The organism is Arthrobacter sp. G119Y2 (assembly GCF_038069765.1).
Taxonomy (GTDB): Bacteria; Actinomycetota; Actinomycetes; order Actinomycetales; family Micrococcaceae; genus Arthrobacter_B.
On sequence record NZ_JBBPFS010000001.1, the window covers coordinates 229,857 to 453,392 of the forward strand.

The following is a 223,536-nucleotide window of genomic DNA, read 5'->3' on the forward strand; positions in this document are numbered from 1 at the left end:
TGAGCGTGTTGTCATTGGCGAAGGCACGGTTGACCTGCAGCCGACCGGGAACTAGCACAGCCGGACGCGCGGCGGGGGCCCGGCGCTGAGAACAGAGCCGGGTCCCCCTTGGGCGCGCAGTGCTCCGCAGGGGGACCCGGACTGACAGGTCAGCTGATCGGCAGTGCTTCCGGATCCTGCGGGCCCGCGGGAGTACCGGGATCCGCGGCAATTTCACGGGCGATCGCTTCGGCAAAGGCATCGACGTCGGCCTCTGACGTGTCGAACGTGCACATCCAGCGCACCTCGCCGGTGGCCTGGTCCCAGTCGTAGAACCGGAACGAGGAGCGCAGCCGGTCAGCCACACCGGCCGGCAGCTTCGCGAAGACGGCATTGGATTCGGTGGCCTGGGTGAGCTCGACGCCGTCGATCTTCTCCACAGCGGCACGCAGCCGCTGTGCCATGGCATTGGCATGTGAGGCCGAGCGCAGCCACAGGTCGCCCTCGTACAGGGTGATGAACTGGGCGGAGACAAACCGCATTTTCGAGGCCAGCTGCATGTTCATCTTGCGCAGGTAATCCAGGCCGGGGGAGGCCTCCGGGTTCAGGGAGACGATGCATTCGCCGTACATCATGCCGTTCTTGGTGCCGCCCAGGGAGAGGATGTCGACGCCGGCCCCGGACGTCATCGCCCCCAGCGTCACGCCCAGCGCTGCGGCGGCATTGCCCAGCCGGGCGCCGTCCATATGCAGCGTCATGCCGTGCTTGTGGCAGTGCTCGGCGATCGCGGTGATTTCCTCCACCGTGTAGAGGGTGCCCAGCTCGGTGGACTGCGTGATGGACACGGCCAGCGGCTGCGCGCGGTGCTCGTCGCCCCAGCCCCAGGCCTCCTGGTCGATCAGCGCGGGGGTGAGCTTGCCGTCCGGGGCGGGGATCTGCAGCAGCTTCATGCCGCCGATCCGCTCCGGCGCGCCGTTTTCGTCCACGTTGATGTGGGCGGTGGAGGCGCAGATGACGGCGCCCCAGCGCGGCAGCAGCGACTGCAGCGCCGTCACGTTGGCGCCGGTGCCGTTGAACACCGGGAATGCGCGCATCTGCGGACCGAAGTGTGAGGTCAGGACCTCGCGCAGCTTCGCGGTGTAGACGTCCTCGCCGTAGGCCACCTGGTGGCCCTGGTTCGCGGCGGTCAGCGCGTCCAGAATCTCCGGATGCACACCGGAATAGTTGTCCGAGGCAAAGGCACGGATGGAAATGTCATGCAGGGGGGAAATGTTGGTCACAGTGTCCAGTATCTCTTACGGATTGATCGGATTTCACCGGCGGCGCCGGGCAGGCAGCGGCAACGCAGCCGCCTGCAGGTGCAGGAGTCAGGCGCCCGGCACGAGCGAAATGCGCTTGCCGTTCAGCTGTGCGGCGTCCTCGCTGAAGAGCCCGACGACGGCGCCTGCCAGGTCCTGCACATCCGTGTAGGTGCCGAAATTGCGCTCCGGTTCGGCCTGCCGCATGGAGTCGTCCACCAGTGCTTTGACCACCAGGACGACGGCGGCAGAGCGCTGCGCTTCCGGGTTGTCTTTCGCGCCGGACTGCGCCCGGCGGAAGCCCTGGGCGATCGCCTGCACCCAGGCCTCGGCTGCGGCTTTGGCTGCGGCGTATCCGGCGCCGCCGGCGGTGGGGGAGTCCACGGCGGTGGAGGAGACTATGGCGAGCCGGCCGTCGTCGGACGCTGCGAGCTGGTCGTAGAAGCTGCGGCTGACGTTGCGGAGCGTGCGCAGGATGTTGGTTTCCAGGAAGTCCCAGTCGTCGTCGGTCTGGCCGGTGAGTCCGCCGCCGCCGCGCCAGCCGCCCACCAGATGGATGAGCCCGTCGATTCCGCCGTAGGTCTCCTGCAAATCCCGGGACAGCGCATCCACGTCACCGGGGTTGGACAGGTCGCAGGTGCGCAGGTCGGCGTCGTGCAGGTCTGCGAGGGTGTTGTCCAGTCGGGCCGCATCGCGGCCCACCGCCACCACCTTCGCTCCGGCGGCTTCCAGCGCCCGGCACACTGCGGTGCCGGAGGGAGAGGCGGCGCCGGCCACGAGGACGGTCCGCCCGCGGACGGACAGCGGCGTTGCGGATGATCGTGCGGCCGGCTCAGTGTTCATTTACTTCGAACTCCCTGTGATTCCCGAAGTGGACTCGATGACCGGGCCCATTTTTTTGGACAGCGCTTCGTAGAACATGGACAGCGGAAATTCGTCATCCAGCACCTGGTCCGTCAGCCCGCGCGGCGGACCGTCCAGCGGCAGGGCCTCCGGACCCTTGGCCCAGACCGACGCCGGGTTGGGCGTCAGTGTCGCCGAGACCAGATCATAGGCCGCGAACCAGTGGGCGGTCTTCGGCCGGTCAATGGAGCGCCAGTACAGGTCCTCGATGTTCGCGCCCAGGCGGATGACGACGTCGGCCGCGTCGTCCCAGTCGATGCTCAGCTTGCCGTCGGTCCAGTGCAGGACATGGTTCTGGTGCATCCAGGCGAACAGCAGCTGGCCGCCGAGGCCGTCATAGTTGCGCACCCGGCTGCCCGTAATGGCGAACCGGAAGATCCGGTCAAAGATCACTGCGTACTGGACCAGCGTGGCATGTTTGCGGGCTTCGGGGGAAGCGTCCTCGTCCTTTTCAATCTTCACGGCTTCGCGGAAGGCGGTGAGGTCGCAGCGCAGTTCCTCGAGGGAGTACAGGAAGTACGGCATGCGCTGCTTGATCATGAACGGATCGAAGGGCAGGTCTCCGCGCATGTGTGTGCGATCGTGGATGAGGTCCCACATGACAAAGGTTTCCTCGGTGAGGTGCTGGTCGTCGAGCAGAGCTGCCGCGTCCTCGGGCAGTTGCAGCGAGGTGATCTCGGCGGCGGCCCGCAGCACCCGGCGGAAGCGTGCGGCTTCGCGGTCGGCAAAGATGGCGCCCCAGGTGAAGGTGGGGGTTTCGCGGACGGCCACGGACTCGGGGAACAGCACCGCGGAGTTGGTGTCGTAGCCCGGGGTGAAGTCCAGGAAGCGGATGGGGACGAAGAGCTTGTTGGAGTACTCGCCGGCTTCGAGTTCACCAATGAAGTCCGGCCAGACAACCTCGATCAAGACTGCTTCCACGTAGCGGTTGGTGGAGCCGTTCTGCGTGTACATGGGGAAGAGCACCAGATGCTGCAGTCCGTCGGTGCGGTCCAGCTGCGGGGAGAATGCGACCAGGGAATCCAGGAAATCCGGTTCGCCCAGGCCGTCGGCGACCCAGCGCTGCAGGTCCTGAACCACCAGGCGGAGGTATTCGGCGTCGTGCTCAAAGGCCGGTGCCAGGGCGGTGACGGCGGCAGCGATGGTGTCGATCAGCTCTTCGGCGGCGCTCTTGTTTTCCGCGTCGACAGAACCGTTCTTGTTCTGCAGCGGCTGCAGATCGGTGGCGGCCTGCTTCAGGGCCCGCCAGGCTTCGGAATCCACCGGATTGCCGTCCGCAGTCACATCGTCGAAGCGGGTGCGGGGGAGCGAGGGGAACGCGTGAAGAGACATGGCGGCGACCTTCCGGAAGATGCCGCTCCGAAAGCAGGGAAGCGGCAGGTGGTGTGTTGGGTCGAGCATACTCACGAAAAACTAATACTTACTATGAATCCCGTTTGTCATTAGGGTTTCTTATGCTCGGTCCGCTGCCGTGCCTGAGGAGCGTTACTGGTTGTGGTCGTGTGCTGGTTCAGCGTGCCAGTGCTGCTTCCTCTGCTGCTGCAGCCGGTCGGAGGCTGCGGGTGGTCCGCCGGTGACAGGTCCGCGGGACTCGCCGGAGTCGTCAGGACTGCTGGTCAGCGTTCTGCACAACAACGAGTTCAGCGGCACGTGTTGCCTTTTTGGCAGCAAACAGAACCATTGCGAAAACGGCCAGGGAGCCGCCAATAGTTATTCTGGAAGCGGTTTCATCCGACACATTGAGTGCCAAAATCAGAATTCCGCAGGCGGCAATGATCCCCGCAGCGGCATGGGTCGGCCATCGTGCTGAACGGTGTCCGGCAAGCCATGCTTCGGGTGAATGGGTCACATATCCGACCCGGATGCCGACGAAGGGATTCATGCCGAGCCTGCCCCGGGCTGTTGCTTCAGCTGCCCACGAGATCGCTATTCCTGCTGCCATTAAAAAGACTCCTATAAACCCCATGGCGCCAGCCTAGCGGGTGGCCCGCACGGTTTACTGCCAGAGAGTGCGCAGGTGCGTGATCCCGAAGCCGCGGCTTCGAAGATTGGCGCTGCTTGCCGAGCCGGCGGCGGCAGTGACCACAGTGAGATCGCTGACGGCCGCGGCGTCCCCCAGACGGCGGTGGATGAGGGCGGACTGGCAGCCCCGGCGTCGAAAAGCAGGCAGAGTTGCGGCACCGACAAAGAGGCTCAGGCCGCCGTGGACAAACATGGCTGCGGCGGCTGCGGGCCGGCCGTCGACCATGGCGAGGTAGCGGCGCAGCCCCGGCGTGCCGTGTTCCCGGGCGAAGACATCACGGGCGGTGCCGGAGCTGGAAACCATTCCATACCCCTGGAACAGGATGTCCAGGTAGTGGCTGTTGTCCCGGCCAACCTCATCTACCTGCACCCCCGGCGGCAGGGCCGGCACTCCTGTGCGGGGCCGGGCGTGGAGGGTGGCAGTGCCGGCCGCGGGTGACAGCCCCCTTGCCCCCAGTCGTGACCGCAGCTCTGCAGTGTCATCTCCAGCCCAAATCTCCAGGCGCGGACGCTGCCCGGTCTCGGAATAGAAAGCGGTGATGTCATCAAGCCGGTGGATATCGTCCAGACTCAGTCCGCGCGCCTTGTTGTACGGTGCGGCATCAGGCAATGCGGGCAGTCGCGTTGCGGCAACCCGCCCAAACCGACGGAACGAGGTTCCGGGATAGACCGCTGCGGCGGCCTGGTAGTCGAGCTCAGCCTTGGCAGTGAGAATCGACTCGGCGGCTGCTGCCAGGGAGCCCGTCATCTCTTTCCCCGCACCGGGTCGGGTCAGTCGGGACGGACGGCGGTCAGGCAGAACGGATGTCCGGCGGGATCGAGCAGGACACGCCACTGTTCCGGTGACGGCTGGTGCTCAGCGGGCACCGCACCCAGAGCTGCGGCAGCCTCGGCTGCGGCTGCCAGGTCCTCCACGGCTACGTCCAGATGCATCTGCTGGTGCTGGTCGCCCTCGGGCCAGGACGGCGCAACATAGGTGTCAACGCGCATCAGGGTTAGCATCGGACCGCCTCCGGTCAGAGCGACGACTCCGCGGTCGGGTGTCGCAAACGCTTCTTTAAGTCCCAGAAGACGGGAATAGAAATCCGCCAGCAGGTCCGGATCCGGGCAGTCAAGGGAAATGGACGCAAGCTGTCCAACGCGTTCGGTCATAGCCCTAAACCTACAGCCTCACGCACTTACCCTCATTTCCGCTGTGGTCCAGAAGCACGCCTTTTCCGCCGAACCGCACAGTCATGAGGAGTACAGTGGGCGAAACTTATCGATGAATTGTCAAGAAAGCGCACCACCATTTACAGGAGCTGAAACAATGTTGTTGACCTATACCGGCGTCAGTATTTCCGCCGAATCCATCAATGTGGTCACGCAGGGGGTGAGGGGCTGGACGGTTACGATCTTCCTTGCACTGTATTTGGCACTGGTGATCGGTGCCCTGATCAGCATCTCGAAAAGCAGACACGCTACGCCGACGGTAAAAGCTATCTGGTTTCTGATCGTCGTTGTGGCTCCGTTTCTTGGCTCGCTCCTGTGGTTCACCCTCGGAAAGCCCAAAGCACCCCGCCGCTCAAAGAGCAGCGCAGACCACTGACCCCGGCTTGAACGATAGAGGCAGTGAAGCTCCCGCATCGGTGACCAGCTAAGCAGTGGCTCCGGCGGTCCCTGACGGTCCGCTGGCAATCCGCCAGACCCGTGAGCCCAGCAGAAAGCTGATCGCCGCAATCCCGCCGGGAACCATCAGCCAGCCCCAGCTGCTGGTCCATCCGATGCCCACCGCGTCCGGGGAGGAGAAGGCTTCAACGTCCACGAACAGGAACGTCGCGTGTGCCTGCGCCGGTGCGTTGTAGTCGACGGCTGCCAGCATTCCGAAGGTGAACAGCACAAACGAGGTCCAGTAAACGAACAGTGCCAGTCCTGCAATAACAGCGCCGATAGACCACAGGGGACGGTGAGGACTCTCTTCCGCATACTGGCGGGCCAGGATCCTCGGGGCTCCCAAATCGAAGAGCGCCGCTGTGGTGTCCCTGGGGTCGCTGGCGAGCTCCCGGCGTAGATCCCGGAGAGCGGCTTTGCGTTCCCGGCCGGGCAGCAGGCCCTCAAGATGCCAGTCCAGGCGCGTGAGGTACCAGTCCGTGCGCAACCGGTCGCGAAGGGAACGGGTAGGCGATCCTGCATAACTGCTGTCAGTCATTGCGCTCCTTGTCGGTGGCGGCGCGGACGGCGGCCGACACGACGCGCCACTGCTCCTTCGCCGATGCTTGCGCGGCTTCACCTGCCGGTGTGAGTGCGAAGTACTTCCGGGGCGGCCCATTGGTTGACGCAACCATTCTGGTCCTGACCAGGTTGTCCCGCTCCAACCGGCTGAGCAGCGGGTAGACCAGCCCCGTGGTCACCTCCAGCCCCAGTGCCGCTAGCCGTTCGGTGAGCTGGTAACCGTAGGATTCCTCCTCGCCGATCAGTGTGAGGGCCAGCAGCGGCAGGACTGCGCGGACCATCTGCGCATCCTGCTGAGCCTGTATTCGGGACATGCTAGTAATAGATCACTAATAGTGCCCCGCCACAAGGGCGGTCGGCAGCACTATCTGCCGTCCGGCCTCCGGGGAAGCGGGCCGAGTCCTGGCCGAGTCCTGGCCGGGGAAGCGGCCGGGGGAGCGGCCGGGGCGGTTGCGGCCGGAACACCGTCCCCAGCACCAGCATGATTCCGGCACCCATCATCATGAGGGCTCCCACCGTGAGGTTGGCGTCGAGAAGGGTCACGGGACAGCCTGCCGCGGAATCGTCGTCGGGGCAGGACCTCCAGGGCTGGAGGATCATCAGAACAGAAAACGCTAATCCGAAGCCCGCAAGCAGCCAGCCGGCAACACTCCAGGTCTTGTGTTTCCGCAGGCGATTCATATCGGTGATCACAGCATGAACGGCGGCACCAGGACGCTGAACACGCCCAGGAGTCGTCAGGTTTCCCTGTTCCTCTCCGGAGCCGCGAGGCGAACCCCGCTAAGGCTTAGTATCCGCGGCTGTTCGGAGACTCCGTGCCGATAACCGTCAGCGATACCTCGGGATGGTTTTTCTCCACCCGCTTGAGTGCCCAGACATCGTTGAACAGGGCAAGGTAGGCCCCGTCGGTGCGCTGAAGTACTTCGGCGCCGTGCACGTTGGCCAGGACCTCGGCGGCATCCGGAGTGGTGAGCCGGGCCAGTGAGTAGGACAGCTGCTCGTAGCGCATCGGCGCGTTGAAGTCCTGCGTCATGCGGTCCTCGACCACTTCGAACTGCATGGGCCCGACGGCGGCCAGCACCGGAGCCTGGTCACCGCGCCGGTCCGAGCGCAGCACCTGGATGATGCCTTCGTGCTCAAGCTGGTCGATGCCGCGGCGGAACTGCTTGTAGCGGCTGGGGTCCTTGGAGCGGGCCACGCGGAAGTGTTCCGGGCTGAAGAACGGAATCGGGGGGAACTCCACCGGCGCCTCCACGTACAGGCTGTCGCCCACGCGGAGCGCGGAAGCGTTCACCAGCCCGACGACGTCGCCGGGCCAAGCCTGGTCGATGACCTCGCGTTCGCGGCCGAAGAGGTGCTGGGCGTACTTGGTGGCAAAGGTCTTGCCGGTGTTGGAGTGCGTAACGACCATGCCGCGTTCGAAGACGCCGGAGCAGACCCGGATGAAGGCAACGTGGTCTCGGTGTGCCTTGTTCATGCCGGCCTGCACCTTGAAGACGAAACCGGAGAACGGTGCATCCACGGGACGCAGCTCGCCTTCCTTGTCTTCGCGCGGTCCGGCCGACGGCGCCAGGTCCACCAAGGCGTCCAGGATCTGCTTCACGCCGAAGTTCAGTGCGGCGGAGGAGAACAGGATGGGGGTGGCCTTGGCGTTGAGGAAGGCATCGCGGTCAAACTCGCGGCCGTCGATGACCAGCTCGGCTTCGCCCAGGGAGTCCTCCCAGACGTCACCTTCGGCAGCGAGGGCTTCCTCGGGGGTGAAGTGGTCCTCCTTGGCCAGGGAAGCGCCGGAGTTCTGCCGTTCGAACTTTACGTATTCGTCCTTCTTCAGGTCCCAGACGCCGCGGAAGTCTCCGGCGATGCCCACGGCCCAGGTCAGCGGCATGGGGGTGAGACCTGTGCGCTCAGTGATTTCGTCCATCAGCGCCAGGGGATCCAGCCCGGGGCGGTCCCACTTGTTGATCACGGTGATGATGGGGAGGTTGCGGGCGCGGCACACCTCGAACAGCTTCATGGTCTGTGTTTCCAGGCCCTTGGCCGCGTCCACGAGCATGACCGCGCAGTCGACGGCGGCAAGGACGCGGTAGGTGTCCTCCGAGAAGTCGGCGTGGCCCGGAGTGTCGAGCAGGTTGATGACCGTGTCCCGGTACGCAAACTGCAGTGCCGTGGAGCTGATGGAGATGCCGCGGTCCTTTTCCATCTGCATCCAGTCGGAAACCGTCTCGCGGCGGTTTTCCTTGCCGTTGGTGGCGCCTGCCGTACCGATGACGCGGGCGTGCAGGGCCAGGGCCTCGGTCAGTGTGGACTTACCGGCGTCGGGGTGCGAGATCACCGCAAAGGTACGGCGGCGGGAGGACTCGCGGGCAATTGCCGCAGTCGCTTTGCCGGCCGGACTGGTGGTGGCGCTGACGGTGGGCTGAACCTGTAAGGACACTCCGCTGCTTTCACGTGTGGTGGGATGCGGCCGCAGGGCTGGGCACTCGCGGCTGTGCTGCCAGCAATGACAGCCTTTCCATTCTAGCCGTTCGGCGCAGGCTCTTTGGACGGTGCAGCCATGTTCCGGGGCGTTCCGGCGGTACCCCGCCTGCTCCTCACCGCCAGGGGCAGCACCGCCAGCACGCAGAGTGCGCCCATGGCGAAAATCATGGCGCGGTAGTCGACAAGGCCGATCAGGGCAGCCGCAATCATCGACGCACCAACCTGCGGCACATTCATGATCACCTGGGTGGCGGCTGACGTGCGTCCCTGCATCCCGGGCGGTGTTTCCGTCTGCCGGAGAGTGATGAAGGCGATCGCCACCCATGAGACGCTGACACCGGTCAGCGCTGCGCCTCCCACAATCAGGGCCAGGGAGGAGAGGGCGGTGGTCAGCAATCCGGCGGCCAGCAGGAGAACGCCTGCAGCGATGGTGACGGGGATGCCGAACCGTCGGATGACCATGCTTGCGGTGATCCCGCCGGCCACGGCCATGACTCCCTGGAATCCCAGCAGCACACTCAGGAACTCCGGCGGGCGTCCGAGCCCCTGCTCCACCGTGGCGAAGATGGTGACGTTCAGGATGCCGGTGGCTCCGATGGCGATTCCCAGGGTCAGCAACGCCCGGCGCAGCAGGGGGTGCGTGGCCAGAAAGCGGAATCCCGCCGTCGTGCTCTGCCAGAAGGACTCTTCCGGGTCCATCTCGTGCATGCTTTCCTTCAGCTTTAGTGTGGCGAGTACGGCTGCAGCAGTGAGGAAGCAGGCAACCGTCAGCAGCACGACCGAGTCCATGCCCCACAGTGCGAGCATCCCGGCTCCCAGCAGCGGCGACGCGATGCGCAGGCCCTGGTCGATGCTGCTGAGGATGCCGTTGGCGGGTGCCAGGAGCCGGTCGGGCAGCAGATCACGCAGGAGTCCCGACTGCGCTGCTGCCGTGATGTAGGCGGTATTCGCGTAAACGACGATCACCGTGTAAACGATCCACAGACCCTGGACATCGCGCACCAGCAGCAGCGCCAGCACCACCACTGCGGCGCAGATGTTGTTGATGATGACCAGGGGCCGGCGCCGGTACCGGTCCGCCAGGCGGCCTATGAAAGGTGCCAGCAGGGCAGGCAGTCCGAGTGCGGCAAACACCATGCCGGCGGCGGCATCGCTGCCGGTCAGCTGCTTGACCCAGATGGCGGCCGTAAGGAACAGGACGGAGTCACCAAAGTTGGAGAGGACCCAGCCCAAGGCCAACCGGCGGAAGGCCGGCACCTTTAGTACCTCGCGGTTGGTGCCGACGTCGTTGGTCCCGTCCCTGCCGGCGCTCACGGCCGCTGCTCCGGTTCGACATTGACGACGGCGAAAAGCCGGGCCGCGACAGCTCCCTGGGGGCGCAGCTCGGGGTTTTCCCGGCGTCCGTCAAAGCGTTCCGTGAGTTTCCAGAGCTCCTCCCGGAACTCCATGATCTCCTCGTGCGTGGCGTAGAAACCGACGCCGAGGACGGTGGAGACATTGACATCCTCCGGCGGAAGTTCCGGTGCCCGCCGGAGCCAGGACTGGATCCGCTGCAGCTGCCGATCCGCCTCGAGGGAAGCAGTAGCGGCGACGGCGTGCACAGAGCCTGCCAGATCGGGATCAATGCCCTGCGAGCGGCTGCGGGACACGACCTTCCACGGTTTCTCCCGTCCCGGCTGCCTGACCTGCTCGATATAGCCGTGCTTGGCGAGCGTGCGCAAGTGGTAGGAGCAGCTGGCCACTGATGCACCGATGGCTGCGGCGCATTCAGTGGCGGTGGCACTCCCGGCGTCGTCGAGATAGTCCAGCAGCTCCAGCCGGACGGGATGGGCGAGTGCCCGGATCCGGACCGGATCGGTGACCACTTGTTCGCCGGGATAACCGGGGGAGGCACGGTATTCCCTGCGGGCGGCGGCTGCTGCGTCCTGTTCGGAGTCCATGCCGGGAAGCGTAGGTAGTAAAGGGATGTTTAGCAAGAGTCCTTTATAAAGAAAGCTTGTTAGACCGCTGCACCCTCGCGTGCAGCGTCATCGTGATGCTGCGGCACCTGATCCAGGAGACGCGACACGATGCGTTGCGCGTGGTGTGGCGTCGTCGTCGGTAAGGCTGCACAGGTGTGTGTCGCACCGGTTCATAAACTGCCGGCATTCAGGGGCGTGTTCCCTGCTCACGACGGGCGTCAGGGGCGGGCCGCCACGCGGTGCGGCGCCTCATACCGGTGGTCTGGTGCCGTCGTCGTCCTCATCGCCTAGTGTGGTTTCCGACACCATCGGCCCGGGTGCCCGCACGGGTTCCGGCTCCCGCCTTCCATTGACGAAAGGCCTTTTCCCATGGCTGAAGCATTCATTATTGACGCGGTACGCACGCCGGTTGGCCGGCGCAAGGGCGGACTCAGCAGCATCCATCCGGCCGACATGGCAGCACACGTTATTGCTGAAACGGTGCGCCGCACCGGCATCGACTCCGCTGAGTTCGACGAGGTCATTCTCGGTGCCATTGACCAGGTGGGACCGCAGGCCATGGATATTGCCCGCACTGCGTGGCTGGCTGCCGGTCTGTCCGAGCGCGTGCCGGGAACCACTGTGGAACGCCAGTGCGGGTCCGGGCAGCAGGCCGTGTCCTATGCGGCGCAGGCCGTCATGAGCGGAACCAGCGACCTGGTGCTGGCCGGCGGAGTGCAGAGCATGTCCTCCATCCCGATCGGATACGCGAATACTGCGGCAGCGGAGCTGGGCTTCCCTGACCCCTTCACCGGATCAACGGGATGGGCCGAGCGGTATGGGGACCAGTTGGTCTCGCAGTTCATCGGCGCCGAAATGATGGTCGACAAGTGGGGCCTGACCCGCAGCGAGATGGAGGACTTCGCCGTCGAATCCCACGTGCGTGCCCTCGCCGCCCAGGCTGAGGGAAGGTTTGACCGGGAGATTCTGCCGTTCAACGGCATCAGCGCCGATGAGGGGCCGCGGGAGCCCAACCGCGCCAAGATCGAGTCCCTGGCACCCCTGTCCGAGGGCGGCCGCCTGACAGCTGCGACGTCGTCGCAGATTTCCGATGCCGCCGCAGTGCTGCTGCTCGCCTCTGAGGATGCCGTGCGGCGCTACGGACTGAAGCCGCGGGCGCGCATCCATTCGATTTCGGCCCGCGGGGACGATCCCATCATGATGCTCAGCGCTCCCATCGAGGCCACACGCCATGCGCTGGGGCGTACGGGCATGAGCCTGGATGACATTGACCTGCTCGAAATCAATGAGGCCTTCGCCTCGGTGGTGCTGGCCTGGCAGCGGGAACTCGACGTCGACATGGACAGGGTGAACGTCAACGGCGGCGGCATTTCGCTGGGCCACCCCATTGGTGCCACCGGCGCTCGCATCATGACCACTCTGCTGCACGAACTGGAGCGCACCGGCGGCCGCTACGGCTTGCAGACCATGTGCGAGGGCGGCGGGCAGGCGAACGTCACGATCATCGAGCGGCTCGACGAGGGATTCCGACTCTAGTCGCTGCGCGGGTAGGTTCCGTTCCTGAAATGAACGCCGCCGTGACGTTGGAGGCACGGACCGCGGCTCCGGCCGAGGAATGGAACCTACCCGGCTATGGTTGGCTTATGAACCTTAACTCCATGAACTGGTGGTGGCTGCACTAGCAGCCGGTTCTTTCATGTCCGCGGGCTGCACAGCAGCCCGCGAAGCATCTGTTCCGCTTTCCGCAGCTCTGTGTGGCCCTCAATCCAGATAGAGGAACACCGATGAACTCATTTGCCACTGTGGAACAGCGGTCCAACCAACTCGCGCAGGCAATTACTCAGGCGCCGGAAAACTATCGCGTGCTCACCGGGGAGCGGCCCACCGGGCTTCTGCACCTGGGCCACTATTTCGGGAGCATCGCGGAACGTGTCCGGCTCCAGCAGGCCGGGGTGGAATCATTCCTGGTTTTGGCGGACTATCAGGTGATTGCCGACCGCGATTCCATGCCCCGGGTCCGCGAGTACGTGTACGAAGCTGTCGTGGATTACCTGGCGGCGGGTATGGACCCCGAACTGACGACAATCTTCACACATTCATCCGTCCCGGCCCTGAACCAGTTGATGCTCCCGTTCCTCAGCCTGGTGACCGAGGCGGAGCTGCACCGCAACCCCACAGTGAAGGCTGAGCTGGCGGCTTCGGGGCGGGCACTCAGCGGGCTTCTGCTCACCTATCCTGTGCACCAGGCTGCCGACATTCTCTTCTGCAAGGGCACCGTAGTGCCCGTCGGCAAAGACAATCTCCCGCACATTGAGATGACGCGTCTCCTTGCCCGCCGTTTCAACGAGCGGTACGGCAGGGTCTTCCCGGAACCTGACGCGCTCCTGACCTCGACCCCCGAGGTGCCGGGCCTGGACGGCCGCAAGATGTCCAAGAGCTACGGAAACGCCATCTCCCTGGGAATGTCCGCAGATGAAACCGCGAGGGCCATTCGCCGTACCCCCACGGACTCTGACCGCCGCATCACCTTCGATCCTGCATCACGTCCCGGTGTATCCGCATTGCTCTCCACCGCTTCCCTGTGCTTAGGGGAGACTCCGGAGGCGATAGCCGACAAGATAGGGGACGCCGGCAGCGGAACACTAAAAAGCCTCACAACGGACGCCGTCAACAGCTACCTCTCGGGTCACCGGCAGCGCCGGTCCGAATTTGCAGGGGACCAGGAGTTTTTGGCCGGCATCCTTCGGCGCGGCAACGAACGAGCGAACCTCGAGGCCGAGGAAACCCTTGGGGAAGTCCGGACCGCTATGGGGACGAACTACCAGTTCTGACGAGACAGGATATTTCCGTTGGCCCGGCAGCTGTGTTCACGTTCTGTTGCTGCTGACCGGAGAGCGACGCAGCAGTCGGTCCGCCAGACCTGCCGCTGCGGCGCCTCCGGCGTAAGCGGGAAAGTCCCACGGATTGAACGTAGTGCCGAACACCAGGCGAAGAGGTGGCCATTGTCCGGCCCACTGGGCTGGCCACGGGGTGAGCTGAAACAGTTCGATCGCTGAACAAAGTGCGACGGCGGCAGCGGCCACCGCGGTGCAGCGGGTCCGGGGCGCCGCAAAAGCCAGCAGCAGATACAGGAGCACCGCGTACAGGACGCCTCCTGCCGCGTCTCCGGCCATGCCCGCCAGTCCGGTCCGGGCCCACAACCCCCCAGCTATTGCGGCTACCGCAGCGGAGGCGAGCCCGGTACGGCGCAGCAGGACGGGGTGCCCCCGGACGGGGTGCTGCACCGAAGGTTTTAGCCCGTGTCGCGGTGCTCGCGGTGCTCGCGGTGCTCGCGGTGCGCGGGGAGCGCGGGACTGGGACAGCTGGGGCGGCGGCATGCCCGCAGGTTATCCCACCGGCGCCATTCTGTGCGCTTCCGTCTCACCTGTGGCTGTAGGGTGTCCCGGTAAAGGCATGGCAACCAGTTGTTCAGCCGGTACCTCCCGGCACGGAAAGGCAGAGATCATGACTACCTGGCTCATCACCGGATGCTCGACAGGACTCGGACGCGCCCTGGCGGAAGCCGTCCTGGCACGCGGGGACAACGCGGTTGTGACCGCCCGCGATCCGTCCACGGTCCGGGACCTCGCGGAGCAGTATCCGGAGACGGCACTGCCCCTCGCCCTTGATGTCACCGATGCCGGCCAGATCCAGTCGGCGGTCGCCGGAGGGACGGAGAGATTCGGCGGGATTGACGTTGTGGTGAACAACGCCGGCTACGGATACCGGGCGGCCGTCGAGGAGGGCGACGACGCCGATGTGCGCACTCTGTTTGACACTCACTTTTTCGGGTCCGTAGACCTGGTCAAGGCAGTCCTTCCGCAGATGAGGGCGCGCCGGTCGGGCACCATCGTGAATCTGTCCTCCATCGGGGCAACAATGACCCCGGCCGGTTCCGGTTATTACGCAGCAGTGAAGTCTGCGGTTGAAGGTCTCACCGGGTCGCTGCGCAAGGAACTCGAGCCCCTCGGCATCACCGCGATGGTTGTGGAGCCGGGCGGGTTCAGGACCGACTTCTCCGGGCGCTCCCTCCGCCAGTCGGCGGCAGCCATCCCGGATTATGCCGACACGGCCGGAAAACGCCGCAAGGAAAACGACACGACCCACGGCACCCAGCCCGGCGACCCGGCCAAAGCCGCCGCAGCCATCATTGCTGCGGTGGAAGCAGCCGATACTCCGGAAATGCTCGTCCTCGGTGCCGACGCCACCGCCACTTATGCCAACGTCCTGCAGGAACGGCTCGCTTCTTTGGAGAAATGGCGTGCCGTGAGCGAGAACACCGGCATCGACGCGTAGCCCCGGTTTCGCTGAGCGCCGGGTTCAGATGTACCACCGGCTTAGATGAGACCGGCCGACCAGCGCAGCCGCAGGCTTTCCTCCAGTTCCTGCTCGGCGACCTTCCGCTCAATCCCGTCCAGCTGCTCCTGAAGCAGCGGAATCCACCTGTTCTCCACTGCGCGCTGCCGGGTGCGGGTTGCCTCGAGCTCCTTTGAGACCAGCAACAGTGCCCGCGCGGCGCTCGCCGCTGCGACTGCGGCTTCGAGTGCCCTCCGGTGCGTGGCTGCCGTATAGGCGAGCGCCGAGCTTCCTCCTGCCGGAGAAGCCGCAGGCAGTACGCACTGCGACCCTTCCGGGTAGGAGATGCCCATTGCTCCGCCCCACTGCACCTGCACGACGGCGGCTTCCACGGGTGCCGCTGCGCTGATCCGGTCTTCCCCGTCCAAGCCGGCACTGCGCTGCAGCCACACTGCAGCCGCCTCTGCCTGCTCCTCCCATGCTCGGCGTGCGGTGTCGGCCCTCTCCTGCAGCCCCTCGATGGCACGCTGCAGAATGCGCTGCTTGCGGTCCAGCAGTTCGGCACCGCGCGTAGCGGTTTCCAGCCGGCGCTCGACATCGGCCCGATCAGCACGGTTCCCGCCACTCCTGAATCCGCTCACAGCCGCGCCCCGCCGATCGGACCGGGAAGATACTTGTCCAGGAACTTCGCGGAGAGCATGGTCAGCTCCCTCCGCGGCAGCAGCGACAGGGCCTGCCAGGCGAGGTCCATGGTTTTGTCAAAGGTCCGCAGCTCATCACGTCCCTGGTTCAGCAGGTCCCGTTCCACCACGGACCGGAATTCGATGTAGGCGTTGTCTGTCTCGCTCAGCGCTGCCGCCCCCACCAGTTCGGCCAGTTCCGCTGCTGAGCGTGCCCGGGCCATCGCGGAGAGAATCTGTGCCGCTACATCCAAATGGTCTTCCCTGGTGCGGCCCTTCCCGGCTCCGCTGCGCATCAGGCGGGACAGCGAGGAGAGGACGTCCACCGGGGGATAGATGCCCCGCGCGTCGACGTCCGCATCCAGCACCACCTGTCCCTCGGTAATGTAACCGGTCAGGTCCGGCACAGGATGGGTGATGTCCCCGGCAGGCATGGTCAGCACGGGCACGATCGTCACCGAGCCCTCCCGGTCCCGGACCCGTCCGCACCGTTCATAGAGTCCGGCCAGATCACTGTAGAGATAGCCGGGGTAGCCGCGGCGGGCCGGAATCTCCCGCCGGGCGGCGGAGACTTCCCGCACTGCCTCCGCGTAGCTGGTCATATCCGACATCACCACCAGGACATCCGATCCCTCGTCGTAGGCGAGGGATTCTGCGACGGTGAGGGCAATCCGCGGCGTGAGGATGCGCTCGATCACCGGATCATCAGCGGCGTTGAGCAGCAGCACCAGCTCACCCGCGGCGGAGCGCTCCTCCAGCCGGTCGCGGATATAGGCAATGTCAGCGTGGGTCATCCCCATGGCCGCAAAAACAACCCGGAACGCCCGGCCCGACGACGTCGTGGCCTGGGCGGCGATCTGCGTGGCCAGGGTCAGATGCGGCAGGCCCGGAACGGAGAAGATCGGAAGTTTCTGTCCGCGCACCAGCGTGGTCAGGGCGTCGACGGCGGAGATCCCGGTGATCACCGGATCCTGCGGGGGTTCGCGGTAGACCGGATTCAGCGGCCAGCCGCCCACCGGCGCTGTCTTCCCCGCCGTGACGGGAGGACCGCCGTCGAGCGGTTCACCGCGTCCGTTGCAAACCCTTCCAAGCCAGCCAAGTCCGGTAGGCACCGCCAGCGGACGTCCCTGGAACCGGACCTCGATCCCGCCCAGCGACATTCCTCCGGTGCCCTCGAGGACCTGCAGCGTGACTTCGTCTCCGTCCACCTCCAGGACCAGCCCGTGCCGGTCCCGCTGTCCGGCCACGCCCACGGTGGCGAACTCGTCCCAGCCCACTCCCTCCGCGTCGCCGAGAACCAGCAGGGGACCGCGCAGTTCGCGTACTCCGCTGTAGCCGACCCGGGGTACGGAGCCGGCCCGCTGGCCCGTGTCCGCCGCGGGATCCGTGCCGGCGCTGTGGTTGTCGCCGCTGTTCACGCGGACCGCCTTTCCGTTTGCAGTCCGTCGTCGTCGGGCGCCGCGCCGAGCTGCTGCAGCCGGCGCAGGAAGTCCCGTCCGCGGACCAGAACGCCCTCAGCGTCGGTGGGACCCGTGTCCTCCCGCAGCCGCAGCACCGGGGTGAAGTCGAAGCGTTCGACGTCGGCCGGCGGCACACCGCGTTCCACCAGCGCCTGGCACGCATCCACGACCTCCAGGACCGTCTGCAGCAGGGCTGCGCCCTTCTCCCCGGAGCTGTAGCCGTCGTTGGGGCTGAGCGCGTTCTGCAGCAGGACGCCGTCGCGCACCAGGCGTCCGCCCAGCAGCACCATCTGCTCATGCCCCGGAAGGGAAGCGGTCCCGATAATTTCTGCCAGGGCGGTCAGGCGGTCCGCTTCGGACAGCAGCAGGGAGGCCGAAGCGCGGCGCTGGGCCCACAACGGATCTCCGTGGGCAGAATGCCACCGGCCGAGGGCCTCGGCGTCCCGGGAAAAGGAACCGCGCCAGCTGACGGCCGGATAGTGGCGGGAGTAGGCCAGATCGCGGTCAAGGACCCAGAGGGATCGCACAAAGCGCTGGGTGTCGGTAGTGACCGGTTCGCTCATATCGCCCCCGGGGGGAGAGACCGCGCCAATCACGGTGACCGACGCCGTCGCACCGCCGAGGGTGCGCACCCGCGCCGCACGTTCGTAGAAGGCTGCGAGCTCGCTGGCCAGGGAGGCCGGGTAGCCCTCCTCGGCCGGAAGATCTCCGTTCCGGTTGGCGAACTCGCGCAGCGCTTCGGCCCACCGGGAGGTCGAGTCGGCAATGACGACGGCGTCATAGCCCATGTCCCGGAAGAACTCCGCAACGGTGACACCGGTGGCGATGGACGCTTCCCGGGCCATCATCGGCATGTTGGAAGTATTCGCAATGATCACCGTCCGGTCGATCAGCTTGCCGCCGGTCCGGGGATCATCCAGCCCGGATAAGCCGTCCAGCACGTCCGCCATCTCGTTGCCGCGCTCGCCGCAGCCTACATAGACAATGACGTCGGCGTCGGACCACTTGGCAATCTGCTGGAGCGTCAGGGTCTTGCCGGTGCCGAACCCGCCCGGAACAGCCGCTGCAGAACCGCGTGGGAGCGGGAAGAGCAGATCCAGGACCCGCTGTCCGGTATTGAGCGGAATCGTGTCGGTCAGGCGCTCGCCGAAGGGCCGGGGCCGGTGGACCGGCCACTGCTGCGCCAGCGGAACGTCCTTCCCGCCCACCCGTGCCACCGGATCCAGCGGATGCACGGGACCGTTTGCCAGCCACTGGACCTCGCCGTCAATGTCCGGCGGCACCATCACCCGGAACTCGACAGTTCCTGCTTCCGGAACAGTGCCGAGGACCTGGCCCGCCTGCACGGTGTCGCCCACGGAGACCGACGGCGTAAACCCCCACGCCGTGTTCAGGACGGACGGGTCCTCGGTGGAGGACATCCGGTCCTGTGCCAGCCACAGGGGAGCGGAGGAGAGCGGGCGGAGCAGTCCGTCAAACACGGCCCCCAGCAGTCCCGGACCCAGCAGTCCCGACAGCTGGTGCCCGGTGCGTTCCACTGCATCGCCGGCCTTCAGCCCGCCGGTGTACTCATAGGCCTGCAGAGTGGCGTCCGCACCGTTGACGGCAACCGCCTGCGCGGAAATCCGGTCCGGCCCCACAGCCACGACCTCCAGCATGGACAGCCCGGGCAATCCGGTGATTTCGACCAGGGGGCCGCTGACGCGGGTGATGGTGCCGGTTTCCCCGCCGGAGATGCCGTTGCCGTCCGTGCTCACGGTGCTGCCGGAGCTGGCGGTGCTGCCTGCCGATCCGCGTTGTGACGTTAGGCGTCCTCCCATAACCGCTGCACCTCCCCGGCATGCTGTTCCAGCGCCTGTTCAGCCAGGGCAGGCAGGGACAGGTCCAGATGCCGCGATCCGGCCACTGCTGTTACGCCGCCCTTATAGCTTTCCGTCACGGAGGCCATCGGTCCCAGGAGCGCGTCGGCACGTTCGGTGAGCCGCCGGAGGATCTGCGGATAGCGCGGGTCGCTGCGCAGGTCCCGGGCGCGCATCTGAACTTGCCGGACCAGCTCGGACCGCAGCGCCTCCTGCTGCGCCAGCACCGTGCGGCGTGCTTCCCGGCGGACCCGTGCCGACCGCCCGGCCGCTTCCGTACGTGCTGCCTCGGCACCCTGCCGGGCCGCCGTTGCCCGGATGTCCTCGGCCTCTGCCCGGGCCGCGGACACGAGCGCTTCGGCCTGCCGGCGGGCGTCCTCCGCCCGGCGGCCGGCCTCGGTTTCCGCTTGCCGGCGCAGTGCATACCGCACCGGTTCGAGGGCGGCATCGGATCCGGCGGGCAGTCTGCTCATCACGGCAGCACCACCGTCAGGGGCGATGCCGGGTCCGCGGTTTCAGCGGTGAGCACGGCTGCGGCGGCAGGCGTCAGGACCACCGCGGCCACCGTGTCCGGCAGACCTGCCCAGGCCGCCCGCACCTGCGCCGGGCCTGTTGCGGGGTAAAGGACGGCACCGGCGAGCCGGAACCCGAGGAGCAGAGCCGGTTCGCCCAGTGCGGCCACTGATCCGGTCCTGCGGTCTGCTGCCCGGAAGCCGGGCGCTGGAACCGTGTCCGGGCTGCTCATGCTTGTCCGATGAGGATGATCGAGATGATCAGCCCGTAAATGGCGATGCCTTCGGCCAGCCCCACCACCACCATCGCACGGCCAAAAATCTCCGGCCTTTCGCTCATGGCAGCCAACGCCGCGGACCCCGTGTAGGCCACGGCAATGGCGGCGCCGATGGAGGAACCCGCGACGGCGATGGCCGCTCCGATCAGTGCAGCACCGCTGCTGTCGCTGCCTTCGGTGGCCGCTGCGACGGCGGTTGCCGCAGCTCCGCCGTCGCCCGCTCCCGCGCTTGCCGGTGCGGCGTTCAGGGCCGCGGCAAAGAGGGCCAGTGCACCGGCCATCAGGAGGGCGTTCAACCCGAGCAGCGCCTTGATGCCGGTGCGGCGGCTGCGGCGCATCAGCATCACGGCACCGCCGGCCAGCAGGACGGCGAGGAGAAGAACCAGCGGAAGGCCGGCGAGCCAGGGATTCATGGGAGATGCCTCTCAGCTGGGGCGGCGGTGGACAATTCCGGGGCAGCGGCCGGTGACAATCCCGTATCGCCGCTGCCGGCGCCGGATTCGGGATTCCAGGACCGGAACCGTCTGCCTTCTTCCTGGAAAACGCGGGAAAACAGCTCGTAATACTCGAGCCGGAGCGCCTGAATTCCGGCAACCAGGCCTTCCAGCGCAAATGTCAGGGCATTGCCAACGAGGAAGACGACGACGGCGGCCAGCGCCCGCCAGCCCGGCTCCCACAGTGCGGTGGTGGCCTGCCAGACCACCATCATGAGGGCGGCATGGGTGAGGCCAAAAGCCGCCAGCCGAGTGAAGGACACCAAGTTGGAGCCCAGCTGCACCACGCTGTCCACCAGTTCCACGCTCGCCTGCAGCCCGCCGGTGGCACCGCCGCCGGATTCGGCGAACAGTCCGATGAACATCAGCACGAGCGCCAGCAGCGCCACCACGCCGGCAACAACCAGGATCACCGGCTGCCCTGCCAGCAGCCCCCAGGCCAGCAGCCCCACGGCGGTGAACAGCAGGGCACCGGCCAGCCCGGATCTGGCATACAGGGCGTAGGCCCAGCCTCCCTCACGGACCCGGTTAATCGTGCCCAGGACGTAGGAGCCGGCCAGCAGGACGGCACCCAGCACCAGTGCGGCAACCAGCAGCGGAATGGGTTCCTCCAGCGGTTCCAGCCACAGCACCGGCAGCACGCCGGTGGGACCAAAAAACTCGCCGTAAAGGACGCCGAAAAATACGGCGGCCAGCCCGGCGCCGGTGATGAACAGCCACGTCCGGCGGAACCGCTGCAGCCGGGGCAGGAACCGCAGCAGCAGACCGGCAACCACGAGCAGAGCTCCCTGTCCGGCGTCGCCGAACATCATTCCAAACATCACCACATACGCCACGCCGGCAATCCGGGCAGGATCCAGATCCGCGTACGGAACCGTGGTGTAGGTGTCCACAAGCAGCCGGGACAGCACCGGAACCTGCTTCCTCCGCGGTTCATCTCCGGTAAGCAAAGTGGGCGGCTGCACGCCGCGGGGACGCCGGAGCGCGACGGCGGAGGCACCGAGCGGTTCCAGCTTTGCCTGCAGACCGGGCAGCTGCTGGGAGGGCGACCAGCCCATCAGAGCCGCCACCGATCCGTGGACGACGGCGGCATCGGCAGCCCGTTCGATCTCTTCCGGTCCGGTGCCCGGCTCGTACGGCAGATCGAGTTCGACGGCGGAACTCCTCGCCACCTCGGCGAGCATGTCGTGCCGGGCGGTCAACGGTGCCACCAGGGCAATCCGCTCCATCCGCACCGGGCTTAGGCTCTCACGCCACGGCATCAAGCACCTCGCTCGTTCCGGTCTGGACCGCGGCAGACGCGAGAGCCGCGCGGACGCGCCAGGCGTCGGCAGCCAGTACCGCCATGGCGCCCAGGACGACGTCGGGACCGGGGAGCCCGGCACGCAGCAGGCTGAATCCGTCGCTTTCGATGCGCGCTGCCAGTGCCGCTTCGGCCCGCCACAGGCCGGCGGGGCGTTCCACTCCGTCCAGCGCCTGTGCGGCTGCCGGGGGAAGGGTGCTTCGCAGGGTTTCCAGGGCTGCAGTGTCCGAACTTGCTGCAGAGTCTGAACCTGCTTCCGGGCCTGCCGGGCCTGCAGGTTCGGGAGTGTTTGCCGGCGCCGTGCCTGCGGGTCCCCTAGGTGTCGGGTTTCCAGTTGCCGGATATCCGGTCCCGGTCCAGGCGGTGCCCAGCAGGGGACGAAGCAGGGTGACCAGCCTCGGTGCCGGAACAGCCCGGTCTACTACAACCGTCCGGGCAGCGATCAAAGCTGCTGCTCCTGCAGCCCAGGGCCTCACGGCTGCGGCCTCGGCGGTGAGGCGGCGGAGCCACACAGCGGTGAGAATGTCCGGAAGTGCTGTTTCCGTTCCCGGATCGCCCCAGGGCGAGGAGGCGAGCGCTGACCGCAGCTCTTCCTCCGTTGCCGCCGCCTGAAGCCGCGGCCAGGCCGTTGCCAACCCGCCGAGGTCGAACGCTCTGAAGGTTTCCGCCCCGGTACTGGTGCCGGCGCCTGTGCCTGTGCCGGCGGAGGCGCCGGCTGTCAGCCCCGTTGCTGCCCCGGCGGCGTTCTCCCTGCCTGCGTGTTCCCGGCGGAGATGGAGATCCAGCGCAAGGATGTTGTCGACCTCGAAGGCGGCTGCAGCGGCCCGGACGAGGCGGGTTCCTCCGGCAGGCAGCCAGCCGGCCAGCACCCGCAGCTGCCAGAGGACCCTCCTGCGGGTGGCACGGTGTGCCTCCGACAGGGTCTGCACCGGCTGGAATTCCCGGCCGTGGGGTTCCCGGCCGTGGGGTTCCCTGCCATGCAGCTCCCTGCCGTCAACCAGCTCCTTGCCGTAGACCGTGTCGGCGAGCTGCCCGAGAGCTGCCTGCAGCCCTGGCGCGCCTGCGATGTCGCGGCAGGTACCCGCACCGACCCGGCGCTGCGCCATGGAGCGGGCCCGCACTGATGCCGCCACCCAGTCCGATCTCATGGGTTCTTGTTCCCGAGAAGATCCTCCACCAAGTCCGCGACTATGGCTGCTGCAAGTTCCGGCACCCGGGATTCGCCCCGCTGTTTCAGTTCTGCTGCCTCGTCGGCCGCGTTTTGAAGCATCCGGGCGTCCGCTGCTTGAGTTGTGCTGGATACTTCTGCCGCGGCCCGTGCGCGCACGGCACCGCTCTCCATCCGCGCCTGCTCAACCAGTGCTGCCGCCCGTGTCCGGGCGGAAGCCACCGTTTCCGCTGCCCGCTCCGAGGCATCCTCCATCAGCTCATTGGACTCACGAATGGTGGGGTCCAGGGCCTCGAACACCGGTACAAGTTCGGCGTCGGGTCCCTGATCATCACCGGCCGGAACGCCGGCAGGACCTGCCGGGCCCGGCGAGCCTACGGGCCGGAACCTGTCGAGCAGACTGTTGCGTGCCATCGAAGCACCTCCAGGGTAAGCAGTAGTGCCGGGTGCAGGGTCTCCGGCACCTAGCCGGGGTGCGGTGTTCCTAGCCGCCGGTGGCTTCGGCCTCGGACGCCTCACCGTGCTGCACAATGTCGCCGTCGGTAAACAGGATGCCGCGGGCTATCTCCCGCCACAGCGGCGTCCGGCGGAGCAGGAACTCCAGTTCCATACTGAAGTGCTTGAACTCTTCGCCCAGCGAGTCGTGCATGATTGCGCGTGATTCGGCATCGGGTTCCACCGCCATGCGCTGGACATACCACCCGATCGCTTCAGCTTCTTCGCTTAAGCTGGCGCACATTCTGGCAAAGGTTCGCGTTTCTGCGGGAAGTTCGGATGGTGGCTCGTGATACTGCTCTGTGCCCATAGTGATCTCCTGGTGCGGCCGGCATTTCCGGGCCGATGCGGTCCGGATATCAAGCCGATACTTGGGCTGTGAAAGAACCCAGGATCTTGCAGCTCTTCCGCGTCGTCCCCCGTTATTCGAGGTTACGTTTGGCTCAGCGGGGACACAATGGGAGGTGCCGTACCCCCGCGGCCGGGCAGCAAAAAGGTCCGGATGCTCTCGCATCCGGACCTCAGTGGCCTGCTTTCCGGGAACTGCTTCCTGAGAACTGTCACCCCAGTGCTGTCGACCCGGGCGCTACCTCAGCCCGGCGTATGCGGACGCGAAGTGCACCAGCGGATCCGCTTCGTCCTCCGCGGATGCCCGCCGTCCCATGGCCACCACTTCACCGACCACCAGCTGGTGAGTCGCCGCCGTCGTCACCGAAGTGGTGCGGACTTCGAACCAGGCGATGCACCCCTCGATCACTGCCGCCTCGGTGACGGGTCCCCGGCCGTAGTCCACTTGGCTGAGGAGCCCTTCCAGCGGCGAGCCGGGGCTGGCCAGCCAGTTTGCCGTGCCGCGCTGGCGTGCGGAGAGCAGGCTCAACGCCCAAGTGCCGCTTTCCACCACTGCCTCAGCGATCCGTGATTCGGCGTAGAGGCTGACCAAAAGTGTTGGCGGGTCGTAGGACACGGAGAGGAATCCGCTGACCGTGGCGGCGTAGTCCCGTCCCCGCAACCGGGTGGAGACCACCGCCACGCCGGACGCAATGTCGGCGCTGAGCAGGCGGTAGCTGTTAATTGCCTCTTCAGTGACCTCCGGGGCGGGGATGATTTCGCCGGGAAACACGCCGTGTTCCATGTACTCCTACTTGGTGCTGCCGGGCTGTGTGCCGCCGTCGTCAGAACTGCCATCGGCGGGAACCAGCTTCACGGAGATGGAGTTGATGCAGAACCGCTGGTCGGTGGGGGTATCAAAACCCTCGCCTTCGAACAGGTGCCCCATGTGCGAATCGCAGTTGGCGCACCGGACCTCAATGCGGTCCATGCCCATGCTGCGGTCGTGGAGGTAACGCACCTTTCCTTCGGCCAGCGGGGCGAAGAAGGACGGCCAGCCGCAGTGCGAATCGAACTTCTCGCTGGAGGTGAACAGGTCGCTGCCGCAGGCCCGGCACTGGTACACGCCGGCGGTTTTGGTATCCCAGTATTCACCCGTGTAGGGGCGTTCGGTTCCGGCCTTGCGGAGAACCTGGTATTCCTGCGGGGTCAGCTCCTCGCGCCACTGCTCATCTGTCTTCTGTACCGGGACGGTTCCGGTGGTGTCTTCAGTCATACCGGCGTCAACGCTTAAGAGTCGCCAATAAATCCCGAGCCGGAGTACAGATGCAGCACGGGCACTCCCAGGCGGTCCTGCGCTTCATTGGCCCAGTCGGTGCGGAACGTATCCTCGACTGCGTGCGGGGTGGTGATCACCACAACCTGCTGCGCGTCCGACGCCTTCGCTGCGGCAACCACCGCCTGGACCGGGTCCTCGCCCGTTACCGAACCGGTGGCTTCGAGTCCTGAAGCCGTCAGCAGCTGCAGCGATTCGGCGAGTTCCACTTCGGCCGCCTTTGTTTCCTCGTCCTTGGTCGGCTTGCCGCCCGTCAGGTCACGGAACGCTGCAGCAAATTCCAGCAGGCTCAGGTTGTCCAGCACGTCCACCAGCAGGTTGCGGCCGGTGTCGGACGGGACCAGCACATTGAAGCGGGCCGGGTTGTCCTGGACCAGATACCGCAGGTTGGAGATGTCTACGTCATTGAGCGACTCTTCGGTCAGCACCACGATAGTTGCAGTCATGCGGCCAGCTTAGTCCGAAGCCGGTCCGGGCTTCCGGTGCCGGCCCTGCCCCGGTGTGGCGGCTGTGACACTTGGCCTCCGGCGGCATGGCCCCGCCGTCCGGTTTGCTTCCGTCAGTAAGAATGGAGATATGGCTATCTCCATTCCTGCGCGTTCCTCCGTAGCTGTTCCCATCGCTTCCGCACCGGCAACCGGTCTTTCCGCTCCGTGGATCAAATGGACTGCGTTTGGGGCGGGTATGGGTGCGGCTGCAACTGCCGCCCTGTTTGCGGCAACGTCCGGGCTGGGTGTCTACTTTGCCCGCCAGGTGGTCATGCCCCGCCGGAACCGGGATGAGAACCTGGAAATCCTGGCCGTCATCGACTCCGAAAACGGGAAGCAGATCATTCTCCCCGCCAATGAGGACACCACGGTTGACGGAACCTACAGTCTGTATTTCGACGGCGGTGCCGGGCACGCCCGAATCGGGACCATCCGCTCCTACGAACCGCGTGAGGGAACCGTCCAGCGCGACGTCGAAGAGATCTACAGCGGCGACCTCACCAAGGCCGTGCGCGGCTGGTGGAGCGGTGCGATTTATCCCTCGCCCTCCGCCGTCGGCCTCGCGGAGGAGGAAGTGAACATCCCCGTGGACGGCGGTCTGGCTCCGGCCTGGCTGGTGCGTGCCGATGCCGGTGCCGGTGCCGCCACGTGGGCCATCATGGTTCACGGCCGGGGAGCCCAGCGCACGGAGTGTCTGCGTGCCGTCCGCACTGCGCGGGAAGCGGGCCTGACGAGTTTGCTGATTTCCTACCGGAACGACGGCGAAGCCCCCTACGCATCGGATGGCCGATACGGGCTGGGGCTGACCGAGTGGCACGACGTCGAAGCGGCCATCCGCTATGCCCTCGCGCACGGCGCCAAGGACGTTGTGCTGTTTGGCTGGTCCATGGGCGGTGCCGTCAGCCTGCAGGCGGCCGACCGTTCGCCGCTGCGCCGGCATATCCGGGCACTTGTGCTTGACGGTCCCGTCATCAACTGGGTCGACGTCCTGAGCCACCACGCCCGCCTGAACCGGATTCCCGTCCAGTCCGGCAGGCTGGGGCAGTGGCTTATCTCCAAGCCTGCCGGCCGTGCCCTGACCGGGCTTGCCGCACCTCTGGACCTGAAGAGCATGGACTGGGTCACCCGCGCTGAGGAAATCCGGATTCCCACTTTGATCCTGCACAGCGAGGACGACGAATTTGTTCCGTTTGGTCCTTCCGCCGAGTTGGCGGAGAAGAATCCGGGCGTGGTGACCTTCGAGAGGTTCTCCAAGGCCGGGCACACCAAGGAATACAACGTGGATCCCGAGCGGTGGGAGCGCGTGGTGCTGGGCTGGCTGAACAATATTTTGGGCCGCACCCGGCATCCCGCCGAGCGCCGCGCCGAGGCATCGAAGGGCTGACCCCAAGGCAGTTGTTGTCCCTGCGGACAGCTAGAGCGCGCTAAGGAGGATCAGGACGGCAAGCGTCGTTGAGCGCGTGGAGCAGCATCGGTGCCCAGCTGGTCCGGCGGAAGTGCCGCAGCAGGTGCATTGGCCGCAGCCCGGGGCTGCGAAGTCCCAGGTCGGCCGGAGTCAGCGAGGTGCGGCGCACGAGGAGGGACATAGACCGCGGGGATCGCTCTGGGGAAAGTCCTCCGGTTTGTGACAATCCCTCCGCCGCGCAGCGGAGGAATCTGTACAAACCGGAGGAATCTGTACAAACCGGAGGGAACCGACAAACCGGGCCGGACCGACAAACCGGAGGGAACCGACAAACCGGGCTGGGCCGAGTGGGTTGAGCAGCAGGGCGCTTGAATGACGCCCGCTAAAACCCCCCGTCAAGGTCTCTCGCTACCCCGGGGAAGCCGCAATCGGAGCGGTCAGCGCCGACGTGAGCCGAATCAGGTCAAACGGAGAGATCCCGATCTGCAGGCCGCGGCGGCCGCCGGAGACGTAGACGGTGTCCAGCAGTTCCACGCGGTTGTCGATTCCGGCGGGGGAGGGGTGTTTCTGGCCCAGGGGCGAAATGCCGCCCACCACGTAGCCCGTGCGCCGCTCCGCCTCCCTCCGGTCTGCCATCACGGCTTTGCGGGCACCCATCAGTGCGGCGAACTTCTTCAGGTCCAGGTTCAGCGCGACCGGGACCATAGCGACGGCCAGTCGTCCGCCGAGGTCCACCATGAGTGTCTTGTAGACGGTTTCCGGCGGCAGTTCGAGCTTTTCCGCCGCTTCCAGACCATATGAGGGCGCACCCGCGTCGTGCTCGTAGTGACGCACTGTGTACGGAACTTTGGCTTCGTCGAGCAGCCGGGTGGCCGGCGTCGCGCCCTTGCCCGCGTGCTTGTCCCGGTTCCCTGCCATGGTGCGCCCTTTCCTCGCTGTGGAACTACGGCTGTGCGAGCTTTTCGTGTTCGGCCAGCCGGCGCTTGATACGTCCCAGCATGGCGGACATTCCCCGCATCCGCAGCGGTGTGATGGCTCGGGTGAGGCCCAGCCGGTCCGGAACGTCTGCCGGTACGGCCAGGATCTGCGCCGCAGGCAGCCCGTTCAGGCCCTCATAGAGCACGCTCGCGAAGCCGCGCGTGGTCGGTGCTTCACGGGGCGCCTTGAAGAACAGGGAAACCAGGTGCTCGGGGGAGTCATCCACGTCCAGACTGAGGAACACGGGCGACTGGCATTCCACCACCTGCTCCATCAGTTCCGGGCGGTCGGCTATTTCAGCGGGCAGGTCCGGCAGGCTTAGGGAGAACTCCAGCAGTAGTTCAAGCCGCTCGGCTTCCTCCATGGCCTGGAAGTCGTCGACAATCTCGGCCAACTGCTCCGGGATGGAGGTTTCGGGGGTGGTGGCACTCATGGGTAGATCTCTCTGCCGTTCTGGGATGTTTGGGCGGTTAGCGGGCTCAGCTGGGGGCGCTGCCGGGCTCTTCGCCGCGGGTTATCGGAACACGGACTGCGTTGCCCCACTCGGTCCAGGATCCGTCGTAGTTGCGCACGGATTCGAAGCCGAGAAGGTGCTTCAGCACAAACCAGGTGTGGCTGGAACGTTCGCCGATGCGGCAGTAGGCCACGACGTCGTCGCCTTCCTGAAGTCCGGCACCCTGCTTGTACAGCGTCTCCAGCTCCTCGCGGCTCCGGAAGGTGCCGTCTTCGGCAGCTGCCTTGCTCCACGGGACGGACTGCGCAGTGGGGATGTGGCCGCCCTTCATGGCGCCCTCATCCATGTAGTCGGGCATGTGCGTGCGTTCGCCCGTGTATTCAGCGGGGGAGCGGACATCGATCAGCGGGCCCTTGCCCAAGTGGCCGACGACGTCGGGCAGGAAGGCGCGGATTTTCTCGTCGTTGCGCTCCACTACCGGGTATTCGGTGGGTTCAACGGAGACCTTGTCGGTGGTCATGGGGCGGCCTTCGGCGATCCACTTGTCGCGGCCGCCGTCGAGCAGCCGTACGTCCTCGTGGCCGAACAGCGTGAAGACCCACAGGGCGTAGGCGGCCCACCAGTTGCTCTTGTCGCCGTAGAGGACCACGGTGGAGTCCCGGGAGATACCCTTCCGGGCCATCAGCTCGGCAAAGGCTGCACCGTCCACGAAGTCGCGGGTGTTTTCGTCGTTGAGGTCCGTGTGCCAGTCGATCTTGCGTGCGCCGGGGATGTGGCCTGTTTCGTACAGGAGGATGTCCTCGTTCGATTCGAGGACCACCAAGTTGTTCGCATCCAGGTTCTCGGCCAGCCACTGCGTGGACACGAGTCGTTCCGGGTGGGCATAGTCGGCAAACTTGGGGTTGCTGTCAGCAGCGATCGACATTCGCGAAACTTCTTTCCTCGGCATCTACATTCGGGCTTCCTCTAAGCCTAACGACGCCGGGCGCTGAAAACTTCCAAGGGGCTAGCGCGGACCGGTTCCGAGCTTGGTCCGGACCGGTTTAGCCAGGAACCGGCTTAACCCGGCGGCGCGTAGTCCGGCGGGTGCTGCTGAGCGCCGGACGCACTGCTGGGGGCCGGTGCGGGCAGACGCAGCGCGAGCACGACGACGGCGATCCCGACTCCTGCGAAAAGAACCTCCAGCGGCTGGTATTCAATAAAGGCGATCTCCCACATTTCCAGGCCCACCAGGGCGGTTCCTGCTGCCACGGAGATTAACCGGGCCGCTCTGCTGCGCCTGAGGTGCAGTAGACCTGCCAGCGCATAACCGCCGCCGCAGCCTCCGGCCAGGAGCAGTCCGGGAAGTCGCCACGTGGAAAACGGGGTACGCCGAAGAACCGCCGGATCGGCATGCAAAAAAGCACCGTCAGGGCGCACTGCCAAGAGGACTCCGCCGCCCAGTGCTGCTGCGGCCGTACTGAATTCAAGACCCATCAGGAGCCGTTCCTGCGGTACATGCCGCCCGCGGTTCTGCGATACATGCCGCTCGCGGCCGTAGCCGCCGGGCCGGTAATTCTTCTTTTCCCGCTTCGTCATAATCCGAGTGTTCACTGCAGGTATTGCTGCCGTCCAGGGGTTGCATTTCCATATACGCGCAGACATTGGCGTATCGTTGCGAGGGCGGCAAAACGCCGCAACAGATCAGCAGCAGGACCGGCAAACCAAGGCCGGATGCAGGCAACAAACGGACGGATTGCGCACAGTGGCACAAGTGGAGCACCTTGCGGAGCGGACTCCCCAGGTTTCGACGGATGAACTGCTGAAGGGGTTCTTTCCTTCGCCCCGGTTCGGTTCAGTTTCCTTCGACAGCTACCGTCCGGATCCTTCGCAGCCTTCGCAGTCGCACGCCGTGAGCTCAATGCGGGACTTCGCTGCCGCCGTCGACGTTCCCGAGCCCACCGGCCTGCGCAAGCTCTTTGGTGCCAAAAAGCCCGACTCCAAGGCCGGTTTTTACCTGGATGGCGGCTTCGGTGTCGGCAAGACCCACCTGCTTGCCAGTCTCTGGCACGCCGTTGAGGGGCCGAAGGCCTTCGGGACGTTTGTTGAGTACACCAACCTCGTGGGCGCCCTGTCCTTCCGGAAAACCGTTGATGCCCTGAGTGCCTACAAGCTGGTGTGCATCGACGAGTTTGAGCTTGATGATCCGGGAGACACTGTCCTGATGTCCCGCCTGATGCGGGAACTGGCCGACGCCGGCGTCAAGCTTGCTGCCACGTCCAACACCCTGCCCGGTTCGCTGGGCGAAGGCCGCTTTGCCGCCGTCGACTTCCAGCGGGAAATCCAGGTTCTGGCCGACCAGTTCGACGTCGTGCGCATTGATGGTGAGGACTACCGGCACCGTGGTCTCCCGCAGTCTCCCGATCCTGTTGCCGAGGACGATCTTGCCAGCCGTGTGGCAGCGGAATTCAGCGGCAAAGTGGTTGCCGAGGATGATTTCTCCGCACTCATCAACCATCTCTCCACCGTTCATCCCAGCCGGTACCGTCAGCTCATTGATGGTGTCGACGCCGTTGCCTGGCACAACGTCGGCACAATCACCGAGCAGTCTGTTGCACTGCGCTTTGTGGTTCTCGCCGACCGTCTGTACGACAAGGACGTTCCGATTCTTGCCAGCGGCGTCCCATTCGATCAGCTGTTTACGGAAGAAATGATGAGCGGCGGCTATATGAAGAAGTACTTCCGTGCTGTTTCCCGTCTTACGGCTCTGGCCCGCGAGGGACAGACCGGCGAAGCAGCGTAGTTTCGGGCAGTTCTACCGTGGACGGCCAGCGGCACCTTCCGAACAACTGAACAACTGGAACAACTGGCGGCAAAGATGGGGGTCTTGTGCGCAGAGCAATTGTCTTGGGCGGCAGCGGACTGATTGGCCGTGCCGTTGCGCGGCGGCTTTTGTCGTCCGGCTGGGAAGTCCACATCACCGGCAGAGCGCTGTCGCGTGTTCCTGCTGATCTCATCGCTTTGGGTGCAGCTTTTCATGCGGTCGAGCGCAGCGACTCCAGGGCACTGCAGCAACTTGTGGGTTCGGGTGCGGATCTGCTTGTGGATTGCCTGTGTTTCACTGCTGCTGATGCCCGGCAGCTTCTTCCGTTTCTGGACGATGTTGGGTCGTCTGTCATGCTCTCCAGCAAGGCTGTTTACGTTGACTCGCTTGGGCGGCATGTGAATTCTCCCGGCCGGCCTGTCTTTTCCGGTCCTATCGCCGAAGACCAGCCCACTGTCGCTCCGGGCAACGGCTACTTTGACTCTCCCGAAGGATATGGAAGCAACAAGGTAGCAGCCGAGCAGGTGCTCCTGGACAGTGGTTGTCCGGTCACTGTTCTTCGGGCGTCAAAGGTGCATGGCGAGGGTGCTTCTCCAGCCCGTGAATGGGTTTTCGTCCGTCGTGTTCTGGATGCCCGAAAAGCCGTATATCTGGCTGCCTCAGGTTGCGGTGTCGACCATACGACGGCAGCTGTGAATGCTGCTGCACTGGTGGAGGTTGTTGCGTTGCATCCCGGTAGGCGGATCCTCAACAGCGCGGATCCTGATGCTCCCAGCGCGCTGGAGATTTCTCGTAGTGTTGCAGCCTATTTCGGACACCAGTGGGAGGAGGTGCTTCTCTCCGGCGAAACTGAGTCTGTGAGCAGTGCAGGCAGGGCTCGTAGTGGTGACAGCGGTGTCGGCGGTGTCGGCGGCGTGGATGCCGGTGCAGGGGGAGTAGTGCCGAGTGAGCGTGTGCAGCTTGGGTCCCATCCATGGGAGAGTGCTGCGCCTATCATTCTGGATACCCGGGCGTCTCAGGAGCTGGGTTACGTTCCCGTCGGCGACTATGCGGATACTGTCCAAAATGAACTGGAGTGGCTTTCCAAGAGTGCAGATGATCCTCGCTATGCAGCCGACCGATTGGAGTTCTTCAACCGGTACGTTGATTATGCTGCGGAAGATCGGTTTATGGCTGAACGGCAGTGACGAGGCTGTCTTGTACCAGCGTCAGTAGCAGGCTTGTAAGCGGCAGGTCTGGACGAGGCCGTTGGTGCCGCCGGCTGCTGCGACGGCAGACCTCGTCCAGAGTCAGGACCTACTCGCTGAACTGAGATTAAATGATGAAGGTCCCGGTGCCGCCTCTCGGCGGGACCGGGACCCTTGTCGTGCTCTGGAGCTTATGCGGCCGGAGGAATCGGTCCGGAGTCGGTTCCGGAGTCCGGGCCCTGCTTGCGGTCGACCTTGTCTACCGCTTCAGAGGCCTTGCTCTGGAAACCATCGATCTTGTCGGAGTACTTGCCGCCGGTCCTCTGATCGACAAACTTTCCCGCGTGACCGATGCCACCCTTAATCTTGTCGGCGTTTTCGCCCACAAGCTCGGTAGCCTTGTCCTTCAGCTCTCCGGCCTTGCCCTTGAGCCCGTCAAATACAGACACGGACCACCTCCTTTCGCAGGGGAAACCATACGTTTCCCGTTCGTTTCAATGGTAAGCCCCCTGGCCAGCTTGGCCAAGGACTGAGAGTTTGGGGACTGGAGTCATTGCGCGGCACGCTCACACGACCTGGCGGTGAGGGCGAAGGGGATGGAAGTAGGTGTTCCGCAACGGCGCTTGAAATGGGTCTACATAGGTCGGAGGAACGAACCAGGGAACGCCGCGAGTGACGCGGATGCGCCATTTTTCCCGATGGATCAGGTGATGGTGGAATCCGCACAGCAGGACGCCGTTGTCGGTGCTGGTTGGTCCTCCGCGGGAGTGATATTCGATGTGGTGAGCCTCGCACCAGGGTGCAGGGGAGGTACAGCCAGGGAAGGCACAGCCGCCGTCCCTGGCAATGATCGCCTTTCGGAGATGCGGCGGAAAATAGCGGGCTGCGGTCCCGACGTCTAGAACACGGCCTTCTCCGTTGAGGACAACCGGAATGATGTCGGCCTCGCACGCGATACGGCGGATCTGGTGAGCGGGAACTGGGCCGGTATAGGCCAGCGTGCCGGTTTCCGTTTTTCTGCTGACCCTGTCCCTGAGCTGTTCATACGGAATGATGGCCAAGACCTGTGGCTTGGCTCCTCCATTTGCCGGCAGCTGGCCTGAGGCCAGCGCCAGCTTGCAGGAAGCAACCAGCCCGTCCAGACACTTTTGCGGATATGTCCGAGGATCACGGGGTACAGCGCGTTCGGTGCCTTCCAGATCTTCACAAGCTCCGTTCGCTGGCAGACCGGCACCGTTGCGGGGGTTGGCCTCGGGAGCCAGCGCAGTCATGAGCGTTTCAAATTGATCGTCCGTGGCGAAAATATCCAAGCGGTGCAGTCCTCGGTACTTCCGACGAATGAATAGGCCCTGCAGTTCGGCTTTCTGCTGCTCCGTTGGTTCCGTTCCGTCCGGGTCCAGGTGATTGACCCATGCGCTAGCGACAACACTGAGTGCATCAAGATCCTGGCTGGCAGCCACGTCGGTCAGAGCCGCCTCCATTGCTGCCCGATCCTCGGAAGTGCCGCAGCCTTGCACGTGTTTGATTGCCAGGCTCACGATTTGAGCCCCTTCACCGGATACTTCACCGCGAGAAGAACGTTCGGACAGCGCTGGCAGCTCAGGGCTGATGGGCTGGCCCGTCAAGGCCAAAGCCGGCGACAGCGCAGATCCTAGCCGGATCCGCTTCCAGGCTTCCCGTCGGCTAATTCGGAGTCGATGCCGCATATACTCCGCTGTGTTCTTGTATTCCTGCTGGACCTTCTCCGCAGCAGTAGCCCAGGAGAGCGATACCTCAGCGCAAATTCGTGCGCGGTCCAATGCTGCTGCGGCAGCTATCTGCATGTGGTCCACGAGCCGGGAGAGCTCCTCTGTAGCTGAGGCAAAGGCAACCAGGTCAGGGGGATCGAGGAGGGGGAGTGAGGTTTGGAGATTGAGAGAGATTCCCCGGGCAACGGCTGTGATTTGCTGCAGTTCGGCCGCGCCGGAGACACTGGTTGCTTCCGGCGACGGTAACAGTGTCGGATGAGCTGCCCATCCGTATTTAGGGCCGGTGGGCTCAGCGGCAACACATGGCCCTTGCAAAGGCGGCGGAACAGCGGTGCCGTTCTGGTCATCTTCCATACGATGAGCATTTCAGGAATGGTAAGCATGTTCGAACGTAGATTCGGATTTGTGGACAAATGGCGGCGTCTGGCAGTTCTCCAAGATGCTGTGGAGGAGAAAAGCGAAGGCGAAGATGGCGGAAAAGGTATGGTGCGTCCCGGGGGACTGGATGTCATGGCCCGCACCACCGCCGTCGGCTGTCGCCCCCACAGTGGCCGTGCCGCCAACCTGCCCGCCAGGCCCCGCTCCGAACCAGCCTCTCCCCGCCGACTTCCTCAACTTCCGACGTCGTCCGCCAGCGTCCGATCCGCCGACGTCTTCAATGACCGCCATCGTCCGCCAGGCCGCCACGCGAGCATCCCCGTGCACCACCCAGGGGCCCGCTCCGCCGCAGGGAGGGTGCATGAACCGTCGTCCGCTATGAACCGTCGTCCGCTATGAACCGCCGTCCGCTTGCTTCCGCTACACGCAACCGGGGCCGCCGGCGTCGGCCGCAGTTAAGCCCAGTTAAACCAGTTAAACGCAGAAGGAGCAGACCTTTTGGTCTGCTCCTTCTGTTCGTCGCCCCGGAACAACCCGGTAAGCAACTATGTGAGCGGACGACGGGATTCGAACCCGCGACATCCACCTTGGCAAGGTGGTGCTCTAGCCAGCTGAGCTACGTCCGCAAAACAAGACAGCCGAAACTGTCCGTGCGCGATACTGGGATCGAACCAGTGACCTCTTCCGTGTCAGGGAAGCGCGCTACCGCTGCGCCAATCGCGCTTGATGCATCAAGTCTCCCAGAGGAGACTCCGATGCAGTCAAGAGAGCGGACGACGGGATTCGAACCCGCGACATCCACCTTGGCAAGGTGGTGCTCTAGCCAGCTGAGCTACGTCCGCAAAAACACAGTTGTACGCCAAAACGTCTAACTGTAGTGCGCGATACTGGGATCGAACCAGTGACCTCTTCCGTGTCAGGGAAGCGCGCTACCGCTGCGCCAATCGCGCCCAAAAGGGCTGTGCAAGTCCACCGTGGAGGTGGGGACGGGATTCGAACCCGCGTATACGGCTTTGCAGGCCGCTGCCTCGCCTCTCGGCCACCCCACCGTGACCACTGCATAAGCATAGGCCGACCAGTCAGAATCAACCGGTTTTACAGTGACTTGCGAGCGGACGACGGGATTCGAACCCGCGACATCCACCTTGGCAAGGTGGTGCTCTAGCCAGCTGAGCTACGTCCGCATGCTGAGAAAGTTAGTGTATTCGTCCCCGAATCGCTTTCGCTTTTCGCGGCGAACTCCCGCTTTCCAACGAAGAAAAACTCTACTGGACGTTTCGTGGTTCGTCCAATCGGGGGAAATTCGGACTTCGGCGAGGGGTGTTGCAAGCAGGTGCGCATCGTCGCAGGTGGGGCCGGAGAGGACCGGAGAAGGAGAGCGGAGAAGGAGAGCAGGTGCGGAGTCGGTCGTGTGGAACGACGACGGCGAAGTTGGCCGTGTGGAACGACGACGACGAAGTTGGCCGTGTGGAACGACGACGGCGAAGTTGGCCGTGTGGAACGACGACGACGGCGCCGGCCCGGTTCGATTGTCCGCGCCACTTCGATCATCTGCCTCACAGGGGAGCGGCAGCGGGGGATCGGTGAGGCAGTCCGGGAGAACGACGACGACGGCAGCAGGAGCAGCGAGGCCACGGGGGAAGCCGGTACATTGAGCGAGACGGAACAGGGTGCCGTCGGATGTCCGCAGCGAACCGAATCGGAACACGTGGAAGCAGTTGGGAGCGACGTCTCAGGCGGAGGAGAAGCCGGGAGGCGGCACCGGTTTGGAGTCCGTCCCAAACTGGGCTAGCATCTTTAGACGTTGCGGTTGTGAAAACAATTGCAGCATGGGGGCGATTGGCGCAGTGGTAGCGCGCTTCGTTCACACCGAAGAGGTCACTGGTTCGAACCCAGTATCGCCCACCAAAAGTTTGAAAGTATGAGTTCTACGAAGAGGCCCTGCGGGGCCTCTTTTTGTTTTACGCTGCCGGTCGTTCTTCCTCGCGCGACTGATAGGTGCCTGATAGAACGGCATTTCCTTTACCGGCTCACTTCACGGCTCAAGAATTTGTGGCACGGCCCCAGAATTAGCAGCCACCAAAAGTCTTCGGACAAAAGGTCAGCGGACCACTGCATGTAGACCGATGCATGCCACGAGGGAACGGGCTCGGACCAAGATGCCGGATTGCGGCTGGGAGGGTTGCGGCTGGGGATGGTTTGCGGCGCGGCGACGGCTCGTGCAGCGGACGTGGCCTTGCCCGAGACTCCCGGGTACTGCAGCGGACGTGGCCTTGCCCGAGACTCCCACATACTGCAGCGGACGTTCCCAAAAGCCAGGACCGCAGGACGAGAGACCGAGGACACCGCCGAGCTCCCCGGCCCGACCTGCGGGAACCGCCCGGATGCCCGTTTTGCCTAAAGGTCGGTGCCGGATGACAAACTGAAGATATGACTGAACCAGCTCTGGCACATTCAACGGAATTTGGGCGGATGTACTCCCGCTCCCTCTCGGAACCGCCGACGGTACCTTCCATCACCACTGTCATAGCCCAGGGCGCCACTTCGCTTGATGGCTGGCACGGCCACATGGCAGCAAACGCCGTCATCAAGGATCCCAAGCTGGCGGCAAGTCTGGGCAATCCGGGAGCATTGCGCAACGTCGCGAAAGAAGCGTCACGTGCCTCAGAACGCTACCGGGACAAAGCCGCAGAACGCGGAACGCGGGTGCACTTCTACTGCGAGCAGGTATCGCTGCGTGCACTGAACCTTCCGCACGAGCTAGAAGCTGCACGCACCGCCCTTCAGGAACACGGCGAGCACCAGTTTGCGGACCGTTTTGACGAGTGGTGGGACCTCTACCAGGTTGAGCCCCTGGCACCGGAAATCACCGTATGGAATGACGAGCTGGGGTACGCCGGAACGCTCGACCTCGTGGCACGAATCAACGGCAGGCTCTGCCTGATCGACTACAAAACCAAGAACACAGACCGCGACGGCCAGGTCAAGCCACTGGATGACAAGGTGGTCATGCAGCTCGTGGCCGGAATGAAAGCCAAAGAATCACTCGTTGATGCGGGAAAGGGCATGTGGGAGCCCTGGGCCTACGGGGAGGATCCGCTGCTGCTCGGCGTTGCCATCGGCCAGACCGAAGTCCGGCCGATGCGCGCCAATCCGGCGGTCCTGCCACAGCACTGGTTCAAGTTCTGCGCCCTCCGCAGACTGTGGCAAACCTCGTACGACGTCGCAGCCGCCGGACGCGCGCTCCTTCCCATCACGCCGCCCCCGGTCGGTGCCCATGCAGTGTCGATGCCCCAGCCGTCCGTGCCCTAGGTTTGAACTCAAGGACAACTGTCCCGCCGAGCGGTAGCTTTAGCCGCTCCAGCCGCTCCAGGACTCGCTGCTATGGAACGCCGGGGCTCACTTCACCGAGCGTCAAGTCCGGCTGAGCCGCAGAACCGGACCCACCCGGGGTGCTTCCTGTGCCCGGGGGCACTGCAGCAGGCACGGTCCAACTAGACTGGTGGGTGGACAGAGTCAGCAGCAACAGTAAGGAATCAACCCTAGATGGCAATCCTGAACATCCGGATTATCGGCGACCCGGTCCTGCGGACCCCTGCCGAGGAAGTCACGGACTTCGGGCCTGAACTGGCCAAGCTCGTCGCCGACATGGAAGAGACGATGGAGGACGTTGAGGGCGCAGGCCTTGCGGCTCCGCAGGTGGGCGTCAGCCTCCGGGTCTTCACCTACCGAATCGACGGCCACGCCGGACACGTGGTCAATCCCGTGCTTGAGCTGAGCGAAGACCGCCAGGAAGACCAGATGGAGGGTTGCCTGTCGATCCCCGGACTGGGCTACCCGGTACCGCGGTACCGCTGGACCAGAGTGACCGGCGTCGATAAGGACGGCAACCCCGTCAGCATTGAGGGTGAAGGCATGCTGGCCCGCGCCTTCCAGCACGAAACAGACCACTTGGACGGCGTGCTGTACATCGACCGGCTGGAGGGGGAGAACCGCAAGAAGGCACTCCGCGCCATCCGACAGGCGGACTACGACGCGATTGCAGGACGCACGACGGCGGAGCGCGCCCAGACGGTCGGCTCGGCCTTTGGTGCCGGAGCCTCCTTCGGCGGCGGCGCCGGCCGCGGCACCTTCGGGGCCTCGGGCACCGGCGGACAGGCCTAGCCGCCCGTGAGCATGCGCGTACTTTTCGCCGGAACCCCCGCCGTCGCCGTCCCCTCCCTGAACGCCCTGCTGGAAACGGGGTTCGACGTCGTTGCCGTACTGACCCGCCCCGACGCACCTCTCGGGCGCAAACGCACCCTCACGCCGTCGCCCGTTGCTGCCCGCGCTGAGGAACTGGGCCTGCCGGTTATCCGTGCGGCAAAGATCGACGACGACGCCGTCGCCGCCATCCGCGCGGCCAACCCGGACGTTGCAGCCATCGTGGCCTACGGCGGACTCATCCCCGAACGGGCGCTGACCATCCCCGAACACGGCTGGATCAACCTCCACTTTTCCCTGCTTCCCGCCTGGCGCGGCGCCGCACCCGTGCAGCACGCCGTCATCAACGGCGACGACGTCACCGGCGCCTCGACGTTCCTCCTGGAAAAGGGTCTCGACACCGGACCCGTGTACGGGCAGCTGACTGAAACCCTGTCGCCCGAAGACACCAGCGGCGCGCTGCTGGAACGGCTCTCCCACAGCGGCGCCGTCCTGCTCGCGCAGACGCTGTCGGCAATCGAGTCCGGTGCCGCGCACGCCGTTCCGCAGTCCGGTGACGTGACGCTCGCACCCAAACTTTCGATTGACGACGCGCGGGTGAACTGGAACCAGCCGGCGCTGGCCATCCGGCGCCGCATCAACGGCGTAACCCCGGAGCCGGGGGCCTGGACCACCTGGGACGGCGCCCGGTTCAAGATCGGCACAGCAGCGCTGCGGCCGGACATCACCGATCTGGCCCCGGGCCAGGTCCGTTTTTCCGGAGGAGCGCAGGCAGCCGCAGTTGTTGGCACCGGATCCGCCGGCCTGGAACTGCTGCAGGTGCAGCCCGCCGGCAAGAAAATGATGCCGGGGGCCGACTGGGCCCGCGGCCTGGCCCACCGTGAGGACGTGGTCTTCGAATGACCCCCCAGAACAGCACTCCCCAGAACAGCACCCCCCGAAACAACAAACAGCGCAACGAAAAGGGCCACGAACGCAGCCGTCCGGCCGTGCGCAGCCGCACCGCGCAGGCACCGGGACAGCGCACGCGCGCCGCGGATCCGGCCCGCCTGGTCGCCTTCGAAGTGCTGCGCGCCGTCTCCGAGGATGACGCGTACGCCAACCTCGTGCTGCCCAAGAGCATCCGCAAGCACCAGCTCGACAAGCGCGATGCAGGCTTCGCCACGGAACTGGCCTACGGCGCATTGCGCGGCCAGGGCACCTACGATGCGATCCTCGCCAAATGCGTGGACCGTCCGCTGGAACGGCTGGACCCCGCCGTCCTTGACGCCCTGCGTATCGGCGCCCACCAGCTGCTGGCCATGCGCGTTCCGGCCCACGCTGCCCTTGACCAGACCGTCGGCCTGGCCCGCGCCGTCATCGGAGCCGGACCCTCGGCTCTGATCAATGCAGTGCTGCGCAAAGTCGCCGCACGGGACCTGGAAACCTGGGTTGCGGAACTGACCCGGGACGAAACGGATGCAACCCGACGGGCAGCAATTGAGCACAGCCACCCGGAGTGGATTGTCCGGGCCCTCCGGCAGTCCCTGGTCGCCCACGGCCGCAGCGTCGAGGAAATCACGGACCTGCTCAAGGCCGATAACGACGCCCCCGTGGTGAACCTGGTGGCTCTGCCCGGGCTGGGGAACCTGGATGAGGCGCGGGAAGCCGGAGCTGTTGACGGCGAACTGGTCGAGGGCTCGGCCCTGTACTCTGCGGGCGACGTCGGACGCCTGGATTCGGTGCGGGCCGGCACCACCCGCGTGCAGGACGCCGGCTCACAGCTGGTTGCACGCGCGCTGGCCGCCGTGGACATCGGCGACCGCACCGCTGACGGCAGCCGCGACGGCGAACAGTGGCTGGACCTGTGCGCCGGACCCGGCGGCAAGGCCGCACTGCTGGCCGCCCTGGCCAATGAGAAGGGCGCCATCCTGCTGGCCAACGAACCCGCAGCGCACCGCGCCAAACTGGTCCAGCAGGCACTGGAAGCTGTTCCCGGAGACGTCTGGGATGTCCGCACCGGAGACGGCCGCAGCATCGCGGAGCAGTACCCGGACACCTTTGACCGCGTTCTCGTGGACGCTCCGTGCACCGGCCTAGGAGCACTGCGGCGCCGGCCGGAATCCCGCTGGCGCCGGAAGCCTTCAGATGTGGGGGAGTTGGGTGCACTGCAGCGTGAACTGCTCACTGCCGCCGTTGACGCCGTGAAGGCAGGCGGCGTGGTGGCGTACGTGACCTGCTCGCCGCACCCGGCGGAGACCACCGCCGTCGTCACCGATGTGCTGCGCCTGCGCAACGACCTGGAACTGCTCGACGCCGGCGCCGCACTCGACGGCGTCAGCCTGACCGGAAACCTGGGCGCCGGACACGAGTCCACCGCGCAGCTCTGGCCCCACATCCACGCGACCGATGCCATGTTCCTGGCCCTGATCCGCCGCAAGCCCTGATTTCGGCAAGCACTGATTTCAGCAAGCTTCGATTCAGTAAGTCCACTAGGAGAACCATGAGTAAGTGCTGCATTAATCCGAGCATCCTTTCGGCCGACTTCGTTAACCTGCAGGCCGAGCTGGAGCGGATCAGTACCGCCGACGCCGTTCACGTGGACGTGATGGACAACCACTTTGTGCCGAACCTGACCCTGGGTCTGCCCGTGGTGCAGCGGATCCAGGAGGTCAGTGCGCTGCCGCTGGACGCGCACCTGATGATTTCCGACGCCGACCGCTGGGCCCCCGCCTATGCCGAGCTGGGCCTGGCGTCAGTGACGTTCCACGTGGAGGCAGCAACCGCACCCATCAAGCTGGCGCGGGATATCCGTGACCGCGGGGCGAAGGCCGGCATGGCGCTGCGCCCGGCCACGCCGGTGGAGCCGTACCTGGATATGCTCTCTGAACTGGACATGCTCCTGATCATGACCGTGGAGCCGGGCTTCGGCGGCCAGAAGTTCCTGGACGTCACTCTGCCGAAGATCCGGCGTGCTGCCGAAGCCGTTCGCGGCTCCGGCCTGCCGCTGGCCATCCAGGTGGACGGCGGCATCTCCGCAGACACGATTGAGCGTGCGGCCGAGGCCGGCGCCAACGTGTTTGTCGCCGGATCGGCCGTCTACGGCAGCGAGGACCCCAACGAGGCCATCAGCAAGCTGCGCGCCGCCGCGGAAGCGGTGTCCGCCGGCTAACAGCGCAGCAGAATCGCGCACCGGAGCAAAGCCCCTACCGTCCCAGAGCCGTCACCGGCGAGGCACCGCAGCCGCACTCTAAACGTGACGAAGATTACTTTAGACTTCAAGGGAATTGGTGCTCGGCCGGCGGGGCTGTGTAAGAATGGATTTAACAATCGTGCTCCGGGGTCGGTGTAATTCCGAACCGGCGGTTATAGTCCGCGACCCGCACTGCAGCTCCCGAACCTCGGGAAAAGCGGTGCGGTTGAACTGGTGAAATTCCGGTACCGACAGTTAAAGTCTGGATGGGAGAAGCACGTGCAGTTTGTTGAACCGACGGTTAAACGTCCCGCAAGCGCGGACGTCTAACCTCGATGCACCGTACTGTCGTACCCCCGGAGCCGCCGCTAAGGGGATAGGAACGACATGGATTTTTTGCGGTGGCTCTTTGACGCTCAGGTACCGGTGGGGTCTTCTTCCCTGCTGATCCGTGAGGTCGTAGGCAACATCTTCGGGCTCCTCAGTGCCTTCGGCGGTATGCGCCGAAAAATCTGGGCCTGGCCGGTGGGCATCATCGGCAATCTTCTCCTCCTCACCGTTTTCCTCGGCTCCCTGTTTGGGTCCGCTGAATCCGCAACCCTCCTGGGACAAGCCGGCCGGCAGATCATGTTCATCGCCGTCGCAATCTACGGCTGGCGGCGCTGGAAGCAGAGCCAGAATAACGACGGCGAGGCAGTGACTCCGCAGTGGGCCTCCGGCAAGGAACGCATCGGCTTGGTGGCCGCACTGCTGATCGGCACGGTGGCCCTAACCCCGGTCTTCGCCCGCCTGGGCTCCTACGAACCGGTCTGGGCCGACGCCTGGACCTTCGTCGGTTCCCTGCTGGCCACCTACGGGATGGCCAAGGGATGGGTCGAATTCTGGCTGATCTGGGTGGCGGTCGACATCGTCGGGGTACCGCTGCTGTTCAGTGCCGGCTACTACGCCACGGCCTTTATGTACCTGTTCTACGGCATCTTCACGCTGATCGGGTTCTTTGTTTGGTGGCGGGCCAAGAACAACGAAAAGCCTAAGGTTGATGTCCTGATGCCGGATCCGAGGGTCCGCTAATGGCGGGACCGCAGGGTCCGCTGGGAACAGGCCCGGACGACGGCGGCGGCACGCTCCCGCGGCCCGGCTTGCTCCGAGGAGGCGCCGACGACGGCGGCGGCACGCTCCCGCCGCCCGGCCCCGGCCCCGGCTCCGGGTCACTGCCGGACACGATCACGGAAACCGAAGCCATGGTCCGCGCCCTGGAGCTGGCGCGCCGCGGGGTGCGGGGAGCCAATCCGCTGGTGGGAGCCGTGATCCTGGGCCATGCCGGAGAGGTCCTGAGCACCGGCTACCACCGCGGCGCCGGCACCCCGCACGCCGAAGCCGATGCACTGGCTGCAGCGGCAGCCGCCGGAGCCGACGTCGCAGGAGCCACCATGGTGGTGACACTGGAGCCATGCAACCACACCGGACGGACCGGACCCTGCACGCAGGCGATACTGAAGGCCGGGATAACCCGCGTGGTGTACGCGGCAGTTGACCCAACCGCTGAAGCCTCCGGCGGCGCCGCAACCTTGGCCGCAGCCGGAGTCCAGACAAGCGGCGGCCTGATGGCTGCAGAGTCCGGAGAACTGAACCACCGATGGATCCGCGCCATGCAGGAACAACGGCCTTTCGTCACGGTCAAGATTGCGCAGTCCCTGGACGGAAGGACCGCAGCCGAAGACGGCACGAGCCAGTGGATTACCGGCAGTGCCGCCCGGACCGACGGGCACACCATCCGCTCCCGGGCGGACGCCGTCGTCGTCGGAACCGGAACCGTGCTGGCCGATGACCCGCAGCTGACCGCGCGTGATGAGCTGGGCGGGGCAGCACCGCGGCAGCCGCTGCGTGTCGCCGTCGGGCACCGTCCGGTTCCCGCCGATGCGGCTATCCGCGGCACCGACAACCGCTTCCTGCAGCTGGCCGAGCATGACCCGGCGGCCATCTGCCGGGAACTGTACAGCCGCGGCGTACGCCACCTGATGGTCGAGGGCGGGGCCACCGTTGCGGGCGCTTTCCTGCGCGACGGCCTCACCGATGAGCTGGTGTCCTATGTGGCGCCGCTTCTGCTGGGCGCGGGCACTTCCGCGGTGGGTGCGCTTGGCGTGCACACCCTGGCCGATGCCTCCCGCTGGCGCTGGGACGAAACCGGCGGCGGTGCTGTGCGCCGCGAGGGACAGGACCTGAGGCTGCGGCTCGAACCGCTGCCGGCGTCCGGCGTCCTACCCGACAACTGATCACCTTAAGGACGAGAACATGTTTACCGGAATTGTGGCTGAACAGGGCAGCGTTGAATCCCTGGAACAGAACACCGCGGACGAGTCCGCAGTCCTGGTCATCAGTGCCCCGAAAACAGGAGCCGGGCTTGAACTTGGCGGCTCCATTGCAGTTAACGGCGTATGCCTCACCGCTACCGGCGTTGAGGGTGACCGGATCTCGCTCGATGTCATGGGCGAAACACTGGACCGCACCACCATCGGCGGGCTTCTTCCCGGCAGCACCGTGAATCTGGAGCGTTGTGTGCCCGCCGGCGGACGGTTGGACGGGCACGTGGTCCAGGGCCATGTGGACGGCGTGGGGCAGCTTCTCGAGCGCGAAAACCTTGGGAACTGGGACCGCCTGCGTTTCGCGGTTCCGCAGCGGCTGGCCCGCTACATTGCCGAAAAGGGATCCATCGCCGTCGACGGCGTCTCGCTCACCGTCACGGGGGTGAGCACCGCCGACGAACCGGAGCAGTGGTTTGAAGTGGGCCTGATCCCGACCACGCTCGCTGAAACCGGACTGGGCGGGCTGAAGCCCGGGGGAGCGGTCAACCTGGAAGTGGATGTGCTGGCCAAATACGCAGAGCGGCTGCTTGCGTTCACCAATCCCCGGAAGCCGCTGCACGCGGCGAACGGCCAGCGGGAAGGGGATGCCGCATGAGTATCCGCCTCGACGGCATAACTGCAGCAGTTGAAGCGATTGCCGCCGGCCGGCCGGTCGTGGTCGTGGATGATGAGGACCGCGAAAACGAAGGTGACATCATCTTTGCCGCTCAGCACGCCACACCGGAGCTGATGGGCTGGACGGTCCGTTACACCTCGGGTGTGATCTGCGTTCCGCTGCCGAACTCGTACGCCGACCGGCTGAAGCTGCCGCCCATGACCGAGGTGAACGAGGATGCCAAAGGCACCGCCTACACGGTCTCCTGCGATGCCGCCGCAGGCATCACCACAGGTATCAGCGCCGCCGACCGCGCGGTGACCTCGCGCGTGCTGGCCGACCCTGCCGCCGCGGCAGGGGAGCTGACCCGTCCGGGCCACATTTTCCCCCTTCGGGCGCACGACGACGGCGTCCGCGGGCGACGCGGCCACACCGAGGCGGCGGTGGAACTGGCCCGGCTGGCGGGCTGTACGCCGGTGGGCGTGATCGCTGAACTCGTCCATGACGAGGGGACCATGATGCGGTTGCCGGCCCTGCGCGAATTTGCCGACACGCACGGCGTACCGCTGGTATCCATCGAGGATCTCGTGGCCTATCTGGATGGGCTTGACGGGAGCGTCGGAGGGACCGCCGTCGTACCCGGCCCGGAAGTCCAGCTGCCCACCGCCTACGGGAATTTCACTGCCCGGGCCTGGACGGACCCGCGAACCGGGGCCGAGCACCTGAGTGTCTCCGCCCCGGGGACGGGGCTGCAGCAGGATATTGCCGCGGCGGGAGGGAACGGCAGCGGCACCCGTGCGCCGCTGGTGCGGCTGCACTCGGAATGCCTGACCGGGGATGTTTTTGGTTCGTACCGCTGCGACTGCGGCGAGCAGCTGGAGCAGGCGCTGGAATTGATTCAGCTGCACGGGGGCACCGTGATTTACCTGCGCGGACATGAGGGGCGCGGGATCGGACTGGCGAACAAACTGCGGGCGTACGCCCTGCAGGAAGCCGGCATGGACACTGTTGAGGCCAACGAGCAGCTGGGACTCCCGGTCGATTCGCGTGATTACCAGGCCGCCGCCGACATTCTGCACACACTGGGACTGAACCGGATCCGCCTGCTGAGCAACAATCCGGCCAAACGGGACAGACTGCAGCACTTCGGAGTCACAGTGGAAGCCATGGTTCCCTCCGAAGTGCCGATCCGGGCAGAAAACGAGCGCTACCTGCAGACCAAGCGGGACCGCATGGACCACCATCTGACCCTGTTGCGGACCCAGCCGGTCCGCCAGAGCTAGCCTGCCCATCAAAGACTGCCGGAACGCCCTGCTCCCGGCAGTGCCCCTTGCCGGCGGCAGCAACCCACACCACCTGACAATTCCCGCACCACCATTAGGAGAAACCCATGAGCGGACACGGCGCACCCGATAACGACGTCAGCAGCATCAAGGCCCAGGCCCTGAACATCAGGGTGGCAATTGTGGCGGCCAGCTGGCACACCGAGATTATGGACGGACTGATCGGCGGCGCGCTGCGCGCCGTGGAAGATGCCGGGCTGACCCCAAAGCTGATTCGGGTACCGGGCAGCTTCGAGCTTCCCGTTGCCGCGGCCCGGCTGGCACCGCACTATGACGCGGTGGTGGCTCTCGGCGTCGTCATCCGCGGCGGCACCCCGCACTTTGACTACGTGTGCTCGGCGGCCACCACCGGCCTGACTGATGTCAGCGTCCAAACCGGGACGCCGATCGGCTTCGGGGTGCTCACCTGCGACACCGAGCAGCAGGGCCTGGACCGGGCCGGCCTGCCCGGCTCGTCCGAGGACAAGGGCTACGAAGCGGTGGCTGCGGCGGTTAACACGGTAGCGGCGCTGCGCGGCGCCGGCGTCTAGGGTGCAGTAGCCGGCGGCTGCGGAGCGGTGTGCGGGAAGCACGCTGCCGGGACAGCCAACCTAGTCGCGTCACGCACGGCCCGGCGCTTTGCGGGCGTCATGCCCAGGACCGCAGGGTGTCGATCAGCGGTTCTGTGGGATGCCCGATCAGCTTGGAGAGCTCCCCGGAGGTGGGCGACAGTGCTCCGTCGCGCGTGTTGGCATTGAGCAGCCCCACGAATCCGGCGGTTGCCTTGTCCAGACCGCCGGCAATCAACTGGGCCTGCTCCTGTTCCGGGGTCAGCGCCTCGTAGCGGACGGCAGTGCCGAGCACCTCCTGCGCGGCGGCGGCGAACTCCGGATAGGTCCAGGCGGTATCGCCGGACAGCTCGTAGGCCTTGCCCTCGTGACCCGGCGTGCTGAGGACGACGGCGGCCGCTTCGGCATAGTTCTGGCGCGGCGCGCTGGCAATCCGGCCTTTCCCCACGCTGTTGGCGATGACGCCGCGGGAGCGGGCGGCATCGAAATCCTGTCGGTAGTTTTCCGTGTACCAGCCGTTGCGCAGGAACGTAGAGGGCAGGCCTGACGCCGTGATCAGCTCCTCGGTGGCCTTATGCTCCGGGGCGAGCGCGAGGACCGTGGTCGGTACGCCAAGGGCCGAGGTGTAGATCAGATGCCGGACCCCGGCGGTCCTTGCCGCCTGAACAGCAGCCGCGTGCTGGCTGACGCGCCGTCCGGGTTCGCTCAGCGAGATGAGGAGCACTTTCTCGACATTCGCCAGTGTGGCTGCCAGATTGTCGGTGTCGCCGTGGTCCAGATCGACGTACGCGGTGCGCAGGCCGCGGTCCGCGAGCCGGGAGAGGCGGTCGGAGCTTCGTCCCAGGGCGAGGATGCTGCCGGGAGGGGTGCCGCGGTCAAGCAGGGAATCGATGGTAAGGCCGCCGAGTTGGCCTGTGGCGCCGAAGACCGCAATGCTCATGGGGGTCCTTTCGAGGGTCGCCCGTGGAAACGGGTGACCCGTGCGGGTCAAAGACTGCACCGGCAGGGCCGCCTGATGCAGGGGCGGGGAGTGTTCAGCCCGGGCCCCGGCACTCGCCGGGGAGTTATCCACGGCGGCGGACCTACTCGTGGACACTTCCGCTTCCCGCCCCTAGGTTATGGGACATGGGGGAAAACTGGAACATACAGGTGTCGGGAGTGGCAGCACTGCTCAGGGACGCCGAAAACCTGCTCGCCGACTGCGAACCGGCCAAAGACGATTCCCAGAAAGCACTGAATGCGCTTGAGACAGCGCTCGTCCACTGCCCCGAACTCGCAGATGCAGTTGACCACCTGCGTTTCGAAGTCATTGCCAATGACATGACCGACATTCTTGTTCGGTGCAACAACGCGGTGCAGGCAACCCGGGAGAGCGTCAACGCCTATGCGGAGGGCGACCGGGAGATGGCGGACCGCGCCTCCAAGGCAGCTTCGCTGGCCGGGTCCGTTCCGGGGGCTCCGGCGGCAACCGGTGCCGGACATCGGATGGTCCGGTAAAGATGGACTACCTGCAGATTGACCTCTCTTCCACCCAGACCCTTCCTGATCCCGTGGTGCTTCAGGAACAGGCTCCGCTGCTGTCCGCGGCGGGTCTGGCATTCGAGGCAGGCGTTTCAGATGCCGCCGGGAAGTGGCGGGCGCTGGAGGGCCTCTACACGGGGCCGCAGGATTACCTCATCTTCCGGGCCTTCGAGATGCCCTCGCGGCAGGCCTTGGACCTGACGGAAAGCACAGCCGGTGCCGCCCGCGCCATCAATGATTTTGCTGAGGCCGTCCGGACCGTACGGAGCACAAGGTCCGAGCTGCAGAAGGACGTCACCACTGCGGAGAATGACCTGGTGTCCCTGCTCGGCAGCGAGGAAGATCCGACAGGAAGCACCTTCGAAAACGCCCTGTTCAACTACCGGTCCGAGTTCACCTCACGCGCCGTCGCCCTGGCCGCTGATTATGAACAGGCGCGGGCCTCCTGCCGGGCATTATTGTCGGGGATCGGCCGTAGCTCCTCCGATGCGCCCTCGTATTTTGCTTCAGGCGTCCTCGACCTGATCAGCCACGACGCGGAGCGCCTGCACCGGCAGGCGCTGTCCCCCGAAACCACCTCGGAGGATGTCCAGCGCTACTATGATGCACTCGCCGGGATGGACCCCGCCGGCTACCGGGCCTTTGCACAGGACTACCCGGAAGCCGCCGTCTATCCGCCGCGGATTGGTCTGGCGGCGGACCGGCAGGCGGCGTTCTGGCAGTCCCTGTCGCCGGAACAGCAGGCGGCCCTTGCCCAGGTCCTTCCCACCGTCGCCGGAAATACGGAAGGGGTGCCGTACGGGATCCGCGCGGCGGCAAACGTCGCCGTCCTGGCCTTGGTCATGAAGCCCTCGTGGCGGGCAATCGATGCCCAGCGCGACGCGTACAAGAACATCCAGAAATCGTTGAATGAGCGTGATTCGAAGGACGCACAGACGCACCTAATCGCCTTCGATCCGGCCGACCCGCCCCTGGCCGCCGTCGCCATCGGCAACATGGACACGGCAACCAATGTGACCGTCAACGTGTCCGGGATGGGGAGTTCCACGGAGGATATGGACGGCGCCGTGAAGGCGGCGAACAACATCTACTTGGAACAGGAAGACTCCACATCCGGCCATGCCGTGGTGGCGTGGGTCGGTTATGAATCGCCTGGCTACTCCGCCGAAGTGCTGTACTCCGACAAGGCCCGTACCGGCGGTGCCAAGCTTGCGACAGTGATCGACGGCTTGTACTACACCCGGGCATCAGACATCCCCTACGTGAGTATCGCCGCCCACTCCTACGGAACTACCACGGCGGCCTACGCACTGAGTCAAACCACCCACACGGTGGACTCGGTGGTGTTTTACGGCTCCGCCGGCATTGATCCGGAGACAGCCCGGACCGCTGCCGACCTGAACGCCCGGGAAGTCTACGCGACTCAGGGTGATGCGGACGTCCTCGCCCCCGGCGGGATTGCCGGAGCGAACCTGGGCGATCCGCGGCTGAGTCCCACCGCCGAGTCATGGGGTGCAAAGGTCTTCAGCTCGGAGGATCAGGAACATGGAGTTGTGAACGGCGGCCACGGCATGGAGGGGACAGAGGAAGAGGCCTTGCTCTGGGAGACGGAGCGCGGCGGCGGCTACCTCGACCCGGCCACCTCAAGCCTGGAGCAGATCGCGCTGGCCAGCACCGGGCACGGTTCCTCCCTGGATTTCATTCCGCAGTCCCCCATGGATGATCGAGTCGACAGCATCACTGGAACGGCCAATGACATCTATTACGGGCCGGGAAGGGCCGTGGACGGCATGCAGGTCTTGGGCCAGCACGCCGTCGACGAGTATCAGGAAGCGCAGAACAGGAGGGCTGAGATGATGCGCGACGGACTGCTGCAGGCAGGCGATGTACTGCAGGATCATTACCTGCCCGACTTTGGGCCCTATGAGCATCCATTGGACCCTCATGTCGACGAGATGCAGCGCGAAGCCATGGACGCATTGGAAGAGTCCCAGCGGCGGTTCAGTGAGACTGTGGACCGTTCGCAGAATACCTTTTCAGTACTTGTTGATGACCAGCAGAAAGCGGCAGATGACTACTTCAAGCGGCGGTTGCGTGTTCTGGAGTTCAAGGCAGGGCAGCTCGTCGAAATTTTCCGTGATTAGCGCAGGACTACTTGCCCTGCTGACCCTGAGTTCTTGTGCCCAAGGAGACCCCGCCGTGCCGAACAACAACCACTCTGCTGGCCACTCCGCGTCCGCTAGCCCCGACGCGGCCGGCGGACGCCCCGCAGACGCAATTTTCGATGATCTTATGGGTACCGCAGCGGCCGCCGTTGAGGCGACGGGTACAACAACCGGCTGGACCTATGCGGACGGTTCACCCTGGAACCCTGATGCCCCCGACATCGTCTTCAATCCGAAGCCCTGCCGGGCGACGGCCGGCGGCGCAGAGCAGCGCACGATGGAATTTCGGCTCCTCGGTCCTGCGCCGGCGGACCCCAGGACAGCAAGGGATGACATGCAGACATATCTGGAGGGTTTGGAGGATCAGGGATATGCATTGTCCCGCTCCAGCGATCCTGCCCCCGGAAGAGAGCCCAAGAACACCTATGTGGCCGGTACCAGGCGAGCCGACGGCGCCTATGTCGATTTCGGAGCGAACGACGCAGAACAGCGCCTGCACTTCGGAAGTGAATGTTCGGCACATCCGTCATTGGAGGACGAGGTCAGCGCACAGACGCGCTAGGGCACCCCGGCCTTCAAGCGGGCCGTCGGGCCACGTGGCAACGCCGAGATGGCTGATGGTTTTGGATCCCCGGGTGCGGGTGCGGGTGCGGGTGCGGGTGTAGCTGCAGGTGCAGTGCGCGGCAAAAGAGGACTTACCCCGCGTGCCTCCAGCGGTCCCGCGGTAGCGTGGAAAGACGCAACAGGCAGCAGGGAGATTTCATGGCCGCACCAGCACCCGTCCGCGCGCGTCTTCAGCCGCCTGCGGCTGTCCGGATCCGCGGAGCCCGGGTCCACAACCTCAAGGATGTCGATGTGGACATCCCCCTTGACCGGCTGGTTGCCGTGGCGGGCGTATCCGGGTCAGGTAAGTCCTCGCTCGCCATGGGCGTGTTGTACGCAGAGGGGTCGCGCCGGTACATCGAGGCGCTGTCCACCTATACCCGGCGACGAATGTCGCACGCCGCCCGTGCATCCGTGGACTCGGTCCGCCACGTCCCCGCTGCTCTTGCCCTGCGTCAGCGCCCCGGCGTGCCGGGGGTCCGGTCGACGTTCGGCACGTCCACCGAGCTGCTGAACGTCCTGCGCGTGGTGTTCTCCCGGCTTGGCTCGCACCTTTGTCCCAACGGCCACAGGCTGGCCCCGACCATCGACGTCGCCGCCGACAAGGAGCTGGTCTGCCCTGAGTGCGGTGCGTCGTTCCGTCCGCCCGGTGCGGAGTCCCTGGCTTTCAATTCCGACGGTGCCTGTCCGAGGTGCGAGGGCACCGGCACGGTCCGGGAGATCGACGACGGCGCCCTGGTTCCGGATCCGGCCAAAACCATCAACGACGGAGCGGTGGCGCCGTGGGGCATGTTCGGACTGACGGTTATGCCGCAGGTGGTGGCCGAATTCGGTGTCCGCACAGACGTTCCCTACGCCGAACTCACGGAGCACGAGAAGCAGATCGTACTGGCGGGCCCGGAGGAGAAGAAGCACATCAGCGTGCCCTCGAAAAGCGGCAAACTGTTCGAGCTGAACTTTACCTACCGCAACGCCCGTCTCGCGGTTCGGGAGGCAATGAACAACGCCACCAGCGAGAAGGGCCTGGCACGGGTTTCCCGTTTTATCGTGTCGCAGACCTGTCCCGCCTGCGGAGGCACACGGCTTTCCCCCAAGGCGCTCGGGACGGAGGTTGCCGGGATCAACCTGGCGGAAGCGTCGTCAAAAACGCTGGATGAGGCACTCGCCTGGGTCTCAACGGTCCCTGGCCGGCTCCCCGCGGAGATGCGCTCCATGGCCGGGATGATCACCGCCCAGTTCCAGGACATGGCCCGGCGCCTGACCCAGCTGGGCCTGGGCTACCTGAGCCTGGACCGGGCGGGGTCAACCCTGTCCACCGGAGAGCGGCAGCGGGTGCAGCTTGCCCGTGCGGTGCGCAACGAAACCACCGGCGTGCTGTACGTGCTGGATGAGCCCTCGATCGGTCTTCATCCCGTGAACGTGGAAGGCCTGATCGGGGTGATGCGGGACCTGCTCGACGGCGGAAACTCCGTGGTGCTGGTGGACCACGACGTGCAGGTGCTGAGCGAAGCGGACTGGATGATCGAACTGGGTCCCGGCTCCGGCACCGAAGGCGGATCCATCATTGCCCAGGGCACCATCGGCCAAATAACTGCCGATCCGGCGTCGTTGATTGGCCCTTTCCTCGGCGGCAGCGGTGACAACGCGGCGCGCGGGGACATACTGGTGCGGAAACGCACCGACGGCAGGACCCTGTGGGACAACGGAGCCGTCCGCCTTGCGACGGATCCGCTGCACACCGTCCACGCCCTTGACGTCCTGATTCCCAAGGGGCGGCTTACCTCGGTCACCGGCATGTCCGGGTCGGGGAAAACCACGCTCGTTCTCGAGAGCCTCGTGCCGGCCGTCAAGGCGGTGGAACATGGTGCGGGGATGCCGGCACACGTGCGCTCGGTCGATGCCGCCGGCCTGTCACGCGTGGATGTGGTGGATGCGACGCCGATCGGGGTGAATATCCGCTCTACGGTAGCCACCTACTCCGGCGTCCTGGACGACCTGCGCCGCACCTACGCCGCCACGGACGCTGCGAAGGAGCACGGGCTGAAGGCGGGAGACTTCTCCTACAACACCGGATCGCTGCGGTGCCCGCGCTGCGAGGGAACCGGGCAGGTGGTCCTGGACGTACAGTTCCTGCCCGACGTCGACATCCCCTGCCCGGACTGCAACGGGACGCGCTACGCCCCGTCGGCCGACGACGTCGTTCTGCCGACCGCGAAGGGGGATTTCCCGCTGCCGGGGCTTCTCGCCCTGACCGTGCGTGGAGCGCGGGAGGCCCTGGCAGGGCTGCCCAAGGTACGCCGGAAGCTGCAGACCCTCATCGACCTCGGACTCGGTTACCTGACCCTGGGGGAGGACACTCCGGCTCTCTCCGGCGGGGAAGCCCAGCGCCTCAAGCTCGCCGGGGAACTGGGCCGGGACCAGTCGGGCACCCTGTTTGTCCTGGATGAACCCACCGTCGGCCTCCATCCCCTGGATACCCGGGTGCTGATTCGTGTGCTGGACCGGCTCCTGGCCAAGGGCGCCACGATCGTCGTTATTGAACATGACCTGGACCTGATAGCCAACGCTGATCACGTCATTGACATGGGTCCGGGCGGCGGTGCCGCGGGCGGGCGCATCGTTGCCACCGGTGCGCCCGACGACGTCGCCGGGAACCCTGCCAGCAGCACCGGCGGCTACCTCCGGGAACATCTGCGCCGCTGACCTGCCCGCACCGCTTATCACCCGCACTGCTTATCATCCGCACTGCGTATCACCCGCACTCCGTCTCAGGGGTCTTGTGCCGCGGACCGAACCTGTCCGCAACGGGACCTACTGTGATGCTTGTCCGGCAGAAGCCGGCAGCCAAATGTACAGCAGTCATCCTGAGCAAAGGTGCCCCATGAGCAACCCGCATGCAGCCGCAGTCCGTGAAGTTTTCCTCACCGGCCACCGCACCGGACGCGCCGTCGCGCCGTCGCACTTCCTGGCGGTCCGGGAATCCCCGCGTCCGGCACTGCAGCCGGGGCAGGTCAGGGTGCGGAACGACTTCCTGCAGCTGACCGCCGTGATGGCTGACCTGATGTCGGAGAAGCCCGGGCTGCCCATGCCGGCCTATCCGGTGGGCGAGCCGCTGTGGGGCGGAGCAGTGGGAACGGTCGTCGAGTCCGCCGGCAGGCTCGCGCCCGGAACGGTAGTGCAGCATATGAACGGCTGGCGGGAGGAATCCAGCGGTGATGCTTCGCTGTTCTATCCGGTGCCGGTGGAAGTGCTGCCCGCTCCGGAGTACGTCCTGAACCAGGGGGTTACCGCGTATCACGGCATGGCAGAGGTAGCCGCTGCGGGGGAGGGTGACGTCGTCTTCGTGAGCGGAGCTGCCGGGGGAGTGGGATCCCTTGCCGGCCAGATCGCGAAGGCCCGCGGCGCGCGGAAGGTGATCGGCAGCGCGGGCAGCCCGGAGAAGGTGAAGTACCTTGTGGAGGAACTGGGCTTTGACGCCGGCATCAACTATCGGGAGGGACTGGTCCGTGAGCGGCTCGCGGAGCTGGCCCCCGGAGGAATCAACGTCTTTTTCGACACGGTGGGCGGAAGCCAGTTCGAGGCGGCCGTACAGGCAGCGGCACAGCATGCCAGGTTTGCCCTGTGCGGGGCGCTCGCAGGCCAGATCGACGGTGGGACCGGAGGTTTTCCGCGCCTGGACATCATGACGGCGATCGTCAAGCAGTTGAGGATTCTGCCGTTCGCCACCCTGCACACTTCCGAACAACTGGCAGCGTGGGGAGCGCACTACGGCCGGTGGCTGGCGGAGGGGAAGCTGGTTTTTCCGCACACCATCATTGATGGCGGACTGGATGCGGCGCCGGCGGCGCTGGACGCGCTTCTCGAGGGCCGCTACCGGGGCAATGTCGTGGTTCGCCTCCACTAGATACTGCCCCTATCCATGGTTGGATAGTAGGACTATCCGTCGAGGCATGGACTGGAACCTGCTTATCGCGACCCACGCCGTCGCTGCCCTTTATGCCCTTGCCATTGGGCCGATCAATATCCTGCGCCGGCGGCGGGACAGAACCCACCACGTCCTCGGGTACACCTGGGCGGGAGCGATGTACTACGTCTGCCTCAGCAGTTTTTGGATCGTGTCCGACGGTCACTTCAGCTGGCTCCACGGGTTGTCTGCGTTCACGATCGTGACGGTCAGTCTCGGCATCCTGGCAGCGGTGCGACGGAACATCCGGTGGCACATGATGAACATGATCGGCAGCTATTTCGGATTGGTTGTCGCGTTCATCTTCGCCACGATCGTTCCGTCGCGCGGCATTCCGCGGCTCCTCGTCAGCGATCCGCTGACAGCCGGGCTGGTCGCAGCCTTTGTTCTCGGCAGCGTCATCAGCCTCTATGGCGTTCTGAAGCCCAGAAAGCGACGCCGGCGGCCGGTTGTCCGGCCCGCCGCCAACAGCTGAGGCGGGATCAGTGTCTGAGCAAGCTTCGGCGCCGGTCAGACACGTTCAAGCGGCAGGTGCTGTCCGGCCGGCAGATCGACCCGGATGGCATCGCGGACCGAGACCAGGCGCCACATCGAAACCCTCGACCCTCAAATTCTTCAAAAGCTCGACGGCGATGAGGTGGACCTGCCGCAGGTTCGGCTGGGTCGGATCTGCCCGCACCCGGGAGCGGTGCTGCACGGTGGTGCCGGAGTGGGCATTTTGAGCGTGGCGGCGATTCCCGCATCGCTGCTGTTGCTGTTGTGGCTGGCAGATGTGGCAGTGCAACTCGTTGAGCCCCGCCGTCCCCACGGCCCGGCGTAGATTGGTTCCATGGCTTCCACCCCTGCACAGCGTGTCCTCTTCCACGGCGTGACCGGAAGCGGAAAAACGACCGCGGCACGGGCCTAGCAGCGTCCGGTGGAGGAACAGCTGCAGATGACGGCAGCCATCGCGGCGGGGGACCGGTGGGTTGTGGACAGCGCCTACGCGTCCGTCCGTGAACTGCTGTTGGCCAGAGCCGAACTCGTCGTCGCATTGGATTATCCGCGGTGGCTGTCCCTGGGCCGCCTGCTGCGCAGGACCGTCCGCCGCTGCCTCACCGGGGAGCTGATCTGCAACGGCAACACCGAGACCTGGCGTCTGGTCCTGTCCCGGGATTCGATCATCGTGTGGCACTTCCGCAGCTTCGCCGCCAAGCGTAAGTCGCTGGCGGCGATGAGGGCGGATCCGGGTATGCCGCCCGTCATCAGTTTCCGGCGTCCCCGGGATCTCGAGGCCTGGATCGCCGAGGCCGGGCAGGCTGCCGGGGCGGCCGAAATTTCCGGACGGTAGACAATCTGTCCCGGCACCTTAGAGACTTCTCCCACCGCCAACCCCGAAAGGATGAGCAGCATGCCCACCAAGATCACGTTTGTCATCGACAACCCGTCAGACCCCGAGGCCTTCGAGGCTGCCTATAAAGGAATCGCGGACAGCGCCAAACAGCTCCCGAAGCTGCAGCGGTACGAGGCCGGAAAGGTCTGGCCGAAGGAGAACGGCACTCCCACTCCCGCCCACCGAACACTGGATCTGTACTTCGACAGTTACGAGGACGCTTCAGCCGCCGTGACAACGCCTCCGTTCGCGGACCTTATGAGCCAGTTGAAGGGAACCGAAACCACCTTCCGCGCCCTGTTCTCGGAGGTGGAAGACAGCTAGAGGGCGCACGGCCGGTATCAACTCATACATCGGCAGCGCCTGAGCCCTACAATCGGGTCAGCCTGTCATCCTCTGCTGGCTTCTCCTCGCGGACCTGGGTGGCAGGCTGCGCGGGAGCATCCGGAAGCACGACAGCCGGGCGGCGTTTTTTGCTCTTTACCGACCGGCCGTACACCAGGTACATGGTGGTGCCCATGATGATCATCAGCAACACGGTGTAGACGAAGGTCAGGGCCATGGCATCGCTGATGTTTTCGCCCTGGGTGCTGTTCTTGATCACGATGCCAAGGGGCTCATACAGGGGATGGTAGAGGAACACGGCAGTGTCGTAGTCGTCCAGCAGGCTGTTGAAGTTGAGGGCCGTGATAGCCGCGGCGGTCGGCAGCACAATCGGCAGAAGCACCCGGCGGAAGGTGTACAGCGATTTGGCCCCGAGGATCGCCGCGGCGTCCTCAAGGGAATCGCTGATCGAATAGAACGCTGCCTTGAGCATCCGCAGCGTAAACGGGATCTTGATAATGATGTACGCGGCCAGCAGCACCAGCACAGTGCCGGTCAACACCTGGCCGCCCAGGAACGGTGAGGGCCGGTCGAACGTCATGATCAGTCCCAGGGCGATCAGAGTGGAAGGCAGGATCCACGGAATGTGCAGCAGGTATTCAAAGGCCGCGGTGACCGGGTTGCGGAACTTCTGCACCATCCGGGCCACAAACAACAAACCGCCGACGACGACGACAGCCGCCACCGCGCTGTACACCAGGCTGACGGCAAACGGCCTGAAAGCGGATTGGTCTGTGAAGACGGTGATGTAGTTGTCGAGGGTGAACCGGTCCCAAGACAACGTCGCCGATGAAATGCTGGCGGTATCAGTAAAGGAGAAGACAACAATCAGCAGGATCGGCAGTGAGTAAACGAGGAAAAGAGCGTATGCGGCCACGTGGACCAGAGCGTTGGCAACCGGGTTTTCGATCTTCTGCTTTTTCATTCCGGCGGAAACCTTGGACACGGAAAAGTAGGTCCCGCCGCGCTCTACCCGGCTCATGATTGCCAGCATCACCACGGTCGCCAGGCCGAGGATGAGGGCAAGGAGGGCAGCGATGTCGCGCGAGGTGGTTGATCCGGAAAAAGTGAGGATCATCGGGCTGATGGTTTGGAAGTTCTCACCACCGAGCACCTGCGGCGCGGTCAGTGCGCTCAGGCCGCCAAGGAACACCAAAATGGTGATGGCGAAGAGCATGGGCCGCATCATGGGCAGCACGATCCGCCAGAGAATGCGCAGCGTCGAAGCACCCATGTTCCGGGCGGCCTCGATCGTTTGGTAATCCACTTTGCCCAGCGCAGAGGAAAGGAACAGCATGTGGTTGGAGGTGGTGGAGAAGGTCATCACGAATACCACCGCGTAGAAGCCGCTGAACCAGGCAGGGTCCAGGCCTGGAAACCAGCCCAGGAGCAGATTGGTGACGAAGCCGTTCTGGCCGTAGATGAACTTGTATCCGGCCACCAGGACGATTCCGCCGTAGATCAGGGTGGTGGCATAGCCGAGCCACAGGATGCGTGCCCCGCGGATGTCGAAGTACTGAGTCACCAGCACGATGAAGATGCCTACGGCATTCACCGTCACGGACAGGACCACGGCCAGGATGAAACTGTTTGCCAGGCTCTTCATGGCCCTGTCGGAGCTCAGCAGCTTCTCGACGGCACGGCCGGAGAACTCGCCTTTGGGAAAGAAGGTTTCGGTGAGCAGGTTGATGTTTGGCAGGATCAGGAAGGTGCCGATAAACCACACCAACACCACTGAGGTGGCGATGACGAGCGGGGAGCGCCACATACCCTTGAATGAAGTTTTCACGGCCGGTGCCCCTAGTACTGGAGAACGTTTGTCGGATCGATGAACAGGTCCACCGAGGTGCCCGGGTCCATCCGGGTCAACCCGTTCTCTGTGACCAGTGCTTTGATCCGGTTGCCTCCTGCTGTGACCGTGTACCGCGAATGCATGCCGTGGTAGCTGCGGGCTGACACCGTGCCGTTGACCTTCACCGCTCCCGGTCCGGCCGTCAGCGGATCCAGCGACACCTTCTCCACCCGAAGGTAGGAGTTCTTGGCCGGATCCAGGGCCGCCGTTGAACGGTCATTGAGCCGGCGGACCAGTTCGGTGTCCAGCACGTTGATGTCGCCGATGAAGTTGCAGACAAATTCGGTCGCTGAACGTTCATAAATTTCCTGCGGCGGACCCACCTGTTCCACCACTCCCTTGTTGAACACGGCAATGCGGTCGGACATGGTGAGGGCCTCGTCCTGGTCATGAGTGACATAGACCGTGGTGATCCCGAACTGGCTCTGCAGATCCTTGAGCTGGCCGCGCAGCTGAACCCGCAGCTTCGCATCGAGATTGGACAACGGCTCGTCCAGCAGCAGGATCTTGGGTTTGAGCACCAGTGCGCGGGCGATGGCCACGCGCTGCTGCTGCCCGCCGGAGAGCTCCGAGACATTTTTGCTCAGCTGCTCGTCGCTCAGTTCCATCTGTGCGGCGATCTCCCGGACGAGCCGGGCCGTATCAGCCTTGGATTCTTTTCGAACCTTCAAGCCAAAGGCGATGTTTTCCCAGACATTCATACTGGGAAACAGGGCATAGTTCTGGAACACCATGCCGATGCTTCGCTTGTCGCTCGAGAGATGGGTGACTCGCTTGCCGTCAACGAACACGTCTCCGCCGCTGGGACTGATGAAGCCCGCCAGAGTGCGCAGCGCCGTCGTCTTGCCGCAACCGGACGGACCCAGGAGGGTGAAGAATTCACCCTCCTGGATTTCGAGATCCAGTTGTGGAATGGCGACGAAGTCGTCGAAGGAAACTTCAATGCTGTCGTACCGGATCATGGGTCTGTTCCTGTCAGGGCATGTATTCGAGTTCGATTTTTTCTACCCACTGCGAGATGTTGTCGCGGACGAATTCCCAGTCCATGTCCTGCGGGGGAATGGCGTCGTAGGCTGCGAGAACCTCCGGATCGGTCATTTCTATAGCCTTCTGATTGGCCGGAAGGCTCTTGAACTCAACTGCGAAAGCACCCTGAACATCGCCGCTGCCGAACCAGTTGATGAAGCGCTCAACTTCGGCCTGCTTGTCGGTGCCCTTGATGATGCCGACCTGCTCCACAGCGTAGGGAACACCAATTTCGGGTTCCATGACGCCGGCCGAAACTCCGTACTGGGTTTCGCGGGCCGGAATGCCGCTGATGGTCATTTGTCCCATGTCCACTGTGCCGGCTGCCATCCGGGCAAACAGGTCTTCGCCTTCGACAGCCTTTGAGCCGTTTTCAAAGTATCCGCGGACCTGTTCCCAGCCCTCATCGGATATGCCGAGGTCTCCGGACTCGTCGGCATACCGTGTCAGGATGCTGGCCATGATGATCTGCTGCGTGGCGCCGGCGAGGGTGCTGACCGACTCGTAGCGTCCCTTGTACTGTTCGTCGCTCCACAGGTCCGTCCAGTCGGAGGGCGACTCTGCCTCGGGGACGGCTGCTGTGTTGTACGCCAGGACAATGCCCTGCTGGACCAGCGGCCAGAAGGTCTCTCCGTCACCCAGGCTCTCGTCCACGTCGCCTGACCATTCTGGAGTGTAGGGCTCCAGGAGCTCCTCCGCCTTGATCTGTTCGAAGTACATGTTGTTCAGACCGAAAACGACGTCGGCAACCGGGTTGCCGCCTTCGGCGATGATGCGGTTCGTGAGGTCGGCACCGCCGAGCCCCACAATCTCCAAGTCGAACCCGGCTTCGGCAGCCTGGGCCTCAAGCCATTCGCCCTTGCCGTCGGAATTGGAATTGGTATAAACCACCAGCGTGGCGCCTTCGGAGCCGCCTTCGTTGCTGGACGCGGTAGAGCTGCCGCAGCCGGTGAGCAGCAAAGCCGCTGCCAGTCCGGCGCCGATGAATTTGGTACGCACGTCGCCGTGTCCTCTCTGTCCCCCCGGCGGAGCGCCGCGATGGCCTGAACCTATCACTGAGCGGGTTCGGCATAGATTCGGCGCGGCGAGTCGTGCAGGTAATTTCCGCTGCGCTCAATGACCGAGGGCGGGCCTTCCCGCCGCTTACCCCGCCGCCCGGGGATTCGTTTCCTCCTGAACTGCGGTTCGGGCTAACCGGGCATCCTGAAGCGATGCCCGCAGCGGCGCATCCGCGGCTGCATCGGCAGCGGTCCAAGCCAGAGCCAGTGCTGCATCCATCACCGCGGCATCGGCCGCCGGGCCGGAGGTTTCCTCGGCGAAGGCTGCCGTGTGGGGCATTCCGCGGGCTCCGCGGACGGCGATGACGGGATGGATGGCAGGCATCACCTGCGACACGTTGCCCATGTCGGTCGATCCGCCTCCGCCTCCCGACGGCGGACGCACCAGCGTGCGGCCGGTTGCCCTCAGGTTTTGGTTCCACAGCCGGAGCAGTTCTTCATGTTGGCGTACGGGAAGGTAGGCGGGGGAGCGCTGGTCCACCGACCAGGTGCATCCGGTGGCCAAGGCGGCACCCTCGCAGGCAAGGAGAACCCGGTGCACGGCGTCGTTTTGCACGTGCACATCGTTGGCCCGGACTTCAAGGGACAGTTCCGCATGGTCCGGAATGACATTAATGGCGGACCCTCCCGCCGCAAGGAGCGCATTGATCCGGACGCCGTCGGGCAGCTGCTGGCGCAGCAGGCCGATGGCGACCTGCGCCACCGTTGCCGCGTTCAGGGCATTGACGCCGTCAGCGGGCGCAGCCGCAGCATGGGATGCCTTACCGGTGAAGGTCACGGTAAACCGGTTGCAGCCCTGGGACGACGTACCGCTGCAGTCGATATCCGTTCCCGGCGTGGGGTGTGCCATCAGGGCAATGTCGGCCTGCGCAAAGGCGCCGGCATCCAGGAGAAGGGCCTTGCCGCCGCCCTCTTCCTCGGCCGGCGTTCCCAGGACAATGACGGTGAGGTCCAGGTCCGTTGCCGCCGCGGCGAGCGAGAGGGCGGCGCCGACGGCGGAGGCAGCGATGATGTTGTGCCCGCAGGCATGCCCAATTTTCGGCAGGGCGTCATATTCGGCGCAGATCAGCACCCGAAATGACCCCGTGCCGTAGACGGCTTCCACAGCGGTGGGCAGGCCGTAGCAGCCAACAGTGGTTGCAAACCCTGCGTCCCACAGGGCAGCAGCCACCCGGGCAGCTGACCGGTGCTCCTCGAACGCCACCTCCGGATCTTCGTGCAGCTGTGCAGACAGCGCCAGAACAGCGGGCCGGTGCTTGGCCAGACGCGCCCGGATGGCAGCCTTCGCGGCGGCGGCCGTCGTCGTGCTCATACGGCGCGTTCCTCCTCTGCCGGCCGGGAGGATGCTGTCGCCGGACCAGCTGCTTGCGCAGGGGGCGCGACCGTTCCCGCATCATTCCGAAACCGCAGCGCCACCAGCGCCAGGGCCAGCGACAGCGCCGCGCAGAGGCCCCAGACCACGAGATAGGAGGCATTGGCGGAAGCGGTGGTGCTTTCGCCGTCGATCTGGAGGGTGACCAGGAAGGCGGACATGACCAGGGCAAACACCGCGCCGCCCACGGATCCGGCAGCCGTCCGTGACGTGTTGTAGAGCGCGGAGGCGACGGCGACGGAGTCCTCGGGTGACTTTCTCACCACGATGGCAGGCAGGACGCCGAGAATCAGGCCGTTGCCGAAGGCGCCAACCAGCATTGCGGCGAGGAAGGGCATGGTGGCGGTGGCGAAGCCGATCATGGCCACATAGGAAACGATGGCGAGCAGCGATCCCAGGACCACCGTGGACTTGGCGGTGATGCGGGCGGCGATCCGGTCGCCGAGCGTTGCGCCGGCAAAGGTGGCCAGCGCGAGGACCAGGAACAGGAGGCCAACGCTGCCCGGGGACAGGCCAAGGCCGAAACCGTGGGTTTCCGGATCGGTGAGGATGAACAACGAGCCGGCGGTCTGCGAGCCGAACATCTGGGCGCCGAACAGGGCGGCCGCCAGGATGGGCAGGCCGATGCCTGACGTCGTGAGCACTTTGAGGTCGACGAGCGGATACGTCACCTTGCGTTCAACCTGCAGCCACAGAGCCAGCAGCGCCAAACCGAGCACAATGGAGCCGATGGTCAGGCCCGAACCCCAGCCCCAGTTGCTGGCGTTCGCGATGCCCAGCAGGGCGGACAGCAGCCCGGTGGTGAGCAGGGCGGCGCCGGGCCAGTCCACGCTTCCGGCGCTGCGGGTGGTGGTTTCGGGCACCAGCCAGGCGACGACGGGAATACAAAGGAACATGAAGACGGCCGGCACCAGCAGGACCACGGTCAGGTTATCGATCATGGCGAGCAGGATGCCGGAGACCATGGCGCCGATGGCACCGCCCACGGTGAGCGCGCCGACCAGCTTGGCGATGCTGCGGCTGGCGGTTTCCGCGTTCCTGCTGCGGACAATGGCGAACTCCAGCGGCAGGAAGGCACCCAGCGGCGCCTGCAGCGCGCGTCCCAGCAGCAGCACGCCGAAGCTGGGCGCAAACGCGACAACCACCGAGCCCACGGCCACCAGGCAGGTTACGGAGTTCCTGTACCGGCGCACCGGATACGCGCAGGATTTGGGTGTGCCTCCGGAGAAGATCATCATCGATCCGGGCCACGACCTGAATAAGAACACGCTCCATTCCCTCGAGCTCACCCGCCGCCTCGCCGAGATCGCAGCCCTGGGTTATCCGGTGCTGGCAGCTGTGTCCAACAAGGATTTCATCGGTGAAACCCTCGATGCCCCCAAACAGGAGCGCGTTGAGGGGTCCCTTGCGGCGGGCGTTGCCAGCATCATGAACGGTGCCCGCATCCTCCGGATGCACAACGTGGCTGCCGCATCCAGAGCCATCAGGATGACCGAAGCCATCCTCGGGTGGCGGGATCCGGCATACCTCCGCCACAACATGGGCGACGCCAACGAGCCGGCCGTGCCGGCATGACCACGCGCATTACCGCCGCCGGCTTCGACAGGGAGCTCAGCGACGAACAGCTCATGGCGGCATATGCCTGGGATGATTCCGCGGTGCCGACGCGCCGGCCGTTCTTCCGGTTCAACTTTGTGGCGTCCGCTGACGGTGCCGCGGCGCTTGACGGCCGCTCCGGCGGGCTCGGCGACGGGGCGGACCACCGGGTGTTTGAGCTGCTCCGGCAGACCGCCGACGTCATCCTGGTTGGGGCGGGAACGGTGCGGGCCGAGGGCTACTCCGGGGAACTCCTGGCACCGGCCGGGCAGCTGTGGCGCGCCGGGCGCGGAATGACTTCCCACCCCGGGCTGGCGATTGTCTCCGGCTCACTGGATCTGGATCCTGACAGTGCGTTGTTCCGGGAAGCGCCCGTCCGCCCTCTGCTTTTGACAGTGGCCGCCGCCCCCGCGGAACGGCGGACGGCACTGGCGGGAGTCGCCGACGTCGTCGTGGCGGGGGAGCGGACGGTGGAGCCGGAGCAGGCGGCGCGCGTGCTCGCCGGCCGCGGTTTTCACCGGGTCCTGTGCGAGGGCGGCCCGCAGCTTTTCGGGTCCTTCCAAGCCGCGGGCCTGGTGGATGAGCTGTGCCTGACCGTGAGTCCGCTGCTGACGGCCGGCACAGCGCCCCGGATTACAGCGGGAACGCCGGAGATTGCGCCGCACCGTCTGAACCTGGTGCACGTCCTTCGCGGCGGCGACACGTTGCTTCTGCGGTACGCCGATGGCGGGGCCGCCGGGCGTAACTAAGCTTCGACGTCGTAAACCATGGCCGGGTCCCGCGAGAGGATGCGGTCGCGCATTTGGACCTTGAGGACCTCCAAGCAGGCCAGCTCCACAGGAGTCTTGTCCGGCTTGGCCGTGAGCGCGATGAACTCGTCCGTAACGATGCCGTCGTTTCGGATTACGCAGGTGACTCGTGCTTCGCCGGCGCTGATCTCGAAGACGTAGCGGGCCAGGGTGTTGCCGCGCTCCGGCCGGGCGAGCTCAGGGATCACGGAGTAGCGGTCGCCGGTGACCGCACGGGTGACGAGTTCAAAGGCGTCACGGGCGCCGGGTCCTCCGAACGGAGTGCGAACGCGGATTTCGCCGCGCTCAACACGGCCTCCCGGGATACGGGCAGCCAGTTCCGGCAGTGCACGCCCCAGTGCTGCAAAGGCGTGCGCAACGCCGCCGGGAAAGCCCTGCCCGTGGTACTTCATGCAGTCGGCAAAGGTGAAGCTCAGCTGTACGCCGTCCTCCCAGACGGTGACCGCGCGGTCAGGGTTCGGAACCGGTGTCGGTTCGGGGCGGTTGGCTGCTGCGTTTGTCATTCGGGCGTCTCGATTTCGGTGCTTTGGTTTTTGTTCGGGGCGGATCTGTCGGCGTCGGATGATGGCTGGCGCCGTCGTCGGTACGAGCTGGAGCGGCAGCCGCAGCAGGTCGATTCGGGCAGAAAAACCGTATCAGGCTCCGGAATACGTGACCTAAACGCCGGTATCCACAGCAGCCCCCTGACTCAGTTGCGGAGTCTCTGGCTCAGCCGCGGAGTCTCTGAGGTCGGATGGGCGGATGTTGAAGGTCCTACGGCAGCAGCAGCCGGCTTGACCCTGATGGCATTGACCCTGCGCTCGATGATTACTAGGTTCTGCCCATGCCGCTGAATTCAGTTTCGACCGACAATGACGTCCTCGCCATCTCCTGGTCATTCCCCGTTCCGGTGGAGTCCGTCTGGGCCGGGTTTAAGGACCCGGAGGTCCTGTCCCGGTGGTTGGGCCGGCCCCTCGAATGGGACATCACAGTGGGCGGAACCCTGGTCGTCGACCACGGCGAGGGGTGCACCTCCCGCAGCATCGTTACCGAGGCGGATTCGCAGCGCGGGCTGAGCATGACCTGGGAATTTCCGGATGAGCCGGATTCCCGAATCACCGTCATGTTCGGCTCCGAAGGTGCGGGAACCGGCATGGACTTGGCCCACTACGATCTGGGCGACCTGATGAATTCCTATGCACCCGGCTGGATGACGCATCTGACGTATCTGGAGGCTGCTGTGAGCGGGGCGCCGCTGCCGTCGTCGCAGTTTTGGCCGCTGCACTCCACCTTTGAGACGCTTTACGGCGGTGCCGCCGAAGAGCCGGCTGTTCCGGCCGTCTCGCCGGCAGCGCACGCCCTGTAGCTGCATGTGCCCTGGCCGGTGCGGAGCTCTCCGGCCACGTCCGCCTGTCAGTCAGTGGGCCCGCTGTGCCAGCTGCAGGTTGCGAATCAGTTCCTCGCGGCTCTGCCCGATCAGACCCTTCAATGTCTCCGGCCCGCGGGAATTGGCGATGACGACGCCGTAACCAGACGCGATTGCGGCACGCGCCAGGGTGCTTCCCGCTTGCCCGGCGCCGAGAATACCGATGGTGGTCATGAGCGCACCTCCTTGATCGTCCCGTGCAGGACGCCAGCCTACGTGTTTGGAAGCGGGTACGGGGCGCCCTACTCTCCCGTAGCCGCGGCTGGGGCGGGACACTGGTGGCGGCACGCGCCTGCGGGTCATAAACAATCACGTCCGGCCCAGCGGGCCCTTCACCTTGGGCCAGCCAGCCAGCCCTGGCAAGGACGGAAAGCGGAGGAGCGCATCGTGACACATGTACTGGTCACCGGGTCAACCGACGGCATCGGGCGGGCAACTGCCAAAAGGCTCCTGGAGCAGGGGCACGCCGTCGTTGTCCACGCCCGCACGCCGGCCCGGCTGAGCGCCGTTCAAGACCTGATTGAGCGAGGTGCCGGGGAGGTCGTCGGCGACCTGAGCCGTCTGCCCGAGGTTCGGGAGCTGGCGGAGCAGGCGAACAGACTGGGGCGGTTCGACGCCGTGATCCACAACGCCGGGACCATGAACGGCTCGTCCGTCCTTCCGGTCAACGTGGTGGCCCCGTATGTACTCACCGCCCAAATGGAGCGCCCGGGACGCCTGATCTACCTCAGCAGCGGCATGCACCACAGCGGGCGGCCCGATCTGACCGGCATTGACTGGAGCGGCAACCGGGCGGCGCGCTCCTACTCTGACTCGAAGCTGTTCGTGACAACGCTCATGGCCGCGGTGGCCAGGATGTGGCCGGACGTCTTGTCGCACGCCGTGGATCCGGGATGGGTGCCCACGAGGATGGGCGGTTCATCCGCACCCGATGACCTGAGTCTGGCCGACGTCACCCAGGCCTGGCTTGCCACGACTGACGATCCCGTTGCCTTGAAGAGCGGCCGGTACTGGTTTCACCGGCAACCCCGGGCTCCGCATCCCGCGGTGCAGGACGAGGCGTTTCAAGAGGAGCTGCTGGCGTCCCTCGCCGCATACACCGGCGTCGCGCCCGGATCCACACCCGGTCCCCCCGGCGCGAAAGGTTGAGCACCCCAGTTTTGGGCAGCGGATAGGTTATCCACAGTTCGGCGGTCCCCGTAGACCCCTGGCCGTTGGCTCTGTTGAATGAACGGCAGATGCGACGTCGTCCAAAGGGGCAGCCATGAAATTCGACATGACCACGCGCGCAGACGATCCCTTACCGTCCGGGACCGTCGCCGTCGGAGCGATCGGTACGTTTGATGTCGACCCTGGCGCCGTGGCTGCCGTGCTGCTGGACGTTGATGCCGAAACTGCCGGCTACTCGCCTGCAGCTTCGGCGATGGTCCAGAACCTGGCAATGCTGGCGGAAGAATCCAAGTCCGTCGTTATTGCGGAAAAACTGGCCGTTTTCGGCGACAACATTGTGCACCGCGGGTTGGCCGACATCACCGGGCGCACCGGAAACGCCCTTACCGCCGTCGCCGAAGTGCTGGGTATCCTGTCCGCTGCAGACACTGAAATGAGTGACACCGCCCGCCACTGCGCTGCCCGTGCCGCGCAACGTGCAGCTGACGACGATCCCTATGCCCAGGGTGACAGCGAGCAGACGCACCGCAACCGGTCAGAACCGGTCCGGTGATGGGCGCCGGAACACCCCTAAACCTGGACGGTTTTCGTCAGCTTCTTCCGGACAGCGGCGCACTGCAGGCGCAGGCAGAACTGATGAAGACGGCAGCTGAGGACATCGAATCAATTGCGTCCTCAACGGCCGGCACCTGGGAGGGGCTGCAGGGCTCAGGCGTTTACTCGGCACCGGGGCAGGAACAGGTATTTGGGGCCTTCGCGCCCGTCCGAATCCGCGGCAGTGACTTGTTGACCGCTGTCGCAGAGGCCTCCAGTGCAATGAAGGGCTTCGCGGAGGCGGCGGAGGACATCCGGCGGCGCTTCAACTCCGAAGTGGTACCCGGAGCGGAGTCCTTCCTCTCCGAAACCGCCGGGCAGGCAACCCACGAGTGGGACGATGACGATGAGCTGGTGGAGCGGCAGAACTTTCTCGTGTCGCGGATGAACGCCCTCGCAGCAGACCTGGATGCGGCCCAGCGGGCCTGCGCCAGAGCGTTGGGAAGCATCGAAATGGGCGGCAGCGTGTGTGCTCCCATTCCGGAGCAGCGCACTCCCGGAGACAGGCTGGGCCTGATGCATGCCATGGGACGCGGCAGCGGGATCATCCCGGAGACGGATCGCGGTCTCACCCGGCGGCAGCTCGACGGCGCTAAACCCGGTGACCTGCCGTGGGGCTGGAAGGTGGAACGGGACAACGGCAGCAGCCACATCCAAAAGGGGGTCCAGGACCAGGTCCGGGGGATCGCCGACGACGCCGTCGTCCTCGCGGGCGGCCACGGTGTCGAGGCCCAGCTTGACCTGCTGCAGGGCAGTGCCTTTTTCCTGGGTGCCGTGACCGGCGGACCGCGGGCAAATGCGAACCGGGAACGGCTGCTCCGTGAAATGGTCCACACGGAACTGTTCAAGACCGACCCCCTGCGGGCGCTCGGCCGCTTGTCATTTGATCTGGGGACCGTCCTGATTCCCGGAGGCCTGGCAGCGAAGGGCGCAGCGTGGCTTCGAACAGGCACACCGCCGGGAATCCACTCCGTCAGGGAAGCGCAACCGGGTCTGCTGGACCATCTGCAAAGTCTGTACGGAGCGGAACCGGAGCAGCCCCCGCCGTTCCCCGCGGGACCGCCCGACCAAAGAAACCCGTCGGGAGTCGGCCGCGACCCGGACCAGCCCCCGGTACCGGGCGATAACGACTACGGAAACGGTGTCTGGGAAAACATCAAGCGGAGGGAGCAGGGCGCCGCGTACCAGGAGTACATAACGGGAGTGAAGCCGCCCGGTGCTGGCCTTGCCACTGAGTATGTGCTGCCGTCCGAGAACGCTTTCCGTAACAGGGTGGAATTCGACGGCCATTACTGGAGCCCCGGCCCGCCGCCGAAAGAAGTTTTCCTTGAGGCTAAAGGCCGGTATGCCTTCATGGACAACTTTATTGCCAAAGAGGACAAAGAGTCAGGGCGTGTTCCGGCGCGTACCAAACTGGATTGGATAGTCCAGGAGAAATGGATCATCGGTCAGATGCAGACCCAGGTTGATGCCCTGGCAGACAACCCGCATGCAACGCTTGAATGGTACGTTGCCGATGAACTGGCGGCGCAGAGACTGCAGCAGCAGATTGATTTGGACGAGGAGCTCAGGGGCATGGTCAAGGTCATTTGGGAACCGCATCCGTGACGACAGGGAAAAGAGACGAAGTGGGCAAGTCGGAAAAGATGACCACGGCATCCGAGGTGTTCAGCCCCGAGCATGGGCAGATAACCCTCTACATGGCATGGAAAGGACGCGGTGAGACGTCCGGGGAGATTGCGGCGAGGCTCCTGCAGACCATGTCGGTCCTGGCAGACCGGTACTCGAATGACTCTGCCGGCTTCTACAGCCTGGGCGGGGACAATCTTGAGAGCCGAATCCGCTTACCCGGCAAACTTAAGGAACTCGCCGTTTACGCGGCCGGGAAGACTGACCAGGACGAGGATGGTGCGCACCACGAGAACGGCAGGACCCGGCTCGTTGCTTTGCTTTTGCCTGATCCTTCCGCCCCTGATCTGCAGTCGGACGCAATGCTGAGCGTGGTTGCGGGAACTTCCCTGGGACTGACCAACAAAGTGTCAGTGCAGTTTGAATCCGGCTTCCCGCTGGGCACCCCAGCGGAGGCGGCCCGCTGGTTTCTGGAGCTGGTCCGGATCTGGCAGCCGGAGTACGCCCTGTTGAAGACCGGCCTGACCAACAGCACGGACTACAGCCTTGGTACTTATGCGGGATATCTGTCGTGGGTCTCCAACAAGGCCTTTGACCCCGTGCCGCCGCTTGCATCTGCGGTTCAAATTCCCTTTGGCGACGGCATGCTTTACGCAGCAAGAAACTGGACCCTCGATGGCTTTGCTGCCCTCTCGCGGGACTTGGCCAAGGCAGGGGCCGGACAGGTACTTCAGATACCCAAGTTCCAGGACCCCCCTGAGTTTCCCAGCCAATATCCCGAGGAGTTGTTCAGGCTGGACGAGCAAGTCCGCTGGGATGCCCGCTAACCGGGCACCCGGTTCACTTCCTTATTAACTCCTGAACGACAAAGCCGACATGCCGCCGCGAGTCACACCCCGACCCCCGATTCCGTTCCGAGCCGCGTCACAGCGTAGCCTTGACCTGTGAAAACCTTCGAAGACCTCTTTGCAGAGCTGAGTGAGAAAGCGCAGAACCGCCCCGCCGGTTCACGCACGGTAGCTGAACTGGAATCGGGCGTTCACGGCATCGGCAAGAAGATTGTCGAAGAAGCCGCCGAAGTCTGGATGGCCGCCGAATACGAATCCGAAGCCGAATGTGCCGAGGAGATCTCCCAGCTGCTCTACCACCTGCAGGTACTCATGCTCGCCAAGGGCATGACCCTCGAGGACGTTTACAAGCATCTCTAGCCACGCGCTGAACCAGTGCGTGGCCCCGCCGGCAAACCTCACCCCACAAACAGTGACTTCCAGCGAAAGATGCCTCCCATGCTCCGTGTAGCCGTCCCCAACAAGGGATCCCTCTCCGAATCCGCCTCCGCCATGCTCTCCGAAGCGGGCTACCGCCAGCGACGCGACAGCCGCGAACTGGTCCTGGTTGATCCGGACAACGACATTGAATTCTTCTTCCTCCGCCCCCGAGACATCGCCGTGTACGTCGGCGCCGGAACGCTCGACGTCGGCATCACCGGCCGCGACCTGTTCCTGGACGCCGAGGTGGACGCCGAAGAACTGATGAACCTGGGCTTCGCCAAGTCCACCTTCCGCTTCGCCGGACCGGCAGGCGACTTCACCTCCGTCGACCAGCTCGAAGGCAAGCGCCTGGCCACCAGCTACGACGGCCTGCTGCGCAACTACCTGGCGGAGCGCGGAATCAACGCTTCGGTGGTGAGGCTCGACGGCGCCGTTGAGTCCTCTGTGCGCCTCGGTGTCGCGGACGCGATTGCCGACGTCGTCGAAACCGGAACCACCCTGCGCGCCGCCGGCATGGAGATCTTCGGCGAACCCATCCTGAAGTCGGAGGCCATCCTGATCGGCCGCCGCGGAGCCAGCCCCGCCGGCGTCGACGTCCTGATCCGCCGCCTGCGCGGCGTCCAGGTGGCGCACCAGTACGTGATGATGGACTACGACGTGCGCCGCGAACTCGTGGACGCGGCAGCTGCGCTGACGCCGGGCCTGGAATCGCCCACCGTATCGCCCCTGCAGGACAGCGGCTGGGTGGCGGTGCGCTCCATGATCAAGAAGTCGGACACGAACCGGATCATGGACGAGCTCTACGACCTCGGCGCCCGCGCCATTCTCGTGAGCACCATCCACGCCTGCCGGATCTAGGGGAGGAACACCGTGAGTGTTGCCATCCGTGTTATTCCCTGCCTGGACGTTGACGCCGGCCGCGTGGTCAAGGGCATTAACTTCGAGGGCCTGCGCGACGCCGGAGATCCTGTGGAGCTGGCGCACCGCTATGACCGTGCCGGTGCCGACGAACTGACCTTCCTGGACGTCACGGCGTCCTCGGGGGAGCGGGACAACGTGTTCGACGTCGTCTCCCGGACCGCGGAGGAAGTCTTTATTCCGCTGACGGTCGGCGGCGGAGTGCGCGGCATTGCCGACGTTGACCGGCTGCTGCGCTCCGGCGCGGACAAGGCCTCCATCAACTCGGCCGCCGTCGCACGACCGGACGTCATCAATGAGATCACCCGGCACTTCGGTTCCCAGGTGCTGGTGCTCTCCGTGGACGCACGGCGCACGCACGACGGCGCCACGCCGTCGGGCTTTGAAATCACCACGCACGGCGGCCGCCGGGGGACCGGGATCGACGCTGTCGCCTGGGCCCGCGAAGCAGCTGACCGCGGCGTGGGGGAAATTCTGCTGAACTCGATCGACGCTGACGGCACCCGCGAGGGTTTCGACATCGAGATGATCAAGGCCGTCCGCGCTGCCGTGGACGTGCCGCTGATTGCCTCCGGGGGAGCGGGCAAGCCGGAGCATTTCCCGGCCGCTGTGATTGCCGGGGCAGACGCCGTCCTGGCCGCCTCGGTGTTCCACTTCGGGCCCGACGACGCAATCCAGCAGGTCAAGCAGGCCATCCGCGACGCCGGGTTCCCGGTCCGCTAGGGGTTCCCGGAAACGCTGCGCGTTGCCGGAAACGCTGCGCGCGGTTTCCAAGACCGCGTGTGCAGCCGCCGCGAAAAGCAGCTATTGCGTTGAGGCGACGAAGATCTGCGACGGCCCGGTGACGGTGGCCGTCGCAGAATCGCCGGCGTACAGGATCTTGGCCCCGGGCTCCACCTCGGCCGTAACCTCATCCACAGTGATGCCGGCGGGTTCCATCGCGGCCAGTATTACACTGAACGGTCCCACACGGACTGGCATCGGATCATCGCCTACGACTACCCGCCGCAGGTCCAGATCGTCGCTCCAGAGCGGAATGCGCTGCTCGCCGTTGCCCACATCGAGCACGGGCAGGGGAGACGGCTGCGGCTGTCCGCCGCCCGTCAGAAGCTGCAGTTCGCAGAGGTCCACGTGCTCCTTGGTCAAACCGGCTTGCAGCGCATTATCGGAGTTGCCCATAACCAGCACTGCCTGGCCGGACAGATAGGTATGCAGGCACCCGGGAGGTATCACGGCTACCTGCCCGGGATCCAGCCGGATCAGCTTCATGCAGAGGGCCAGCAGGACGCCCCGGTCGTGGGGGAAAATCTGCTGCAGCCGGCGGACTACGGCGGCTGCTTCGGCGGCGGGTCCTTCCCCGTCCCTTACGCGCTCCACGGCCTCAGCTGTTTCCCGCAGTGCAGCTGTGTTTTCGCCAGGCGTCATGCGCAGCACGGAGTGGATGGCGGTCTCATGGCGGAAGGAAAGGTAGGAACGCAGCCAGGGCAGTTCCAGCCCGGAAGCGATGGCCTGAAGTTCTTCCGTGGTCCGTTCGCCGGCCAGCACGCGCAAAGGCGTGAGGGCTACGGCGACCTCACACTTCGGGTGGCGGTCCTTGTAGTTACGGTTTCCGGCGCCTAAGGGCACGCCCCGGGCCTGCTCCCGTACGAAACCCGTCAGAGCCTGCTCCCCATGCGGGTGCAGCATGATGGGCGGCGGAACATCGGCGTCCAGGACTTTGAGGCGGAAGGGAAAAGGAGAACCGGTTTCGGCTTCCTGATGGGGTACAGCAACCGGCCGGTCTCCGGCAATCCGCTCCAACGTTTGCCGGTAGGTCTCGGGGTCCCAGCCAATGAGCATGCCGCGCGAGGACGGGGGTGAAGGTCGGCGGGCGGATGCTTCGGACATTGGGCGGGCAGAATCAGTACGCACGCGGGTCACTTACATCACCAAGGTGGGACAAAGAGGAAAATATCGGGAACCGGAGGGTCCGACAAATACACAACCGGTCCTACTAATTATAGGCGTTCCCTCCGCAGCTTGCGGCTCACTGCGCCGGGCCGGATGCCGTGCTTTTCCTGCGGACTCAATCGGTAACTTCCGCGGACACAGGCCACAATGGTTCCTGTCACTCCACGAAGGGAAATAAATGCGCTCCACCGCCGGCCCCGGCCTGCTCTTTGTCCTGGTCTGCGCCATGGGCGCCGGCCCGGTCATGAACTACGGACTTTCCGCCACCAGCACGCTGATCATGGCGGACCTGGGCATCAGCGAAGCGCAGTTCGGGCTGCTGGCCGCCACCTGTTTCGCCGGAGCCGCTGTCTGCTCCATGTGGCTGGGCCGGCTCAGCGACCGCATCAGTGCCCGGTCCCAGCTGCTGATCATCTTCGGCGGCACGGCCCTGGCACTGTGCTGCACAGCGGTCTCCGGAAACTACCTGTGGCTGCTGGCCGCCGTCCTGCTCTCAGGCCCGGCCCAGGCCATCTCCAACCCCACCACCAACCGGATCATCATCCACGCAGTGGAGCCGGGAAAGCGGCCGGGTTGGATGGGAATCAAGCAGTCCGGCGTGCAGGCCAGCCAGCTGTTTTCCAGCCTCTTTTTCCCCGCCGCAGCCCTCCTCGCAGGGTGGCGCGGGGCCGCAGCGGGCGCGGCCCTGGTCCTGGGCCTGTTGCTGGCCTACGCCTGGCACCGTGTGCCCGCTGAGCCGCGGGGGCTGTCCGCGCCTGCGTCCGCGCAGCGGCCGGCGGACCGGAAATTCCCCGCCTCGGTCTGGCTGCTGGCCGCCTTCGCCCTGTTCTCCGGCGCCGGAATGCAGGCCACCAATGTTTACCTGCCCCTGTTTGCCCAGCGGGAGATCGGCTTCTCGCTGCTGATGGGCGGCGTCACCGCGGCCGTGGCCGGCGTCGTCGGGGTCGTCTCCCGGGTGCTCTGGGGGCGGCGAATGGCAGACGGCATCCGGGCTTCCACGCTGCTGCTGATCCTGGCCGCCGGCGCCGTCTGCGGCGCGGCCCTGCTTCTCGCCGCCGGGCAGACCGGCGCTCCGGGGCTGCTGTGGGCCGGTGTCATTTTCCACGGCGCGTCAGTGCTGGGCGTGAACGTGGTGGTGATGGCCGGCGTGCTCCGGGAGGTGCCGAAGGAGCGGGTGGGCGCGGCATCCGGGGCCGTGTCGCTCGGCATGTATTCCGGGTTTGCGCTGGGACCGCTGGCCATGGGCCTGCTGCTCCAGTATTCCGGCGGTTTCCTCACCGGCTGGGTGTGCATCGGCGCGGCGTACCTGATCTGCGGCGTAATCGGCCTCGCGCACCGGCGGCTGGGCTCGAAACAGAAGCGGCCCGGCGCCGTCGTCCGCTCCCCGAGGAAATAAACGACGCCGGAGCAGACTTGTGCTTAAAGTGCCCTTTGGCACTGTTCCCCCCACAGCATGGAGAAATATGACCACCGCACGCGCTTACGCCGCCACCTCTGCCACCGACCCGCTGGTTCCCACCACGATTGAACGCCGCGACGTCGGCGCTCATGATGTCCTTATCGACATCGCCTACGCCGGAGTCTGCCACTCGGACATCCACACTGTCCGCGGCGAGTGGGGACCCATCGCCTACCCGCAGGTGGTTGGGCATGAAATCGTCGGCACCGTGGCCGAGGTTGGATCCGAGGTCACCAAGCACAAGGTCGGCGATCGCGTTGGCGTGGGTTGCCTGGTCAACTCCTGCCGCGAGTGCGAGAACTGCCAGGCCGGCATGGAGAATTACTGCCTCAACGGCAACATCGGCACCTACGCCAGCAAGGACGTGGACGGCAGCATCACCCAGGGCGGTTACGCCACCTCCGTGGTGGTCAATGATGACTTTGTCCTCAGCGTGCCGGAGAGCATTCCGTACGAAGCTGCGGCACCGCTGCTCTGCGCCGGCATCACCACGTACTCGCCCCTCGTGCACTGGAACGCAGGGCCGGGCAAGAAGGTCGCCGTCGTCGGCATGGGCGGCCTCGGCCACATGGCCGTGAAGATCGCCGTCGCCATGGGCGCCGACGTCACCGTCCTGTCGCAGACGCTGAGCAAGCAGGAGGACGGGCTGCGCTTCGGCGCCAAGGACTACTTTGCGACCAGCGACGAGAGCACCTTCGAGAAGCTGTCCAACACCTTTGACCTGATCATCAACACGGTCAGCGCTCCGATCGACCTGCAGCAGTACCTGTCACTGCTGCGACTGGACGGCACTATGGTCAGCGTGGGTGCCCCGCCGGAGGCCCTGCCGATCTCCGTCTTCACCCTGATGGGCAAGCGCCGTTCCTACGCCGCCTCGAACATCGGCGGCATCCGCGAAACGCAGGAAATGCTGGACTTCTGCGCCGAGCACAACATTGCTCCCGAGATCGAACTGATCAGCGCCGAGGACATCAACACCGCCTACGAGCGTGTGCTGAAGTCCGACGTCCGCTACCGGTTTGTCATCGACGCCGCGACGATCTAGTCCCTGACCACAGAATAGGGCGCCGCACCCGGACGGGTGCGGCGCCCTTGGCGCTTCAAGGTGCCCTACCCGGCGGACCGGCGGTTCTGCAGCAGCGCCACCAGTTCCTCGACGGTGCCGTTGGTGACAAACCCGTCGCCGGCCCCGCGCGTGATGTCCAAGTGGTAGCTCAAGCCGTCTCCGGCCAGCAGTGCCAGTTTGGCCAGCGCCGTATCACCCAAGGCCTCCACCAGGATGGCGTACCAACGGTCGCGCCCGACGCGCAGGGTCCGGGCTGCGTCCTCATGCCCCCGCTGGGCAAGGCGGGTGGCTGCCACAACCATGCGTTCCAACGGTGATGCTTCCTCCAGCGACGAAGACAGATAGTAGTGAACGGCCTTCTCCGGCTCACGTGCCATGGCTGCCACGTCGGCATCAATCAGGGCCTGGAGCCGACTCACCAGCCCGTCGTCGAGGGCCTGCCGCGACGGAAAATGATGCAGCAGGCCGGCCTTGGACAGCCCGCTGCGGCGGGCGGTTGCATCAATGGTTGCCTCTTGGGAGCCGTGCTCGCAGAGCAGCGCCACGTAGGCGTCGATAATCTGGTCCTGCTTGCTGTCTGTGCTCATTAAGTGTGGCTCTTCCGGAAAATAAAAACGGCGGCGCACCCACCTCTTGGATGGTGTGCGCCGCCGCACTCAGGGTCTACTTCTCGACGATACCCCAGGCGGAACCGTACCCTGCCGGCTCCTCGGCAGCCAGGAGGTCCAGGAACGGCTTGGCGTCGAAAGCCTCCGGGCCCAGGACGCCTGCCCCCGACCATGTTCCGCTGGCCAGCAGCTCGAGGGCAATCACGGGGTTGATGGCGGTCTGCCACACCACTGCCTGCGAGTCGTCACGCGCCATGGTCTCTTCGTTGTCGGCAACGTGGTAAAGGTACAGCGAACCCTTGGAACCGTCCTTGCGGGTGCCGCTCACCAGGACGCCTGCACAGGTCTTTCCCTTCATCAGGGGACCCAGCGTGGCCGGATCGGGAAGGCATGCGGCCACCACGTCACGCGGAGATACCTGCTGTCCACGCACGGTCACCGGCTCGGTGGAATCCAGGCCCAGCTTGTGCAGGGTTTGCAGAACCTCGATGAACTCGTTTCCCAGACCGTACTTGAAGTCCACCCGCTTGGCGTCGATCCACCGCGGCATCAGGGACACTTCCTCATGCTCGACATTCACGCACTCAACTTCGCCGATTCCTTCGGGGAACTCGAAAGTGACGGGATCGGAGAAGGGCTCACGGGCAAACCAGCCGCCCTTGTCCTTATCGAATAGCACCGGCGGGTTCAGGCACTCCTCGATGGTGGTCCAGATAGAGAAGGAGGGTGCGAAGTCATAGCCGTCCACCGTCAGGTTGGCCCCGTCGCGGACACTGAGCTCATCGATTTCGGTGAAGAGCTCATCAGCGGCATAGCGGGCCAGGACATCGGAAAGACCGGGCTCCACGCCCATGCCCACCAGCGCCAGCTGTCCGTCCTGCTCCCACTTTTCCGCCACGGCAAACTGGTCGTCGCCGAGCATGACGTTCGTCTTGGTGAAGGGCTCCTCGGGATGACGGACGGACAGGCTCATGGCCATGTCCACGTAAGTGACACCGGCGGCCTTGCAGGCGTTGAAGATGGGCATCACGAACCGGGGGTCCACCGCGTTTAGCACGTGGGTGGCATTGGTGGAGCGGATCAGCTCCACGATGCTCTCTTCGTTGGAGGCATCCACCTGAGCTGCGCTGTAGCGGCTGTCGGCGACGGCCGCCACCAGGGCCTCGGGGCGGGACGGATCGTAGTCTGCGATGGTCATCCGGTCGAAGAAACGGCGACGGGAGGCGATGCGGGCGGCGGCGGATCCAACGCCGCCGGCACCGAGAATGAGAATGTGCATAATGAGTCGCTTTCGAATTGATTGGTGGGTTGGCTTAATGTGGTGCGTCTGTCAGTGCTCGGGCACGAGAACCGGAGTGTCCTTGTTGAGCGAACGGCCCTCGAAGAAGTCGCGTGCGGCCGGCATGCGGGACCAAACGGCCATGACGACGACGCCCGCGGCCAGGGAGCCGACGCCCATCACGAAGGTTCCGCTGATGCCCAGTACCGTGGTGGTGCCGTACTCCGGATCCAGCATGCTGACGGCGGAGAAGAGGAACACGCCGGCCATCATCAGGCCGCCGACCAGCGGAAGGATGAAGCGCAGCAGCAGGTTGCGCGCCGACGAGAACAGGCTCGAGCGGAACCACCAGATGCAGGCGAACGAGGTGATTGCGTAGTACATGGCCACGGCGAGGGAAGTGCTCTCGATGGTGTCGGCCAGAATGTCACCGGAGATGATGGTCATCCCCACGTAGAACACCAGTGACGCCGCCCCGGTGAATACCGTCGAATAGCTGGGTGTCTTGAAGAGAGTGTTGATGACCGAGAACCGCGTCGGCAGGGCGCCGTACACCCCCATCGCCAGAGTGCCGCGGGCCGTCGGCAGGATGGTCGTCTGACAGGTCGCCAGCGCTGACACCGCGACGGCGAAGACCAGCATCCATCCCCAGGATCCGAGGGCATCGGTGCGCAGGGCAAAGAATACGTCCTCGGCGCCGTCCGGATTGGCCAGTCCCTTGCCCTCGGTGCCCACCCCCGCGAACAACATCGCCAGCACCGTGATGCCAATGTAGGTGACCAGCAGCATCACGGTTGACAGCAGCGCGGCAAAACCCGGCGTGGTGCGTGGATTCTTCGTCTCCTCGGCCAGGGCCAGACAGGTGTCCCATCCCCAGTAGATAAAGATGGCAATCAGTACCGCTTGGATAAAGCCCGCAGGGTTGTCCGTGGCAAAGGGGTTGAACCAGTCCCAGGAAAAGGCAAGGCCGAGACGCGGGGCGGCGGTGATGGCGAAGTACAGGCCGAAGCAGAAGGCAATGATCGCTGCGTACTGCAGTCCCATGAGCAGATACTGGGTCCACGCGCCTGTCTCCACGTTTCGGTAGGAGACCCAGGTCATGACCACGATGATCAGCGCGCCAAAGGCCGTAACCAGTGTCTTGTTCTCGGCAATTGACCCGTCCCCGATCAGGAGCAACAGGTACTTGGAGGCGACTTCGGTCTGGCTTGCCATGACGATCACACCGGCCACCATGACCCCCCACCCGGCCATCCACCCAGTCCTGGGACCGAATGCCTTGGACGCCCACGTGAACGCGGTGCCGCTGTCCGGTATGGCCGTGTTCAACTCGCGGTAGGCAAAGGCTGTCAGGCACATCGGAATGAAGGCGACGATCAGCGCGGCAGGCGCCTGGGAGCCGGCTGCCATCACGATGAAGCCCAGCGTCGCGGCCAATGAATAGAGCGGGGCAGTGGAGGCGAGGCCTATCACCGTTGAGGGAAACAGCCCCAGTTTGCCCGAGGCAAGACCTTTCCCGGTGGACTGCAGGGAAGCAGCTGGCGGACGGTGCGTGGAACTGCTCATTGGACCCCCGTGTGGTTGTGCGAAGCGATGACAGCCGACCAACTGGTTGGTCGGCTGGAACATCGTTGCAGACGGGGAAAGGGTGAGTCAAGTCACAATCAGTCCCAGTTTTCGCGAGCGGTCCTTCGCTATGCAGGTTTTGACCGTAACGACTGAAGGAACCAGGCCTGTTGCTTTACTTCGTCGATGTCCTCGATGGGGCTTTCAGGATGACAAGCCATGTGGGAGCTGCGATGCGGTTCCCGGAAGGGCTTACTGATTTCCAGGGAAGTCATTGATCGGGGCCGGTGTGAATTACCAGGACCGGAGCGGTGGAAAAAGACTCGGGCTCTGTCAACGGGGAGGATTCAAGGAAGCTGCGCATCCAGCCAGGGGGCGTGCGGATGGACGCCCGGGGCGATGGCTCCCACTGACATGCCGAATGGGAGTGTTCAGGAAACAGTAACCCTGCGGAACTATAATCCCACTATGCCATTCACATATTTCAGCCGAGGCTTCCACGCCCAGATTCTCCTTGAGTGCGGAGGAGTCCGTTGAGCGGCGGACTCGTCGCGCTGCTGGACGACGTAGCCGCCCTGGCACGCATCGCCGCCGCCTCGGTGGATGACATCGCTGCCGGAGCCGCGAAAGCGGGAGCCAAGGCCGCCGGCGTCGTCATTGACGATGCCGCCGTGACACCGCAGTACGTGTCCGGTGCCGACCCGTCCCGTGAACTGCCGATGATCAAGCGCATCTTCTGGGGCTCGCTCCGGAACAAGCTGCTCTTCATCCTGCCGGCACTGCTGCTGATCAGCGCCTTCATTCCCGTCGTGATCCCGTTCATTCTTATGCTCGGCGGCACATACCTCTGCTACGAGGGCGCGGAGAAGGTCTGGCACAAGTTCTTCGGCCATCATGAGGACAAGGCGGCGCCGGCGGTGGATCGCGGGCCCGACGCCGAGTCCAAAGTGGTCAAGGGTGCCATCACCACCGACTTCATCCTGTCCTGCGAGATCATGGTCATCTCCATGAACGAGGTTGGCGATGCATCCATCTGGGTCCGCGCGATCATCCTCGTGGTCGTGGCCATTGCGATCACCGTACTCGTCTACGGGGCCGTCGGCTTGATCGTCAAGATGGACGACATCGGTCTGCACCTGGCCAAGAAAGAATCGGCAGGTTCCCAGCGCATCGGCGGGCTGCTGGTTCGGGGCATGCCGGCCGTACTGGCCGCCATCACCTTCGTGGGAACCATCGCGATGCTCTGGGTGGGTGGGCACATCATGCTGGTCGGCGTGTCCGACCTCGGCTGGCACGGTCCGTATGAGCTGGTCCATGCACTGGAGCATCCGGTGGCAGGACTCGCTGTGGTGGGGGGATTCCTTGGTTGGCTCGTGAACACGCTCTGCTCGGCTGTGGTCGGATTGGCCTGGGGGCTGGTTGTCATGGCGATCCTGCACCCGCTGATGAAGGTGCTGCCGTTCGGGAAGAAGGACGGGCACGAAACCGGTGACACCAGGGCGGCAATCGCCGGGCACCGTCCGGAGAAAACGGACACAGATCCCGCCGGCTAACCTCCACCCCAAAAGGGGCGGCCCCTTCGCGAAAGGGGGCCGCCCCTTTCGCGTGTGTGCAGGTCTCTTCGGTCCGGAATCAGGGCAGCAGCGTCAGGACCGAACCCCGCGCCGGAACGTCACATGCGTGGTGCCGCTCGGCGCCGTTTCCGCGGTGACCTGGCTGTCCGTCTCCAGGCCGCGAAGGTCATCCCACAGCCGCACGCCGCGGCCGAGGATGATGGGGGCAATACCGACGTGGAGATCGTCAACGAGGCCGGCACGCAGGAAATCCCGCACGGTCGACGCACCCCCGCCTATGCGAACGTCTTGGGCGCCGGCGGCTGCAGTGGCAGTATCAAGAGCCTCCTCGGGCGTCGCAGCGAGGAAGTGGAAGGTGGTGCCGCCTGCCATATCGAGCGGTTCCCGCTGCTCATGCGTCAACACAAAGACGGGAACGTGGAAGGGCGGCTCCTCGCCCCACCAACCCCGCCAGTCAGGGGCATCCGGATTTGCATGCAGCCCGAACATTCCTGCACCCATAATTTCCGCACCGACGTCTTCAAAGTAGCGGGCGGCGTAGCGGTCATCGACGCCGGTGGTTCCCTCACCGCTTTCGTCGTGCAGCACCCGCTGGCGGAAGGTTCGCGTGGCCGCGTATGCAGCGGTGAGGCGTCCCCAGTCGTCGCCGAACGGGTTTTCCGGAGTTTGGTCCGTTGTGGTGGCGAAGCCGTCGAGCGAGATGTTGAGGTCTACCCGGACGCGGCCCATAGCTGGCTCCCTGACTGTGACGGAAGAGGTGCCGCAAGTCGTCCGGCACATGCCAAGTATTGGACTCGTCGGACCGCCAGTAAAGACCATGTGGGCCGGCAAACTCCGAAGACGGCATAAACCAGGGAACCTCCTGTTGACGGCTGAAGGAACTAGGTTGGCGGCCTCACTTCCTCGAGGATGGCACGGACTGCAGCGAGCATTCGGGTGAATCCAGGCTCTTCGACGGGGAAATGGCCGCAGCCGTCCAGTACAACAAGCGTCTTCGGCGCTGCAATGCGGTCAAAGAACGTCTTGCTGATGTCCAGGGGTGTCCACCGATCCTCACCGGGATGAACCATCAGGACCGGGGTGGTGGAGAAATGTTCCGGCTCGACAAACGGGGAGGATTCAAGGAAGCTGCGCATCCATCCGAGAGGTACCCGGCCGCCTCCGCCGTGTCTGTCGGCAATGAGCTCGCCAACAAGCCCCTGATCATTGGCGATATTGCGCATATCCGCAATCCAGCGAAGGGGAACGCGCATGGTGGCCAGTGGTCCTGCGGCCATGGCCAACGCCGGTCCGGCACAGCGGGCAAGCCCTGGATGCCATGTGAGGCGGGCACGTACCCCGGGTTCGCGCGGGTCCAAAAGGCAGGTGACGATCAGGCGGGAAACGAGTCCTGTTGCCGCAGCGGCATCATAGGCCAGCATGCCGCCCATGCTTGCTCCCATGAGGACAAGGGGCCTCCCGTCGTTTTCCCGCCGGACCAGATCGACCAGAAGCTGCTGCCAGTCTGCGTATCGAACCCGTTCCGGATGGGCCGTGGTTGTGCGGCCGTACCCGGGAAGATCGGGAACTGTTACGCAGGCCCCCAGCTTCGAGAGGTGGGCGGCATAGGGTCGCATTGCCGCACTATTGCCGCCCGCGCCGTGCACAAGCAGCATTCGAACGGGAGCCTCCGGATGACCAATACGCTCGATATGAATGACGGAGTCCCGCCACTTCCAGCTGAAAGCCGATTGCGGGACGACCCCTCCGAGGGGCGCCGGAATGTGTTTTTCGTAGCGCCTTCCATAACGGATTTCTTCCGCCGACTGCTGTGTTTCCGGGAAAAACTCCGGCTGAGGTGACGTCATATTATTCTGATGATCTTTGACGCTCATTCCCGCGTCAAGGGGATGGGAAAAGGTGTCTCTAAGAAATGATCTTCCATAAATCCCCGACCGGTCCGTGAAAAGTCAGAAGTGTACCGCTGCTGCAAACGTTTTGGGGCGGTTAGGGCGGTCAGGGCAGGTCACGCCTGCGGGGTCCGGCGAGCCGGGCCAAAGGCCTCGCCCGAGAGGGGTGCATAGGCGTGCAACGGTCCGGCGGCTCGAAGTCTTTCCTCCTCAGCCGCGGCATCCTCAAGCTCCTTCGCGAAGAAGCGTGCCGCGGCTCGGTTGGTGGCAGAGTCGCCGCTAAGGGCGACATAGTGCTCTTCAAGCCCTGCTTCAAATGAAACCGCGAAGGAGTGTCCCAATTCCGCAGCCAGCCGTTCGGCCAGGTCCTTTCCGGCAGCAAGGTATTGCCGCTCCTGGGGGCCCGGATTACTTCCGGTGCCGCTGTTAGGGGCGTCCTGCGGGGAGGCATCGTAATAACGGGTTTCCCAAGCCACCAAGTCCTCAACCAACTCACGAGTCAGCAGTGATTCATCGAGATCCACGGGGCCACCGGGAATCCACACGGGAGAATTCGCCCAGCCCGGAAGAGCCGGATTACTGACGGGTCAGGACGCTTGTTTTCCACAGGTGTGCCTTCATCAAAAGGGGAGGGATCTGTCCCTAAGCTCCGGCGATGAGGCTGAGCAGGTACAGGGCCATGGGGAGAAGCCATACTGCGGCGATCAGATTAAAGGTGATGAGTGCGCTTCGGACGTGACTCTTCAGGGCGAAGACCAAAAAGCCGACCCACGCGGCACCCCAGACAATGAGCATGCCGGGCCACACGGGGAACCACCCGCTGTCCGCTTCCTCCCCGTTGAACGCGGAGATGTCCTGATCCAGTGCCGCCAGACCGTGGAGAGGAGCGATCAGCAGCAGAAAGAGGAAATTGGCGGCTATCAGCAGGATGACGAGCACCGTGCCGGAGCGCTGGTTCCGTTCTTGACCGGAGGCTGGCGAGTCAGCGGCGCCAGCCGGCGAATCCTCAACGGAGCGATCAGCCATCCCGACGGATAGCTGCGGTTTGGAATTCCCTGGAGACTCTGGCGGGGACGGCGACGGCACTGAGCCTCCTGCTGGCGTGGGTGAACATCGGTCCAAGAGATACTTCCACGAGGAACGGCCAGGCCCCGGGCGACACGCGGGCTTCATGCCCCGCGAGACCCCTGTCTTTCCCGCGGGGAAGTGAGGGAGGCAGACGGAGGGCTAGAGCCCGATATCGGCGCTCTCCAGAAGCGCGACGGCGTCGGGCTGGCCCTCGAACATGACCAGGGCCTGCTTGGTGCGCCCGTGGGCGTGCATCAGCAGTTCGCCGGGTTCGCCGATGATAGCCACCGATACGGGCGCGCGCTTGGCGACATGTCGGGGACCGTCCGGGCGCACCAGGACAATGCCAAGGTCCACGCCGCGGTACAGCAGGGCGGCACGCTTGATCAGGTCCGCCCACAGGGCATCGGAGTAATCGAAATCCAGGGCACGCGGAGCCCAGCGGTCACCGGCGCGGCGCACGTCTTCGGTGTGGATGAAGTACTCCACGAGGTTGGCGCTGTTGTCCACGGCCTTCAGATGCATGGGGGACAGGCGCGGGGGACCGGCGCGGAACGCCCGGACGAGTTTGGCGTACCCCTCGGCGGTGGATGCCTTGTCAGCAGTCTCCTGCATAATTTTGTCGGTCTTGGCCGCGAAGGGCTTCAGGAAAAAACCAAGGGCCGCAGCCGGGCGGTGCTCCCGCAAATAGAGGTGCGCGGCCAGGTCCTTGGTGAGCCAGCCTTCGCACAAAGTGGGTGCTTGAGGACCGGCCGCAAGCAACGTTTCGGCCAGGACTTCACGGGAGGGTTGTACAAATCGCATCACTGCTGAAACTAGCACGTTAAGCGTCTTTTGGCGCGGGTGACGGGCACAGGGAATGCACCGCAGCCGAACCTACTAGAATCGATACGATGTCTTCCTTAACCTCCTCCTCCGAATTCCCGCCCGCACCCGGCCTCGATCCGGCGATCAGCGCCTCCCTGAAGCGCGACGACGCCGGTCTGGTGGCCGCCGTCGTGCAGCAGCACGACACCGGCGAGGTGCTGATGCTCGGCTGGATGGACGACGAAGCCCTGCACCGCACCCTGACGACCGGACGTGTCACCTTCTGGTCCCGCTCCCGGCAGGAATACTGGCGCAAGGGTGACACTTCCGGGCACGTCCAGTGGGTCAAGTCCGTGGCGCTGGACTGCGACGGCGACGCCCTGCTGGTCCGCGTTGACCAGGTTGGCGCAGCCTGCCATACCGGCACCCACACCTGTTTTGAAGGCCGCGACCTCCCGGTCCTGGCCGCCACCGACCCGGAGAACTAGCGCCGCACCTTCTCCGTGCTGCCTCCCACACCCCGCCGGCCCCGCCGGCACGCTGACCCGGAAAGAAACCAGACACATGCAGGATCTTGGAGTTATCCGCCCCGGCCTCGAGGAATTCCGGGCACTGGCAGCCGAACACCGCGTGGTGCCGGTGCACCTGAGCGTGCTGGCCGATGCCCACACGCCCATCGGGATCTACCGCAAGCTCACTGCGGGTGCACCGGGAACCTTCCTCATGGAGTCTGCGGCCGCGGGCGGCGTATGGTCCCGGTACTCTTTCATCGGCGCTTCCTCGCGCGCCACGCTCACCACGCACGACGGCGAAACGCACTGGCTGGGCGAGCCGCCGGCAGGGGTGCCGGTGGACGGAAACCCCGTCGAGGCGATGGCCCGCACCATAGAACTGCTGCAGACCGAACGCCCGGGCGACGTACCGCCGTTTACCTCCGGACTGGTCGGCTTTGTCGGCTGGGAAACCGTGCGGCGCTGGGAAAAGCTGCCCAACCCGCCGGCGGATGACCTGGACCTGCCGGAACTGGCCATGAACCTGGTCTCGGATATGGCCATTCACGACAACTCCAACGGAACCGTCATGCTGGTGGCCAACGCCATCAACATCGACGGCTCCAACGAGCGGGTGGACGAGGCATGGCACGACGCCGTAGCCCGGGTGAATTCGATGCTGCAGCGGCTGGCCGAACCCACGCCGCAGCCGGTGTCGGTGCTGCACGGCGGCACCGTGGACCTGAGCACCCTTACCGACGGCGTGAAGGAGTCCTGGCCCAAGCCGGAGTACACCAAAGCCGTCCAGCGCGGCAAGGAAGCCATCGTGGACGGCGAAGTCTTCCAGGTGGTCATCTCCCGCCGCTTTGAAATGGAGTGTGCGGCCGATGCGCTCGAGGTCTACCGGGTGCTGCGCAACACCAACCCGAGCCCGTACATGTACCTGTTCAACTTCGAGGACTCCCGCGGCAACCCCTTCGCCGTCGTCGGCTCCTCGCCGGAAGCACTGGTGACGGTCACCGGCAGCGAAGTGATCACGCATCCGATTGCCGGCTCCCGGCCCCGGGGAAAGGGAACGGAAGCAGACCGCGCCCTCGCCGAGGAACTGCTGGCGGATGAAAAGGAGCGCGCCGAACACCTGATGCTGGTGGACCTGGCCCGCAACGACCTCTCCAAGGTCTGCGTCCCGGGCAGCGTGGACGTCACCCAGTTCATGGAGGTGGAGCGGTTCAGCCACATCATGCACCTGGTCTCCACCGTCGTCGGGGAACTGTCCCCGCAGCGCAGCGCGTACGACGTCCTTGCCGCGACCTTTCCCGCCGGAACCCTCTCCGGCGCGCCCAAGCCGCGCGCGCTGCGGCTGCTGGACGAGCTGGAACCGCACCGCCGCGGCATCTACGGCGGCGTTGTCGGGTACCTGGACTTCGCGGGAGATATGGATATGGCCATTGCCATCCGGTCGGCCCTGCTGCGCGACGGCAAGGCGTTTGTCCAGGCCGGCGGCGGGATTGTCGCCGACTCGGACCTGGAAGCCGAAGCCCAGGAAACGGTGAACAAGGCAGCGGCGCCGCTGCGCGCGGCACTGATAGCCGGCAGCCTGGAAACCGTGTCCGCTCCTCCTTCCGTTCCGGCACCGCCACAGTCCAGTCTTTAATTACAGCCCCACCACCAGAGCAGGAAGTACCGCAGTGAGCACACCCATGAAGAGGTGGCAGCGCAAGGGAACCGTCATCATGGCGGCGGTGCTCTTCGGCATCGCAGCCTTTGCCACCACCACGCGCACCTGGCTGAACGTCCAGCTGCCGCGGACGGCCGTCCAGACCCCGGACCTGGCCGTTTCCGGATCCGACGCCGCCACCGCGGTGACCGCATTCGCCGTCGTCGCCATTACCGCCGGCCTCGCAGCCTCCATCGCCGGGCCGGTGGCCCGCTGGATTGTCAGCGTGATCCTGCTGGTCTCCGGCGTCGGCGTGGCCGCCGCCAGCTACACCGTGATCAGTGATCCGGTGCAGGGCGCCGCCGGTGCCATTGGACAGGCGATCGGCGTCAGCGGGGCCACCGGCACCGTCGTCACGCTCACGGCCCTGCCGTGGGTCGCACTGGTGTCCGGCATCCTGATCGCCCTGACCGGCATTTGGCTGGCTGTCGCCAGCCGCGGCTGGAAGTCCTCACGCCGCTACGCGCCGGCGCCTGCTGCGGCCACGCCGACGACGCCGGCTGCCGCCGGCGGCACGACGTCGGGGAGTGCCGAAACCGGGAGCGCCGAAACCGGCACTGCAGAAGCCGGGACCGCAAAACCAGGGAATGGGCCGGCGGCCGCGGGCTCCGGCACGGCGGCTGCGGACGAGGAGGCGGGACCGGAGCCGATCGATGAGATCGACAGCTGGGACCGGCTCACCCGCGGGGACGACCCCACGAACTACCGCTGATACCCGCACCGCAGCGGCAGACCAGCCGCTGAAGGCGACTCGGGTGCGCAACATGTGAAAGAGTTTCCGCCAGTCAATGGCAGAATGGAAACAGATTCGTTTAGAGGAGATTTACCATGGGCTCAAACGCCACTGACACCAACGTCGACCACAAGCCGGAAAACGCGGCTGAGAGTCACGCCAGCATCCACGACGAGACCATCGGCCACGGCAACACCCCCGCCGCATGGACCTGCGTGCTCATCATGATGGCCGGCGCCCTTGTATCGAGCATCGCCTTCATCGCTGCCAGCACGCTGTGGTTCATCGTGGGTCTGGGCGTCATGCTGGTCGGCCTCCTTGTCGGCTTCATCCTGCGGAAGGCCGGCTACGGCGTAGGCGGATCGAAGCTCTCCAACAACGGTCACTAAGTGAGCGTTCTGGACGACATCGTCGCCGGCGTCGCCGAAGACCTTGAGGCACGCCGGCGGGCGGTTCCGCTGGAGCAGATGCAGGAGCGCGCCCGCGCGGCGGCTCCTGCCCTCGACGCGTATGCCGCCCTGGGCGGCGGCGACACCCCGCGCATGCAGCTGCGTGTCATCGCCGAGGTCAAGCGCAGCAGCCCCTCCAAGGGTGCCCTCGCCGACATCGCCGATCCGGGCGCCCTGGCAGCCAGCTACGCCGACGGCGGGGCGGCGGTCATCAGCGTACTCACCGAAGAGCGCCGCTTCGGCGGTTCACTCGCCGACTTCGACGCCGTCCGGAAGGCTGTGAACATCCCGCTGCTGCGCAAGGACTTCACAGTGGACGAGTACCAGATCTGGGAAGCACGCGCCCACGGCGCCGACCTCGTGCTGCTGATCGTGGCAGCCCTGGACGATGCCCGGCTTCAGGATTTCCTGGACCTCACGCATGAGCTGGGGATGAACGCCCTGGTGGAAACCCACACGGCCGAGGAAATCGAGCGCGCCGCGGCGGTGGGCGCCCGGATCATCGGCGTCAACGTACGCAACCTGAAAACGCTGGACGTTGACCGCTCCGTCTTCGCCTCGCTGGCCGGCAGCATCCCCGCAGCCGCCGTCATCGTGGCTGAATCCGGCGTACGGGACGCAGCCGACGTCGAGCAGTACGCCTCCGAAGGGGCAAATGCCGTCCTCGTGGGCGAAGCACTGGTGCGGCACAACGATCCTGCGGCCACTATTGCTGAATTCATGCAGACCGGCAGCGACGCGCTGGCCGCCCGCGGGCACGGCAAAGGCTGACAAGAACGCAACAACTCCCTGTCCGGGCGGGTCCGCCCGTCCGGACCAAAGCAGGACAGGAACCAGCTCCATGACCGGGAATCCGGAACAGACAGGCGCAGCCGAGGCTGCACCCACGTCCGCCAACACCTCCACTGCTCCGTCGGACGCCGCTGAGCGCGCCGCCGCGGCTGCTGTCACGGAGGAGGTGGCCGACGCGTTCCTGAACACCCACGGCTCGCTGCGCCACGCCCCCGGCCCGTACTTCGGCGAGTACGGCGGACGCTGGATGCCCGAATCCCTGATCGCTGCCCTGGACGAACTGGAAGACACCTTCGAAAAGGCCAAGGCCGATCCGGAGTTCCGGGCGCAGATCGCTGACCTGAACAAGAACTACTCCGGCCGCCCCTCGCTGCTCACCGAAGCCAAGCGCTTCGCCGAGCACGCCGGCGGCGTGCGGATCTTCCTCAAGCGCGAAGACCTGAACCACACCGGCTCGCACAAGATCAACAACGTGCTCGGTCAGGCCCTGCTGGCCAAGCGCATGGGCAAGACCCGCGTGATCGCTGAAACCGGCGCCGGCCAGCACGGCGTTGCCAGCGCCACCGCCGCCGCTCTCCTGGGCCTGGAATGCGTGGTCTACATGGGAGCGGAGGACTGCCGCCGGCAGGCCCTGAACGTCGCCCGGATGGAACTGCTCGGCGCCACCGTCATCCCCGTCACCCACGGGTCCCAGACACTGAAGGATGCCATCAACGAGGCGCTGCGGGACTGGGTCGCCAACGTGGACAGCACCCACTACCTGCTCGGCACCGCTGCCGGAGCGCACCCGTTCCCGGCCATGGTCCGCTACTTCCACGAAGTGATCGGCGAGGAAGCACGCGCGCAGATGCTGGAGCAGACCGGCCGGCTGCCGGACGCCGTCTGTGCCTGCATCGGCGGCGGGTCCAACGCCATCGGCATTTTCCACGGCTTCCTGGATGACCCAGAGGTAAAGATCTACGGCTTCGAAGCCGGCGGCGACGGCGTCGACACCGGCCGCCATGCCGCCACCATCACCCTGGGCCGCCCCGGCGTGCTGCACGGCGCCCGCTCCTACCTGATGCAGGACGAAGACGGCCAGACGGTGGAATCCCACTCGATCTCCGCCGGCCTGGACTACCCCGGCGTCGGCCCCGAGCATGCCTACCTCTCCGACATCGGAAGGGTTTCCTACGAGGCCATCACGGACACCGAAGCGATGGACGCCTTCCAGCTGCTCTGCCGCACCGAAGGCATCATTCCCGCGATCGAGTCCGCCCACGCCCTGGCCGGTGCCATCAAGGTGGGCCGGCGGCTCGCCGATGAGGCCGCGGCCGGGAACACCGGGGACGCCTCGGAGAAGATCGTGCTGGTGAACCTCTCCGGGCGCGGCGACAAGGACGTTGCCACCGCCGCCGAATGGTTCAACCTGCTGGACGAGAAGTCCGCCGAAGCCGAAATCGCCAAAGAGGGGGAACAGCTGTGAGCACCGCCGTTCACAACACGTCCGGTTCGGGAACCAACGCCCGCAGCAAATCCGCAGCAGCCATTGACCGGGCCGCTGCGGACGGCCGCGCCGCACTGATTGGCTACCTGCCCGCCGGATTCCCGTCCGTGCAGGAAACCATCGACGCCGGAATCGCTCTCGCGGAAAACGGAGCCGACCTCATCGAGGTCGGCATCCCGTACTCCGACCCGGTCATGGACGGACACGTCATCCAGGCAGCCACCACGCAGGCCCTGGCACAGGGTTTCCGCGTCTCCGAGGTGTTTGACGTCGTCGCCGGCATCACTGCCGCCACCGACGCAGCCGTGCTGGTCATGACCTACTGGAACCCCGTCGTCCGGATGGGCGTGGACGAGTTCTCGCGCCGCCTGGCCGAAGCCGGGGGAGCGGGCCTGATCACTCCGGACCTCATTCCCGACGAAGCGTCGGAATGGATGGAGGCCTCGGACAAATACGGTCTGGACCGGGTCTTCCTGGTCGCTCCGTCCTCCACCCCCGAACGCATGAAGAGCACCGTCGCGGCGAGCCGCGGCTTTGTCTACGCGGTGTCCATCATGGGCGTCACCGGTGCCCGCAGCTCCGTGAGCACGGCAGCGAAGGACGTCGTCTCGGCCGCCCGTGCAGCCGGTGCTCAGCGCGTCTGCGTGGGCCTGGGCGTCTCAAACTCCGGGCATGTCCGGGAAATCGGCGCCTACGCCGACGGCGTGATCGTCGGCACCGCACTGGTGGCCGCACTGCGCGACGGCGGCGTCCCCGCCGTTGCCGACCTCACCCGTGAACTCAGCACCGGAACCCGAAAGAGCAACTAATGAACCTGATGTCCGTGACGGCTCCGGCCAGCATCCCCAGCCCGCCCGCGGACTTCAGCAGCTTCTCGCTGGGCCCCCTCACGCTCCACACCTACGCGCTGTGCATCCTGGCCGGCATCATCCTGGCCCTGTGGATGACGTCCACCCGCTGGAAGCGCCGGGGCCTGCCTGAAGAAGCCGTCTGGGACATTGCCATCTGGGCCATCCCGTTCGGCATCATCGGCGGCCGGCTCTACCACGTGGTCTCCTCGCCTGACGCCTACTTCGGGGCCGACGGGGACCTCTCCCTGATTCCGCAGATCTGGCGGGGCGGGCTGGGTATCTGGGGTGCCGTGGCGCTCGGTGCCGTGGGCGCCTGGATCGGCTGCCGGCGCGCCGGTATCAAGCTCTCCACCTTCGCCGACGTCGGGGTTCCCGGCCTGCTGCTGGCGCAGGCCGTGGGCCGCTGGGGCAACTGGTTCAACCAGGAGCTTTTCGGCAGCCCCACGGATGTGCCCTGGGGACTGGAAATCGATGCGAACAACCCCAACTTCCCGGACGGGACGGCACCCGGGACCCTGTTCCACCCCACCTTCCTTTACGAGTCGCTCTGGTGCCTGGCCGGTGTTGCCCTGCTGCTGGCCCTGGACAAAAAGTTCCGGCTGCGCGGCGGGCGCCTGTTCTGGGTCTACGCCGCCTACTACACCCTGGGCCGGCTCTGGATCGAGATCCTGCGCATTGACGACGCTGAAATGATTACGTTCTTCGGCGTCACACAGCGGCTGAACGTCTGGACCAGCGTGGCGCTGTTCGTGTTCTCCCTGGCAATGTTCATTTACCTGACTTTCCGCGCCCGCAAGGGCGGAAACGAGTCCCTGTACCTGCCCGGACACGAACCGGCAGCAGAAACCGCAGCGTTACCGGAAGATCACAAGATCGAAACAGAACAACAGAATTCGGCCGCTGCGTCTTCTGCGTCACAGTCGCGTGCTAATCTCGCAGAGACAAAAAACGAGGACACTGATTCTCGCAAGCCCGGAACTCCGGGTACTGCCAAGTAGCACCGGTCGGGTTACCTCCTTCGCCGGTGCTTCTGCCACGTAGCCGTGGCCGCCCCTGAAGGGACCGCGGGAACAACCCCGACCCCCTTTGAGGTGAAGTACTGAACACCGCGGAATGTCTCTGCCTTCCGCCGTGGGGCCAGCGTTGTCCCCTCCCACCGCTCAATCAGGGGGAAGGACTTACCTCTCATGACTGACCAGTTTCCGCCCGGCGGAGCTTCCGCTGTTTCGCCGTTCACCCGCTTCGCCGGTTTTCCGGCCGACACCGGGCTGTACCGCGCCGAGAACGAAAAAGACGCCTGCGGGCTGGCCGTCATCGCCACCCTCCGCGGAGAGCCCGGGCACGACATCGTTGACGCCGCCCTGACCGCCCTGCGCAACCTGGAACACCGCGGCGCCGTAGGCGCCGACGAAGGAACCGGCGACGGCGCCGGACTGCTCACCCAGGTACCCGACGAGTTCTTCCGTGCAGTCACCGCCTTTGACCTGCCTGCCGCCGGCACGTACGCCGTCGGCACCGCGTTCCTGCCCACCGAGGCCCGCGAGCAGGAAACCGCCCGCGCAGGGGTGGAATCCATCGCTGAATCCGAGGGCCTCGACGTGCTGGGCTGGCGCGAAGTGCCCATCGTCGCCGACTTGGTGGGAGCCATGTCCCGGGCCTGCATGCCGCACTTTGTCCAGGTGTTCCTTGCCCCGGCCGACGGCGACGCCTCCGACCTGGATGCCCGCGCCTTCCGTGTCCGCAAGCGCTCCCAGAACAAGTTCGGGGTGTACTTCCCGTCCCTGTCCTCCAAGACCATGGTCTACAAGGGCATGCTCACCACCGCCCAGCTGGAGCCGTTCTACCCGGACCTCTCGGATCCGCGGTTCAAGACCCGGCTGGGCATTGTCCACTCCCGGTTCTCCACCAACACCTTCCCGTCCTGGCCGCTGGCCCAGCCGTTCCGCACCATTGCGCACAACGGCGAAATCAACACGGTCAAGGGCAACCGGAACTGGATGCGCGCCCGGCAGTCCCAGCTGAAGAACCCGCTGCTGGGGGACACTCCCGAAGAGCTGTACCCGATCTGCACCCCCGGCGCTTCGGACTCGGCATCTTTCGACGAGGTGGCCGAACTGCTGATGCTCTCCGGCCGGCCCATCACGCACGCGATCATGATGATGATTCCCGAGGCCTGGGAAAACCACGCGACCATGGATCCGGCCCGCCGCGCGTTTTACCAGTACCACTCCATGCTGATGGAGCCCTGGGACGGTCCCGCCGCGGTGTCCTTCACCGACGGCACGCAGGTGGGTGCGGTCCTGGACCGCAACGGGCTGCGCCCGGCCCGCTACTGGGTGATGGAGGACGGGCTGGTGGTCCTGGCCTCGGAGGTTGGCGTAGTGGACATCGATCCGGCCAAGGTGGTCCGCAAGGGCCGCGTGTCTCCGGGGAAAATGTTCCTCGTGGACACCCAGGCCGGCCGCCTGATCGAAGACGCCGAAATCAAGGCCGAGATGGCCGCCGCCAATCCGTGGGCCGACTGGGTGCGGGAAAACCAGGTTTCGCTGGAAGAGCTGCCCGAGCGCGAACACGTGCTGCACACCAAGGCGTCCATCAACCGGCGGCAGCGGACCTTCGGCTACACGCAGGAGGAACTGCGCATCCTGCTCGGTCCGATGGCCCGCACCGGCGCCGAGCCGCTCGGCGCCATGGGCTCGGACACCCCCATTGCCGTACTCTCCCAGCGCCCGAGGCTGCTGTTCGACTACTTTGTGCAGTCCTTCGCCCAGGTCACCAACCCGCCGCTGGATGCCATCCGCGAGGAGCTGGTCACCTCCATGCGCGCCTCGATCGGACCCGTGGGGAACCTGCTGGCAACCGGCCAGGTCCGCAACCGCCAGATCGCCCTGAACTTCCCCGTCATCACCAATGACCAGCTGGCCAAGATCGCCAAGCTGACCAACGACGACGGCGAGAAGATCTCGCTGAAGGTGCGCGGACTGTACCGGCCGCAGGGCGGCGAAGCCGAACTGCGTGCCCGCATCGCCGAGATCTGCGAAAAGGTCTCCGGGGCCGTGAACCGCGGCATCGAGTACATTGTGCTCTCCGACCGCGATTCCAGTGCCCAGTGGGCGCCGATCCCGTCGCTGCTGCTGCTCTCCGCCGTGCACCACCACCTGCTCAAGAGTGCCAACCGGACCAAGATTTCGCTGCTGGTCGAAGCAGGCGACGTCCGCGAGGTGCACCACGTGGCCGTGCTCATGGGCTACGGCGCCTCCGCGGTAAACCCGTACCTGGCCATGGAAAGCTGCGAGGAGCTGGTCCGCAACGGTGACATCACCGGGGTCAGCCGCGAAGAGGCCGTGTCCAACCTGATCAAGGGCCTGGGCAAGGGTGTCCTGAAGATCATGTCCAAAATGGGCATTTCCACCGTGGCCTCCTACTGCGGAGCCCAGACCTTCGAGGCCCTGGGTTTGGGCCAGGAACTGGTGGATGAGTTCTTCCACGGCACCCAGTCCCAGCTCGGCGGAGTCGGCCTGGACGTCATCGCCGCCGAAGCCGCCGCCCGGCACGCCAGCGCGTACCCCGACGACGAAATCGAGGATCCGCACCGGCCGCTGGAGAACGGCGGGGAATACCAGTGGCGCCGCGAGGGTCCGCCGCACCTGTTCAACCCGGAGACCGTGTTCCGGCTCCAGCACGCCACCCGCGAACGCCGCTACGACATCTTCAAGGCCTACACGAACGGCGTGGATGACCAGTCCAAGTCGCTGATGACCCTGCGCGGGCTGCTCGAGTTCCGGACGGCTGACCGTACCCCGGTGCCGATCGAGGAAGTGGAACCCGTTTCCAGCATCGTCAAGCGCTTCTCCACCGGCGCCATGAGCTACGGCTCCATCTCACAGGAAGCACACGAGACCCTGGCCATTGCCATGAACCGGCTGGGCGCCAAGTCCAACACCGGCGAAGGCGGCGAGGACGTGGAACGGCTGCTGGATCCCGAGCGCCGCTCCGCCATCAAGCAGGTGGCCTCCGGCCGCTTCGGCGTCACCAGCCTGTACCTGACCAACGCCGATGACATCCAGATCAAGATGGCCCAGGGCGCCAAGCCCGGCGAGGGCGGCCAGCTGATGGCGCAGAAGGTCTACCCGTGGGTGGCCCGCACGCGGCACTCCACGCCCGGCGTCGGGCTCATTTCCCCGCCGCCGCACCACGACATCTACTCCATCGAGGACCTCGCCCAGCTCATCTACGACCTCAAGCGTTCCAACCCGAGCGCCCGGGTCCACGTGAAGCTGGTGTCCGAAGCCGGTATCGGCACCGTGGCGGCAGGCGTGACCAAGGCCAAGGCCGACGTCGTCCTCGTCTCCGGGCACGACGGCGGCACCGGCGCCTCGCCGTTGAACTCGCTCAAGCATGCCGGCGCCCCGTGGGAGCTCGGCCTCGCCGAAACCCAGCAGACACTGATGATCAACGGACTGCGCGACCGCGTGGTGGTGCAGGTGGACGGGCAGCTCAAGACCGGGCGCGACGTCGTGATTGCCGCGCTGCTCGGCGGCGAGGAGTTCGGTTTCGCCACCGCTCCGCTGGTGGTCTCGGGCTGCATCATGATGCGCGTCTGCCACCTGGACACCTGTCCGGTGGGCGTGGCCACGCAGAACCCGGAACTGCGGGCCCGCTTCTCCGGCAAGCCGGAATTCGTGGTGAACTTCTTCGAGTTCCTGGCCGAGGAAGTGCGCGAGATCCTTGCCGAACTCGGCTTCCGCTCCCTGGAAGAGGCGATCGGTCACACCGAACTGCTGGACACCAAGGCAGCCATTGACCACTGGAAGGCCGACGGCCTGGACCTGGAGCCCGTGCTGCGCGGTTCCGACGTTGTGGAAAACGGGGCGCCCCTGCGCAACATGGTGCCGCAGAACCATGACCTGGACTCGCACTTCGACAACAAGCTGATTGAGATGAGCGCCGACGCCCTGGCCAACCGGAACCCGGTGCGCATCACCCTGGACGTGGTGAACACCGACCGCTCGGTGGGCACCATGCTCGGGCACACGGTGACCAAAACCTTCGGCATCGACACCCTGGCCACCGACACCATCGACGTGACCCTTACCGGCCAGGCCGGACAGTCGCTGGGCGCCTTCCTGCCGGCCGGCATCACGCTGCGCCTGCTCGGCGACTCCAACGACTACGTGGGCAAGGGGCTTTCCGGCGGCCGGATCATCGTCCGCCCGGACCGCGCCAACGTGTTCGACGCCGCGCGCAACGTCATTGCCGGAAACGTCATCGGGTACGGCGCCACCAGCGGTGAGATGTTCCTGCGAGGCCAGGTGGGTGAACGGTTCCTGGTCCGCAACTCCGGGGCCACCGCCGTCGTCGAGGGCATCGGTGACCACGGCTGCGAGTACATGACCGGCGGACAGGCCCTGATCCTGGGCCCCACCGGACGTAACTTCGGAGCGGGCATGTCCGGCGGCACGGCGTACCTGCTGGACCTGGTGCCCGAACGGATGAACAAGGACGCAATCCAGAAGGGCGAACTGCGGCTGGAACCGCTGGACGCCGAAGACGCGGATATTGTCCGCGGCCTGCTGATCAGGCACGTCGAGGAGACCGAATCCGTTCTCGCGGCGTCCCTGCTGGAGGACTTCCCTGCCACTGCCCGCCGCATGACCAAGGTGCTGCCGCGTGACTACGCGGCCGTGCTGGACGCCCGCGCCTCCGCAGCCGAAGCGGGTCTTGACCCCGACGGCGCCGAAGCATGGACCCGAATTTTGGAGGTAACCGGTGGCTGACCCACGCGGATTCTTGAAAGTACGTGAACGCCAGACCCAGCCGCGCCGGCCCGTACCGGTGCGCATCATGGACTGGAAAGAGGTCTATGAAGCCCAGGAAAAGGGCGTCCTGAAGGAACAGGCCGGGCGCTGCATGGACTGCGGCATTCCGTTCTGCCACCAGGGCTGCCCGCTGGGCAACCTCATTCCGGAGTGGAATGACCTGATGTACCGGGACAAGGGCCGCGAAGCCATCGAGCGGCTGCACGCCACCAACAACTTCCCGGAGTTCACCGGGCGGCTGTGCCCGGCGCCCTGCGAGTCTTCCTGCGTGCTGGGCATTAACCAGCCGGAGGTGACGATCAAGCAGGTCGAGGTCTCGATCATCGACCAGGCCTTCGATGAGAACTGGGTGACGCCGCACGCACCGGAGCGGCTTACCGACAAGACGATCGCCGTCGTCGGCTCCGGCCCCGCGGGACTTGCCGTCGCGCAGCAGCTCACCCGCGCCGGCCACACCGTGGCCGTGTACGAGCGTGACGACAAGATCGGCGGACTGCTGCGCTACGGCATCCCCGACTTCAAGATGGAGAAGCTGCAGGTGGACCGCCGGCTGGACCAGATGCGCGCCGAAGGAACCCGGTTCCGCACCGGCGTCGAAGTGGGACGTGACATCAGCTGGGAGCAGCTGCGCCGGCGTTACGACGCCGTCGTGGTGGCCACCGGAAGCACCGTGCCGCGCGACCTTCCGATCCCCGGACGCGAACTGGACGGCGTGCATTTCGCGATGGAGTACCTGGTGCAGGCCAACCGTGTTGTAGCGGGGGAGCAGGTCCGGAACCAGATCTCAGCCGAGGGCAAGCACGTGATCATCCTCGGCGGCGGCGATACCGGAGCCGACTGCCTGGGTACGGCCCACCGGCAGCAGGCAGCCTCGGTCACCACGCTGGCGATCGGGGCCCAGCCGCCGGCCGAGCGGGCCGCGCACCAGCCGTGGCCGATGTACCCGACCCTGTTCGAGACCGCCAGCGCCCACGAGGAAGGCGGGGAACGGACCTACCTGGCCTCCACCGTCGAGTTCGTGGGGGAGAACGGACAGCTGACCGGCGTGAAGATCGCCGAAACCGAGTTCGTGGACGGACGGCGCGTGCCCAAGGCCGGCACCGAGCGCGTGCTGCCCGCGGACCTCGTGTTCCTGGCCCTGGGCTTCACCGGGCCGGAACCGGCCGGACTGGCGGAACAGGTCAAAACCGAGTTTGACGAGCGTTCCAATGTGGTGCGCGACGGCTACTACATGACCGGGACCCCCGGGGTGTTTGCCGCGGGCGACGCCGGCCGCGGCCAGTCGCTGATCGTGTGGGCGATAGCCGAAGGGCGGGCCTGCGCCGCCGCCGTCGATAAGTGGCTGATGGGCTCCACCCGCCTGCCGGCGCCGGTGGCGCCCACGGACCGGGCCATCTCGCCGCTGTAACCCGTCCGGGTTCTGCAGGAGCGGCAGCCACTACGTGGATTTTTTGCTGTTCCTGCAGACCCCTTCCTCAGGCACTGTTCCAGCGGTACAGTGCCTGCATGACTACACACATAGTGCCCCCGCCTGCCGTCAATGCACGGTCCGTATTGCTGCCCTACCTCCTCGGCCTGGCCGCGGCGATGCTGTTCATCCAGGCAGCCATCGCCCTGACCGGGGGAGAGGTTGGCCTCCTCGCCGGGACTCTCACCGCTGCCGCGGCGGCGGGGGTCGCCGCCTGGATGGTGCTCAGCCGCCGGAAGCTGCTGCGTATCCGCTTCGGCTTTGCCGTGGCCCATGCCATTGCGTTCGCTGCTGTCACCACGTCCTTCAACGCCCATGCCGTACTCCGGGCCGTGAGCCTGGGGTCATCCGGGGGAGAGGGGGCCGTTGCGCAGGAGCTTCTGGCCACGCCGTGGTTCGGTGCAACTCTGCTCATGAGTGCCGCCTGGGGACTCGGGCTGCTCATCCATCTCACCGGCAGCGTCCTGGGCCGCGGCTGGGAGGATTGAGAATGCACCATCCCGCGGAGGAACAGGAATGGGTTCAGTCCCGGATCGAATCATGGGTGGAAACCTACAAAAAATCCATGCTGACGCCGGTGGTGCTGAGCGCCGTGGCTGCCCGGACACCGGCAACGGTGGCAGCAATCGCAGCGGATGTCGCATCCCGCACCGGATGGACCGTCACCGAGCGCAGCCTCTACCGGACCCTGAAGCGGCTCCAGGACGCAGGATTCCTGCACAGTACCGACGTTGACGCAGCCCGTACCGGAGCCAAGCGCAAGGAACTGTCCCTGACCCGTGAGGGTTCCCGGTTCCTCGCCGGAATCAATCGCAGCCTGGTGCCTTTCCCCGCCCACGATCCGGCAGAGGACCCTTCGGCGGCGGGTGAGAGTAAAAACACGGGTAACAGTTGACGCCGGGCACGACGTCTGCGGCCCGTCTCCATGCGGAATCGCCGCCGGGCGACTAGGCTGGATCATATGAGACGCGCAAAAATTGTGGCCACTTTTGGCCCCGCAATCGCAAGCTATGAAAACACCGTCGCCGTTCTGCGCGCCGGCGTGGACGTGGCCCGCATGAATATGAGCCATGGCGATCACGACGTGCACAAGTCCGTGTACGACAACGTGCGCCGTGCCTCCGAGGAACTGGGCAAGCCCGTTGGCATTTTCGCCGACCTTCAGGGCCCCAAGATCCGCTTGGGCCGTTTCGTGGACGGTCCGCATTACCTCAACAAGGGTGACGTTTTCACGATCACCATTGAGGACGTGCCGGGCACCAAGGACATTGTCTCCACCACGCACACCGGCCTGCCGAACGACGTCAGCGTGGGGGACACCCTGCTGATCGACGACGGCAAGGTTGCAGTCCGAGCCACCGCAGTAGACGGCGTCAAGGTTGTCACCGAAGTAACCGTTCCCGGAGCCGTATCGAACAACAAGGGCCTGAACCTGCCCGGCGTTGCCGTGAGCGTTCCCGCCATGAGCGACAAAGACGAGGCCGACCTTCGCTGGGCCATCCGCACCGGCGTCGACATGGTAGCCCTGTCCTTCGTCCGCAACGCCGTCGACGTTCGCCGCGTCCACGAGATCATGGACGAGGAAGGCCGCCGCGTACCGGTTATCGCCAAGGTGGAGAAGCCGCAGGCTGTCGCCGCCATCGAGGAGATCATTGATGCGTTTGACGCCATCATGGTTGCCCGCGGCGATCTGGGCGTCGAGCTTCCGCTGGAAGACGTTCCCCTGGTGCAGAAGAACGCCATTGAGCTGGCCCGCCGCTGGGCGAAGCCGGTCATCGTGGCCACCCAGGTCCTGGAATCCATGATCGACAGCCCGCGCCCCACCCGCGCCGAGGCTTCGGACTGCGCCAACGCAGTCCTTGACGGGGCCGACGCGGTCATGCTTTCCGGAGAGACCTCCGTGGGCAAGTACCCGATCGAAACCGTGACCACCATGGCACGGATCATCGAGTCCACCGAAGAGCACGGCCTGAACCGCGTTCCGGCCCTGGGCTCCAAGCCGCGCACCCGCGGTGGCGCCATCACCCGTGCCGCCGTCGAAATTGCCGACCAGCTGGATGCGAAGTACGTGTGTACCTTCACCCAGTCCGGAGATTCGGCCCGCCGGCTTTCCCGCCTGCGCCCGAAGAAGCCCGTCCTGGCCTTCACCCCGGTGGAGCAGACCTACCGCTACATGAGCCTCTTCTGGGGCATCCAGCCGATGCTGGTGGAGTTCGCCGAGAACACCGACCAGATGACCGCCCAGGTGGACCGCACCCTGATCGAGAATGAACTGGTTGAACTGGATGACCTCGTCGTCATTGCTGCCGGTTCGCCTCCCGGACAGGCCGGATCGACCAACACCGTCAAGGTGCACAAGGTGGGCGACATCGCCGATGCCGGCCAGCGGCTCGAGGGCCAGATGCGCGTGAAGGAAAAGGTCGGCCCGTGGCCGGTCAAGAACGCCAACAAGGGCAAGGCCAAATCCATCTAATGTGGTTTGACCGCTTGTGCGGTCCTGATGCAGGAAAGCTGCCCGGCCGGGGTTTCCCCCGCCGGGCAGCTTTTTCTCATTTTGCTATCCAATCCCATCCGAATATATCCACTTTTCCAGATATGCCAATCTGCCCGGCCCGGCCTCCCCGGCCAACGCAACCGACCCGGGACCCGTAGAAACCTCACCCTGATTGCCCACCCGCAGCCAGGACCGGGGGGTCCACCTTGACCGAACCGGCGCTGCGGCGAGCCGGCGGGCTTCCTGCCGGTCCGGACATTTCACCTGTTACGGGTGAAGTGCTCGGATCTCGGTCAAATCCATACTTGTTAGGACTGCGTTGCTGGGACAGGGCGGGGGAATGCCTCGGTCCGCAGCAGGCGGCACGCCCGGGTGTGGGAAACCAGACCAGCTGTTTGGGCAGGAGAGCGGCCCGCACGGGCCGGCACACACAGGAAGGCAGGGCCAAACATGGACTTTTGGGACGACTTTTGGAGCATCATTTGGTGGGTCTTCGCGGCCACGGTTTTCTTTGCGTACCTCATGGCGCTGTTTGCAGTCATTAGCGACCTATTTCGGGACCGCGGAATGAGCGGCTGGGGAAAAGCCATTTGGCTGATTTTTCTGCTGTTCTTTCCGGTCCTCACAGTCCTCGTGTATCTCATCGCCCGCGGCAAGGGGATGAATGAGAGGGCACAGGAAGACGCCCAGGCGAGCAGGGAATCAACCGAAGCGTATATTCGCCGGGTTGCCGGGAGCAGCCCCAGTGATGAGATAACCAAGGCCAAGGACCTTTTGGACGCCGGAGCCATCACCCCGGATGAATTCCAGGCCATCAAGCACAGAGTTGTTGCTGCCTAGACCGCCGGTTTCAGAGGAGGCCTATTTCAGCGCCCCTTTTCACTGCCGCCGAGCGCCGTGAGACTCCGAGCTTTTGGTAAAGGGATTTCAGATGTGTTTTGACGGTATTGGGGCTGAGCCGGAGTCCGTCAGCTATGTCCTGCACCGTCTGGTGCCGCGGAAGCTCGCGGAGGATCTCCCGTTCTCTGGGAGTGAGCAGCCTGGCAGTGTCCGGCCGGTCAGCCTGCCGGGAGCGCGCGGCCAGTCCCGGCGCGGCGGGCTTCGATAATCCGGTCTCCGTCACTCTGGTCCGCTCCTCGTGGAGGCCAGGAGGGCCCGGCCCCGTGCCGGCCGCCCGCTGCTCCATATGTGTGTCCAATATAGGTGCGGCTCATTCAGCCAGGACAGGCTGCAAGGGTGCCGGCGGCCTTGGAGGGTGCAAACTGGCAGCCCCGGGCCGCGACCACGCGAAAATGCCCTGCCCGACGTCGTCGGGCAGGGCATAAAACGTGTGGCGCCCGGAGCGGAGTTAGTTGACCTGGTTGATGATGGTCTCGGCGACTTCGCGCATGCTCAGCCGGCGGTCCATGGAGGTCTTCTGGATCCAGCGGAAGGCCTCGGGCTCGGTCAGGCCCATCTTGGTGGTCAGCAGCGACTTGGCGCGCTCCACCAGCTTGCGCGTGGCGAACTGCTCCTTCAGGTCACTGACTTCGTCCTCGAGCGCCTTGATTTCCTCATGGCGGGAGAGGGCAATTTCGATGGCGGGGATCAGGTCCGCCGGTGTAAAGGGCTTGACCACGTAGGCCATGGCTCCGGCTTCGCGGGCGCGCTCCACCAGTTCCTTCTGGCTGAACGCGGTCAGCAGGACCACCGGGGCGATGCGTGCCTTGACGATCTGCTCGGCCGCCGTGATGCCGTCCATGACGGGCATCTTGACGTCCATCAGGACCAGGTCCGGCTTGAGCTCGGTGGCCAGCTGGACGGCTTTCTCGCCGTTGTCCGCCTCGCCGACGACGTCGTATCCCTCGCCTGTGAGGATTTCCACGATGTCGAGGCGGATCAGGGTCTCATCTTCAGCGACGATGACGCGCCGCGCCGGTGTATTGGAGGGGGCGGGCTCGGTTGACTCAGACACAGGTGCTCCTCAGAATGCGGTTGGACTGCCGTGTGCGAACTGACAGTTCACAGAAATAGCCTATCCGCATGTAGAGTAGATTCGCGCCCAACACGGATTGTGAACTTTGTGATTCACGCCGCAGGGCCGGCCCGAATGGCGGAATTGGCAGACGCGCTGCACTCAAAATGCAGTATCGAGAGGTGTGTGGGTTCGAGTCCCACTTCGGGCACCTTTGCGGTTCTTTCTGACGCCTTTACGGACAAGACACGGCGCACCAGGTTCCAAGCAGCACCCCGGTTTTCGGACCGGGGTGCTTTCTTTTGCCCTGCTTTATCCGGGCACCCCGTCCGGGCACCCCATCCGGGCACCGCCACTCCACCGCCACTGGTACTAACGAGCGCCCAGCCTCAGACCGGGAATATGACAGGACATGACGGTGAGCCGGCCCTTCGGGGCTGGTGCTTCCGGCGCGGTACAACCTAGGGGGCCCTGTCGGCAGGTGAAAAGCGGCTCCTCTGATCCTTCCGTTAAAAAATGTTTGACAGGACAAAGTCCGAACGGCAGAGTGTGGGGTGTGGCTCCGGTCACATCCATAGCCAAAGCCGGGTGGAGCTTCCCGCCCGGAACGGAAAGGCCGGCGGATCACAGTGGCTCACGACGTACTCACCATGGGACGGATCAGCGTTGACGTCTACCCGCAGGACATCGGCGTGGGTCTGGCCGACGTCGGGACGTTCCGAAAATATCTGGGCGGCTCGCCGTCCAATGTGGCCGTGGCGGCAGCCCGGCACGGCCGGGAGAGCGCCGTTATTACCCGCACCGGCCAGGATCCGTTCGGGGAGTACCTGCACGGGGAGCTGCAAAAGTTCGGGGTCGACGACAGCATGGTCAGCGCCGTGTCCGGCCTGCAGACTCCGGTCACCTTTTGCGCCATCCAACCGCCGGACGACTTTCCGCTGTATTTCTACGGACGTTTTCCCACAGCTCCTGACCTGCAGATCGCGGCCGGTGAGCTGAACCTGGAGGCCATCCGCGACGCGGGGATCTTTTGGTCCACTCTGACAGGCCTGTGCCAGGAGCCCAGCCGTGCGGCCCACCTGGCCGCGCACGAGGCACGTCCGCGTCACGCCCTCGTCCCGGGCCGGCATACCGTGCTGGATCTGGATTACCGGCCGATGTTCTGGCCATCCGTTGCGCAAGCCCGGGAACAGATTGCCTGCATCCTGCCCCACGTCACCGTCGCCGTCGGTAACACCACGGAGTGCGCGGTGGCAGTCGGACCAGGGACGCCGGACGAGCAGGCTGACCGGCTGCTCGAAGCAGGAGTTCGCCTGGCCGTCGTCAAGCTCGGTCCCGACGGCGTGATGGCCAGGACGGAATCCGAGCGGGTGGTTTCCGCCCCGGTTCCTGTGCAGACGGTCAACGGGCTGGGGGCCGGAGACGCGTTTGGCGGCGCACTCTGCCACGGATTGCTGGCTGGCTGGCCGCTGGCCGCCGTGCTGGAGTATGCCAATGCTTCCGGAGCGCTGGTGGCGTCCAGGATTTCCTGCGCCGACGCCATGCCGACGCCGGCGGAGGTCACCGGACTGCTCGCCGAACGCGGCCGCATGGTTCCGGAGCTCCTGGAGGCCCTGTCATGACCGGGGAAGGCTCTGCCATGACCGGGGCAGCCGCAGATCCCCGGCGTTATGAGCACCTCTCCCGCATCCGGCTCGAAGATCCGGACGCCGTCCGCCGTGCCGCAGCAGACCGTCCACCGCACCCCGGCCCGTCGGCCGGCCGGCAGAACCTCATTCTCGCAGCAGACCATCCCGCCCGGGGTGCGCTCGGCGTCGGGGACCGGCCGGCGGTCATGGCGAATCGTCATGAACTGCTTGACCGGCTGCAGGAAGCGTTGGCCAATCCCGCCGTCGACGGCGTTCTGGCCAGCCCGGACATCATGGATGACCTGCTCCTGCTCGGCGCCCTGGACGGCAAGCTGCTGTTCGGGTCCATGAACCGCGGCGGCCTTGCCGGGTCCGTCAACGAAGTCGAGGACCGTTTCACCGGACATACCCCCGCGGCGCTGGAGGAACTTGGAGCGACCGGCGGCAAAATGCTGACCCGGATCTGCCTCGGTGATCCTGCGACGCCCGCCGCACTGGAAGCGGCGGCACAGGCCATCAACAGCCTGGCGGAGCGGCGGCTGGTGGCCATGGTGGAGCCCTTCATGTCCGTGTGGGACAACGGACTGCTCCGCAACGACCTGAGCACCGACGCCGTCGTCACTTCAGTGGCGATTGCCTCCGGACTCGGTTCCACGAGCGCCTACACCTGGATGAAGCTGCCGGTGGTCCGCGACATGGAACGGGTGCTGGCATCCACCACCATGCCCACCGTGCTCCTCGGCGGTGACCCGACCGGCTCTCCGCAGGAGACGTACTCACTCTGGGAAGAGGCACTGAAGTTGCCCGGCGTTCAGGGCCTGACGGTGGGCCGGACCCTGCTGTTCCCGAAGACCGGCACCGTCAGCGAAGCCGTGGCCGCAGCGGCAGCACTGTTGAGGACCGGAACCGCATCCAACACCCGCAGCGAGCAGGAGGTTTCCAGCTGATGGTTACCCGCAGAATGACCGTGGCCCAGGCAGTGGTTCAGTTCCTGGGAAACCAGTACGCCGTGGACGAGGCCGGCGGGCCCGAATACCGCGAGCGCCTGTTCCCGGGCATGTTCGGCATTTTTGGCCACGGCAACGTTGCCGGCGTGGGGCAGGCGCTGAAGCAGGCACAGGTTAAGAACCCGGCGCTGATGCCGTACTACCAGGGACGCAATGAGCAGGCAATGGTGCACCAGGCCGTGGGGTACGCCCGGCACACCCGCCGCAGGGCCACGTATGCGGTCACCAGTTCAATCGGGCCCGGAGCAACCAACATGCTTACCGGTGCAGCACTGGCCACCACCAACCGGCTCCCGGTGCTGCTGCTTCCCTCCGACACCTTCGCCACCCGCGCCCCCGACCCCGTGCTGCAGCAGCTGGAGCGGCCGGAGGCGTACGACATCACCGTCAATGACGCCTTCCGTCCGCTCTCCCGCTACTTTGACCGGGTGGTCCGCCCCGAGCAGCTCTTCTCGGCGTTCCTTCACGGCCTGCGGGTCCTGACTGACCCCGCAGACACCGGTGCGGTCACCATCTCCCTGCCCCAGGACGTGCAGGCCGAAGAACTGGACGTTCCCGAGGACTTCCTGGCTGAACGCGACTGGCGCATCCGCCGCCCGGTCCCCGAGGAAGAGGACATCCGGCGTGCCGCGGCCCTGATCCGCGGAGCCAGGCGTCCGCTCATCATCGCCGGCGGCGGCGTGCTGTATTCCTTTGCCGCGGACGAGCTGGCCCGGCTGGCGGAGCAGACAGGCATCCCGGTCGCCTACACCCAGGCCGGCGTCGGCTCCGTGCCGTGGAACGCGCCCTACTGCCTGGGCGCGGTGGGGTCCACGGGCACGACGGCGGCCAACGCCGTCGCCCGCGAAGCCGACCTGGTGATCGGGATCGGCACCCGCTACGAGGACTTCACCACCGCCTCCCACACGGCCTTCCAGAATTCGCACGTGCAGTTCGTGAACATCAACGTCGCCCCGATCGATGCCTACAAACTCGGCAGCGCCCTGCCGATTGTTGCTGACGCCCGCAAGGCTCTGGTGCGCCTGGCGCAGCAGCTGGGCGGATACCGCATCGGCGGCGACCTGGAGCAGCTGATGGCCGCCGAGAAGCAGCGCTGGGACCGCACTGTTGATGAAGCGTTCAACGAGCGGCACACCCCGCTGCCGAGCCAGAACGAGATTATCGGAGCGGTCAACCGTGCGATGGAAGCCCGCGACGTCGTCGTCTGCGCCGCCGGCTCCCTGCCGGGGGACCTGCACAAGATGTGGCGCATCCGCGATCCGTACGGTTACCACGTGGAATACGCCTTTTCCACGATGGGGTACGAGATCCCCGGCGGACTGGGCGTCAAGCGGGCCTCCATCGACGAGGCGCAGCGGGCCGGCGACGGCGAGACGCCGCGCGACGTCGTCGTCATGGTGGGGGACGGTTCCTACCTGATGATGCACACGGAACTGGTCACCGCCGTCGCCGAGGGCATCAAGCTCATCACCGTCCTGATCCAGAACCACGGCTATGCCTCCATCGGAGCGCTTTCGGAATCGCTGGGCTCACAGCGGTTCGGTACCCGGTTCCGAACGCTGGACGCCAAGCAGCACACGTTCGACGACGGCGAGACGCTCCCGGTGGACCTCGCGGCGAACGCCGCGTCACTGGGCGTCCGGGTGATCCGGGTGGAACCCGGACCGAACGTCATTGCCGACCTGGAGACTGCCGTGGCAAAGGCGAAGGCCGAACCGGAAGGGAGCGGACCGGTGCTTATCCACATCGAATCCGATCCCCTTATCGACGCTCCCGATTCGGAATCCTGGTGGGACGTCCCGGTCGCGGAAACATCGGAACTGGAGTCCACCGGCGCAGCGAACGCCACCTACACGGAGCACAAAGCCCGGCAGCGGCCGCTGATCGGGTGAGGGCCGTGCGGCAGCAGCGGCGCTCACCCGTACGGTCTCGGCAGGAGCTTTTCACAGAGCAGGAAACTTCCACATCCTCTGAAGAAGGCAGGACCAGCTAAATGGAAGAGAACACAGTCATCATCGGCACCGCCCCCGATTCCTGGGGTGTCTGGTTTCCCGATGACCCGCTCCAGACCCCCTGGCAGCGCTTCCTGGACGAGGCTGCCGGAGCCGGCTACTCCTGGATTGAACTGGGCCCCTACGGCTATCTGCCCACTGATCCGGTCCGGCTGGCCGATGAACTGGCGCAGCGGAGCCTGAAACTGAGCGCCGGCACCGTGTTCACGGCCTTTCACCGCGGCGGCAGGCACTGGGGAATGAACGGGGGCACTGCGGAGGAACCCATCCGCAAAGTGGCGGAACTGGCGGCCGCGCTGGGCGGGGAGCACTTGGTGGTGATTCCGGCAATGTGGCGCGACGACGTCAGCGGCGAGGCACTGGAGAATCCCGAACTTTCCGCCGAACAGTGGAATGACCTGCTTTCCGGCCACGACCGGCTGGGCAGGATCCTGGGCGAGGAATACGGACTGCAGCAGCAGTTCCATTCCCACGCTGACTCCCACGTGTGCTCCCAGCCGGATATCGAGCGGTTCCTGCAGGGAACCGACCCGTCGCTGGTCTCGCTGTGTTTGGACACCGGACACGCCGAGTACGGAGGAGCAGACAGCGTGGAACTGATCTCCAGGTATCCGGACCGGATCGGCTACCTCCATTTGAAGCAGATCGACCCGGAGATCCTGGCCAACGTGCGGCAACAGAACCTGACCTGGGCGGCGGCAAACCTCGCCGGCGTCATGACGGAACCTCCCCGCGGCCTGCCCGACCTCTCCCGCGTGATCGCTGCCGCGGAAAACCTCGGCAGGCCGCTCTTCGGGATTGTGGAGCAGGACATGTATCCGGTCGCCGATTTCGGGATTCCGCTGCCCATTGCCCGCCGCACCCGCGACTACCTGCTCTCCTGCAGTTCCCCGACCCGGATTTCCTCACGGCCGGACGCCTAACACCGAACCCAGCCCGACTTTAAGGAGGCTCAGATGAGCCAGAATCTCCGCGTCGCCGTCATCGGAGCCGGCCGCATGGGCGTTGACCATATCCAGCGCCTGCACCGGCGCATCCACGGAGCGGAGGTGGGCGCCGTCGTCGACATCGATCCGGAGCGCGCGGCAGCCGCTGTTGCGGGAATCCCCGGCGCCGCCGCTCTGACCGACGTAGCCGACGCGCTGGGGAACCCGGACACGGACGCAGTGCTGCTCGCCACCCCCGGCTTCCTTCATGAAGAAGCCCTGCATGCCATCCTGGCCCGGGACTTGCCGGTGCTGTGCGAAAAACCGCTGACGCCGGATTCGGCGTCGGCCTGGCGCGTGGTGCAGGCCGAGGAAAAGCTGGGCCGCCGGCGGATCCAGGTGGGCTTCATGCGCCGCTACGACTCCGAGTACGCGCAGCTCCAGGCACTGATCCGCAGCGGCGAGCTGGGGGAGGTGCTGATGCTGCACCACCAGCACCGCAACCCGTCCACCCCGCCCGGCTTCACCAACGAGATGCTGATCAACGACTCCGTGGTGCACGAGTTCGACGCCGTCCGCTTTTTCACCGGTGAAGAGATCACCTCCGTGCAGGTCCGGACCGGCAAAGCCACCCGCAGCGCGCCCGCCGCCCAGCAGGATCCGCAGCAGGTGCTGCTCGAAACGGCATCCGGGGTGCTCGCCGACGTGGAGATCTACGTCAACGCCCAGTTCGGCTACGAGGTAGCCACGCAGGCCGTGTTTGAGCAGGGTGTTTTCCGGATCGGGAACGACGCCGGTCCGTACCTCAGTACGCAGGGCCGCTGGGGCGGTCCGGTCAGTCCGGGCTTCGCGGCACGGTTCAGCACCGCCTACGACCGCGAGGTTCAGGCCTGGGTGGACGCCGCGCGGCAGGGCAGCATCACCGGGCCCGGCGCCTGGGACGGGTACGCCGCGGCTGCCTGCTGCGAGGCGGGCGTGGAGGCGCAGCGGACCGGCCAAAAGGTAGCCGTCATCCTCAATGACAAACCGCCGCTGTATCTCCAGGCCTGAGAAGAGGCTCACCATGAAGATTGCCCTGGACCCCACCCCGTTCCACCGCACCCACGGCCTGCTGGAATTCCCGCGGCTCGCCGCCGAACTGGGGTATGGGTACCTCCAGCTCACGCCACACCCCGACGTCCTGCCCTTCTTCACCCACCCCAAGGCCGACAACGCACTGGTGGCGGATCTGCGGAAGGCCTGTGCAGAGGCGTCGGTGGAAATCGCCTCGGTCCTGCCCGTGCTGCGCTGGTCCTCCCCGGACGAAAACCTGCGGCAGGCCGCCGTCGGCTACTGGAAACGCGCGGTGCAGATCGCCGTCGACCTTGGGGTTACCCAGCTGAACACCGAGTTCAGCGGCCGGCCGGAACAGCCGGAGGAATCGGAAGCGGCGTTTTACCGGTCCATGGAAGAACTGGTGCCGCTGTTCGAGCGCGAGGGCGTTCATGTAGCGATCGATCCGCATCCGGATGACTTTGTGGAGGAAGGCATTGCCGCCTGGCGGGTGATCCGCGGAGTCAACTCGCCGAATCTCGGCATGGTGTACGTGGCCGCCCACACATTCCACATGGCGGACCCGCCGGCGGAGATTATTGCTGCGGCGGGGGACCGGCTGCGGGTGGTCCACATTGCCGACACCATGAACCACACCGCGTCCTCCGGGCTGCGGTACATCACCAACCCGCCGGGCAGTCCCGTGCGTGTGCACCAGCACCTGAAGATCGGCGACGGCGATGTGGACTGGCCCGGACTATTCGGGGCACTGGCCGGGAGCGGATTCCTGGACCGCCCGGAAACAGTCATGGTTTCCAGCGTCTTTGCCGAAAATGAAAACGCCGTTGAAGTATCCCGCTATCAACTCACCACTATGCAGGACCTCGTCCGGAGCAGCGGGCGAAGCCGGGCAGGGACGGAGGAACGATGAGTGCGACCAGCCAGCCCAATGAGGAACTCCAACCGGATGGCCCGGCCGGGGAGGGCCCGGGAGAGGCGGCGAATGAACGCAAGCCCAACAAGCAGCTCAAAAGGATCGCCGCCGTCAGTACCCTGGGCGGCCTGCTGTTTGGTTATGACACCGGCGTCATCAACGGCGCCCTGCCGTTCATGGAGGAAGATCTGGGCCTGACCCCCGTCACCACCGGCCTCGTGACCAGTTCGCTGCTGGTGGGTGCGGCGTTCGGCGCGATCACCGGCGGGAGGCTCGCGGACCGGTTCGGCCGCCGGCGGCTGATCATGGGACTGGCAGCGGTATTCCTGCTGGGCACCATCGGCGTCTCGCTGGCGCCAAACGTGGAGATCACGGTGTTCTTCCGCTTCATCCTCGGCCTGGCCGTGGGCGGGGCATCCGCCATGGTCCCGGTCTTCCTGGCGGAAATGTCCCCGGCCCACCTGCGCGGCCAGATGGTGACCCGGAACGAACTGATGATTGTCTCCGGCCAGCTGCTCGCCTTCATCACCAACGCCGTGCTGGGCAACATCTGGGGTGAGAACCTCGGCATCTGGCGCTGGATGCTGGTCTTGGCCACCCTGCCGGCCATCGGCCTCTGGCTGGGCATGCTGCGGGTGCCGGAAAGCCCGCGCTGGCTCGCGTCCATGGGCAGCTTCCCCGAAGCCTTTGAGGTGCTGAAGAAAATCCGCACCGAGGCCACTGCCCGCAAGGAATTCGACGAAGTCCGGCATCTGGCCCGTGAGGACTATGAAGCCAAGAAGGGGTCGATCCGCGACCTCAACGTTCCCTGGATGCGCAGGATCTTCCTGATCGGCGTGGGAGTGGCCATCTGCCAGCAGATCACCGGCGTGAACTCGATCATGTACTACGGCACGGAAATCCTGAAGGAGTCCGGTTTCGGCACCGAAGCCGCGCTCACGGCCAATATTGCCAACGGAGTGATTTCCGTCCTGGCCACCTTCGTGGGGATTTGGCTGCTGGGCCGGGTCGGTCGGCGACCGATGCTGATGGTTGGACAGCTGGGCACCATAGTGGTGCTGGCACTGATCGGAGTCTTCTCCCTGGTGCTGCCCGAAGGAACCGGCCGCGGGTTCGTCATCCTGGCGCTCACTGTCTCCTTCCTGGCCTTCCAGCAGGGCGCCATTTCGCCGGTGACCTGGCTGATGCTCTCGGAAATTTTCCCGCTGCGGATCCGCGGTCTGGGCATGGGCAGCACGGCTTTCATTCTGTGGATGGTCAATTTCGCCGTCGGTTTCAGCTTCCCGATGCTCACTGCGGCCATCGGGATCTCGGGAACCTTCTTCCTGTTCTCCGGCGTCGGCATTTTCGCCGTGCTGTTCGTGAAGGCCTATCTTCCCGAAACACGCGGGAAGTCGCTGGAGGAACTGGAGGAGCAGTTCCACGCCCGGGATGCCGCCGCCCTGCGCCGGCAGGGTCCCACCGTGGCTCCGGCCCTCGGCTAAGCCACTCCCGGTCTCCCCGCTGCCCCTCCCGGGTTAGGGGGAGGGGAAAGGCCTCAGGGGGTGAAGGGAAGCCGGGGATCCATCTGCTGGGTGTCCCACGTTTGCCGGATCCAGCCGTGGTGCGGGTCGTCGCTGATCAGCCATTCCCGCACCCGGCCGGGGCCGGCCATCACGTTGAGGTAGTAGAGGTCGTAGCCCGGCACCGCCATTGCCGGACCGTGCCAGCCATAGGGCACCAGAACGACGTCGCCGCTGCGCACCTCCGCACTGACGTCAATCGGCCGCTCATCTGAGGCATAGACCCGTGCAAATCCGATGGGGTCCGTAGCCGGGGGTGCCGGAGCGTCAGCGGCCGTTTGCGCCTCGAAGTAGTAAATCTCCTCGAGGTTGCTCTCGCCGTCCTTTTCCTCGTCATGCTTGTGCGGGGGATAGGAGGACCAGTTGCCGGCCGGGGTGATGACCTCGCACACGATGAACCTGTCAGCCTCGAGTGTCCCGGGTGTGCCGAAGTTGTGGACCTGGCGGGAACAGGCTCCGGATCCCCGCAGCTCCAGCGGCGTTTCCTCTGCCCTGACCAGTCTGACCGGATAGCCGGCCGAAGCAGGTGCCAGCGCTACGGCGACCCTTCCGCCGTCCTCCGACGAGATGGTCAGGGACGTCCGGATGCCTGAATACAGGACATCGGTGGGTCCGCGAAAGACCGAGCGCCGGCCCCGCAGGTCATATTTGGTGCCCTCGACAGTGACCGAGAAGGCGCCCTCGAGCGGGATGACCAGCCGTTCTTCATCCTCGGCGGGCAGAGACACGGAGGCACCGGGGGCGAGCGCGGCAACCTTGATGCCGGTGTGCGCCCAGCCCGGAACCCGGGCGGCACTATCGGACGCGCCGAGCGATACCTGCCAGTCGCCGTCGTTCGCGGAACCGAAGGGATAAACCCACTGAGGTGTTTCCGGCATGGATTCTGTCTCCTTGGGCATCGGCCGGCGGACAGGGAAAAGTCCTGCCGATTCTTGCTTTGTGAGAATGTCCTGTCAAGAGTCCGGCTACGACTGGACGAGGGTCATTTCAAAGCTGTACGAGTCTCCGCGGTAGACGTGGCGGCCGGTCTCCACGTTCCGGCCGGCGTCGTCCACCGCCGTGCGTTCCATCGTGACCAGGGCGGCGCCCGGCGAGGTGTGCAGCAGCTCTGCCTGCTTGGCAGTTGCGACGGTAGCGCCCACCCGCTGGGTGGCAAGGCGGAAGTTGACGCCGGCGTTCCGGAGGATTTGGTAGAGGCCCTCGCGGCGGAGCCCTTCCTCGGTGATTTCCGTGATGTCGTTCCGCACCCAGTTTTCCATCAGTGCCAGGGGCTTCCCGCCCACGCTGCGCAGCCTCTTCAGGTGGTAAACGTTGACGCCGTCCGGCAGCTCCAGTGCCCGGGATATATCTTGATCTGCCGGTCCGTGGCGAAATTCCAGCACTTCCGTGGAGGGTTTCTGGCCGCCCCGCTGCAGATCGTCGTACAGGCTGGAGAGCTCCAGCCGGCGCCGTACCTGGCTGGAGACCACCTGCGTGCCAACGCCCCGCTTCCGCACCAGCAGTCCGGAGCGGACCAGCTCATCCATCGCCTTGCGCATGGTCGGACGGGACAGTTTCAGTTTGCCGGCGAGCTCGATTTCATTGTCCAGTCTGGAGCCGTATTCCAGCTCGCCGCTGTGGATGGCTGCTTCGATGCCCTGGACCACCTGGTGGTACAGCGGCACCGGGGAGGACCGGTCGATCGGAATGTTGAGTTCTGCACCCATGTGCCGCTCCTTCGCTTACTTCCCGGTCTGCTGTACGGAGGCCTGGCCCCGGTCCGTTTTGTCTGCCCTGCTCGTCTGCACTGCCGCGCTATGTCAGGACAAAAGTGTCCTTCGATTGTACACAGCGACGCCGGTCACAGCCCGGGACCGTCGCTGGCCGCCGCCCGGGCGGCCACAGGTCTTTCCTGGTGTGTATATGTCCTGACAATCCATTGACTCTGTGAGGCGTGTCGCTATTCTGGACTTCCCAGCTGAAGTGGAGTCACGCCTCCGCGGGCCGACCGAAGGTTCAGGGCGGGGATCACGAAGACAAAGGAGACTCTCGTGTCACACAAGCTTTCCTGGCGGAAACTGGCAGCGGCCGGTGTACTGGTTCCGGCCCTCGTTCTCACGGCGTGCTCCAGTTCGGGAGGACGCGAGCCGGAAACCGGCGGGGAGGGCGGCGGCGAAGTCGCCGGAACGGACCGGATCACGATCGCCCTGATTACCCATGCCGCCCCCGGAGACACCTTCTGGGACATAGTGCGCAAGGGCGCGGAAGAGGCATCGCAGAAGGACAATGTGGAGCTGCAGTACCTCTCCGACCCCGAAGGCGGCCGGCAGGCGCAGCTCATTGAGCAGGCGGTGCAGCAGGGTGTGGACGGCATTGCCGTCACTCTGGCCAAGCCCGACGCCGTAGCCTCCGCGCTGGAGCAGGCGCAGGCCGCCGGCATCCCCGTGGTTAGCCTGAACGCCGGCGAGGACCGCTCGGCCGAGCTGGGTGCCTTTACCCACTTCGGCTCCAACGAGCGCCTTGCCGGGGAAGCCGTGGGCCAGCGGTTGGCCGCTGACGGCTATACGCATCCAATCTGCGTCATCCAGGAACAGGGCCACGTCGGGCTCGAGAACCGCTGCGCCGGTGTCCAGGCCCAGGTTCCGGCAACGGAGATCCTGTACGTGCCGGGCACGGATATGACGCAGGTGGAGTCGACAGTGACGGCGAAGCTGCAGACATCCGCCGACGCCGACGTCGTCATCGGTCTCGGTGCCCCCTATACCCTCACCATCCTGAACGCCGTCGGCACCTCCGGCAGCGAGGCGAAGGTGGCTTCCTTCGACCTGAACGCGGAACTGGCCGAACGGATCGTCAACGGCGAGGTCATCTTCACCGTTGACCAGCAGCCGTGGATGCAGGGGTACGGCGCTGTTGATGCTCTCTGGCAGAACACGCGCGGCGGCTTCCAGATTGGGGGAGGGCAGCCGGTCCTGACCGGTCCCACCATCATCGATTCCACCAATGCCGAGCAGGTGGCGTCCTTCGCCGAAGACGGCATCCGCTGACGGAATCAGCCCGCTCCGCGGCCGGCACAGGCTTCGAAGTACAGAGAAAGCGAACGTGACATGGCAAACGCAGTGACTGTTGCAGTACCGGTGGCGGACGAGCGGGTGGCCGCCAAGAGCCCGCTGGCCAAGCTGCTGGGGCGGCCGGAGATCGGGGCGCTCGTGGGCGCCATTGCGCTTTTCATCTTCTTTTCGGCCGTCGCGCCGATCTTCCTCCAGCCCGGTTCCATCGCCACCGTGCTGTACGGGGCGTCGACCATCGGCATCATGGCTGTGGGGGTTTCGCTGCTGATGATCGGCGGCGAATTCGATCTCTCCACCGGCGTCGCGGTCATCAGCTCGGCCCTGATGGCATCACTGTTCAGCTGGTATTTCTCCATGAACGTGTGGGTGGGCGTGGCGCTGGCGCTGGTGATGTCGCTGAGCATCGGCTTCATCAACGGCTGGATCCTGATCAAGACCAAGCTGCCCTCCTTCATCGTCACCCTGGCAACCTTCCTGATGCTCACCGGTCTGAACCTGGGCCTGACGCGGGCCATCGGCGGCAGTGTTTCCACGCCGTCGATCTCCACCATGGACGGCTTTGATTCCGCCAAGGCGGTGTTCGCCTCCTCGGTGAACATAGCCGGTGTGGACGTGCGGATCACGGTGTTCATCTGGATCGGACTGGTGGCCGTTGCCTCCTGGATCCTGCTGCGCACCAGGGTGGGGAACTGGATTTTTGCGTCCGGCGGGGACGCCTATGCGGCCCGTGCCGTCGGAGTCCCGGTCGTCAGAACCAAAATCGGCCTGTTCATGGGGGTGGGCTTCTGCGCCTGGCTGCTGGGGATGCACAACCTGTTTGCCTTTTCGACCGTCCAGTCCGGTGAAGGCATCGGCAACGAGTTCCTCTACATCATTGCGGCCGTCATCGGCGGCTGCCTGCTGACCGGAGGTTACGGCTCGGCCATCGGCGGGGCGATCGGGGCGTTCATTTTTGGCATGGCCAACAAGGGCATCGTGTATGCGGAGTGGAACCCGGACTGGTTCAAGTTTTTCCTGGGCCTGATGCTGCTGCTGGCCACCATCGTCAACCTGGTGGTCAAACGCCGGGCCGAACAGAGTTAGCGGACGGAGATCGTTATGGACACCTTGGACAGCGGCCCGTCAGCAAGGCCGGACGGACCACCGGATGCCGCGGAAGCCGCCGACAGCCATCTGCTGATGCTGGCGGACGTGAGCAAGCACTACGGCAACATCATTGCCCTGCGGGACGTGACGATGGCGGTCGACGCCGGCAGCGTCACCTGCGTGCTGGGCGACAACGGCGCGGGGAAATCCACGCTGATCAAAATCATCGCCGGGCTCCATCCGCACGACGGCGGGACGTTCACGGTGCTGGGGGAGGAACGCCGGTTTTCCTCGCCCCGGCAAGCCCTGGATTTGGGCATCGCCGCCGTGTACCAGGACCTTGCCGTGGTTTCCCTGATGCCGATCTGGCGCAATTTCTTTCTGGGCTCCGAACTCACCACCGGCGCGGGGCCTTTTAAGCGCCTCAACGTGGAGCGGATGAAAGAGATTACCCGGAAAGAACTGCAGGACATGGGCATCGACCTGCGCGACGTTGAGCAGCCCATCGGCCAGCTCTCCGGCGGCGAGCGCCAGTGCGTGGCCATTGCCCGTGCCGTGTACTTCGGGGCCAAGGTACTGATCCTGGACGAACCGACAGCGGCGCTGGGCGTCAAGCAGTCCGGCGTCGTCCTGCGCTATATCCTGCAGGCCCGGGACCGCGGCCTTGGCGTCATCTTCATTACCCACAACCCGCACCATGCCTATCCGGTGGGGGACAGTTTCCTGCTGCTCAAGCGCGGCCGGTCCATTGGCTATTACGACAAAAAGGATGTGACGCTGGGGCAGCTGACGTCCCAGATGGCCGGCGGCGGCGAACTGGAAGAGCTGGCCGCCGAGCTGGAGGAGCTGGGCAGCCATCAGGACGTGGTGGCGCAGGTGGAAGCCGAAGTTGCCGGCAGCGAATCCGGCCGCGCGTAAGATGCCGGTGAAGGTGGGCCCGTAAGCTCAGTTAAACCGGTCGAAGGCCTCCAACAGCCGGGTGACTGAGCCGCCCAGATTCCACTCCCTGCCGAGCTTCTCCAGCTCGGCCCGCGCATCACCGGTGATCGGCCTCAGCCGGGCGCCGGCGTCGTCGAGCGTGGGCAGATCCAAGTCGCGGACCACCTTCACAACGGTCGGAGCCACCGCCAGATAGTCGGCGGCGGCCGCGAGCTTTGCCCGCACGGGTGCGGACAGGCCGCTCTCCGGATCCTGCGCGGCCGCCAGCAGCGACTCGAGGGAACCGTACTCGCCCAGCAGCGAGGCCGCGGTCTTCTCGCCGATTCCCGAGACGCCGGGCAGACCGTCGGAAGCATCTCCGCGCAGGGTGGCATAGTCCGCGTACTGCACCGGCAGCACCCGGTACTTTTCGACAATGGACGCCTCGGTCAGCACATCCAAATTCTTCATGCCGCGGGCCGTGTAGATCACGCGCACCTTCCGGTCGTCGTCGATCAGCTGGAACAGGTCCCGGTCGCCGGTCACCACGTCCACCGGCAGGTCCGCGGAGCTGGCGTAGGTGCCGATCACGTCGTCGGCTTCATGGTCCGGAGCGCCGACGACGGCGATGCCGGCCAGTTCCAGCGTGCGCAGGATCATCGGGATCTGCGGCTCCAGCGGATCGGGGACGACTTCGACGTCGGGCCCGGTCTGCACCACTTCAGCGACCCGGTGCGTTTTGTAGGTGGGGAGCAGGTCCACCCGCCACTGGGGTCGCCAGTCGTCATCCCAGCAGGCGACCAGATGGGTGGCTTCGTAGTCCGTAGTGAGCCGGGCAATCATGTCCAGCAGCCCGCGCACGGCGTTGACCGGCGTTCCGTCGCTGCGGCGGATCGTATCCGGCACGCCGTAGAAGGCGCGGAAGTACAGGGACGCAGTATCCAGCAGCATCAGTCGCGAGGGCATACGCCGATCCTTGCATGAATCGGAGGGCCGCGGGAGGAAGCCGGGGTTGGACGCCGGTTGGCTGTCGGTCGCAGCGGGGGAGACGGTCGCCTAGGCTGGGAGCATTTCACGTCGGCAGGGAAGGACCGTCTTGATCACCAGTGCTGGAATTCTGCTGTACCGGCGTACTGCCGCCGGGCTGGAGGTATGGATCGGGCACATGGGCGGGCCGTTCTGGGCCCGGAAGGATACCCACGCCTGGTCGATTCCCAAGGGCGAGTATCTGGATGGAGAGGAGCCGCTCGCTGCGGCTTTACGCGAGTTCGGTGAGGAAATGGGCTCACCGGCGCCCGACGCCGCGTACAGCTGGCTGGGCACCTTCCGCCAGTCCTCGAAAAAGTCGATTACCGTGTTTGCCGCTGAGGCCGGGTACGCCCCTGATCGGATCGATAGCAATACCTTTGCCCTGGAGTGGCCGCCGGGCTCGGGCAAGGTGCGGGAGTATCCGGAGATCAACGACGCCGGCTGGTTTCCCGAGTCCGTGGCCCGCACCAAGCTGGTTAAGGGGCAGGTGCAGGTTCTGGATGCGCTGATCGGCCGTCTCGGCGGCCCTTCGGCTGGGACCTGAGTTCGGGGGAGGAGTGCTGGTCTCCTGGGGCGGATTAATCAGAGTTCAATGAATCCGCTGGTTTCGGTGGCGGGTTTCGGCTCGCAGTCCGAGGTAGGTGCCGGTGATGATGAGTGCGGCGCCGAGGAGCCCCAGGAGGGCGAGGGTGTCCTGTCCCAAGGTGAGTCCGATGAGGACGGCCCAGATGGGTTCGGTACCCATGAGGAGGCTGGCTCGTGAAGCAGAGGTCTGCTGGATGGCCCAGGTTTGGACGAGGAACGCGAAGACGCTGCAGGCCAGGCCCAGGTAGAGGACGCCGAGCCACTGTGCCGGGTTGAAGGTTCTGATGGCGGCAAGGACGCCGGTATGGTCCGCGGCGGTGTAGACGACGGCGCAAACGGCGCTTTGCACCAGAGTCAGAGTCAGCGGGCTGTAGTTCCGTCCCCGGGTAAGGCTGGAGACGGCGGTGACGTGGATTGCACGGACGATCGCGGCGGCGAGCATCAGAGTGTCGCCGGGAGTCGGGGTAGCGAGCCCGTCCTCGGAAACGAGCAGACATACACCGACGACGGCGATCACGCCGGCCCCGAGTCCCAGGCGCGGTAGCTTCACCCGGAAGGCGATGCTCTCGGCGACCGGGGTGAAAACGACGACGAGGCTGATGATCAAGCCGGCATTCGTGGCACTGGTGCCGGCGATCCCGTGGGTTTCCAGGATCAGTACGGCCGCCTGGGTGAGGCCGAGTACGACGCCGACGGCACTCTCACGCAGTCCCACCTTGCGCCGGTTCCATATGAGCGCGATGACGACCAGCGCAGCGGTGGTGATGAGGAACCGCAGGGAGAGAATTACGGTGACGCCGACCGTGTCGGTGAGAGTTTTCGCTGCCAGGTAGCTGCTGCCCCACACCACGGCGACCAGCAGGAGAAGGACATCGACGCGTCGTGCAACGAGTCCGGAGAGGAAATGACCGTGACGGCCCTGTCGTAAACGCCGGGAGAAGGAGTTCGGTGAGGTTAGGGGTGAAAGGAATGATGGCACTTTTCGAGTGTGGCCGGTCCTTATCAATTAGACGAGAGGGCAGTTGCTGAACTGAGGGTTTAGCATTCACTTATGGATGTGCATCAATTGCGAATGCTCAGGGAGCTGGGCGAACGCGGGAGTCTGGCTGCCGTGGCACGGGCATTCCATGTTTCACCGTCTGCTGTGTCCCAGCAGCTCACCGCGTTACAGCGCCGGGTCGAGGTTCCCCTGACAGAACGCCGAGGTAGAAACCTGGTCCTCACCGGTGCCGGGCAGGCATTGGCCGAAGCGGCCGTCCAGATCAGCGTCGCCATGAGCTCCGCGGAGCAGGCCGTGAGCCGGTACGTGCAGGACCCCACCGCGACAGTGAAGATCTGCGCATTCAACAGCGCCGCCCTGACCTACTTCGGCCCACTTCTGGGCGACCTTGCCGGCGAGGGTAATCCACGCCTTGTTTGTCACGACCGGGACGTAGGGCAAGATGCCTTTCCCGCCCTCGCAGCTGACTATGACCTGGTGATCGCTCACCGCCTCGAGCACAGCGCGCCCTGGCCGTCGTCCCTGACGGTGCTACCCCTGGTGCGTGAACCCTTGGATGTCGCCATGTCGGATCAACATCCTCTGGCCGGTCAGTCCACCGTCGGTGTCGGGGAGCTTATCGATGAGGAATGGGTGTCTGTTCAGGATGGATTTCCATTGGTATCAGCTCTGCACAGCATCGCCGTGCACGCAGGGAAACCTCTGAACATCACGCATCGGATCAACGAGTTCTTTGTTGCCGCCACGATTATCGCGAACAGTTCCGCCGTCGCGCTCATGCCCCGCTACACCGCAGCACCCCAACCCGGCAGCGGCATAGTCCTCAAACCACTTCGCGATGTACACCTCAGCAGACACGTCGACATCCTCTGCCGCCCCGAAAGCCTGCACCGGACAGCCGTTCAAAAAGTCCTTAGGACTCTCCAGAACTGTGCCGCGCCCACCCGTGCGAACGGCAAAGACGCAGAAGGAACCGTCTGATTCGGAACGTTGAATCAACTGGGAAGTGTCGCCCTACAGGATCCCTTACTGGGACCTATCGAGCTTCCTGTAATTCCATCGTTCGTGAGACGCTCTCACACTCTCTGCGAGGATCTCGGTAACGGCTTTTGCTGCTCTTGCACCTCACTGTCAAGCTGATCAAATGACTGTTCAGCTCATTTCTCTCAGCGCCCAACAATTCCCTGCCTGGATGGAGCGAAGCCGCACTGAATACGCATCTGATCTCATTACGACAGGGGAATCCCCGCACGAGGCACATCGGCGCGCTTATGAGAGCCTCGATGCCGCGTTTCCTGAGAATATTCCAACTATAGATAATGCCGTGTTCGATGTTCTTGACGGTACTGGCACAACCATTGGCTACCTCTGGGTTGGAACTGACAGTACTGAAGATAATCGCTCTTGGTGGGTTTGGGACATAGTCATTAATGAGGAGCATCGCGGCAAAGGGCTAGGCAGGAAGGCAATGAGGCTAGCCGAAGACTACGCGCGTTCCCAAGGCGCCCACACTCTTGGACTCAGCGTTTTCGGATTCAACCACGGCGCCCGAGGACTCTACGAATCGATGGGTTACGAAATAGTGACCACGAAAATGAAGAAGCACCTCTAAATCTTGAATCTGTGCCCCATCGAAGGATCCCGTAAGGCAGGCGCCGTGGATGAGCCAGTACCTTGGTTTCTTGGGCGTTGGCAATAGGGATTCTGCTGTTTCTCGTCCGGACGCTTCGGATGGGTCATGGACGCAGGCGCAGGGGCTATTGGGATAACTCAATGCCCTTGAATGTTATCAATCGCTGTGCGATGGTTCACGGTATGACCCCTAACGCCCCGCAAGTGAAAACGACGGACGGCTTACCTCTCGGAACTACGTACTGGAAGCTGTGGACGTCGTCCGGGCTCTCCAACCTCGCGGATGGGGTGTTTAAGATTGCGCTCCCGCTCATGGCGATTCAGCTCACGCAGTCTCCGACGCTGATCGCGGGGCTCACTGTCGCCGCCACACTTCCGTGGCTTTTCTTCGCGTTGACGGCCGGAGCCCTGGCGGACCGGGTTGATCGACGAAAGCTCATGCTGTGGGCCAACTTGAGCCGCGCTGTCCTACCCGCTTTGCTGATAGCGGTGATCCTTCTCGATCTCGGGTCTATCTGGGCTCTGTACGTTGTCGCCCTAACGGTTGGGGTAGCGGAAACCCTCTACGACACCTCAGCGCAGTCGATCCTGCCCCAGATTGTGAACAAAGATCAGCTTTCACGCGCCAACGGACGGCTCTACGCCGCTGAGCTTACCGCCAACCAGTTCATAGGCCCTCCACTGGGTGGGCTATTGATAGGTATCGGGGTGGTTGCGGGTTTCGCTGTTCCGGCGGCCCTGTGGCTTGCAGCGGTAGGCGGACTACTCCTAGTGCCGGGCAGTTTTCGCATAGAACGAGAACAGAAGACGACACTGCGGTTCGACATCAGGGAAGGCCTGAGGTACCTCTGGAATCAGAAAGTCCTTCGCACGCTCGCAGCGATGACCGGTGTCGTCAACTTTGCGTCCAGCGCGGCGTTCGCCGTCCTTGTTCTCTTCGCCGTAGGGCCAACTTCCGAAATGGGGCTATCTGAAGTTGGCTTCGGCATACTTCTGACGACGTCCGCCGTCGGTGCCTTTATCGGTTCGTTCATCTCCGACTCAGTGGAAGCGAAGCTGGGCCGGTCCAAATCCCTGGCACTCTGTATTCTGGGCTGCGCCTTGTTCGTCGGAGCACCAGCACTCGCCAACAACCCCTACATTCTGGGGCCCATTCTCCTCGTGGGCGGAATACTGATTGTGCTGTGGAATGTCATCACGGTATCTCTGCGTCAACGTATCGCCCCCAACCGGCTACTCGGCAGGGTCAACAGTGCCTACCGTCTTTTAGCCTGGGGAACCATGCCCATCGGGGCAGCTGCCGGGGGAGTGCTGTCCCAGTGGCTGGGCCTGCAAGCCATGTTCGGAATTATGGGAGTACTCACCCTCGGCCTCTTGGTGTTGATGCCCATTCTCACGGACAAAGCAATCACCGCCGCCGAGGTGGACCACGAGTAAACGGATATGACTAGGCCGGCCAAGGGAGCTTGTGGTGCAGGGCATGCAAAGTCACGGTCCCGCCGTAGATGGGGGAGGTACCGAGCTCGGAAAAACCCCAGTGTTTATAGATTTCCCGGACCTGGGAGGCTTGGCCGAAAACGCCCAGGACGACGTCCTGTTCGGTTCGATTCGAGAGAAGTTCACGGACGCACTGTTTGGCTATACCGCGGCCTCGGTACTCTTTGTCGACAGCGAGTTCCTGGACAATAGCGGTTCTCGACGGCGAGATTGGCCCGTCTAGCGCTGGCAGCAATGCGTTGAGCCGTCGCAGCCAGGAGCTGTCCTGGTCAAGCCTCTGAGATAACGCAAAACCGATCACGTGTCCATCGTGTCTCGCCGCGACAAGTCGCCCGCCAGGACTGGCAAGTTTATCGGGGCCCCACTTATCGATGCTTTGAAGCTCTTCTGGTGATTCGTTGTACGGAGGCGCTCCGAAGCTCAAGACGAAGAGACTCGCGATCTCACCCCAAAGCTCGTCCGGCGCAACGTCTTCGAACCGGGCGTAGTCAACTTTCTGGCCGATTTCTCTCATAGTGGCTCAGGCTATCTCCTGCTTCCCAAGGGGCGTGCCAGGCGAGCATGTTCCGACAGGCCTGCGAGCAGGAAAACGACGTTGGCCTACCTGTCCCAGCACATTTGGTGCACTGGATTTCGCCCAAGTGCTTGCGCAGGGACCGCAAACGGAATCCAATAGCCCAATGACGAAGGAACCCGGCACCACCGCATCAAAAACACCAACCGGGCTGAAGCGGGCAATCGGTGCGCCGCTGCTGTTCGCGTTTATCGTAGGCGACACCCTCGGTGCCGGCATCTATACCCTCGTGGGTACCATGGCCGCCGATGTCGGCGGCGCGATTTGGATACCCCTGCTGATCGCTCTGGTCGTCGCGCTACTCACTGCCGCGACCTACGCGGAGCTGATCACCAAGTACCCGCACGCCGGCGGCGCCGCACGCTACGCCGACCGGGCTTTTGGCATCCCCTACGTGTCATTCCTCGTCGGCTTCCTGATGATGGCCTCAGGAATTACTACAGCAGCCGCCCTCGCGAACGCCTTCGCTGGCGATTACCTCACCGCGCTCATCGACGTGCCCGCCGCTCCCGCAGCGGTCGTATTCATCATCCTGCTGACCCTGATCAACCTTCGCGGCGTCAAGGAGTCCCTCGCCGCGAACCTCGTAGCTTCTGTCATCGAGGTAACCGGCCTCGTCATCGTCATCGTCGTTGCCGCCATCGTCCTCGCCGCCGGCAACGGCGAACCATCCCGGCTGCTTGAGTTCGCACCAGACGTACCGCCCCTCCAGGGAGCCTTCGCCGCATCGATCGTCGCGTTCTTCTCTTTCCTGGGCTTCGAGGCCGCAGCGAACATGGCCGAGGAAGTACGCAACCCCTCCAAGGCCTACCCCCGCGCGCTGTTCGGCGCCATCTGCACCGCCGGGGTTGTCTACCTCCTCATCGCACTCGGTGCAGTCATTGTCATGCCCCCGGCCGAACTGGCCGACTCCACCGGACCGCTGCTCGACGTCGTCGCCGCCAGCGGTGTTGGAATCCCGCCCGGACTATTCAGCATCATCGCTCTGATTGCCATTGCCAACGGAGCGCTGCTGTTCATGGTCATGGCCAGCCGTGTCGGCTACGGATTGGCAGAAGCAGAACTGCTCCCTCGCGCCTTCGCCCGCGTGCTGCCGGGCCGCCGCACTCCCTGGGTCTCCATTGTTGTTGTTGCCGGATTGACGATCGTCCTTACCCTGACCGGAAATGTCGCCACGCTGGCCGAAACCACCGTGCTGCTCCTGCTCCTGGTGTTCCTTTCCGCCAACGTCAGCGTCCTCGTCCTCAAAAAGGACAAAGTCGACCACGACCACTTCAGTGCACCCCGATTCGTGCCGGTCCTGGCGATCATTGCGAGCATCGCGCTCCTCACACAACAAACCGCGGCCGTCTGGCTCGGTGCCGCCGCCTACATTGTCGTTGGATCGTTGTTGTTCCTCGCTGCCCGTGCCGGGCGCAAACACGGGGAACGCGTGAGTGCCGACTAAATCGCGGCACGCCCGCTTCCGCGGATTAGAAAGGGAGCGTGCATGACTGCGGCGACAGCCGCGGGGGAGCCACTAGGTTGGGTCGACGGCCCGGGGGCGTAGGTGCAGCCGGTACCCCATGCCGCGCAGTGTCTCAATCCTGGAGTTCCCGAGTTTTCTGCGCAGATAACGGACGTAGACCTCGATGACATTGGAACCGGGGTCAAAGTCCAGGCCCCACACCCGACTGAGCAGTTGTTCGCGGGTCAGGACCTGGTCGGCATGGCGGAAGAACACCTCGGCAAGGGCGAATTCACGGGCGGTGAGCTCTACCTCCGCCACCTCGCTGTCGATCAAGATCCTGCGGGTGCGTAGGTCCAGGGTCATGTCACCGGCGCGCAGCCTCGTCGGTGCCGGGTTGTGGCCCGGCCCTCTCAGCCTGAGCCGCACACGGGCGAGCAGCTCGTCGAAGCCGAAGGGCTTGGAAATGTAGTCATCGGCGCCGCTCTCCAGACCGGTGACGGTGTCGGCAACGCTGTCGCGGGCGGTCAGAACGACCACCGGCACATCGATGTTCTCGGCGCGCAGCATCCGGAGCACGGTCAGGCCGTCTCTGATCGGCAGGCCGAGGTCGAGCACCATCAGGTCGAACGCTCCCGTACGAGCGTACTGGTACGCAGACTCCCCGTCGCCCACCACTGTGACGATGAACCCATTGCTGCTCAGGCCGCTGTCCAGGAACGAGGCGATGCGGGGCTCATCCTCGGCGACCAGGATCCGGTTCACGGCTGCACCTTGGACAGGCGGGTGACCGCGGTTTGGGTGTTGCGGGGTTGGTCCTTGGCCTGTACAAGGGGTAGATCGAGGGTGAAGGTCGAGCCCTGTCCCGGGGTGCTGTCCAACAGCACCTGCCCGTCGTGGGCACGCGCGATGGAGGCGACGATGGGCAAACCCAGGCCTGCCCCATCGCCGCGGCCGCCGTGATCACCGCAGTGCCCGACGCGGGTGAAGCGATCGAAAATGCGCGGGACGTCCTCGGGTGCGATGCCGGTGCCGGTGTCAGCGACGCTGAACAAAAGCCGGCCGGCGACGACCCGGACACCAATAGAGATCCGGTCCCCGGGCCTGGTATGCCGTACGGCGTTGACCCCCAACTGCATCAGCGCTTGGGTAAGGCGTTGACCGTCGGCGAGCACCGTGTGTTCAGTGACCTCGGACACCGACCACCGCCGCTCGCCGAGAGCGCTGGCCTTGCTGAGGACCTCCATCACGAGGTCAGTAACGTCGACCTGGTGCAGATCCAGAAAATCGGGGCGTTCAGCCTTAGCCAACAGCATCAGGTCATCAACCAAACGGTTCATTCGCTGCAGCTCATCCAGCACGAGGGCTAGGGTCCGCGAACGTTCTGCAGGATCCTCACTGATCAGCTCAAGGTGACCGCGGATCACGGTGATTGGCGTGCGCAGCTCGTGGCTGGCGTCGTCCAGGAAATGCCGTTGACCGGTGAACGCGGTCTGCAGACGGTCCAGCATCCGGTTAAAGGTATGTGCGAGGGCTGCGACGTCGTCGTTGCCGGTCACCGTGATCCGCTGGTCGAGGTCGGAGTCCCGAACGGTCTCGGCGGTCTGGCGGAGCATGCGGATGGGGGCCAGGACCCGGCCGGCGATCACCCAGCTTGCCAGACCCGCCAAGACCAGTGCCGCCAAGCTGCCAACGACCAACACCTGGACTGTGGAGGCCACCCGTTCCATCGCCGGGGCGGTGAATTCGGCCACCACCAGGGCGCCGCTGTCTGGATCGCCGTCGACCCGTACCGGGAAAACCGCATACCGGACGGGACCGGCGGCGCTGGTCACCGTACCGGACTTCGGCTGGCTCAGGTCAGCGGCGAGACCCACGAATGTCGGGTCTGTGTCGAGCCGTGCCGGCGGCTCGGCGCGGGCACGGTGCGCGGGCCGGCCATTGACCAGGCTGAACAGCGTCTCGTCGGCATTGGGCACAACCGCCGCGAGATAACCGGCAAGCAGGGCACCCACGTCTCGGTACGATTCCCCGGTGACAGGGTCTGCAGCCCGCTCGGCGAAGTCGCGCAGCTTGTCGCCTTCGTGGATCAGCTCCCGGTCGAATTCCGCCTCGGCTCGCTCCGTCAGCACGCGGGCGGCAATGACGAACTCCGTGGCCAGCGCCAGCGTCACCAGCAGCATCATCCAGCCGATGATGCGGGTGCGGGCGCTCAGCCCCGAGGCACTGGACGAAGTATGCGCCGGCACGTCAGTTCAGCCGTCGGTGTCGTCGTCGACGACGCCGTCGTCGCGGTCATCATTGCTGACGCTGTCATCAATGCCGGCCTCCTCGGTGTCATCGTCATCCTCGTGCTCCCCTGCTGCGGGTGCGGGCTCTCCTGCGACCCTGGTGGCTCCCGTCGGTGCTGCCGGCGCAGCGGGAGACATGGGTGCCAAAACAGGCGGAGCGGCGGGCGCGGGTGGAGGCGGGGAGGAGTCCGGGGTCGACGGATCCTCGGTAGTAGTCGATGGTCCGGTGGGACTGACCACGACCACGCTCCCCAGGTCCACCGGGGGGTGGGTAACGACCGCTCCGCCGAGGACCCAAGCAGCAGCCAGCAGGACCGGGACCCCTATCAGCGCAGCAAACCGGCGACCAGTCATGTGACGAAGCCTACCTCCTGAACCTCAGCGTCCAGCCGAGCCGGACATTAGAAGTCTCTCAGGTGCAGGAACGCCGGCGAAGCCTTCCGGGGCCGCAAGCCCGTAGATAAGAAATCTCTCATGCCCGGCCAAGGCAGGGCTTATCCGCGCCCCTCATCCTCGTAGTAAGGAAACCAGTAACCACCGCGGGAGCACCTAACATGACGACTCACACTCAGTATCAATTTCCGCCGTCCCGCACTTTGGTGACACGAAGCGAGACCGTTCGGCCATCACTACCCGGCGCAGGTTCTGCTGCGGCCGCCGCCGGATCGGTGCAGTGGGCCACCGAGGTCCTGGCCGAGGCCGCCCCAGCGCTGGCGGGGGCCCTTGCCGAGGTGCGTATGCTGCGCCGCGGGCCCGAGCGGTTGGCCCTGCTGAAGCTGAGCAGCGGCCGGGAACTGGTGCTCAAGCAATACTCCGATGACCGGGGGGCGTGGACCCGGCGGTGGTTGCAGCTGCTGGCCGAGGAGGGTTTTGCCCCGCCGGCGAAATTCGCGGTGACCCGGGAACGTGGGTGGTCCGTCTCGCATCGCACTCTGGTGACCGACCTGGCGGACGGGAAGAACTGGGCCCATTGGCTGCAGTCCCCGCCAGCTGGTCGGGACACAGCCGCGGTCGCCGCGGCCGACTGGTTGGTCCGGTTGCAGTCGCTGCAGGTCACCTTGCCGGACCGCATTGCCCACCGGGCGGGCGATGAGCTGTGCCGCCAGAGCGGGCTGCTTGCCGACCGGTATCCCCTCGACGCCCGAAGGCTGCTTCAGATCAGCGAGGCTGTCCACCGGTGCCTGTACCACCCCAGACGCGCACCGGTTGCCGGGCTCGTGGCCTCGCACGGTGATTTGCACCCGGAGAACCTGTTCATCAGCGGTGGGGGACCGCCGGCGGTCACCGCGATTGATGTCGACACCGCCGGGCTGCGTCGGGCGTCCTACGACGTTGGCTACGCCTTGGCGCAGCTGCTGATCGTCTCGTGGATGCGTACCGGCTCCTTCCGGGCCGGCGTTAGCGTTGCATTGACGTTCTGGGACCGGTGGACGGGACGCGGCGGCACCGATGCGGAGGCAGTACCGGCCGAGGCGGCCCGGGCGTTGGTGCAGAGCCTGCACTTCGAGCTGATCACCTACCGCACCGGCCGTGCCGACCTGGTCCAGCGCTGGCTCGGGATCGCCGAGGCCATGCTCGATAACGGCGTCCGGGGCGCTTTGGAGTCCCTGGCCGCCGGACAGGAGGCCGGCTCGTGACTGCCGTGCCCATCGCCTTCGTGCACCACGCCAACCAGTTTGTCATCACCGACGGGTACCTCGACCGCGACGGGATCAGCGAAGCTGCCGCCGGATACGACGCGGTCCTGTCATTGCACGTCGAGCTGGGAATCCCGGCAGCACTGCACATCTCCGGGCCGGTCCTGGAGGCGCTCGCCTGGCACCGGCCGGCCGTGCTGGCCCGGCTGCGCCAGCATCTGGCCGGCGGTTTGATTAGCCTGATCGGCGGCACCTACGGGGAGAACGTGATGACACTCTCGTCCGCCCGGCACAACCGCCGGCAGTTGCGCACCTACCACGATCTGGTCGAGGAACTCCTCGGAGTACCTCGTAGGGAACTGAGGACCGCGTGGGTACCTGAGCGGGTGTGGAACACCGCCGCGTGCGGACCGCCGCTGCGCGATGCTGAGGGCACAGGGGTGCGGTACGAGCGGGTACTGCTGGATGACCGGCTGGCCTTCCCGCTGCGTGAGGGCCGGCACTATCCGGGCAGCGCACGAGAGGCCTTCGATGCGAAGGGGCCCTACCGGTGGCATGAAGACGGGTTCCCGGCCACTGCCCGCGGGCTGCTCCATCCCGGGTCTTTGACGCCGTACCGGATCACCGGTGGCGATGGATTGATCGGCGTCCCGATCGCCTCTCACCTGCGCTACCTTGTGCCTCCGCACGATCCGAGCCACCTCAGCCTGGTCACCGAGCTGGCGGAAGACGCCCAGGCAGCACCCGCGGGATCCTTGCTGGTTTTCGCGGATGACCTGGAACGGGTTGCCGGCGTTGGCGGTTGGGAACAGGGCCTGGACCGGTATGCGCGGTTCCTGCGCTGGGTCACCAAAAGCGAGATGCTGGAACCGGTCGCCCTTGATGCCTGGTGTGATCGGGCCGAGACCGTACTTGAATTGCCGGCGGAGACCGGCACCTATTACGAGTTGGCGCACCAGCACGGCGCCGGCGAGGACTACTCCCGGTGGGCAGCTGACCCCAGGTGGGCTCCGTACGCGGAATGCCTCGAGCGGGTCGAAGCGGCGCTGGAGCAGGCCGAAGCCGACGGGGCCGACCCGGGATTGTGCGCGCTGGCCGAACGGTTGGTGCTGCTTGGCCGCCATGAAACCGCCTGGCAGGATCCGCATCCCGACGGCGGCCGGGCCCCGGCTCCATGGGTGCGGGCCACCGCTGCGCACGCTGCCGACGCCCTGCCTGTGCTGGCGGCGGCCAGATGGGCCGCCGACCCGGGCAGTCACGAGTTGCAGGTGCTGCTCACCGACATCGACAATGACGGCCATGAGGAGTTGATCATCAGCAGCGACCGGCTCTTCATCGTGCTCTCGCCCCGTCACGGCGGCCGGGTCAGCTTGATGGTGACCCGCAGCGCCGGGTCCTGCCCGGCCGGCGTTATCGTCATCGGAAACCCGCTTGACCACTGGAACTTTCAGACCGAACTGCACCGGCACATGCAGACCCCGCCAAACCATCCGGGCGCGCTGAGCGTGCTGGGTACCGAGACCCACCGCCACGATCTCAGCCGGGTCGAGGTCACCGCCGAGGCGGCAGTAGTGGAACTGATCGACGTCGAACCGGGTCCGGACCGGGGCCTGGCCAAACGGGTACTGCTACGCGCCGACGGCACCGCGATAGTGGTGTGCGTACACCGGACGATGCTGCCCGGGGAGCTGAGGACCACCGTGGCGCTGTCCCCGGACTACCCCTATTTGTTACGTACCGGCAGGCATGCGATCAATCCGGTTCAGGGACGAACGTGGTGGGGAGCAGGCACCGCCGCGCTTGACGTCTGGGTGGCGCATGACCCAGCCGAACACACCAGCCAGCTGGTCGGCACCAGCCCGAGTACCGGGCATGCCCTGGTCGGCGCCGCGGACGGGTGCGGTCGACACCTGCATCTGGTGGTGGGCACCGGCCCCGTCGACGAGCAAACCGGCCCCAGACTGATCGGTGCCGCTGAGAGCCTGCTGCACCCGACACACCCAACGAATTCAACTTTGCCCAAAGCCGGTCATGAGCGGCCCGGGTCCGTACCGCGGACGGTTGGTGCCGGGAGCCCGACGCGACCAAAACCAAACCGGGAACCCAACCGTGCTTGAGGTCCTGCGCAGCTTCAGCCCTCTCATTCGGCCCTACCGGGCCCGGCTGCTGCTCGGTGGCGTGCTGGTGCTGGTCGTGGCAGCACTGGAACTGGCGCTGCCGTGGCCATTGAAAATTATCGTCGATGACGTGTTGAACCGGCGTTCGCCGGATGGCCCGCTCGGAAACCTCCTTGGACCGTTAGCCGACTCCCCGGATGCGGTCCTGGCGATCTGCGCAGCAGCCTTGGTGGTGTTGGCTGTCCTGGCTGCCCTGGTCAGCTACCTGTCCTCCCGGATCCTGCTGGCGATTGGGGAACGTCTCACCAACGACTTGCGCATGGACATCTTTACCCACCTCCAGCGCCTGTCCCTTGCCTTCCATGACCGGCAGCGGGTCGGGGACCTCGCGACCCGCCTCACCGGCGACGTCAATGCCATCCAGGTGCTGCTGGTAGCGGTATTCGCCACCCTGCTGCCCAACGTGGCACTGCTGATCGGGATCGTCCTGATCGCGGTGCTCATCGAACCCGTCTTCGCTGTCCTGCTGTTGTGCGTCGTCCCGGCACTGTACGCCGTCGTCCGGCACTACCGCGGTGCCATCAAGCAAGCCTCCCGTGAAGCCCGCGTCTGTGAGGGCCGGGTTTCAAGCCACGTCACCGAAACCCTGTCCACCATTCGGCTGCTACAGTCCTTCGCCGCCGAACGCCGCAGCTTGGAACGGTTCCGCACCCACTCCCAGGCCCGGATGGAAGCGGGACTGCGCCAAGTCGACCTCCTCTCCCGGCTGCCGGCCGCCGTCGAGCTGATCTCCCAGGTCGGACGCGCCGCCGTATTGTTCGTCGGAGCCACTATGGTCCTGCGCGGCCAACTGAGCCTGGGAGTGCTCGTGGTGTTGCTGGCGTACCTTGCGCAGGTTTACGGGCCCATGAAAGCGCTGGCGCGACTGGCGTCGACGGTCGGCAAAGCCCAGGCGGGCGCCGAACGGGTCGAGGAGGTGCTGCGCTCCACCGTGGTGATACCCGAACACCGCGACGCCTTGGACGCCCAACCGCTGCGCGGCGACGTCGAACTGCGTGGCGTGTCTTTCGGGTACGAGCCAGGTCACCCGGTCCTGCACGGAATATCCCTGTCCGCCGGACCGGGCGAGGTCGTGGCGCTTGCCGGCCGCACGGGTGCCGGTAAATCGACGCTCGTCAGCCTGGTCCCACGGTTCTACGACGTCACCGCCGGACAGGTGCTCCTCGACGGCCAGGACGTCCGTGAGCTGACCCTGGACTCGGTACGCAGCCAGATCGCCGTCGTCCTGCAGGACCCGCTGATGGTCTCCGGTTCGGTTCTGGACAACATCGCTTACGGTGCCCCCGACGCCAGCCGCGAGGACCTGTTGGCCGCCGCACAAGCGGCGTACGTCGACGAGTTCGTTGACCGCCTGCCCCAGGGATACGACACACAGATTGCGGAGCACGGTTCATCCCTGTCCGGAGGACAGCGACAACGCATCGCCATCGCCCGGGCGCTGGCTGCCGACACTCCCATCGTGGTGCTCGATGAACCGACCAGTGGATTGGACGCCATCAGTGAGTCCTATGTAATGGCCGGCCTGGCCCGCCTCACTGCCGGACGCACCGTTCTGGTCATCGCCCACCGGCTATCAACATTGCGCGACGCCGACAGGGTGTACGTCATCGAACACGGACGAGTTGTCGACGCCGGAACACACACCGAACTCTCGTCACGACCAGGCCTCTACCGGGACGCGAATGAACTGCTGCTGGCCCCCGAACGACCAGCCACGCGAATCTGACGGCGCCGCAGCTCCATCTGCTGCCGGATCAGCCGAGGCTGGTACCGATGGCCCCTGTTACATAGGGTATGAGCCATATTCCCCACACAATGAGGGAAAATTTGTGAAAGCGCTTTTTCTCCACGTCGCGGTTGCGAACTAGCACAATAACCGCCCACACAAGGTGGAATACCATCAGCAGCAATGCAATGGCGCCAGTGACGGCCATGATGGCGTTGAGCCCGGATCCATCCCCGGCCTCGCCGGATTCCGCAATTCGGGACATGAGATAGGTGCCGCTGCCATCGCAGACCAGCCCCAGAGCAAAAAACCCAGCATGCCACCACTTCAGCACTCGCTGGCGGTGCTCCGCCCAGACGCCAACGGTGTAAAAGACCAGAGCAGCCGTGATGAGAACAATTGCAGCCAAGAGCATGGCCTGACACTACAGGTGCTCGTGCGAAAGAAACTAGGCCCGAGGCCGGTCTGAGCCCCGCAATGGAGCCGTAAGCCGTGAAAAGGACTAGACGTAGCGGCAGCTGGCTCTCCCGGCGAATCACGTAAGCACGGAGCCAGACCGGGCGTTGAAATCCACCTGGCAGGGCACAGCAGCACACCACCGGGTACTTCGATGCGCTCACCGTGGAGCGGATCGCCGCCCAGGCACAGAGCAACGTCCGGATGATCTACGCCTACTACGGCAGCAAGAGCGGTCTGTTCGATGCAACCGTAACGCAGGTGCTGCGTGTGACGGCAGAGAGCGTCCCCCGCGTCCCGAGGATCTGGCAGGCTGGGCCGGAGACGTGTTCGACCACCATGAGCGCTTCCCTGAAGGCCTCCGCCTGAGCACGTGGGCTCAACGTGAACGGCCGGAGGCCACCGCCGAGCCGAGCGATGTCTATCGGAACAAGGCGCTCGTCGTCGCGACGGCTGCCGCACGCCCGCTGTCGAACGAATGCTGCAAGCCGGGTCCTGAGCTGGGCTGCCCTGGTTCCGTCCCCAAAGTGAAGGCAAACACTGCAACGGTCATCAGCACGATGCAGCAGAATACCTGGAAAGGCAGCCACCGCCTCCCTTTGGGAAGGTTGTAGCGGTAAGCCTTGGTTAGCGCGAAGCAGAATGCCGTGCAGAAAAGGAAAACGAATCCGAACACAAAAAAAGTACTCATCAGGTCGCCCTCGTAACATCCCGAGCCGTACCCGGTCGCCTGTGTGCAGACCATACGGGTCGGGTATGTTCCCAGCGCCGTTCCGAACATCGCCGCGGGCAGAAGACACAGTGCCGCGCCGGCGAGGATTGCGATAATGCTCCCGACGTGTTCACGGGTGGACGGAGGAATCTCGGCAGGGCTTGCCGCGGGATCAGTATTCATGGCTGCTTCCCCCCGAGTCATTGAACCGTCACGGCCGACCATACTCCGGCGACAGGCTGCCGCCGGCGGTCACGCTGGTTCGCGGAAGAGCTGCTGCTCCGACGCGCCGGCTGCCGCACGCCCGCGTCGGTACTCAAGAACGGAGCAGGTGAGGAAAGCAGAAGCAGCCAGAACCATGACGAGTATCGACACCGGCCCCCACCATTCCGGCAGCTGCTCGGAGAGCATCATTGTGCCCGCTCCGAACACGATCGAGACTCCGAACAGGTAGCGGCTCCATGCAGTCATGGCCACAGCCTAACTGCCGCAGCGTGAAACCGGTGTGAGATGCTCATGTCCATGACCATGCCGACACGCCTTAGACCCGCGGACGTAAGCGATCTGCCATTCATCTTTCGCCAGGAGCGTGAGTACATGGAGACCATTGAGCCGGATGCGCACCGGGGGTGGCTCGCGGCTCTGGACCTGAACCTCGCCTTCTGGATCGAATGCCTTCCCCACACGCTGTTCTGCATCGATGCAGACGGACACCCGCTCGGCTATGCGATGTGGAGCCTCGATGATGGAACCGCAACCCTGGTCTCGATCAACGTCATCGGCAGCCGTCGTCGCCAAGGACTCGGACGGCTGCTCCTGGATGCGTTCGAACAGAGGATATGCCCAGACGGGGCCCGCGTCGTGGAGCTCGGCGTTCACCGAGCCAATCAGGCACGCCTGCTCTACGAGGGCGCGGGCTACGAGACAATGGGCCGCGACGGCGAATATGTGCTGTTCAGGAAGGTCCTGAAAGACACCGCGGACGTGTGAGGGGGAACCGCATTGATCAAACGGCATGCTTTCCCGAGGCCGCTGCGGAGCCTGATGGCTCTAGTGGGAACCTGGTCCTTTGGGTGGGGACTTTTCAGGATTGTTAGAGACGAACTTTTTATCCTGGGCCCTATATCCATGCTGTTCGGAGCCGCGCTGCTCGCGCTTGTTCTCGTGAGCCAGAACCGAGGCGAAATGCGGAGCACCCGGACCGAGGGTGAGGCTAACGCTAACCGCCCTCCTGGGCCTTAGCCCTGCTTCGATAGCGCACCGCGAGAGCATCGTGCGTGAGTGCCCGGAACATCTCGGTCATATCGACGGCGATGCCCGCATACTGCGCCATTAGGTCAGCACCGTCGCCGAGCGCGGTTCGAACCGGGTCCAGCGCCGGCCCGGTTGGGTCAGCGGCGGCAGAACGCAACAGCTCCAGACGCTCCGGACCGGAGGTGTAGCCGAGTTCAAATAACGTCCAGTGGAACAGGTGCATCAGGGCGGTGTCGCGGTCGAAGCCGTCATGCGTGGGCATCGATGCTTCTTCCTCCGCTGTGAGGTCGAAGTCGCGGTGAAGCGCCAGGCCGAAATCCGTGAAGAGCAGTCTGCCATCCCGGATGAGAATGTTGCCCGGGTGCACGTCAAAGTGCTGGAAACCCTGGGCGTTCATCCATGCTGTGGCGTTCAGAAGCTGCTCGACGACGTCGGGGAAGACGCTCGCCCCAGTGCCCTCGGCCACACTCCTGCGTAGCCAGTCGCCGAGAGTTCCGGGCACGTACTCAAGGAAGAACACCATGCTCTTGGAGGCATCCTTCATCGCCTCAAGCTTGCTTTCGACCTGAGGCCAATGTGGCCCCCATTGGCGGGGAGGAGCATCGCCGTCGAACTCGCTGAGGTCTGCTGTGCATTTTGAATCGATCACTCGCCAGCCGAGCAAAAGCGGAAAGAAATCCACAACTCCCGCGTGCACCCAGCCGGACGTCATATGGTGCGCTGCCAGTTCCCTCCCCGCCGCATGGGTAGGGCTTCCTATCCCGTAGTGGGAGACGAAGGGGAGCTGGAGCCGGCTGAGAGTGGCGGTCGGGTCCGCTGTTTCGATGTCTGTCAGGGGGAGCTGTTTTACGAAGACAGCGGTGTTACCAATACTCACTGTCTTAGTTGTTCCACCGATGCCCGCGCCTGCTTCATCAGCTTCGTCAATGAGGGTCTGCACGCTGGCATCGTCCAGCCCGTCGATAAGAGAAGAGATGGTTCGTGCTTCAACTATGCGTACCGTCATCACTACACCGTAAGGCCCGGTGCTCGGCAGGCGGAGAGGGAGTCCTCATTGGGATACTGCCTCATGCCTCATTGGGATACTGTACGGATTTCACCAGAGCCGCCTAAAGGAAGAGCCATCATCGAACAGGTTGTGCACAGTTCAAGCGGCCGGTTGGTCATGCGTCGGCCTGTTCCCGGCGATGCGGACGAATTGTTCCGAATGTACTCGGACCCTCGCCTCATCGCGTGTGATCCAATGCTCGCTCACAATTCGATCACGCATACGCAAGCAGTCCTCCAGCGCCGGATCGCTGAGTGGCAACAGCGCGGGCACGGATTGTGGGTACTGGAGGCCGCGGACGGCGCCTCTGCGGGTGATCTGGTGGGGATGGGTGGATGCCAGACAATGTCGTCCAACGCGTGGAATTTGTCCTTCAGCCTTCGGCCCCAGAGCTGGGGGTGCGGCTACGCTCAGGAAGTCGCTGCAGCCGGCATCGCATATGCGCAGGCGGCACGTCCTGACTTTCCGATAACGGCTGTTGTCGCGCAGCAAAACGCACGCTCGCAACGTGCGGTCGAACGAGCAGGGCTTCGCAAACAATGGGAGGGGCCGGACAACTATGACCCCGATCCAACGGCAACCATGTTGCTGTATGCCGACCGCGTGTTATCCCAAGATCAGGTTTTGGCACTGACTCGCTAGCTGCCTTCAGCGGCAGTTTCTAGATAATTCCCGCGATGGCGAACGGGCGGGAGAACCTGCCCGGTCTTATGGCAATCTTTCATCCGGCCTGTTTCGCTGGGGATCATCGGCTGTCTCGGAGATTGTGTAAGCAGCTGCACCCGATTCTTCGATCCTTGAGGCTCCCGGCGGAAACCCGAAGAACCCGGACTGTACCGACGCCGAAGTCAGCAGGGGAGCGGCGGCGCTCAATCCAAGACGGCGGACATTCAGCAGCAGGCGAATTGCGGTAAACACTGCCAGCGTCCAGATAAGCGGTCCGATCAGAGGACCCAGTGCTGCATCAATCAGTGGATCTATCACTAGGGCCAACACCAAAGCTGCGGCCGCAAGGATCGTCACGACAGTCAGGATGTTGGAGAGGAGACGTGTCACCGGTTTACCTGCCGAGCCGGCTCGTTGGTCAGCCTTCTTCATGTCCGCCCCCCTTCTTCATCGTTGCAGAACAGAACGGCTCCTTGAACTGCTGCCGTTGCGTCAGTCTAGATTCACCCTTTCGCTTCCGTGCGGCCGGATCAGGTAACCGCTGTCTTGCAGGGCCTGCAGAGACTGAGTTAACGATTCACCCCGCAGGAGTAGGAGGTCACTGTCGAAAGTTGATAGAACGAAGACTGGCAGGCCCTGCCGCGTGACCGCGGTTGTGAGACCGGCAACAACCCCGGCTAAACCGAACGGAACCGGCCCGTCCACGTAGAGGCAACGCCACCCGGGATCCACCTGGTCTGCGCTAAGACAGGCACTTTCCTCCGCCACCACGGAGAGCTCCTTTTGGGTGCGGGTAATCGACCATACGCCGGACAGCTGGCCAAGGTCCGCCAAAGAGGTAAGCGGATCGAAACGGTAAACGCTCAAACGGTCCGGAAGGAGAGTGAGGCTTACTACCGGCGTGGTTGGATTCAGGGTCATGTCTACACCGACTCGGTGTCGCGGAAGACGCTCACGGCGGCGTCACTCTAATCGCCCGGCCACTATGACAGAAGTTCGACGACCACCACAACTTGGGCCGCATCGAGTCGGCAGCATTCGGAGGTGCCGATTCTGAAGCAGGCCAAGCAACTCAAGGACCCGGGTGCCGCTTGGCGGGTTGGCGGGTTGCAAGGCCGACGGACCATGCGGACACAAGCTGACCACAAGCCCTGCCACGATGGGAATCATCCAGATCAGCTAGCCTGCAACGAAAGGACCCGCCCCATGCATATTCTCGTCACCGGAGCCACAGGCCAGGTCGGGCGGCACCTCGTCTCTCAGCTTCACGAGGCCGGCCACACCGTCCGAGCGCTCACCCGCAACCCCACCAGGGCCGACCTGCCGGGCGGAGTCGAAACGGTCACCGGTGACCTCACTGACACCACCAGCCTTGAAGCAGCATTCGAGGGCATGGACGCCGTCCACCTGATCACTTTCGGCGGCGGCGAGGGCGGTGATCTCACCAACGGGGCCGAGATTATTCAACTCGCCGAGCGCTCCGGCATCAGCCGGGCCACGGTCCTCGGCGGCTGGTCACCCACCAGCATTGAAGAGGCCCTGGCAGCCAGTTCTATCAGCTGGACCATCCTGCAGCCGGCAGAATTTATGGGTAACGCGCTTGACCTGGCACCCGAAGTCCGTACCTCACGCACAGTCTCGATGCTCGCCGCCTACCCCAGCGCCGTCGTGCACGAAGCGGACATCGCCGGCGTCGCAGCCACAGCGCTCACCACAGCCGGACACGGCGGCAAGGCCTACCCGCTGACCGGACCGGAGGCACTCACTCCTGCCCAGCGGACACGCCTGCTCGCTGATGCCACCGGTGAGCCGATCGAGTTCGTCCACCTGAGTGAGGAGGCGGAGCGTGAACGGCTTCGCGGCTACGGCTACGACGAGGACTATGTCGACTTCGGCATCCAGCTGGCCACCAACCCTCCAGAAGCAGCTGACACGATCCTGCCCACCATCGAAGAGGTCACCGGCGGCCGCCCGCGAACCTTCGCCCAGTGGGCAAACGAGCATGCCGTTCACTTCCGCGCCGTGCCCTGAGTCCAGCCACAGGCGGGGCTAGTATCGAGGCTTCGAGGGTGTCTCGGCTTTGGGATGCTCTCCGCGGTACACAATCGGCAGAAGACTTGCAGGAACTGGCAACGTCGCCGGCGCCGGCCGTCCTGCTCTACGACCCTGCCACCCGCGAGTATCTTGCCGGGTATGAACTCCCGGCACCCTAACGATCTTTCCTGAATCCAGTCCAGCAGGGACCGTGTGAAGTGAACGGGCGCAGACGGCGACGACGGCAGCAGTGTTGTGTGCCGCCGATCGTTTCCGTGGGGCGCGTGTATCGGCATCATGGCGCCGCGGATACGCTCGATAGGTAGATCAGCGCGAGAACTCCTGCTCCCGGAGGTACGCCCCATGCCCGCCCATACCGACAACAACGGTTCCGCCACCCGCAGGGTGCGCCACGCGACAAAACGCCACCCCTATTACTCGCCCCGGCTGTGGCTGCTGCCGCTGCTGGTGCTCCTGCTGCTGGGCGGCACCGGCACCGCACTCTACATCGGCGGACTCGGCAGCCCCGGCGGCCACCTGAACCACTTTCCCATCGCCGTCGTCGATGAGGATGCCGGAGCGGAAGCGCCCGACGGCGGCCGGGAAAACCTTGGTGCCACCATCACCGACCAGATGCGGCAGGGTTTTTCCCGGAACGAGGAGATCGACCTGCGGGTGCTGTCCTGGGACGAGGCCCGGGACCAGATGAGCAACGGGCAGATCCATGCAGCGGTTGTCATCCCCGAGTCCTTCTCGGCGGATGCGCTCGCCTTGGTGAACGCAACACTGACGGAAGACGAGGTGACCCGGCCCGCCGTCACCGTGTACACCAACCCGCTGGCCGGACCGCTGGCCAGCAGCCTGGCCACAAATGCCGTCAACCCGGCACTGGACCAGGCCAACAAGAGCGTCGGTGAACAGCTGACCTCCGCGGCGCAGAGTGCCCAGACCGCGGCGCAGGCCCAGTTGGACCGCCAGCTCCGCACCGCCGGAGCAGAACTGCCGACGCAGCTCGAACAGCAGCTGGCACCAAAAGTGACGGGCACATCGGCCAGTCTGCTGAGTACCCCCATCCAGGTGACAACCACTGCCTATGAGACGCCGCCGGAAGGGACGGCGCTGGGCATGGGCGCGTTCTTCTACTCCGTGCTGCTGATGATCGTGGGAGTTGCCGGTTCGGTGGCCATACACTTCCTGGTCGATTCCCGGCTGGGCGTGCTGCCCATCGAGCTGGGGCCGCGTTTTGTCCTGGGGCCGCCGATACGCCCGCCCCGCTGGGTTACCTTCTTCACCAAGTGGGGAATTGTCGCCCTCGGAGCCCTGCCGACGGCAGGGCTGATGATGTGGGTGGCTGCCGCCGTCGGCATGCCGATCCCGCACGGGGGCTGGTACTTCCTCACCACCTGGCTGTCCATTGTCACAGTGTCTGCGGTGACGTTTGCGCTGATCACGGCGCTGGGCAGCGCCGGAATGATCCTGTCCATGATCTACATCGTGTTCATGGGCCTGCCTGCCGCCAGCGGCGTCGTCCCGCTCGAGGCCCTGCCGGGGTTCTTCCGCTTCATCGCCCGCGGCGAACCCCTGTATCAAATGACCATGGCGAACCGCGCCGTCCTGTATTTCGACGCCGACGCCGGCGCAGGACTTCAAAGCGGCATCATCGGGATGCTGATCCTTATTGTCATCGCGGTGATTGTGGCAATGCTCTTTGCAGTCATCTACGAGCGCGCCTTTGGGCGGCGGCGGGCCCAGCTGGCTGCCGGCGGTTCCGGTCCAGGCGCCGGCGGCAGCCCGACGGCGGGGCCCGCCCAACATCCGCGCACCGGGGCGGCTCCCCGGCACGCGGGCACCTGACCTGTCCCGGAACCCCGGGAAGGAACAACAACCGGAAGGGGCACTTCCATGAAGGCTTGGCAGTTCACCGGCACCAATAATCCGCTTCAGCTCAACGAGGTTCCCGAGCCGCACGCCGGCCCCGGGCAGGTGGTCGTCGAGGTCAAGGCCGCGGGAGTGTGCCACTCCGACGTCACCGCCCTGGATGATCCCGGCTGGATGCCGCTCTTTTTCGAACTTCCGCGCACCATGGGCCACGAGAACGCCGGCGTGATCACCGAGGTGGGGGAGGGGATGGAGCACTGGAACGTCGGCGACCGGGTGGGGCTGGCACCCGTGATGAGCGACGGCGACGCCCTCGGCTACGGCAAATGGGACGGAGGGTTTGGCCCCAAGCTGCTGGCCACGGACAATAACCTGGTCCGCCTGCCCGACGAAGTTCCCTTCGACCTGGCCGCAATGGCCACCGACGCCGGGCTGACCGCCTACCACGCGATCATGGCCGTGGGCGGCGCCAAGCAGGGGATGAAGGTGGGCGTCATCGGTCTCGGCGGCCTGGGCTACATCGGTGCCCGGGTTGCCGTGCTGGCCGGCGCCGAGGTGTATGGCGCCGAAATCAGTGCCGAAACCCGCAAGCTTGCCGACGAAATCGGACTGGCCGGCGTGGCGGATTCCATCACCGAGTTCAAGGACAAAAACCTGGACCTGATTGTGGACTATGCCGGGTTCGGCACCACCACGGCTGCCGGCGTCGAGACCCTGGCTGAATTCGGCACGCTGGTGCAGGTGGGTATGGGCCGGCTGGAGGCCACCATCAACACCTATCCGATCATCATCAACCAGCTCTCCATCAAGGGCTCCAAATCCGGAACCAAGGAGGACCTCGAGGCGCTGTATGACCTGATGAAGTCCGGCAAATTGAACCCGCCGATGAATGTCATCACGCAGGCGGAAATTCCGGAGGCCATCAACAAGCTGCGCGAAGGCGGCGTTGTCGGGCGTTTTATCGCCGTCTACTAGGCCCGGCTTGTTAGCGGAGGTCGGCGGGCCCAGGTGCTGAGGAGCCCGACGACGCCGGCCGGGCCCGCAGGTGGGCGCGTTCACCCTGCGGACCGAACAGGGTGATGAATTCGACGGCGTTCAGGTCTGCGGTGCCCAGCCAGTGCGGCAGGCGGGTGTTGAACTCCGCGGCTTCTCCCGGATGCAGGACCAGTTCCTGCTCGCCGAGGACCAGCCGCAGCTTTCCGCTCAGCACATAGAGCCACTCATAGCCCTCATGCGTGCGGGGCTCGGGCACCGATGGTTTGCGCTGAGCCGGAAGGATGAACTTGTAGGCGCTGATTCCACCGGCCTTTTCCGTGAGCGGAATGATCACGGCCCCACCGCGTTTGATCGGCTGCATGTGTACGCGCGGATCGCCGGTTGCCGGCCCGCCCACCAGCTCGTCAATGGTCACGCCGTAGGTCCTGGCCAGCGGCAGCAGCAGTTCCAGGGTGGGCCGGCGCTGCCCGGATTCGAGCCTCGAGAGCGTACTCACGGAAATGCCGGTTGCTGTCGAAAGCGCTGCCAGTGTTGTGTTGCGGTCGGACCGCAGAGTGCGGAGCCGGGGCCCGACTCCGCGCAGCGTGTCGTTTTCATCTGTGCTCATGACTCGAGTTTGCCATACCGGCAATAAAGATTGCTGATGTGTCCAGGCCGGATCCAGACTGGGAGGACGGCCGGGGCAGTGCCCGGCGACACGAATTCTGGAGGAAACCATGGCAGGGAATGAAAGCACGACGGCGGAGCGGACGGCGCAGGCAGCTGACCGGGCATCGGAGTACGACGTCGTCGTGGTCGGCGGTGCCGCAGCCGGCCTCAGCGGGGCACTGGCACTGGCCCGGGCGCGGCGGTCCGTGGCAGTGGTGGATGCCGGAGATCCGCGCAACGCCCCGGCTGCCCACGTTCACAACTACTTGGGGCGCGAGGGTGCGGCCCCGGGTGAGCTCTACAAAGTTGGCCGCGGTGAAGTGGCCGGCTACGGCGGCACTCTGATACCGGGCACGGTGTCCACCGTTACGCGGAATCCGGACGGACGGTTCGAGGTGCTGCTGGATGACGGCCGGCTGCTGCGCGCGCGCCGGGTGCTGGCCGCTTCCGGCGCCCGGGACGTGCTGCCGGATGTTCCCGGACTCGCGGAGCACTGGGGCACCGGAGTGCTGCACTGCCCATACTGCCACGGCTGGGAAGTTCAGGACCGGGCCATCGGTATCCTGGCATCGGACCTTGGAGCGGCCCTCCACCAGGCGCTGCTGTGGCGGCAGTGGAGCGATGACGTTGTCCTGTTCCTGAACGGATGCGGCGAGCCGGACGACGGACAGGCCGAGCAATTGGCCGCCCGCGGGATCCGGGTGGTGAGCGGCGAAGTTGCAGCAGTCGAGAGCACAACTGGTGAAGGCGAACCGGTGCTGTCCGGGGTCCGGCTGAGCTCCGGGGAACTGGTGCCGCGGCAGGCCGTGGTGGTGTTCTCGCGGCTCAGTGCACGGGCCGGATATCTTGCGGACCTGGGCATCAAGCCCGAGGAGCAGTTTATGGGTGAGCTTTCCATTGGTACGGCTGTGCCGGTCGATCCCGCGGGTGCCACGAGCATCCCCGGGGTCTACGCCGCCGGAAACCTGGCCGTGCCCATGATGCAGGTGATTGGCTCGGCTGCTGCGGGGCTTGCCGCCGGTGCTGCCATCAACGGCGATCTGATGGCCGAGGACACTGCGGAGGCCGTTGCCGCGTCCCGGCAGCGAGGCCTGCAGGACAGTGGCCCGGGCCGGCGGCTACAGCAGGTACAGCGGGGACGGCTGCGTCAGGAAGTCGCCCGGATGCGTGACGGGAGCTGAGAGCATCCCCGCGCAGGAGTCGATGAGGAAGTAGCCGACGCCGGCCCAGTTGGCCTTTTCCACTCCGTCCTGGACGCGCGCCTCGTATTCGCCGCACACCCCAAGCACCATGTTCCCGAGGATCCAGGACCGGCCGTGCAGCACGGTGTTGGACGTGCCGCCGAGGGTGCCCTGGACGCGGCGGATCAGGTCCTCGGTCACCGGACTGGCTGTGGCGGTGCGGGCAAGGATCCCGTGGACGGAGGGGACCGCACGGATCTGGGACAGAAAGCGGGCGCGCCAGCTCGGAACCGGCAGCGAGGCAAGATGTTCGGTCCACGGCAGGATCAGGCAGGCCAGCAGGTCCGTCAGCGAGGCGTCGGCGCCCAGGGTCTCGGCCAGCTCCGACCGGCGCCGGTTCGTCTCGTCAACGTGGCGGGTGACCAGAGCGCGCAGCAGATCCTCGCGTCCGCCAAAGTGATAGGCGACGGCGGAGTGATTGGCCGTCCCGGCATGCTCGGCAATCCTTCGGTTGGAGACGGCATCGATGCCGTGGAGGGCAAAGAGTTCCTCCGCGGCGTCGAGCAGGACGCTCCGTGCGTGTTCGCCGTGCTGACCCATGTGTTGTGCCTCGTTCATTCGTGATTGTTGCCTCGATTAACCAAATTTACGCCACATGGCGTAATTTTGACGAGTCGGTCCCACAGGCCGCGCATCCGGCCGTCCGGCCGGTGCGTTCCTCGCATCACCATCGAATCACAGCACAGGAGCACGAGTTTGAGTCACATTTCCCCCACGTCCACCGACTATCCGCCGGGCAAAACTCCGGCGGAGCAGGGCGGGGAGCCGGAGGCAGCTGCCGCCGACCTCGAAGCAGCCGCGCTGAAGCGGGCCAAAGCAGAGAAAATTGGCCGCTACGTCGCCATGTTCCTCATGCCGCTGCTCATGGTGTCCATGCTGGTGGGCGGGTACCTCGCGGCAATGCACGCACCCACTCCCAACGACATGCCGATAGCGGTTTCCGGCACCGCTCAGCAGGCGGCCGCCTTTGCCGACTCGTTTGAGGCCGCGGACCCGGAGGCCGTCGACATCCGCGTTGTCGGAACCGCCGAAGATGCACGCCAGCTCGTTCTGGACCGCGAAGTCGCCGGAGCTGTTTCGCTGGCCGACGGCACCGCCACTCTGTACACAGCAGGAGCCGCCGGCGCCTCGCAGTCCGGCACGGTCACTGCCCTGGTCGCACCGCAGGTGCTTGCGCAGGGACTGGCCCTGCAGTCCGAGGACCTCGCCCCGCTGCCGGACAATGACTCGGCCGGTCTGGGTGCCATGTTCATGACCACCGCGCTGATGCTCGCGGGCTACATGCCGCTGAGCCTGATCCTGTCCAACTCCCCGGAACTGATGAGGTTCCGGCGGTTTGTGCCCCTGCTGGCCGGCTGGTCCGCACTGATCGCAGCACTGGTGTGGACCGTCGTCGGGCCTGTCATGGGCGTGGTTGAGGGACACACCGCCGCGGTGCTGGGCATCTGTGCGCTGTCGGTTTTTGCCGTCGGCAGCGTCCAGCTGTTCCTGACGCGCATCTTCGGCCCGATGGCCGTGCTGGTTGGCATGTTGTTCCTGATGGTGCTGGGTGTTCCCGCCTCCAACATGAGCATGTCCGTGCATACGATGCCGGGGATCTATCCGTGGCTGCACAGCTTCCTTCCTGCAGCCGCCACCGGCGAATCACTGCGGTCGGTGCTCTTCTTCGACGGAAACGGTGTGGGCGGGCACCTGCTGGTGCTGGCCATCGGTGCCGCGGCTGCGCTGCTGCTCACCCTTGGCCTTGATGCCCTGAAGCGGCGCCGCAAGCCCGACGCCGCCCCGCTGGCGATCAACGTGGCCTCGCTGCACGGCGGGCCGCGTCCCAAGCGCCGCCGCTGGCGCTACGTCGCGCTGGCCGGTTTCCCGCTGGCCATGGTCACGATGATGCTGTCGTTCATGCTGGGAGCCATGTACCAGCCGGCACCGCGCGACATGCCGGTCGCCGTCGTCGGCACCACCGTTGAACAGGCACAGCAGACGGTGTCCGGACTCGAGGAGAACATGGCCGGGCTCTTCGATCTGCAGGTGGTGGACTCCGCCGACGAGGCGCGGGAGCAGGTGCGGGACCGCACTGTCGTGGCCGCCTTTGTTCTGCCCTCCGCCGAGAATCCCACAGCGTCCCTGATCAGCAATGAAGCCGCCGGCATGAGCCAGCAGCAGGTGGTGAACGCGGTGTTCGGCCAGGTTGCCGCCGGGCAGCAGGTGGAACTGAAGGCCGAGGATGTTGCGCCGCTCCGCGACGACGACTCCATGGGCATGGCCACCATGTACCTGGCCATGGGCTGGATCATGGCAGGCTTCATGATCATTGTTGTCGGTTCCACCGCAGCACCGGCCAGCCGTCCGCTGCGCAAGCTGATACCGATCGTTGCCGCCTGGGCCGTTGGAATCTCGGCGTTCCTCTGGGTCATCGCCGACGTGTTTGTCGGCGCGATCGACGGGCATTTCTGGCCGCTCCTCGGCGTCGGCGCCGTCGCGGTGTTCTGCGTGGCCATGTTCACCGCGGTCTTTGAGCGGTTCATGGGCATGCTGGCCATCCTGCCGGTGATCGGCATCCTGATGTTCCTGGGCGTCCCGGCCTCCGGTGCCGCCATGTCCATTTACATGGAACCGGAGATCTTCCGCTTCCTGCACGAAGTCCTGCCGATGCCCGCTGCCGTGGAATCGATCCGCTCCATCCTGTACTTCGGCGGGGATACGGTTGGGTCGCACCTGCTGACCCTGGGAATCTGGGGTGCGGTCTCACTGGTGCTCCTGGTCATTATTGACCGGGTCAAGCCCCCGCGCACCGAGCCGTACCCGGTTGACGAGCCTGCCGCCCAGACACCGGCTGCAGCCAAGGAAAAAGAGGCTGTTTCCGTCTAGGCGGAACAACGGGTAGCCGGCGCGACCGGTGTCCGAGCCCAGTACGACAACGAAGGGCCGCTGCCAAGGCAGCGGCCCTTCGCCGTCTGGGGACCGGGAAGCCTCCGATGGTCTCAAACGGAGACCTCCCGCAGGTCGCACCCCCGGGTTTCCCCGGGCACGCGGCCCTGGCGGGTGTCTCTAGTTCCCGCCTAGGACACTCTGCACCGGCCGGATGCTGTTAATCCTCAAGTTTGGCGCAGGATTGGCGCAAGAAAGCACCAAACCTCTCTTGACCGCTGAAATGTTAGCGTTCACAATTTGCGGCAAGGCATCCCCACGCCCCCGCAGCAACGATGGTGCGTAACTCCCGCTGCGGTCCGAAAACTAGGAGGCAGCAGTGTTTAAGAAGACTCTCGTGACGGCCCTGGCCGTTTCCGCCCTCGCCCTTTCCGCCTGCGGCGCATCGGACAGCGGATCCGGTACCGATGACGGCATCACCATGGGCTTCGCTCAGGTGGGGGCGGAAAGCGGCTGGCGTACTGCCAACACCAAATCTATCCAGGAAGCCGCAGAGACCGCCGGCGTTGATCTGAAATTCTCCGATGCCCAGCAAAAGCAGGAGAACCAAATCAAAGCCATACGCTCCTATATCCAGCAAAAGGTGGATGTCATCGCCTTCTCGCCGGTGGTCGAATCGGGGTGGGACACGGTGTTGAAGGAAGCCAGGGACGCGGACATTCCGGTGATCCTGACCGACCGGGCTGTCGATTCCGCAGACACCTCCCTCTACCAAACGTTCCTCGGTTCAGACTTTGTGGAAGAGGGGAAAAAAGCCGGGGACTGGCTGGTCCAGGATTCGGCTGCGACGGAGGGGCCGGTGAACATCGTGGAGCTGCAGGGGACCACGGGAGCGGCCCCGGCCATCGACCGCAAGGAAGGATTCGAAGCGGCCATCACCGCCGACCCCGACCTCACGATTGTGCAGTCCCAGACCGGCGACTTTACGCGCAGCGGCGGAAAGCAGGTCATGGAGGCGTTCCTCAAGAACACACCTGACATCGACGTCGTCTATGCCCACAACGACGACATGGGCCTTGGCGCCATCGAAGCGATCGAAGCAGCAGGAAAAGTACCCGGAGTGGACATCAAGATCATCACAGTGGACGCGGTGAAGGACGGAATGACTGCCCTTTCGGAAGGAAGGATCAACTACATCGTGGAGTGCAATCCGCTGTTGGGCGAGCAGTTGATGGAGCTGGCGGAGAAGGTTGTGGCCGGTGAAGAAGTACCCGAGCGGGTCGTGACGGAGGAGACGGCGTTCACGCCCGAACAGGCCAAGGAAGTCCTCGCCAGCCGCGAATACTAGGGCACGTAAACCGGGGTGCGGCGGGCCGGCCCCGCCGCACCCCCGTACAGAAAAGACGCAAACATGACCGAGATCCTTCCAGTGGTGGAGATGCACGGAATTTCCATTGAGTTCCCCGGGGTAAAAGCCCTGGACGGCGTGGACTTCAGGCTCTTTCCCGGCGAGGTGCATGCCCTCATGGGGGAAAACGGCGCAGGAAAATCAACACTCATCAAGGCACTGACCGGCGTCTATCCCATTGACAGCGGCACGATCACTGTCCTGGGCGCAAGCCACGTGTTCACCACCCCTGCGGAAGCGCAAAATGCCGGAATCAGCACCGTCTACCAAGAAGTGAATCTCTGCCCCAACCTGTCGGTGGGAGAAAACATCCTCCTGGGAAGAGAACCGCGGAGGTTCGGGGGCATCCACTGGAAAGAAGTCCGCAGAAGGGCCCGCGAGGTCCTCGAGCAGCTCCAGCTGGGACACATTGACCCCGGCTCCATCCTCTCCGGCCACTCCATCGCCCTCCAGCAACTGCTTGCCATCGCCCGGTCCGTCCAGATTGACGCGAGGGTTCTCATCTTGGACGAGCCCACGTCCAGCCTGGATGCAGACGAGGTGCAGCAGCTGTTTTCCGTGATCCGCACGCTTCGGAGCAGGGGTGTGGCCATCCTGTTCGTTTCGCATTTCCTGGAACAGGTCTATGAGATTTCCGACCGTATGACCGTCCTCCGCAATGGAAAACTTGTCGGGGAATACCTGACCCGGGACCTGCCGCGTATGGACCTCATTGCCAAGATGATCGGCAAGGATCTGGAAGTCCTTGACGAGCTCGACCGGGCCGAAGCGGTTCGCCAGCCTGAACAGGCAGCCTTGACTCCGTTTCTTCAGGTGGAGGATTTCGGCCGGAAGGGGTCGGTCGGCAATATCAACTTTGCCATCGAGCCTGGGCAGATCCTTGGGCTTGCCGGCTTGCTGGGATCAGGACGCACGGAAACTGCACGGCTTCTTTTCGGCGCCGACCGGGCGGATCGGGGGACCTTGCTGCTGGACGGCGTCCGCCGCACCCTGCGTAGTCCGCGGGCGGCCATCAGCCGGGGGATCGGGTTCTCTTCGGAGAACCGCAAGGAGGAAGGACTGGTCAGTGACCTCTCGGTTCAAGACAACCTTGTGCTGGCGATGCAGGCGAGCAAGGGATGGCTGCGGAAGATCCCGCGCCATATCCAGGATCAGCTCACCGCGAAGTTTATCGAAGCCCTGGATATCCGTCCCGCGAACAAAGAGGCCCTGGTGCGGAACCTCAGCGGCGGGAACCAGCAAAAAGTGCTGCTTGCCCGGTGGCTGATCACTCAACCGAAGCTGCTGATCCTGGACGAGCCGACGCGCGGCATCGATATTGGAGCGAAAACACAGATCCAGGTCCTCATCAGCAGCCTCGCTGCCGAGGGCATGGCCATCATCTTTATTTCCGCCGAGCTGGAGGAGGTCCTTCGCCTCAGCGACCATATTGCGGTTCTCCGGGACCGCGAGATGGTGGCGGCCCTGCCCAACCACGGAGCCACCATGGAAGACGTCATGACAATCATTGCAGGGGGCAGAGCATGAACGCCGTCTTCCGGCACCGCCTCACCTGGCCGGCCCTTGCCCTGCTCCTGCTGCTGCTTCTGAACCAGGTGTTCCGGGCGGATTTTCTCTCCGTCCGGGTTCAGGACGGCCACCTGTACGGGAGCCTGATCGATATTCTCCGCAACGGAGCACCCACCATCCTGATCGCGCTGGGCATGACGCTGGTCATCGCGTCGCGGGGGATTGACCTTTCCGTGGGCGCCATCGCCGCCATTGCAGGCGCTGTCTCGTGTACGTATATCTACAACTCGCCCGATCCCGGCTCGGTTGAAACGGCAATGACCGGGGTGGTCATTGCTGTGGGTGCCGGCCTTGCCCTGGGGGCCTGGAACGGCTTCCTGGTGTCCGTGATCGGAATTCAGCCGATCATTGCCACACTGGTCCTCATGACAGCGGGGCGCGGACTGGCTCAGCTCATCACCGACGGTCAGATCATTTCCGTTTCCAATGAGCCCTACCGCGCTATCGGTGCCGGGTTCTTTCTGACCCTCCCCATTTCGATCCTCATCGCGGCCGCCGCCTTTGCAGCAGCCGGGCTGCTTACCCGGCGGACCGCCCTGGGGACTCTCATTGAAGCCGTGGGGGTCAACCCGGTGGCCAGCCGCCTGGCCGGCCTCAACGCCCGAAGCCTTACCTGGACCGTGTACATTTTCAGCGGCTTTTGCGCCGCTGTGGCCGGGTTGATGATCAGTTCCAATGTCACGGCGGCCGACGCCAACAATGCGGCACTTTTTATTGAAATGGATGCGATTCTTGCGGTCGTTATCGGCGGCACGTCACTGGCAGGCGGTCGTTACAGCCTGGTGGGAACACTCATTGGAGCGCTGATTATCCAAACGCTTACGACAACTGTTTACACCTTGGGAATTCCGCCCGAGGTGACGCTGGTCTTCAAGGCGCTGGTCGTCATCATTGTCTGCCTGCTGCAATCGCCCAAAGCGCGGACACTGCTCCGGCAGCGCAAACGCCCCGCTGCCAAAACCCGCGAAACGAGGGTAGCCGTCTGATGTCAGTCCTCACCAGCCCCCAGGTGCCAGCAACGCGTAACCGAGTCAGCCGTCTGCAGGGAAAGGCGAAGTATGCTCCGACCCTGGCCACGATCGGATTATTCCTGGCCATGTTCGCCGCAGGCGCCGTCATGTACCCGGGATTCCTCTCCGGGCAGGTATTCCTTAATCTCCTGATCGACAACACTTTCCTCATCGTGCTGGCGGTTGGGATGACCTTCGTCATCCTGACCGGTGGTATCGACCTGTCCGTCGGGTCCGTCGTCGCCCTGTCCATGATGATCGCCGCCGCACTCCTGCAGGTGGGCTGGAATCCCTTCGCGGTCATTGCCGTCGTCCTGCTGACGGGTGCCGTTTTCGGGCTGCTCATGGGCCTGGTGATCCAGGTTTTCGAAATCCAGCCCTTCATCGTCACTCTTGCCGGGCTCTTCCTCGCCAGGGGCCTCTGCTACGTCATCAGCCTCAACTCGATCACCGTCACGGATCCGTTTTTCACGTCAATGGCGCAGGCCCGTATCCGGCTGCCGGGCGACCTGTTTGTCTCACCCGGCGTTATCATCGCACTGCTCGTCGTCGCAGCCGCGGTGTACGTGCTGCACAGGACGCGCTTCGGCAGGACCGTTTACGCGGTTGGCGGGGGAGAAGCCTCTGCCGTGCTGATGGGACTGGCGGTTCCCCGGACCAAAGTACTCGTGTACACCATCAGCGGCGTCTGCTCAGCAATCGCCGGAGTCCTGTTCTCCTTCTACAGCCTGTCGGGCTACAGCCTGGCAGCCCAGGGGATGGAACTGGACGCCATCGCGGCAGTGGTGGTGGGCGGAACGCTCCTGAGTGGAGGCTACGGGTACGTCATCGGGTCCCTGGCCGGTGTCCTTGTCCTCGGCATCGTGCAGACTTTCATCTCCTACGAGGGAACACTGAGCTCCTGGTGGACCCGCATTGCCATCGGGGTTCTGCTGCTGGTCTTTATCCTGCTGCAGAAGCTCTTCTCCCGGAAAGTGAAGCTCACCTAGCGCATGCCGCCGGCCGCAGCGCATGCCGGCTTCCGACCGCAGGGCCGGGTTAGTATGTCGTTCCGCGTCATAAGTAGCGCATGCGGCCATCCGGTGCCAGCATGTGGGGATGTCCTCGAACCCCGCCACCACGGCTCCCAAAGGTCCCCGCACCGCCGAGGAGCGCAGCGCCCGCGTCGCCGTCACCGTCTTTCCCCTGCTGATCCTTGCCGGGGGAGCAGCGGCCCTGTTTTTCCCGGAGCCGTTCACCGCTGCGGGACTGTCCACCTATATCAACCCCGGCCTGATGCTGATCATGTTCGGCATGGGCCTGACCCTGACGATGCCGGACTTCGCCCTGGTTATCCGGCAGCCGCTGCCGGTGCTGCTCGGCGTCGTCGCGCAGTACATGATCATGCCTTTGATCGGCGTCGCCGTGGCCTGGGCCCTGCAGCTAAGCCCCGAACTGGCCGCCGGCGTGATTCTCGTGGGCTGCGCGCCGGGCGGAACGGCCTCCAACGTGGTCACCTACCTGGCACGGGGAAACCTGGCGCTCTCCGTTGCGATGACCTCGGTGTCCACCCTGCTTGCGCCCATCTTCACACCGCTGCTCGCACTGTGGCTGGCCAACCGCTACATGTCCGTCGACGCCGGCTCCATGGCGATGTCCATTGTCCAGATTGTGCTGATTCCCGTAGTACTGGGGCTGGTGATCCGCTACCTGATTCCGAAACTGGTGGACCGGGTGCTGCCGGTGCTGCCGTGGGTTTCGGTTATTGCGATCACCTTTGTGGTTATTGCCGTGGTGTCCGGAAGCGCGGAGGCCATCTTCACTGCCGGCTGGCTGATCCTGCTGGCCGTGGTGCTGCACAACGGTCTGGGCCTGGGCCTGGGATACGGCGTGGCCAAACTCTTCCGGCAGCCTATTCCCGCGCGGCGCACCATGGCGATTGAAGTCGGCATGCAAAACTCGGGTCTGGCCGCCGGTTTGGCGCGGGACTATTTCACTCCGGAGGCGGCCCTGCCCGCCGCAGTGTTCTCGGTGTGGCACAACGTCTCCGGCGCCCTGATGGCAGCCTTTTGGCGCCGCCGGCCCACGAACTAGCATCGGCAGGCCAACACAGGTCTTGTTTTGGGAGCAGGGGAAAGGGATGTCATGCGGAACGTCTACGTTGTCGCCCATACCGAAGCGACCCACCACGTCGAGCAAATTGTTGGGGGCTGGTATGACTCCGCGCTGACAGCCAAGGGCGTCAGCGACGCCGGGCGGGTCGCCTCGGCGCTGGGCGCACTGATACCCGGCGGGAGGCGCGTTTCACTCACCAGCTCCGATCTGCTGCGGACCCGGCAGACGGCAGCACCCATAGCCGAACGGCTGGGGGTGGAAGTGCTCACGGATCCGGATCTGCGTGAGCAGTCCTACGGAGCCGCCGAGGGGACGCCGGTCGGATCCACGCCGTACGTTCCGCCGCCTGCCGTCAGGGACCGACTGCACCACCGTGACGGAAACGAGGGCTCGGAGACGAGGTACGAGTGGGCGGCACGCTCGTACGCGGCCCTGCACAGGGTTCTTGCAAGCGGGCCGGAGGATGCAGTGGTAGTCACCCACGGCGGTACGGCAACCTATCTCATTGCGGCCTGGATCGGGCTTCCCCTCGAAGCAGCCGGCTACGTGAAGTTCGCCGTTTCCCCCGGCGGAATCACTCATCTGCGGGAGGACGACTTCTTTCATGACCGGCAGGTAGCGGCCCTGAACATGGTGGATCATCTTGCGCCGGCAGTGCAGCCCCTCGTACACGGGCTGCCGGGATGAGGGCCGCTGATTTCTGGACTGCGGCGGGTACCGTTCGCGCATCCGGGCCGCTAGGGTGACGCTTCCGAGCCCATCGAGGAAAGCGGACAGCCGTGGTTTCCAAGACGATTGTGATTACCGGCGCGAGTGACGGGATTGGCGCGGCCGCGGCCCGGCAGCTGGCCGGGGACGGCCACCAGGTGCTCGTGGTGGGCCGCTCACCGGAACGAACCGCCGCCGTGGCAGCAGAGACCGGCGGACACTACATCCTCGCCGACTTTGCGGACCTGAACAGCGTCCGGAATCTCGCCTCGGAAATCCTGCAGCGGTTTCCCCGCATAGACGTGCTGGCCAACAACGCCGGCGCCATCTTCGGCAGGGAGCGGCAGGTGACCGGCGATGGGCATGAGATGACTTTCCAGGTGAACTACCTCGCGCCGTTCCTGCTGACGCGGCTGCTCACCGACCGGCTGCTGGAATCCCGGGGAACGGTGATCAACACCTCCAGTTCCGCGAACCTGATGGCGCGGGTGGACCTGGAGGATCTGGAACAGCAGAAAAACTACCGGCCCTTCCGTGCCTACGCGTCCACCAAACTTGAACAGATCCTGTTCACAGAGGAGTTTGACCGCCGCTACCGCTCGCACGGAGCAACCGCCACGGCCTTCCACCCCGGTTTAGTGGGCTCCAGCTTCCTCAACGGGCAGGGTGCCCTGCCGCGCGCCGTCTTCCGCTCGCCACTGCGGCGGGTGGTCCCGACGCCGGAGACTGGCGCCCGCACGCTCGTTTACCTCGCCGAGGGAACTCCCGGAGAAGACTACGAAACAGGCAGGTATTACCGGCGCAACAAGGTGGCCCGCGCCAACCGCCAGGCCAGTAACGGGGTCCTCGCACTGCAGCTGTGGAGGCGGAGTGTGGCCATGCTGGATCGCTGACCGCACTTCGGATGTCAGCGGCCCTAGCTGGAAGCCAGCCGCCGGGCGGAATTCTCGTCCAGGATCAAATCCGTCACCAGCCCGGCACGCAGCGCTCCCAGGAGACTGGTGGTTTTGGCTTCCCCGGCAACCACGCAGATTCGCCGCGGCACCTGGCGGAGCACATCAAGGTCCGGGCCGGTGCTGCGGTCGTTGAGCCGGATGCCGTCCCAGGTGCCGTCCGCCCGGTAGAACATGGTCGCGACGTCACCTACGACTTCTTCGGCCAGCAGGTCGTCCAGATCCTCATCGTCCAGGTAAGCCCCGTTGTAGACGTGGCTGGGGATGCCGGCCTCCATGGAACCGACACCGAAGATGGCGGTGTTCATCCGTGCCTGCAGGTCAAGGACGCGCTTGACCGGCCGTTCCCGCCACATCGCTTCCTTTGTCTCCGTATGGTCGAAAAAGGCCGGCACGGGAAACTGCACCACGCGCGCACCGTACGCGTGGCCGAACCGCTGCAGGATTTCGCTGGCGTAGGTGATGCCGGAGGTCCGGAAGTTGCCGGCCCCGTTCATCTGCACAATTGTGCTGTCATGCGTGTTCTTCACGGAGAGGTGCTGGCTGACCGCGGTCAGCGTGGAACCCCATGCAACGCCGACGATCGCGTCGGAATCGATCAGGGGGTTGATGAGGTGGGCAGCCTGCACGGCCACGCGCTGCAGGATCTGGGCGGGGGATACTCCCTCGGCCACGGGAACCACCTTGGCATGGATGCCGAAACGGGTGCTGATCTCCCTTTCCAGGGCAGGTGCCCGGTCGGCGGCGCTCTTGATCCTGATCTCCACCAGCCCGCTGCTTCGCGCATGCGACAGCAGCCGTGAGACCGTGGAGCGGGAGATCCGCAGCTCCCGGGCAATGGCTTCCATGGTCAGGTTCTGCAGGTAGTACATCTGCGCGGCCCGAAGCGCGTCCCGGGTCCGGGTTTCAGATTCTGCCCGGACGATACCTTCACCGGGTTGCTTCCCGGGCCGCGAACTGACACCAATGTTCACTTTTGCTCCGCCGAAACCGCTGTGTTGGTCATGCATCCATTATGCCAGCGTGCACGTTTGTGCATCCGCTCGATCCGCGGGGCTCCCGGCTTCGAACATTGAGGGATATGGCAAAGCCGCCACAGAAGCGTTTGGAGATAGTCGTGGACAATTCCGTGAACCCCACTAAGGGAAAAACCGCCGCCCGCCCGGTGGTTCAGCAGCTGAAGGACCGCCCCCGGGCCTCGGTGCTGATCGTTGGCGGCGGCATTAACGGCGTCGGTACCTTCCGGGACCTGTCGCTGCAGGGCGTGGACGTTGTCCTCGTCGAGCGTGGAGATTACTGCCAGGGGGCATCCGGTGCCTCCTCCCACATGATCCACGGCGGCATCCGCTACCTGGAAAACGGCGAGTTCCGCCTGGTGCACGAGTCCGTCGTCGAGCGCAATGCGCTGCTCCGCCTGGCACCGCACTACGTGAAGCCGCTGCAGACCACCATCCCGATCACCAGCACCTTCGCCGGCATCACGGCTGCGCCCATGCGCTTCCTGACGCACAAGCAGGGCAAGCCGAACGAGCGCGGCGCCCTGCTCATCAAGGCCGGCCTGATGATGTACGACTTCTTCTCCCGCGGCGGCCGCGTTGCCCCGAAGCACAACTTTGTGGGCAAGAAGAAGTCCCTGCAGGAACTGCCCAAGCTGCGTCCTGACGTAAAGTACACCGCCACCTACTTCGACGCTTCCGTGCACAACCCGGAGCGCCTGACCCTGGATGTGCTGCGCGACGGCCTCGAGGCCAACCCGCAGTCCCGCGCCAGCAACTACGTTTCGGCCGTGGGCACCACCGACGCCGGCACGATGCTGCGCGACGAGCTGACCGGCGAAGAATTCGTGTTCGACGCCGACGTCGTCATCAACGCCACCGGCGCCTGGGTTGATGAGACCAACGATTCCTTCGGCAAGCGCACCTCCTTCATGGGCGGCACCAAGGGTTCGCACATCGTCCTGGACCACCCGGAGCTGCTTGAGGCCTGCGCCGGCCGCGAGCTGTTTTTCGAGCACACCGACGGCCGCATCGTCCTCATCTACCCGATGGGCGACCGCGTGCTGGTGGGCACCACCGACATCGACGCCGACATCAACGAGGCCTCGGTCTGCACCGACGACGAGATCGAGTACTTCTTCGAACTCGTTGCCCATGTGTTCCCGACCATCGACGTACGCCGCGACCACATCGTGTACACGTTCTCAGGCGTTCGCCCGCTGCCCAAGCATGACGACACCTCGCCCGGCTTCGTTTCCCGCGACTACCGCATCGAGAAGCGTGTGGACAGCCGCGGCGGCAAGAACGTCACCACGCTGTCCCTGGTGGGCGGCAAGTGGACCACGTTCCGCGCCCTCTCCGAGACGCTGGCCTCCGACGCGATGACGGCTTTGGGCATGCCCCGGAAGACGACGACGTCGGAGCTTCAGATCGGCGGCGGCAAGGACTTCCCGCGCACCGAGGCCGAGGAACGCCTCTGGGTCAACCGCACCGCCAACGAGGTTGCCGACCGCGACCGCGTCCGCGTGCTGCTGACCCGCTACGGCACCCGCGCCACCGATGTGCTGGAGTTCCTGGCCCAGGGTGGAGACCAGCTGCTGGCCTCCACCAACGAGATCAGCACCCGCGAACTGACCTACATGGTCGAAAACGAGCAGATCACCCGTCTGGCCGACGTCCTGATCCGCCGCACGTCGCTGGCCTTCCGCGGTTTGGTCACGGAGGCCATGCTCAACGAGATGGCTGAACTGCTCGCTCCGCAGCTTGGCTGGGACGAGGCGGAAACCCGCCGCCAGGTCGAGTCCGCACGCGACCTGCTGGTCACCATGCACGGCATGAAGATCCCCGCTGCGGTCTAGCAGGGAGCTTCCGGGTACCGGCCGCGCCGGCCGGTACCTATAAGGAAACAGTGGAAGTGGGCGGGCACCGGGAACGGTGGCCGCCCACTTCTGTTTTTGGTGAGGCGGGGCCGGACCGTTTGCTCCGGCCTAGGCCAGCGCCCGGAACGGCGGCCACAGGCTGTCCAGCTGCACGCCGGCGTCGTCCTCGGAAATGCCGAGGGCGAGTGAGATCTCGGTCAGCAGGGGCTTGCGCGCCTGCCGGAGCATGTCCCGTTCCGCCTGGGAGAGCCCGGCTGCGGCATTCCTGAGCATCAGATTGCGGACCACTGCGGCGATCACCAGCGGATCGCCGGTGGCCAGTCTCTCGGTGTTGTCCTTAAACCGTCTGGACCACTGGGTATCCTCCTGCTCGGCGGGTGCCTTGAGGACCTGAAAAAGGGCCTCCAGGCCGGCGGGATCCAGCACCGGCCGCAGGCCGACGCGTTCCACCTGGTCCACAGGCACCCAGACCAACAGGTGCGAGGCCTGAACCTCCAGGACAACGCATTCCTTCTGCAGGCGGGGGTGTATCTGAAACGAGTCGACGACGGCGGGGCCATGGTGGGGATGGACCAGAATCTGGCCCTTGGAAAGTGGCAATGTGCTACCTCCGACCACACGATATCCGCAGGACGGTTCGGACCGAACGGTCATCATCTGCGGGTTTTGGTGAATCTCCATTTTACTCCGCCGGGCCCAGCGGTCACCGGTACGGAGCCCCTGAGTGCCGGGAGCAGTAGGAAAAAGTACCGTCCGGCCCGGAGTGGAAGCCGGCAGGGCCCACTCCGCGGCCGGGTCCACGTGACGGCTTAGAGATCCATCAGGTATTGGCGGCACGCATACACGCGCTTGTACCGCCTGCGAACAGCAGCCTCGTTTTCGATGGGCGAGTGTAGGAACGCTCCCTGCAGCGCAGACATGTCCGGAGGAGTTTCATAGCCATCGCGTGGATCATCAGGGTCCAGATAAACATGCAGATACCGGTAGTTTTCCCGGAAACCGGCCTGCTGGTACCAGCGGTTGGCGCTGACGGTTTCACGAGTCCAGGCGTCGAGGGCTTTCACTTCCTCCGGCATCCGGGCCAGGGCGTGCTGCAGGAGGGCTGAAGCCACGCCCAGACGGCGGCCGGAGGGATGGACAGCTATCGAATCGATGGTGGCTGCGGTGCCGGTGATTTCCACGTCAAGTATTCCGATAATCTGGCCGCCGTCCTCGGCGACAAACGCCAAATGCGGGCTGGGGAACTGCGGCTTGGATGTTTTGACGTCGTCGTAGTAATCGCTGTCGAAAAAGCTGAGCAGCCGGCACAAGAGCCACTGTCGCTCATCCGCATCCTGATAATCCCGGATAGTGAACATTGTGAACCCCCGATGTGGAATTGCTCCGCCAGCGTTGGAGCCTACCGGACAGCCCCGGACCTTTCCTGACCCGGGATCGGCCGGCAGCTCCCGGGGCGGTTCGGGGAGCAGGACGTGTCACCGGACACTTAATGGTTGATAATAGGCAACTAGTTTATATAGTTGATAACAGTCAACTACCAGCAGGAGCCAGATGTCCCCGGAAAAGCGTCCCGTACACCCCAAGCCAAAGAAGGAACGGAAGTCCAAGGCGCCCAAGCCGACGGCCTCGCCCGACGGCAGCATGACCCATAAGCAGGTGCTGGAATCACTCTCCGGGCTGCTGCTGGGCATGTTCGTTTCCATCCTGGCCGGCACCGTGGTCTCCACCTCGCTGCCGCTGATCATCTCGGACCTGGACGGCAACCAGTCCGCCTACACCTGGGTTGTCACCGGCACCCTGCTGGCCACCACGGTATCCACCCCGCTGTGGGGCAAGTTTGCCGACCTCTTCAACCGCAAGCTGCTCATTCAGCTGGCCCTGGGCATCTTTGTGCTCGGCTCGGCACTGGCCGGCTTCTCGCAGGACACCAGCACGCTCATTGTCTTCCGCGTGCTGCAGGGCCTGGGCGCCGGCGGACTGGCCGCGCTGAGCCAGATCATCATGGCGGACATCATCAGCCCGCGTGACCGCGGCAAGTACGCCGGACTGTTCGGTGCCGTGATGGCCGTGGGGACCGTCGGCGGACCGCTGCTGGGCGGCGTCGTCACCGATGCGTTCGGCTGGCGCTGGAATTTCTTCATTGCCCTTCCGGTTGCCATCGCGGCGATCATCCTGCTGCAGCTCACGCTGCACCTGCCCAAGCACCCCAAGCGCAAGGTTCACATTGACTACCTCGGCGCTGTCCTAATTGCCGGCGGCGTGTCGCTGCTGATGATCTGGGTGACCCTGGCGGGCAACCAGTTCGGGTGGGCCTCGCTGGCTTCGTTCCTGATGGTCGCCGGCTCCGCCGTGCTGCTGATCGCCGCTGTACTGGTGGAGTTCAAGTCGCCGGAGCCGATCATTCCGCTCTCGATGTTCAAGAACAAGACCTTCACGCTCTCCGTCATCGCCAGCATTGCCGTCGGCGTGTCCATGTTCGGCACCTCGGTGTTCCTGGCGCAGTACATGCAGCTGGCCCGCGGCGCCACACCCACCGAATCCGGCCTGCTCACCATTCCGATGATGGCCGGCCTGCTGATTTCCTCGACCTACTTTGGCCGCGTCATCAGCCGCACCGGCAAGTGGAAGGCAGTCATGATTTCCGGCGCCGTCCTCACCGTGCTCGGTTCCGTCCTGCTGGGCACGCTGGCCTACGACACCAACCTCGTGCTCGTGGGCATCTACATGGCCGTTCTCGGCGCCGGCCTCGGCATGCTGATGCAGAACCTGGTGCTCGTGGTCCAGAACTCCATCGAGGTGAAAAACCTCGGCGTGGCCACCAGCGCCGTGACCTTCTTCCGCAGCCTCGGCGGCACCGTGGGCGTTTCCGTGCTGGGGTCCGTCCTGGGAACCATCGTGGCGCAGGAGATCAAGACCGGCATCACCGGACTGGCTCCGGCTGATCAGGCCGCTGCGGCCGCCGCGCTGGGCAGCGGAAACATCCCGCAGATTTCGACGCTGCCGGACGCCGTCGCCGTCGTGGTGGAAAGTGCCTACGGCATAGGCGTGGGCTCGGTCTTCCTGTACAGCGTCCCGCTGGCCGTTGTCACCCTGCTGGCTGTCATCTTCCTGCCCAACGCTCCGTTGGGACGCCAGAACGCCGTCCAGCTGAAAAATGCCGCAGCCAAGTCGGCAGCTGCTTCGGCACCCGCTGCCCCCGGTACGGGATCCGCTGCCGGCGCGGGGAAGGCCGGAGCGCCGTCGGCCGCCGGCTCCACCGATGCTGACGACGACGCCCGCCGGAAAGAGGAGCGCACAGCCGCGGACCTCACCCTGGCGGATGTGTCCACCGGTGCGGTGGGCCTGGTGGCTCCGCTGTCCCCGGTTGAAACGCGGGGAACGGACCCGGGTCACCGGCCGTGACAGCCGACCCCGGCACCCGGAGTGGAAATGTGCCGAACGATGACCGCTCCGATGCCATCAGCGAGTTGGAAGAGACGCTCCGAAAGCTGACCGACACTGTTCGTGCCACCATGCGCGACGCCGCCAAGGGGGTCGATCCGGCACTGTCCCCGTTCGGGCTGAAGATCCTGCAGCTGCTCAAACGCGCCGGGGCCACGCACTCGGGGGTCGTGGCAGAAGCACTAATGGTGGACAAGAGCGTCATTAGCCGCTTCTCCCGGCAGCTGGAAGAACTGGGGCTCATCGAGATCCAGCCCGATCCGAAGGACGGGCGGGCCCGGCTGCTGGCGCTCACGCCGGCCGCCGAGGAGCGGGTGCGGGCCGTCCAAACCGGCATCATGCTGGATCACGACGTCCTGAACTCCTGGTCTGAAACCGAACTCCGCCAGTTTGCCGCCTACCTCGCACGGCTCTACACCCGCAACGGACAGCACCCGCAGGACGGTGCGCCGGAGGACATCGCCGAATAGGTCCGGACATTCGATTAGGTCCGGACATGAAGGTCCGCGGCACGGCCGCCGAACACACGAAAGAAGCCTGATCCCGCCGGGATCAGGCTTCTTTCATTTTCCCTCCGCTTACGCTTGGCTGCCTGCGTGCACGGGGCAGGCTACTCCGGGCGGTCGCCGGGATCCGTCGAGCTGCCCGGATCCTTCGCAGTGCCGGACCCGTCGGCGGGCCCGTCAGCGGGGCCGGCGTTCCGCGGCTTCCTGCGGCCCTTGCCGGCCAGCATGGAATAGGCCGTGCTGAGCACGAAGATTTCGCTCACGAAACCCAGCGGGCTCGCGGGCAGGGGTGCGAACTGGTGGTAGAGCACCAGGGCGGAAACCGCGAGGATGACCGGGTGGGCCTTCAGGATCCATTCCTGCGGCACTTCCCGCGGCCAGGGGAAGAAGGCCTCGTCGGCAGCGGTGTCGGCGCGGTTTGTCTTCATGCCCTCCATCCTCTCAGAAGTGCGGGGAAGGGGCGGCTCCGGCGGCCTTCGCCTCGTGAATATGACCCGCGGCCGGAGGCAGGTCCGTGAGAGGCTGTCTTTATGGCGAAAAACCCGGCGCTGGCACGCCGTCTCGGCACCGCGGACGCCGTCATCATTGGTCTTGGTTCCATGATTGGTGCCGGTGTCTTCGCCGCCTTCACTCCTGCGGCGGCGGCAGCGGGATCCGGCCTGCTGCTGGGGCTTGCCATTGCCGCAGGCGTGGCCTTCTGCAATGCCACTTCGTCCGCGCAGCTGGCGGCCGCCTACCCCCGCTCCGGCGGTACCTACCTCTACGGCCGGGAGCGGCTGGGTCCGTGGCCCGGCTACCTGGCGGGGTGGGGTTTTGTGGTGGGCAAGACCGCCAGTGCTGCCGCGATGGCCATGACCTTTGCGGCCTACACCGCACCGGCGGGGTGGGAGCGGCCGGTGGCGATCGCGGCCGTCGTCGCGTTGGCGGCAGTGAATTACCACGGCATCACCCGCACGGCCGGACTGGCCCGGATCCTGGTCGGCATCGTCCTGGCAGCACTGGCGGTAGCCGTCGCGGCAACCTGGTCCGGTTCCGGGCCCGAAGCTGCACCGCGCGCCGCCCTCCCGGACGCAGGACTGCTGGAACACGGCTGGTACGGGGTGCTGCAGTCCGCCGGCCTGCTGTTTTTCGCCTTCGCCGGCTACGCCCGCATCGCCACCATGGGGGAGGAAGTGCGCAGCCCGCGCCGGACCATTCCCCGCGCCATCGGAATTTCGCTGGCGATCACCGTCGCCGTCTACGCGGCAGTGGGGGTGACGCTGCTGGCGGTTCTCGGTCCCGAAGGGGTGGCGGCGACGACGGCGCCCCTGGCTGCCGCGGTCGAGTCCGGGTCCGGATCATGGGCAGCGCCCGTGGTCCGCGCGGGCGCGGCCGCCGCCGCACTCGGTGCCCTGCTGGCCCTGATCGCCGGACTGGGCAGGACCTCGCTGGCCATGGCCCGCGAACGGGACCTGCCGCCCTGGCTCGCGGCGGTGCATCCGCGGTATCAGGTGCCGCACCGGGCCGAAGCCGCACTGGCGGTGCTGATCTGCGCCGTGATCGCAGTGGCGGACCTGCGCGGGGCCATCGCCTTTTCCTCGTTCGGCGTCCTGGTGTACTACCTGGTGGCCAACATTGCTGCCTTCACCCAATCCGGTGCGGACCGGCGCTATCCCAGGGCGTTTCAGGTGCTGGGGGCGCTGGCCTGCGTGGTGCTGGTAGTGACACTCCCGCCGCCGGCCGTTGTGCTGGGGGTCCTGGTGTTCGCGGCAGGGATTCTGGTGCGGATGCTCCGGCTGCGGTTCTCCCGCAACACCTCCTGACAGGTGCGGCTCCGGTCCGCAGTGTCCCGATATTTAGGAAACCGCGCCGGCTTCGGCACGCGCAGCCAGCCGGGCAAATGCTCCGTCACCGGCCCGCAGCTCCGCGGCCGTTCCCCGTTCCACGATGGCTCCGTCCTCCAGCACCACCACCTGGTCCGCATTTTCCACCGTGGAGAGCCGGTGTGCGATGGTCAGCGTCGTTCGTCCGGCCGAGAGCCGTTCCAGAGCCAGCTGCACCTGAGCCTCGGTGGTGTTGTCCAGCGCGGAAGTGGCTTCGTCCAGGACCAGGACGGGCGGATTACGCAGGATGGTCCGCGCAATCGCCAGCCGCTGCTGCTCGCCCCCGGAGAAGCGGTGCCCGCGCGCGCCCACAAGGGTGCCCAGCCCCTGCGGCAGTGCGCCGATGGAATCGGCAATCTGCGCGGCGGCAAGTGCCTGCCAGAGCTGGTCATCGCTGGCGCCCGGCGCCGCCAGCAGCAGGTTCTCGCGGACCGATGCGTGGATCAGGTAGGTCTCCTGCGACACCACGCCGACAATCCGGGCCAGGTCCTCCGGCGCAATCTCGCGCACATCAACTCCGTCAATGGTGACCCGGCCGGCGCTGACCTCGTTCAGGCGCGGCAGCAGCGAGGCCAGCGTGCTCTTGCCGGAACCGGTGGGGCCGACGACGGCGGTGGTGCTCCCGGCCGGAAGCTCCAGGCTGATGCCGCGCAGGATGTCCGTGCCGCCGTCGTACGCGAACCGCACCTCCTCAAAGCGCACCTGCCCGCGCACGGCGGCCGGATCCATCCGCACCGGGTTTTCCGGTGCCTTGATCGCCGGTACCAGGTCCAGGTATTCGAAGATCCGGCTGAAGAATGCCAGCGCCGTGACCCACTGGACGCCAATATTCAGCAATCCCATGACCGGACGGAAGATGGCGGCCTGCAAACCGGTGAAGGCCACAAGCGTGCCGATGGTCATGCCGCCGCTGGTCGCCGGAAAACCGGCGGCGAGGTAGATGACGGCCGGAATCGCCGCAAAAACAATCTGCATGGTGGCCATCCGCCAGCTGCCGGCAAGCTGGCTGCGCAGCTCCAGGCCGACGAGCTTCTCGGAGCGGGTCTGGAACCTGTCCGCGTCGCGCGGGATGGTTCCCAGGGTCTTGGCCAGCCGGACACCGGAGACGGACAGGCCTTCCTCCACCTGCGTATGCAGGGCGGCGAGTTCGCGCTGGCGTTCGTCGGTGACGGTGCGGCGGATCTGCGCCACGCGGCGCGACAGCCAGATCGCCGGCGGCAGGACCACGAGGGAAATCAGGCTCAGGCCGGGGGAGAGGGCTGCCATGGCGACGGCGGTGGCAACGGCGGTGGTGAGGTTGGAGGCAACCCCGGTGGCGGTGGAGGTGACAACCGACTGCATGCCGGAAATGTCGTGCGTGAGCCGGGACTGCACTTCGCCGCCGCGCGTGCGGGTGAAGAAGCCCAGCGACTGCGCCTGCAGGTGGGTAAAGAGCTTCACCCGGAGGGTGTGCATCACCCGCTGGCCCATGCCGGTGGCCAGCCAGGTCTGTACGACGCCGATCACCGAGGTCAGGGCAGCCACCGCCACCATCGAAGCCGCCAGAATCAGCAGCAGCCGGATGTTTCCGGACGGCAGGGCGTCATCGATCACAGCCCGGACCAGGAAGGGCTGCGCCAGGTTGACCACCGAGGACAGGGTAATAAGTGCGACAACGACGGCGATGGTCCCCTTATGCGGAGCGAACAGGGCCGCGATGCGCTTCATGCTCACCGGGTGCCGCTTCAGCTGCTTCTTGTCTGCGGGGTTCAACCGCGCAGGGCCCCGGCCGCTGCCGGATCCCCTGCCGCTTCCGGGGCCCGCGTGGGCCGCTTCGGGTATAGCCATGGTTCCTCCTGATGCTGCGGTATCTGCGCTGCAGCTAATAGAGAGGTTACCTCACTATGTGGTTACCCGCTACATGGGTAGACTGTTTTCCATGATGAACGCTTCTGCCGATCCGGCAGCTCTGGGTGAGCTGATGCACACCGCCTTCCGCGGGCTGCGAAAGCGCTGGATGCAGCAGCTCGCCCCTTACGAACTGACGCCGCACCAGTTCCGGGCCTTGAGCGCGGTTGCCCGGGCCGCTTCCGGCGTGAACGGGAAAGAACCCGGCGTCAACGCGAAAGGGCCCGACGGTGGGCAGGGGCTGCGGCTGAAGGAGCTGGCGGAGCGGCTGCACATAGCTCCGCGGTCCGCCACCGAAGTTATTGACCAGCTCGAGGGCAAGGGTCTGGTGGAACGCCGGCCCGATCCGACGGACCGGCGGGCGTCGCTGCTGGCGCTGACCGGCGCGGGGGAGCGGCTGCGTGAGACCGTACTGGCTGACCGCAGGCGCGAGGCTGATGAGTTCTTCTCTGTCCTGGAGCCCGGGGACCGGGCGGAACTGGCCCGGATTCTGGGCGAGCTGGCCGGGGACGGGCACAAGCAGGGGTCCTAGCGGCGCGGAACAGGTTCCGGGATTGGACCGCCGCGTCCGCGACCGGCCACAATAAAGCAGGCTTAGTTTCTGCTTTTCGAGGGGTGCCTATGAGTAAAACAGGGCATGGTTCGTCCACCTTCCGTCCGCGCCACCCGGGGCCCGAGCCTCGGTTCCGCGTCAACCGGGAGTCGCTGCGCGCCTCGCTGTGGTTTTGGCCGACCTGTGCGTCCCTGGCGGCGCTGGTGCTGTCGCTGCTGCTGCTGCAGGTCCGTCCCGGGGAGAATGCGGAATGGGCGCAGTGGATCTGGCCGGCCGACGTCGAAGCAGCCAGCGGCCTGCTGCAGACCGTGGCCACCAGTGTGATGACCGCTGTCACAGTGACGTTCTCGCTGACCGTGGTGGCCCTGCAGCTGGCGTCGCAGCAGTTTTCGCCCCGGCTGCTGCGCGAATTTGCCCGCGATGTGCGCACCCAGACAGTCCTGGCGGTCCTGCTGGGCACCTTCGTGGTCAGCATTACGGGGCTGCACGGGATGGATCCGGACCGCCCGGTCCCGGTGCTGGTGGTTGGCCTGGTCTATGTACTGGGAATTGCCAGCGGGGTGGTGCTGCTGCTGTTCATCGGGCACATCACCCGGTCGCTGCGGGTGGACACCATGATGCTCAACGCCCATCAGGGTTGCCTGGCCGTGCTCCGCGAAACGTATCCCGATTCCGAGACCGGGGAGGTGCAGCACTTCCCGGAGCCCGACGGCGGCACTGCGGTGCCGGCGCGCCGCAGCGGGATCATCCAGGCCGTCCACGCCAAACCGCTGGTCAACATGCTGTCCCGGCACGGGTTGAGCATGCGCATTGAGGTACAGCCCGGGGACCAGATCACGGTTGGCACGCCCGCGGCCCGTATATGGAGCGACGACGGCGGGACGGTGGTGCCCATGGCTGCCGTGCAGCAGTCCCTGGCCGAGGCCCTGGAGATCGGATATGAGCGTACGGCCGAGCAGGACGCGGCGCTGGGGCTGCGCCAGCTGACGGATATTGCGGTCAAAGCGATCTCCCCCAGCATCAATGACCCCATCACGGCAGCTCATTCCATGGGGTACTGCGCCGACCTGCTGGTGGATCTGCAGCGCAGGCAGCTGGGTCCCGAAGCGCATGAAGACGCCTCCGGCGCGCTGCGCCTGGTCACAGTGGGGCGCGACTACCGCTACTTTCTCGATCTGGTCTGCGGGCCGGTGCGGCGCTTCGCGGAGTCGGAGCCCCTGGTGCTGACCGCCGTCCTGCGGCTGCTGCGGGACTGCGCGGCCAATGCGGTCAACGACGACCAGCGCGCGGAGCTCCGCCGGCAAACGTCGCTGGTGCTGGAGAGCACCCGCGACCACCTGGTGACCGCTGACAAACTGGAGATCCGGGACATGGCGCGCCGGGTGGAAGAGGCCCTGGCGGGGGATCTGCGGGCAGCCTTCGCGGACCGGGCCGGGGAGACGCGTTCGGTGTAAATGCGCCGGCGCCCGCTAAGCCCGCGGCTGCGCCTCCGCCGCCCAGCAGTGCAGCCGTGCCAAGCTGTGGCCATGGATCCGAAAACCAACATTCCGCCCTGGCCCGCCGTCGATCCGGCCTGCGGAGGTGTGCGGCTGCGCCGGTTCCGGGACGAAGATGCGGATATGGCCCGCGAGCTGTCCCTGGACGAGTATGTCCCCACGATCGGCACCCTTCCGGCCCGGGCCACGGAGGAAGAGGCGCTGGCCTGGGTGGAGCGTCAGCGGCGGCACCATGTCCGGGGAACGGGGTTTGCCTTTTGCATAGCCGATGCTGCCTCCGACCGGCCCCTCGGGCAAATCGGGCTGTGGGCCCGGGAGCTGGGCGCGGGCCGCGCGCAGGCAGGCTACGCAGTTGCCCCCGGAGCCCGCGGCCGCCGCGCCGGCGCCGAAGCGCTGCTCGCCCTGCTGGAGTTCGGGTGGACCATTCCCGCGCTGCATCGGGTGGAGCTGCTGATCGAGCCGTGGAACACAGCCTCCACCCGAACCGCCGAGTATGCCGGCTTCACCCGGGAGGGCCTGCTGCGCAGCCACCAGGAAATCGCCGAAGAACGCCGGGACGTGCTGATCTATGCCGCGGTGCGCGGACAGTAACCCCCGGGGTCGGGCGTAATACCTAGGCGCAGGCGTCCCCGGCACCGTTGACTCTTCCGGGACGTCTGCCGGACAGTGGAGCCATGCTCGATACCGCCGCACCCTTGTGGGAGAGCCTGGCCGAAACCGTACGCTCCGGGTGGTGTCCCGGGCTGGTGGCCGGAGTACGGATCAACGGTGAAACTCACATCTTCGCCGCCGGATCGCTGGGCTTTTCCCGGCCGGAGCCGATGGCCGAGGACACTCCGTTCCGCATTTCCTCGCTGAGCAAGATTCTCGGCGGCGCCCTGGCGCTGAGCCTGGTGGCCGACGGCACGCTGGGACTGGATGACGACGTCGCCCGCTGGCTCCCGGCGCTGGCCAACCCGCGGGTCCTGGTCACACCCGACGCTCCGCTGTCAATGACCGTTCCGGCGCGCGGACCGATCACGGTCCGGCAGCTGCTGACCTTCACCGCAGGGCTCGGCATCGACTTTTCGGCTTCCCCTTACGCCGCAGCTACCCGGGATCTGTTGTGGGGGCCCAACCCGCCGGCAATGACGCCGGAGGAATACCTGACCCGCGTGGGCGAACTGCCGCTGGCACATCAGCCGGGGGCTCGCTGGATGTACCACGCGTGCGCCGACGTGCTCTCGGTGCTCCTGCCGGCCGTGACCGTGACCCCGCTGGGCCGGCTGGTTGAGGAGCGGATCAGCAAGCCGTTCCGGCTGGCCGCCACCGGGTTCCCCACAGGCTCCGAGGACTTCCCGGTGGTTTATGCGGCCGACGGCGACGGCCGGCTCCGCGAGGCGGTCGAGTACCGCGACGCGATGGCCGGCCCGCCGCAGTTTCCGTCCCTGGCCGGCGGACTGGTCTCCACCGTCCCCGACTACCTCACCTTCCTGTCCGCGCTGGTCAGGGACACCGTGCTGCCGCCGGGGCTGCGGCGGCAGATGACGGAGGACCAGCTGACGTCCCCGCAGCGGGTGGGGATGGCCGAGCTGGCCGGGCCGGACGAATCGTGGGGGTTCATGACGGCCGTGCAGGTGGGTGCGGGGCATCCCTGGTCTTCACCGGGGATGTGGGGCTGGTCCGGCGGCTCCGGCACCAGTGCCGCCGTGTATCCGGACGGGGACATCGGCGTCGTTTTCACGCAGCGCTTTATCAGCGGGCCGCAGGATAACTTCGACTTCTTCTGGAAACCCTTCGGGGAACTGCGGAAAACGGTCTACTCGTCGTAGATCAGGGCCGTCACAAAGTGCGTGTGTGAGAATGACGCATGACCACTCGGCAGGCACGGGCAGCGCACCGGTGGGCTGTCGGTTTAGCTGCGGCATCCCTGACGGCATTCATTGCAAGCGCGGCAATTCTCTTATCTGATGGGGAGCTGTTTCCCGGCGCGGATCTCCTCCGGTTCCTGTTGGGCACCTTCTTCGGACCGCTGGCCTTCGCCCTCTCGGTGACTGTGCTCCTGCGGAAATCAGGACGGCTATCCGCTTCGGGAGCGCTGCGATCCGCGGCGGCCGCCGTTCCCGCGTGCGGGCTGGCGGCTGTGGCGGTTGCCAGCCTGGCTGTCGGTGTTGAGGAGGTTGACGCCGGTGCCGGGCTCGGCTGGTTTGGCTCAGCAACGCTCCTTTTCTTCATTGCGGCGTGGGTTTTCGGCACGCTTTCCCTCATGGCACCGCTCAGATCGGTCACTGCCGGCGGTCTTCCGGGCACTGTCGCACTGGCAGCATTCTCCGCCCTGGTCCTCGGGGGCCTGCTCCTGCTCGCGCAGTTGTTCGGCACGCTTGCGGCGGCCGTGCTCCTCCTCGTGGCCCTGCACCCGGGCGCCAGGGCTCACCGGGGTGCTCAGGGAACTCCCGGGGCGCCTGCGAACCCCTGGGCAGCCGGGGCGCGGCCTGCCGTCGGGCCGGCGTCGGAGGAGCCCCGGGGAAGGGGTGCAGCCGCGGCTGCCTGCCTGGTGAGCGCGGTGCTAGGGATCGGGTGTGCCGTCTTCGCTCTCAGCGGCAGCAGCTGGACATCCCTCGCCGCAGACGCCACCCGTGCCATGAACCTTGGCCTGGCTGCCGGAGTACTGGCGGCGATTCCGGCGGTTATAGCTGCCGGGGTGGTTCTCGTTCCGCGGCTGGGCGCCGTCATGTCCTGGGCTGCAGCGCTGTTGTGCGCGGGCCTGCTGCTGGAGGCGGCGGCGCAGCTGACGGGTTCCGGTGATCCCGCCCAGTGGCCGCTGACGCTGGCGGCGGCGCTGTCCGCGGGCTTCGCGCTTTCGCTGTCCTGCGGACGGCTTATCCCGGACGGTCGGTTTCTGCGTACCGGCACTACCGTTCTGCTGGGCTTTGCGGGGGTAATCCCGGGTCTGGTCCTCGTGACGGCAGCCGGGTTCATAACCCCGCTGGCGGCAGCAGTGCTTTTTGTTCTCCTGCTGCGCGGCCGCGGGAAGACCGGGGGCGGGAAGCCCGCGCTGCAGCCGGCCTAGGCGGACTGCAGGTACGCCAGTACAGCGAGCACCCGGCGGTGGTCCACCGCGCTCTGCTGCAGGCCCAGCTTGGCGAAGATGGACGTGATGTTCTTCTCCACGGCCCCGGCGGACAGGAACAACGTGCCGCCGATCGCGGCATTCGCCCGCCCCTGCGCCATCAGCTCCAGCACCTCGCGCTCCCGCGGTGTCAGGGCGTCCAGCACGTTTCGGCGGCGTGAGGCACCCATCAGCTGCCGCACCACCTCCGGATCCAGTACGGTCTCCCCGCGGGCCAGCCGTTCCAGGGCGCCGAGGAAATCGCCGACGTCGGCCACCCGGTCCTTCAACAGGTAGCCAACACCGGCCGGATTGCCGGCCAGCAGCTCCGCGGCATACCGCGTCTCCACGTACTGCGAGAGCACCAGAACCCTGATTCGCGGATGGGAGCGGCGCAGCGTGAGCGCCGCCTGGACTCCCTCGTTGGTGAAAGTGGGCGGCATCCGGTTGTCCAGGATGACGACGTCGGGCCCGCTGCCGTCAGCCGCGTCCACCGCGGCCAGGAGATCCGCGGCGTTGTCGACGGCGACGGCCACCTCGTGCCCGCGGCTGGTCAGCAGTTCCGTGAGGCCCGCCCGCAGCAGAGCAGAGTCTTCGGCCAGTGCGAGCCTCACGCGGTAATGGGGGCAGAGCGGGCTGCAGCACAGCGGAGAAGGGCAATCATGCCTTTGAGGATAGCGGAAGCGCCACGCTGATCCGGGTGGGCCCGCCTGCGGGGGAGTCGATGACGAGACGGCCGTCCACCGAACCGACACGCTCCTGCAGTCCGGCCAGGCCGGTGCGGGTGCCCGCTGCCGTCCGGCGGCTGACGGCGGCGCCGCCGTTTCCGTTGTCGGACACACTCAGCAGCAGGCCGTCGTCGTTGTGTCCGGTCACTGTGATTTCGATGTGGGTGCCGCCGGAATGCTTGACGGCATTGGTGAGCAGCTCGCTGGCGCTGAAGTAGGCAATGGACTCAACGGAAGGTGAGGGACGCCGGGCCAGCGAATAATCCAGGGTTACGGGCAGGGCGGCGCCCGCCGCAAGGGTTGCCAGTGCGGTGTCGAGCCCGTCCTCCAAGGCGGCCGGACGGATGCTGCGGGTTAGGCCGCGCAGGTCCGTCAGGGCATCTTTGGCGGTGCCGTTGGCGCTGTCGAGCAGGGACAGGATTTCGGGGCTGGCCTGTTCGCCGGAGAGGCGCTCGCGGACATCGCCCACCTTCATGGCGATGGCCACCAGCTGCGCCTGGGTTCCGTCATGCAGGTCCCGTTCGATGCGCCGCAGGCGGGCGTCGGCGTCGTCCACCGAAGCGCTGCGGGAGTGCTCCAGTTCGCGCACCCGCAGGCTGGACGCAGTCGGTGTGAGGAGGGCAGCCGCGAGGAGCGCCTGCACGCGGGCGGTGCCGTTGTTAATCCACGGCCAGATGAGCAGCAAAAGCAGGCCGGCCCCGGCGAAGATCCACTGCCACCCGGGAGTGTCCGCATAAACGTCAGGGAAGACCTGGGTTCCCCGGTGCCAGCTGCCGTCGGACGCCTGCTGCTCGGGCAGGTAGCGGTACCAGACGGCGTGGGTCAGTCCGCCCAGGGCTGTGGCCAGCCAGGTGATGCTGAGCACGGCGAATGTCACCGACGTGATGAAGGACAGGACCATGTGGGCCAGCGCCGTCCAGCCGGCGGCGTCGGTCAGGCCGCTGCGAAGGAAGCCGACAAATCCCGGACGCGGGGAAAACGGCAGCGGTGCCGGCAGACCGGTGCCCAGCAGGTTCCGGACCAACCCCCGGTTGAGCATCCCCCAGCCGCGGGCTCCAACAATCATCGCTGCCGGAATCACCAACCCGGCCCACGTCACCAGCAGCCCGGCGCCCAGGGAAACCGTAGTCAGCGCATAGGCCAGAGCCAGCGGTGCGAGGAGGAATGAGAGCCAGTGGTAGCCGAAGGCCCGCCAGGTTCTGCCCTGGAGCAGGGCCGGACTTCGGGATGGGCGGATGGGGGAAGCGGATTGCGTCATGGTCTAAGTCTGCTGTTGCCGGGCCCGGCGCAACACCGGGCAGGCCGCCGGGCCGCGGTGGGGATAACCCCCGTGAGGCACGGCCGCTGGCTCAAAAGTTATAGACCTTCCCGGCGCTGATGCCGCCGTCCACAACAAATTCTGCACCGGTGGAGAAACTGGACTCGTCGCTGGCCAGGAAGAGGACGAGGTTTGTGACCTCTTCCGGTGCCGCCGGCCGGGTGAGGGTGCTCTCGGTGAAGTCGATCGGTTTCTGCTCGCCCAGTACGGCGGTCATGGGGGTCTGGATGGAGCCGGGGTGCACCGAGTTGACCCGGACATGGGAGGGGGCCAGTTCCAGCGCCGCGGATTTCGTCAGCCCGCGGAGACCGAACTTCGAAGCGGTGTAGCCGTGCATGCCGGAAACGCCTTCCAGCCCGGCGGTGGAGGAGATGTTGATGACCGACGCCGGGGCGGAGGCCTTCAGCGCCTCAACGGCTGCACTCATCCCCAGGAACGGTCCGGTCAGGTTAATGTCGAGCACACGCTGCCAGCGTTCCACCGGGTATTGGCCGATGGGCCCGCCGTCCAGGATGCCGGCATTGTTGACCAGTACGTTCAGCGAGCCGAAGCTCTCCAGGGTGGCTGCCACTGCGGCGGTCCAGTCCTCGGCGCTGGTGACGTTCAGGTGCACGTAGCGGGCAGCGTCACCGAGTTCTGCGGCGAGGGCGGAACCGGCGTCGTCATTGATGTCGGCGATCATGACCCTGGCGCCTTCGCGCACGAAAGCCCGTGCGTGGGAGGCGCCCATGCCGCTGGCGGCTCCGGTGATGAGGGCTACTTTGTCCTTGAGGCGTTCGCTCACGCTGTGCATCCTTCTGGTTGGAGTTCCGGCGCACCGGGCGGCGGGCAGGTCTCGGGATGTGCGGCCGGACGGATCGTGCCGGACGAGCAATACGCTACCTGACGCCGGTGCCCGCCTGCGCCGGTCACCCTTCCTCGGGAGCCTTGTGCAGGTCACGCACGAGGTACAGCCAGGGAAAGGCACGGCAGCCCACCTGCCAGCCGTCCGTCTCGTAGTGGTGGGTGGGCCGGGCCCACAGTACCCGGCGGTGTTCCCACTGGGTGTCTGTCCGCAACATCCGGTGCCTCAGCACGTCCACGCCGATGGTTCGCCAGCCCAGCCTCCCGGCGAGCTCCAGCTCGGTCATTTCGTCGAAGGCGGTGACCGGGCCCAGCCAGCGTTCCCGGCTGTCCGCTGCCGCCTCATCCTGCCGGCCCCCGAAGCGCTGCTGCACTGCCTGCCGGGTCATGCCGAGCTCACGGCCGAGTGCGGCCCAGCTGACGCCCGCGCTGCGCGCTGCCGCCACCGTACGGCGCTGCAGCTGCTGGCTGGCCTGCTCGGCGGCGCCGGCCCTGCGGACGAGGGCAAGGTGGTCCGCCTCCGTGAGGCTGCCGGCGTCGTCGTGACTGCCGAGGATTAACGCACCGATCTGTTCCTGCAGGTCCCCGCCGGACCGATCCGTCATGACCGGCCCTCACGCTTGCGGCTGGGCAGCCAGTCGTTCCGGTCGCGGCTGGGCAGCCACTCGGTGCCGTCCGTACGGTCCTTACCCCGTTCCCACCAGATATAGCGGCCAAAGACATACGCGGCAAGGATCATCAGCATGACGGCGGCGCACGAGCACATGCCGCCGAAGAATCCGCTGAGGTCCAGCAGCAGATAGAGGCTGCCCAGTCCCAGGCCGAGGGCGAGCAGGAGGAGCGCCATCCACAAATAGGTGCGTCTGATATTCATGTGTCAATTAGAGCTTGACATGCGTGAAGCGTCAAGACTTCATTGACGCTTTCCTTGGCGGGTCCATGTGCGGAGTTCGGAGCGGCGTAGAACTACCCGGCCGCAGACCCCACATTCCGCCGCAGCTCCGCACACAGTTCAGCCAGTGCCTGCGGGGCGCTGCGGCAGAGGCGGGGGAAAGCGAGGTAGCCGTGCGGCATGCCCACATAGGTGGTGACCCGGACCGGCACTCCGGCTTTGCGCAGGGCGTCGGCATACCGCAGTCCGTCGTCGCGCAGGGGATCGTGCTCGGCCACCTGGATGAGCGCCGGGGGCAGCCCGGTGTGGTCCAGAGCCAGCAGGGGAGAGGCGTACGGATTGGCATAGTCCTCCGGTCCCGGGAGGTAGAGGCTGCGGTAGCGGAGCATGTTCCGTTTGGTGAGAAGGGGTGCGTTAGCATTCTCCTCAATGGAGGGGCTGCGCATTGTCAGGTCTGTGGCCGGGTAGACCAGCCCCTGGAAGGCGATGGCGGGGCCGGACCGGTCCCGGGACATCAGCGTCAGCACCGCAGCCAGGTTGCCGCCGGCACTGTCGCCCGCCACCGCCAGCCGGCCGGCGTCGGCGTCCCATTGGCCGGCGCGCTCCGCGACGTCGCACAGGGCGGCATAACAGTCTTCGGCCGCGGCGGGCCAGCGGTGTGTCGGTGCCAGCCGGTAGGCCAGGGAAACGACGACGGCGTCCGCGTCCCGGGCAATGGTGCTGGCGATGCCGTCATAAATGTCCAGGTTTCCGAGGCTCCAGCCGCCGCCGTGGATCAGCACCACCAAGGGGAGCGGGCCCGCGGCGTCCCGGGGCCGGTAGATCCGGATGGGAATGCGCCCCTCGGCCCCGGCCGCGGTGTCATTCCTGACGTCCACTCCCGGGGCAAGGCCGCCCAGCACCCAGTCGACCACCGGATTGTGCCGGATGGTGCGCCGCTGGTCGGCGAGGATCTGGGCATCGGTCTTGCGGGAGACCGAGAACAAGCCCATCACTTTGCCGAGCAGCCGGACGCGTAAATCCATCTGTGCCATTTTTGGATGCCTTCCTGGTTCTTCGGAATTCTGGTTTAGCGTGCGTCCCGGAGCTGCCGGACGGCCCCGGCCGCAGAGGCATCCCGGCTTTCCAGCATGTCCCTGCCCGTGAGTGCATCCCACGCGAAACTTGCCAGCCAGTGCGAGGACATGAACTCGTCGGTGACCACCGCCTCCAATCCGGCATCCAGCAGAGGATCCAGGGCTGTGGCCAGGGCCTCGGCGCTCGCAGTGCGGGTGCCGCCGGCACGATCGAGGACCCGGAGAATCCGCGCCGCCTGGCCGGCACGGGAAAGGTTGAGCCCGTGTAGGTGGACCATGTGCCCGTCGGTCTCGTCGGCGACGGCGACCGGCCGCAGGATCCGCGAGTCGGGTGTCAGGTTGGGCAGGAATCCCTCAAACCACGAAACAAAGACCGCCGGATCCAGGACGCGGGCCATCAGGTCCGCCTCGCTGAGGCCAGCGGAGAGGAAATCCTGGCCGCTCAGTTCCCAGTCCGCAGCCCAGCCGGTGTCGCGGCCAAACCAGCGCCGGGCCGCCGCAGCGCACGCTCCGGCCGCATCGGCCCGGCCGAGGGACTGCAGCGAGGTGTACAGCATGCCCGCGCCAAAGGCCGAATTGGTGTGGATTCCGTGCCGCACCGGGTATTCCGCCCGCTCCGTCCAGGCCGTGACCAGCTGCGCCACCACGTCCGCGAGCGGATCCAGCGCTGCGCCCCAGCGTTGGATCTGCGGATCGGAGGAAGCGGCGGCGGCGTCCGCGAGGCGGACCAGCCAGGCCCACCCGTAGGGCCGTTCCCAGCCGGGGTGCGCCAGCAGATAGGCGCCCTCAACCGCCAGGTTCTCCGCGGTCAGGGTGGCCTCGAGCTCCGCGCGCAATGCGGCGTCGCGTCCGGCGTCGAGCCCGTGCTCCAGCAGGCTCACGCCGAGCCAGTGCATGTGGACACAGGAGTGCCAGTCAAAGGAGGTGTGGAAACTCGGGTGCAGCTCCCGCGGACTTGGCCGGTCCGCCTCCGAAGATTCCACATGGTGGGAGGCGTACGGGTAGGGGCGGCGCAAATTGTCGAGGACGACGTCGGCATACGCGGCAGCGAGCTCTTCCCGGCGTGCGCCGGCGGTCCCGGCGCCCGGATGCACGGTGGATCCGGACGGGAAGGATTCGGTCACGGTGATCTCCATTCCCCGGCTTCCCGGGACAGGTGCCGGCAGGACCTGCCGGCAGCGCTTCTTTTGACGAATCATCTCACCCGGCGGCTAATTCGCCCGTGGTAGGGGCCGATCCGGGCCGCAGCCTCCCGCCGGCCGCAGCCCCGCTTGTACTGTCGAAGGAATTCCTGCGGCCCTGCCGGCTGCCGCAGCCGGCGCATGAGGCCCGGTCCCGAAAGGAAAACCCATGGAGTATGTCACTCTGAACAACGGCGTCGAAATGCCCATCCTTGGCTTTGGCGTATATCAGGTTCCGCCGGATGAGACCGAGGAGGCGGTGACCAACGCCCTGGCTGCCGGATACCGTTCCCTGGACACTGCGGCGGCGTACCAGAACGAGGACGCCGTGGGGCGTGCGGTGCAGAAGAGCGGTATCGCCCGCAATGAACTCTTCATCACCACCAAACTCTGGATCCAGGACAACGGCGACGCCACCACCCTGCGCGCGTTCGAGACTTCCCTGCGGAACCTGGGCATGGAATACGTCGACCTTTATCTGATCCATCAGCCCTTCGGTGATGTTTACGGTGAATGGCGGGTGATGGAAAAAATCTGCAACGACGGCGGGGCCCGCGCCATCGGTGTTTCCAACTTCATGTCGGACCGGCTGGTGGACCTGATCATCCACAACGAGATCGTTCCGGCGGTGAACCAGATCGAGACGAACCCGTTTTACCAGCGGGCGGTCGAAAACCAGCTGATGAGTGACCGCGGAGTCCGGCACGAGTCCTGGGCCCCCTTTGCCGAGGGCAAGAACAACCTCTTCTCGGTTCCGACGCTGACGGCCATCGCCGGGACGCACGGCAAGTCCGTGGCCCAAGTGGTGCTGCGCTGGCTGATCCAGCGCGGGGTGGTGGTGATCCCCAAGTCCGTCCGCCCGGATCGGATGGCGGAAAACATAGACGTGTTCGGGTTTGAACTCAGCCCGCAGGAAATGGCGTCCATCGCCGACCTCGATACCGGCACGTCGCTGTTTTTCGACCACCGCGACCCCGAAGCCGTGGCCCGGCTGAGCGGGGTCACGATGGAATAGCCCCCGCCCGGCAGTATTCGACGGCGGGGCACCGCGCGCCCCGCCGCAGTGACTCCCGACACAAACGCCACAATACGGCGGCCGGTTGTGAGCTGCGTCATGGGTCCAGTACTCTGCTTACACCACGTGCTTTTCGACTATCGAACACGGTGTTCAACTATCGAACAGATAGGCAACACGGCACGGACAACAGAGAACACAACGAAGTGAGGACCACCGTGCAGTTCCACCATCACGGCTACGTATCCGGAGACCCGCGCATCCAGCCGGCGGCCGGCGTCGGCATCAACCGCCCCGATGATTTGCCCGAGGAAGTTGACGTACTCATCGTGGGCTCCGGGCCGGCGGGCATGCTAGCCGCAGCCCAGCTGTCCCAGTTCCCGAACGTCACCACCCGGATTGTGGAACGCCGCGGCGGCCGGCTCGCCATCGGCCAGGCTGACGGGATCCAGGCCCGCAGCGTCGAAACCTTCCAGGCCTTCGGCTTCGCCGAGGAAATCACCGCCGAGGCGTACCGGATCACGGAAATGGCCTTCTGGCGCCCGGACCCCGAGCAGCCCGAGAACATTGTCCGTTCCGGCCGTGCCCTCGACGACGAAGCCGGCATCAGTGAATTCCCGCACCTGATTGTCAACCAGGCCCGCGTGCTGGATTACTTCGCCCGGTACATGGCCTACGCTCCCACCCGGATGGCACCCGACTACGGTTTTGAATTCCAAGGCTTGGAAATCGACGACGACGCCGAGTACCCCGTCACGGTAACGCTGCTCCACACGGCCGGGCCCCTCGAGGGCTCCGAGCGCGTGGTGAAAGCCAAGTACGTGGTGGGTGCCGACGGCGCCCGCAGCCGGGTGCGCCAGTCCATCGGCTGCACCCTGGCCGGCGACGCCGCCAACCACGCCTGGGGCGTCATGGACGTGCTCGCCACCACTGACTTCCCGGACATCCGCACCAAGTGCGCCATCCAGTCCTCCAACGGCGGCAGCATCCTGCACATTCCGCGTGAAGGCGGGCACCTTTTCCGCATGTACGTGGACCTGGGCGTTGTACCCGAGGATGACAACGGCGCCGTCCGCAAGACCACCATTGAACAGATCATCGCCAAGGCCAACGACATCCTGCATCCCTACACCCTGGATGTCCGCAACGTCGCCTGGCACAGCGTGTACGAAGTGGGCCACCGGCTCACCGACCGGTTCGACGACGTGCTGCCCGAGGACCTGGGGACCCGCACCCCGCGCGTCTTCATCACCGGCGATGCATGCCACACCCACAGCGCCAAGGCCGGGCAGGGGATGAACGTGTCCATGCAGGACGGCTTCAACCTGGGCTGGAAGCTCGGGCACGTGCTGGACGGACGCAGCCCCGAAAGCCTGCTCTCCACCTACTCCGCGGAACGCCAGGTGGTCGCGAAGAACCTCATCGACTTCGACAAAGAGTGGTCCACGCTGATGGCCAAGAAGCCCGAGGAGTTCGAGAATCCCTCGGACCTCGAGGACTTCTATGTGAGCACGGCCGAGTTCCCGGCAGGCTTCATGACGCAGTACACGCCGTCCATGCTCATTGCCGAGCCTGCCCACCAGGACCTGGCCGCGGGATTCCCCATCGGCAAGCGCTTCAAGTCGTCGCCGGTGAAGCGCGTCAGCGACGCCAACCCGGTCCAGCTCGGGCACCTGGCGAAGGCCGACGGCCGCTGGCGGATCTACGTCTTCGCTGATCCGGCCGCCGCCGGTGCACCGTCCCCGACCGCCGATCTTGCGGACTGGCTGGCGAACGCTCCGGACTCCCCGCTGGCGGCGACGCCCGAGGGTGAAGACCGCGACGCCTGGTTCGACGTCAAGGTGATTTACCAGCAGCCCACCACCGGCATCGACATCGGGGCAGTACCGGCGGTCTTCAAGCCGACGGTCGGGCCGTTTGGGCTCACCGACCTCGCAAAGGTCTTCGGCGTTGACCCCGCGGACGACATTTTCGATGTGCGCGGACTTGACCGCTCCGGCGTCGTCGTGGTGGTCCGCCCGGACCAGTACGTGGCCAACGTCCTGCCGCTGACGGCGACGGCGGACCTGGCGGACTTCTTCGCGCCGCTGCTGCCCGCGCGCCGGGTCGACATCGTGTGACTGCCGTGAACCGGCCCGCCTCCACCGCCTCCACTAGCCAAACGCTCTCCCGGGGCATCCGTGCCCTGGAAGTGCTGGCTGATTCCTCCGCCGGCCTGAGCATTGCCGACATCGCGTCAGCCCTGGGCGTGCACCGGTCCAATGCGTACCGGATACTGCGCACTTTGGAGGACCACTCCCTGGTGTTCCGCGACGACGCCGGCAAGTTCTCCATTGGACCGGGGATGGCGGCACTGGCACGCGGGGTTGGCAGCCGGCTGCAAACCGCCGCCGTTCCCGAGCTCACGGCGCTGTCCTCGGCCCTGCAGATGACGGCCTTTGTCGCCGTGTGGGACCGGCGCCAGTGCGTGACGCTGGTGTCGGTGGAACCGCCCCACGGCGAAGGGACCATTGTCCAGCGCCCCGGAACCCGGCATTCCTTTGCCGCCGGGGCAGCTGGCATCGCCATACAATCGGCGCTCACTGAAGCCGAGTGGGAAGAACTGGCGCCCGGGGAACCGTACCGTGAGGAGTCGCGCGCCGCGGCCCGGAACGGATTCGCGGTAAGCCGCGACGAAGTCATTCCCGGCGTGAGTTCGGTGGCCGTTCCGCTGCGCGTCAGCGGGCAGCTGCCGGCGGCCCTGGCCGTGGTGTACGTGACCAGCGATGTTCCCGCCGAAGGGCTCGGGGCGCGGGTGCGGGAATCGGCTTCCGTCCTTGAACAGCTGCTGGGGTAGCTCCAGCCTGTCCGGTGTCAGCGGATCGGAGCCTCCAGCGCCGTCTAGTTATAGCTCAGGGGCTCCGCCGGCGCCCACCGCGTCACGGTGAGGAACCCCGGTTCGGTCAGGTCAATGTCCGCTTCCAGTTTCTGGCGGAGGGTCCCGGCGAAGGGCGCCACCAATAGGGTGCCCACCCGGGTCATCCCCGCTCCGGCGGTCCCGTTCCAGCCGATCCCGGCGGAGGCGCTGTCCCCTGGGCCAAGGGGAACGGGGCCGGCAGGCGTGTCCTCGGTCATAAAGGACCCGCCGTGCACCGCGGTGATGTCCATGACCCAGCCGCCGGTGTTCTCGAACGCCAGGTCAGGATAGTTGTCGACGATGCAGCTGCGGTCGCCGGTGTTGGTGACAGTGATGCGTGCTCCGCGGTGCCCGGTGGCGGCATCCCAGCCGTCGATGTCCGCCGTGACCTCTTCGCCGGTGCACCACTGCGGGTCCGGCGGTGTGAGGGAAGGACCAACCGGGTCGGCGCCGTACACCACGGGTTCCTGGGTGGGCTCCGGCGTTACGGGCTCGGCATAGACATCCGGATCCGTTGCCAGCACCGGCGTCAGCAGCAGGAGGGCAACGGAGGCTCCGGCAAAGGCCCACAGGGGCCGGAGCCAGGGCCGTCCGGAACCGGCGTCCCGCCGTGGCTGTGCGGACGGGGCGGGCGGGGCCGGCGGGTTAGGAGGGGTGCGCTGCACGCCCGGCGAACGGGCCGCAAGCAGCGCCGGTATCCAGCCCCAGATCACGCCCCAGTAGGCACCGGACACCAGCAGGGGCGTCACGGAACTGAAGATGTAGATTTTCCGGGCCGGCGGCCATTCCGCCAGCACCAGCCCGCCGGCGAGAACGGCGGAACCGGCAACGGAGGCCACCACCACGCAGGCCCAGGCAGCGAGGAAAGCGGTGCCCCGGGAACCGGCGCCTTTGCCGGCGGCCGGCAGCAGCACGGCGGCGAACGCCGCCGCCGCCAGCGCCGCGAGGACTGTCACCACCGCGAAGCCCGGGCCCTCCAGCACATGCCTCAGGTGATCCGGAAGGGCATTCGGGAAGACGAGCGCGGCCATGGGCGATGCAACCGGATGTAGCCGGAGGCCGGCCGGGGTCATCAGCAGGTGTCCGGCCGTTGCAGTCATTATCCACACGGCGGCCACGATGGCCGGAAGCAGCAGCGGGCGCAGCAACGGCGCAGATTTCCCCATTTGGATGATGCTACCGCCGGCCCCCGGGCTGCGGCGGAAGCCGAACCTTCCCGCACTGCCGTGTCCGGGTGAAGCCATCACGGCCAAAAGCGCTTCAATCCGCCTGACACCGTGGCGGCTGCGGCCTGCCGGCGGTAGCGTGAGCGTCTCCGGTTGGTTAGCGATCGCGGATGCGTGGTGCATGAGAGTGCATGGGTACAGGACAGTGACCGATATGAACAGCAGCAACGAGAAGGACGCCCTGTGGACCTTGGTGCGCGCGGAACGGGCACGGCTGGCCGAGGACCTCGCCGACCTGGCGGATGAGCAGTGGCAGCACGGCAGCCTGTGCGGGCAGTGGACGGTGGAACAGGTGGTTGCCCATCTCACGGCGGCGGCAAGCATGAACCAGCGGCAGTGGCTGCAAAGCATGATCGGCTCCCGCTTCCGCCCGGAGGTGCACAACCAGCGGCGCCTGACCGAGCATCTGGGCCGCACGCCGGCCCAGACCCTGGCCCGGTTCCGCGGCATCATCGACAGCACCACCGCGCCCTCCTCCCACACGGCCGCCTATCTGGGAGAAGTTGTTGTGCACGCCCAGGACATCCGCCGGCCGCTGGGGCTCCGGCAGACCCCGGCAGTCGAGGCGCTGGTCCCGGTGGCTGAATTCTTTGCCGCCCGGGACTTTACGGTTCCCAGCCGCACCACTGCGGATGGATTGCAGCTGCGGGCCACGGACGGGCGTTTCACCGCCGGGTACGGACTGCTGGTGACAGGCACAACGCTGGCTCTTGTCATGAGCATGGCGGGCCGGGCCTCGTACCTGGACCAGCTTGCGGGACCGGGAGCGGCGACGCTGCGGGCACGGGTGCAGCGGGGGCAGGGGACCGGCAGAGGAGGCGGGGATTCGCTTGCCCGCGCATCCCATCAGGAGAAGAAATGACGACGGCGAACGGCGAGAGGGAAAGCGATGACTGAAAGCCTCCACAAGTACGCGGAGCTTTACCGGAAACAGGGGCCATGGTGCACGGCGTATGTTGATGCGGGAACGGGAACCGTAGACGGCCTGGAAGCCGCCGAGGTCCGCCCGGGCAACATCCGCGAGACATTGGAGCAACAGGGCGCTCCGGCCGAGGACCTGGTTGCCATGGAACAGGCGACGGCACCTGCGCAGGGGCAGCCATCTCCCGTGTCACGGTTTGTCCTTGTACGTCAGGGAACCGTGGAGCTGAACGAGCTGCTGCCCGGAGAGCTCATCATGCCGGAGCGGATTTCACTGGACGTGGTTCCGGATCTGCTGCCGCTGCTCAAACACCGCCCGGAGGAGTTCCCGTACATCGTTGCCGAAGTCTCCCGCGAGAGCGCCGAGATCCGGCTGGAATACATCGGCCGGGCCGGCCCCGCCAATGTGCAGGAGGTCGAGGGATCAACCGAGGACATCCACAAAATCCCCGGGGGCGGCTGGGCGCACGACAAACTGCAGCGACGCACCGAACAAACCTGGCGCCGCAATGCGGACCAGGTTGCCGAAGAGATCGACAGAATCGTGGACAGCAGCGGTGCCCGGCTAATTGCCCTGTCCGGAGACATCCGCGCCCGCACCCTGGTGAAGGAGCAGATCGCCGAAGCCCACCGGGACCTCGTGAACCTTGTGGGTGCCCACACCCACACGGGCGGCTCACCCGCCGAGGGCTTGGAAGATGAAGTCCAGGAGCGGATTGCCCTGCAGTGGGCAGCCGAGCAGCAGGACATCATGGACCGCCTCGCCCAGGAGGAAGGCCAGGCCAATCCCCAGTCCGCCATCGGCATTGGTGCCGTCCTCCATGCCCTGCAGCAGGCCCAGGTGGAGGTGCTGATCATGAACGACGGCGCACTTTCCGAGCGCCGTCTGCTGGCTCTCGGAGCAGAACCGTGGGTGGCCAGCGCCGGCGAACAGGCGCTGGGCGCGGAAGAACTGGGCACGGTTCCGGCACCTGCCGCTCTGCTGAGGGCCGGAGCGTTAACGGACGCCAGTGTCCTTTTGGTTCCGGAGGGCGTGCTGCCCGCCGGGACAAATATTGCCGCGCTGCTGCGCTGGCCCACCGAGCCGGCGGCACCCGGAACCAACGCAACGTAAAGGAGAATCATGTCCACCCCGAATGAAGACCCGACCACCGGGCCCGAACCGATTGTCCCCCAGGAGGACGCCCTTCCGCCGGCGGACCAGAGCGGGCACGGCAAGATGCCCGAGGAGATTGACGACGACGCGTTCCAGCGGGCGGCGGAACAGGAGCGCGTGGCGGCAGGACTGGCCGACTATGCACCCAGCGACGTCCCTCCGGCCACCGACCCCCTGCCGGAGGGCAGCTCCGAGGAAGCCGACCGTGCCCAGCGGGGGCTGGAGGATCAGTAAGCCAGGATCATCTGCGCCGCCCGTTCGGCAATCATGATCGTGGGCGCGTTGGTGTTGCCCGTGGGCACCAGCGGCATCACTGAGGCGTCCGCAATGCGCAGCCCGGGCATTCCGTGGACCTGCAGCGTCCGCGGATCCACCACGGCCAGGGCGTCAAGGCCCATTTTGCAGGTCCCCACCTGGTGGTGGTAAGTCACCACGGTGTCGCGGACGTACTGTTCCAGATCCTCGCTGCTGTCCGTGACCTGCGGTCCGGGGTAGATTTCCTCGGCACCCCATTCCCCGGCCAGTGCCGAGGTGCGGCCCAGCTCGCGGCACTGCCGCACGGAGGCGGCCAGCGACGCGACGTCGGCCTGTTCACTGAGGGCGCCCAGGTCAATGCGGATCGGGTCTTCCGGTGCCGGGCCGGAGAGGGTGATCTCGCCGCGGCTGAGCGGACGGACAATGCCGGCCACCAGGGAGAATCCGTTCTCGGGACCGGTCATGGAATCCAGGAAATACATCGGCAGGGAGAAATGGATGGGCTGGGTGTCCGGCACGGCCAGGTCCGGACGGGACTTCCAGAACAGGTGCGTTTCCGCGGCTCCCACTTCGGGAGCGGGCACCGGCTTGGCGGTGGTTGTAAAAATGACGGGGGAGAGCAGATGGTCCTGCAGGTTCTTGCCGACCCCGGGCAGGTCCAGGACGGGTTCGACGCCGGCCTCCCGCAGTTCCGCTGCCGGGCCGATGCCCGAGCGCAGCAGTACCTCGGGGGAGCCGATGGCTCCGGCGGTCAGCAGGGTTTCATCCGCGCTGACGGACTTGAGCCGGCCGTCCTGCTCGAACTCGACGCCGGTCACCGTCCCGTCCTCCACGAGCAGCCGGCGCACGGCGGCGCCGGTCAACAGGGTGAGGTTCGGGTTGTCCGCCACCGGGCGGAGATACGCGTGCCAGGTGTTGAACCGCTTGCCGTCGCGGATGTTCAGCTGCATCTTCGAAGCGCCCTCAACGTCACCGGAGTTGTAGTCCTCGTTGATCTTGATGCCCATTTCAGCAGCACCGGCCAGGATGGATTCCTGCACCGGGTTCATCGGGAAGTCCGCGACGACGTCGAGCGGTCCGTCGGTGCCGCGGCTCTCGGAGGCTCCGCCGTCGTAGTTTTCGATGGCCTTGAAGACCGGCAGGACGTCCTCCCAGCCCCAGCCCGGGCAGCCGAGGTAGTTCCATGTGTCGTAGTCCTGCTTGGCGCCGCGGACCCAGATAGTGGCGTTCAGCGCATGGGAGCCGCCCAGCACCTTGCCGCGGGGCAGATGGATCCGCCGGTTGGAGCAGCCGGGCTGTTCCACGGTGTAGTAATCCCAGTCTTCGGGGCCGTGCCAGAGGCCGCCGGCGGCGTGCACGTCGGCGATTACCGGGTTGGTGTCCTCGCCCCCGGCTTCCAGGACGGTGACCCGGTGGCCGGCGTCGAGCAGCCGGCGGGCAATGACGCAGCCGGCTGAACCGGCGCCGATGACGATATAGGAGTTCACGGAGACCTTTCACTGCGGGGGTGGGGGGAGGGAGCGGGAGCGGGAGAAAGAGTGGAGAAAAGCGCGGTGCCGGGCCGGCAGGGGGGGATCCGTTCCGGCACCGCGGGTATGGGGGACCCGTAGGTCAGTAGGTGGTCAGTAGCTGATGACCTGCGGGGCACCCAGGTGCTTGAGGCCCTCGACGCCGAACTCCAGGCCGTAGCCGGACTGCTTGGCTCCGCCGAAGGGAATCCTCGGGTCCACGGTGCCGTGCTTGTTGATCCAGACGGTGCCGGCCTGGATGCGGGCTGCCACTTCCCTGGCTGCGTCCTTGTCCGAAGACCAGACGGAGGCGCCCAGGCCAACCTCAAGGCCGTTGGCCATTTCCACTGCCTCGTCCACCGTGGAGTACCGGATGATCGGAAGAGCTGGACCAAACTGTTCCTTCGCGACCAGCGGATTGCTGTTGTCGATGTCCGCCACCAGGGTGGTGGGATAGAAGTAGCCGGGACGGTCGGGGTCAGGGTTTCCGCCGAGCACTATCCGTGCGCCGGAGTCGCGGGCTGCCTCCACGAGATCGGCCACAATGGTGTACTGCGCCTGGTTCTGCAGCGGCCCGAGGACGTTGTTCTCATCCATCCCCACGCCCATGGGCATCTTGGCGGCGACGCCGGCCAGCGCGGTGACGATGTCGTCGTAGATGTCCTCGTGCACGTAGAGGCGTTTCATGGCCGCGCAGGTCTGCCCGGTGTTGATGAACGCTCCCCAGAACAGGTCCTCGGCAATGGCCTCCGGATCGGCATCGGGGAGCACAATCCCGGCGTCGTTGCCGCCCAGTTCCAGGGTCAGCCGCTTCACCGTGTCGGCGGAGGAACGGATGATCGCCTTGCCGGTGGCGGTGGAGCCGGTGAACATGATTTTGTCCACGTCTGGATGGGCGGAGAGTGTCTCGCCGACGTCGCGGCCGCCGGAGACCACCTGCAGCACGTCGCCAGGCAGCGCCTGGTTGATGACGGCGGCCAGGGCCAGCACGGACAGCGGGGTGTATTCGGAGGGCTTCATCACCACGGTGTTGCCCATCCGCAGCGCCGGTGCGAGCTGCCAGACGCTGATCATCATGGGCCAGTTCCAGGGGCCGATGGCGCCCACGACGCCGAGGGGCCGGTAGTGCAGCTCGGCCCGCCCGCCGTCGTCGTCCACCAGCACCTCCGGCTCCAGGTCGAACGAGGCCGCGGCACGCAGCCAGGCGGCGGCGCCGCCGACTTCGAAGCGGGCGTTGGGTCCGTTCAGCGGCTTGCCCTGTTCGCGGGAGAGCAGCTCGGCGAGGCCTTCGGCCGCGGCATCAACGGCGTCGGCTGCGCGGTTCAGGGCTTCACGCCGGCCGGTGTGGCCGAGGGCGGCCCAGGACGGCTGGGCGGCGCGGGCGGCGGAGACCGCTTTCTCCAGGTCTTCAACGGTGTGGACCGGAGCTTTGCCCACCAGCTCGCCCGTGGCCGGATCCAGGATGTCCCGGCCTTCACCGGCAGCCGAAACGGTGCCCAGAAGGTCCTGGTAGGAAGTAAGTGCTGAGTCGGCGAGAGGCATATCCTGCTCCTTTGGAAGATGGTTGGACGGTGGTCCCAGTTAACTGTGGCTCAGGTCACCGCGCCAGCGGTTGGCTTTGCGTGAGTACTGCTTGGCAAAGCGTGCACAGCTCCTACGCGGCGCCTTCTTCCGGCAGGTCACCGCCGTGGCCGATTCCCGCATAGGTTTCGGGGCTGCGCCGGCGCAGCACCAGTCCCCAGGCGAGGCCGAGGACCCCGGGTGCCAGGACGATGGCCGGCAGCAGCCAGCCAAGGATGCTCGCTTCCTGCAGGCCGATCAGCACGTCGAAGTTGGCCACGATCATGCTGAACACTGCGGCCAGGGCGATGCCAGCCGCAGTCGGTGCAATCAGCCGGGTCCAGGTGCCGTACCAGGAGGCGTGGCGGTTCAGATAGCCCACCACCGCGAAGGACGTCAGCGCCATCAGCAGCACCAGGCCGAAGGCGCCCATGTTGGTCAGCCAGGTGAACAGGGTGAGGACGGGGAACAGCGGCCCGGATTCGGAGTTCCGGCCGGCGGCGGCGAAGATTAGCAGCACCACGACGGCGATGGCGGACTGGGTCAGGGAGCCAGCCACCGGGGCCTGGGTGCGGGGGCTGGTGGCGGCCAGGGCCTTGGGCAGCACGCCCTCCCGGCCGAGCGCGAAGAAGTAGCGGGCCACCACGTTATGGAAGGCCACCAGGGCTGCCAGCAGGCTGGTGACAAACAGCAGCGAGGACAGATTCACCGCCCACTGCGGCACCCGGTCGGCCAGGAACGCAAAGACCAGGTCCGGACCCAGTTCGGTGGAGCGCGCTATGACCTGGCTGTCCCCTTCGCCCACGGACATGGCCCAGGCGGAGAAGGCGTAGAAGCAGGCAATCACCACAATGGCGATGAAGGTGGCCCGGCGGGCGGTGGTGCGCGGGTCCTTGACCTCCTCGTTGTAGATGGCGCCGGACTCAAAGCCCATGAACGCAGCAATGCTGAAGGCCAGCGCGGCCCCGACGCCGGCGGTGAACAGGCCCGACGGCGCGAGGGAGGCGGCGGTGATGCCTTCCGGTGCCGCCGCCACGGAAATGAGGTCGTAGACAATGACCACGAGGAACTCCAGGGCCACCAGTGCGCCCAGCACCTTGGCCGAAAGATCCACCTTGCAGACGCCCAGCACGGCGACGACGGCCCACGCGGCCAGGGCGCAGATCCACCAGGCGGGCTCCGCCCCGCTCAGGCCCGTGATGAAGGAGGACAGGGCGAAGCCGAACATTCCGTAGATGCCGATCTGCATGGCGTTGTAGGCCACCAGGGCCACCCAGGCGGCGCCGACGCCGGCGGGCCGGCCCAGGCCGCGGGCAATATAGGCGTAAAACGCACCGGCGTTGTGCACGTGCTGACTCATGGCCGAGTAGCCCACGGTAAAGAGCAGGAGCACGGCGCCGAGAATGATGAAGGAGAGCGGGATGCCCGGCAGTCCGGTGACGGCGTAGTTGCTTGTCACTCCGCCGGCCACCACCGTCAGCGGCGCCGAGGCGGCAATGATCATGAACACGAGCGCCGGCACACCGAGGCGCCGCTGCCCCAGAGCCGTGCCCGGGCTGCGCTGCTGGGCGGTTAAGGACACGGAGGTCTCCTGACGGACGAGGCTGAGTCGATGCACCCGGAACGGGTGACCTTCACTGTGGCCTACGTCATAGTGCCACCGCTTGGCTTTCAGCGAGCACTGATTGCCGATATGTGCACTTGGCGCAAAAGCAGGTGGCCGTACTCAGGTGCGCCGGCGGTAGGCGGTGGGGGAGCAGCCGTGCGCTGCGCGGAAGATGCGGCTGAAGTGCGCCGGGTCGGGCAGGCCCCAGCGGGCGCCGATGGCAGAGATCGGTACGTCGGCCAGTAGGGGGTCGGCCAGGTCATGCCGGGCTCCTGCCAGCCGCCGCTCGCGGATCCAGGCCGCCGCAGTGGTTCCGCTGTCTTCGAAGAGCTTGTGCAGGCTGCGCGTGGAAATGTAGTGCGCGGCGGCCACGTAGCCGGGAGAGAGGTCCGGGTTGGAGAGCTGTCCGTCGATAAAGAGCTGAATCCGGTGCAGCATCCGGGTCTGGCTGCCGCCCTCCGCCGCCGGGCTGGAATAGGCCTCGTCCGCCAGCAGGGTGGCCAGCAGGTCAACGGTGTTCATGGCCAGCCGGTGTGCAATCGGTCCGTCGAGTTCGGGCAGCATGCGCGCGGTTTGCGTCAGGAACGGCACCACGGCACGGCCCAGCCGGTGTTCCTTGCCCAGCGGAATGGCGGTCAGCCCGCGCATCTGGTCTGCCGAGAGGCCCACCAGGTGCTTCGGGAACATCAGTACCAGCGTGGAAAAGCTCTCATCGAACCGCAGGGTGTAGGGCTCGCCGGTGTCGTAGATCGCCAGCTCCCCGGTGGTCAGCACCGTTTCGCGGCCGCCCTGGCGGAGGACTCCGCTGCCGGAGAGCTGCAGGTTCAGCTTGTAGAAACCTGATCCGCCGGCTGAGATCAGCTCCGGGGTGCGCCTCACGGCGTGCGCCATGGCGTCCACCTGGACTATGGCGAGTTCGCGCAGCTGGTGGCTGGTGAGCTGGCCCGCGAAGGACGCCTCCGGGTGGATCCCGGCGGGTGCCGTCTCGAGCGGAACAAAGGACTCCGAGATGAGCCGTTTCCACTCCGGAAAGGACTGGGCCCGGACGACGGCGCCGGCGGAGTTCCGGACGGTCCCGCCGGAAGCCACCCGGACAGGTCCGTCGGGAAGCATGGTTGTCATGGTCTTCCTTTCCCATCGGGTACCGGCAGTGTCCGTGGCGGCGGTCACATAGAGGGAACTTACGCGCTTTCCGGGCCTTTGTCGAAGTTTTTCTCCCTGTGTCGAACTTCCCGGCGGCGACCAGGGGTACGTGTGGTCCGGCCGGCGCACGCGGAACCGCGGCGACTGGCGGCACGGCAGGGGGAGACAAATGCCGAATACATCTGTACTGTACGAGTGTATAGACACAGAGGTACTTCAACGCTTTTGGAGGAATCATGAGCAAGCAGGGTAAAGGCATTGCTGTCGGCGTCGGTATGGTCGTCTTCGGTGCGGTTCTCTATGTGGTCTTCGGCCATATTGTGAAGGTCGAGACCCCGGTGATCGGACTTCGGCAGACGGGAGCGGTGATCGCTGTGCTGGGGATCATTGAGTTGGTGGCATTGCAGTGGGGCGGCGCCCGCAGGAGAGGAGACGATCTCCTCTGACGGCAGAAGAACGCATCCTCGGCGCGGTGCTGGACGTACTGGCCGAACACGGAGTCGACAGGCTCAGCATCAGGAGCGTGGCCCAGGCGGCGGGCATCTCTCCCGCCCAGGTCCAGTACTACTACCGGACCAAGCGCGACCTGGTCCGGGCGGGCTTCGAATATTCCAGCGGCCAGTTTCTCGCTGCCGTAGCGGCGGCAGAACCCGCCACGCTTCGGGAGCTGACTCTGCAGTGGCTCCCCCTGGATGAGGCGAGGGAGCGCCGTGCGCGGGTCTGGCTGGCCTATACCGAAATGGCTGCCCGCGATGAGCAACTTGCCGCTGAGGCTGCCCGCACTGACGAGGAACTGCGTCAGTGGTTCACCGGTGCCGGCGTTCCGGGGCCGCAGGCGGCAATGCTGCTGGCTGTGATAGACGGAGTCACAGCACAATGCCTGGTCCTGCCGCTGCCCCGGCGCCGGGAACTTGCGGAGAAGACGCTGTTGGCTTTTCTGGATGATCAGAACCTCAACGTGAAGCTTGACCGGTGAGCTGCCGGGAAGCGCGTCTAGCCGCGCAGTAAATCCAGCTGCCCGTCCAGCTGCGCAACCAGCTGGTCCGGGGAGTTGAAGCCCGGATCAAACACGGCAGCTACCTGTGCGCCCAGCAGGAAGGTCAGCAGGCTTTCGGCGGCGATCTCGGCCGGCACTCGTCCGCCGTCGTCCGCGCCCCGCGCCGCGGACAGCCAGCCGCGGATGCTGCTGCGCCACTGCAGCATGGCTGCGTCGTTGACCTCGGCCTGTGCCGGATCGTGTAGCGCCTGCTGCCAGAAGGCGATGACCACCCGCGCTTCATCCAGCCGGTTTGCGTCCAGGGGAAGCACTTCAAGGCAGAAGGCCCGCAGGGCCTCAAAGCCGTTCAGGCCCGCGGTTGCCGTCTCCCCGCGGCTGTTGGTGCGGGAAAAGACGTGGCGGAACGTTGCCTCCATGAGGTCCGATTTGGCGGGAAAGTACGGCTTAATCGCGCCGTTGGCATACCCGGCCTCGGCCGCGACCTCGCGCAGCGTGGCGCCGTCCAGCCCCCGCCGGGCGATCACCCGCCACGTGGTCTGCACGATTTCAGCGCGCCGCCGCTCATGGTCCACGATCTTGGGCATGCTTCCCTTCCGGTGCCGGCCCCCGCGGCCGTCTCGTCTCCGGCCATCCTAACGAGGCGGGACCGCCTCCAGGACCACGTTCCTGCGGGAAGCGGACGGGAGCTGCGGAAGATGCCGGTTTCCGGCGGCGGGTACAGGCCCGGTTCACACTGCCGGGGCGGCCGCCTCCGGCTGTCCGGCTGCAGCGGCTTCCGTTGAGAAAACCTGCCGGCCGGCAAACCAGGTCTGCTCGGCAGTGATGCCCGGAATCATCTCCACATCGATGGCGAAGGGATCCGCTGAGAGCACCACGAAGTCCGCCGACTTGCCCGGCGCCAGGGTTCCGGCGACGTCGTCCAGTCCCATGGCCCGGGCGCAGTCCACCGTGTAAATGCGGACGGCCTCCTCGAGGGTCACCGCCTGTTCCGCCCACAGAGTGCCGGGGAATTCTCCGGTCGGATCCTTGCGGGTGACCAACCCGTAGATGCCTTCCCACGGATTGGGGGAGACGCTCACCGGCCAGTCGGATCCGGCGGCCACGAGTGCTCCGGCGTCCAGCAGTGACCGGTTGGGCTGCATTTTTTCGGCGACCTCCGCCGGCAGCACCGATTTCATCGCTTCGGAGATTACGCCCGGGAACCACAGCGACGGCGAGATGTCCGCAGTCACGCCCAGCTCGGCGAAGCGCGGAATGTCGCTTTCCTGTACAAACTGGCCGTGGGCAATGTGATAGCGGACTTCGCCGTGTCCGGCTGCCCGGACCTTCTGCACGGTGTCCAGGACCAGGCGCACCGATGCATCACCGGTGCAGTGGATCTTGGCGGAGATGCCGCGGGCCGCCGTGCGCATCAGCCAGCCCTCCAGCTCTTCGGGTTTCATGGTGGTGGTGCCGCAGGTGCAGCCCGGCACGCCGTCCTCGGGCAGGTAGGGCTCCAGGAAAGCGCCCGTCCTGGCCGGCGGGACACCGTCGAGGAAAATCTTGATGAAATCCGGCCGGTGATGGGCCGAGCGCAGGCTCTCGCGGTGTTCGATGATGCCTTCGCCCAGCGGAGCCGTGCCGAAAATGAAGTCATTGGCCGCCATGGAGGTGACTACCCAGGCCTGCAGCCGCCCGGCGTCGTCGAGCTGTTTCAGTGCCTGCAGCAGCTGCAGGGAGCTGGCCGCGTCCTGGAAGCCGGTGATGCCATAGGCGTGGAGCATTTCAATGCCGCGCTCCGCAGCACGGGCCAAATCCCCGACGGAGTCCCCGCCGCCCGCCGCGCGGGCCTTTTCCACCAGGACACCCGCTGCCTCGAACAGGACACCGGTGGGCCTGCCGGCGCCGTCGTGCAGAATGCGTCCGCCCTCCGGGTGGGGAGTTTCCGGGCCGATGCCAGCTGCCGCCAGGGCGGCCGAGTTGGCCCAGCGGTTGTGCAGGCTGTCATCGCGCAGCATCGCCGGCCGTCCGCCGGTGGCCTCGTCCAGCCGGGCCAGGGCCTCGGGGGTGCTGATCTCCTCCAGCAGGCCGGAACCCCACTGCCCGCCGACCACCCAGGCATCCGCGGGCAGGGCCGATGACCAGGCCGCCACCTCGTCCAGGAACGCGTCGAGTCCGGCTGTGGGCGGAATGCGGCATTCGAACAGATCCGCCTGTCCGGCAGCGGAGTGGTGGTTGTGCACGTCCATCAGGCCGGGCATGACATACGCGCCGTCCAGGTCCAGGACTGTAGCGGCCTCCGGTGCCAGCGCGGCGGCAGCATCTCCGGTTGCCACGACGACGCCGCCGGCGGACGCGAGTGCGTGGGTCCGTCCGAGCGCCGGGTCCAGGGTGTCTATGACGCCGTTGAGCAGCACCAGATCGGGGGAAGTGGTTTCGGGCATGACGGGCCTTTCCGCAGAAGTTCCGTTCAGCTTCGCCTCCGCCGGCACGGGACGTCTTGGCGCCGAGCGTGCCGCACTTGTTGATGCGTGCACTTCTCTTCCCAGCGGTGTACTTGGCTCTTGTAACTCAGGTCACAGCCCGTTATCGTCTACAGCCATAGAAAAAACCCGTTTGATGAATCCGGAGAGTCCATGAGCCAGTGCCATTCCACCCCCGCATCCGGTCCCGAAGAAACAGCTTCGGCTACAGCAGTTCTGGCCACACCCGGGCAGGGTGAAGCAGCAGCGTACGCGCTGGCCGCCCCGGAGGAGATTACCGCCGTCCGGGAAACCCTTGAGGCCGCCGGACTGTTTCCGGAGACGGCCCGCATCGCGTACCTGGGCCTGGTCGATCCGCCCGCCGGCACAGACCAGGATTCCCCGGCCGACCGCCGGTTCCGGGTCTTCCTGCTGGACACCGACGGCGGCAAACCGCACGACGTCGTCGTTTCCGTCACCGCGCGCCAGGTGGTGTCCGACGTCGAACTGGACACCTCGGTAACCGGCGAGCTGCCGGTGCTGGAAGAGGAATTCGAGGTGGTTGAACAGATCCTTTCCACCGACCCGGACTGGCTTGCCGCACTCGAAAAGCGCGGGCTCGACGTCGCACAGGTCCGGGTGGCGCCGCTGTCCGCGGGCGTCTTTGAATACCCCGAGGAAAAGGGCCGGCGGATCCTGCGCGGCCTGGCCTTCCTGCAGACCCATGCCGAGGACTCCGCCTGGGCTCATCCGATTGACGGACTGGTGGGATACGTGGACGTCAGCGCCCGGACCGTGGACCAGGTGCTGGACTTCGGCGCGGTCCCGGTGCCGGGGGAACACGGCAACTACACCGACCCGGCCCTCACCGGACCGCTGCGCACCACGCAGAAACCGATCAGCATCACCCAGCCGGAGGGCCCGAGCTTCACCGTCACCGGAACGAATCACGTGGAGTGGGAAAAGTGGCACCTGGACGTGGGCTTTGACGTTCGCGAGGGCCTGGTGCTTTACAACATCGGCTTCGAGGACGGCGGGCGCGTACGCCGGATCCTGAACCGCGCCTCCATTGCCGAGATGGTGGTCCCGTACGGGGATCCCGCGCCCACCCGGTCCTGGCAGAACTACTTCGACACCGGCGAATACCTGGTGGGCCAGTTCGCCAATTCACTGGAACTGGGCTGCGACTGCCTGGGCGAAATCCACTACATCTCGCCCACGGTTTCCGATTCCCGCGGCAATCCGCGCACCATCCGCAACGGCATCTGCATGCACGAGGAGGACGCCTCCATCCTCTCCAAGCACTCGGACCTGTGGTCCGGCATCAACTACACCCGCCGCAACCGCCGGCTCGTGATCAGTTTCTTCACCACCGTGGGCAACTACGACTACGGCTTCTACTGGTACCTGTACCTGGACGGCACCATCGAGTTCGAGGCCAAGGCCACCGGCGTCGTCTTCACCAGCGCCTACCCGGGCAAGGACTACCCCTACGCGTCCGAGATGGCTCCCGGTTTGGGCGCCCCGTTCCACCAGCACCTGTTCGGTGCCCGGCTGGATTTCGCGCTCGACGGCGGCCCGGGCCGGGTTGAGGAAGAAGACGCCGTGCGTGTTCCGGCCAGCCCGGAAAACCCGCGCGGCAACGCCTTCACCCGCAAGCGGACCGTCCTGGCGCGGGAGTCGGAGGCTGCCCGCGATGCCGCCGCCGGCGTCGGGCGCACCTGGGTGGTGAGCAACCCCGAAAAGCTCAACCGGCTGGGGGAGCCAGTGGCCTACAAGCTGCATCCCGAGGGCCAGCCCACCCTGCTGGCCGACGAGGATTCCTCCATCTACCGCCGGGCGACCTTCGCGTCCAAGGCGCTGTGGGTGACCCGGCGGGACGAGTCCCAGCGCTACCCGACCGGAGACTTCGTCAACCAGCACTCCGGCGGCGGCGGCATTCCGGAGTGGGTGCAGGCGGACCGGGACATCGACGGGCAGGACATTTCCGTGTGGCACACCTTCGGCCTGACGCACTTCCCGCGGGTGGAGGACTGGCCGATCATGCCCGTGGACACCACCGGGTTCAAGCTGCGGCCCGAGGGCTTCTTCGACCGCTCGCCCGTGCTGGACGTTCCCGCCCCGGAATCCGGCGGGCATTGCCACCGGTAGCCGTCCGCCCTGCGGGTGCCGGAATGCACCCCCGCCTCTGTTCCGCTGCGGCTCTGGCCTCCGCCGGCGTGCACGTCTGGATGGCCGGGCAGCACTCCGGGTTCGGGGCTGCTGCCATGGTGGCCATGGCGCTGATGTGCCTGCCCTGCGTGCTGCCACTGTGGCGCTCCGGGTCCCTGGGCGCCGCGCGGATGCTGATGGACGGCGCACTGGCCATGGTGGCCGTTCATGCGGTGCTGCTGCTGGCCCCCGGCGGGGGAGGCGCCGGGCACCAGCACGGCGGGGCGGTTGCGGTCTCGGCTGCCGCTGCCGGCAGTGGAGCCACCTTCGGCATGCTGGCGTTGATCGGGTGGGAACTGTGCGCGGCTATGCTGGCCGCGACCTGGCTCCGGCGCCGTGCCGTTGCTGACGTGGCACCAACGGCACGGCCGGTACTGGGCCGCTACTGATTGCTTAAGGCTCAGCCGTTTGGCGGTTGGTAGCGGTGCCAGGCGCCGCGCCCGCGCCGTTCCCTCTCACCCGGCGGAAACCGACGGCGGTCAGGTAAATGCCAAGGAACGCCTCCCAGATGATCTCCGGGAGGGTGGCCAGCGCGGACGGAACCGAAGTCTGCTCATAGGTTCCGAAAAGCACGGCAAGGCCGGACAGCGACATCAATGGACCGCCGATCAGGCCGAACAACGCCATCGGCCGCGGCACCAGGTGCGAGCGGTACATCAGGAACCCGAGCAGCAGTCCGTTGCCGATCCCCACCACAAATCCCGGACCGAGCAGGAACGTCCAGCCGTGCACCGCCACCAGGGCCCTGGCCACGGGCAGGTACTCTCCGGCGTCGGCTCCGGTGCTCTGGCGCAGCGTCACCACGGTGAGCACGCTGAGGATCCCGACGGCAATGAGCGCGCATTCCATGATCCTCGCCGCAACATAACCGACCGCGGCGGTCTCGCTGTGCCGGCGGAGGACGGGATACAGCACGACGGCGGTGCCAATGTTCGTGATGATCAGCACCAGTTCACACACGGCTCCGAGCAGGATCCGGGTGTCCGCGCCGGGTCCGGTGAGGTAATCCGGCTCGGTGAGCAGCGGTGCGTACAGTGCTGCCCCGGCGATGGCCGAGGCGAAGGTGAGGAGGAAGAGGATCCCGGCGGTCCGGGCGGTCCGGTTGGAGGCTTTCATGGTGCTCCTGTCGGCCAAAGGTGTACTTCGTACACCGGATACCCTGAACGTAGGTGTATGCCGTACACTCTGTCAAGCATTACTTCCGGGAAGGCGGCTCTGTGGGACAGGTACCGAAGGCACGTCTGCAGGAACCGGCCGAACGCCGTCCGCGGCTGAACCGGGACGCCGTGCTCCGCGCCGGCGTCGAACTGGCCGATCAGGCGGGCATTGACGGCTTCACCATGCGCACGCTGGCGGAGGAACTGCGTGTGGTGCCCATGGCGCTGTACAAGCACGTGGCCAACAAGCAGGAACTGCTCGAGGGCATGGTGAACCTCGTCTGGGCCGAGGTCACCGAACCGGACAGCGCGCGCGGCTGGAAGCAGGCCATGCGGGGACGTGCCGTTTCCCTGTGGGCCGCGCTGGTGCGGCACCCGTGGGCGGTAGGGCTGATGGAGGCGGCCGGCCGGCCGGGACCGGAGAGCCTGCACCAGCACAACGCGATGCTGGGCTGCCTGCGGCAGAGCGGTTTTTCCTTCCGCACCACCGTCCACGTCATGAGCATGCTGGATGCCTATGTGTACGGCTTCGCCCTGCAGCAGAAAACCCTGTCTTTCGAAACCCCGGAGGAGTCAGCCGAGGCTGCCGCCGCCACCCTCGACGCTGAATCCGCCGAGGCCGCGGCACGGTATCCGTACCTGCTTGAAGTGGTGGGGGAGCTGGCGAAGGAAGGCTACAACTACGACGCCGAATTCGCCGTCGGACTCGATGTCCTGCTGGACGGAGTTGAATCTCTGCGCGGGTCCTGGCGCGGCGGCGGCGCAGGCGATTGACGCTTGAGCGCAGCCCGGGGCGCTTTAGCCGCGGGTGAGCTCTCTAGCGGCGGGTGAGCTCAATAATCAGGTACTGATTCCGCGACTCTATGAGGTTCTTCAGATACCGGCCAAGCACCAGTTTCTCGACTGCCCGCCCGACGACGCCAAACGGCGCTTCAAACTCGATCCGGTCAACCATCGTTGTTCCCGCCGGACCCTGGCTGAACTCGTGGACATGACGGAACCGCCGGAAGGGGCCTTTGACCTGCTCGTCGACAAAACGGGCCGGCGGCTCCATCTCGGTGATCCGGCTCGTCATCCGCAGCGGAACGCCGAAGTGCCAGGCCCGCCAGGCAACTTCCTCGCCCAGGGAAATGAGCCCCGACGTCACGCCGCCAACGGCTTCTTCGCGCGACCGCGCCATCGAGTCCTTGTGAGCGTCAATGCTTCGGGCACGGTCAAACAGCTCCGGTACGGACAGGCTCGTCAGCGTTGTGCACTCGAAGTAAACGGTCATGGACAGAGTATGGCACCGTGCCGGTCAGGACGGGGCAGGCGGGCCTGACGTTAGGGGACCACCGTGACGGTTTCTGCTCCGCAGCTCAGCAGCAGCACCTTGTCCGCTGCAGCAAGTTCACAGTTCCTGTCCTTGACGCGGGGGAAGCCGGCGAGCTCGTCGGCCGACCGGTTCCAAACGTAGTGAAAGCCCCCATGCTCGGTGTAGATATCGACCACGTCACCGTCGAACGCATCCTGGGTGACTACCACAGACTGTCCGGTGGCAGCTTCGAACCGGGTCTGGTCTTCGATCCCCGCCGCAATCAGGAAAATGAGTATGCTGACCAGAACCACCAGGGGAGATGCCAGGGCGGCTCCGGCATAGGTGATCCAGCCGACGGTCTGCCGGAGCCGGGATTTCCTGATCCGTCCGATCAACCCGTACGCCAGCAGCGCCAGGCCCACGGTTCCGCCCAGAAAGCTCAGCAGGATGATCCACCCGCAAATTTGATCCTTGGAGAGGCCGAAAAAGTGCAGCAGCACCCGTTTGCCATCCGCATCCTGCGACGGCGCAATCAGGATTTCATAGGCACGCCACACCGCCGGCGGTCATCAGGCCAAGGCCAACCGCTTCCGCCCGTTTTATGCCCGCTTTGCTGCTCGGTTCTGCGTCCTCCATAAGTAGAGGCTAGCGGCCGGAAGCGAAAGCGGTCCGGCCCACCGCCGGAGCGGTGAGCCGGACAGCGCAGCCGTTTAGACCGGCAGGCCGGTTAGGACGCGACGGCTTCGACGATCTTTTCGTCACCTTCGTTGATGGCCTTTACGACCGCGTCGTAATCGCCCTTGTCGATGGCTTTGTCGACCTTCTTGGCGGCCTTGCTGACCGCCTTGTCGACACGGTCCAGGTAGTGGTCCTCGACAACGGCAACGAGCGCCGAGGAGCCCGTCGGCAGCCATTCGTCCGCTTCCACACCGATCTTCTTTTCCTCGTGGCGCTTCGCGATGGCACCGGCACCGGCGCCAATGGCTGCACCGATCACCCCGGACAGCAGGAGAGGCGGGGCGAACAATCCAACCACGAGCCCGGCGATGGCCCCGGCTGTGGTGCCGCCGCCTACCAGCCTGCCCCCGTGCTCCTTGACGTCGACCCGGCCTGAGTCATCCCGAGACAGGACAACAGCGGCCACTACCCCCTCATCCTCCAGGCTCTTAATCGTCTTGAAATCCTCTGTAGCCGAGACAGCGTCGCTGTACGACGCCACGAACAAGGTGTAGTTGTGATCCGTCATGTTGAGCCCTCCAGTTGGGTGCGGCCGCTGGCAGCAGTCCGCCGATCATCGAACACAAAAAACTGTATTCCCGCTGGAGGGCACCAGTCGGTGCTTTGGACGATCCAGTGCCAAGATTCCCCGGTCTGCGGACGAGCGGAAATACTTCCGGTATCCTCATTCCCTGCTCACCAGCACCGAAGGAATTCCGCTTAAGCAGCCGACGCCGGAACGCCTGCCAGATCCTCCAGCTGTGCGGCCGTCAGCCGTGACCCGAAGGCAGGTCCGCCGGGCTGCATGAAGGTCGTGACGGCCAGGGAAGTGACCGGGACCGGGTCATAACCGATCCGGTCCACCATGGCCGAGACAAGTGCGACCGCCTCGGAATTGTCACCGGCCACCGCCAGGCCAAGCCGTTCCGGGTGTCCGGCCGGACGGCGGTCGGGTTCCAGGCTGTGGTACCCGGTGTGGTTGAAGGTTTTGACGACGACGGCGCCGGGGAACATCTCCTGCACCACCACCGAGGAGCCCCGGGTTTCCGCTGCGAAGGCGGGAATCGTCCCGTCCACCGGCGGCCAGTAGTTCATTGCGTCCACCACAATGCGTCCGTGTAGCAGGGCGGGATCAACGGTGTGGAGCCGGTGCAGGGGCAGTGCCAGGATCACCAGATCCGCATCCGACACGGCGTCCCCGGTCCATTTCGGCTCGGCACCGGGAGTGACAATTTCGGCCATCAGCGCCAGCAGGGCGGGATCACCGGAGGCGGAGAGCGAAACCCGGTAGCCGGCGTCGAGCAGGGAGCGGGCGACGGCGGTGCCCACCCGTCCCGCGCCCACCACGGCGACGTGCAGTGTCTCCGGTGCGGAAGGGGCGGTCTGATCGGGGGAGGCCTGCAGGCTGGGGGAATGCGTGGTCATGGTTGGTGCAACACGCCCTCCGCCTCCGTCATTCCCCGGTACGGCCGGGAGGAAGTCGGGTCCTCCTGTCAGCGGAGGGTCCAATCCGGGCAAAACTCCATGGTCGCTATTTGTGCCCGGGAAAGGAAGCCCTGACGGAAATCGGTGACGGCTTTCGGAAAGTGGTCTGGAAAACTGCGGTTTGGGGCCACAGTATTTAGTAAGCATTCTTACTAGGCCTTGGGGGCGTAAATGAGCCACGTACTGCAACCGAACACGATGCAACCAAAGACTATTCATCGAGGAGCAGCTACCCGTATCCGTCCTGTGCAGCAGCACACCAGCACAACCCTGTGGTCCATCCTCACGATCGAGCCTGAGCGCAAGGATGTCGGCGACGAGATTCTCCGCCACATTATTGCCCCTCTGTCTTCCCGGCTGCGGGTCGGAGAAGGGAACTGTTTTCGGCTGTCGCGCAGCCTGGAATCCGACCATCACGCCGTGCTCCTGCATTTGCTTGCCACCGACGATGTCGCCAAGCGTCTGTGGAAGTTTGCCCACGCACTGGCGGAACAGAATATTGCCACGCTGGGTGCCGTGAAGATCTCCCACTCGCCGGGGCTCGTTTATCCGCCGCCGCCGGGCGAACCGGTACCTGAGGTGGTGGAAGCGGCACTGGCACGGTTTGGTGGGACGAAAGGCTTGGAACTGGTAGCTGAGGTTGGCGAGATCTCCCTGGATCTGGCTTTGTGGGCGGTCAACCGCTTCCCCAACCTCAACACGCGCTCGATGCTGGGCGCCCTGCTCCTCTTCGACACCGGCCACGCCATGATGCGGGGTCCCCGGTCCGCTGTTTGGCCCGACCGCAGAACCACCAGCTGGGACTACTTCTGGAATGCGCATCTGCACGCCTGCACGGTTTCTTTTGGCCCGCACGCTGCGCAAGCTCGCAGGGCAATGAGGACCCGAATTGCGCCCCGGATCGCGCCCGCACACAGGATGATGGCCGCCGTGGCCGCTGAGCCGGCAGTGGATATCTGGCGGAAGCGCTGGGCACGGGCCATCGATGAGTATTTGTACCGGGCGGACAAACAACGCGTCAGCCGCAGTGCGCAGCAGCTGGCTATGGGCGCTGGCCAGCTGGCGCTCAACGGGCTGGGCTTCGCGTTCCGGGAGCAGGCGGCCCTTGGCCTCTACGCGTCTGCTTGGAGTAAGGAGATAGAAGCGCAGTATCGCGGTGAGGAACGCTCGTCGCGGCCGTCAAAGCGCTAAACGACGGCAGGCCTCCCGCTCTCAGCGGAAGGCCTGCCGTCGTCGTTTGTTTCGGTTAGGAAACCGGAGCCAGCTCCGGGTAGTCCGTGTAGCCGGCGGCGCCGTCGGTGTAGACGGTGCTCTGGTCAATCTCGTTCAGGGGGTGGTCCTCCTGCCAGCGGCGTGCCAGGTCAGGGTTGGCGATGACGGGGCGGCCGACGACGACGGCCTCGGCCAGGTCCTCCTCGAGCAGCATGATGGCGTCGTCGCGGGTGGTGACGGTGCCGAAGCCGGTGTTCAGCAGCACGGGGCCGCCGAAGCGGCGGCGCAGGGCCTGGACCATATTGTCGGCCGGGTCCTTGTGCAGGATGCTCAGGTAGGCCGGCTTCAGGTCCGCGATGCCGTCCACCAGTGCGGTGTAGGTGGCGGTCACGTCTTCGCGGTCGGTTTCCAGGACGCCCTGGATGTTGTGCTCCGGGGAGATGCGGATGCCGGTGTGCTCGGCGCCGATGGCTTCAGCCACGGCACGGAAGGCCTCGATGACCAGGCGGGCCCGGTTCTGAGGCGATCCGCCGTAGGAGTCGGTGCGCGTGTTGGAGACGGGGGAGAGGAATTCCTGCAGCAGGTAACCGTTGGCACCGTGCAGCTCCACGCCGTCGAACCCTGCCTTCATGGCGTTGCGGGCGGCGGAGACGAAGTCCTGCACGATGCCGGGAAGTTCGGCTTCGGTGAGGGCATATGGGACCGGGTAGGCCTGCTTGCCGTCGTAGGTGTGGGCCATGCCTTCAAGGGCGATGGCGCTGGGGGCCACCGGCTGGCGGCCGCCGTTGATGTTCTCGTGGGCTACGCGTCCGGAGTGCATCAGCTGGGCGACGATCCGGCCGCCGGCTCCGTGCACGGCGTCGGTCACGCGCTTCCAGCCGGTTACGTGTTCTTCGGTGACCAGGCCGGGCATCAGGGCGTTGCCCTGGCCGGTGAAGGAGGGGTAGATGCCGTCACTGATGATCAGGCCCAGGGAGGCGCGCTGGCGGTAGTGCTCGACCATGATGTCGGTGGGGACGCCGTTGCGGTCGGCGCGCACGCGGGACATCGGCGCCATGACGAGGCGGTTGGGCAGTTCCATGGTGCCGACGGTCAGCGGGGTAAAGAGTTTCACTCAGGAGTTCCTTTTGTCGCGTGCCGCAGGGCCGAAGTTGCCCCGGGCGGAGTTCGTATACCCAGGGACAACCCGGAGGAGGGCCCATGGTATTCCGCGACGCGTCCGATGTCACAGTCGCTGCCGTAGACCTCGGTACTAGGACCGCTGTCCGTCCGCTAGCCTGCCCCCATGGTGAAAATCGTCTGGTGGGAAGTTGAGACCGAAGCCCCCGAGAAGTTCATGTCGTTCCATGGCGATCTCCAAGGTTGGACGTTCGCCCCCGCGTTCGAAGGTTCAGAGCTCGACGCGAGCTACTGGATCATCAGGAGCGGCGAGTCGGGAATTGGCGGTCTTCAGCGCGCAACCGAAGGAACAACGCCTACCGCCGGCACCCGGATCTATTTCGAAACTGATGACCTCGAAGGCTTCCTCTCGCGAGTACGAGAGCTCGGCGGCCACGTCGAACGAAACCGAACTGACCTCGGCGGCGATGACCGCTGGTTCGCAACCTTCCAAGATTCATGCGGGGTGTCCTTCGGCATATGGACTGACAGAGCCCCCACCGAGTAACAGCACCTCTCGCTGCAAGGTCACCGCCGGCCTGCGCTACGCCGGCGCCGGAGTGGTCTGTTACTTGCCGCTGAACACCGGGAACCGGCTGAAGGTGCCGTAGTCGGTGATCTTCAGGCTCCGGAGGAATTCCAGGTCGGAGTCCGAGATCACGAAGTCCACCTGTGCGTTGCTCCTCATATGCTCCGGGTTTGTTGTCTTGGGCAGCGGCACGGTGCCCAGCTGCAGCGCATACCGGATACACAGTTGAGGAACAGTCACCGAATAACGCTCCGCCACGGCGGCGACTTCCGTGTTCCTGAGGATCTCGCCGTGGGCAATGGGGGAGTAGGCCTCGACGAGCAGATGATGTTCCTCGCAGTAGAGCAGGAGGTCATCCGGGGTGCTGCCGATGTGGAGGAGTATTTGGTTGACCTGCGGGGCGACGGTGCAGGCAGAGAGGATGTTCTCCAGATCCTGCCGCTGAAAGTTGGAAACACCGATCGAGCGGATTTTGCCCTCCCGGTGGGCTTCTTCGAGTGCCCGCCAGACCTCTCGGTTTCCCTCGGCGTAGGAACCCCCGCGCCAGTCATCCCAGGGCTGCGGGCTGTGGATCAGCATGAGGTCGAGATACTCCAGGCCCAGCTCCGTCAGCGAGGCGTCGATCGCGGCTGCGGCCTTCCGGTGGTCCTTGATCTCGGCGGCCACCTTGCTGGAGATGAACAACTCCTCGCGCGGCACGCCGCAGCTGCGCACACCTTTCCCGACACCGTGCTCGTTGCCGTACGCCTGCGCAGTATCGATATTGCGGTAGCCGATTTCCACCGCCGCCGGGACGGCCCGGGCGGCGGCCCCGTCCTCGATGAACCAGGTGCCCAGGCCCAGCTTGGGAATGGCGTGTCCATTGGCGAGGGTATGGGTCTCATTCAGGATCATTGGTCCGGCTCCTTGGGAATGGCGGAATGTTCTCCTTCCGCCATGGTCCCGCAGTCTGCCGGATACCGGAACGGTGGGCGGGATACCGGAACGGCGTGCGGGAAGATCCCGCCGGCGTCGTCGGAATGATGGCATACACAGGCGCCGCGTGCTTGCATGGGAGAGCAGTACCGGTTGGAGCGTTGGTCAAAGGAGCTCATCATGAATGCACAGGATCCGGGCCACGGCGCCCGGTCACGCCGGGAGCAGGCGGAGGCCACATTTGAGAGGCTGTTCGGCGCGCGTGACCGGAACGCCCATGAGGATGACCCCGAGCTCATGGAAATATTGCGGGGGTTTATCTTCGGAGACGTCTTCGGTACCGGTGTGCTGGATGACCAAACCCGGGAGCTGATTACCGTCACTGTCCTTGCCTGCCTGCAGACCCTGCCGCAGTTGGGTGCCCATGCAGCAGCGGCGCTGCGCGTAGGCGTTCCGCCGGTGCAGATCCGTGAAGCCGTGTACCAGCTGGCACCGATCATCGGCTTTCCGCGCACCCTCAACGCCGTCAGTACGATCAACACGGTGTTCCGGGACCGCGGACTCACGCTGCCGCTGCCGGAGGAAGGCACCGTCGACAGCGCCGAGCGTTACCAGCGCGGGCTGGCCGAACAGCTCCCGCTGTACGGTACGGAGATCAGGGACGGCCTGGCTGATCTGCCGGAGCCGTTTGATGAGGCACTGCCGCGGTTCCTGACCGAGTTCTACTTCGGAGATTTCTACACCCGCGGCGGGCTGTCCCCCGCACAGCGGGAACTGCTCGCGCTCTGCGCTTTTGCTTCGATCGGTGACACGGCGGCCCAGCTCGGTCCGCACGGCCGGGCCTGCCTGCAGCTCGGCCATTCGAAGACGGTCATCATTGCCGCGCTGGTCCAGTGCTTTCCCTACGTGGGATTTCCCCGTGCTGCCGCCGCCGTCCGTGTCGTCAAAGACCTCTAGCCCGAGGTCAGAACCGGCGCTCGGCGATGTTGACCCGGGTGGCCTCGTCCAGCGCGGACTGAATCTGCGCGGCCGGTGTCGGACCGGGTTTGGCGTCCATCATTTGCTCTTCGGAAACCGCCGGATCCTCAAAGTAGATCCGTCCGTACGCAGCAGTATCAGGCTCAAACCGCCAGCTCTCGGCGAGGGGACCGGCGTCGACCGTGTCAAAGCCCAGCCGGTCAATGACGGCTGCCGCCTCGGCCTTGGCCTGCTCGTCGTCGGCGGCGATGGGCAGCGCGGAGCGGTCGCCGGCGCCGGCGGGGCGGGCGAGCAGCGGGATGTGCGCGGCGATGATGTTGTTGAAAGCCTTGACGAGGCGCGCTCCGGGAAGCTGGTCCTGCACCATTTCACTGGTCGTCACGGTGTTGCTGATGAGTTCGTCAATGCTTCCGTCCCGGGAGGGATAGTAGTTGCTCGTGTCCAGCACCACCTTGCCGCGCAGCAGCCCGTCCGGCAGGTCCTTCACCGCCTTCAGCGGAATTGAGAGTACGACGGCGTCGCCCTGTTGGGCTGCCTCTTCCACCGTCCCTGCCCGGGCCAGGGGGCCGAGCTCGGCGACGAGGTCCTGCAGCGTCTCGGGCCCCCTCGAGTTCGCAATGACCACGTTCAAGTCTGCTGCGACCGCGAGCCGCGCGACGGCTGAGCCGATGTTTCCGCTCCCGATGATTCCCAGTGTCGGCATAACGTATCCCTTTCGGTGGTTTTCGCTGTGTGGGTGCAAGCAATTCCCGGTGTGGGGAAATTCCTCAGGACGCACTCGGATCGGCCCGGATCGGTCAGTGCCGCACGGGATAGCGCAGGTGAAGCACCCGGTTGCCCCGCAGCACCACGTCGGGGTCCTCCAGCAGATGCTGTGCGTGGGCCGACCCGAAGAAGCCCTTGCCGGAGCCGAACACGACGGGTGCGACGTCCATGCACACCTCATCGACCAGGCCAACGGCAATCACGTGGCCGCCGACATCGAGCCGTACAGAACTACCTTGCCCGTGGGTGCTCCTCTGCTTAGTGGTGCCCACAGACTAGAGTTTCGCGGGCCGACAGGCCACGGTCATCAGCAGAAGTGCGACGGATCCCGAACCGCTCGCCGGGACAAGCTGGGCTATGCTCTGCTCAGACTTGACGGAGACTGCTCCCGGTATCACCGGGCCAAATGGGGGATGCTCGTGCTGAGAATCGTTGGTGCTTCAACAACTCGCCGGGCCGGCCGGTGGCCTGCGGCCGCGTGCCTCGTTCTGCTCTCAACCGCGCTGGCCGGCTGCACTTCCGAAGCCCTGCCCTCGTCAGCCCCGTTGCTTGCAACGACGACGCCGACCGCGGTGACGCCAACGGCTTCGACGGCGCCAACGTCGCCACCTAGCCCCACGGCAAAACCGTCAGTGAGCGGGGAGACGATCATCGACTCGTTCGGCAACGCGGACTACTACATCACCGTTGCGGACGACGCCCTGGCCCTGGTGGCCGAGGCTTACGGGTTTTCCGAGGCCAAGCTCGCCGGCTTCAACGGACTGCAGCCCGGTGCGGTCCTCGCTCCCGGCACCAAGCTCCGGCTGATGCCGGAGGGGCCGGGGATAGGCGCCTCTGGTGCGGCCGTAGTTGACACGGCCGGCATCCCGACGAGTTACACCATCGAGCACGACGACACACTGGCCGGCATTACCTACCGGTTCAACGTCACGGCGGATCAGCTGGCGGAGGCCAACAAGGTGCCGTTCGTGCAGGAACAGGGCAACGTTTACTTCGTTCGTGAAGGGCGCACCATCCAGCTGCAGAAAAATCCGGTAGACAGCAGGTCCGGCACCGGGCAGGCAGTGGAGAACTCATGGGGTACAACGGTTTTCTACACCACGGTCGACGGCGACTCCTTCGACAGCCTGGGCTACCAGTTCCGCGTCGGAACAGCGGAAATCCTGCAGTACAACCCCTCGCTCGTCGAAACGGAACCAATTCCCGCCGGAACTAAACTGCGGATGACCGCGGCGGACCTGCCCGTTGAAGGTGCCCGTGGCACGTACACTGCCGACGCCAACGGAATCCCGCTGACATACACGACCGTTGCCGGAGACACCGAAGTTCAGGTTGCTGCCCGGTTCGGCGTCACCATGCTCTCCGACGCCAACGGCCCCACCTCCGGCGGGGGCGGCGTCTGGTACCAATACACCCACGTTCCCAGCGGCGAGCTGGCCGCCGGGCAGACCATCAGCGTTTCGCTGGACCAGCCGATCAACATGCCAGGCCTCGACTCATGACCGAATTCCCCGAACTGCTGCACACCGTCCTGGACACCACGGATGTCCGGGGACTGGCGGAGTTTTACCGCGGGCTTCTCGGGCTCCAGTACCGGCCGGGGGATGAACCTGCGGCCTCGGGGGAGCCGGACCACGTCGACTGGCTGGTCCTCACCGATGCGCGGGGCCGTGCCAAGCTGGCTTTCCAGTTGGTGGAGCGTCTGGAGCGGACAACTTGGCCGTCGCCCGATGTGCCGATGCAGATGCACCTTGACCTCACCGTTCCGGACCGGGAAGCCCTGGAGCACCAGCATTCCAGGGCACTGGAACTGGGCGCGGAACTGCTCTTTGACCGAACGGACGACCCGGATGAGCCGTTGTACGTGTACGCCGATCCGTCCGGCCATCCGTTCTGCATTTTCGTGGCTTGATCCGGTCCCACCCTTCCGATCGTTGCAGGTACAGCGTTGCGGAGGTGGGCCTGCTGGTCGGCGTCGTTCAGGAACGCGGTGAAGCCTTCGTAGGTCCGGCCTTCGGCGGTGCTGCGCAGCTTTTTGTCCGCTTCGAGGATTTCGACCATGGTCCCTTGGCAGCGTTGGATTCCACCATTTCCTGGCGGAGGTTGTGCAGCATCTTTTCCAAGCCGTCGCGCATGCGTTTGAGGTCGGCCGGGAGGCCGGCGGCCAGGTCTAGGATGTCGCAGGCGGCTTCGACGGCGCTGTCTCCCGGCAGCGGCGGGGGAGCCTCTCCGGTTTCCAGGGCGGGATCATGTCCTCGCGCCGGGCGATCTCTTCCTTGCCGGGCGATCTCTTCCTTAAGGACGGCGATGCGGGCAGCCGGGTCGGGGTTGGATTCGTGGGCGAGGGTGTCCACGCTGGACGGCAGGGTGTTCAGCCGGGAGGAGTTCAGGCTGGTCGTGTCGCCGGCGAAACCGTCCAAGTAGGAGACGAACCGGACGGTGGGTTCGGTGAGTTGGTAGACGAAGCGCCCGTCGGCGCGGGGACGGGCTTGCCGGTCCAGTCTTCGCGCAGGCTCTGCCCGTCGATCTTGAACTGGTTCAGGAAGCGTCCGGGGAGTGGAAACCGCTGCAGTTCCGGCTAGCGGGCTACGGTCTTTTCCGTGACGGACATGCTGCGCTTTTCGACCGGAACGAAGGGGTAAAACAGGGCTGGAATTGCAACGGCGCTGAAACCATCCTTCATGAAGTAGTTACCCTGGACGAGATCCAAACCGATGAGTTCGTGTACGAGCTGGAAATCCTGGCACTTCGGCTTTTCAAGCGGTGCAGGAGATGATCGCGCGGTCGATATCTTCGACTGTGACGTTCTCGAGTACGAGTCGCCATATAGCGATGGCCTCTCGGGTGACATCTATGTAGTTGCGTGGGCGGGCTATGACTTCGAGAGTTAGGTGGCTAAATCCACCCAACCCTTGCTGCACATTAGATCGCCACTTATCCCTCACGGCCTGACGTAGACATGCGGACAATGGCAACGTCTACGAGCAAGAAAACTTGCTGATACGTGATCGATCAGCAGGAGCCGTTCTGTCCCAGCAGGGGTCGTTGCTTTTCTTCTGGAAAGTGACAGGGAAGCCTCAGCCTAGAGGGCCTATGACCGTCAGTCCCCACCGGTAGGCTTTAGATCAAAGCAAACGTCCCACTCAACGTTAGGTATCGCCGACTACATGGTCGATCTGGAAGCCGCAATGAAGTCTCCATCCAAGCTCCGGCAGCTGCATCTCCTCGGCGAAGTCTACCGCTTGTCTAAAGCCTGGAACCGTCGGCAGGTACCCACAGCAGGCCTCTACAACGAGGGACATCAGTGGGGGATTGACGTTTCCGCTCTCCGCAGCGACCTCAATGCGCTGATGGGCTTTGGATGGATTTACTTCGAAGCAAGCCCTGGTGGCGTGGATGAGATCCTGATCAAGCAAGAGGGAATCGACGTTGCCTTGGAGTACCAGAAGAGGCGCAGCAATCCCCGCCAGCGGTCAAGCGCTCTAAAGACTGCACTCCTCAACTGGCTGTACGATCAGTACCTGGCCGGGGAGGACCCGAAGGATTTGGCCTCCTTCACGGCCGAGCCCGGGGGCAGCTTCCTGGGCCTTGCTTATAGCGACGAAGAGATCACGCGTACGGCCAAGTGGTTGAAAGACAGGGGCTACATTCAGGCCTGGATGCCGATAAACGGCAAAGTCATGTCACCCCGAGTCACGGCCAGGGGCATTCACCTCGTCGAACTGGCGGAATCGGCCGGCTCAGCTGCAAAGCCCGAAGGAATGATTGTGAACAACAACTTTAATATCCGTGACTCTCACTCGATGAACTTTGCCGTCAACAGTCCTGACGCGGTGCAAAGCAACACCCTGACTGCCGAGCAAATTGGTCAGGCTCGCAAGGTCGGCTCATTCCTGCGGGACATCAAGCCGGCCCTTGGGTTACCAGCAGAGCGCCAAGAAGAGGCCGACGTCGTAATTGTGGAGCTGGAGCAAGAGACTGCTTCTCCGGAGCCTTCCCCAGGAAAGCTCAAGGCACTGCTTTATAAGGTACTTGATGTAGTGGCCGTTGGAACTGCTGAGAGCGCCGTGGAGGTCGTTAGTTCAATGGCGCAGTCTGCTATAGAGGGTCTGGGCTAAGGGCTAGGTTACTCCTCCCAGAGAGGATCCTTGATCTCTCCACCATCTGGGTCGTCAGCAATCTTATCCACCAGTCGACGCACGGGGGCATCTGACTTTTTGTATGCATCCAGTGCTCCAAGGCCTGCAGCCGAAAGAATGGCAGGAATCCAGGGGTTTATGGGTGTGACCCCGAGGATGAGGCAAAATGCGCTGGTGAAGATGAGCACTCGAATAAAGGTGACGATCTTCTCGCGGTCTTCTTGATTGACGGTGGCTTGAACGATCGGCAGATGGTCGATGCTGTCTGCCAGTTCGGGCTGATTTTCGAAGAACTCTTGTACCGTCTGCTCTACGTGAGCAGCCTCAACCTCATTTTCGAGCTCCGTGGCGTGAGCCAGAAGATCGCTAAAGAATCGGTCGTCGAAGGTGCTCTTGCTGACTGCGGACAGCAGGTCGTCCCAACCGGGCGGCAGTCCAATGGACTCGGGCGACAGAGCCTTCATTGCAGACTGTATGCCATCCAGATCAACCAGCAGCCGTTTTTGATTCTCAACCAGCTTGAACGTGCTATCAAAGGCTTTGAGCATCGGATCGGCGTTGACTGCTGCTGCTATCGTCACCATTTGCCGAGCAGGCTCTAGTTGCTTCTCCGTTGCTGCAATCAGAGCAGCATGCTGCTCCGAGAACTTAGTAGCAGCGTTGATGCTTGCCACCATGTTTTTGTAGCCAGGAGAGTCTAAGACACGGCTGCTGTCGAATGGGACATTGAACTTGATGACGTTCTCGCTGCCAGGCTTCGATGATCGGTTGGTGCTCACAGGGAAACGATACCGGTTACGTCCGACACCCCGAGGCAACAAAAGCCGAGGCAGTCCCAACAGTGGCCCGGGAAACGCCGGTGTCCCATCGCTCGGAGCCGGAAAATGTCCGGCGAGCGCAACCGGTCGGGACGCCACCGCCACACCTCTGGCACTACCCGATCCAGCCGCCTAGACTGACGGCCATCTGAGCGCGCCGACCTGAGGAGCAGCATGGCCACGATCGCCGAGACCGTCGTCCACAACCTCGCCGCCAACGGGATCCAGCGGATCTGGGGTGTTCCCGGCGACTCCCTGAACGCGGTGACCGAGGCCATCCGCCAGGAGAAGGGCATGGAATGGATGCTCACCCGGCACGAGGAGGAGGCCGCGTTCGCCGCCGCCGGGGAGGCGGCGCTGACGGGCGAGCTCGCGGTGTGCGCGGGCAGCTGCGGCCCCGGCAACATGCACCTCATCAACGGGCTCTACGACGCGCACCGAAGCCGGGTTCCCGTGCTCGCGATCGCCTCACACATACCAACCGACGAGATCGGCAGCCAGTACTTCCAGGAGACCCGGCCCACGGAGTTGTTCCGTGACTGCACTGTCTTCTGCGAGATGGTGCTGAGCCCTGAGCAGATGCCGCGGCTGCTGGAGATCGCCATGCGGACTGCCATCGAAAAGCGGGGCGTCGCCGTCCTCGTGATGGCGGGCGACGCCGCGCTGGAGGATGCCGTGGACGAGCGCGTTTTCACGGTCCGCCGTACTGACCCCGTCACTGTGCCCTCGCCGTCGGAGCTGCAGGAGGCAGCCGCCACGCTGAACTCCTGCGGGAACGTGACGATCCTGGCGGGCGCCGGCGTTGAGGGGGCACGCGACGAGGTCCTCGCCCTGGCCGACGCGCTGGGTGCGCCGATTGTGCATGCCCTCCGCGGCAAGGAATTCATCGAGTACGACAACGCGTTCGATGTCGGCATGACCGGGCTCCTGGGCTTCGCGTCCGGTTACCGGGCGATGGAGGACTGCGACGCGCTGCTGATGCTCGGCACCGACTTCCCGTACCAGCAGTTCTACCCGAAGCACGCGAAGATCCTGCAGGTCGATATCCGGGGCGAGCAGCTCGGCCGCCGCGTGCCGCTCACCCAGGGCCTGGTCGGCGGGGTGCGCGAGACGGCGTCGGCGCTGGTGCCGCTGCTCGAGCGCAAGTCGAACCGCACCCACCTGGAGAAGTCGCTGGACCACTACCGCCGCACCCGGCGGCAGCTCGACGACCTGGAGAAGCAGGGCCCGGGGACCATCCATCCGCAGCACCTCACCCACCTGATCGACGAGCTCGCGGAGGACGACGCGGTCTTCCTGCCCGACGTCGGCACCCCGGTCATCTGGGCGTGCCGGCACCTGCACATCGGCGCGCGGCGGCGCCTGATCGGCTCCTTCTGGCACGGCACCATGGCGGCGGCCACCCCGCTCGGCCTGGGCGCCCAGGCTGTGGACCGGAACCGGCAGGTGGTGGTCCTGGCCGGTGACGGCGGCCTCGCGATGATGCTCGGCGAGCTGCTGACGGCGGTACAGCACAAGCTGCCGATCAAGATCGTGGTGTTCGACAACGCGGCGCTGAGCTTCGTGGAGGTGGAGATGAAGGCGGCAGGCCTCGTCAATTTCGGCACCGGGCTCGAGAACCCGGACTTCGGAGCGGTGGCGCAGGCGGTGGGGATGCACGGCGAGAGCGTGAGCCGCCCGGAGGACCTCGAGGATGCCCTGCGCCGTGCGTTCGCATACGACGGCCCGGCGCTTGTCTCCGTCGCGGTGGAGCGGCAGGAGCTCTCCATCCCGCCGAAGATCGACGCGAAGCAGGCCACGGGTTTCGCGGTCTACGCGCTGCGCACGGTGCTCGCCGGCAACGGCCGCGAGCTCATCGATCTCGCAAAGGCCAACGCGCGCCAGCTGCTCTGACGGGCGGAGCGTAGGACCTGTTTGAGCTGATGTGGTCTTTCGTCGCACGGGGAACGCAGGGCATCGGAATACTCTGGGCAACTCATGCCCACTGTGAACAGCGGCCCATGACCTTCGCCGGCTCCCAAAGCGGTTCCTCCGGCTACCACTTCGTAGAAGTCGAGGACTAGGAATCTGGGACCCTCTCGGCACCCGACCGTGGAAGGTCCTCTCCGACGTGATAAGCAACCCGCATCTTCACGGTGCGCCCTCAAAAACGGTAGCCGTGAAACAGCCCGGGCCCAGGGGCATACCGGAAATCCCGTTGATGGGATCTACCTGCACACCTTCGGGCAACTTTCCAGCCTCATGAACCATTATTCGTACTGCGTCTGCTTCCTCTGTGGCGGTCATTGCAAGGCCATTCGAGGGTGGCGTAAGAAGGTCAACGATAAAGTAGTAAACCAGTCCGATCGTGCACAGTATTGCCGATGGGAGAAACTCGGGGAAGAACGGAGTCTGCCAAAGGGATTCCGCCCAAATATTGCTGGGCCTCAACGTGTTCGGCTGCAACACCGTGGCCCGTGACCTGTATGAGTCCCTGGGACATGAGACCGTCGCCGCGCAAATGCGAAAGCCGGTAGGGATCAGCCGATGTCAAGCAATAAACACATTGCTCGGGTTATTCCTTTCGGCTGACTGCCGGGAGTGACGCAAGGAGTTCCTCCACGAAGGTCTTTCGAACTTGTTCGTCCAACATATCCTCGATCCAAACGTCACAAGCGGATTCCCAGATGCGCGATTTACGGATGTGGGCAGGCAGTTTTTCCGCTATCCGTTCCGTCCAAACATGATGTTTTTCTGGAATCCGCTGGGCGTGCTCCCAGCCGTCCAGTAGGTCACCTTGTCTTACCCCTAGTCGCTCAGCTACGATTCGCCAGCCGTCTGTGGTCAGTCCTCTGTATACGGCCTTCTCCGGGGGATTCCCGCCAGGGAGCAGGACGCAGCCCGGGCTGGCAGCCTGATCCCCGTCGAGGACGCCGACGACCAGACCTGGAAGACGTCCCTGCTCTGCCATCAAGCCGAGTGTCTTCACCGAGCTGGCGGGGCCCGCGGTTATAACCATGAGTCGATTGAGAGAATCCACGTCAGTGAAAGCAAGGAAGCGGTGGATCAGGTACGCCGCCTCATCGTCTTCGCAGTAGACGATCAGTTCAGGGTGTGCTTCGTCATCCATAAGGGCCAGCGCCAGTTCCGTGGTAGCGCCGTAGATGACCTCTTTGACGCCCTGCTCATCAGTCGTTAGAACCAGCCTTGCTTCAGGGGGCAACTGTTCGAGGACATACTGGGAATGAGTGGAGACAATGATCTGGAGACGGTTCTTTCGTGCCAGATCGATCAACTCGGTCATCAGTCGGCGCTGTGCGCGGGGATGGAGCGAGGCCTCGACTTCGTCGATGATGACCAGTGAGTGGCGGGGAGCGTTCTGAAGCAATGCGACGAGATCGGCAGTAGCGTCTTCGCCTGCGCCTTGGTGGAAGTTGGAGTACTGACGTCCGTCCCTGCTGAGCACTCCCACCTGTTTGTTGCTGTTCTGAACGATCTCGCCGCTGTCGTATGTCCGGTCCAGTACCCTCGAAAGTACGCCGAGGTATTCTTCGTCAATTGAGGCCGAGGAGTTTTGATTGGCCATTTTTGCCATCGCAAGTCGGCCGTACCCGATCAGTGTGTCGATTGGCTGGGTTCGGGAGATGTCCAAGAAAAAGACCGGACGTTTAGGACGCTTCGGCATGCCGCGCCACCTGCTCGTGACCTTGCCGACAGAATAGATTTCAGTGTTCGAACCTTGCCTCACCTGGTATGTGAGCTTGGCGTCGCTAACGACCTCCCAAGGGGTAGTCGGGAAGAAATCGTCGGGAGAGAAGGTTTGCGCCAGCGTCGCGGCCGCAGATGGGTCTGCAGAATAAGAAGCCGCTGCCCCCTTCAGGATAGTGCTCTTACCTGCACCGTTCTCGCCTGCGATGGCCACAACTGGGAACCGAAATTCGATCGTTTGTCCTGACCAGCCCCTAATGCCGCTCACGCTGACGGATTCAAGAAACTTCGGCCAGCCCTTGTTGCTGTTCCGTTCAGTAGCCCAATCGGATGTGAGTTTTGGAAGCGTTTTCGCCAAGCGGGCCATGAAGTTCCTAAGGTCGTATCTGATGAGTTCATTAGATTATGTCGTCATCAGGGTCGCCATGTGGCAGGGACACGCTCGAGCTTTAGCGAATGCAGAATCTCGATCCTCGTTTTGCGGTCAATTGCCGGCAGGCTCCGCAGAGGTCCCAAGCCGGCCGCCCGCGATAACCTTAACTAGTGTGGGGTCAGCGTGCTCAACTACGCTTTTGGGAGATCGGGAAAAGCATGTTCCAACATCACTGAGTACCCAAGATAGAAGTGTGAGAGTCCGATCATCACCATGTGGAACTGAAACTCCGTAATGCATGGCCTATTGGGTCACTGATTATGGAAGCGTGGCTTGGCGCTTATCGCCCCAATGGATGTATTCGCCATAGTTGAAGAGAGACAGCAACTCCAATGGGGTATGTTGTCTGCCAAAATCGAGCGTCTCGCCAGAAGCTCCCAAAGCCTGCTGTATCTTTTTGCTCGCTATGTCATTTCAGAGTTTCCTGCATGAGCGCACGACGGACTGCTCGCCACTGCCGAATGTAATCCTGACGAAGTGCTTTGGATGAATCGCTGGCTTGTGCAGCGGCCTTCCCGATCATGCTGACGACTCTAAAGCTGGCATTCTTGTCATCGTGTATCTGGCGGAAGAGGACTGAGAACCCGCGTAGCGCCTCCATCGGTGTATTGTCGATCTCTACGCGTTCGCCCTCGTCCTGGCTCCAAGAGAAGCTAATGCCGCCGCTGTGATTCTAGAGACTGTATGAACTGATTTCCCTGCAAGTCCGGATGTACCGCTCCACCGCAGCAGAGTCGTCCTCACTAAGCGACGCAGTTAGGGGTGGGAAGGCACTGGGGTCAGGGAGGTTGAACGCATACTGCATCTGGTGCCAGTGGAACTCAAAGCCCTCCGGATTTGAGGACATTCCCGCGTAAGGCGGCGGAAATTGAAGACGCGCCTGTTCCGCTAACTGCCGCTCAACTTCGTCAATGTCTGGGCTAGGTCCGCTTTGCATTCGGGCAATAGTAAGGGAGCCATCTCTCTGCAATGCGCGTATCACGTGTTCAACGCCGTCGTCGCCACCGCACTCACTACCTGGCGCGGCGCAACCCGCACCCAAGCGTCATCGACGGCCCGCTAAACCGCGTCAGTGCGACCGCCGTGTGAATGATGAGCCGTCGCACTGCCGCCACCCTGATGCATCGCCGGACCGATCCCGCCCGTCACAGCTACGACGACCGGTGGCCGGACGTTTATCAGACGCACCGCCGCCGGATCGAGGCCGCTCTCGCGCCACTACGCGTCGAGATCGAGCACATCGGTTCGACGTCGGTACCTGGCCTGGCGGCTAAGCCGATCATCGACATTGTGGTTGTCGTAGAGGACATCACTGCCGAAGAGGACTACCTCGATCCGCTCGTCACCGCCCGGATACGAGCTGCGGGTACGCGAACCGGGACACCGGCTCGTGCGCACACCGCACGTGAGGTGCACGTGCACCTGTACCAGTGTGGCGCACCAAGAGAGCCTTGCTCGGCCGGCAGTGGGACGACATGAATGACTATGCCGACGCGAAAACCGACGTCATCCTGGCGATCAAGACTCGGGCACGTGCCGCTCGCGCAATTTCCTAGAACAGCGGCCAGGGCGCCGCCGGCATCTGACCGCTGGGAGCCGGAAACCGCCCCGCCGAACGCAGCCGGACGCAGCGCGCGGCAAGGGACGCAATCTCTTCGGCAGTGAGTAGCTTCGCGAGCTGCGAGCCCAGCTCGCCCTCCAGTCCCGTGAGAATCCGGTCGATGCCCTCGAGCTCCTCGGCGCTCAGCTCCTCGCCGATCCAGCCCCACAGCACGGTCCGCAGCTTGTGCTCACTGTGGAAGGTCAACCCGTGGTCCACGCCGTACCGGTGCCCGTCAGCCATCGCGAGGATGTGGTCGCCCTTGCGGTCGGCATTGTTGACGACGACGTCGAACACCGCCATCCGCCGCAGTGCCGGGGTGTCCTCGTGAATGAGAGCGACGATCCGTCCGTCGTCGTCCCGGCCCTGCAGGACCTCTTTCCAGCCGGCGTCCGGCACATCGTCCGCGGCCACCAGGTCCACCGCGTCCTGCTCAGGGTCCGTCTCCTGCCAGAGCTGGACCATTCCTTCGCCGAACGGGCCGTCCCGCAGCCAGGTGCGCGGCACAATGTTCCAGCCCAGAGCCTGCGACACCCGGTAGGCGGCCACCTCGCGGTGCGCCAGGCAGCCGTCGGGAAAGTCCCACAGCGGCTGCTCGCCGGCTATCGGTTTGTAGACGACGGCGGCGTCGCCAATGCTGCCTAGGAAGGTGGCGTTGGACGCCGTCGTGATGCGGCCGGTGAGCGTGAGCTCGGCGGTCACCAGGTCGGGCGCCGGCATCAGGCCTCGGGGAAGGTGCAGGTGTGTCCGTCGGCGTCGATCGGCTGGCCGCAGATCACGCAGATCGGACGCCCGGCGCCCACGATCTCCCGCGTGCGCTTCGCGAAGGCCCGGGCGGTGCCCACCGGCATCCGTACCCGCAGCACCTCGGACGCGTCGGCATCGTCGTCGTCCTCGAGGAATCCATCGTCGTCCGGATCCACTTCCTCCAGGGGGTAGGCCTCGATGACGATCTGCGCCGTGGCGGGGTCCCAGCCCAGGCTCATCACACCGGCGCGGAACTGCTCCTCAACCGGGTCGAGGTCGTTGTTGTCGACGAGTTCAAGGGGTGTGCTTGTGGGAACGCTGAACGGATTTCCATCAATGGTGCTGAGCTGGTCTAGGATCTCGTCGATCTTCTCGGCGAGCTGGGCCGACTGCTGCTTCTCCAGCGCAATGCTGACGATCTGCTTCCCGGTGCGCACCTGCAGATAGAACGTACGCTGGCCGGGGACGCCGACAGTTCCGACGATAACGCGGTCAGGCCAGTCGAACTCGTGAACGGTAGTAGGCATAGGTCTACTTTAGACTCATTGCGCCGGTGGCGCCGTGTGCCCTGCGCCACCGCCGACCGGTGCGTCGTCCGGCGTCGGGGCGGCCGCCAGCCAGGACAGATCCCCGGCCTCGGTGTTGGTGGACAGGACGGTGGGCCGGCCCGTGCCGTAGTGCACGATCGACACGGAGGCCGGGCCGACGTTGAGGCGCTGGAACATATCGAGGTGCATGCCGAGCGCGTCGGCGAGGACTGACTTGATGATGTCGCCGTGGCTCACCGCCACCCACACGGCACCCGGCCCGTGCTCGGCTTCGAAGGCTGCGTCGTGGCGCCGGATGGCCGCCACCGACCGGGCCTGCATTGCGGCCATGGATTCGCCGCCGGGAAAGGTGACGGCGGAGGGCTGCGACTGAACCGTCGCCCACAGCTTCTCCTTCGCGAGTTCCCCGAGCGTGCGGCCCTGCCAGGAGCCGTAATCGCACTCGGTCAGATCGTCGTCGACCGGCGCATGCGGGGCGCCGGCCTGGCGGTCCAGGATGAACTGCGCGGTCTGCCGGCAGCGCTCGAGGGGACTGGACACCACTCCGACCACGGGCACGACGGCGAGCCGGTCACCGGTCGCGGCCGCCTGGTCCCGGCCCACCTGGTCGAGTTCGACGCCGGGGGTCCGGCCTGCCAGCAGTCCGGAGGCGTTCGCTGTGGTGCGGCCGTGCCGCACGAGGATTACTGTTGCCATCCCCCCAGCCTAACCATCCCCTCCGGCCCGCCCCGCCACGTTGGACGTGACTGCTGCGGGGCTGTGCTCGAGAATTCCGACTCATCTGTGGGCTGCCAGTTCACAAAAACCCTTACCCGCTATCTGTATGCGGGAAAAGAGCTCTTGACATAAATGGGCAGTGAATTCCGGAGTCCATATCAGTATTCGCATTTCGGGGGCACACCGTGTAGGCAGTAACCGTACCGATGTCAAGACAATTATTTTTTGGGGACGAAAAGAGTCGCGTAATGCAATCCAACACTGTTCATCGAGGAGCAGCTACCCGTCCTGTGCAGCAGCACCCCGGCACATCCCTGTGGTCCGTCCTGACCGTAGAGCCGGAGCGTAAGGATGTGGGTGACGAGATAGTCCGGCTTGTTGTAGCCCCGCTGTCGTCTCAAATGCGGGTCGGGGAAGGGGGACGATTTCGTTTTTCCCGCAGCCTGGAATCTGATCATCCGGCCGTGCTCCTGCATCTGCGTGCGACCGAGGATGTTGTGAAGCGCCAGTGGCAGTTTGCGCATGCTCTGGCCGACGAAAGTGCAGCCGCGCTGGGCACCGTGAAGATCTCCCAGTCGCCGGACATCCTTTATCCGCCGCCGCCGGGCGAACCGGTACCTGAGATGGTGGAAGCGACGCTTGCACGGTTCGGTGGGCCAAAGGGCTTGGAACTGGTGGCTGACAATTGCGAGGTGTCCTCGGACCTCGCCTTGTGGGCAGTCAACCGCTTTCCCAGCCTCAACACGCGCTCGATGCTGGCCGCCCTGCTTCTCTCCGACACCGGCCACGCCATGATGCGGGGGCCCCGGTCCGCGGTTTGGCCCGACCGCAGAACCACCAGCTGGGACTACTTCTGGAACGCGCACCTGCACGCCTGCACAGTTTCTTTTGGCCCGCACGCGGCGCAGGCGCGCAGGGCAATGAGGGCCCGGATTGCACCCCGGATTGTGCCCGCACACAGGGTGATGGCCGCCCTGGCCTCAGAGCCGGCAGTGGACATCTGGCGCAAGCGCTGGGCGCGGGCCATCGATGAGTATTTGTACCGGGCAGACAAGCAACGCATCAGCCGCAGTGCGCAGCAGCTGGCTATGGGGGCTAGCCAGCTAGCGCTCAACCGGCTGGGATTTTCGTTCCGGGAACAGGGGGCCCTCGGCCTTTACGCGAGTGCTTGGAATAAGGATATTGAAGCGCAGTACTGCGGTGAGGGACGCTGGTCACAGCCGTCAAAGCGGGGTAGGAAATGACGGGGGAGAAGCTAAAGTAGTCATATCCGGCGAATCTCCGTCGCCTTCAAGAAATAGCCAGAAGCCGTTGGATTGTTTCTGGCTATTTCTTTGACCGAACGACACGCTTCGCTGCACAGAAATCACGACGCAGTTTCGTGAATAGGACGCGCGTTAAGGTTGGATGCTCCGCTGCTGCTTTGCGGTCTCGCGGACGACCTGCAGTACCCGGTGTCGCCACGCCGTCACCCCAAGTACCAGTGCTACTCCCAGGGACATGCCCGCCATCAGGCCGAGGCCGACTGCCGGGCCGCCGCCGCCCGTCTGCGGGCCGCTGCTCAGAACGGCGGAGATGGCGGCGAGCATCCCCGTGCCGCCAGCCAGCGAGAGGATCAGGGCATTCACCCAGCGCACCGTCAGGGTCGTCAGGAAGGTGCCGCGCCGGGCAATCGAAAACAACCGCCAGATGCAGAGCAGTGCCGCTTCGACAAAGGCGATGGAAAGAATCGTTGGCCGACGGTCGCACAGCCAACCCCGAGGCGCAAGAGGTTGTATCGCACGGAGCAGTGCACATGGCAGTGTGTGGGCATGGCCCTGATCAGTCCGTTCTTACCACCCGGAACAATCAACAACGTCCCGCAGCCGGTTCTCACGGCGAAGACCCTAAGCCTGCGGCCGTGGACCGCGGGCGATACCCCTGTTGTCTTCGCAGCCCACAAGGATCCGGCAATTGCCCTGTGGCACCGGCGCCGGATCGAGGGCCTCGAGGAGTCCCAAGCCGTGATTGCACAGTGGGCCGGGCAGTGGGAGAAGGAGTCCGGAGCGTCCTGGGCCGTCTGTGATGGAAAGGGCTTGGTGGTCGGACGGGCCGCACTCAGCAGGATCAATCTCTTCGAAGGGGACGGCGAAGTCGGATACTGGACGCTCCCGACGGCGCGAGGCCGGGGAATTGCTTCGCAGGCTGTGACTGCGCTGCGGGAGTGGGCATTCGATGCGGTCGGGCTTAAGCGGCTGCAGCTGACCCATTCCACACGCAACAAGGCCTCGTGCCGCATCGCGGCAAAGACGGGTTTTGCCTTCGAGGGCATCAAGCGCAGCGCACTCCGGCATGAGGACGGGTGGCACGACATGCACCTTCACGCGGCCGTGAGCGCCACGCCGTCGGGCTGATAAACAGGAACCGCAGGTTACCTATCCGCGGGATTCCGGTGACGGATCGGGAGCCGTCCATCCTCCGCGGTGCGTCATCGACGGGGCAACAGGTTCCGGCGCCCGCCAGATGACAATCAGGAGGGTGGCGATGGGTCCCAGGAACAGCGAAACGAGGAACCATATCCAGCGGGAGCGGTTCTTCTGCTCCGCGAGCCCGGCATTGACTACGGCGACGGTGAACCAGAACATGCCTGAATCTACGTAGTTATCCATCAGCCCACCCAACCACACCCGGAGGAGAACGCTCGTCAGGTTGTTCTTCCCCCGGCCCGGTTACATGGGTAACCTATGCAGAATCGGCAGCAAGAAGCGCCGCCGAATCGTTCACAAACGCAGCCCTGCCTTCGGATCCGTTGATCCGGGCAGTATGGCGCGTGAGGCCTTCCCCGGAGGAACTGCCTTGAACATGTTGATGAATACCCGGGGTGTCAGCTCCGCCGGCAGACCTGCTCGGACCTTCGGAATTGAGGAGGAATTCCTGCTGGTAGACCCGGCGACAGGGGAGCCAAGACCCGTCGCGGAGCTGGCAGTGCAGCAGGGGAGAAAGCGTGGTGGCTCGGCTTTCGGTCCTGCCCTGACTCTGGAAGTCCAGCAAGAGCAGCTTGAAGTGGTCGGCCCTGTCTGCGCCACCCTGCCGGAGATGGAGGCCGCAATCCGCGAGGGCCGCGGGATAGCCGATGAGGCTGCCCGATCGGTTGGCGCAAGGGCGGTGGCCTTGGCAACCAGCCCCACAGCAGCCACCCCGTCCCTGGTGCCCAGGCAGCGCTACCAGGACATAGCAGACCGGTTCGGGCTGACTTCCAAGGAACAGCTCACCTGCGGCTTCCATGTTCATGTGGGGGTGATCTCAGGAAAAGAAGGAGTAGCGATCCTGGACCGGATCCGTGTCTGGTTGCCGGTCCTGCTGGCGCTCAGTGCCAACTCCCCGTTTTGGCAGGGACGCGACAGTGGCTACGCGAGCTTCCGCTACCAGGCGTGGAACCGGTGGCCCACGGCAGGACCGTGCGAACGGTTCGGCTCTGAAAAGGCGTACCGCCGTTACATCCGCTCCTTGCTGGCCACGGGCGTACTCGTTGACGAGGGCATGGTCTACTTCGACGCACGTCTCTCCCGCAACCACCCGACAGTGGAGGTGCGCATCGCCGACGTGTGCATGGACCCCGGGCACGCCGCAGTACTAGCGGCGCTGGTACGCGCGCTTGTGGAACAGGCAGCCCTGGACTGGCGGGCAGGCCTCCGGGCACCCCGCCAGTCCGCCGCACAATTGCGTCTTGCGGCGTGGCAGGCCAGCGTGTCGGGAGCGGAAGGGATGCTGCTGCACCCTCTCCTGAACACGCCGTGCCCGGCTGGTGAAGCCGTGCAGGCGCTCCTGGCACATGTCAGCCCGGTCCTTGCCAGCACCGGCGACGAGGACCGCGTAACCCGGGACGTTGATCGAATCCTTACTTCCGGCACCGGATCTCGCCGACAGCGCGAAACCATGGCCAGCAGCCGGACCCTGGCAGCGGTGGTGGCGGACGCCGTCGAGGCCACGCATGGAACAGCCAAAACCCAACACTTCCGGCCCGTGCGTCTGCAGGGCACCGGACCGATTTGAAAGGGTAACAAATGACTGCGAACGAGAGTATTCAGAACTACATCGAGGCCCAGACGCCCCTTCTGGTGGACCGGCTCGCTGAATGGATCCGCATTCCTTCGGTGGCCGGGGTGCCCGAGCGTAAACACCATCTGACGCGATCGGCCAACTGGCTGGCTGGGGAGCTGCGCGGCATCGGGTTCCCGGTGACCGAGATCTGGGAGAGTCCGGGCGGTCCGGCAGTCTTCGCCGAATGGTCCGGCGCCGTCGATGCCCCCACCATTCTGGTTTACAGCCACCACGACGTGCGGGCCGTGAAAGACGAGAACTGGGATCAAACCTCCCCGTTTGAGCCTGTCCTCCGCGACGGCCGGCTGTACGGGCGCGGAAGTTCTGACGCCAAAGGGCAGATGATGGCCCACCTGATGGCGGTGCGCGCCCATCTGGATGCGACGGGACGCACTGCCCCGGCGGTGAACCTAAAGATCATCGTCGAAGGGGAGGAGGAGGCCGGTTCGCCCGGCCTGAAAGACCTCCTTGAGGCAAACCGGAACCGCCTTGACGCGGACGCGGTGATCTTTTCCGACACTCTGCTCTGGCAAGCCGGGCATCCTGCCCTCTGCACCAGCGTCCGCGGCATGCTTGGCGTGCGCATTGAGGTTTACGGCCCGCTGACGGACGTCCACAGCGGTGCGGTATCCGGCGCGGCCCCCAATCCCGCCCTTGAGCTCGGCCGGCTCCTCGGGCAGCTGCACGACCAAAAAGGCAGGATTACTATTCCCGGTTTCTACGACGACGTCGAGGAAATGTCCCAGCGCCGCAGGGCTGAACTGGCCGCACTTCCCTTTGATCCGCAGGACTGGCTGGAACGGTCCCACACCCGGATCATCCTGGGTGAGGAGGGCTACACCCCTCTTGAACGACTCTGGGCGCGCCCGGCGCTGGAAGTCGTTGCCATGGCGGCGGGGGACCCCGTGGGGGCCAAGCGTGCGGCCGTTCCCTCCATGGCGGCGGCGGACCTGAGTATCCGCACGGTTGCCGGCCAGAAGGTCGACGACGTGGCAGAGCAGGTCCGCAGCTGGGTGGGTGAAACCATCAGCGACGGCTACGCCTACGAGTTGTCCATCGATATTGAAACCGCGCAGGAGCCGTACCAAACTCCCGACTGCGGGGTCCTGGATGCCCTCTCCGCAGCGATGGCCAAGGGCTTTCAAGTGCAGGAAGTGGGGCGGATGGGCAACGCCGGCGGCGGACCTGCCGCCCTGCTCTCTTCGGCTTTGAATGTTCCGGTTGTCTTTTTCGGGACGGGCCTCGTAGAGGACAACTGGCACGACAGCGACGAGAGCGCCCGGATCGACATCCTCAAAGCCGGCGCCGCGACGCTGGCCTTCCTCTGGGAGGAGCTCGGCACGCAGGAATAGGTGTGCAAATGCTTTGGGGAGGCCTTGACACTTAAACCGTCAGACGCGTCTTCTTGAACCAGGGCATGGGGATGGCTGCGGCCAAGCGACGAGGAGAGACCCATGTCAGGTGCAAGCGGAAGCGGCGAGGAGTTCCAAACCGGGCGGACAAACCGTGCAGAGGGGCGCACAATTCTCTGGGCCCAGGTTCCTCCGGGCCAGCCCAATTTCAACGGACCGGCGATCCTCATCGTTG

General features: G+C 65.3%; 222 protein-coding genes, 8 tRNA genes, 3 pseudogenes and 1 riboswitch (2 of these 234 running past the window's edge). Of the genes and pseudogenes, 125 read left to right on the top strand and 108 right to left on the bottom strand.

Annotation, left to right across the window (positions count from 1 at the left end):
* Positions 1–55 carry the 3' end of a hypothetical protein gene (locus WKB88_RS01055; RefSeq protein ID WP_341392696.1) on the top strand. Its footprint begins 260 nt before the window's first position, so only the last 55 of its 315 coding nucleotides appear in the window; the start codon falls outside the window, past its left edge; the stop codon is at positions 53–55.
* A gap of 94 nt (positions 56–149) precedes the next feature.
* Here the strand turns inward: WKB88_RS01055 and WKB88_RS01060 are convergent, their stop codons facing one another.
* From WKB88_RS01060 to WKB88_RS01085, 6 genes are all read right to left on the bottom strand, one after another.
* Complete coding sequence (locus tag WKB88_RS01060) at positions 150–1,259, bottom strand: threonine aldolase family protein (protein WP_341392697.1); 1,110 nt, start codon at positions 1,257–1,259, stop codon at positions 150–152.
* Between the two features lie 87 nt (positions 1,260–1,346).
* Positions 1,347–2,120: an SDR family oxidoreductase gene (locus tag WKB88_RS01065; RefSeq protein ID WP_341392698.1), complete on the bottom strand. Its 774-nt coding sequence runs from the start codon at positions 2,118–2,120 to the stop codon at positions 1,347–1,349.
* The gene (locus WKB88_RS01070; protein ID WP_341392699.1) at positions 2,121–3,512 is read right to left on the bottom strand and encodes a DUF6421 family protein; all 1,392 of its coding nucleotides are present in this window, start codon (positions 3,510–3,512) and stop codon (positions 2,121–2,123) included.
* Between the two features lie 271 nt (positions 3,513–3,783).
* The gene (locus WKB88_RS01075; RefSeq protein WP_341392700.1) at positions 3,784–4,122 is read right to left on the bottom strand and encodes an SdpI family protein; all 339 of its coding nucleotides are present in this window, start codon (positions 4,120–4,122) and stop codon (positions 3,784–3,786) included.
* Positions 4,123–4,176: 54 nt separating this feature from the next.
* On the bottom strand, positions 4,177–4,950 hold the full coding sequence (locus WKB88_RS01080; RefSeq protein ID WP_341392701.1) for a GNAT family N-acetyltransferase: 774 nt from the start codon (positions 4,948–4,950) through the stop codon (positions 4,177–4,179).
* A gap of 23 nt (positions 4,951–4,973) precedes the next feature.
* Complete coding sequence (locus WKB88_RS01085; RefSeq protein ID WP_341392702.1) at positions 4,974–5,354, bottom strand: VOC family protein; 381 nt, start codon at positions 5,352–5,354, stop codon at positions 4,974–4,976.
* A 157-nt stretch (positions 5,355–5,511) separates the two neighbouring features.
* Here WKB88_RS01085 and WKB88_RS01090 point away from each other — a divergent pair, with 157 nt between their 5' ends.
* Positions 5,512–5,790, top strand: coding sequence for a PLD nuclease N-terminal domain-containing protein (locus WKB88_RS01090; RefSeq protein WP_341392703.1), 279 nt, complete (start codon positions 5,512–5,514; stop codon positions 5,788–5,790).
* A 48-nt stretch (positions 5,791–5,838) separates the two neighbouring features.
* Here the strand turns inward: WKB88_RS01090 and WKB88_RS01095 are convergent, their stop codons facing one another.
* From WKB88_RS01095 to WKB88_RS01115, 5 genes are all read right to left on the bottom strand, one after another.
* Entirely contained in the window at positions 5,839–6,390 is a 552-nt protein-coding gene (locus WKB88_RS01095; RefSeq protein ID WP_341392704.1) for a hypothetical protein, read from the bottom strand.
* Positions 6,383–6,727 (bottom strand): PadR family transcriptional regulator, encoded by a 345-nt coding sequence (locus tag WKB88_RS01100; RefSeq protein ID WP_341392705.1) that lies wholly within the window; start codon positions 6,725–6,727, stop codon positions 6,383–6,385. The genes WKB88_RS01095 and WKB88_RS01100 overlap by 8 nt, the downstream gene beginning before the upstream one ends.
* Before the next feature lie 473 nt (positions 6,728–7,200).
* On the bottom strand, positions 7,201–8,781 hold the full coding sequence (locus WKB88_RS01105) for a peptide chain release factor 3 (protein WP_341393191.1): 1,581 nt from the start codon (positions 8,779–8,781) through the stop codon (positions 7,201–7,203).
* Between the two features lie 149 nt (positions 8,782–8,930).
* Positions 8,931–10,205: an MFS transporter gene (locus WKB88_RS01110; RefSeq protein WP_341392706.1), complete on the bottom strand. Its 1,275-nt coding sequence runs from the start codon at positions 10,203–10,205 to the stop codon at positions 8,931–8,933.
* Complete coding sequence (locus WKB88_RS01115) at positions 10,202–10,831, bottom strand: helix-turn-helix domain-containing protein (protein WP_341392707.1); 630 nt, start codon at positions 10,829–10,831, stop codon at positions 10,202–10,204. Before WKB88_RS01115 ends, WKB88_RS01110 begins: the two co-directional genes overlap by 4 nt.
* A 390-nt stretch (positions 10,832–11,221) precedes the next feature.
* Here WKB88_RS01115 and WKB88_RS01120 point away from each other — a divergent pair, with 390 nt between their 5' ends.
* Both WKB88_RS01120 and trpS read left to right on the top strand, forming a co-directional pair.
* The gene (locus WKB88_RS01120) at positions 11,222–12,388 is read left to right on the top strand and encodes an acetyl-CoA C-acetyltransferase (RefSeq protein WP_341392708.1); all 1,167 of its coding nucleotides are present in this window, start codon (positions 11,222–11,224) and stop codon (positions 12,386–12,388) included.
* A gap of 248 nt (positions 12,389–12,636) precedes the next feature.
* The gene (gene trpS / locus WKB88_RS01125; RefSeq protein ID WP_341392709.1) at positions 12,637–13,683 is read left to right on the top strand and encodes a tryptophan--tRNA ligase; all 1,047 of its coding nucleotides are present in this window, start codon (positions 12,637–12,639) and stop codon (positions 13,681–13,683) included.
* 36 nt (positions 13,684–13,719) lie between these two features.
* Here trpS and WKB88_RS01130 read toward each other — a convergent pair whose 3' ends face one another.
* Positions 13,720–14,136: a DUF2809 domain-containing protein gene (locus tag WKB88_RS01130; RefSeq protein ID WP_341392710.1), complete on the bottom strand. Its 417-nt coding sequence runs from the start codon at positions 14,134–14,136 to the stop codon at positions 13,720–13,722.
* A 220-nt stretch (positions 14,137–14,356) separates the two neighbouring features.
* Here WKB88_RS01130 and WKB88_RS01135 point away from each other — a divergent pair, with 220 nt between their 5' ends.
* Positions 14,357–15,187: an oxidoreductase gene (locus WKB88_RS01135; RefSeq protein ID WP_341392711.1), complete on the top strand. Its 831-nt coding sequence runs from the start codon at positions 14,357–14,359 to the stop codon at positions 15,185–15,187.
* Positions 15,188–15,228: 41 nt separating this feature from the next.
* On the opposite strand, the gene WKB88_RS01140 is transcribed toward WKB88_RS01135, so the two are convergent.
* The 13 genes from WKB88_RS01140 to WKB88_RS01200 all read right to left on the bottom strand — a co-directional run bounded on the left by WKB88_RS01140 (position 15,229) and on the right by WKB88_RS01200 (position 25,545).
* Positions 15,229–15,828, bottom strand: a complete 600-nt coding sequence (locus tag WKB88_RS01140) for a V-type ATP synthase subunit D (protein WP_341392712.1) — start codon at positions 15,826–15,828, stop codon at positions 15,229–15,231.
* Positions 15,825–17,285, bottom strand: coding sequence for a V-type ATP synthase subunit B (locus WKB88_RS01145; protein ID WP_341392713.1), 1,461 nt, complete (start codon positions 17,283–17,285; stop codon positions 15,825–15,827). The genes WKB88_RS01140 and WKB88_RS01145 overlap by 4 nt, the downstream gene beginning before the upstream one ends.
* A complete protein-coding gene (locus WKB88_RS01150; RefSeq protein ID WP_341392714.1) occupies positions 17,282–19,084 on the bottom strand; it encodes a V-type ATP synthase subunit A in 1,803 nt (600 codons plus the stop codon). Before WKB88_RS01150 ends, WKB88_RS01145 begins: the two co-directional genes overlap by 4 nt.
* Before the next feature lie 47 nt (positions 19,085–19,131).
* A complete protein-coding gene (locus WKB88_RS01155; RefSeq protein ID WP_341392715.1) occupies positions 19,132–19,659 on the bottom strand; it encodes a hypothetical protein in 528 nt (175 codons plus the stop codon).
* Entirely contained in the window at positions 19,659–19,931 is a 273-nt protein-coding gene (locus WKB88_RS01160; protein ID WP_341392716.1) for a hypothetical protein, read from the bottom strand. The genes WKB88_RS01155 and WKB88_RS01160 overlap by 1 nt, the downstream gene beginning before the upstream one ends.
* Positions 19,928–20,389 carry an ATP synthase subunit C gene (locus WKB88_RS01165; RefSeq protein WP_341392717.1) on the bottom strand — a complete coding sequence of 154 codons (462 nt, stop codon included), beginning with the start codon at positions 20,387–20,389 and terminating at the stop codon, positions 19,928–19,930. Before WKB88_RS01165 ends, WKB88_RS01160 begins: the two co-directional genes overlap by 4 nt.
* Complete coding sequence (locus tag WKB88_RS01170; protein WP_341392718.1) at positions 20,386–21,732, bottom strand: V-type ATPase 116kDa subunit family protein; 1,347 nt, start codon at positions 21,730–21,732, stop codon at positions 20,386–20,388. The genes WKB88_RS01165 and WKB88_RS01170 overlap by 4 nt, the downstream gene beginning before the upstream one ends.
* Entirely contained in the window at positions 21,719–22,921 is a 1,203-nt protein-coding gene (locus WKB88_RS01175) for a hypothetical protein (protein ID WP_341392719.1), read from the bottom strand. The genes WKB88_RS01170 and WKB88_RS01175 overlap by 14 nt, the downstream gene beginning before the upstream one ends.
* Positions 22,918–23,355: a hypothetical protein gene (locus WKB88_RS01180; RefSeq protein WP_341392720.1), complete on the bottom strand. Its 438-nt coding sequence runs from the start codon at positions 23,353–23,355 to the stop codon at positions 22,918–22,920. Before WKB88_RS01180 ends, WKB88_RS01175 begins: the two co-directional genes overlap by 4 nt.
* Before the next feature lie 70 nt (positions 23,356–23,425).
* Positions 23,426–23,950 (bottom strand): ferritin family protein, encoded by a 525-nt coding sequence (locus tag WKB88_RS18170; protein WP_445818846.1) that lies wholly within the window; start codon positions 23,948–23,950, stop codon positions 23,426–23,428.
* Between the two features lie 72 nt (positions 23,951–24,022).
* Positions 24,023–24,568 (bottom strand): flavin reductase family protein, encoded by a 546-nt coding sequence (locus WKB88_RS01190; RefSeq protein ID WP_341392722.1) that lies wholly within the window; start codon positions 24,566–24,568, stop codon positions 24,023–24,025.
* A gap of 6 nt (positions 24,569–24,574) precedes the next feature.
* Complete coding sequence (gene msrB / locus WKB88_RS01195) at positions 24,575–25,039, bottom strand: peptide-methionine (R)-S-oxide reductase MsrB (RefSeq protein WP_341392723.1); 465 nt, start codon at positions 25,037–25,039, stop codon at positions 24,575–24,577.
* 14 nt (positions 25,040–25,053) lie between these two features.
* Positions 25,054–25,545, bottom strand: a complete 492-nt coding sequence (locus WKB88_RS01200) for a hypothetical protein (RefSeq protein ID WP_341392724.1) — start codon at positions 25,543–25,545, stop codon at positions 25,054–25,056.
* A 130-nt stretch (positions 25,546–25,675) separates the two neighbouring features.
* Here WKB88_RS01200 and WKB88_RS01205 point away from each other — a divergent pair, with 130 nt between their 5' ends.
* Positions 25,676–26,971: an alpha/beta hydrolase family protein gene (locus tag WKB88_RS01205; protein ID WP_341392725.1), complete on the top strand. Its 1,296-nt coding sequence runs from the start codon at positions 25,676–25,678 to the stop codon at positions 26,969–26,971.
* A 429-nt stretch (positions 26,972–27,400) separates the two neighbouring features.
* Here WKB88_RS01205 and ybaK read toward each other — a convergent pair whose 3' ends face one another.
* The 4 genes from ybaK to WKB88_RS01225 all read right to left on the bottom strand — a co-directional run bounded on the left by ybaK (position 27,401) and on the right by WKB88_RS01225 (position 30,002).
* Positions 27,401–27,910 carry a Cys-tRNA(Pro) deacylase gene (gene ybaK / locus WKB88_RS01210; RefSeq protein ID WP_341392726.1) on the bottom strand — a complete coding sequence of 170 codons (510 nt, stop codon included), beginning with the start codon at positions 27,908–27,910 and terminating at the stop codon, positions 27,401–27,403.
* A 25-nt stretch (positions 27,911–27,935) separates the two neighbouring features.
* Complete coding sequence (locus tag WKB88_RS01215) at positions 27,936–28,403, bottom strand: SufE family protein (RefSeq protein ID WP_341392727.1); 468 nt, start codon at positions 28,401–28,403, stop codon at positions 27,936–27,938.
* Between the two features lie 46 nt (positions 28,404–28,449).
* A complete protein-coding gene (locus WKB88_RS01220; RefSeq protein ID WP_341392728.1) occupies positions 28,450–29,349 on the bottom strand; it encodes a sulfurtransferase in 900 nt (299 codons plus the stop codon).
* A 134-nt stretch (positions 29,350–29,483) separates the two neighbouring features.
* A complete protein-coding gene (locus WKB88_RS01225) occupies positions 29,484–30,002 on the bottom strand; it encodes a hypothetical protein (RefSeq protein ID WP_341392729.1) in 519 nt (172 codons plus the stop codon).
* A gap of 166 nt (positions 30,003–30,168) precedes the next feature.
* On the opposite strand from WKB88_RS01225, the gene zapE reads away from it, so the two are divergent.
* On the top strand, positions 30,169–31,206 hold the full coding sequence (gene zapE, locus WKB88_RS01230) for a cell division protein ZapE (RefSeq protein ID WP_341392730.1): 1,038 nt from the start codon (positions 30,169–30,171) through the stop codon (positions 31,204–31,206).
* Positions 31,207–31,310: 104 nt separating this feature from the next.
* The gene (locus WKB88_RS01235; RefSeq protein ID WP_341392731.1) at positions 31,311–32,414 is read left to right on the top strand and encodes an NAD-dependent epimerase/dehydratase family protein; all 1,104 of its coding nucleotides are present in this window, start codon (positions 31,311–31,313) and stop codon (positions 32,412–32,414) included.
* 191 nt (positions 32,415–32,605) lie between these two features.
* Here WKB88_RS01235 and WKB88_RS01240 read toward each other — a convergent pair whose 3' ends face one another.
* The 8 genes from WKB88_RS01240 to WKB88_RS01275 all read right to left on the bottom strand — a co-directional run bounded on the left by WKB88_RS01240 (position 32,606) and on the right by WKB88_RS01275 (position 35,724).
* Positions 32,606–32,863, bottom strand: a complete 258-nt coding sequence (locus WKB88_RS01240) for an antitoxin (protein ID WP_341392732.1) — start codon at positions 32,861–32,863, stop codon at positions 32,606–32,608.
* 117 nt (positions 32,864–32,980) lie between these two features.
* Positions 32,981–34,516: an HNH endonuclease signature motif containing protein gene (locus WKB88_RS01245; RefSeq protein ID WP_341392733.1), complete on the bottom strand. Its 1,536-nt coding sequence runs from the start codon at positions 34,514–34,516 to the stop codon at positions 32,981–32,983.
* A gap of 576 nt (positions 34,517–35,092) precedes the next feature.
* Positions 35,093–35,166 (bottom strand) — tRNA-Gly (locus WKB88_RS01250).
* A gap of 25 nt (positions 35,167–35,191) precedes the next feature.
* Positions 35,192–35,263, bottom strand: a tRNA-Val gene (locus WKB88_RS01255).
* A 45-nt stretch (positions 35,264–35,308) separates the two neighbouring features.
* A tRNA-Gly gene (locus WKB88_RS01260) sits at positions 35,309–35,382 on the bottom strand.
* 36 nt (positions 35,383–35,418) lie between these two features.
* A tRNA-Val gene (locus WKB88_RS01265) sits at positions 35,419–35,490 on the bottom strand.
* Between the two features lie 25 nt (positions 35,491–35,515).
* Positions 35,516–35,589 (bottom strand) — tRNA-Cys (locus tag WKB88_RS01270).
* A 61-nt stretch (positions 35,590–35,650) separates the two neighbouring features.
* Positions 35,651–35,724: transfer RNA gene (locus WKB88_RS01275), tRNA-Gly, on the bottom strand.
* Between the two features lie 281 nt (positions 35,725–36,005).
* Here WKB88_RS01275 and WKB88_RS01280 point away from each other — a divergent pair.
* The 12 genes from WKB88_RS01280 (at position 36,006) to ribH (ending at position 46,746) form a co-directional block, all read left to right on the top strand.
* Positions 36,006–36,332, top strand: coding sequence for a hypothetical protein (locus WKB88_RS01280; RefSeq protein WP_341392734.1), 327 nt, complete (start codon positions 36,006–36,008; stop codon positions 36,330–36,332).
* Between the two features lie 41 nt (positions 36,333–36,373).
* Positions 36,374–36,448 (top strand) — tRNA-Val (locus WKB88_RS01285).
* A gap of 522 nt (positions 36,449–36,970) precedes the next feature.
* Positions 36,971–37,852: a cytochrome gene (locus tag WKB88_RS01290; protein WP_341392735.1), complete on the top strand. Its 882-nt coding sequence runs from the start codon at positions 36,971–36,973 to the stop codon at positions 37,850–37,852.
* Between the two features lie 234 nt (positions 37,853–38,086).
* Positions 38,087–38,704, top strand: coding sequence for a peptide deformylase (gene def, locus WKB88_RS01295; RefSeq protein WP_341392736.1), 618 nt, complete (start codon positions 38,087–38,089; stop codon positions 38,702–38,704).
* Positions 38,705–38,716: 12 nt separating this feature from the next.
* Positions 38,717–39,646 (top strand): methionyl-tRNA formyltransferase, encoded by a 930-nt coding sequence (gene fmt, locus WKB88_RS01300; RefSeq protein ID WP_341393192.1) that lies wholly within the window; start codon positions 38,717–38,719, stop codon positions 39,644–39,646.
* Positions 39,643–41,169 carry an RsmB/NOP family class I SAM-dependent RNA methyltransferase gene (locus WKB88_RS01305; protein WP_341392737.1) on the top strand — a complete coding sequence of 509 codons (1,527 nt, stop codon included), beginning with the start codon at positions 39,643–39,645 and terminating at the stop codon, positions 41,167–41,169. The genes fmt and WKB88_RS01305 overlap by 4 nt, the downstream gene beginning before the upstream one ends.
* Before the next feature lie 56 nt (positions 41,170–41,225).
* On the top strand, positions 41,226–41,894 hold the full coding sequence (gene rpe, locus WKB88_RS01310; protein WP_341392738.1) for a ribulose-phosphate 3-epimerase: 669 nt from the start codon (positions 41,226–41,228) through the stop codon (positions 41,892–41,894).
* Positions 41,895–42,051: 157 nt separating this feature from the next.
* Positions 42,052–42,197, top strand: a riboswitch (FMN riboswitch).
* A gap of 105 nt (positions 42,198–42,302) precedes the next feature.
* The gene (gene pnuC / locus WKB88_RS01315; RefSeq protein WP_341392739.1) at positions 42,303–42,986 is read left to right on the top strand and encodes a nicotinamide riboside transporter PnuC; all 684 of its coding nucleotides are present in this window, start codon (positions 42,303–42,305) and stop codon (positions 42,984–42,986) included.
* The gene (gene ribD / locus WKB88_RS01320) at positions 42,986–44,188 is read left to right on the top strand and encodes a bifunctional diaminohydroxyphosphoribosylaminopyrimidine deaminase/5-amino-6-(5-phosphoribosylamino)uracil reductase RibD (protein WP_341392740.1); all 1,203 of its coding nucleotides are present in this window, start codon (positions 42,986–42,988) and stop codon (positions 44,186–44,188) included. Before pnuC ends, ribD begins: the two co-directional genes overlap by 1 nt.
* A 19-nt stretch (positions 44,189–44,207) precedes the next feature.
* Positions 44,208–44,873 (top strand): riboflavin synthase, encoded by a 666-nt coding sequence (locus WKB88_RS01325; RefSeq protein ID WP_341392741.1) that lies wholly within the window; start codon positions 44,208–44,210, stop codon positions 44,871–44,873.
* The gene (gene ribB, locus WKB88_RS01330) at positions 44,870–46,156 is read left to right on the top strand and encodes a 3,4-dihydroxy-2-butanone-4-phosphate synthase (protein ID WP_341392742.1); all 1,287 of its coding nucleotides are present in this window, start codon (positions 44,870–44,872) and stop codon (positions 46,154–46,156) included. The genes WKB88_RS01325 and ribB overlap by 4 nt, the downstream gene beginning before the upstream one ends.
* A 107-nt stretch (positions 46,157–46,263) precedes the next feature.
* A complete protein-coding gene (gene ribH / locus WKB88_RS01335; RefSeq protein WP_341392743.1) occupies positions 46,264–46,746 on the top strand; it encodes a 6,7-dimethyl-8-ribityllumazine synthase in 483 nt (160 codons plus the stop codon).
* A 97-nt stretch (positions 46,747–46,843) separates the two neighbouring features.
* Here the strand turns inward: ribH and WKB88_RS01340 are convergent, their stop codons facing one another.
* The gene (locus tag WKB88_RS01340) at positions 46,844–47,704 is read right to left on the bottom strand and encodes an NAD(P)H-binding protein (protein WP_341392744.1); all 861 of its coding nucleotides are present in this window, start codon (positions 47,702–47,704) and stop codon (positions 46,844–46,846) included.
* A 185-nt stretch (positions 47,705–47,889) separates the two neighbouring features.
* Between WKB88_RS01340 and WKB88_RS01345 the strand changes: the two genes are divergently transcribed.
* From WKB88_RS01345 to WKB88_RS01385, 9 genes are all read left to right on the top strand, one after another.
* The gene (locus tag WKB88_RS01345) at positions 47,890–48,261 is read left to right on the top strand and encodes a DUF6507 family protein (RefSeq protein WP_341392745.1); all 372 of its coding nucleotides are present in this window, start codon (positions 47,890–47,892) and stop codon (positions 48,259–48,261) included.
* Between the two features lie 2 nt (positions 48,262–48,263).
* Entirely contained in the window at positions 48,264–50,429 is a 2,166-nt protein-coding gene (locus WKB88_RS01350) for an alpha/beta hydrolase (protein ID WP_341392746.1), read from the top strand.
* A 148-nt stretch (positions 50,430–50,577) separates the two neighbouring features.
* The gene (locus tag WKB88_RS01355; RefSeq protein ID WP_341392747.1) at positions 50,578–51,012 is read left to right on the top strand and encodes a hypothetical protein; all 435 of its coding nucleotides are present in this window, start codon (positions 50,578–50,580) and stop codon (positions 51,010–51,012) included.
* Positions 51,013–51,212: 200 nt separating this feature from the next.
* Entirely contained in the window at positions 51,213–53,756 is a 2,544-nt protein-coding gene (locus tag WKB88_RS01360) for an ATP-binding cassette domain-containing protein (protein WP_341392748.1), read from the top strand.
* 178 nt (positions 53,757–53,934) lie between these two features.
* Entirely contained in the window at positions 53,935–54,957 is a 1,023-nt protein-coding gene (locus WKB88_RS01365; RefSeq protein ID WP_341392749.1) for an NADP-dependent oxidoreductase, read from the top strand.
* A 46-nt stretch (positions 54,958–55,003) separates the two neighbouring features.
* A complete protein-coding gene (locus tag WKB88_RS01370; RefSeq protein WP_341392750.1) occupies positions 55,004–55,492 on the top strand; it encodes a DUF2306 domain-containing protein in 489 nt (162 codons plus the stop codon).
* An 84-nt stretch (positions 55,493–55,576) separates the two neighbouring features.
* Positions 55,577–55,837 (top strand): hypothetical protein, encoded by a 261-nt coding sequence (locus tag WKB88_RS18175; protein ID WP_445818847.1) that lies wholly within the window; start codon positions 55,577–55,579, stop codon positions 55,835–55,837.
* Positions 55,838–55,951: 114 nt separating this feature from the next.
* Positions 55,952–56,347, top strand: a complete 396-nt coding sequence (locus WKB88_RS01380) for a hypothetical protein (protein ID WP_341392751.1) — start codon at positions 55,952–55,954, stop codon at positions 56,345–56,347.
* Between the two features lie 60 nt (positions 56,348–56,407).
* Positions 56,408–56,713, top strand: coding sequence for an EthD family reductase (locus WKB88_RS01385; protein ID WP_341392752.1), 306 nt, complete (start codon positions 56,408–56,410; stop codon positions 56,711–56,713).
* A 46-nt stretch (positions 56,714–56,759) separates the two neighbouring features.
* On the opposite strand, the gene WKB88_RS01390 is transcribed toward WKB88_RS01385, so the two are convergent.
* From WKB88_RS01390 to WKB88_RS01410, 5 genes are all read right to left on the bottom strand, one after another.
* On the bottom strand, positions 56,760–58,541 hold the full coding sequence (locus WKB88_RS01390; protein ID WP_341393194.1) for an ABC transporter permease: 1,782 nt from the start codon (positions 58,539–58,541) through the stop codon (positions 56,760–56,762).
* 32 nt (positions 58,542–58,573) lie between these two features.
* Positions 58,574–59,587, bottom strand: coding sequence for an ABC transporter ATP-binding protein (locus WKB88_RS01395; RefSeq protein ID WP_341392753.1), 1,014 nt, complete (start codon positions 59,585–59,587; stop codon positions 58,574–58,576).
* A 13-nt stretch (positions 59,588–59,600) separates the two neighbouring features.
* Positions 59,601–60,650, bottom strand: coding sequence for an extracellular solute-binding protein (locus tag WKB88_RS01400; RefSeq protein ID WP_341392754.1), 1,050 nt, complete (start codon positions 60,648–60,650; stop codon positions 59,601–59,603).
* Positions 60,651–60,794: 144 nt separating this feature from the next.
* Positions 60,795–62,021, bottom strand: a complete 1,227-nt coding sequence (locus WKB88_RS01405; protein WP_341392755.1) for a M20 family metallopeptidase — start codon at positions 62,019–62,021, stop codon at positions 60,795–60,797.
* Complete coding sequence (locus WKB88_RS01410; protein ID WP_445818848.1) at positions 62,018–63,316, bottom strand: MFS transporter; 1,299 nt, start codon at positions 63,314–63,316, stop codon at positions 62,018–62,020. The genes WKB88_RS01405 and WKB88_RS01410 overlap by 4 nt, the downstream gene beginning before the upstream one ends.
* On the opposite strand from WKB88_RS01410, the gene WKB88_RS01415 reads away from it, so the two are divergent.
* Positions 63,261–63,656: a dihydropteroate synthase gene (locus WKB88_RS01415; protein ID WP_445818858.1), complete on the top strand. Its 396-nt coding sequence runs from the start codon at positions 63,261–63,263 to the stop codon at positions 63,654–63,656. The genes WKB88_RS01410 and WKB88_RS01415 overlap by 56 nt on opposite strands.
* Positions 63,653–64,426, top strand: a complete 774-nt coding sequence (locus WKB88_RS01420; protein ID WP_341392757.1) for a pyrimidine reductase family protein — start codon at positions 63,653–63,655, stop codon at positions 64,424–64,426. The genes WKB88_RS01415 and WKB88_RS01420 overlap by 4 nt, the downstream gene beginning before the upstream one ends.
* On the opposite strand, the gene WKB88_RS01425 is transcribed toward WKB88_RS01420, so the two are convergent.
* Complete coding sequence (locus tag WKB88_RS01425; RefSeq protein ID WP_341392758.1) at positions 64,423–64,989, bottom strand: hypothetical protein; 567 nt, start codon at positions 64,987–64,989, stop codon at positions 64,423–64,425. The two genes, WKB88_RS01420 and WKB88_RS01425, sit on opposite strands and share 4 nt — an antisense overlap.
* 320 nt (positions 64,990–65,309) lie before the next feature.
* Here WKB88_RS01425 and WKB88_RS01430 point away from each other — a divergent pair, with 320 nt between their 5' ends.
* Positions 65,310–65,831: an SRPBCC domain-containing protein gene (locus WKB88_RS01430; RefSeq protein ID WP_341392759.1), complete on the top strand. Its 522-nt coding sequence runs from the start codon at positions 65,310–65,312 to the stop codon at positions 65,829–65,831.
* Between the two features lie 51 nt (positions 65,832–65,882).
* Here the strand turns inward: WKB88_RS01430 and WKB88_RS01435 are convergent, their stop codons facing one another.
* Positions 65,883–66,065 carry an NAD(P)-binding domain-containing protein gene (locus WKB88_RS01435; RefSeq protein WP_341392760.1) on the bottom strand — a complete coding sequence of 61 codons (183 nt, stop codon included), beginning with the start codon at positions 66,063–66,065 and terminating at the stop codon, positions 65,883–65,885.
* Between the two features lie 213 nt (positions 66,066–66,278).
* On the opposite strand from WKB88_RS01435, the gene WKB88_RS01440 reads away from it, so the two are divergent.
* The 7 genes from WKB88_RS01440 (at position 66,279) to hisF (ending at position 72,196) form a co-directional block, all read left to right on the top strand.
* Entirely contained in the window at positions 66,279–67,040 is a 762-nt protein-coding gene (locus WKB88_RS01440) for an SDR family NAD(P)-dependent oxidoreductase (protein WP_341392761.1), read from the top strand.
* Positions 67,041–67,155: 115 nt separating this feature from the next.
* Entirely contained in the window at positions 67,156–67,614 is a 459-nt protein-coding gene (locus tag WKB88_RS01445; protein WP_341392762.1) for a DUF6507 family protein, read from the top strand.
* An 83-nt stretch (positions 67,615–67,697) separates the two neighbouring features.
* Positions 67,698–69,263: a Tox-REase-5 domain-containing protein gene (locus tag WKB88_RS01450; protein WP_341392763.1), complete on the top strand. Its 1,566-nt coding sequence runs from the start codon at positions 67,698–67,700 to the stop codon at positions 69,261–69,263.
* Positions 69,264–69,283: 20 nt separating this feature from the next.
* Entirely contained in the window at positions 69,284–70,111 is an 828-nt protein-coding gene (locus WKB88_RS01455; protein ID WP_341392764.1) for a hypothetical protein, read from the top strand.
* A gap of 117 nt (positions 70,112–70,228) precedes the next feature.
* On the top strand, positions 70,229–70,492 hold the full coding sequence (locus tag WKB88_RS01460; RefSeq protein WP_341392765.1) for a phosphoribosyl-ATP diphosphatase: 264 nt from the start codon (positions 70,229–70,231) through the stop codon (positions 70,490–70,492).
* 78 nt (positions 70,493–70,570) lie between these two features.
* Positions 70,571–71,413, top strand: coding sequence for an ATP phosphoribosyltransferase (hisG, locus tag WKB88_RS01465; protein WP_341392766.1), 843 nt, complete (start codon positions 70,571–70,573; stop codon positions 71,411–71,413).
* A gap of 12 nt (positions 71,414–71,425) precedes the next feature.
* A complete protein-coding gene (gene hisF / locus WKB88_RS01470; protein WP_341392767.1) occupies positions 71,426–72,196 on the top strand; it encodes an imidazole glycerol phosphate synthase subunit HisF in 771 nt (256 codons plus the stop codon).
* A gap of 81 nt (positions 72,197–72,277) precedes the next feature.
* On the opposite strand, the gene WKB88_RS01475 is transcribed toward hisF, so the two are convergent.
* Complete coding sequence (locus tag WKB88_RS01475; RefSeq protein ID WP_341392768.1) at positions 72,278–73,360, bottom strand: type I phosphomannose isomerase catalytic subunit; 1,083 nt, start codon at positions 73,358–73,360, stop codon at positions 72,278–72,280.
* A 241-nt stretch (positions 73,361–73,601) separates the two neighbouring features.
* Here WKB88_RS01475 and WKB88_RS01480 point away from each other — a divergent pair, with 241 nt between their 5' ends.
* Positions 73,602–74,819, top strand: a complete 1,218-nt coding sequence (locus tag WKB88_RS01480; RefSeq protein WP_341392769.1) for an MFS transporter — start codon at positions 73,602–73,604, stop codon at positions 74,817–74,819.
* Positions 74,820–74,886: 67 nt separating this feature from the next.
* On the top strand, positions 74,887–75,927 hold the full coding sequence (locus WKB88_RS01485) for an NAD(P)-dependent alcohol dehydrogenase (RefSeq protein ID WP_341392770.1): 1,041 nt from the start codon (positions 74,887–74,889) through the stop codon (positions 75,925–75,927).
* A 65-nt stretch (positions 75,928–75,992) separates the two neighbouring features.
* Here WKB88_RS01485 and WKB88_RS01490 read toward each other — a convergent pair whose 3' ends face one another.
* The 3 genes from WKB88_RS01490 to WKB88_RS01500 all read right to left on the bottom strand — a co-directional run bounded on the left by WKB88_RS01490 (position 75,993) and on the right by WKB88_RS01500 (position 79,401).
* Entirely contained in the window at positions 75,993–76,535 is a 543-nt protein-coding gene (locus tag WKB88_RS01490; RefSeq protein WP_341392771.1) for a TetR/AcrR family transcriptional regulator, read from the bottom strand.
* Between the two features lie 76 nt (positions 76,536–76,611).
* A complete protein-coding gene (locus WKB88_RS01495) occupies positions 76,612–77,835 on the bottom strand; it encodes a saccharopine dehydrogenase family protein (RefSeq protein ID WP_341392772.1) in 1,224 nt (407 codons plus the stop codon).
* Positions 77,836–77,886: 51 nt separating this feature from the next.
* A complete protein-coding gene (locus WKB88_RS01500) occupies positions 77,887–79,401 on the bottom strand; it encodes an APC family permease (RefSeq protein ID WP_341392773.1) in 1,515 nt (504 codons plus the stop codon).
* Positions 79,402–79,934: 533 nt separating this feature from the next.
* Between WKB88_RS01500 and WKB88_RS01505 the strand changes: the two genes are divergently transcribed.
* Entirely contained in the window at positions 79,935–80,954 is a 1,020-nt protein-coding gene (locus WKB88_RS01505; protein WP_341392774.1) for a DUF808 domain-containing protein, read from the top strand.
* A gap of 93 nt (positions 80,955–81,047) precedes the next feature.
* On the opposite strand, the gene WKB88_RS01510 is transcribed toward WKB88_RS01505, so the two are convergent.
* The 5 genes from WKB88_RS01510 to WKB88_RS01530 form a co-directional block, all read right to left on the bottom strand.
* Complete coding sequence (locus WKB88_RS01510) at positions 81,048–81,704, bottom strand: dihydrofolate reductase family protein (protein WP_341392775.1); 657 nt, start codon at positions 81,702–81,704, stop codon at positions 81,048–81,050.
* Between the two features lie 152 nt (positions 81,705–81,856).
* Complete coding sequence (locus WKB88_RS01515) at positions 81,857–82,849, bottom strand: alpha/beta hydrolase (protein WP_341392776.1); 993 nt, start codon at positions 82,847–82,849, stop codon at positions 81,857–81,859.
* A 131-nt stretch (positions 82,850–82,980) separates the two neighbouring features.
* On the bottom strand, positions 82,981–83,388 hold the full coding sequence (locus tag WKB88_RS01520; protein WP_341392777.1) for a hypothetical protein: 408 nt from the start codon (positions 83,386–83,388) through the stop codon (positions 82,981–82,983).
* 118 nt (positions 83,389–83,506) lie between these two features.
* Entirely contained in the window at positions 83,507–83,890 is a 384-nt protein-coding gene (locus WKB88_RS01525) for a hypothetical protein (protein ID WP_341392778.1), read from the bottom strand.
* Between the two features lie 201 nt (positions 83,891–84,091).
* A complete protein-coding gene (locus WKB88_RS01530; protein WP_341392779.1) occupies positions 84,092–84,736 on the bottom strand; it encodes a TIGR03085 family metal-binding protein in 645 nt (214 codons plus the stop codon).
* An 89-nt stretch (positions 84,737–84,825) separates the two neighbouring features.
* Here WKB88_RS01530 and hisI point away from each other — a divergent pair, with 89 nt between their 5' ends.
* From hisI to WKB88_RS01600, 14 genes are all read left to right on the top strand, one after another.
* Positions 84,826–85,227 (top strand): phosphoribosyl-AMP cyclohydrolase, encoded by a 402-nt coding sequence (hisI, locus tag WKB88_RS01535; protein ID WP_341392780.1) that lies wholly within the window; start codon positions 84,826–84,828, stop codon positions 85,225–85,227.
* Positions 85,228–85,303: 76 nt separating this feature from the next.
* On the top strand, positions 85,304–86,884 hold the full coding sequence (locus WKB88_RS01540; protein ID WP_341392781.1) for an anthranilate synthase component I: 1,581 nt from the start codon (positions 85,304–85,306) through the stop codon (positions 86,882–86,884).
* 34 nt (positions 86,885–86,918) lie between these two features.
* On the top strand, positions 86,919–87,659 hold the full coding sequence (locus WKB88_RS01545) for a Trp biosynthesis-associated membrane protein (RefSeq protein ID WP_341392782.1): 741 nt from the start codon (positions 86,919–86,921) through the stop codon (positions 87,657–87,659).
* Between the two features lie 116 nt (positions 87,660–87,775).
* A complete protein-coding gene (locus tag WKB88_RS01550) occupies positions 87,776–88,069 on the top strand; it encodes an HGxxPAAW family protein (protein WP_341392783.1) in 294 nt (97 codons plus the stop codon).
* A complete protein-coding gene (gene trpC, locus WKB88_RS01555; protein WP_341392784.1) occupies positions 88,070–88,900 on the top strand; it encodes an indole-3-glycerol phosphate synthase TrpC in 831 nt (276 codons plus the stop codon).
* 70 nt (positions 88,901–88,970) lie between these two features.
* Positions 88,971–90,386: a tryptophan synthase subunit beta gene (trpB, locus tag WKB88_RS01560; RefSeq protein ID WP_341392785.1), complete on the top strand. Its 1,416-nt coding sequence runs from the start codon at positions 88,971–88,973 to the stop codon at positions 90,384–90,386.
* Positions 90,383–91,216 carry a tryptophan synthase subunit alpha gene (trpA, locus tag WKB88_RS01565; protein WP_341392786.1) on the top strand — a complete coding sequence of 278 codons (834 nt, stop codon included), beginning with the start codon at positions 90,383–90,385 and terminating at the stop codon, positions 91,214–91,216. Before trpB ends, trpA begins: the two co-directional genes overlap by 4 nt.
* On the top strand, positions 91,216–92,256 hold the full coding sequence (lgt, locus tag WKB88_RS01570) for a prolipoprotein diacylglyceryl transferase (protein ID WP_341392787.1): 1,041 nt from the start codon (positions 91,216–91,218) through the stop codon (positions 92,254–92,256). Before trpA ends, lgt begins: the two co-directional genes overlap by 1 nt.
* A 189-nt stretch (positions 92,257–92,445) precedes the next feature.
* Positions 92,446–97,035 carry a glutamate synthase large subunit gene (gene gltB / locus WKB88_RS01575; RefSeq protein ID WP_341392788.1) on the top strand — a complete coding sequence of 1,530 codons (4,590 nt, stop codon included), beginning with the start codon at positions 92,446–92,448 and terminating at the stop codon, positions 97,033–97,035.
* Entirely contained in the window at positions 97,028–98,485 is a 1,458-nt protein-coding gene (locus WKB88_RS01580; RefSeq protein ID WP_341392789.1) for a glutamate synthase subunit beta, read from the top strand. The genes gltB and WKB88_RS01580 overlap by 8 nt, the downstream gene beginning before the upstream one ends.
* Positions 98,486–98,583: 98 nt before the next feature.
* A complete protein-coding gene (locus tag WKB88_RS01585) occupies positions 98,584–99,033 on the top strand; it encodes a hypothetical protein (protein WP_341392790.1) in 450 nt (149 codons plus the stop codon).
* 2 nt (positions 99,034–99,035) lie between these two features.
* Complete coding sequence (locus WKB88_RS01590) at positions 99,036–99,440, top strand: PadR family transcriptional regulator (protein WP_341392791.1); 405 nt, start codon at positions 99,036–99,038, stop codon at positions 99,438–99,440.
* 66 nt (positions 99,441–99,506) lie between these two features.
* Complete coding sequence (gene pyk, locus WKB88_RS01595; protein WP_341392792.1) at positions 99,507–101,018, top strand: pyruvate kinase; 1,512 nt, start codon at positions 99,507–99,509, stop codon at positions 101,016–101,018.
* 471 nt (positions 101,019–101,489) lie between these two features.
* Positions 101,490–101,879 (top strand): SHOCT domain-containing protein, encoded by a 390-nt coding sequence (locus WKB88_RS01600; RefSeq protein WP_341392793.1) that lies wholly within the window; start codon positions 101,490–101,492, stop codon positions 101,877–101,879.
* A 10-nt stretch (positions 101,880–101,889) separates the two neighbouring features.
* Here WKB88_RS01600 and WKB88_RS18180 read toward each other — a convergent pair whose 3' ends face one another.
* Both WKB88_RS18180 and WKB88_RS01605 read right to left on the bottom strand, forming a co-directional pair.
* A complete protein-coding gene (locus WKB88_RS18180; RefSeq protein ID WP_445818849.1) occupies positions 101,890–102,225 on the bottom strand; it encodes a response regulator transcription factor in 336 nt (111 codons plus the stop codon).
* Positions 102,226–102,387: 162 nt separating this feature from the next.
* The gene (locus tag WKB88_RS01605) at positions 102,388–102,993 is read right to left on the bottom strand and encodes an ANTAR domain-containing response regulator (RefSeq protein WP_152218513.1); all 606 of its coding nucleotides are present in this window, start codon (positions 102,991–102,993) and stop codon (positions 102,388–102,390) included.
* 129 nt (positions 102,994–103,122) lie between these two features.
* Here WKB88_RS01605 and WKB88_RS01610 point away from each other — a divergent pair.
* The 8 genes from WKB88_RS01610 (at position 103,123) to WKB88_RS01645 (ending at position 112,016) form a co-directional block, all read left to right on the top strand.
* A tRNA-Leu gene (locus WKB88_RS01610) sits at positions 103,123–103,204 on the top strand.
* Between the two features lie 418 nt (positions 103,205–103,622).
* Entirely contained in the window at positions 103,623–104,615 is a 993-nt protein-coding gene (gene iolC, locus WKB88_RS01615; RefSeq protein ID WP_341392794.1) for a 5-dehydro-2-deoxygluconokinase, read from the top strand.
* A gap of 17 nt (positions 104,616–104,632) precedes the next feature.
* Positions 104,633–105,568 carry a Cgl0159 family (beta/alpha)8-fold protein gene (locus WKB88_RS01620; protein ID WP_341392795.1) on the top strand — a complete coding sequence of 312 codons (936 nt, stop codon included), beginning with the start codon at positions 104,633–104,635 and terminating at the stop codon, positions 105,566–105,568.
* A 14-nt stretch (positions 105,569–105,582) separates the two neighbouring features.
* Positions 105,583–107,520, top strand: a complete 1,938-nt coding sequence (gene iolD, locus WKB88_RS01625) for a 3D-(3,5/4)-trihydroxycyclohexane-1,2-dione acylhydrolase (decyclizing) (protein WP_341393195.1) — start codon at positions 105,583–105,585, stop codon at positions 107,518–107,520.
* A gap of 101 nt (positions 107,521–107,621) precedes the next feature.
* Positions 107,622–108,563: a sugar phosphate isomerase/epimerase family protein gene (locus tag WKB88_RS01630; protein WP_341392796.1), complete on the top strand. Its 942-nt coding sequence runs from the start codon at positions 107,622–107,624 to the stop codon at positions 108,561–108,563.
* Between the two features lie 33 nt (positions 108,564–108,596).
* A complete protein-coding gene (locus tag WKB88_RS01635) occupies positions 108,597–109,616 on the top strand; it encodes a Gfo/Idh/MocA family protein (RefSeq protein WP_341392797.1) in 1,020 nt (339 codons plus the stop codon).
* Between the two features lie 13 nt (positions 109,617–109,629).
* Positions 109,630–110,529: a sugar phosphate isomerase/epimerase family protein gene (locus tag WKB88_RS01640; protein WP_341392798.1), complete on the top strand. Its 900-nt coding sequence runs from the start codon at positions 109,630–109,632 to the stop codon at positions 110,527–110,529.
* On the top strand, positions 110,526–112,016 hold the full coding sequence (locus tag WKB88_RS01645) for a sugar porter family MFS transporter (protein WP_341392799.1): 1,491 nt from the start codon (positions 110,526–110,528) through the stop codon (positions 112,014–112,016). Before WKB88_RS01640 ends, WKB88_RS01645 begins: the two co-directional genes overlap by 4 nt.
* A gap of 53 nt (positions 112,017–112,069) precedes the next feature.
* Here WKB88_RS01645 and iolB read toward each other — a convergent pair whose 3' ends face one another.
* Both iolB and WKB88_RS01655 read right to left on the bottom strand, forming a co-directional pair.
* Positions 112,070–112,972, bottom strand: coding sequence for a 5-deoxy-glucuronate isomerase (gene iolB, locus WKB88_RS01650; RefSeq protein ID WP_341392800.1), 903 nt, complete (start codon positions 112,970–112,972; stop codon positions 112,070–112,072).
* 87 nt (positions 112,973–113,059) lie between these two features.
* The gene (locus WKB88_RS01655; protein ID WP_341392801.1) at positions 113,060–113,800 is read right to left on the bottom strand and encodes a GntR family transcriptional regulator; all 741 of its coding nucleotides are present in this window, start codon (positions 113,798–113,800) and stop codon (positions 113,060–113,062) included.
* Positions 113,801–114,124: 324 nt separating this feature from the next.
* On the opposite strand from WKB88_RS01655, the gene WKB88_RS01660 reads away from it, so the two are divergent.
* The 3 genes from WKB88_RS01660 to WKB88_RS01670 all read left to right on the top strand — a co-directional run bounded on the left by WKB88_RS01660 (position 114,125) and on the right by WKB88_RS01670 (position 117,148).
* Positions 114,125–115,120: a substrate-binding domain-containing protein gene (locus tag WKB88_RS01660; protein WP_341392802.1), complete on the top strand. Its 996-nt coding sequence runs from the start codon at positions 114,125–114,127 to the stop codon at positions 115,118–115,120.
* A gap of 60 nt (positions 115,121–115,180) precedes the next feature.
* Complete coding sequence (locus WKB88_RS01665; protein ID WP_341392803.1) at positions 115,181–116,227, top strand: ABC transporter permease; 1,047 nt, start codon at positions 115,181–115,183, stop codon at positions 116,225–116,227.
* Positions 116,228–116,323: 96 nt separating this feature from the next.
* Complete coding sequence (locus tag WKB88_RS01670; RefSeq protein WP_341393196.1) at positions 116,324–117,148, top strand: ATP-binding cassette domain-containing protein; 825 nt, start codon at positions 116,324–116,326, stop codon at positions 117,146–117,148.
* A gap of 27 nt (positions 117,149–117,175) precedes the next feature.
* Here the strand turns inward: WKB88_RS01670 and WKB88_RS01675 are convergent, their stop codons facing one another.
* On the bottom strand, positions 117,176–118,114 hold the full coding sequence (locus WKB88_RS01675; RefSeq protein WP_341392804.1) for a 5'-3' exonuclease: 939 nt from the start codon (positions 118,112–118,114) through the stop codon (positions 117,176–117,178).
* Between the two features lie 130 nt (positions 118,115–118,244).
* Between WKB88_RS01675 and WKB88_RS01680 the strand changes: the two genes are divergently transcribed.
* Complete coding sequence (locus WKB88_RS01680; RefSeq protein WP_341392805.1) at positions 118,245–118,721, top strand: NUDIX domain-containing protein; 477 nt, start codon at positions 118,245–118,247, stop codon at positions 118,719–118,721.
* A 45-nt stretch (positions 118,722–118,766) separates the two neighbouring features.
* Here the strand turns inward: WKB88_RS01680 and WKB88_RS01685 are convergent, their stop codons facing one another.
* Positions 118,767–119,741: a DMT family transporter gene (locus WKB88_RS01685; RefSeq protein ID WP_341392806.1), complete on the bottom strand. Its 975-nt coding sequence runs from the start codon at positions 119,739–119,741 to the stop codon at positions 118,767–118,769.
* A 72-nt stretch (positions 119,742–119,813) separates the two neighbouring features.
* Here WKB88_RS01685 and WKB88_RS01690 point away from each other — a divergent pair, with 72 nt between their 5' ends.
* From WKB88_RS01690 to WKB88_RS01700, 3 genes are all read left to right on the top strand, one after another.
* Positions 119,814–120,743 carry a LysR family transcriptional regulator gene (locus WKB88_RS01690; RefSeq protein ID WP_341392807.1) on the top strand — a complete coding sequence of 310 codons (930 nt, stop codon included), beginning with the start codon at positions 119,814–119,816 and terminating at the stop codon, positions 120,741–120,743.
* A 163-nt stretch (positions 120,744–120,906) separates the two neighbouring features.
* Positions 120,907–121,374 (top strand): GNAT family N-acetyltransferase, encoded by a 468-nt coding sequence (locus tag WKB88_RS01695; protein ID WP_341392808.1) that lies wholly within the window; start codon positions 120,907–120,909, stop codon positions 121,372–121,374.
* A 203-nt stretch (positions 121,375–121,577) separates the two neighbouring features.
* A complete protein-coding gene (locus WKB88_RS01700) occupies positions 121,578–122,831 on the top strand; it encodes an MFS transporter (protein WP_341392809.1) in 1,254 nt (417 codons plus the stop codon).
* Between the two features lie 10 nt (positions 122,832–122,841).
* Here the strand turns inward: WKB88_RS01700 and WKB88_RS01705 are convergent, their stop codons facing one another.
* Positions 122,842–123,405, bottom strand: coding sequence for a GNAT family N-acetyltransferase (locus tag WKB88_RS01705; RefSeq protein WP_341392810.1), 564 nt, complete (start codon positions 123,403–123,405; stop codon positions 122,842–122,844).
* A 166-nt stretch (positions 123,406–123,571) separates the two neighbouring features.
* Between WKB88_RS01705 and WKB88_RS01710 the strand changes: the two genes are divergently transcribed.
* Positions 123,572–124,912 carry an APC family permease gene (locus tag WKB88_RS01710; RefSeq protein ID WP_341392811.1) on the top strand — a complete coding sequence of 447 codons (1,341 nt, stop codon included), beginning with the start codon at positions 123,572–123,574 and terminating at the stop codon, positions 124,910–124,912.
* A 72-nt stretch (positions 124,913–124,984) separates the two neighbouring features.
* Here the strand turns inward: WKB88_RS01710 and WKB88_RS01715 are convergent, their stop codons facing one another.
* The 3 genes from WKB88_RS01715 to WKB88_RS01725 are packed head-to-tail and all read right to left on the bottom strand — an operon-like array spanning position 124,985 to position 127,557.
* The gene (locus WKB88_RS01715) at positions 124,985–125,677 is read right to left on the bottom strand and encodes a response regulator transcription factor (protein ID WP_341392812.1); all 693 of its coding nucleotides are present in this window, start codon (positions 125,675–125,677) and stop codon (positions 124,985–124,987) included.
* Positions 125,674–127,161 (bottom strand): sensor histidine kinase, encoded by a 1,488-nt coding sequence (locus WKB88_RS01720; protein WP_341392813.1) that lies wholly within the window; start codon positions 127,159–127,161, stop codon positions 125,674–125,676. Before WKB88_RS01720 ends, WKB88_RS01715 begins: the two co-directional genes overlap by 4 nt.
* A gap of 6 nt (positions 127,162–127,167) precedes the next feature.
* Positions 127,168–127,557: a hypothetical protein gene (locus WKB88_RS01725; protein WP_341392814.1), complete on the bottom strand. Its 390-nt coding sequence runs from the start codon at positions 127,555–127,557 to the stop codon at positions 127,168–127,170.
* 200 nt (positions 127,558–127,757) lie between these two features.
* Between WKB88_RS01725 and WKB88_RS01730 the strand changes: the two genes are divergently transcribed.
* From WKB88_RS01730 to WKB88_RS01740, 3 genes are read left to right on the top strand one after another with little or no spacing between them, the layout of a single operon-like run.
* Positions 127,758–128,840, top strand: coding sequence for an aminoglycoside phosphotransferase family protein (locus WKB88_RS01730; protein WP_341392815.1), 1,083 nt, complete (start codon positions 127,758–127,760; stop codon positions 128,838–128,840).
* A complete protein-coding gene (locus tag WKB88_RS01735) occupies positions 128,837–130,957 on the top strand; it encodes a hypothetical protein (protein ID WP_341392816.1) in 2,121 nt (706 codons plus the stop codon). Before WKB88_RS01730 ends, WKB88_RS01735 begins: the two co-directional genes overlap by 4 nt.
* Complete coding sequence (locus tag WKB88_RS01740; protein ID WP_341392817.1) at positions 130,950–132,743, top strand: ABC transporter ATP-binding protein; 1,794 nt, start codon at positions 130,950–130,952, stop codon at positions 132,741–132,743. Before WKB88_RS01735 ends, WKB88_RS01740 begins: the two co-directional genes overlap by 8 nt.
* Positions 132,744–132,771: 28 nt before the next feature.
* Here WKB88_RS01740 and WKB88_RS01745 read toward each other — a convergent pair whose 3' ends face one another.
* On the bottom strand, positions 132,772–133,158 hold the full coding sequence (locus WKB88_RS01745; RefSeq protein ID WP_341392818.1) for an HsmA family protein: 387 nt from the start codon (positions 133,156–133,158) through the stop codon (positions 132,772–132,774).
* A gap of 203 nt (positions 133,159–133,361) precedes the next feature.
* On the opposite strand from WKB88_RS01745, the pseudogene WKB88_RS18185 reads away from it, so the two are divergent.
* Positions 133,362–133,436 (top strand): annotated as a pseudogene (locus WKB88_RS18185) (hypothetical protein); the annotation flags it as partial.
* Positions 133,437–133,525: 89 nt separating this feature from the next.
* Positions 133,526–133,594, top strand: a pseudogene (locus WKB88_RS18190) (hypothetical protein); the annotation flags it as partial.
* A 26-nt stretch (positions 133,595–133,620) separates the two neighbouring features.
* Here WKB88_RS18190 and WKB88_RS01755 read toward each other — a convergent pair.
* Together WKB88_RS01755 and WKB88_RS01760 are read right to left on the bottom strand one after the other, a co-directional pair.
* Positions 133,621–134,094, bottom strand: coding sequence for a hypothetical protein (locus WKB88_RS01755; RefSeq protein ID WP_341392819.1), 474 nt, complete (start codon positions 134,092–134,094; stop codon positions 133,621–133,623).
* A gap of 69 nt (positions 134,095–134,163) precedes the next feature.
* Positions 134,164–134,382, bottom strand: a complete 219-nt coding sequence (locus tag WKB88_RS01760) for a hypothetical protein (RefSeq protein ID WP_341392820.1) — start codon at positions 134,380–134,382, stop codon at positions 134,164–134,166.
* 126 nt (positions 134,383–134,508) lie between these two features.
* On the opposite strand from WKB88_RS01760, the gene WKB88_RS01765 reads away from it, so the two are divergent.
* Positions 134,509–134,901 (top strand): GNAT family N-acetyltransferase, encoded by a 393-nt coding sequence (locus WKB88_RS01765; RefSeq protein ID WP_341392821.1) that lies wholly within the window; start codon positions 134,509–134,511, stop codon positions 134,899–134,901.
* A 229-nt stretch (positions 134,902–135,130) separates the two neighbouring features.
* On the opposite strand, the gene WKB88_RS01770 is transcribed toward WKB88_RS01765, so the two are convergent.
* Positions 135,131–136,171: a protein kinase domain-containing protein gene (locus WKB88_RS01770; protein ID WP_341392822.1), complete on the bottom strand. Its 1,041-nt coding sequence runs from the start codon at positions 136,169–136,171 to the stop codon at positions 135,131–135,133.
* Positions 136,172–136,330: 159 nt separating this feature from the next.
* Between WKB88_RS01770 and WKB88_RS01775 the strand changes: the two genes are divergently transcribed.
* Entirely contained in the window at positions 136,331–136,855 is a 525-nt protein-coding gene (locus WKB88_RS01775) for a GNAT family N-acetyltransferase (RefSeq protein ID WP_341393197.1), read from the top strand.
* A gap of 66 nt (positions 136,856–136,921) precedes the next feature.
* Here WKB88_RS01775 and WKB88_RS01780 read toward each other — a convergent pair whose 3' ends face one another.
* Positions 136,922–137,311, bottom strand: coding sequence for a hypothetical protein (locus tag WKB88_RS01780; protein WP_341392823.1), 390 nt, complete (start codon positions 137,309–137,311; stop codon positions 136,922–136,924).
* A 60-nt stretch (positions 137,312–137,371) separates the two neighbouring features.
* Positions 137,372–137,800: an ACT domain-containing protein gene (locus tag WKB88_RS18195; RefSeq protein WP_445818850.1), complete on the bottom strand. Its 429-nt coding sequence runs from the start codon at positions 137,798–137,800 to the stop codon at positions 137,372–137,374.
* A 285-nt stretch (positions 137,801–138,085) separates the two neighbouring features.
* Between WKB88_RS18195 and WKB88_RS01785 the strand changes: the two genes are divergently transcribed.
* The 3 genes from WKB88_RS01785 to WKB88_RS01795 all read left to right on the top strand — a co-directional run bounded on the left by WKB88_RS01785 (position 138,086) and on the right by WKB88_RS01795 (position 141,766).
* Positions 138,086–138,910 (top strand): SDR family oxidoreductase, encoded by an 825-nt coding sequence (locus WKB88_RS01785; RefSeq protein ID WP_341392824.1) that lies wholly within the window; start codon positions 138,086–138,088, stop codon positions 138,908–138,910.
* A gap of 366 nt (positions 138,911–139,276) precedes the next feature.
* Positions 139,277–140,767 carry an ABC transporter permease gene (locus tag WKB88_RS01790; protein ID WP_341392825.1) on the top strand — a complete coding sequence of 497 codons (1,491 nt, stop codon included), beginning with the start codon at positions 139,277–139,279 and terminating at the stop codon, positions 140,765–140,767.
* A 48-nt stretch (positions 140,768–140,815) separates the two neighbouring features.
* Positions 140,816–141,766 carry a zinc-binding dehydrogenase gene (locus tag WKB88_RS01795; protein WP_341392826.1) on the top strand — a complete coding sequence of 317 codons (951 nt, stop codon included), beginning with the start codon at positions 140,816–140,818 and terminating at the stop codon, positions 141,764–141,766.
* A gap of 10 nt (positions 141,767–141,776) precedes the next feature.
* On the opposite strand, the gene WKB88_RS01800 is transcribed toward WKB88_RS01795, so the two are convergent.
* Entirely contained in the window at positions 141,777–142,394 is a 618-nt protein-coding gene (locus WKB88_RS01800; protein WP_341392827.1) for a helix-turn-helix domain-containing protein, read from the bottom strand.
* Positions 142,395–142,503: 109 nt separating this feature from the next.
* On the opposite strand from WKB88_RS01800, the gene WKB88_RS01805 reads away from it, so the two are divergent.
* On the top strand, positions 142,504–143,616 hold the full coding sequence (locus WKB88_RS01805) for an NAD(P)/FAD-dependent oxidoreductase (protein ID WP_341392828.1): 1,113 nt from the start codon (positions 142,504–142,506) through the stop codon (positions 143,614–143,616).
* On the opposite strand, the gene WKB88_RS01810 is transcribed toward WKB88_RS01805, so the two are convergent.
* Positions 143,554–144,234: a TetR/AcrR family transcriptional regulator gene (locus WKB88_RS01810; RefSeq protein WP_341392829.1), complete on the bottom strand. Its 681-nt coding sequence runs from the start codon at positions 144,232–144,234 to the stop codon at positions 143,554–143,556. The genes WKB88_RS01805 and WKB88_RS01810 overlap by 63 nt on opposite strands.
* A gap of 138 nt (positions 144,235–144,372) precedes the next feature.
* On the opposite strand from WKB88_RS01810, the gene WKB88_RS01815 reads away from it, so the two are divergent.
* The 8 genes from WKB88_RS01815 (at position 144,373) to WKB88_RS01850 (ending at position 154,226) form a co-directional block, all read left to right on the top strand.
* Positions 144,373–146,544 carry an ABC transporter permease gene (locus WKB88_RS01815; protein WP_341392830.1) on the top strand — a complete coding sequence of 724 codons (2,172 nt, stop codon included), beginning with the start codon at positions 144,373–144,375 and terminating at the stop codon, positions 146,542–146,544.
* 379 nt (positions 146,545–146,923) lie between these two features.
* Positions 146,924–147,892 (top strand): ABC transporter substrate-binding protein, encoded by a 969-nt coding sequence (locus WKB88_RS01820; RefSeq protein ID WP_341392831.1) that lies wholly within the window; start codon positions 146,924–146,926, stop codon positions 147,890–147,892.
* Positions 147,893–147,955: 63 nt separating this feature from the next.
* Positions 147,956–149,479, top strand: coding sequence for a sugar ABC transporter ATP-binding protein (locus WKB88_RS01825; RefSeq protein ID WP_341392832.1), 1,524 nt, complete (start codon positions 147,956–147,958; stop codon positions 149,477–149,479).
* The gene (locus tag WKB88_RS01830) at positions 149,476–150,507 is read left to right on the top strand and encodes an ABC transporter permease (protein WP_341392833.1); all 1,032 of its coding nucleotides are present in this window, start codon (positions 149,476–149,478) and stop codon (positions 150,505–150,507) included. Before WKB88_RS01825 ends, WKB88_RS01830 begins: the two co-directional genes overlap by 4 nt.
* Positions 150,507–151,520 carry a galactofuranose ABC transporter, permease protein YjfF gene (yjfF, locus tag WKB88_RS01835; RefSeq protein ID WP_341392834.1) on the top strand — a complete coding sequence of 338 codons (1,014 nt, stop codon included), beginning with the start codon at positions 150,507–150,509 and terminating at the stop codon, positions 151,518–151,520. Before WKB88_RS01830 ends, yjfF begins: the two co-directional genes overlap by 1 nt.
* Before the next feature lie 109 nt (positions 151,521–151,629).
* Positions 151,630–152,604: a bile acid:sodium symporter family protein gene (locus WKB88_RS01840; RefSeq protein WP_341392835.1), complete on the top strand. Its 975-nt coding sequence runs from the start codon at positions 151,630–151,632 to the stop codon at positions 152,602–152,604.
* A 51-nt stretch (positions 152,605–152,655) separates the two neighbouring features.
* Positions 152,656–153,312, top strand: coding sequence for a histidine phosphatase family protein (locus tag WKB88_RS01845; RefSeq protein WP_341392836.1), 657 nt, complete (start codon positions 152,656–152,658; stop codon positions 153,310–153,312).
* A gap of 92 nt (positions 153,313–153,404) precedes the next feature.
* A complete protein-coding gene (locus tag WKB88_RS01850) occupies positions 153,405–154,226 on the top strand; it encodes an SDR family NAD(P)-dependent oxidoreductase (protein ID WP_341392837.1) in 822 nt (273 codons plus the stop codon).
* A gap of 23 nt (positions 154,227–154,249) precedes the next feature.
* Here WKB88_RS01850 and WKB88_RS01855 read toward each other — a convergent pair whose 3' ends face one another.
* Positions 154,250–155,296, bottom strand: coding sequence for a sugar-binding transcriptional regulator (locus WKB88_RS01855; protein ID WP_341392838.1), 1,047 nt, complete (start codon positions 155,294–155,296; stop codon positions 154,250–154,252).
* Between the two features lie 71 nt (positions 155,297–155,367).
* Here WKB88_RS01855 and WKB88_RS01860 point away from each other — a divergent pair, with 71 nt between their 5' ends.
* The gene (locus tag WKB88_RS01860; RefSeq protein WP_341392839.1) at positions 155,368–157,140 is read left to right on the top strand and encodes a glycerol-3-phosphate dehydrogenase/oxidase; all 1,773 of its coding nucleotides are present in this window, start codon (positions 155,368–155,370) and stop codon (positions 157,138–157,140) included.
* A gap of 129 nt (positions 157,141–157,269) precedes the next feature.
* On the opposite strand, the gene WKB88_RS01865 is transcribed toward WKB88_RS01860, so the two are convergent.
* The gene (locus WKB88_RS01865; protein WP_341392840.1) at positions 157,270–157,761 is read right to left on the bottom strand and encodes a CarD family transcriptional regulator; all 492 of its coding nucleotides are present in this window, start codon (positions 157,759–157,761) and stop codon (positions 157,270–157,272) included.
* 209 nt (positions 157,762–157,970) lie between these two features.
* The gene (locus WKB88_RS01870; RefSeq protein ID WP_341392841.1) at positions 157,971–158,519 is read right to left on the bottom strand and encodes a GNAT family N-acetyltransferase; all 549 of its coding nucleotides are present in this window, start codon (positions 158,517–158,519) and stop codon (positions 157,971–157,973) included.
* A 283-nt stretch (positions 158,520–158,802) separates the two neighbouring features.
* Between WKB88_RS01870 and WKB88_RS01875 the strand changes: the two genes are divergently transcribed.
* Both WKB88_RS01875 and WKB88_RS01880 read left to right on the top strand, forming a co-directional pair.
* Complete coding sequence (locus WKB88_RS01875; protein ID WP_341393198.1) at positions 158,803–160,563, top strand: MDR family MFS transporter; 1,761 nt, start codon at positions 158,803–158,805, stop codon at positions 160,561–160,563.
* 29 nt (positions 160,564–160,592) lie between these two features.
* Positions 160,593–161,072, top strand: coding sequence for a MarR family winged helix-turn-helix transcriptional regulator (locus tag WKB88_RS01880; protein WP_341392842.1), 480 nt, complete (start codon positions 160,593–160,595; stop codon positions 161,070–161,072).
* Between the two features lie 140 nt (positions 161,073–161,212).
* Here WKB88_RS01880 and WKB88_RS01885 read toward each other — a convergent pair whose 3' ends face one another.
* Positions 161,213–161,536: a hypothetical protein gene (locus WKB88_RS01885; RefSeq protein WP_341392843.1), complete on the bottom strand. Its 324-nt coding sequence runs from the start codon at positions 161,534–161,536 to the stop codon at positions 161,213–161,215.
* A 102-nt stretch (positions 161,537–161,638) separates the two neighbouring features.
* On the opposite strand from WKB88_RS01885, the gene WKB88_RS01890 reads away from it, so the two are divergent.
* On the top strand, positions 161,639–162,910 hold the full coding sequence (locus WKB88_RS01890) for an APC family permease (RefSeq protein ID WP_341392844.1): 1,272 nt from the start codon (positions 161,639–161,641) through the stop codon (positions 162,908–162,910).
* A gap of 33 nt (positions 162,911–162,943) precedes the next feature.
* Here the strand turns inward: WKB88_RS01890 and WKB88_RS01895 are convergent, their stop codons facing one another.
* Positions 162,944–164,797, bottom strand: a complete 1,854-nt coding sequence (locus WKB88_RS01895; RefSeq protein ID WP_341392845.1) for an ABC transporter ATP-binding protein — start codon at positions 164,795–164,797, stop codon at positions 162,944–162,946.
* Between the two features lie 91 nt (positions 164,798–164,888).
* On the opposite strand from WKB88_RS01895, the gene WKB88_RS01900 reads away from it, so the two are divergent.
* The 5 genes from WKB88_RS01900 to WKB88_RS01920 all read left to right on the top strand — a co-directional run bounded on the left by WKB88_RS01900 (position 164,889) and on the right by WKB88_RS01920 (position 169,955).
* A complete protein-coding gene (locus WKB88_RS01900; protein WP_341392846.1) occupies positions 164,889–165,389 on the top strand; it encodes a MarR family winged helix-turn-helix transcriptional regulator in 501 nt (166 codons plus the stop codon).
* A gap of 89 nt (positions 165,390–165,478) precedes the next feature.
* Positions 165,479–166,864: a DUF2254 domain-containing protein gene (locus WKB88_RS01905; protein ID WP_341392847.1), complete on the top strand. Its 1,386-nt coding sequence runs from the start codon at positions 165,479–165,481 to the stop codon at positions 166,862–166,864.
* A gap of 72 nt (positions 166,865–166,936) precedes the next feature.
* A complete protein-coding gene (locus tag WKB88_RS01910) occupies positions 166,937–167,497 on the top strand; it encodes a GNAT family N-acetyltransferase (protein WP_341392848.1) in 561 nt (186 codons plus the stop codon).
* Positions 167,498–167,580: 83 nt separating this feature from the next.
* On the top strand, positions 167,581–168,717 hold the full coding sequence (locus tag WKB88_RS01915; RefSeq protein ID WP_341392849.1) for a serine hydrolase domain-containing protein: 1,137 nt from the start codon (positions 167,581–167,583) through the stop codon (positions 168,715–168,717).
* Positions 168,718–168,755: 38 nt separating this feature from the next.
* Positions 168,756–169,955 carry a hypothetical protein gene (locus WKB88_RS01920; protein WP_341392850.1) on the top strand — a complete coding sequence of 400 codons (1,200 nt, stop codon included), beginning with the start codon at positions 168,756–168,758 and terminating at the stop codon, positions 169,953–169,955.
* Here the strand turns inward: WKB88_RS01920 and WKB88_RS01925 are convergent.
* The 7 genes from WKB88_RS01925 to WKB88_RS01955 form a co-directional block, all read right to left on the bottom strand.
* Positions 169,952–170,608 carry a response regulator transcription factor gene (locus WKB88_RS01925; RefSeq protein ID WP_341392851.1) on the bottom strand — a complete coding sequence of 219 codons (657 nt, stop codon included), beginning with the start codon at positions 170,606–170,608 and terminating at the stop codon, positions 169,952–169,954. The genes WKB88_RS01920 and WKB88_RS01925 overlap by 4 nt on opposite strands.
* Positions 170,609–170,654: 46 nt before the next feature.
* A complete protein-coding gene (locus tag WKB88_RS01930) occupies positions 170,655–171,980 on the bottom strand; it encodes a sensor histidine kinase (RefSeq protein WP_341392852.1) in 1,326 nt (441 codons plus the stop codon).
* Between the two features lie 91 nt (positions 171,981–172,071).
* Complete coding sequence (locus tag WKB88_RS01935) at positions 172,072–172,824, bottom strand: glucose 1-dehydrogenase (protein WP_341392853.1); 753 nt, start codon at positions 172,822–172,824, stop codon at positions 172,072–172,074.
* A gap of 124 nt (positions 172,825–172,948) precedes the next feature.
* Positions 172,949–173,488 carry a hypothetical protein gene (locus WKB88_RS01940; RefSeq protein WP_341392854.1) on the bottom strand — a complete coding sequence of 180 codons (540 nt, stop codon included), beginning with the start codon at positions 173,486–173,488 and terminating at the stop codon, positions 172,949–172,951.
* Entirely contained in the window at positions 173,485–173,757 is a 273-nt protein-coding gene (locus WKB88_RS01945) for a hypothetical protein (protein WP_341392855.1), read from the bottom strand. Before WKB88_RS01945 ends, WKB88_RS01940 begins: the two co-directional genes overlap by 4 nt.
* A gap of 92 nt (positions 173,758–173,849) precedes the next feature.
* Entirely contained in the window at positions 173,850–174,800 is a 951-nt protein-coding gene (locus WKB88_RS01950) for an alpha/beta hydrolase (RefSeq protein ID WP_341392856.1), read from the bottom strand.
* Between the two features lie 44 nt (positions 174,801–174,844).
* Entirely contained in the window at positions 174,845–175,975 is a 1,131-nt protein-coding gene (locus WKB88_RS01955) for a DUF2891 family protein (RefSeq protein WP_341392857.1), read from the bottom strand.
* A 226-nt stretch (positions 175,976–176,201) separates the two neighbouring features.
* Between WKB88_RS01955 and WKB88_RS01960 the strand changes: the two genes are divergently transcribed.
* The 3 genes from WKB88_RS01960 to WKB88_RS01970 all read left to right on the top strand — a co-directional run bounded on the left by WKB88_RS01960 (position 176,202) and on the right by WKB88_RS01970 (position 179,883).
* Complete coding sequence (locus WKB88_RS01960) at positions 176,202–177,047, top strand: aldo/keto reductase (RefSeq protein WP_341392858.1); 846 nt, start codon at positions 176,202–176,204, stop codon at positions 177,045–177,047.
* 218 nt (positions 177,048–177,265) lie between these two features.
* Positions 177,266–179,167, top strand: a complete 1,902-nt coding sequence (locus tag WKB88_RS01965; protein WP_341392859.1) for an FAD-binding monooxygenase — start codon at positions 177,266–177,268, stop codon at positions 179,165–179,167.
* Entirely contained in the window at positions 179,164–179,883 is a 720-nt protein-coding gene (locus WKB88_RS01970; protein WP_445818851.1) for an IclR family transcriptional regulator, read from the top strand. The genes WKB88_RS01965 and WKB88_RS01970 overlap by 4 nt, the downstream gene beginning before the upstream one ends.
* Before the next feature lie 44 nt (positions 179,884–179,927).
* Here the strand turns inward: WKB88_RS01970 and WKB88_RS01975 are convergent, their stop codons facing one another.
* Complete coding sequence (locus tag WKB88_RS01975; RefSeq protein ID WP_341392861.1) at positions 179,928–181,109, bottom strand: DUF4232 domain-containing protein; 1,182 nt, start codon at positions 181,107–181,109, stop codon at positions 179,928–179,930.
* 214 nt (positions 181,110–181,323) lie between these two features.
* Between WKB88_RS01975 and WKB88_RS01980 the strand changes: the two genes are divergently transcribed.
* From WKB88_RS01980 to WKB88_RS01990, 3 genes are read left to right on the top strand one after another with little or no spacing between them, the layout of a single operon-like run.
* Positions 181,324–182,031 (top strand): maleylpyruvate isomerase family mycothiol-dependent enzyme, encoded by a 708-nt coding sequence (locus WKB88_RS01980; RefSeq protein WP_341392862.1) that lies wholly within the window; start codon positions 181,324–181,326, stop codon positions 182,029–182,031.
* A 27-nt stretch (positions 182,032–182,058) separates the two neighbouring features.
* Positions 182,059–183,204, top strand: a complete 1,146-nt coding sequence (locus tag WKB88_RS01985) for a baeRF2 domain-containing protein (protein WP_341392863.1) — start codon at positions 182,059–182,061, stop codon at positions 183,202–183,204.
* Positions 183,205–183,213: 9 nt separating this feature from the next.
* Positions 183,214–183,480: a hypothetical protein gene (locus WKB88_RS01990; protein ID WP_341392864.1), complete on the top strand. Its 267-nt coding sequence runs from the start codon at positions 183,214–183,216 to the stop codon at positions 183,478–183,480.
* On the opposite strand, the gene WKB88_RS01995 is transcribed toward WKB88_RS01990, so the two are convergent.
* The 4 genes from WKB88_RS01995 to WKB88_RS02010 form a co-directional block, all read right to left on the bottom strand.
* Positions 183,474–184,988: a GMC family oxidoreductase gene (locus WKB88_RS01995; protein WP_341392865.1), complete on the bottom strand. Its 1,515-nt coding sequence runs from the start codon at positions 184,986–184,988 to the stop codon at positions 183,474–183,476. The genes WKB88_RS01990 and WKB88_RS01995 overlap by 7 nt on opposite strands.
* A gap of 135 nt (positions 184,989–185,123) precedes the next feature.
* Positions 185,124–186,551, bottom strand: coding sequence for an aldehyde dehydrogenase family protein (locus WKB88_RS02000; RefSeq protein ID WP_341392866.1), 1,428 nt, complete (start codon positions 186,549–186,551; stop codon positions 185,124–185,126).
* A gap of 112 nt (positions 186,552–186,663) precedes the next feature.
* Positions 186,664–188,151, bottom strand: a complete 1,488-nt coding sequence (locus WKB88_RS02005) for an APC family permease (protein ID WP_341392867.1) — start codon at positions 188,149–188,151, stop codon at positions 186,664–186,666.
* A 144-nt stretch (positions 188,152–188,295) separates the two neighbouring features.
* Complete coding sequence (locus WKB88_RS02010) at positions 188,296–189,297, bottom strand: AraC-like ligand-binding domain-containing protein (RefSeq protein WP_341392868.1); 1,002 nt, start codon at positions 189,295–189,297, stop codon at positions 188,296–188,298.
* 257 nt (positions 189,298–189,554) lie between these two features.
* Between WKB88_RS02010 and WKB88_RS02015 the strand changes: the two genes are divergently transcribed.
* A complete protein-coding gene (locus tag WKB88_RS02015) occupies positions 189,555–189,764 on the top strand; it encodes a hypothetical protein (RefSeq protein WP_341392869.1) in 210 nt (69 codons plus the stop codon).
* Positions 189,765–189,790: 26 nt separating this feature from the next.
* Positions 189,791–190,294, top strand: coding sequence for a TetR/AcrR family transcriptional regulator (locus tag WKB88_RS02020; protein ID WP_341392870.1), 504 nt, complete (start codon positions 189,791–189,793; stop codon positions 190,292–190,294).
* 17 nt (positions 190,295–190,311) lie between these two features.
* Here the strand turns inward: WKB88_RS02020 and WKB88_RS02025 are convergent, their stop codons facing one another.
* The gene (locus WKB88_RS02025; RefSeq protein WP_341392871.1) at positions 190,312–190,899 is read right to left on the bottom strand and encodes a TetR/AcrR family transcriptional regulator; all 588 of its coding nucleotides are present in this window, start codon (positions 190,897–190,899) and stop codon (positions 190,312–190,314) included.
* A 144-nt stretch (positions 190,900–191,043) separates the two neighbouring features.
* Positions 191,044–192,738 carry an amidohydrolase gene (locus tag WKB88_RS02030; RefSeq protein ID WP_341392872.1) on the bottom strand — a complete coding sequence of 565 codons (1,695 nt, stop codon included), beginning with the start codon at positions 192,736–192,738 and terminating at the stop codon, positions 191,044–191,046.
* Between the two features lie 192 nt (positions 192,739–192,930).
* Between WKB88_RS02030 and WKB88_RS02035 the strand changes: the two genes are divergently transcribed.
* The gene (locus WKB88_RS02035) at positions 192,931–194,907 is read left to right on the top strand and encodes a primary-amine oxidase (protein ID WP_341392873.1); all 1,977 of its coding nucleotides are present in this window, start codon (positions 192,931–192,933) and stop codon (positions 194,905–194,907) included.
* Between the two features lie 23 nt (positions 194,908–194,930).
* Positions 194,931–195,356, top strand: a complete 426-nt coding sequence (locus tag WKB88_RS02040) for a hypothetical protein (RefSeq protein WP_341392874.1) — start codon at positions 194,931–194,933, stop codon at positions 195,354–195,356.
* Between the two features lie 4 nt (positions 195,357–195,360).
* Here WKB88_RS02040 and WKB88_RS02045 read toward each other — a convergent pair whose 3' ends face one another.
* Positions 195,361–196,083 (bottom strand): DUF4386 domain-containing protein, encoded by a 723-nt coding sequence (locus WKB88_RS02045; RefSeq protein WP_341392875.1) that lies wholly within the window; start codon positions 196,081–196,083, stop codon positions 195,361–195,363.
* Between the two features lie 101 nt (positions 196,084–196,184).
* Here WKB88_RS02045 and WKB88_RS02050 point away from each other — a divergent pair, with 101 nt between their 5' ends.
* A complete protein-coding gene (locus WKB88_RS02050) occupies positions 196,185–196,898 on the top strand; it encodes a TetR/AcrR family transcriptional regulator (protein WP_341392876.1) in 714 nt (237 codons plus the stop codon).
* Between the two features lie 43 nt (positions 196,899–196,941).
* Here the strand turns inward: WKB88_RS02050 and WKB88_RS02055 are convergent, their stop codons facing one another.
* The 4 genes from WKB88_RS02055 to WKB88_RS02070 form a co-directional block, all read right to left on the bottom strand.
* Complete coding sequence (locus tag WKB88_RS02055; RefSeq protein ID WP_341392877.1) at positions 196,942–197,397, bottom strand: SRPBCC family protein; 456 nt, start codon at positions 197,395–197,397, stop codon at positions 196,942–196,944.
* Positions 197,398–197,447: 50 nt separating this feature from the next.
* Positions 197,448–197,978 carry a hypothetical protein gene (locus WKB88_RS02060; protein WP_341392878.1) on the bottom strand — a complete coding sequence of 177 codons (531 nt, stop codon included), beginning with the start codon at positions 197,976–197,978 and terminating at the stop codon, positions 197,448–197,450.
* 170 nt (positions 197,979–198,148) lie between these two features.
* A complete protein-coding gene (locus WKB88_RS02065; RefSeq protein WP_341392879.1) occupies positions 198,149–198,667 on the bottom strand; it encodes a DUF1269 domain-containing protein in 519 nt (172 codons plus the stop codon).
* A 191-nt stretch (positions 198,668–198,858) separates the two neighbouring features.
* Positions 198,859–199,563: an NADPH-dependent F420 reductase gene (locus WKB88_RS02070; protein ID WP_341392880.1), complete on the bottom strand. Its 705-nt coding sequence runs from the start codon at positions 199,561–199,563 to the stop codon at positions 198,859–198,861.
* Between the two features lie 306 nt (positions 199,564–199,869).
* Here WKB88_RS02070 and WKB88_RS02075 point away from each other — a divergent pair, with 306 nt between their 5' ends.
* Positions 199,870–200,814, top strand: coding sequence for a hypothetical protein (locus WKB88_RS02075; protein ID WP_341392881.1), 945 nt, complete (start codon positions 199,870–199,872; stop codon positions 200,812–200,814).
* Positions 200,815–200,869: 55 nt separating this feature from the next.
* Here the strand turns inward: WKB88_RS02075 and WKB88_RS02080 are convergent, their stop codons facing one another.
* Positions 200,870–201,949 (bottom strand): alkene reductase, encoded by a 1,080-nt coding sequence (locus tag WKB88_RS02080; protein ID WP_341392882.1) that lies wholly within the window; start codon positions 201,947–201,949, stop codon positions 200,870–200,872.
* Between the two features lie 171 nt (positions 201,950–202,120).
* Here WKB88_RS02080 and WKB88_RS02085 point away from each other — a divergent pair, with 171 nt between their 5' ends.
* On the top strand, positions 202,121–202,501 hold the full coding sequence (locus WKB88_RS02085) for a hypothetical protein (protein WP_341392883.1): 381 nt from the start codon (positions 202,121–202,123) through the stop codon (positions 202,499–202,501).
* Between the two features lie 60 nt (positions 202,502–202,561).
* Here the strand turns inward: WKB88_RS02085 and WKB88_RS02090 are convergent, their stop codons facing one another.
* Complete coding sequence (locus WKB88_RS02090) at positions 202,562–203,416, bottom strand: aldo/keto reductase (RefSeq protein ID WP_341392884.1); 855 nt, start codon at positions 203,414–203,416, stop codon at positions 202,562–202,564.
* 201 nt (positions 203,417–203,617) lie between these two features.
* Here WKB88_RS02090 and WKB88_RS02095 point away from each other — a divergent pair, with 201 nt between their 5' ends.
* The gene (locus WKB88_RS02095) at positions 203,618–204,394 is read left to right on the top strand and encodes a carboxymuconolactone decarboxylase family protein (protein ID WP_341392885.1); all 777 of its coding nucleotides are present in this window, start codon (positions 203,618–203,620) and stop codon (positions 204,392–204,394) included.
* 7 nt (positions 204,395–204,401) lie between these two features.
* Here the strand turns inward: WKB88_RS02095 and WKB88_RS02100 are convergent, their stop codons facing one another.
* Entirely contained in the window at positions 204,402–205,118 is a 717-nt protein-coding gene (locus WKB88_RS02100; protein WP_341392887.1) for an NADPH-dependent F420 reductase, read from the bottom strand.
* Between the two features lie 94 nt (positions 205,119–205,212).
* Positions 205,213–205,398: pseudogene (locus tag WKB88_RS02105) on the bottom strand (dihydrofolate reductase); the annotation flags it as partial.
* 260 nt (positions 205,399–205,658) lie between these two features.
* On the opposite strand from WKB88_RS02105, the gene WKB88_RS02110 reads away from it, so the two are divergent.
* From WKB88_RS02110 to WKB88_RS02120, 3 genes are read left to right on the top strand one after another with little or no spacing between them, the layout of a single operon-like run.
* On the top strand, positions 205,659–205,793 hold the full coding sequence (locus tag WKB88_RS02110) for a hypothetical protein (RefSeq protein WP_341392888.1): 135 nt from the start codon (positions 205,659–205,661) through the stop codon (positions 205,791–205,793).
* A 19-nt stretch (positions 205,794–205,812) separates the two neighbouring features.
* Complete coding sequence (locus tag WKB88_RS02115; RefSeq protein ID WP_341392889.1) at positions 205,813–206,682, top strand: LysM peptidoglycan-binding domain-containing protein; 870 nt, start codon at positions 205,813–205,815, stop codon at positions 206,680–206,682.
* Complete coding sequence (locus tag WKB88_RS02120) at positions 206,679–207,092, top strand: VOC family protein (RefSeq protein WP_341392890.1); 414 nt, start codon at positions 206,679–206,681, stop codon at positions 207,090–207,092. The genes WKB88_RS02115 and WKB88_RS02120 overlap by 4 nt, the downstream gene beginning before the upstream one ends.
* 67 nt (positions 207,093–207,159) lie before the next feature.
* Here the strand turns inward: WKB88_RS02120 and WKB88_RS02125 are convergent, their stop codons facing one another.
* Complete coding sequence (locus tag WKB88_RS02125; RefSeq protein ID WP_341393199.1) at positions 207,160–207,681, bottom strand: DUF3375 family protein; 522 nt, start codon at positions 207,679–207,681, stop codon at positions 207,160–207,162.
* A 666-nt stretch (positions 207,682–208,347) separates the two neighbouring features.
* Here WKB88_RS02125 and WKB88_RS02130 point away from each other — a divergent pair.
* Positions 208,348–209,298, top strand: a complete 951-nt coding sequence (locus WKB88_RS02130; RefSeq protein ID WP_341392891.1) for a hypothetical protein — start codon at positions 208,348–208,350, stop codon at positions 209,296–209,298.
* Between the two features lie 8 nt (positions 209,299–209,306).
* Here WKB88_RS02130 and WKB88_RS02135 read toward each other — a convergent pair whose 3' ends face one another.
* A complete protein-coding gene (locus tag WKB88_RS02135) occupies positions 209,307–210,098 on the bottom strand; it encodes a hypothetical protein (protein ID WP_341392892.1) in 792 nt (263 codons plus the stop codon).
* Positions 210,099–210,311: 213 nt separating this feature from the next.
* Between WKB88_RS02135 and poxB the strand changes: the two genes are divergently transcribed.
* Positions 210,312–212,030 (top strand): ubiquinone-dependent pyruvate dehydrogenase, encoded by a 1,719-nt coding sequence (gene poxB / locus WKB88_RS02140; RefSeq protein ID WP_341392893.1) that lies wholly within the window; start codon positions 210,312–210,314, stop codon positions 212,028–212,030.
* 661 nt (positions 212,031–212,691) lie between these two features.
* Here the strand turns inward: poxB and WKB88_RS02145 are convergent.
* The gene (locus WKB88_RS02145; protein WP_341392894.1) at positions 212,692–214,191 is read right to left on the bottom strand and encodes an ATP-dependent nuclease; all 1,500 of its coding nucleotides are present in this window, start codon (positions 214,189–214,191) and stop codon (positions 212,692–212,694) included.
* A gap of 1,185 nt (positions 214,192–215,376) precedes the next feature.
* Between WKB88_RS02145 and WKB88_RS18200 the strand changes: the two genes are divergently transcribed.
* A complete protein-coding gene (locus WKB88_RS18200; RefSeq protein WP_445818859.1) occupies positions 215,377–215,736 on the top strand; it encodes a GrpB family protein in 360 nt (119 codons plus the stop codon).
* A gap of 73 nt (positions 215,737–215,809) precedes the next feature.
* Here WKB88_RS18200 and WKB88_RS02150 read toward each other — a convergent pair whose 3' ends face one another.
* Genes WKB88_RS02150 through WKB88_RS02160 form a run of 3 tightly spaced genes read right to left on the bottom strand, consistent with a single transcriptional unit; the run spans position 215,810 to position 217,848 of the window.
* Positions 215,810–216,577 (bottom strand): SCO1664 family protein, encoded by a 768-nt coding sequence (locus tag WKB88_RS02150; protein ID WP_341392895.1) that lies wholly within the window; start codon positions 216,575–216,577, stop codon positions 215,810–215,812.
* Positions 216,577–217,131, bottom strand: coding sequence for a DUF3090 domain-containing protein (locus WKB88_RS02155; RefSeq protein ID WP_341392896.1), 555 nt, complete (start codon positions 217,129–217,131; stop codon positions 216,577–216,579). Before WKB88_RS02155 ends, WKB88_RS02150 begins: the two co-directional genes overlap by 1 nt.
* 15 nt (positions 217,132–217,146) lie before the next feature.
* Positions 217,147–217,848: an MSMEG_4193 family putative phosphomutase gene (locus WKB88_RS02160; protein ID WP_341392897.1), complete on the bottom strand. Its 702-nt coding sequence runs from the start codon at positions 217,846–217,848 to the stop codon at positions 217,147–217,149.
* 269 nt (positions 217,849–218,117) lie between these two features.
* Between WKB88_RS02160 and WKB88_RS02165 the strand changes: the two genes are divergently transcribed.
* Positions 218,118–219,113 (top strand): hypothetical protein, encoded by a 996-nt coding sequence (locus WKB88_RS02165; protein ID WP_341392898.1) that lies wholly within the window; start codon positions 218,118–218,120, stop codon positions 219,111–219,113.
* A 153-nt stretch (positions 219,114–219,266) separates the two neighbouring features.
* Here WKB88_RS02165 and WKB88_RS02170 read toward each other — a convergent pair whose 3' ends face one another.
* Positions 219,267–219,671: a DUF2975 domain-containing protein gene (locus WKB88_RS02170; protein ID WP_341393200.1), complete on the bottom strand. Its 405-nt coding sequence runs from the start codon at positions 219,669–219,671 to the stop codon at positions 219,267–219,269.
* Between the two features lie 9 nt (positions 219,672–219,680).
* On the opposite strand from WKB88_RS02170, the gene WKB88_RS02175 reads away from it, so the two are divergent.
* Positions 219,681–220,262, top strand: a complete 582-nt coding sequence (locus WKB88_RS02175) for a GNAT family N-acetyltransferase (protein ID WP_341392899.1) — start codon at positions 219,681–219,683, stop codon at positions 220,260–220,262.
* A 21-nt stretch (positions 220,263–220,283) separates the two neighbouring features.
* Here WKB88_RS02175 and WKB88_RS02180 read toward each other — a convergent pair whose 3' ends face one another.
* Positions 220,284–220,517, bottom strand: a complete 234-nt coding sequence (locus tag WKB88_RS02180) for a hypothetical protein (RefSeq protein ID WP_341392900.1) — start codon at positions 220,515–220,517, stop codon at positions 220,284–220,286.
* Between the two features lie 199 nt (positions 220,518–220,716).
* Between WKB88_RS02180 and WKB88_RS02185 the strand changes: the two genes are divergently transcribed.
* The 3 genes from WKB88_RS02185 to WKB88_RS02195 all read left to right on the top strand — a co-directional run.
* Positions 220,717–221,901 carry a glutamate--cysteine ligase gene (locus tag WKB88_RS02185; RefSeq protein WP_341393201.1) on the top strand — a complete coding sequence of 395 codons (1,185 nt, stop codon included), beginning with the start codon at positions 220,717–220,719 and terminating at the stop codon, positions 221,899–221,901.
* Between the two features lie 11 nt (positions 221,902–221,912).
* On the top strand, positions 221,913–223,301 hold the full coding sequence (locus tag WKB88_RS02190) for a M20/M25/M40 family metallo-hydrolase (RefSeq protein ID WP_341392901.1): 1,389 nt from the start codon (positions 221,913–221,915) through the stop codon (positions 223,299–223,301).
* Between the two features lie 102 nt (positions 223,302–223,403).
* Positions 223,404–223,536 carry the 5' end (the start) of a hypothetical protein gene (locus WKB88_RS02195; RefSeq protein ID WP_341392902.1) on the top strand. The gene runs 1,037 nt beyond the window's last position, so the window shows 133 of its 1,170 coding nt (coding positions 1–133); it begins with the start codon at positions 223,404–223,406; the stop codon falls past the right edge of the window.

Coding starts and splice junctions, on each gene's coding strand:
- WKB88_RS01225 (WP_341392729.1), bottom strand. CDS start 30,002: ATGACGAAGCGGGAAAAGAAGAATTACCGGCCCGGCGGCTACGGCCGC.
- gltB (WP_341392788.1), top strand. CDS start 92,446: ATGACTGACCAGTTTCCGCCCGGCGGAGCTTCCGCTGTTTCGCCGTTC.
- rpe (WP_341392738.1), top strand. CDS start 41,226: ATGAGTAAGTGCTGCATTAATCCGAGCATCCTTTCGGCCGACTTCGTT.
- WKB88_RS01405 (WP_341392755.1), bottom strand. CDS start 62,021: ATGAGCACGACGACGGCCGCCGCCGCGAAGGCTGCCATCCGGGCGCGT.
- WKB88_RS01810 (WP_341392829.1), bottom strand. CDS start 144,234: ATGAACGAGGCACAACACATGGGTCAGCACGGCGAACACGCACGGAGC.
- WKB88_RS01220 (WP_341392728.1), bottom strand. CDS start 29,349: ATGTCGATCGCTGCTGACAGCAACCCCAAGTTTGCCGACTATGCCCAC.
- WKB88_RS01170 (WP_341392718.1), bottom strand. CDS start 21,732: ATGCCGTGGCGTGAGAGCCTAAGCCCGGTGCGGATGGAGCGGATTGCC.
- WKB88_RS01825 (WP_341392832.1), top strand. CDS start 147,956: ATGACCGAGATCCTTCCAGTGGTGGAGATGCACGGAATTTCCATTGAG.
- WKB88_RS01095 (WP_341392704.1), bottom strand. CDS start 6,390: ATGACTGACAGCAGTTATGCAGGATCGCCTACCCGTTCCCTTCGCGAC.
- WKB88_RS01860 (WP_341392839.1), top strand. CDS start 155,368: ATGGCAAAGCCGCCACAGAAGCGTTTGGAGATAGTCGTGGACAATTCC.
- poxB (WP_341392893.1), top strand. CDS start 210,312: ATGGCCACGATCGCCGAGACCGTCGTCCACAACCTCGCCGCCAACGGG.
- WKB88_RS01475 (WP_341392768.1), bottom strand. CDS start 73,360: ATGTCCGAAGCATCCGCCCGCCGACCTTCACCCCCGTCCTCGCGCGGC.
- WKB88_RS18180 (WP_445818849.1), bottom strand. CDS start 102,225: ATGGAGCAGCGGGCGGCCGGCACGGGGCCGGGCCCTCCTGGCCTCCAC.
- WKB88_RS01770 (WP_341392822.1), bottom strand. CDS start 136,171: ATGACGGTACGCATAGTTGAAGCACGAACCATCTCTTCTCTTATCGAC.
- WKB88_RS02175 (WP_341392899.1), top strand. CDS start 219,681: ATGGCCCTGATCAGTCCGTTCTTACCACCCGGAACAATCAACAACGTC.
- WKB88_RS01855 (WP_341392838.1), bottom strand. CDS start 155,296: ATGCATGACCAACACAGCGGTTTCGGCGGAGCAAAAGTGAACATTGGT.
- WKB88_RS01550 (WP_341392783.1), top strand. CDS start 87,776: ATGGGCTCAAACGCCACTGACACCAACGTCGACCACAAGCCGGAAAAC.
- WKB88_RS01515 (WP_341392776.1), bottom strand. CDS start 82,849: ATGAGCGTCAAAGATCATCAGAATAATATGACGTCACCTCAGCCGGAG.
- WKB88_RS01365 (WP_341392749.1), top strand. CDS start 53,935: ATGAGCAACCCGCATGCAGCCGCAGTCCGTGAAGTTTTCCTCACCGGC.
- iolB (WP_341392800.1), bottom strand. CDS start 112,972: ATGCCGGAAACACCTCAGTGGGTTTATCCCTTCGGTTCCGCGAACGAC.
- WKB88_RS01370 (WP_341392750.1), top strand. CDS start 55,004: ATGGACTGGAACCTGCTTATCGCGACCCACGCCGTCGCTGCCCTTTAT.
- WKB88_RS01100 (WP_341392705.1), bottom strand. CDS start 6,727: ATGTCCCGAATACAGGCTCAGCAGGATGCGCAGATGGTCCGCGCAGTC.
- WKB88_RS02070 (WP_341392880.1), bottom strand. CDS start 199,563: ATGACCACGCATTCCCCCAGCCTGCAGGCCTCCCCCGATCAGACCGCC.
- yjfF (WP_341392834.1), top strand. CDS start 150,507: ATGTCAGTCCTCACCAGCCCCCAGGTGCCAGCAACGCGTAACCGAGTC.
- pnuC (WP_341392739.1), top strand. CDS start 42,303: ATGGATTTTTTGCGGTGGCTCTTTGACGCTCAGGTACCGGTGGGGTCT.
- WKB88_RS01450 (WP_341392763.1), top strand. CDS start 67,698: ATGAAGACGGCAGCTGAGGACATCGAATCAATTGCGTCCTCAACGGCC.
- WKB88_RS01675 (WP_341392804.1), bottom strand. CDS start 118,114: ATGCCCTCGCGACTGATGCTGCTGGATACTGCGTCCCTGTACTTCCGC.
- pyk (WP_341392792.1), top strand. CDS start 99,507: ATGAGACGCGCAAAAATTGTGGCCACTTTTGGCCCCGCAATCGCAAGC.
- WKB88_RS01630 (WP_341392796.1), top strand. CDS start 107,622: ATGGAAGAGAACACAGTCATCATCGGCACCGCCCCCGATTCCTGGGGT.
- WKB88_RS01530 (WP_341392779.1), bottom strand. CDS start 84,736: ATGCGATTTGTACAACCCTCCCGTGAAGTCCTGGCCGAAACGTTGCTT.
- WKB88_RS02160 (WP_341392897.1), bottom strand. CDS start 217,848: ATGGCAACAGTAATCCTCGTGCGGCACGGCCGCACCACAGCGAACGCC.
- WKB88_RS01245 (WP_341392733.1), bottom strand. CDS start 34,516: ATGGAAGATGACCAGAACGGCACCGCTGTTCCGCCGCCTTTGCAAGGG.
- ribB (WP_341392742.1), top strand. CDS start 44,870: ATGAGTATCCGCCTCGACGGCATAACTGCAGCAGTTGAAGCGATTGCC.
- WKB88_RS01200 (WP_341392724.1), bottom strand. CDS start 25,545: ATGACTGCAACTATCGTGGTGCTGACCGAAGAGTCGCTCAATGACGTA.
- WKB88_RS02190 (WP_341392901.1), top strand. CDS start 221,913: ATGACTGCGAACGAGAGTATTCAGAACTACATCGAGGCCCAGACGCCC.
- WKB88_RS02035 (WP_341392873.1), top strand. CDS start 192,931: ATGAGCCAGTGCCATTCCACCCCCGCATCCGGTCCCGAAGAAACAGCT.
- WKB88_RS01290 (WP_341392735.1), top strand. CDS start 36,971: ATGACTGAACCAGCTCTGGCACATTCAACGGAATTTGGGCGGATGTAC.
- WKB88_RS01120 (WP_341392708.1), top strand. CDS start 11,222: ATGGCTGAAGCATTCATTATTGACGCGGTACGCACGCCGGTTGGCCGG.
- WKB88_RS01070 (WP_341392699.1), bottom strand. CDS start 3,512: ATGTCTCTTCACGCGTTCCCCTCGCTCCCCCGCACCCGCTTCGACGAT.
- WKB88_RS01705 (WP_341392810.1), bottom strand. CDS start 123,405: ATGAGAGAAATCGGCCAGAAAGTTGACTACGCCCGGTTCGAAGACGTT.
- WKB88_RS01890 (WP_341392844.1), top strand. CDS start 161,639: ATGGCGAAAAACCCGGCGCTGGCACGCCGTCTCGGCACCGCGGACGCC.
- lgt (WP_341392787.1), top strand. CDS start 91,216: ATGAACCTGATGTCCGTGACGGCTCCGGCCAGCATCCCCAGCCCGCCC.
- WKB88_RS01910 (WP_341392848.1), top strand. CDS start 166,937: ATGGATCCGAAAACCAACATTCCGCCCTGGCCCGCCGTCGATCCGGCC.
- trpB (WP_341392785.1), top strand. CDS start 88,971: ATGACCGGGAATCCGGAACAGACAGGCGCAGCCGAGGCTGCACCCACG.
- WKB88_RS01620 (WP_341392795.1), top strand. CDS start 104,633: ATGACCGGGGCAGCCGCAGATCCCCGGCGTTATGAGCACCTCTCCCGC.
- WKB88_RS01380 (WP_341392751.1), top strand. CDS start 55,952: ATGACGGCAGCCATCGCGGCGGGGGACCGGTGGGTTGTGGACAGCGCC.
- WKB88_RS01790 (WP_341392825.1), top strand. CDS start 139,277: ATGCCCGCCCATACCGACAACAACGGTTCCGCCACCCGCAGGGTGCGC.
- WKB88_RS01900 (WP_341392846.1), top strand. CDS start 164,889: ATGATGAACGCTTCTGCCGATCCGGCAGCTCTGGGTGAGCTGATGCAC.
- WKB88_RS01385 (WP_341392752.1), top strand. CDS start 56,408: ATGCCCACCAAGATCACGTTTGTCATCGACAACCCGTCAGACCCCGAG.
- WKB88_RS02145 (WP_341392894.1), bottom strand. CDS start 214,191: ATGGCCCGCTTGGCGAAAACGCTTCCAAAACTCACATCCGATTGGGCT.
- WKB88_RS01725 (WP_341392814.1), bottom strand. CDS start 127,557: ATGACTGGTCGCCGGTTTGCTGCGCTGATAGGGGTCCCGGTCCTGCTG.
- WKB88_RS01180 (WP_341392720.1), bottom strand. CDS start 23,355: ATGGCACGCAACAGTCTGCTCGACAGGTTCCGGCCCGTAGGCTCGCCG.
- WKB88_RS02045 (WP_341392875.1), bottom strand. CDS start 196,083: ATGAAAGCCTCCAACCGGACCGCCCGGACCGCCGGGATCCTCTTCCTC.
- WKB88_RS01695 (WP_341392808.1), top strand. CDS start 120,907: ATGACTGTTCAGCTCATTTCTCTCAGCGCCCAACAATTCCCTGCCTGG.
- WKB88_RS01175 (WP_341392719.1), bottom strand. CDS start 22,921: ATGAGATCGGACTGGGTGGCGGCATCAGTGCGGGCCCGCTCCATGGCG.
- WKB88_RS01765 (WP_341392821.1), top strand. CDS start 134,509: ATGGAGACCATTGAGCCGGATGCGCACCGGGGGTGGCTCGCGGCTCTG.
- WKB88_RS01895 (WP_341392845.1), bottom strand. CDS start 164,797: ATGGCTATACCCGAAGCGGCCCACGCGGGCCCCGGAAGCGGCAGGGGA.
- WKB88_RS01345 (WP_341392745.1), top strand. CDS start 47,890: ATGGGGGAAAACTGGAACATACAGGTGTCGGGAGTGGCAGCACTGCTC.
- WKB88_RS01980 (WP_341392862.1), top strand. CDS start 181,324: ATGAACAGCAGCAACGAGAAGGACGCCCTGTGGACCTTGGTGCGCGCG.
- WKB88_RS02150 (WP_341392895.1), bottom strand. CDS start 216,577: ATGCCGGCGCCCGACCTGGTGACCGCCGAGCTCACGCTCACCGGCCGC.
- WKB88_RS01960 (WP_341392858.1), top strand. CDS start 176,202: ATGGAGTATGTCACTCTGAACAACGGCGTCGAAATGCCCATCCTTGGC.
- WKB88_RS18195 (WP_445818850.1), bottom strand. CDS start 137,800: ATGACCCTGAATCCAACCACGCCGGTAGTAAGCCTCACTCTCCTTCCG.
- WKB88_RS01945 (WP_341392855.1), bottom strand. CDS start 173,757: ATGAATATCAGACGCACCTATTTGTGGATGGCGCTCCTCCTGCTCGCC.
- WKB88_RS01165 (WP_341392717.1), bottom strand. CDS start 20,389: ATGAATCCCTGGCTCGCCGGCCTTCCGCTGGTTCTTCTCCTCGCCGTC.
- WKB88_RS01190 (WP_341392722.1), bottom strand. CDS start 24,568: ATGGAACACGGCGTGTTTCCCGGCGAAATCATCCCCGCCCCGGAGGTC.
- hisG (WP_341392766.1), top strand. CDS start 70,571: ATGCTCCGTGTAGCCGTCCCCAACAAGGGATCCCTCTCCGAATCCGCC.
- WKB88_RS01990 (WP_341392864.1), top strand. CDS start 183,214: ATGTCCACCCCGAATGAAGACCCGACCACCGGGCCCGAACCGATTGTC.
- WKB88_RS02090 (WP_341392884.1), bottom strand. CDS start 203,416: ATGATCCTGAATGAGACCCATACCCTCGCCAATGGACACGCCATTCCC.
- WKB88_RS01215 (WP_341392727.1), bottom strand. CDS start 28,403: ATGAGTGCCACCACCCCCGAAACCTCCATCCCGGAGCAGTTGGCCGAG.
- WKB88_RS02055 (WP_341392877.1), bottom strand. CDS start 197,397: ATGACCGTTTACTTCGAGTGCACAACGCTGACGAGCCTGTCCGTACCG.
- WKB88_RS01325 (WP_341392741.1), top strand. CDS start 44,208: ATGTTTACCGGAATTGTGGCTGAACAGGGCAGCGTTGAATCCCTGGAA.
- ribD (WP_341392740.1), top strand. CDS start 42,986: ATGGCGGGACCGCAGGGTCCGCTGGGAACAGGCCCGGACGACGGCGGC.
- WKB88_RS01075 (WP_341392700.1), bottom strand. CDS start 4,122: ATGGCAGCAGGAATAGCGATCTCGTGGGCAGCTGAAGCAACAGCCCGG.
- WKB88_RS01080 (WP_341392701.1), bottom strand. CDS start 4,950: ATGACGGGCTCCCTGGCAGCAGCCGCCGAGTCGATTCTCACTGCCAAG.
- WKB88_RS01205 (WP_341392725.1), top strand. CDS start 25,676: ATGGCTATCTCCATTCCTGCGCGTTCCTCCGTAGCTGTTCCCATCGCT.
- WKB88_RS18200 (WP_445818859.1), top strand. CDS start 215,377: ATGCATCGCCGGACCGATCCCGCCCGTCACAGCTACGACGACCGGTGG.
- WKB88_RS01785 (WP_341392824.1), top strand. CDS start 138,086: ATGCATATTCTCGTCACCGGAGCCACAGGCCAGGTCGGGCGGCACCTC.
- WKB88_RS01305 (WP_341392737.1), top strand. CDS start 39,643: ATGACCCCCCAGAACAGCACTCCCCAGAACAGCACCCCCCGAAACAAC.
- WKB88_RS01780 (WP_341392823.1), bottom strand. CDS start 137,311: ATGAAGAAGGCTGACCAACGAGCCGGCTCGGCAGGTAAACCGGTGACA.
- WKB88_RS02180 (WP_341392900.1), bottom strand. CDS start 220,517: ATGGATAACTACGTAGATTCAGGCATGTTCTGGTTCACCGTCGCCGTA.
- WKB88_RS01085 (WP_341392702.1), bottom strand. CDS start 5,354: ATGACCGAACGCGTTGGACAGCTTGCGTCCATTTCCCTTGACTGCCCG.
- WKB88_RS02010 (WP_341392868.1), bottom strand. CDS start 189,297: ATGACAACCATGCTTCCCGACGGACCTGTCCGGGTGGCTTCCGGCGGG.
- WKB88_RS01930 (WP_341392852.1), bottom strand. CDS start 171,980: ATGACGCAATCCGCTTCCCCCATCCGCCCATCCCGAAGTCCGGCCCTG.
- WKB88_RS01805 (WP_341392828.1), top strand. CDS start 142,504: ATGGCAGGGAATGAAAGCACGACGGCGGAGCGGACGGCGCAGGCAGCT.
- WKB88_RS01510 (WP_341392775.1), bottom strand. CDS start 81,704: ATGGGCCGCGTCCGGGTAGACCTCAACATCTCGCTCGACGGCTTCGCC.
- WKB88_RS02030 (WP_341392872.1), bottom strand. CDS start 192,738: ATGCCCGAAACCACTTCCCCCGATCTGGTGCTGCTCAACGGCGTCATA.
- WKB88_RS01445 (WP_341392762.1), top strand. CDS start 67,156: ATGAAATTCGACATGACCACGCGCGCAGACGATCCCTTACCGTCCGGG.
- WKB88_RS01480 (WP_341392769.1), top strand. CDS start 73,602: ATGCGCTCCACCGCCGGCCCCGGCCTGCTCTTTGTCCTGGTCTGCGCC.
- msrB (WP_341392723.1), bottom strand. CDS start 25,039: ATGACTGAAGACACCACCGGAACCGTCCCGGTACAGAAGACAGATGAG.
- WKB88_RS01435 (WP_341392760.1), bottom strand. CDS start 66,065: ATGACCACCATCGGTATTCTCGGCGCCGGGCAAGCGGGAAGCACCCTG.
- WKB88_RS01755 (WP_341392819.1), bottom strand. CDS start 134,094: ATGAATACTGATCCCGCGGCAAGCCCTGCCGAGATTCCTCCGTCCACC.
- WKB88_RS01065 (WP_341392698.1), bottom strand. CDS start 2,120: ATGAACACTGAGCCGGCCGCACGATCATCCGCAACGCCGCTGTCCGTC.
- WKB88_RS01495 (WP_341392772.1), bottom strand. CDS start 77,835: ATGCACATTCTCATTCTCGGTGCCGGCGGCGTTGGATCCGCCGCCGCC.
- fmt (WP_341393192.1), top strand. CDS start 38,717: ATGCGCGTACTTTTCGCCGGAACCCCCGCCGTCGCCGTCCCCTCCCTG.
- WKB88_RS01870 (WP_341392841.1), bottom strand. CDS start 158,519: ATGTTCACTATCCGGGATTATCAGGATGCGGATGAGCGACAGTGGCTC.
- WKB88_RS01670 (WP_341393196.1), top strand. CDS start 116,324: ATGCTGGCGGACGTGAGCAAGCACTACGGCAACATCATTGCCCTGCGG.
- WKB88_RS02065 (WP_341392879.1), bottom strand. CDS start 198,667: ATGACGGATCACAACTACACCTTGTTCGTGGCGTCGTACAGCGACGCT.
- WKB88_RS01885 (WP_341392843.1), bottom strand. CDS start 161,536: ATGAAGACAAACCGCGCCGACACCGCTGCCGACGAGGCCTTCTTCCCC.
- ribH (WP_341392743.1), top strand. CDS start 46,264: ATGAGCGGACACGGCGCACCCGATAACGACGTCAGCAGCATCAAGGCC.
- WKB88_RS02130 (WP_341392891.1), top strand. CDS start 208,348: ATGGTCGATCTGGAAGCCGCAATGAAGTCTCCATCCAAGCTCCGGCAG.
- ybaK (WP_341392726.1), bottom strand. CDS start 27,910: ATGGCAGGGAACCGGGACAAGCACGCGGGCAAGGGCGCGACGCCGGCC.
- WKB88_RS01430 (WP_341392759.1), top strand. CDS start 65,310: ATGCCGCTGAATTCAGTTTCGACCGACAATGACGTCCTCGCCATCTCC.
- WKB88_RS01690 (WP_341392807.1), top strand. CDS start 119,814: ATGGATGTGCATCAATTGCGAATGCTCAGGGAGCTGGGCGAACGCGGG.
- WKB88_RS01920 (WP_341392850.1), top strand. CDS start 168,756: ATGACCACTCGGCAGGCACGGGCAGCGCACCGGTGGGCTGTCGGTTTA.
- WKB88_RS01875 (WP_341393198.1), top strand. CDS start 158,803: ATGACCCATAAGCAGGTGCTGGAATCACTCTCCGGGCTGCTGCTGGGC.
- WKB88_RS01350 (WP_341392746.1), top strand. CDS start 48,264: ATGGACTACCTGCAGATTGACCTCTCTTCCACCCAGACCCTTCCTGAT.
- WKB88_RS01760 (WP_341392820.1), bottom strand. CDS start 134,382: ATGACTGCATGGAGCCGCTACCTGTTCGGAGTCTCGATCGTGTTCGGA.
- WKB88_RS02155 (WP_341392896.1), bottom strand. CDS start 217,131: ATGCCTACTACCGTTCACGAGTTCGACTGGCCTGACCGCGTTATCGTC.
- WKB88_RS01745 (WP_341392818.1), bottom strand. CDS start 133,158: ATGCTCTTGGCTGCAATTGTTCTCATCACGGCTGCTCTGGTCTTTTAC.
- WKB88_RS02120 (WP_341392890.1), top strand. CDS start 206,679: ATGACCGAATTCCCCGAACTGCTGCACACCGTCCTGGACACCACGGAT.
- WKB88_RS01700 (WP_341392809.1), top strand. CDS start 121,578: ATGACCCCTAACGCCCCGCAAGTGAAAACGACGGACGGCTTACCTCTC.
- WKB88_RS01840 (WP_341392835.1), top strand. CDS start 151,630: ATGTCCTCGAACCCCGCCACCACGGCTCCCAAAGGTCCCCGCACCGCC.
- WKB88_RS01635 (WP_341392797.1), top strand. CDS start 108,597: ATGAGCCAGAATCTCCGCGTCGCCGTCATCGGAGCCGGCCGCATGGGC.
- WKB88_RS01115 (WP_341392707.1), bottom strand. CDS start 10,831: ATGGACTCCGAACAGGACGCAGCAGCCGCCGCCCGCAGGGAATACCGT.
- WKB88_RS01975 (WP_341392861.1), bottom strand. CDS start 181,109: ATGGGGAAATCTGCGCCGTTGCTGCGCCCGCTGCTGCTTCCGGCCATC.
- WKB88_RS01420 (WP_341392757.1), top strand. CDS start 63,653: ATGACCACGCGCATTACCGCCGCCGGCTTCGACAGGGAGCTCAGCGAC.
- WKB88_RS01155 (WP_341392715.1), bottom strand. CDS start 19,659: ATGAGCAGACTGCCCGCCGGATCCGATGCCGCCCTCGAACCGGTGCGG.
- WKB88_RS02015 (WP_341392869.1), top strand. CDS start 189,555: ATGAGCAAGCAGGGTAAAGGCATTGCTGTCGGCGTCGGTATGGTCGTC.
- WKB88_RS01490 (WP_341392771.1), bottom strand. CDS start 76,535: ATGAGCACAGACAGCAAGCAGGACCAGATTATCGACGCCTACGTGGCG.
- WKB88_RS01600 (WP_341392793.1), top strand. CDS start 101,490: ATGGACTTTTGGGACGACTTTTGGAGCATCATTTGGTGGGTCTTCGCG.
- WKB88_RS18170 (WP_445818846.1), bottom strand. CDS start 23,950: ATGCGAGAGCATCCGGACCTTTTTGCTGCCCGGCCGCGGGGGTACGGC.
- WKB88_RS01830 (WP_341392833.1), top strand. CDS start 149,476: ATGAACGCCGTCTTCCGGCACCGCCTCACCTGGCCGGCCCTTGCCCTG.
- WKB88_RS01915 (WP_341392849.1), top strand. CDS start 167,581: ATGCTCGATACCGCCGCACCCTTGTGGGAGAGCCTGGCCGAAACCGTA.
- WKB88_RS01485 (WP_341392770.1), top strand. CDS start 74,887: ATGACCACCGCACGCGCTTACGCCGCCACCTCTGCCACCGACCCGCTG.
- WKB88_RS02095 (WP_341392885.1), top strand. CDS start 203,618: ATGAATGCACAGGATCCGGGCCACGGCGCCCGGTCACGCCGGGAGCAG.
- WKB88_RS01985 (WP_341392863.1), top strand. CDS start 182,059: ATGACTGAAAGCCTCCACAAGTACGCGGAGCTTTACCGGAAACAGGGG.
- WKB88_RS02185 (WP_341393201.1), top strand. CDS start 220,717: ATGAATACCCGGGGTGTCAGCTCCGCCGGCAGACCTGCTCGGACCTTC.
- WKB88_RS01160 (WP_341392716.1), bottom strand. CDS start 19,931: ATGAGCAGCCCGGACACGGTTCCAGCGCCCGGCTTCCGGGCAGCAGAC.
- WKB88_RS01360 (WP_341392748.1), top strand. CDS start 51,213: ATGGCCGCACCAGCACCCGTCCGCGCGCGTCTTCAGCCGCCTGCGGCT.
- WKB88_RS02000 (WP_341392866.1), bottom strand. CDS start 186,551: ATGCCTCTCGCCGACTCAGCACTTACTTCCTACCAGGACCTTCTGGGC.
- hisI (WP_341392780.1), top strand. CDS start 84,826: ATGTCTTCCTTAACCTCCTCCTCCGAATTCCCGCCCGCACCCGGCCTC.
- trpS (WP_341392709.1), top strand. CDS start 12,637: ATGAACTCATTTGCCACTGTGGAACAGCGGTCCAACCAACTCGCGCAG.
- WKB88_RS01710 (WP_341392811.1), top strand. CDS start 123,572: ATGACGAAGGAACCCGGCACCACCGCATCAAAAACACCAACCGGGCTG.
- WKB88_RS18175 (WP_445818847.1), top strand. CDS start 55,577: ATGGCATCGCGGACCGAGACCAGGCGCCACATCGAAACCCTCGACCCT.
- def (WP_341392736.1), top strand. CDS start 38,087: ATGGCAATCCTGAACATCCGGATTATCGGCGACCCGGTCCTGCGGACC.
- WKB88_RS01645 (WP_341392799.1), top strand. CDS start 110,526: ATGAGTGCGACCAGCCAGCCCAATGAGGAACTCCAACCGGATGGCCCG.
- WKB88_RS02025 (WP_341392871.1), bottom strand. CDS start 190,899: ATGCCCAAGATCGTGGACCATGAGCGGCGGCGCGCTGAAATCGTGCAG.
- WKB88_RS01390 (WP_341393194.1), bottom strand. CDS start 58,541: ATGTGGCGCTCCCCGCTCGTCATCGCCACCTCAGTGGTGTTGGTGTGG.
- WKB88_RS01410 (WP_445818848.1), bottom strand. CDS start 63,316: ATGATCTTCTCCGGAGGCACACCCAAATCCTGCGCGTATCCGGTGCGC.
- WKB88_RS02040 (WP_341392874.1), top strand. CDS start 194,931: ATGCACCCCCGCCTCTGTTCCGCTGCGGCTCTGGCCTCCGCCGGCGTG.
- WKB88_RS01425 (WP_341392758.1), bottom strand. CDS start 64,989: ATGACAAACGCAGCAGCCAACCGCCCCGAACCGACACCGGTTCCGAAC.
- WKB88_RS01135 (WP_341392711.1), top strand. CDS start 14,357: ATGACTACCTGGCTCATCACCGGATGCTCGACAGGACTCGGACGCGCC.
- WKB88_RS01090 (WP_341392703.1), top strand. CDS start 5,512: ATGTTGTTGACCTATACCGGCGTCAGTATTTCCGCCGAATCCATCAAT.
- WKB88_RS01500 (WP_341392773.1), bottom strand. CDS start 79,401: ATGAGCAGTTCCACGCACCGTCCGCCAGCTGCTTCCCTGCAGTCCACC.
- WKB88_RS01950 (WP_341392856.1), bottom strand. CDS start 174,800: ATGGATTTACGCGTCCGGCTGCTCGGCAAAGTGATGGGCTTGTTCTCG.
- WKB88_RS02165 (WP_341392898.1), top strand. CDS start 218,118: ATGCAATCCAACACTGTTCATCGAGGAGCAGCTACCCGTCCTGTGCAG.
- WKB88_RS01800 (WP_341392827.1), bottom strand. CDS start 142,394: ATGAGCACAGATGAAAACGACACGCTGCGCGGAGTCGGGCCCCGGCTC.
- WKB88_RS01905 (WP_341392847.1), top strand. CDS start 165,479: ATGAGTAAAACAGGGCATGGTTCGTCCACCTTCCGTCCGCGCCACCCG.
- WKB88_RS01730 (WP_341392815.1), top strand. CDS start 127,758: ATGACGACTCACACTCAGTATCAATTTCCGCCGTCCCGCACTTTGGTG.
- WKB88_RS01775 (WP_341393197.1), top strand. CDS start 136,331: ATGCGTCGGCCTGTTCCCGGCGATGCGGACGAATTGTTCCGAATGTAC.
- iolD (WP_341393195.1), top strand. CDS start 105,583: ATGACCGTGGCCCAGGCAGTGGTTCAGTTCCTGGGAAACCAGTACGCC.
- WKB88_RS01655 (WP_341392801.1), bottom strand. CDS start 113,800: ATGGGTGCAGAACTCAACATTCCGATCGACCGGTCCTCCCCGGTGCCG.
- WKB88_RS02100 (WP_341392887.1), bottom strand. CDS start 205,118: ATGCCGACACTGGGAATCATCGGGAGCGGAAACATCGGCTCAGCCGTC.
- WKB88_RS01340 (WP_341392744.1), bottom strand. CDS start 47,704: ATGAGCATTGCGGTCTTCGGCGCCACAGGCCAACTCGGCGGCCTTACC.
- WKB88_RS01640 (WP_341392798.1), top strand. CDS start 109,630: ATGAAGATTGCCCTGGACCCCACCCCGTTCCACCGCACCCACGGCCTG.
- WKB88_RS01795 (WP_341392826.1), top strand. CDS start 140,816: ATGAAGGCTTGGCAGTTCACCGGCACCAATAATCCGCTTCAGCTCAAC.
- WKB88_RS01590 (WP_341392791.1), top strand. CDS start 99,036: ATGCACCATCCCGCGGAGGAACAGGAATGGGTTCAGTCCCGGATCGAA.
- WKB88_RS01665 (WP_341392803.1), top strand. CDS start 115,181: ATGGCAAACGCAGTGACTGTTGCAGTACCGGTGGCGGACGAGCGGGTG.
- WKB88_RS01395 (WP_341392753.1), bottom strand. CDS start 59,587: ATGATCCGGTACGACAGCATTGAAGTTTCCTTCGACGACTTCGTCGCC.
- WKB88_RS01585 (WP_341392790.1), top strand. CDS start 98,584: ATGACTACACACATAGTGCCCCCGCCTGCCGTCAATGCACGGTCCGTA.
- WKB88_RS01845 (WP_341392836.1), top strand. CDS start 152,656: ATGCGGAACGTCTACGTTGTCGCCCATACCGAAGCGACCCACCACGTC.
- WKB88_RS01940 (WP_341392854.1), bottom strand. CDS start 173,488: ATGACGGATCGGTCCGGCGGGGACCTGCAGGAACAGATCGGTGCGTTA.
- WKB88_RS02085 (WP_341392883.1), top strand. CDS start 202,121: ATGGTGAAAATCGTCTGGTGGGAAGTTGAGACCGAAGCCCCCGAGAAG.
- WKB88_RS01355 (WP_341392747.1), top strand. CDS start 50,578: ATGGGTACCGCAGCGGCCGCCGTTGAGGCGACGGGTACAACAACCGGC.
- WKB88_RS01540 (WP_341392781.1), top strand. CDS start 85,304: ATGCAGGATCTTGGAGTTATCCGCCCCGGCCTCGAGGAATTCCGGGCA.
- WKB88_RS01525 (WP_341392778.1), bottom strand. CDS start 83,890: ATGGCTGATCGCTCCGTTGAGGATTCGCCGGCTGGCGCCGCTGACTCG.